This is a genomic window from Frigoribacterium sp. VKM Ac-2836, assembly GCF_013248995.1.
Lineage (GTDB): Bacteria > Actinomycetota > Actinomycetes > Actinomycetales > Microbacteriaceae > Frigoribacterium.
On sequence record NZ_JABRPK010000001.1, the window covers coordinates 970,066 to 1,200,751 of the forward strand.

The 230,686-nt window shown below is 69.2% G+C and carries 201 protein-coding genes, 6 tRNA genes, 1 other RNA gene and 1 pseudogene (2 of these 209 running past the window's edge); 141 read left to right on the plus strand and 68 right to left on the minus strand.

All coding sequences use genetic code 11. The features are described from left to right. Positions 1-1,363: pseudogene (locus HRF36_RS04550) on the minus strand (VWA domain-containing protein); it reaches 636 nt to the left of the window's first position. A gap of 8 nt (positions 1,364-1,371) precedes the next feature. Then, positions 1,372-2,757: a magnesium chelatase gene (locus tag HRF36_RS04555; RefSeq protein WP_173206784.1), complete on the minus strand. Its 1,386-nt coding sequence runs from the start codon at positions 2,755-2,757 to the stop codon at positions 1,372-1,374. A 135-nt stretch (positions 2,758-2,892) separates the two neighbouring features. Between HRF36_RS04555 and HRF36_RS04560 the strand changes: the two genes are divergently transcribed. Then, on the plus strand, positions 2,893-4,179 hold the full coding sequence (locus HRF36_RS04560) for an Nramp family divalent metal transporter (protein WP_173206787.1): 1,287 nt from the start codon (positions 2,893-2,895) through the stop codon (positions 4,177-4,179). A 17-nt stretch (positions 4,180-4,196) separates the two neighbouring features. Here the strand turns inward: HRF36_RS04560 and cls are convergent, their stop codons facing one another. After that, a complete protein-coding gene (gene cls / locus HRF36_RS04565; protein WP_173206790.1) occupies positions 4,197-5,666 on the minus strand; it encodes a cardiolipin synthase in 1,470 nt (489 codons plus the stop codon). Positions 5,667-5,737: 71 nt separating this feature from the next. On the opposite strand from cls, the gene HRF36_RS04570 reads away from it, so the two are divergent. The 6 genes from HRF36_RS04570 to rnpB all read left to right on the plus strand — a co-directional run bounded on the left by HRF36_RS04570 (position 5,738) and on the right by rnpB (position 11,350). Further along, on the plus strand, positions 5,738-6,877 hold the full coding sequence (locus HRF36_RS04570; protein ID WP_173206793.1) for an FAD-dependent oxidoreductase: 1,140 nt from the start codon (positions 5,738-5,740) through the stop codon (positions 6,875-6,877). Beyond that, positions 6,874-7,680, plus strand: a complete 807-nt coding sequence (locus tag HRF36_RS04575; protein WP_173206796.1) for an alpha/beta fold hydrolase — start codon at positions 6,874-6,876, stop codon at positions 7,678-7,680. Before HRF36_RS04570 ends, HRF36_RS04575 begins: the two co-directional genes overlap by 4 nt. 115 nt (positions 7,681-7,795) lie before the next feature. Then, positions 7,796-9,202 (plus strand): hypothetical protein, encoded by a 1,407-nt coding sequence (locus HRF36_RS04580; RefSeq protein WP_173206799.1) that lies wholly within the window; start codon positions 7,796-7,798, stop codon positions 9,200-9,202. 9 nt (positions 9,203-9,211) lie between these two features. Next, positions 9,212-10,027 (plus strand): Nif3-like dinuclear metal center hexameric protein, encoded by an 816-nt coding sequence (locus HRF36_RS04585; RefSeq protein ID WP_173206820.1) that lies wholly within the window; start codon positions 9,212-9,214, stop codon positions 10,025-10,027. Positions 10,028-10,139: 112 nt separating this feature from the next. After that, entirely contained in the window at positions 10,140-10,883 is a 744-nt protein-coding gene (locus tag HRF36_RS04590) for a zinc ribbon domain-containing protein (RefSeq protein ID WP_254280999.1), read from the plus strand. 86 nt (positions 10,884-10,969) lie between these two features. Further along, positions 10,970-11,350, plus strand: an RNA gene (rnpB, locus tag HRF36_RS04595) — RNase P RNA component class A. Between the two features lie 76 nt (positions 11,351-11,426). On the opposite strand, the gene ppgK is transcribed toward rnpB, so the two are convergent. Continuing rightward, positions 11,427-12,188 (minus strand): polyphosphate--glucose phosphotransferase, encoded by a 762-nt coding sequence (gene ppgK, locus HRF36_RS04600; RefSeq protein ID WP_173206824.1) that lies wholly within the window; start codon positions 12,186-12,188, stop codon positions 11,427-11,429. Positions 12,189-12,201: 13 nt separating this feature from the next. After that, positions 12,202-13,065 carry a type I methionyl aminopeptidase gene (gene map / locus HRF36_RS04605; RefSeq protein WP_173206826.1) on the minus strand — a complete coding sequence of 288 codons (864 nt, stop codon included), beginning with the start codon at positions 13,063-13,065 and terminating at the stop codon, positions 12,202-12,204. Positions 13,066-13,202: 137 nt separating this feature from the next. Here map and HRF36_RS04610 point away from each other — a divergent pair, with 137 nt between their 5' ends. Both HRF36_RS04610 and HRF36_RS04615 read left to right on the plus strand, forming a co-directional pair. Further along, positions 13,203-14,687 carry a VCBS repeat domain-containing M23 family metallopeptidase gene (locus tag HRF36_RS04610; RefSeq protein WP_173206829.1) on the plus strand — a complete coding sequence of 495 codons (1,485 nt, stop codon included), beginning with the start codon at positions 13,203-13,205 and terminating at the stop codon, positions 14,685-14,687. Between the two features lie 81 nt (positions 14,688-14,768). Continuing rightward, positions 14,769-14,942: an SPOR domain-containing protein gene (locus HRF36_RS04615; protein ID WP_123517922.1), complete on the plus strand. Its 174-nt coding sequence runs from the start codon at positions 14,769-14,771 to the stop codon at positions 14,940-14,942. A gap of 36 nt (positions 14,943-14,978) precedes the next feature. On the opposite strand, the gene HRF36_RS04620 is transcribed toward HRF36_RS04615, so the two are convergent. Continuing rightward, the gene (locus HRF36_RS04620; RefSeq protein ID WP_173206832.1) at positions 14,979-16,760 is read right to left on the minus strand and encodes an NAD+ synthase; all 1,782 of its coding nucleotides are present in this window, start codon (positions 16,758-16,760) and stop codon (positions 14,979-14,981) included. Between the two features lie 37 nt (positions 16,761-16,797). Between HRF36_RS04620 and HRF36_RS04625 the strand changes: the two genes are divergently transcribed. The 5 genes from HRF36_RS04625 (at position 16,798) to HRF36_RS04645 (ending at position 26,253) form a co-directional block, all read left to right on the plus strand. Next, positions 16,798-18,135 carry a glutamine synthetase family protein gene (locus tag HRF36_RS04625; RefSeq protein ID WP_123517920.1) on the plus strand — a complete coding sequence of 446 codons (1,338 nt, stop codon included), beginning with the start codon at positions 16,798-16,800 and terminating at the stop codon, positions 18,133-18,135. Between the two features lie 21 nt (positions 18,136-18,156). Continuing rightward, on the plus strand, positions 18,157-21,102 hold the full coding sequence (locus HRF36_RS04630; RefSeq protein ID WP_173206835.1) for a bifunctional [glutamine synthetase] adenylyltransferase/[glutamine synthetase]-adenylyl-L-tyrosine phosphorylase: 2,946 nt from the start codon (positions 18,157-18,159) through the stop codon (positions 21,100-21,102). A gap of 505 nt (positions 21,103-21,607) precedes the next feature. Then, positions 21,608-23,194: a glycosyltransferase gene (locus tag HRF36_RS04635; protein WP_173206838.1), complete on the plus strand. Its 1,587-nt coding sequence runs from the start codon at positions 21,608-21,610 to the stop codon at positions 23,192-23,194. Then, complete coding sequence (locus tag HRF36_RS04640; RefSeq protein WP_173206841.1) at positions 23,187-24,767, plus strand: glycoside hydrolase family 26 protein; 1,581 nt, start codon at positions 23,187-23,189, stop codon at positions 24,765-24,767. Before HRF36_RS04635 ends, HRF36_RS04640 begins: the two co-directional genes overlap by 8 nt. Before the next feature lie 55 nt (positions 24,768-24,822). After that, on the plus strand, positions 24,823-26,253 hold the full coding sequence (locus tag HRF36_RS04645) for a UDP-glucose/GDP-mannose dehydrogenase family protein (RefSeq protein ID WP_173206844.1): 1,431 nt from the start codon (positions 24,823-24,825) through the stop codon (positions 26,251-26,253). Between the two features lie 189 nt (positions 26,254-26,442). Here HRF36_RS04645 and glnA read toward each other — a convergent pair whose 3' ends face one another. Next, a complete protein-coding gene (gene glnA / locus HRF36_RS04650; RefSeq protein WP_123517913.1) occupies positions 26,443-27,867 on the minus strand; it encodes a type I glutamate--ammonia ligase in 1,425 nt (474 codons plus the stop codon). 137 nt (positions 27,868-28,004) lie between these two features. On the opposite strand from glnA, the gene HRF36_RS04655 reads away from it, so the two are divergent. Continuing rightward, entirely contained in the window at positions 28,005-28,448 is a 444-nt protein-coding gene (locus HRF36_RS04655) for an RDD family protein (protein ID WP_043592664.1), read from the plus strand. A gap of 78 nt (positions 28,449-28,526) precedes the next feature. Here the strand turns inward: HRF36_RS04655 and HRF36_RS04660 are convergent, their stop codons facing one another. After that, a complete protein-coding gene (locus HRF36_RS04660; RefSeq protein WP_173206847.1) occupies positions 28,527-29,249 on the minus strand; it encodes a DUF4191 domain-containing protein in 723 nt (240 codons plus the stop codon). 122 nt (positions 29,250-29,371) lie between these two features. On the opposite strand from HRF36_RS04660, the gene HRF36_RS04665 reads away from it, so the two are divergent. Beyond that, entirely contained in the window at positions 29,372-30,724 is a 1,353-nt protein-coding gene (locus HRF36_RS04665) for a hypothetical protein (protein WP_173206850.1), read from the plus strand. Positions 30,725-30,752: 28 nt separating this feature from the next. Here HRF36_RS04665 and sucB read toward each other — a convergent pair whose 3' ends face one another. The 3 genes from sucB to HRF36_RS04680 form a co-directional block, all read right to left on the minus strand. Next, positions 30,753-32,243 carry a 2-oxoglutarate dehydrogenase, E2 component, dihydrolipoamide succinyltransferase gene (gene sucB, locus HRF36_RS04670; RefSeq protein WP_173206853.1) on the minus strand — a complete coding sequence of 497 codons (1,491 nt, stop codon included), beginning with the start codon at positions 32,241-32,243 and terminating at the stop codon, positions 30,753-30,755. Between the two features lie 88 nt (positions 32,244-32,331). Further along, positions 32,332-33,705 (minus strand): dihydrolipoyl dehydrogenase, encoded by a 1,374-nt coding sequence (gene lpdA, locus HRF36_RS04675; RefSeq protein WP_173206856.1) that lies wholly within the window; start codon positions 33,703-33,705, stop codon positions 32,332-32,334. Between the two features lie 174 nt (positions 33,706-33,879). Further along, on the minus strand, positions 33,880-35,358 hold the full coding sequence (locus tag HRF36_RS04680; RefSeq protein WP_173206859.1) for a leucyl aminopeptidase: 1,479 nt from the start codon (positions 35,356-35,358) through the stop codon (positions 33,880-33,882). An 86-nt stretch (positions 35,359-35,444) separates the two neighbouring features. Between HRF36_RS04680 and HRF36_RS04685 the strand changes: the two genes are divergently transcribed. The 5 genes from HRF36_RS04685 (at position 35,445) to HRF36_RS04705 (ending at position 41,328) form a co-directional block, all read left to right on the plus strand. Further along, positions 35,445-36,371, plus strand: coding sequence for a proteasome assembly chaperone family protein (locus HRF36_RS04685; protein WP_173206862.1), 927 nt, complete (start codon positions 35,445-35,447; stop codon positions 36,369-36,371). 88 nt (positions 36,372-36,459) lie between these two features. After that, positions 36,460-37,815, plus strand: coding sequence for an MFS transporter (locus tag HRF36_RS04690; RefSeq protein WP_173206865.1), 1,356 nt, complete (start codon positions 36,460-36,462; stop codon positions 37,813-37,815). 240 nt (positions 37,816-38,055) lie between these two features. After that, positions 38,056-39,315: an RNA polymerase sigma factor gene (locus tag HRF36_RS04695; protein ID WP_173206868.1), complete on the plus strand. Its 1,260-nt coding sequence runs from the start codon at positions 38,056-38,058 to the stop codon at positions 39,313-39,315. Between the two features lie 4 nt (positions 39,316-39,319). Further along, positions 39,320-40,579, plus strand: coding sequence for a MurT ligase domain-containing protein (locus tag HRF36_RS04700; protein WP_173206871.1), 1,260 nt, complete (start codon positions 39,320-39,322; stop codon positions 40,577-40,579). Then, positions 40,576-41,328 (plus strand): cobyric acid synthase, encoded by a 753-nt coding sequence (locus tag HRF36_RS04705; RefSeq protein ID WP_173206874.1) that lies wholly within the window; start codon positions 40,576-40,578, stop codon positions 41,326-41,328. Before HRF36_RS04700 ends, HRF36_RS04705 begins: the two co-directional genes overlap by 4 nt. A 101-nt stretch (positions 41,329-41,429) precedes the next feature. Here HRF36_RS04705 and HRF36_RS04710 read toward each other — a convergent pair whose 3' ends face one another. Next, positions 41,430-41,657 carry a hypothetical protein gene (locus tag HRF36_RS04710; protein WP_173206877.1) on the minus strand — a complete coding sequence of 76 codons (228 nt, stop codon included), beginning with the start codon at positions 41,655-41,657 and terminating at the stop codon, positions 41,430-41,432. A 225-nt stretch (positions 41,658-41,882) separates the two neighbouring features. On the opposite strand from HRF36_RS04710, the gene HRF36_RS04715 reads away from it, so the two are divergent. Beyond that, positions 41,883-43,997: a type IIA DNA topoisomerase subunit B gene (locus HRF36_RS04715; RefSeq protein ID WP_173206880.1), complete on the plus strand. Its 2,115-nt coding sequence runs from the start codon at positions 41,883-41,885 to the stop codon at positions 43,995-43,997. A gap of 77 nt (positions 43,998-44,074) precedes the next feature. On the opposite strand, the gene HRF36_RS04720 is transcribed toward HRF36_RS04715, so the two are convergent. Further along, on the minus strand, positions 44,075-46,588 hold the full coding sequence (locus HRF36_RS04720) for a DNA topoisomerase (ATP-hydrolyzing) subunit A (RefSeq protein WP_173206882.1): 2,514 nt from the start codon (positions 46,586-46,588) through the stop codon (positions 44,075-44,077). A 61-nt stretch (positions 46,589-46,649) separates the two neighbouring features. Between HRF36_RS04720 and HRF36_RS04725 the strand changes: the two genes are divergently transcribed. Next, positions 46,650-47,780, plus strand: coding sequence for an alkaline phosphatase family protein (locus tag HRF36_RS04725; protein WP_173206893.1), 1,131 nt, complete (start codon positions 46,650-46,652; stop codon positions 47,778-47,780). 43 nt (positions 47,781-47,823) lie between these two features. Here the strand turns inward: HRF36_RS04725 and sepH are convergent, their stop codons facing one another. After that, complete coding sequence (gene sepH / locus HRF36_RS04730) at positions 47,824-48,978, minus strand: septation protein SepH (RefSeq protein ID WP_173206896.1); 1,155 nt, start codon at positions 48,976-48,978, stop codon at positions 47,824-47,826. A gap of 198 nt (positions 48,979-49,176) precedes the next feature. On the opposite strand from sepH, the gene HRF36_RS04735 reads away from it, so the two are divergent. Continuing rightward, the gene (locus HRF36_RS04735) at positions 49,177-49,470 is read left to right on the plus strand and encodes a DUF4193 domain-containing protein (protein ID WP_043592858.1); all 294 of its coding nucleotides are present in this window, start codon (positions 49,177-49,179) and stop codon (positions 49,468-49,470) included. On the opposite strand, the gene HRF36_RS04740 is transcribed toward HRF36_RS04735, so the two are convergent. Then, positions 49,445-49,900 (minus strand): DUF3093 domain-containing protein, encoded by a 456-nt coding sequence (locus HRF36_RS04740; RefSeq protein WP_173206899.1) that lies wholly within the window; start codon positions 49,898-49,900, stop codon positions 49,445-49,447. The two genes, HRF36_RS04735 and HRF36_RS04740, sit on opposite strands and share 26 nt — an antisense overlap. A gap of 39 nt (positions 49,901-49,939) precedes the next feature. Between HRF36_RS04740 and dut the strand changes: the two genes are divergently transcribed. The 5 genes from dut (at position 49,940) to dxs (ending at position 56,924) form a co-directional block, all read left to right on the plus strand. Next, the gene (dut, locus tag HRF36_RS04745) at positions 49,940-50,401 is read left to right on the plus strand and encodes a dUTP diphosphatase (protein WP_173206901.1); all 462 of its coding nucleotides are present in this window, start codon (positions 49,940-49,942) and stop codon (positions 50,399-50,401) included. Positions 50,402-50,478: 77 nt separating this feature from the next. Beyond that, positions 50,479-51,117 carry a DUF3710 domain-containing protein gene (locus tag HRF36_RS04750; protein ID WP_173207930.1) on the plus strand — a complete coding sequence of 213 codons (639 nt, stop codon included), beginning with the start codon at positions 50,479-50,481 and terminating at the stop codon, positions 51,115-51,117. 6 nt (positions 51,118-51,123) lie between these two features. Continuing rightward, complete coding sequence (locus HRF36_RS04755; RefSeq protein WP_173206902.1) at positions 51,124-51,882, plus strand: DUF3159 domain-containing protein; 759 nt, start codon at positions 51,124-51,126, stop codon at positions 51,880-51,882. Between the two features lie 151 nt (positions 51,883-52,033). Then, positions 52,034-54,850: an aconitate hydratase AcnA gene (gene acnA / locus HRF36_RS04760; protein WP_173206904.1), complete on the plus strand. Its 2,817-nt coding sequence runs from the start codon at positions 52,034-52,036 to the stop codon at positions 54,848-54,850. Between the two features lie 127 nt (positions 54,851-54,977). Beyond that, the gene (dxs, locus tag HRF36_RS04765; protein WP_173206906.1) at positions 54,978-56,924 is read left to right on the plus strand and encodes a 1-deoxy-D-xylulose-5-phosphate synthase; all 1,947 of its coding nucleotides are present in this window, start codon (positions 54,978-54,980) and stop codon (positions 56,922-56,924) included. An 83-nt stretch (positions 56,925-57,007) separates the two neighbouring features. On the opposite strand, the gene HRF36_RS04770 is transcribed toward dxs, so the two are convergent. The 4 genes from HRF36_RS04770 to HRF36_RS04785 form a co-directional block, all read right to left on the minus strand. Continuing rightward, positions 57,008-59,131, minus strand: a complete 2,124-nt coding sequence (locus HRF36_RS04770; protein WP_173206908.1) for a 3-hydroxyacyl-CoA dehydrogenase NAD-binding domain-containing protein — start codon at positions 59,129-59,131, stop codon at positions 57,008-57,010. Further along, positions 59,128-60,333 (minus strand): thiolase family protein, encoded by a 1,206-nt coding sequence (locus tag HRF36_RS04775; RefSeq protein WP_173206910.1) that lies wholly within the window; start codon positions 60,331-60,333, stop codon positions 59,128-59,130. The genes HRF36_RS04770 and HRF36_RS04775 overlap by 4 nt, the downstream gene beginning before the upstream one ends. Before the next feature lie 73 nt (positions 60,334-60,406). Next, positions 60,407-61,711, minus strand: coding sequence for an HRDC domain-containing protein (locus HRF36_RS04780; RefSeq protein WP_173206912.1), 1,305 nt, complete (start codon positions 61,709-61,711; stop codon positions 60,407-60,409). Positions 61,712-61,754: 43 nt separating this feature from the next. Further along, positions 61,755-62,351 (minus strand): DUF3000 domain-containing protein, encoded by a 597-nt coding sequence (locus HRF36_RS04785; protein WP_173206915.1) that lies wholly within the window; start codon positions 62,349-62,351, stop codon positions 61,755-61,757. Between the two features lie 111 nt (positions 62,352-62,462). On the opposite strand from HRF36_RS04785, the gene HRF36_RS04790 reads away from it, so the two are divergent. Further along, positions 62,463-63,680: an alpha/beta hydrolase family protein gene (locus HRF36_RS04790; RefSeq protein ID WP_371740016.1), complete on the plus strand. Its 1,218-nt coding sequence runs from the start codon at positions 62,463-62,465 to the stop codon at positions 63,678-63,680. On the opposite strand, the gene HRF36_RS04795 is transcribed toward HRF36_RS04790, so the two are convergent. The 3 genes from HRF36_RS04795 to HRF36_RS04805 are packed head-to-tail and all read right to left on the minus strand — an operon-like array spanning position 63,638 to position 65,729. After that, complete coding sequence (locus tag HRF36_RS04795; RefSeq protein WP_173206918.1) at positions 63,638-64,393, minus strand: dihydrofolate reductase family protein; 756 nt, start codon at positions 64,391-64,393, stop codon at positions 63,638-63,640. The genes HRF36_RS04790 and HRF36_RS04795 overlap by 43 nt on opposite strands. Further along, positions 64,390-64,833, minus strand: coding sequence for a SufE family protein (locus tag HRF36_RS04800; protein WP_173206921.1), 444 nt, complete (start codon positions 64,831-64,833; stop codon positions 64,390-64,392). Before HRF36_RS04800 ends, HRF36_RS04795 begins: the two co-directional genes overlap by 4 nt. Then, entirely contained in the window at positions 64,830-65,729 is a 900-nt protein-coding gene (locus HRF36_RS04805) for a sulfurtransferase (protein WP_173206924.1), read from the minus strand. Before HRF36_RS04805 ends, HRF36_RS04800 begins: the two co-directional genes overlap by 4 nt. Positions 65,730-65,905: 176 nt before the next feature. Between HRF36_RS04805 and zapE the strand changes: the two genes are divergently transcribed. Further along, positions 65,906-66,922 (plus strand): cell division protein ZapE, encoded by a 1,017-nt coding sequence (gene zapE, locus HRF36_RS04810; RefSeq protein ID WP_173206942.1) that lies wholly within the window; start codon positions 65,906-65,908, stop codon positions 66,920-66,922. Between the two features lie 219 nt (positions 66,923-67,141). Next, a complete protein-coding gene (locus HRF36_RS04815) occupies positions 67,142-68,422 on the plus strand; it encodes an ammonium transporter (protein ID WP_173206945.1) in 1,281 nt (426 codons plus the stop codon). Positions 68,423-68,576: 154 nt separating this feature from the next. On the opposite strand, the gene HRF36_RS04820 is transcribed toward HRF36_RS04815, so the two are convergent. Continuing rightward, a complete protein-coding gene (locus HRF36_RS04820) occupies positions 68,577-70,271 on the minus strand; it encodes an alpha-amylase family glycosyl hydrolase (protein ID WP_173206947.1) in 1,695 nt (564 codons plus the stop codon). A 120-nt stretch (positions 70,272-70,391) separates the two neighbouring features. Continuing rightward, positions 70,392-70,467, minus strand: a tRNA-Val gene (locus HRF36_RS04825). Positions 70,468-70,641: 174 nt separating this feature from the next. Here HRF36_RS04825 and HRF36_RS04830 point away from each other — a divergent pair. The 3 genes from HRF36_RS04830 to HRF36_RS04840 all read left to right on the plus strand — a co-directional run bounded on the left by HRF36_RS04830 (position 70,642) and on the right by HRF36_RS04840 (position 71,005). Continuing rightward, a tRNA-Gly gene (locus HRF36_RS04830) sits at positions 70,642-70,713 on the plus strand. A gap of 65 nt (positions 70,714-70,778) precedes the next feature. After that, positions 70,779-70,852: transfer RNA gene (locus HRF36_RS04835), tRNA-Cys, on the plus strand. Between the two features lie 81 nt (positions 70,853-70,933). Beyond that, positions 70,934-71,005 (plus strand) — tRNA-Val (locus HRF36_RS04840). Between the two features lie 133 nt (positions 71,006-71,138). Here HRF36_RS04840 and HRF36_RS04845 read toward each other — a convergent pair. Continuing rightward, positions 71,139-72,623, minus strand: a complete 1,485-nt coding sequence (locus HRF36_RS04845) for a serine/threonine-protein kinase (RefSeq protein WP_173206950.1) — start codon at positions 72,621-72,623, stop codon at positions 71,139-71,141. Beyond that, complete coding sequence (coaBC, locus tag HRF36_RS04850; RefSeq protein ID WP_173207935.1) at positions 72,620-73,960, minus strand: bifunctional phosphopantothenoylcysteine decarboxylase/phosphopantothenate--cysteine ligase CoaBC; 1,341 nt, start codon at positions 73,958-73,960, stop codon at positions 72,620-72,622. Before coaBC ends, HRF36_RS04845 begins: the two co-directional genes overlap by 4 nt. Before the next feature lie 178 nt (positions 73,961-74,138). Here coaBC and HRF36_RS04855 point away from each other — a divergent pair, with 178 nt between their 5' ends. From HRF36_RS04855 to HRF36_RS04870, 4 genes are all read left to right on the plus strand, one after another. Further along, positions 74,139-74,885, plus strand: coding sequence for an NRDE family protein (locus HRF36_RS04855; protein ID WP_173206966.1), 747 nt, complete (start codon positions 74,139-74,141; stop codon positions 74,883-74,885). Between the two features lie 120 nt (positions 74,886-75,005). Beyond that, a complete protein-coding gene (locus HRF36_RS04860; protein WP_173207938.1) occupies positions 75,006-75,860 on the plus strand; it encodes an amino acid ABC transporter substrate-binding protein in 855 nt (284 codons plus the stop codon). Positions 75,861-75,862: 2 nt separating this feature from the next. Further along, positions 75,863-76,528 carry an amino acid ABC transporter permease gene (locus HRF36_RS04865; protein WP_173206969.1) on the plus strand — a complete coding sequence of 222 codons (666 nt, stop codon included), beginning with the start codon at positions 75,863-75,865 and terminating at the stop codon, positions 76,526-76,528. Then, entirely contained in the window at positions 76,518-77,321 is an 804-nt protein-coding gene (locus tag HRF36_RS04870; protein WP_217270867.1) for an amino acid ABC transporter ATP-binding protein, read from the plus strand. Before HRF36_RS04865 ends, HRF36_RS04870 begins: the two co-directional genes overlap by 11 nt. A gap of 79 nt (positions 77,322-77,400) precedes the next feature. Here HRF36_RS04870 and HRF36_RS04875 read toward each other — a convergent pair whose 3' ends face one another. Then, positions 77,401-78,627, minus strand: a complete 1,227-nt coding sequence (locus HRF36_RS04875) for a cobalamin-independent methionine synthase II family protein (RefSeq protein ID WP_173206972.1) — start codon at positions 78,625-78,627, stop codon at positions 77,401-77,403. 181 nt (positions 78,628-78,808) lie between these two features. Here HRF36_RS04875 and HRF36_RS04880 point away from each other — a divergent pair, with 181 nt between their 5' ends. From HRF36_RS04880 to HRF36_RS04950, 15 genes are all read left to right on the plus strand, one after another. Next, entirely contained in the window at positions 78,809-80,155 is a 1,347-nt protein-coding gene (locus tag HRF36_RS04880; protein WP_371740017.1) for an aminotransferase class V-fold PLP-dependent enzyme, read from the plus strand. Next, entirely contained in the window at positions 80,152-80,601 is a 450-nt protein-coding gene (sufU, locus tag HRF36_RS04885) for a Fe-S cluster assembly sulfur transfer protein SufU (RefSeq protein ID WP_173206978.1), read from the plus strand. Before HRF36_RS04880 ends, sufU begins: the two co-directional genes overlap by 4 nt. A 194-nt stretch (positions 80,602-80,795) precedes the next feature. Beyond that, a complete protein-coding gene (thrS, locus tag HRF36_RS04890) occupies positions 80,796-82,733 on the plus strand; it encodes a threonine--tRNA ligase (RefSeq protein ID WP_217271035.1) in 1,938 nt (645 codons plus the stop codon). A 2-nt stretch (positions 82,734-82,735) separates the two neighbouring features. Beyond that, a complete protein-coding gene (locus tag HRF36_RS04895; RefSeq protein WP_371740018.1) occupies positions 82,736-83,320 on the plus strand; it encodes an HIT domain-containing protein in 585 nt (194 codons plus the stop codon). A gap of 23 nt (positions 83,321-83,343) precedes the next feature. Further along, a complete protein-coding gene (gene pdxS, locus HRF36_RS04900; protein ID WP_173206984.1) occupies positions 83,344-84,258 on the plus strand; it encodes a pyridoxal 5'-phosphate synthase lyase subunit PdxS in 915 nt (304 codons plus the stop codon). A gap of 19 nt (positions 84,259-84,277) precedes the next feature. Beyond that, a complete protein-coding gene (gene pdxT, locus HRF36_RS04905; protein ID WP_173206987.1) occupies positions 84,278-84,886 on the plus strand; it encodes a pyridoxal 5'-phosphate synthase glutaminase subunit PdxT in 609 nt (202 codons plus the stop codon). A 37-nt stretch (positions 84,887-84,923) separates the two neighbouring features. After that, complete coding sequence (locus HRF36_RS04910; protein WP_173206990.1) at positions 84,924-85,685, plus strand: YebC/PmpR family DNA-binding transcriptional regulator; 762 nt, start codon at positions 84,924-84,926, stop codon at positions 85,683-85,685. A gap of 9 nt (positions 85,686-85,694) precedes the next feature. Beyond that, the gene (gene ruvC / locus HRF36_RS04915; protein WP_173206992.1) at positions 85,695-86,270 is read left to right on the plus strand and encodes a crossover junction endodeoxyribonuclease RuvC; all 576 of its coding nucleotides are present in this window, start codon (positions 85,695-85,697) and stop codon (positions 86,268-86,270) included. Continuing rightward, positions 86,267-86,881, plus strand: coding sequence for a Holliday junction branch migration protein RuvA (ruvA, locus tag HRF36_RS04920; protein ID WP_173206993.1), 615 nt, complete (start codon positions 86,267-86,269; stop codon positions 86,879-86,881). Before ruvC ends, ruvA begins: the two co-directional genes overlap by 4 nt. Further along, on the plus strand, positions 86,878-87,903 hold the full coding sequence (gene ruvB, locus HRF36_RS04925; protein WP_173206995.1) for a Holliday junction branch migration DNA helicase RuvB: 1,026 nt from the start codon (positions 86,878-86,880) through the stop codon (positions 87,901-87,903). The genes ruvA and ruvB overlap by 4 nt, the downstream gene beginning before the upstream one ends. 79 nt (positions 87,904-87,982) lie before the next feature. After that, entirely contained in the window at positions 87,983-88,396 is a 414-nt protein-coding gene (gene yajC / locus HRF36_RS04930) for a preprotein translocase subunit YajC (RefSeq protein ID WP_173206997.1), read from the plus strand. A gap of 96 nt (positions 88,397-88,492) precedes the next feature. After that, complete coding sequence (gene secD, locus HRF36_RS04935; RefSeq protein WP_173206999.1) at positions 88,493-90,256, plus strand: protein translocase subunit SecD; 1,764 nt, start codon at positions 88,493-88,495, stop codon at positions 90,254-90,256. Continuing rightward, the gene (gene secF, locus HRF36_RS04940) at positions 90,256-91,266 is read left to right on the plus strand and encodes a protein translocase subunit SecF (RefSeq protein ID WP_173207001.1); all 1,011 of its coding nucleotides are present in this window, start codon (positions 90,256-90,258) and stop codon (positions 91,264-91,266) included. Before secD ends, secF begins: the two co-directional genes overlap by 1 nt. Beyond that, positions 91,263-91,613: a rhodanese-like domain-containing protein gene (locus HRF36_RS04945; protein ID WP_173207003.1), complete on the plus strand. Its 351-nt coding sequence runs from the start codon at positions 91,263-91,265 to the stop codon at positions 91,611-91,613. The genes secF and HRF36_RS04945 overlap by 4 nt, the downstream gene beginning before the upstream one ends. A gap of 237 nt (positions 91,614-91,850) precedes the next feature. After that, positions 91,851-93,995, plus strand: a complete 2,145-nt coding sequence (locus tag HRF36_RS04950) for a bifunctional (p)ppGpp synthetase/guanosine-3',5'-bis(diphosphate) 3'-pyrophosphohydrolase (protein ID WP_254281129.1) — start codon at positions 91,851-91,853, stop codon at positions 93,993-93,995. A gap of 77 nt (positions 93,996-94,072) precedes the next feature. On the opposite strand, the gene HRF36_RS04955 is transcribed toward HRF36_RS04950, so the two are convergent. The 3 genes from HRF36_RS04955 to HRF36_RS04965 all read right to left on the minus strand — a co-directional run bounded on the left by HRF36_RS04955 (position 94,073) and on the right by HRF36_RS04965 (position 96,816). Then, positions 94,073-94,618, minus strand: coding sequence for a type IV toxin-antitoxin system AbiEi family antitoxin (locus HRF36_RS04955; RefSeq protein ID WP_173207005.1), 546 nt, complete (start codon positions 94,616-94,618; stop codon positions 94,073-94,075). A gap of 99 nt (positions 94,619-94,717) precedes the next feature. Next, positions 94,718-95,947 (minus strand): DUF349 domain-containing protein, encoded by a 1,230-nt coding sequence (locus tag HRF36_RS04960; RefSeq protein WP_173207008.1) that lies wholly within the window; start codon positions 95,945-95,947, stop codon positions 94,718-94,720. Positions 95,948-96,036: 89 nt separating this feature from the next. Next, positions 96,037-96,816 carry a peptidylprolyl isomerase gene (locus tag HRF36_RS04965; protein ID WP_371740019.1) on the minus strand — a complete coding sequence of 260 codons (780 nt, stop codon included), beginning with the start codon at positions 96,814-96,816 and terminating at the stop codon, positions 96,037-96,039. A gap of 65 nt (positions 96,817-96,881) precedes the next feature. Here HRF36_RS04965 and HRF36_RS04970 point away from each other — a divergent pair, with 65 nt between their 5' ends. From HRF36_RS04970 to HRF36_RS05165, 40 genes are all read left to right on the plus strand, one after another. After that, positions 96,882-98,291 (plus strand): replication-associated recombination protein A, encoded by a 1,410-nt coding sequence (locus tag HRF36_RS04970; RefSeq protein WP_173207014.1) that lies wholly within the window; start codon positions 96,882-96,884, stop codon positions 98,289-98,291. A gap of 220 nt (positions 98,292-98,511) precedes the next feature. After that, positions 98,512-99,141 carry a 30S ribosomal protein S4 gene (rpsD, locus tag HRF36_RS04975; protein WP_043592736.1) on the plus strand — a complete coding sequence of 210 codons (630 nt, stop codon included), beginning with the start codon at positions 98,512-98,514 and terminating at the stop codon, positions 99,139-99,141. Positions 99,142-99,264: 123 nt separating this feature from the next. Beyond that, complete coding sequence (locus HRF36_RS04980; protein WP_173207017.1) at positions 99,265-99,456, plus strand: hypothetical protein; 192 nt, start codon at positions 99,265-99,267, stop codon at positions 99,454-99,456. Between the two features lie 55 nt (positions 99,457-99,511). After that, positions 99,512-102,184: an alanine--tRNA ligase gene (alaS, locus tag HRF36_RS04985; RefSeq protein WP_173207020.1), complete on the plus strand. Its 2,673-nt coding sequence runs from the start codon at positions 99,512-99,514 to the stop codon at positions 102,182-102,184. Positions 102,185-102,192: 8 nt separating this feature from the next. Then, positions 102,193-102,702, plus strand: a complete 510-nt coding sequence (gene ruvX, locus HRF36_RS04990; RefSeq protein WP_173207023.1) for a Holliday junction resolvase RuvX — start codon at positions 102,193-102,195, stop codon at positions 102,700-102,702. Positions 102,703-102,915: 213 nt separating this feature from the next. Next, positions 102,916-104,049: an endolytic transglycosylase MltG gene (gene mltG / locus HRF36_RS04995; RefSeq protein ID WP_217270869.1), complete on the plus strand. Its 1,134-nt coding sequence runs from the start codon at positions 102,916-102,918 to the stop codon at positions 104,047-104,049. A 100-nt stretch (positions 104,050-104,149) separates the two neighbouring features. Next, positions 104,150-105,355 carry a chorismate synthase gene (gene aroC / locus HRF36_RS05000; protein WP_173207037.1) on the plus strand — a complete coding sequence of 402 codons (1,206 nt, stop codon included), beginning with the start codon at positions 104,150-104,152 and terminating at the stop codon, positions 105,353-105,355. A 32-nt stretch (positions 105,356-105,387) separates the two neighbouring features. Beyond that, the gene (locus tag HRF36_RS05005) at positions 105,388-105,867 is read left to right on the plus strand and encodes a shikimate kinase (RefSeq protein ID WP_173207950.1); all 480 of its coding nucleotides are present in this window, start codon (positions 105,388-105,390) and stop codon (positions 105,865-105,867) included. Next, on the plus strand, positions 105,864-106,952 hold the full coding sequence (aroB, locus tag HRF36_RS05010; RefSeq protein WP_173207039.1) for a 3-dehydroquinate synthase: 1,089 nt from the start codon (positions 105,864-105,866) through the stop codon (positions 106,950-106,952). The genes HRF36_RS05005 and aroB overlap by 4 nt, the downstream gene beginning before the upstream one ends. Before the next feature lie 85 nt (positions 106,953-107,037). After that, entirely contained in the window at positions 107,038-107,601 is a 564-nt protein-coding gene (gene efp / locus HRF36_RS05015) for an elongation factor P (protein WP_043592746.1), read from the plus strand. A 3-nt stretch (positions 107,602-107,604) separates the two neighbouring features. Beyond that, positions 107,605-108,015, plus strand: coding sequence for a transcription antitermination factor NusB (gene nusB, locus HRF36_RS05020; protein ID WP_173207041.1), 411 nt, complete (start codon positions 107,605-107,607; stop codon positions 108,013-108,015). Between the two features lie 103 nt (positions 108,016-108,118). Further along, a complete protein-coding gene (gene pyrR, locus HRF36_RS05025) occupies positions 108,119-108,712 on the plus strand; it encodes a bifunctional pyr operon transcriptional regulator/uracil phosphoribosyltransferase PyrR (RefSeq protein ID WP_173207043.1) in 594 nt (197 codons plus the stop codon). Beyond that, the gene (locus tag HRF36_RS05030; RefSeq protein WP_173207045.1) at positions 108,709-109,665 is read left to right on the plus strand and encodes an aspartate carbamoyltransferase catalytic subunit; all 957 of its coding nucleotides are present in this window, start codon (positions 108,709-108,711) and stop codon (positions 109,663-109,665) included. Before pyrR ends, HRF36_RS05030 begins: the two co-directional genes overlap by 4 nt. Continuing rightward, a complete protein-coding gene (locus HRF36_RS05035) occupies positions 109,662-111,032 on the plus strand; it encodes a dihydroorotase (protein ID WP_371740021.1) in 1,371 nt (456 codons plus the stop codon). The genes HRF36_RS05030 and HRF36_RS05035 overlap by 4 nt, the downstream gene beginning before the upstream one ends. Further along, positions 111,029-111,550, plus strand: a complete 522-nt coding sequence (locus tag HRF36_RS05040; protein ID WP_173207047.1) for a hypothetical protein — start codon at positions 111,029-111,031, stop codon at positions 111,548-111,550. The genes HRF36_RS05035 and HRF36_RS05040 overlap by 4 nt, the downstream gene beginning before the upstream one ends. Continuing rightward, positions 111,543-112,727, plus strand: a complete 1,185-nt coding sequence (carA, locus tag HRF36_RS05045; RefSeq protein WP_173207062.1) for a glutamine-hydrolyzing carbamoyl-phosphate synthase small subunit — start codon at positions 111,543-111,545, stop codon at positions 112,725-112,727. Before HRF36_RS05040 ends, carA begins: the two co-directional genes overlap by 8 nt. Next, positions 112,727-116,002, plus strand: coding sequence for a carbamoyl-phosphate synthase large subunit (gene carB / locus HRF36_RS05050; protein WP_173207076.1), 3,276 nt, complete (start codon positions 112,727-112,729; stop codon positions 116,000-116,002). Before carA ends, carB begins: the two co-directional genes overlap by 1 nt. Beyond that, on the plus strand, positions 115,999-116,853 hold the full coding sequence (pyrF, locus tag HRF36_RS05055; RefSeq protein ID WP_173207079.1) for an orotidine-5'-phosphate decarboxylase: 855 nt from the start codon (positions 115,999-116,001) through the stop codon (positions 116,851-116,853). Before carB ends, pyrF begins: the two co-directional genes overlap by 4 nt. Continuing rightward, the gene (gene gmk, locus HRF36_RS05060; protein WP_173207082.1) at positions 116,841-117,755 is read left to right on the plus strand and encodes a guanylate kinase; all 915 of its coding nucleotides are present in this window, start codon (positions 116,841-116,843) and stop codon (positions 117,753-117,755) included. Before pyrF ends, gmk begins: the two co-directional genes overlap by 13 nt. A gap of 77 nt (positions 117,756-117,832) precedes the next feature. Beyond that, the gene (gene rpoZ / locus HRF36_RS05065; RefSeq protein WP_173207084.1) at positions 117,833-118,099 is read left to right on the plus strand and encodes a DNA-directed RNA polymerase subunit omega; all 267 of its coding nucleotides are present in this window, start codon (positions 117,833-117,835) and stop codon (positions 118,097-118,099) included. Positions 118,100-118,225: 126 nt separating this feature from the next. After that, a complete protein-coding gene (metK, locus tag HRF36_RS05070) occupies positions 118,226-119,452 on the plus strand; it encodes a methionine adenosyltransferase (protein ID WP_371740049.1) in 1,227 nt (408 codons plus the stop codon). A 2-nt stretch (positions 119,453-119,454) separates the two neighbouring features. Then, positions 119,455-121,533 (plus strand): primosomal protein N', encoded by a 2,079-nt coding sequence (locus HRF36_RS05075; RefSeq protein WP_173207090.1) that lies wholly within the window; start codon positions 119,455-119,457, stop codon positions 121,531-121,533. A 15-nt stretch (positions 121,534-121,548) separates the two neighbouring features. Then, positions 121,549-122,520: a methionyl-tRNA formyltransferase gene (gene fmt / locus HRF36_RS05080; RefSeq protein WP_173207093.1), complete on the plus strand. Its 972-nt coding sequence runs from the start codon at positions 121,549-121,551 to the stop codon at positions 122,518-122,520. Beyond that, the gene (locus tag HRF36_RS05085) at positions 122,517-123,887 is read left to right on the plus strand and encodes an RsmB/NOP family class I SAM-dependent RNA methyltransferase (protein ID WP_173207096.1); all 1,371 of its coding nucleotides are present in this window, start codon (positions 122,517-122,519) and stop codon (positions 123,885-123,887) included. The genes fmt and HRF36_RS05085 overlap by 4 nt, the downstream gene beginning before the upstream one ends. A 9-nt stretch (positions 123,888-123,896) precedes the next feature. Beyond that, complete coding sequence (rpe, locus tag HRF36_RS05090) at positions 123,897-124,562, plus strand: ribulose-phosphate 3-epimerase (RefSeq protein WP_173207098.1); 666 nt, start codon at positions 123,897-123,899, stop codon at positions 124,560-124,562. Next, a complete protein-coding gene (locus tag HRF36_RS05095) occupies positions 124,559-124,822 on the plus strand; it encodes a phosphoribosyl-ATP diphosphatase (protein ID WP_173207101.1) in 264 nt (87 codons plus the stop codon). The genes rpe and HRF36_RS05095 overlap by 4 nt, the downstream gene beginning before the upstream one ends. 64 nt (positions 124,823-124,886) lie before the next feature. Continuing rightward, positions 124,887-125,726 carry an ATP phosphoribosyltransferase gene (gene hisG / locus HRF36_RS05100; RefSeq protein ID WP_173207104.1) on the plus strand — a complete coding sequence of 280 codons (840 nt, stop codon included), beginning with the start codon at positions 124,887-124,889 and terminating at the stop codon, positions 125,724-125,726. 2 nt (positions 125,727-125,728) lie between these two features. Continuing rightward, positions 125,729-126,520 carry an imidazole glycerol phosphate synthase subunit HisF gene (gene hisF, locus HRF36_RS05105; protein ID WP_173207107.1) on the plus strand — a complete coding sequence of 264 codons (792 nt, stop codon included), beginning with the start codon at positions 125,729-125,731 and terminating at the stop codon, positions 126,518-126,520. 88 nt (positions 126,521-126,608) lie between these two features. Next, complete coding sequence (gene hisI, locus HRF36_RS05110) at positions 126,609-127,025, plus strand: phosphoribosyl-AMP cyclohydrolase (protein ID WP_173207110.1); 417 nt, start codon at positions 126,609-126,611, stop codon at positions 127,023-127,025. After that, a complete protein-coding gene (locus HRF36_RS05115) occupies positions 127,018-128,550 on the plus strand; it encodes an anthranilate synthase component I (protein ID WP_217271077.1) in 1,533 nt (510 codons plus the stop codon). The genes hisI and HRF36_RS05115 overlap by 8 nt, the downstream gene beginning before the upstream one ends. Continuing rightward, a complete protein-coding gene (locus tag HRF36_RS05120; protein WP_173207112.1) occupies positions 128,550-129,194 on the plus strand; it encodes a Trp biosynthesis-associated membrane protein in 645 nt (214 codons plus the stop codon). The genes HRF36_RS05115 and HRF36_RS05120 overlap by 1 nt, the downstream gene beginning before the upstream one ends. 81 nt (positions 129,195-129,275) lie before the next feature. Further along, positions 129,276-129,554, plus strand: a complete 279-nt coding sequence (locus HRF36_RS05125) for a DUF6704 family protein (protein WP_173207959.1) — start codon at positions 129,276-129,278, stop codon at positions 129,552-129,554. Next, positions 129,555-130,328 (plus strand): indole-3-glycerol phosphate synthase TrpC, encoded by a 774-nt coding sequence (gene trpC, locus HRF36_RS05130; RefSeq protein WP_173207115.1) that lies wholly within the window; start codon positions 129,555-129,557, stop codon positions 130,326-130,328. A gap of 2 nt (positions 130,329-130,330) precedes the next feature. After that, positions 130,331-131,539, plus strand: a complete 1,209-nt coding sequence (trpB, locus tag HRF36_RS05135) for a tryptophan synthase subunit beta (protein ID WP_173207117.1) — start codon at positions 130,331-130,333, stop codon at positions 131,537-131,539. Continuing rightward, on the plus strand, positions 131,536-132,351 hold the full coding sequence (gene trpA, locus HRF36_RS05140; protein WP_173207120.1) for a tryptophan synthase subunit alpha: 816 nt from the start codon (positions 131,536-131,538) through the stop codon (positions 132,349-132,351). Before trpB ends, trpA begins: the two co-directional genes overlap by 4 nt. Positions 132,352-132,436: 85 nt before the next feature. Then, positions 132,437-133,435, plus strand: coding sequence for a prolipoprotein diacylglyceryl transferase (lgt, locus tag HRF36_RS05145; protein WP_371740022.1), 999 nt, complete (start codon positions 132,437-132,439; stop codon positions 133,433-133,435). A 288-nt stretch (positions 133,436-133,723) separates the two neighbouring features. Continuing rightward, entirely contained in the window at positions 133,724-138,301 is a 4,578-nt protein-coding gene (gene gltB / locus HRF36_RS05150) for a glutamate synthase large subunit (RefSeq protein WP_173207122.1), read from the plus strand. Beyond that, entirely contained in the window at positions 138,294-139,751 is a 1,458-nt protein-coding gene (locus HRF36_RS05155; protein ID WP_173207124.1) for a glutamate synthase subunit beta, read from the plus strand. Before gltB ends, HRF36_RS05155 begins: the two co-directional genes overlap by 8 nt. Positions 139,752-139,830: 79 nt before the next feature. After that, positions 139,831-141,279, plus strand: a complete 1,449-nt coding sequence (gene pyk, locus HRF36_RS05160) for a pyruvate kinase (protein ID WP_173207127.1) — start codon at positions 139,831-139,833, stop codon at positions 141,277-141,279. Between the two features lie 85 nt (positions 141,280-141,364). Beyond that, positions 141,365-141,991, plus strand: coding sequence for a hypothetical protein (locus HRF36_RS05165; RefSeq protein ID WP_173207130.1), 627 nt, complete (start codon positions 141,365-141,367; stop codon positions 141,989-141,991). Positions 141,992-142,120: 129 nt separating this feature from the next. Here the strand turns inward: HRF36_RS05165 and HRF36_RS05170 are convergent, their stop codons facing one another. Continuing rightward, on the minus strand, positions 142,121-142,324 hold the full coding sequence (locus HRF36_RS05170; RefSeq protein WP_043592793.1) for a cold-shock protein: 204 nt from the start codon (positions 142,322-142,324) through the stop codon (positions 142,121-142,123). 306 nt (positions 142,325-142,630) lie between these two features. Further along, a tRNA-Leu gene (locus HRF36_RS05175) sits at positions 142,631-142,716 on the minus strand. A 39-nt stretch (positions 142,717-142,755) separates the two neighbouring features. Between HRF36_RS05175 and HRF36_RS05180 the strand changes: the two genes are divergently transcribed. Then, a complete protein-coding gene (locus tag HRF36_RS05180; protein ID WP_043592796.1) occupies positions 142,756-143,361 on the plus strand; it encodes an ANTAR domain-containing response regulator in 606 nt (201 codons plus the stop codon). 61 nt (positions 143,362-143,422) lie between these two features. Here HRF36_RS05180 and HRF36_RS05185 read toward each other — a convergent pair whose 3' ends face one another. After that, entirely contained in the window at positions 143,423-143,773 is a 351-nt protein-coding gene (locus HRF36_RS05185) for a PaaI family thioesterase (RefSeq protein ID WP_254281135.1), read from the minus strand. Positions 143,774-143,959: 186 nt separating this feature from the next. Here HRF36_RS05185 and polA point away from each other — a divergent pair, with 186 nt between their 5' ends. The 20 genes from polA (at position 143,960) to HRF36_RS05285 (ending at position 168,128) form a co-directional block, all read left to right on the plus strand. Further along, positions 143,960-146,629 (plus strand): DNA polymerase I, encoded by a 2,670-nt coding sequence (polA, locus tag HRF36_RS05190; RefSeq protein ID WP_173207134.1) that lies wholly within the window; start codon positions 143,960-143,962, stop codon positions 146,627-146,629. Positions 146,630-146,956: 327 nt separating this feature from the next. Then, on the plus strand, positions 146,957-147,718 hold the full coding sequence (locus HRF36_RS05195; RefSeq protein ID WP_043592798.1) for a DeoR/GlpR family DNA-binding transcription regulator: 762 nt from the start codon (positions 146,957-146,959) through the stop codon (positions 147,716-147,718). A gap of 113 nt (positions 147,719-147,831) precedes the next feature. Next, positions 147,832-149,028, plus strand: a complete 1,197-nt coding sequence (locus HRF36_RS15755) for a PTS mannitol transporter subunit IICB (protein ID WP_173207137.1) — start codon at positions 147,832-147,834, stop codon at positions 149,026-149,028. A 47-nt stretch (positions 149,029-149,075) separates the two neighbouring features. Next, positions 149,076-149,384: a PTS lactose transporter subunit IIB gene (locus HRF36_RS15760; RefSeq protein ID WP_054146078.1), complete on the plus strand. Its 309-nt coding sequence runs from the start codon at positions 149,076-149,078 to the stop codon at positions 149,382-149,384. A gap of 2 nt (positions 149,385-149,386) precedes the next feature. Further along, positions 149,387-149,851, plus strand: a complete 465-nt coding sequence (locus tag HRF36_RS15765) for a PTS sugar transporter subunit IIA (RefSeq protein WP_173207140.1) — start codon at positions 149,387-149,389, stop codon at positions 149,849-149,851. 26 nt (positions 149,852-149,877) lie between these two features. After that, entirely contained in the window at positions 149,878-150,147 is a 270-nt protein-coding gene (locus HRF36_RS05215) for an HPr family phosphocarrier protein (protein ID WP_043592801.1), read from the plus strand. Between the two features lie 125 nt (positions 150,148-150,272). Continuing rightward, a complete protein-coding gene (locus HRF36_RS05220) occupies positions 150,273-151,964 on the plus strand; it encodes a DUF885 domain-containing protein (protein ID WP_173207143.1) in 1,692 nt (563 codons plus the stop codon). 167 nt (positions 151,965-152,131) lie between these two features. After that, a complete protein-coding gene (gene rpsA / locus HRF36_RS05225) occupies positions 152,132-153,580 on the plus strand; it encodes a 30S ribosomal protein S1 (RefSeq protein WP_173207146.1) in 1,449 nt (482 codons plus the stop codon). 78 nt (positions 153,581-153,658) lie between these two features. Then, positions 153,659-154,309, plus strand: coding sequence for a dephospho-CoA kinase (coaE, locus tag HRF36_RS05230; protein WP_173207149.1), 651 nt, complete (start codon positions 153,659-153,661; stop codon positions 154,307-154,309). A gap of 10 nt (positions 154,310-154,319) precedes the next feature. Next, positions 154,320-156,386 carry an excinuclease ABC subunit UvrB gene (uvrB, locus tag HRF36_RS05235; RefSeq protein ID WP_173207151.1) on the plus strand — a complete coding sequence of 689 codons (2,067 nt, stop codon included), beginning with the start codon at positions 154,320-154,322 and terminating at the stop codon, positions 156,384-156,386. Further along, entirely contained in the window at positions 156,376-157,290 is a 915-nt protein-coding gene (locus HRF36_RS05240) for an SDR family NAD(P)-dependent oxidoreductase (RefSeq protein WP_173207154.1), read from the plus strand. The genes uvrB and HRF36_RS05240 overlap by 11 nt, the downstream gene beginning before the upstream one ends. A gap of 70 nt (positions 157,291-157,360) precedes the next feature. Further along, the gene (gene uvrA, locus HRF36_RS05245; RefSeq protein WP_173207157.1) at positions 157,361-160,312 is read left to right on the plus strand and encodes an excinuclease ABC subunit UvrA; all 2,952 of its coding nucleotides are present in this window, start codon (positions 157,361-157,363) and stop codon (positions 160,310-160,312) included. Further along, on the plus strand, positions 160,309-162,216 hold the full coding sequence (gene uvrC / locus HRF36_RS05250; protein WP_173207160.1) for an excinuclease ABC subunit UvrC: 1,908 nt from the start codon (positions 160,309-160,311) through the stop codon (positions 162,214-162,216). The genes uvrA and uvrC overlap by 4 nt, the downstream gene beginning before the upstream one ends. Positions 162,217-162,255: 39 nt before the next feature. Then, positions 162,256-163,137: an RNase adapter RapZ gene (gene rapZ, locus HRF36_RS05255; protein WP_173207163.1), complete on the plus strand. Its 882-nt coding sequence runs from the start codon at positions 162,256-162,258 to the stop codon at positions 163,135-163,137. A gap of 69 nt (positions 163,138-163,206) precedes the next feature. Next, positions 163,207-164,187 carry a DNA-binding protein WhiA gene (gene whiA / locus HRF36_RS05260; RefSeq protein WP_173207166.1) on the plus strand — a complete coding sequence of 327 codons (981 nt, stop codon included), beginning with the start codon at positions 163,207-163,209 and terminating at the stop codon, positions 164,185-164,187. A gap of 168 nt (positions 164,188-164,355) precedes the next feature. After that, positions 164,356-165,360 (plus strand): type I glyceraldehyde-3-phosphate dehydrogenase, encoded by a 1,005-nt coding sequence (gap, locus tag HRF36_RS05265; protein ID WP_043595015.1) that lies wholly within the window; start codon positions 164,356-164,358, stop codon positions 165,358-165,360. A gap of 62 nt (positions 165,361-165,422) precedes the next feature. After that, positions 165,423-166,634, plus strand: coding sequence for a phosphoglycerate kinase (gene pgk / locus HRF36_RS05270; protein WP_173207169.1), 1,212 nt, complete (start codon positions 165,423-165,425; stop codon positions 166,632-166,634). Then, complete coding sequence (gene tpiA, locus HRF36_RS05275) at positions 166,628-167,416, plus strand: triose-phosphate isomerase (RefSeq protein ID WP_173207171.1); 789 nt, start codon at positions 166,628-166,630, stop codon at positions 167,414-167,416. Before pgk ends, tpiA begins: the two co-directional genes overlap by 7 nt. Before the next feature lie 104 nt (positions 167,417-167,520). Beyond that, complete coding sequence (gene secG, locus HRF36_RS05280) at positions 167,521-167,772, plus strand: preprotein translocase subunit SecG (protein WP_043595012.1); 252 nt, start codon at positions 167,521-167,523, stop codon at positions 167,770-167,772. Beyond that, positions 167,772-168,128, plus strand: a complete 357-nt coding sequence (locus HRF36_RS05285) for an RNA polymerase-binding protein RbpA (RefSeq protein WP_173207174.1) — start codon at positions 167,772-167,774, stop codon at positions 168,126-168,128. The genes secG and HRF36_RS05285 overlap by 1 nt, the downstream gene beginning before the upstream one ends. 109 nt (positions 168,129-168,237) lie before the next feature. On the opposite strand, the gene pgl is transcribed toward HRF36_RS05285, so the two are convergent. The 6 genes from pgl to tkt all read right to left on the minus strand — a co-directional run bounded on the left by pgl (position 168,238) and on the right by tkt (position 176,454). After that, positions 168,238-169,008, minus strand: a complete 771-nt coding sequence (gene pgl / locus HRF36_RS05290; RefSeq protein WP_173207177.1) for a 6-phosphogluconolactonase — start codon at positions 169,006-169,008, stop codon at positions 168,238-168,240. A 14-nt stretch (positions 169,009-169,022) separates the two neighbouring features. Then, positions 169,023-169,970, minus strand: coding sequence for a glucose-6-phosphate dehydrogenase assembly protein OpcA (locus HRF36_RS05295; RefSeq protein WP_173207179.1), 948 nt, complete (start codon positions 169,968-169,970; stop codon positions 169,023-169,025). After that, complete coding sequence (gene zwf, locus HRF36_RS05300) at positions 169,967-171,502, minus strand: glucose-6-phosphate dehydrogenase (RefSeq protein ID WP_173207965.1); 1,536 nt, start codon at positions 171,500-171,502, stop codon at positions 169,967-169,969. Before zwf ends, HRF36_RS05295 begins: the two co-directional genes overlap by 4 nt. Positions 171,503-171,615: 113 nt before the next feature. Then, the gene (locus HRF36_RS05305) at positions 171,616-173,211 is read right to left on the minus strand and encodes a glucose-6-phosphate isomerase (protein WP_173207182.1); all 1,596 of its coding nucleotides are present in this window, start codon (positions 173,209-173,211) and stop codon (positions 171,616-171,618) included. Beyond that, a complete protein-coding gene (gene tal, locus HRF36_RS05310; RefSeq protein WP_173207185.1) occupies positions 173,208-174,335 on the minus strand; it encodes a transaldolase in 1,128 nt (375 codons plus the stop codon). Before tal ends, HRF36_RS05305 begins: the two co-directional genes overlap by 4 nt. 25 nt (positions 174,336-174,360) lie before the next feature. Next, on the minus strand, positions 174,361-176,454 hold the full coding sequence (gene tkt, locus HRF36_RS05315) for a transketolase (RefSeq protein ID WP_173207188.1): 2,094 nt from the start codon (positions 176,452-176,454) through the stop codon (positions 174,361-174,363). A 283-nt stretch (positions 176,455-176,737) separates the two neighbouring features. Between tkt and HRF36_RS05320 the strand changes: the two genes are divergently transcribed. Both HRF36_RS05320 and HRF36_RS05325 read left to right on the plus strand, forming a co-directional pair. Continuing rightward, positions 176,738-177,661: a heme o synthase gene (locus HRF36_RS05320; protein ID WP_054146096.1), complete on the plus strand. Its 924-nt coding sequence runs from the start codon at positions 176,738-176,740 to the stop codon at positions 177,659-177,661. 4 nt (positions 177,662-177,665) lie between these two features. Further along, a complete protein-coding gene (locus tag HRF36_RS05325) occupies positions 177,666-178,100 on the plus strand; it encodes a GNAT family N-acetyltransferase (protein ID WP_173207191.1) in 435 nt (144 codons plus the stop codon). Between the two features lie 21 nt (positions 178,101-178,121). On the opposite strand, the gene HRF36_RS05330 is transcribed toward HRF36_RS05325, so the two are convergent. Then, the gene (locus HRF36_RS05330) at positions 178,122-179,090 is read right to left on the minus strand and encodes a heme A synthase (protein ID WP_371740023.1); all 969 of its coding nucleotides are present in this window, start codon (positions 179,088-179,090) and stop codon (positions 178,122-178,124) included. Between the two features lie 299 nt (positions 179,091-179,389). Here HRF36_RS05330 and sufB point away from each other — a divergent pair, with 299 nt between their 5' ends. From sufB to HRF36_RS05355, 5 genes are read left to right on the plus strand one after another with little or no spacing between them, the layout of a single operon-like run. Beyond that, a complete protein-coding gene (sufB, locus tag HRF36_RS05335) occupies positions 179,390-180,808 on the plus strand; it encodes a Fe-S cluster assembly protein SufB (RefSeq protein WP_173207194.1) in 1,419 nt (472 codons plus the stop codon). Continuing rightward, positions 180,809-182,035, plus strand: coding sequence for a Fe-S cluster assembly protein SufD (sufD, locus tag HRF36_RS05340; RefSeq protein WP_173207197.1), 1,227 nt, complete (start codon positions 180,809-180,811; stop codon positions 182,033-182,035). It begins immediately after the preceding gene. Further along, a complete protein-coding gene (locus HRF36_RS05345; protein WP_173207200.1) occupies positions 182,035-182,367 on the plus strand; it encodes a non-heme iron oxygenase ferredoxin subunit in 333 nt (110 codons plus the stop codon). Before sufD ends, HRF36_RS05345 begins: the two co-directional genes overlap by 1 nt. A gap of 13 nt (positions 182,368-182,380) precedes the next feature. After that, on the plus strand, positions 182,381-183,166 hold the full coding sequence (sufC, locus tag HRF36_RS05350; protein ID WP_123517742.1) for a Fe-S cluster assembly ATPase SufC: 786 nt from the start codon (positions 182,381-182,383) through the stop codon (positions 183,164-183,166). Positions 183,167-183,168: 2 nt separating this feature from the next. After that, positions 183,169-183,501: a metal-sulfur cluster assembly factor gene (locus HRF36_RS05355; RefSeq protein WP_043594998.1), complete on the plus strand. Its 333-nt coding sequence runs from the start codon at positions 183,169-183,171 to the stop codon at positions 183,499-183,501. Between the two features lie 93 nt (positions 183,502-183,594). Here the strand turns inward: HRF36_RS05355 and HRF36_RS05360 are convergent, their stop codons facing one another. Then, complete coding sequence (locus tag HRF36_RS05360; protein WP_173207203.1) at positions 183,595-184,200, minus strand: biotin transporter BioY; 606 nt, start codon at positions 184,198-184,200, stop codon at positions 183,595-183,597. A 148-nt stretch (positions 184,201-184,348) separates the two neighbouring features. Here HRF36_RS05360 and HRF36_RS05365 point away from each other — a divergent pair, with 148 nt between their 5' ends. Then, a complete protein-coding gene (locus tag HRF36_RS05365; protein ID WP_173207205.1) occupies positions 184,349-185,947 on the plus strand; it encodes an ABC-F family ATP-binding cassette domain-containing protein in 1,599 nt (532 codons plus the stop codon). 30 nt (positions 185,948-185,977) lie between these two features. Here HRF36_RS05365 and HRF36_RS05370 read toward each other — a convergent pair whose 3' ends face one another. Genes HRF36_RS05370 through HRF36_RS05380 form a run of 3 tightly spaced genes read right to left on the minus strand, consistent with a single transcriptional unit; the run spans position 185,978 to position 187,436 of the window. Next, positions 185,978-186,829 (minus strand): SURF1 family protein, encoded by an 852-nt coding sequence (locus HRF36_RS05370; RefSeq protein WP_173207208.1) that lies wholly within the window; start codon positions 186,827-186,829, stop codon positions 185,978-185,980. Next, a complete protein-coding gene (locus tag HRF36_RS05375) occupies positions 186,826-187,062 on the minus strand; it encodes a hypothetical protein (protein WP_043594994.1) in 237 nt (78 codons plus the stop codon). The genes HRF36_RS05370 and HRF36_RS05375 overlap by 4 nt, the downstream gene beginning before the upstream one ends. Beyond that, positions 187,062-187,436 carry a DUF3099 domain-containing protein gene (locus HRF36_RS05380; protein WP_371740024.1) on the minus strand — a complete coding sequence of 125 codons (375 nt, stop codon included), beginning with the start codon at positions 187,434-187,436 and terminating at the stop codon, positions 187,062-187,064. The genes HRF36_RS05375 and HRF36_RS05380 overlap by 1 nt, the downstream gene beginning before the upstream one ends. A 206-nt stretch (positions 187,437-187,642) precedes the next feature. Between HRF36_RS05380 and fabG the strand changes: the two genes are divergently transcribed. Further along, positions 187,643-188,353: a 3-oxoacyl-ACP reductase FabG gene (gene fabG / locus HRF36_RS05385; protein WP_173207211.1), complete on the plus strand. Its 711-nt coding sequence runs from the start codon at positions 187,643-187,645 to the stop codon at positions 188,351-188,353. A gap of 79 nt (positions 188,354-188,432) precedes the next feature. Here fabG and serB read toward each other — a convergent pair whose 3' ends face one another. Further along, a complete protein-coding gene (serB, locus tag HRF36_RS05390; RefSeq protein ID WP_173207214.1) occupies positions 188,433-189,071 on the minus strand; it encodes a phosphoserine phosphatase SerB in 639 nt (212 codons plus the stop codon). Between the two features lie 54 nt (positions 189,072-189,125). After that, positions 189,126-190,367, minus strand: a complete 1,242-nt coding sequence (locus tag HRF36_RS05395) for a glucose-1-phosphate adenylyltransferase (RefSeq protein ID WP_173207217.1) — start codon at positions 190,365-190,367, stop codon at positions 189,126-189,128. A gap of 47 nt (positions 190,368-190,414) precedes the next feature. Here HRF36_RS05395 and glgA point away from each other — a divergent pair, with 47 nt between their 5' ends. The 3 genes from glgA (at position 190,415) to HRF36_RS05410 (ending at position 192,762) form a co-directional block, all read left to right on the plus strand. Beyond that, on the plus strand, positions 190,415-191,599 hold the full coding sequence (gene glgA, locus HRF36_RS05400) for a glycogen synthase (RefSeq protein ID WP_173207219.1): 1,185 nt from the start codon (positions 190,415-190,417) through the stop codon (positions 191,597-191,599). Between the two features lie 10 nt (positions 191,600-191,609). Next, positions 191,610-192,395 carry an ABC transporter ATP-binding protein gene (locus HRF36_RS05405; RefSeq protein WP_173207222.1) on the plus strand — a complete coding sequence of 262 codons (786 nt, stop codon included), beginning with the start codon at positions 191,610-191,612 and terminating at the stop codon, positions 192,393-192,395. A gap of 118 nt (positions 192,396-192,513) precedes the next feature. Further along, the gene (locus tag HRF36_RS05410) at positions 192,514-192,762 is read left to right on the plus strand and encodes a type B 50S ribosomal protein L31 (protein WP_043594989.1); all 249 of its coding nucleotides are present in this window, start codon (positions 192,514-192,516) and stop codon (positions 192,760-192,762) included. 154 nt (positions 192,763-192,916) lie between these two features. Here the strand turns inward: HRF36_RS05410 and HRF36_RS05415 are convergent, their stop codons facing one another. Continuing rightward, entirely contained in the window at positions 192,917-193,639 is a 723-nt protein-coding gene (locus tag HRF36_RS05415; protein WP_173207974.1) for a 3'-5' exonuclease, read from the minus strand. Between the two features lie 54 nt (positions 193,640-193,693). Further along, the gene (treS, locus tag HRF36_RS05420) at positions 193,694-195,433 is read right to left on the minus strand and encodes a maltose alpha-D-glucosyltransferase (RefSeq protein ID WP_173207225.1); all 1,740 of its coding nucleotides are present in this window, start codon (positions 195,431-195,433) and stop codon (positions 193,694-193,696) included. Positions 195,434-195,503: 70 nt separating this feature from the next. On the opposite strand from treS, the gene HRF36_RS05425 reads away from it, so the two are divergent. Together HRF36_RS05425 and HRF36_RS05430 are read left to right on the plus strand one after the other, a co-directional pair. After that, positions 195,504-196,409: an alpha/beta fold hydrolase gene (locus HRF36_RS05425; RefSeq protein WP_371740026.1), complete on the plus strand. Its 906-nt coding sequence runs from the start codon at positions 195,504-195,506 to the stop codon at positions 196,407-196,409. Beyond that, positions 196,406-197,494: a glycosyltransferase family 1 protein gene (locus HRF36_RS05430; protein ID WP_173207227.1), complete on the plus strand. Its 1,089-nt coding sequence runs from the start codon at positions 196,406-196,408 to the stop codon at positions 197,492-197,494. Before HRF36_RS05425 ends, HRF36_RS05430 begins: the two co-directional genes overlap by 4 nt. Positions 197,495-197,519: 25 nt before the next feature. Here the strand turns inward: HRF36_RS05430 and HRF36_RS05435 are convergent, their stop codons facing one another. Continuing rightward, positions 197,520-198,167, minus strand: a complete 648-nt coding sequence (locus tag HRF36_RS05435; protein ID WP_173207230.1) for a histidine phosphatase family protein — start codon at positions 198,165-198,167, stop codon at positions 197,520-197,522. Between the two features lie 29 nt (positions 198,168-198,196). Next, positions 198,197-199,039: an NAD-dependent protein deacetylase gene (locus HRF36_RS05440; protein ID WP_173207233.1), complete on the minus strand. Its 843-nt coding sequence runs from the start codon at positions 199,037-199,039 to the stop codon at positions 198,197-198,199. 103 nt (positions 199,040-199,142) lie between these two features. Between HRF36_RS05440 and HRF36_RS05445 the strand changes: the two genes are divergently transcribed. Continuing rightward, positions 199,143-199,970 (plus strand): RNA methyltransferase, encoded by an 828-nt coding sequence (locus HRF36_RS05445; protein WP_173207236.1) that lies wholly within the window; start codon positions 199,143-199,145, stop codon positions 199,968-199,970. Next, entirely contained in the window at positions 199,967-201,199 is a 1,233-nt protein-coding gene (locus tag HRF36_RS05450; protein WP_173207239.1) for a D-alanyl-D-alanine carboxypeptidase, read from the plus strand. Before HRF36_RS05445 ends, HRF36_RS05450 begins: the two co-directional genes overlap by 4 nt. 9 nt (positions 201,200-201,208) lie before the next feature. On the opposite strand, the gene HRF36_RS05455 is transcribed toward HRF36_RS05450, so the two are convergent. Continuing rightward, positions 201,209-201,997 (minus strand): SGNH/GDSL hydrolase family protein, encoded by a 789-nt coding sequence (locus tag HRF36_RS05455; RefSeq protein ID WP_173207242.1) that lies wholly within the window; start codon positions 201,995-201,997, stop codon positions 201,209-201,211. 85 nt (positions 201,998-202,082) lie between these two features. Between HRF36_RS05455 and HRF36_RS05460 the strand changes: the two genes are divergently transcribed. The 4 genes from HRF36_RS05460 to HRF36_RS05475 all read left to right on the plus strand — a co-directional run bounded on the left by HRF36_RS05460 (position 202,083) and on the right by HRF36_RS05475 (position 206,737). Next, complete coding sequence (locus tag HRF36_RS05460; RefSeq protein ID WP_254281142.1) at positions 202,083-203,222, plus strand: acyl-CoA dehydrogenase family protein; 1,140 nt, start codon at positions 202,083-202,085, stop codon at positions 203,220-203,222. Positions 203,223-203,313: 91 nt separating this feature from the next. Then, positions 203,314-204,597, plus strand: coding sequence for a DNA polymerase IV (dinB, locus tag HRF36_RS05465; protein ID WP_173207263.1), 1,284 nt, complete (start codon positions 203,314-203,316; stop codon positions 204,595-204,597). A 122-nt stretch (positions 204,598-204,719) separates the two neighbouring features. Further along, on the plus strand, positions 204,720-206,465 hold the full coding sequence (locus HRF36_RS05470) for a DEAD/DEAH box helicase (RefSeq protein ID WP_217271058.1): 1,746 nt from the start codon (positions 204,720-204,722) through the stop codon (positions 206,463-206,465). Between the two features lie 17 nt (positions 206,466-206,482). Next, positions 206,483-206,737, plus strand: coding sequence for a hypothetical protein (locus HRF36_RS05475; RefSeq protein ID WP_173207269.1), 255 nt, complete (start codon positions 206,483-206,485; stop codon positions 206,735-206,737). Here the strand turns inward: HRF36_RS05475 and HRF36_RS05480 are convergent. From HRF36_RS05480 to HRF36_RS05530, 11 genes are all read right to left on the minus strand, one after another. Further along, a complete protein-coding gene (locus HRF36_RS05480) occupies positions 206,686-207,267 on the minus strand; it encodes a hypothetical protein (RefSeq protein ID WP_173207272.1) in 582 nt (193 codons plus the stop codon). The two genes, HRF36_RS05475 and HRF36_RS05480, sit on opposite strands and share 52 nt — an antisense overlap. 92 nt (positions 207,268-207,359) lie before the next feature. Then, on the minus strand, positions 207,360-207,884 hold the full coding sequence (locus tag HRF36_RS05485; RefSeq protein ID WP_173207980.1) for an adenylyltransferase/cytidyltransferase family protein: 525 nt from the start codon (positions 207,882-207,884) through the stop codon (positions 207,360-207,362). Between the two features lie 62 nt (positions 207,885-207,946). Beyond that, positions 207,947-209,395, minus strand: coding sequence for a hypothetical protein (locus tag HRF36_RS05490; RefSeq protein ID WP_173207274.1), 1,449 nt, complete (start codon positions 209,393-209,395; stop codon positions 207,947-207,949). Next, positions 209,392-210,189, minus strand: coding sequence for a CDP-alcohol phosphatidyltransferase family protein (locus HRF36_RS05495; RefSeq protein ID WP_173207278.1), 798 nt, complete (start codon positions 210,187-210,189; stop codon positions 209,392-209,394). Before HRF36_RS05495 ends, HRF36_RS05490 begins: the two co-directional genes overlap by 4 nt. Then, positions 210,186-211,460, minus strand: coding sequence for a glycosyltransferase family 4 protein (locus HRF36_RS05500; RefSeq protein WP_173207281.1), 1,275 nt, complete (start codon positions 211,458-211,460; stop codon positions 210,186-210,188). Before HRF36_RS05500 ends, HRF36_RS05495 begins: the two co-directional genes overlap by 4 nt. 77 nt (positions 211,461-211,537) lie before the next feature. Then, positions 211,538-213,109: a sugar transferase gene (locus HRF36_RS05505; protein ID WP_173207284.1), complete on the minus strand. Its 1,572-nt coding sequence runs from the start codon at positions 213,107-213,109 to the stop codon at positions 211,538-211,540. 691 nt (positions 213,110-213,800) lie between these two features. Next, entirely contained in the window at positions 213,801-214,814 is a 1,014-nt protein-coding gene (locus HRF36_RS05510) for a glycine betaine ABC transporter substrate-binding protein (RefSeq protein WP_173207287.1), read from the minus strand. Continuing rightward, on the minus strand, positions 214,811-215,599 hold the full coding sequence (locus tag HRF36_RS05515; protein WP_173207290.1) for an ABC transporter permease: 789 nt from the start codon (positions 215,597-215,599) through the stop codon (positions 214,811-214,813). Before HRF36_RS05515 ends, HRF36_RS05510 begins: the two co-directional genes overlap by 4 nt. After that, positions 215,596-216,858 (minus strand): ATP-binding cassette domain-containing protein, encoded by a 1,263-nt coding sequence (locus HRF36_RS05520; RefSeq protein WP_173207307.1) that lies wholly within the window; start codon positions 216,856-216,858, stop codon positions 215,596-215,598. Before HRF36_RS05520 ends, HRF36_RS05515 begins: the two co-directional genes overlap by 4 nt. After that, positions 216,845-217,495 (minus strand): ABC transporter permease, encoded by a 651-nt coding sequence (locus HRF36_RS05525; RefSeq protein ID WP_371740027.1) that lies wholly within the window; start codon positions 217,493-217,495, stop codon positions 216,845-216,847. Before HRF36_RS05525 ends, HRF36_RS05520 begins: the two co-directional genes overlap by 14 nt. A 245-nt stretch (positions 217,496-217,740) precedes the next feature. Continuing rightward, positions 217,741-219,129, minus strand: a complete 1,389-nt coding sequence (locus HRF36_RS05530; protein WP_173207313.1) for an LLM class flavin-dependent oxidoreductase — start codon at positions 219,127-219,129, stop codon at positions 217,741-217,743. An 82-nt stretch (positions 219,130-219,211) separates the two neighbouring features. Here HRF36_RS05530 and HRF36_RS05535 point away from each other — a divergent pair, with 82 nt between their 5' ends. Next, positions 219,212-220,423: an MFS transporter gene (locus HRF36_RS05535; protein ID WP_371740028.1), complete on the plus strand. Its 1,212-nt coding sequence runs from the start codon at positions 219,212-219,214 to the stop codon at positions 220,421-220,423. Here HRF36_RS05535 and HRF36_RS05540 read toward each other — a convergent pair whose 3' ends face one another. Continuing rightward, positions 220,424-221,881 (minus strand): MFS transporter, encoded by a 1,458-nt coding sequence (locus HRF36_RS05540; protein WP_371740029.1) that lies wholly within the window; start codon positions 221,879-221,881, stop codon positions 220,424-220,426. It lies immediately after the preceding gene. An 81-nt stretch (positions 221,882-221,962) separates the two neighbouring features. On the opposite strand from HRF36_RS05540, the gene HRF36_RS05545 reads away from it, so the two are divergent. Beyond that, positions 221,963-222,535 carry a TetR/AcrR family transcriptional regulator gene (locus HRF36_RS05545; RefSeq protein WP_173207316.1) on the plus strand — a complete coding sequence of 191 codons (573 nt, stop codon included), beginning with the start codon at positions 221,963-221,965 and terminating at the stop codon, positions 222,533-222,535. Between the two features lie 89 nt (positions 222,536-222,624). Here the strand turns inward: HRF36_RS05545 and HRF36_RS05550 are convergent, their stop codons facing one another. The 5 genes from HRF36_RS05550 to HRF36_RS05570 form a co-directional block, all read right to left on the minus strand. After that, the gene (locus tag HRF36_RS05550) at positions 222,625-223,956 is read right to left on the minus strand and encodes an NAD(P)/FAD-dependent oxidoreductase (RefSeq protein ID WP_173207319.1); all 1,332 of its coding nucleotides are present in this window, start codon (positions 223,954-223,956) and stop codon (positions 222,625-222,627) included. Between the two features lie 118 nt (positions 223,957-224,074). Continuing rightward, positions 224,075-224,362 carry a hypothetical protein gene (locus HRF36_RS05555; RefSeq protein WP_173207322.1) on the minus strand — a complete coding sequence of 96 codons (288 nt, stop codon included), beginning with the start codon at positions 224,360-224,362 and terminating at the stop codon, positions 224,075-224,077. 97 nt (positions 224,363-224,459) lie between these two features. Beyond that, a complete protein-coding gene (locus tag HRF36_RS05560; RefSeq protein WP_173207325.1) occupies positions 224,460-225,437 on the minus strand; it encodes an aldo/keto reductase in 978 nt (325 codons plus the stop codon). Positions 225,438-225,492: 55 nt separating this feature from the next. Next, on the minus strand, positions 225,493-226,410 hold the full coding sequence (locus tag HRF36_RS05565; protein ID WP_173207327.1) for an alpha/beta hydrolase fold domain-containing protein: 918 nt from the start codon (positions 226,408-226,410) through the stop codon (positions 225,493-225,495). Positions 226,411-226,565: 155 nt separating this feature from the next. Beyond that, a tRNA-Leu gene (locus HRF36_RS05570) sits at positions 226,566-226,650 on the minus strand. Between the two features lie 109 nt (positions 226,651-226,759). Between HRF36_RS05570 and HRF36_RS05575 the strand changes: the two genes are divergently transcribed. The 4 genes from HRF36_RS05575 to HRF36_RS05590 form a co-directional block, all read left to right on the plus strand. Beyond that, the gene (locus tag HRF36_RS05575) at positions 226,760-228,088 is read left to right on the plus strand and encodes a M20/M25/M40 family metallo-hydrolase (protein ID WP_173207330.1); all 1,329 of its coding nucleotides are present in this window, start codon (positions 226,760-226,762) and stop codon (positions 228,086-228,088) included. A 28-nt stretch (positions 228,089-228,116) separates the two neighbouring features. Beyond that, positions 228,117-228,959 carry an undecaprenyl-diphosphate phosphatase gene (locus tag HRF36_RS05580; protein ID WP_173207333.1) on the plus strand — a complete coding sequence of 281 codons (843 nt, stop codon included), beginning with the start codon at positions 228,117-228,119 and terminating at the stop codon, positions 228,957-228,959. Continuing rightward, on the plus strand, positions 228,956-230,218 hold the full coding sequence (mshC, locus tag HRF36_RS05585; RefSeq protein ID WP_173207336.1) for a cysteine--1-D-myo-inosityl 2-amino-2-deoxy-alpha-D-glucopyranoside ligase: 1,263 nt from the start codon (positions 228,956-228,958) through the stop codon (positions 230,216-230,218). Before HRF36_RS05580 ends, mshC begins: the two co-directional genes overlap by 4 nt. Positions 230,219-230,348: 130 nt before the next feature. Further along, positions 230,349-230,686: the start of a histidine kinase gene (locus HRF36_RS05590; protein ID WP_173207339.1), read on the plus strand. Its footprint extends 1,006 nt past the window's final position; 338 of the gene's 1,344 nt are visible here — the first part of the coding sequence; its start codon is at positions 230,349-230,351; its stop codon lies off the right edge, out of view.

The following is a 230,686-nucleotide window of genomic DNA, read 5'->3' on the forward strand; positions in this document are numbered from 1 at the left end:
GTCGGTCCGACCGCCCTCGGCGGCTGTTCGTGTGACGGCGTTCGTGATCGTGCGGGTCACGTCCCAGGGCTCGGTGTCGCCGAACGTCCAGTCGCGACTGGCGCCGGAGCGGTCCCCGAGCGCTCCTGCGGACCGTAGGTCGCGCCTCCCGGTTCGTCCGGACATCGTCGCGGCGACGTCGCGCAGCAGGTTCTCGCCGAGTCGTCGCATGGCTCGGGGGGGTCAGCGCCAGGGTGCCGTCGGCCCGACGGCGGAGGGCACCGGAGTCCCGCAGGTCCTTCTCGAGCCGGCGGAGGGCCGCGGCGTCGACGGCGGCCTGCTCGCCCAGCTGGCGGCGCAGGGCCTCGAGGTCGATGTCGTCGAGGGATGATCCGCGCGACGGCAGGGCGAGTTGTTCGGCGAGCGCATCGAGGTCGGCGAGGTCCTGGAACACACCGGTGCCGTCACCGAGCCCGAGGCCCTGTTCGCCGTCCATGCCCTGGGAGCCACCCCAGTCCTGCCCCGGTCGCAACGAGCGCAGGGAGCCGTCGAGTCGTTCGAGGGACTGCATCAGGTCGGGGGAGCCGAAGGCCTGTCGGGCCAAGGCGTCGAGCTCGGCCCGTTGCTCGGCGGTCATCGAGTTGCGGAGGCGCTGGGCGGCAGCCGCCCGGGCCGCCAGGGCGTCGATCAGCTCGTCGACGTCGCCCGGCTGCTCGGGGAACGACGCACCGTGTTTCGCCATGAAGTCGTCGAACTGCTCGGGGGTGTCCTCGCCCCGAGCGTGGGCGTCGAGCAGATCGTTCAGGTCGTTCAGCATCTCGCCGACGGCCTCGCGGTCGGCGTCGGAGGCGTTCTCGAGGGTGGCCTTCATCCCCGCGAAGCGCTGGTCGAGCATCTCGCGACCGAGCAGGTCTTTGATCTGCTCGTAGGCCTGCCGGGCCTCCCCGCTCTGCCATCGGTACTCGGAGAGCTCGGCGACGGCACCCGCGGGGGACGGCGGAAGGCTGTCGAGTTGGAGGTGGGCGAGCGCGCGATCGCCGTCGTCGAGGTCGACGTCGCGGGCGAGCTGTGCCCTTTCGGCGCGGAGTGCCCGGTCGAGCAGCTCACGGACCTCCTGCAGCGTGCCGTCGAGGTGGTGGTCGCGCGTCAGGGCCCTCCGTCGTTCGGCGACCTGACGGGCGAGGTCGTCGAGGCCGGTCCGGTCACGCCCTCCCCGCCGCAGGAACTCGCGGAGTGCGGCCTCGGCGCTCGTTCCCGCCATGACGTCGCGTCCGACGGCGTCGAGGGCTTCGGAGAGATCGGCAGGAGGCGCGAGCGGGTCGGGCCCGTCGGCATACCTCTGGTAGCGCGCGGCTCGGCGCAACCTCCGATTCGCCCTAGCCACGTCGCACCTCAGAATCCGTAGGCCGCTTCACCGTCGCCGCTCTGCTTGCTCACGCGTCGAGACAGGAAGAGCCCTTCGAGGGCCAACTCGACGGCACCGGCGCGACCGCCGTCGGACGTGGCACCGAGCCGCTCGGCCAGTCGGTCGTAGAGGTCGTCCTCGCCGAGCGAGGGCAGACCGGCCAGGAAGTCCCGGGCGGTCACCTGCTCACCCGTGGTCACCATGACGCCCGACTCGAGGGCGTCGACGAGGGTGTCGAAGTCGAGCCCGCCGAAGTGGGCACGGACGGTCTCGGCGGTGGCCGTCCGCAGCAGGTGTTCGAGGACCTCCTCGGCCCGGTCCTCCTCGCCGGACTCGAACTCGATCTTGCCGCCGAGCACGTCGACGGCCGTCTCGAGGTCGATGGGGCGTGCGACGGCCTCGTCCTCGCCCTGGCGGGTCGCACGGTGCAGCGCGGCGGCCGCGATGGTCTCGGCCCCGGCGATCGCGAACCGGGCGCTGACGCCGCTGCGCTGGTCGACGGACGGGGACTTCCGCAAGGCGCGGGTGAAACGCGCCAGGATCTCGACGAGGTGGTCGGGCACCTCGGCGACGAGGTCGGCCTCCTGACGGACGACCGCGACCTCGTCGGCGAGTTCGGTCGGGTAGTGCGTCCGGATCTCGGCGCCGAAGCGGTCCTTCAGGGGCGTGATGATCCGCCCGCGGTTGGTGTAGTCCTCGGGGTTGGCGCTGGCCACGACGAGCACGTCGAGGGGGAGCCGCAGGACGTACCCACGGATCTGGATGTCGCGTTCCTCCATCACGTTGAGCATCGCGACCTGGATGCGTTCGGCGAGGTCGGGCAATTCGTTGACGGCCACGATGCCGCGATGACCGCGGGGGATGAGCCCGAAGTGGATCGTCTCGGGGTCGCCCAGGCTGCGTCCCTCGGCCACCCGCATGGGGTCGACGTCGCCGATCAGGTCGGCGACGCTCGTGTCGGGCGTCGCGAGCTTCTCGACGTAGCGCTCGTCGCGCCCCCGCCAGATCACCGGCAGGTCGTCGCCGAGGTCGGCGGCGCGACGACGGCTCTCGCTCGTGATCGGCTCGAACGGGTGCTCGCCGAGTTCGGACCCCTCGATGACCGGGGACCACTCGTCGAGCAGACCCGCGAGCGTCCGCAGCAGCCGGGTCTTGCCTTGCCCGCGTTCACCCAGCAGGACGATGTCGTGGCCGGCGATCAAGGCGCGTTCGAGTTGGGGGATGACCGTCGACTCGAAGCCGTGGAGCCCCGGCCAGGGGTCGCGGCCCTCGCGGAGGGCATCGAGCAGGTTGTCTCGGATCTCGGTGCGGAGGGGCTTCGGGACGTGGCCCGAGCGCCTGAGTTCGCCGACGGTTCTCGCGGAGGGAGGCATCACCCCGGTGACGCTACGCCCCGGATGCGGACCTGGCGAGGGGCGCCTCCTGCGAGCTTGCCGAGACGTCACGATTCGACGACATCCGTCGCGTGACGGTGGTCGCCCCGCCTCGGAGTGGATTGACTGGGGCGCATGCCTGCCGACGAAGACGTCCTCCGGACACCCGACCTCACGACCCCCGTCTCGACCAAGAGGTGGCGGATCGTCGGCCCGGGGCTGGTGGTCGCGGCCACCGGCATCGGGGCCGGCGACCTGGTCGCCACCCTCGTCGCGGGCTCCCGGTTCGGGTACGCCCTGGCCTGGACGGTGGTCGTCGGGGTCGTCATCAAGATCGCGCTCGTCGAGGGTGCCGGGCGCTGGTCGCTCGCGACCGGTCGCTCGATCTTCGAGGGCTGGCGATCGCTGGGGCGCTGGACGAGCGTGTACTTCGGCGTCTACATCGTCGTCTGGGGTTTCGTCTACGGTGCTGCCGCCATGAGCTCGTCGGCCCTGCCTCTCCAGGCGCTCTTCCCGGGCGTCGACCTCAAGGTCTTCGCCCTCGCTGCCGGGGTGCTCGGCGGTGTGATGGTCTGGTTCGGCAAGTACTCGTTCTTCGAGAAGGTCATCGCCTTCTTCGTGGGTGTCATGTTCGTCACCGTCGTCGGTTCGGCGATCGTCACGCTGCCCAACCTCGGCGAGCTCGCGGCCGGTCTCGTGCCGACGATCCCCGAGAACGGACTCGTCGTCGCCTTGAGCGTGACCGGCGGAGTCGGCGGCACCATCACCCTGGCCGCCTACGGCTACTGGTTGCGCGAGAAGGGCTGGCACAGCCCGGGCTGGATGAAGGTCATGCGGCTCGACAACGGCGTGGCCTACGTCGTCAGCGGCGTGTTTGTCCTCTCCATGCTCGTCGTCGGTGCCGAACTGCTGTACTCGGGCGGCATCGCCCTGGCCGACGGCGAGGGCGGTCTCGTTCAGCTGGCGGCCGTCCTCGGCGAGCGGTACGGCACGTTCATGACCTGGTTCTTCTTGATCGGCTTCTTCGCGACCTCGTTCTCGTCGATCCTCGGTGTGTGGAACGGAGTCTCGCTGATGTTCGCCGACTTCGTGGGCACCCTTCGAGGCCTCGACCCCGACGACCCGCGCCGTCGCATCGGCGGCCTCTACTACCGTGTCTTCGTCGTCTGGCTCACCGTGCCTCCGATGGCGATCCTGTTCCTCGACCGACCGATCGGGTTGATCGTGCTTTACGGGGTGCTCGGGGCACTCTTCATGCCCTTCCTCGCGATCACCCTGCTCTGGCTGCTCAACTCCTCGCGCACACCCGCCGAGTGGCGCAGCCGGTGGCTCAGCAACTCGCTCCTGGCGATCTGCGCCGTGCTCTTCGTCGTGCTCGGGTCCCAACAACTGGTGACCGAGGTCGGCAAGCTCTTCGCCTGAGCGGGGCGTGCTTCGGTCTACTGCACCGAAGCCGTGAGCCGCGCGACGTTGTCGAGCACCTGCAGGGGAGCGGGCCGCGTCAGCCAGCCCGCGAGGGTGATCTCATGGGACTTCGCTCGGTAGTCCTCTTCGATCTCGCGGACCTGGTCGACGAACCCCGCCCCACGCACCATCAGGGACACCTCGAAGTTCAGGCTGAACGATCGCATGTCCATGTTGCTCGACCCGATCACCGCGACGTCGTTGTCCACGGTGAAGTGCTTCGAGTGCAGGACGATCGGCTTCTCGTAGAGGAAGATGCGCACGCCGGCCCGGAGCAGCGTCTCGTAGTAGGACCGTTGGGCGTGGTAGACCAGGAACTGGTCGGCGACCTCGCAGGCGAACAGCTGGACGTCGACCCCGCGCTCGGCCGCCGTGGTGATGGCGTAGAGCATCGACTCGTCCGGGACGAAGTAGGGGCTGGCGATGATCAGCCGCTCTTGCGCGCCGTAGACGAGGGCATTGAAGAGCCGCAGGTTGTTCTCGCCGTCGAAGCCGGGCCCGCTCGGCACGACCTGGCACTCGTAGGCGTCGTCGCCGGTGCGGCGTTCGACGCGCGGCTCGGCCTCGGCATCGGTGGGCAGTTCGTCGGTCTCGCTGTACCAGTCGGTGATGAACAGGGCGTTGAGGCCGACCGCGGCGGGCCCGTCGAGGCGCACCATGAGGTCCTTCCACTGCAGGCCCCGGCGGATGTTGCCGCGCTTGTTGTAGCTGGGGTCGGTCATGTTCTGCGAGCCGGTGAAGGCCACGTCGCCGTCGACGACCACGATCTTGCGGTGGTTGCGGAGGTCCGGTCTGCGCCACATGCCCTTCGTGGGGTGGAACGGCAGCATCTCCTCGAAACGGATGCCCGCGTCGCGCAACCAGGTGCGCGTGACCCGACCCTGGGGGTTGCGGATCGTCGCCCAGTGGTCGTACAACACGCGCACCTTCACCCCGCGGTCGTGGGCACGCTTCAACGCGTCGAAGAACAGGAAGGTCGACTCGTCGCGCGTGAAGATGTAGAACTCGACGTGCACGTAGCGCTCGGCCGCGTCGACCGCCTCGGTCATGGCCGCGATCGATCCGGCGTAGTCCGGCAGCAGCCGCGTCGTGTTGCCAGGTATCAAGGGCATGGCGCCGAGCGTGCGGTTCAGCTGCACGACCGTCCCGAACCACGGCGGCTGGGTGTCGGTCGGCACGCGGTTGTCGAGGCCCTGGGTGTTCTCGAGGATGAGCGAGTTGATCTCGCGCTGTTTGTCCCGTCGGTCCTTCGGCAGCTTCGTGCTGCCGAGCAGGCCGTAGAGCACACTGCCCGGGATCGGGGCGACGAAGATCGCCATCAGCCACGCCATGGCCGAGCTCGGGCGCCGGTTGCGCGGCACGACCGCCACCGACACGATCCTGATGAGGATGTCGACCACCAGGATCACGGTGGGGAAGGCCTTGAGGAGCTTGCGCCAGGTCATCCGCCGATCATCGCAGGTCGACGGCGACCGAGGCCGCCCCGTTCGCGCATCGCGCCTCCTATGCTCGGAGGATGTCGTCCGGTCACCCGCGTCCGTCCCCCGCCGACGTCGACCTGGTCGTCGTCGGTGGGGGCGCCATGGGCCTCGCGACCGCGTGGCAGGCCGCGGCGCGTGGGCACGAGGTCGTACTGGTCGAACGGTACGAGCAGGGGCACCACCGCGGTGCGTCGCACGGAGCCACCCGCAACCTGAACATCGCGTACGACGACGCCGACTACGTCGCCCTCGCGCAGGAGGCACGGGTGCGGTGGGACGCGCTGGCGGACGAGACCGGCACCCCCTTGCTCGATCTCGTGGGGGTCGTGAACCACGGTCGCCCGTCGATGCTCCGGCGCATGAGGGCGTTGCACGTCGAGGCGGGCGTCCCCAGCGAAATCCTCGACGCCGCCGAGGCGGGAGAGCGGTGGCGGGGCATCCGCTTCGCCACCGAGGTGCTGCACGTGCCCGGAAGCGGTCGCATCCGTGCCGCGGACGCCCTGACGGCACTCGCCCGGGCGGCGACGGCCCATGGGGCTCGACTGCTCTGGTCGACGCCCGTCACGGGGCTGCACGTCGAGGGGCCCGAGCGCGTCCGCGTCGTGACGACTGACGCCGAGTACACCGCCCGGCGCGTGGTGGTGACGGCGGGTGCCTGGACCGAGGACGTCGTCGGTGGGCTCGTCCGTCTCCCTCGGCTCACCGTGACGCAGGAGCAACCGGCGCACTTCGCCGTGACCGACCCCGGGGCGCACTGGCCGAGCTTCAACCACCGTCCTGATCCGTCTCGGTCCGCCGAGTCGTGGTGGCCGGGCGTCGTCTACGGCATGCTCACGCCGGGTGAGGGCGTCAAGGCGGGCTGGCACGGAGCCGGCCCCGTCGTGCATCCCGACCGCCGGTCCTTCGAACCCGACCCCGGACAGCTCGAGCAGCTTCGGCGGTACGCCCGCGAGTGGCTGCCGGGCGTCGATGCCGAGACGGCGGCCCCGATCAGCTGCACGTACACGACCACCGACGACGAGGACTTCGTGCTCGACCGGGTCGGCCCCGTCGTGGTGGGGGCCGGTTTCTCCGGACACGGGTTCAAGTTCACGCCCCTCGTCGGGTCGATCCTGGTCGACCTCGTCGAGGGGGCCGAGGCCCCGGCGAGGTTCCGGCGACTGGGCCGACCGTGACCCGTCGAGCCGCGACGACGCGAGGCACGGTGGCGGGCCTGCCCTTCGTCCGCCAGGGGAGGGGCACCCCCACGATCCTGCTGCCCGGGGTCGGGCCGGGTCGCCATCACCCCTCGGCCTGGGACCGCGCCCTGCTGCGGCTCGAGACGGCGCCTCTCGCCCGCGCGGTCGAACTGTGGACGCTCGGTCGTCGCCACGGGCTGCCCGAGGGCACCACGATGAGCGACCTCTCGGACGACGTGGCCCGAGCCGCGGCCGAGATCTCAGGGGGGCCGATCGACGTGGTGGGTACCTCCACCGGGGGCAGCATCGCCCTCCAACTGGCGGTCGACCATCCCGAGCTGGTGCGGCGCCTGGTCCTCGTGTCCTCGGCCCACCGTCTCGGTGACGACGGGCGCGATGCCCAGCGGCACACGGCCGAGCGCCTCCGGGCCGGCGACGCACGAGGTGCCTCGGCCGCCCTGCTCGGTCAGACGACCACCGGGGTCCCGGCCTCGATCGCCCTGCGGGGCCTCGGGCGCCTGGTGCCTCACGTCGTCGTCGGCGAGCGGCACGACGACCTCGTCGTGACCCTGGACGCCGAGGACTCGTTCGACGTGGAGGGCCGTCTCGGTGCGGTCGCGGCGCCGACGCTCGTCGTGGCCGGCGGCGCCGACGGTTTCTACCCCCTCGAACTCGTGGTGCGCACCGTGGCCGGCCTGCCGGACGCGACGCTCGCCGTGCACCGTCGGTCGGGCCACCTCGGGTTGGGCTCGTGGGGAGTCTCGCGCGAGGTCCTCGCCCACCTCGCTCGCGCCTCCTGACGCGTCGGCCGGCCCGGTCACCGACAGGTCGGACGGGCGTCCCGGAACGAGGAATGTGCCGGTCGGACCGGCGAGTCCCCCCGGTCCGAGACCGTTCGTCACCTACCATCCGAGCATGGCCGACAACGTGCAGACCGCGAGCGTCGGGGGCATCGCACCCCCGAGCGACGACGTCACGTTCCACCGGCGCCGTGTGACGTTCGTCGCACCCTTCGACGACACCGTCCCCGAGTCCTCCGCTCGCCCGGACCAGCAGGAGCACCACCCCGTGAACCAGACCCTCGCCCCCGAGACCGCCGTCGACCGACCCGACGACCAGACCGATGCCTCGCAGCTCGAGGCCGATCCGGTCGAGTCAGCACCCGTGACGTCGTCGGTCCGCGCCCCACGCCCCGTCTCGGTCCCCTCACATCGTGCCGACGTCGTCCTGGACGACATCGTTCCCACCGACGCCTTCGAGGCCCGCCCCGCGAGCGTGGCTCGCCACTCGATCGACACCTCCGCCATCACGCTGCCCGTGCTGGCCGTGTCGGTGCCCGACGACCTGCCGCAGCCTCCCGAGCGGCTCACGCTCGACGACGAGGTCCTCGCCCGACTGGTCGAGAAGCGCCTCGAGGACACCGCGACGATCGACCTGATGGCCGTGGTCCAGGCCCAGCTCGCCCTGCGCGCGGTCGAAGCGGCGCGCTTCGCCTCGTGGGAGGACCAGATCACCCGCGTCGGCACCGACGAGGCGGCCCGCGCACTCGAGGCCACGCGCCTCCGGTTCACCGGCGTCCTGCCGGTCGTGACGCCCGGAGCCGTGCGCGAACCCCGACCCGTCGTCGAGGCGGGGCAGGCGCCCGTCGCATCAGCCACCGCCCTCGACGTCGCACGCACGCCGGTCGCCGCCTCGACCCCTCCTGCGGTCGTCGGCACGTCGACGGGTCCCGAGATGCCCGTCGCCCACCCGGCCGGGTCGGGTGGCATGTCCGACGCGCTGGCGGCGACGGATCCCCAGGCCGCCGCCGACCAGGAGGCGCTGGTCGGGCCGGCCGTGTCGTCTCCCGACCCGCAGGCCGTCGCCTCCGCCCCCGTCCCGCCCCTGCCGGGTCGTCCCCTCGCCCTCGTCGGCGTCGTCACGGCAGCGCTGGTGGTCGTCGCGGCCCTCGTACTGGCCTTCGTCCCGGCCCTCGCCGTCGCCTCGGCCGTCCTCGCCACCGTCGCCGTCCCGATCGCGACCGGACTCGTCGGTCTCGCCGCCCTGTCCTCGGTCTCGATCCGTCCCGACGACGCCTCGCGCGTCGCTCGGCGTGGACCGATCGGAGTCGTCGTCGGCGTCGTGGCCGGCACCGTCGTGGGCTTCGGACTGCTCCTCAGCGACCTGGGCGCGTTCGCCTGGCAGGGGTTCCTGGTCCGCGCCGTCGGCATCACCGGCCTGTCGACGTCGGTCTCGGTGGTCGTCGCGCTGCTCGGTGCCGCCGTCGTGGCGTTCATCGTCGCGGTCATGATCACGGGGTTCCGCTCGACGGCTCGCGACTAGGCTGTCGAGGTGTCCACACTCGCCTCGGTCAACTCCGTCATCGAACGTCTCTGGCCGCTCTCGGGCGCCTCGTCGTGGGACTCTCCCGGCCTGGTCGTGGGCGATCCCGACCTGCCCGTGACCCACGTGCACCTGGCCGTGGACGCGGTGCTCGACACCGTCGACGAGGCCGTCGGCATGGGCGCCGATCTGTTGCTCGTCCACCACCCGCTGCTGTTCCACGGCGTCTCGACGGTCGCGGAAGACACCACCAAAGGCGCCGTCATCGCGCGACTCGTCCGGGCCGGGTGCGGCCTCGTCGCCGCCCACACCAACGCCGACGTCGTCGAGACGGGCACGTCCCGTGTGCTCGCCCACCAACTCGGCCTCCTCGACCAGCGTCCGATCACCCCGGGCACCACCCAGGGCACGGGCCTCGGTGTCGTCGGCCGCCTGCCGCACGCCATGACCCTCGTCGCTCTCGCCCGCCAACTGGGCGACGTGCTGCCCCCGACCGCGTCGGGCGTCCGCGTGGCCGGTGGCGCGGACCGCGTCGTCGAGACGGTCGCGCTCTGTGCCGGTGCCGGCGATTCGCTGCTGACCGATCCGGCCGTGCTCGCGGCCGATGTCTACGTCACGAGCGACCTGCGTCACCATCCCGCGTCCGACGCCCGCGAGCTCATGCGCCTCGGCCACGGCCCCGCCCTCGTCGACGTGTCGCACTGGGCCGCCGAATGGCTCTGGCTCGACACGGCGGCCGCGCAGCTGCGCCGTGAACTGGACGACGTCGAGGTCACGCTGAGCGACCTGCGCACCGACCCCTGGGACTTCGCCGTCGTGCAGTGAGTCGCCCGTGCCGTCCACCGCGACGACGCCGGGTCGCGACGCCTCAGACCTCACGACCCGCGCCTCCTCGTCGCTCCGTTCCCGCCTCCCACCGACCCCGAGAAGAGCCCCCATGCCCCTCATGAAAGCCAGCTACGAGCACCAGGCCCTGCTGCTCGACCTGCAACAGCTCGACACCGCGCTGCGGCAGATCGCGCACAAGGGCGCCAACCTGCCCGAGATCGCCGTGCTGGCCTCGCTCGAGGGGGACGGCTCGCGTCTGCGTAGCCGTCTCGCGACCGAGCAGGGCGCCTGGGAGGACGCGCAGAGCGAGAGCAAGCGCATCGAGTCCGACGTGGCCGTCGTCGAGGCGCGCGTCGCCCGGGACGAGCAGCGGATCGCGTCGTCCTCCTCCACCAAGGACGTCGCCGCTCTCGAGGGCGAGCTCGCCGCCCTCGCCAAGCGCCGCTCCGACCTCGAGGACCTCGAACTCGAGGTGATGGAGCGTGTCGAGAGCCTGGGCGCGGTCGCCGCCGTCACGCAGGGCGAGCTCGACCAGCTCGAGACCCGACGCGTCGACGCCGAGACCGGACGAGACGCGAAGCTGGCCGAACTCGAGGCCGACCGGGCCGAGGTCGTCGCGAACCGCGAGACCATCGCGGCCACGGTGCCCGCCGACCTGCTCGCCCTCTACGAACGACAGCGTGACCGCTACGGCGTCGGTGCGTCACTCCTGCGCGGTGGCGTGTCGAGTGCCAGCGGCGTGGCCCTGACCGGCAGCGACCTGGCCGCCGTGCGGGCCGCCGCCGAGGACGACGTCGTCCTCTGCCCCGACAGCAACGCGGTGCTCGTCCGCACCTACGAGTCCGGCATCTGACCCCGGGCGGAGCCTCGGTCGTCCCGCGGCACCAGCGACCTGCGCACCACCGACGTGCCCGGCACCGCTAGGCTCGGGGACGCGAATGGGTCGACAAGACGGTCGCGTCGGCGGGTGCGAACCCGCCGCCGAGGAACGTCCGGGCTCCACAGAGCAGGGCGGTGGGTAACACCCACCCGGGGCAACCCGCGAGAAAGTGCAACAGAGAGCAGACCGCCACGGGTCGCACCTCCGGGTGCGGCACGGGGTAAGGGTGAAACGGCGGTGTAAGAGACCACCAGCGGCTCGGGTGACCGGCCGGCTATGTAAACCTCGCCCGGAGCAAGGTCAAAGAGGGGACGACGAGGCTGCTCGCCGAGTCCCCGGGTAGACCGCTGGAGAGCTGCGGCAACGTAGTTCCGAGAGAGATGGCCGTCCATGGTGCTTCGGCACCGGGACAGAACCCGGCGTATCAGTCGGCCCATTCGCCTCACACGAGAGAGACCCTGGACCAGGAGGCGCGCCTCCTGGTCCAGGGTCTCTCTCGCGTCGGTCGTCCTCGCCCTAGAACGCCGGGTTCGAGTCGGCCGCCAGGGCGGCGGCGCCCATGATGCCGGCGTTGTTGCGGAGCTTCGCCGGCACGATCTCGGCCCGCAGGTCGAGCAACGGCAAGAACTCGTCGTGGTGCTTGGAGACGCCGCCGCCGACGATGATCAGGCGAGGGTAGAGCAGCGCCTCGAGGTGCGAGTAGTACTTCTGCAGCCGCTTGGCCCAGTGCTTCCAGCTGAGGTCGTCGCGTTCTTTGGCGGCGAAGGACGCCTTGGTCTCGTAGTCCTTGCCACCGATCTCGAGGTGCCCGAGCTCGGCGTTGACGATCAGCACACCGTCGTTGATCAGGGCGGTGCCGATGCCCGTGCCGAGCGTCGTCATGACGACGAGACCCTTGACGTCCTTCGCGGCCCCGAATCGGGTCTCGGCGTAGCCGGCGGCGTCGGCGTCGTTGACGAAGTGGATGTCACGGCCGAGGGTCGTCTCGAAGAGCTGTTCTGCTTCGAAACCGATCCACTTCTTCGACACGTTGGCTGCCGAGAGGGTCTTGCCGTCCATGATGGCGGCCGGGAAGCAGACGCCGACCGGAATCGAGGCGTCGTCGAGGCCGAGCTCGTCCACGATCTGCTTGACGACCGCGACGATGGCGTCGGGCTCTCCGCCCTCTGGCGTGCTCTTCTTGATGCGGTCCGAGAGCAGTTCGCCGCTCTCGAGGTCGACGATCGCCCCCTTGATGCCGGTGCCGCCGATGTCGATTCCCACTGCGGTGCGTGCCATTTGGGGTCCTTTCTCAGGAGAGCGTGAGGATGTCGGCACCACGTTCGGTGACGACCAGGGTGTGCTCGAACTGCGCCGTGAGGCTCTTGTCGCGGGTGCTGACGGTCCAGTCGTCGTCCCAGACGTCGGCGTCGATGCCGCCGAGGGTGAGCATGGGCTCGATGGTGAACACCATGCCGACCTCGATGACGTCGTCGTACTGCGGGGCGTCGTAGTGGGGGATGATGAGGCCCGAGTGGAAGGCACGCCCGACGCCGTGACCCGTGTAGTCGCGCACGACGCCGAGACCGAAGCGCTTGGCGTACGACTCGATGGCACGGCCGATCACGTTGACCTGACGCCCCGGGGCGACGGCCTTGATGCCCCGTCGTAGGGCCTCACGGGTGCGGTCGACGAGTTCGACGGTCCCGGGAGCACCCTCGCCGACCACGAAGGTGCGGTTGAGGTCGCCATGGACCCCGTCCTTGTAGGCGGTGATGTCGATGTTGATCAGGTCGCCGTCGAGCAGGACGGTGTCGTCGGGGATGCCGTGGCAGATGACCTCGTTGACCGAGGTGCAGACCGACTTGGGGTAGCCCCGATACCCCAGGGTCGAGGGGTAGGCCCCGTGGGCGACGACGAACTCGTGGGCCACCCGGTCGAGCTCGTCGGTCGTGATGCCGGGCCGCAAGGCGGCCTCGACGGCATCGATGGCCTGAGAGGCGATGCGGCCGCTCTCGCGGATCAGCTCGACGGTCTCGGCGTCGTGGACGTCGCCGCCGGTGTAGTCGGCGGGGGCGGCTTTGCCGACGTACTCGGGTCGGGCGATCGACGGGGGGACCGGACGCTGCGACGAGATCCGGCCCGGGGTCAAGAATCCGTGAGAGTCCCGGGGCATGTGCACCAGCTTAGGGGGCCGTGCGTCCGCAGGCTGCCGTCGGCCCCGTCCAGGGCAGGGGCCCCCATCGGGGGGATTCCTCGACGTGGGGTACGTCTGGCAGTCTCCCCCGGGGGACAACGAGGACGAGGGACGACGTGGGACGCAACAGGATCAGGAGGGCCGTGGTCGCCGTGGCGGCCACGCTGGCGCTCGTCGGTGGAACGGTGGCGGTGACGTCGTCCGCCGAAGCGGCGACCGGCGCGATGATCGTCCCGGCGACGGGACGCATCACGGGCACCGTGGGAAGTCACTGCGGCGCGAACGACACGCATTCGGGGACCGACATCGCCCGGTTGGCGGGCGGGCAGGTGGTGGCCGCGGCCGCCGGCACGGTGGTCTCGGTGACCCAGTCGACAGCCACGACGGGCTACGGCACACAGGTGGTCCTCCAGCACGCCGCCGGGTACACGACCCGGTACGCCCACCTCGTCGTGAACTCGACCACCGTGACTCCGGGGCAGGGCGTGAGCCAGGGGCAGGCCCTCGGTTCGATGGGGTCGACCGGGGCGTCGTCCGGGGTCCACCTGCACTTCGAGGTCCGCGTGGGCGGAGCCGTCCAGGACGGTCTCAACTCCTACTTCACCTGCGGCCGGAACGTCACGGTCGGCACTCCCATCGGCTGGAACTTCCCGGGCCTGGGCGACGGTCTCGCCGACCGTGACGGAGACAAGATCCCGAACGCGGCGGACTCGTGCCCCGACACGGCGGGCTTCGGGCTCTACGCCGGCTGCGGTCTGCCGAGGACGGCCAACTCGACGGACTTCGACGGCAACGGTCGTGCCGACGTCTTCTACGGCAACCCGAACGGACAATGGTGGGCCTCGGACGGTGGCACGTCCAACTGGCGGTCACTCGCGTCGGGCAACGTCGAGACGAGCCTCTTCCAGTTCGCCGACTTCGACGGCGACCGCCGCAGCGACGTCTTCTGGCCGTCGGCCGACGGTTCGTGGCGCATCTCCTCCGGCGGCGTCTCGTCCTGGGTCCGGATCAACGGTGCCCGCGAGGCACCGGGTCACGAACTGCAGCTGGGCGACTTCGACGGGGACGGGCGCGCCGACGTGTTCTGGGCCAACTCCGCCAAGCAGACGTGGCAGGTGTCGTACGGAGGGACCTCTCCCTGGGTGACCACCGCCTCCGACGTGCCCAACACCGACATCCGCATCGCCGATCTCGACGGCGACGGCCGCGACGACGTCTTCTGGGCGCATCCGACGGGGGCCTGGTGGACGGCCTCGTCGGCCAAGACACCGTGGCGCACCATGGCGTCCGCCGGCGTCCCGATGGCCGAGATGGACCTGGCCGACCTCGACGGTGACCGGCGTGCCGACGTCTTCTGGGCGAACCGCGCCGACGGTCGGTGGTATGTGTCCAGCGGTGGAGTGGCCTCGTGGCTGAGCCGGGTCTCCGCGGGTGTCCCACCCGAGCGACTCCAGCTGGGTGATCTCGACGGGGACGGGCGTGCGGACGTCCACTACGCGGACCTCAAGGCCGGTGTCTGGCGGTCGTCGTCGGGTGCCGTCTCGTCCTGGCAGCAACTCGCGTTCGCGAGCGTCGACCCGCGCCTCCTCGTCGTGCGCTGAGCCGTTCCGGTCGGTGGTCGCCGCCCTGCCCGGGCGTTCCGGGCGGCTGCTGCTCCGGTCGCCGCGCAGTAGCCTGCATCCATGACGACAGAGTTCTGGTTCAACACGAAGACGCACGAGGTAGAAGAGGGCAAGGTCTCGCCTGCCGTGGACCGCGCGGGGCCTTACGCCACGCGCGACGAAGCGGCGAAGGCGATCGAGACGATCAAGGCCCGAAACGCCGCTCTCGACGCCGAAGAGGCCGCCGACGCCTGATCGGCTCCGGCATCCCGTCGACGGGTCGCCCGGGCCTCAGACCGTCGTCGGCCGGTACGTGATCGGCAGACGACGGTCGCGGCCGAAGGCCATGCCCGAGATCTTCGGGCCGATCGCCCCTTGTCGGCGTTTCCACTCCGACCGGTCCACCAGTTTCGTGATCTCGGCCACCGTGTCGGCGTCGTAGCCGAGCGCCACGACGTCGGCCGCCCCGAGCGCGTTCGTCACGTAGCCCTCGAGGATGCCGTCGAGCACCTCGTAGGGTGGCAGGGAGTCCTCGTCCTTCTGGTCCGGGCGCAGCTCGGCCGAGGGAGGCTTGGTGATCGAGTTCTCGGGGATCGGCGCCGTCTCGCCCCTCGACTCGGCGTGCGCGTTCCGCCACCGGGCGAGTTCCCAGACCATCGTCTTGGGGACGTCCTTGATCGGCGCGAAGCCACCGACGGAATCGCCGTAGATCGTCGAGTAGCCCACGGCCAACTCGGTCTTGTTGCCCGTGGTGAGCACGAGATGGCCGTGCAGGTTCGACAGTCCCATCAGCACGAGGGCCCGGGCGCGGGCCTGGACGTTCTCCGCCGCGAGGCCGGTCAGATGCAACTGGCTCTCGAACGGCGCCACGAGATCGGCGATCGGCTCGGTCGAGTACCGCACGCCGATCCGCTCCGCGACGTCGTCGGCGTCGCTGCGGCTGTGCTCGCTCGACCATTGGCTCGGCATCGAGACTCCGTACACGGCGTCGGCTCCGATCGCGTCGGCGGCGATGGCCGCGCAGACGGCCGAGTCGATGCCACCCGAGAGGCCGAGGATCACGCTGCGGAAACCGTTCTTCCGCACGTAGTCGCGCGTGCCGACCACGAGGGCGTTCCACAGCTGCTGGCGGTCGTCGGGAAGCTCGGCGACGTCCCGCTCGATCGCGGACGACGAGGCACGGGGCGTCTCGACCGCGGAGCCTTCCGCACCGTCAACGGTCACCCGCGGCGGAGAGTCGAGCTCGACACGGCGGATGCCTTCGGGCAGCTCGGTGTCGGTCGCCGGTTCGGGGTCGAGATCGACGACGAGCAGGTGGTCGTCGAACTGGGGCGCCCGGGCCAGGATCGCCCCGCTGCCGTCGACGACGACGCTGTCACCGTCGAAGACCAGGTCGTCCTGACCACCGACGATGTTGACGTAGGCCACCAGGGTGTCGTTCTCCACCGCCCGTCGGGTGACGAGCGGGAGGCGCACCTCGTCCTTGTCGCGGACGAACGGGCTCGCGTTGATCACGACGAGCAGGCCCGCGTCGGCGTGCAAGACGCGCTCGACCGGCCCACCGTCCCGCCAGAGGTCCTCACAGATCACGAGGGCGACGTCGACCCCCGCGACGCGGACGACGAGCAACTCGTCGCCGGGGATGAACACGCGGTACTCGTCGAAGACCGAGTAGTTCGGCAGGTGGTACTTGGCGGTGGTCGTCACGACACGCCCGCCCTGCAGGACGCTGGCGCAGTTCTTCGCGATGGCCGTCGGGGCGTTGCTCGTGCCCAACAGCCGGGGTTCGAAGGGGCCGTCGGCGTGGCCCACCACGACGGGCAGGTCACCCAAGCCTTCGGCCACGAGGGTCTCGGCCAGCACCTCGACGGCGTGCCGACTGGCCTGCAAGAAGCTCGGTCGACTGGCGAGGTCTTCGATCGGGTACCCGGTGACGCTCATCTCGCCGGCGGCGAGGAGGTCGGCGCCGGCGGCGTGGGCCCGGCGGGCCGCCTCGACGATCTGGGCGGAGTTGCCGGCGAGGTCGCCGACGACGGGGTTGGTCTGCGCGAGCGCCAAGCGGAGTCGGGGCATGTCCACTACCGTAGTGGCGGAGCAGAAAGGCCGTGGCATGGACAAACAGAGGGACTTCGTCCTCCGTACGATCGAAGAACGCGGCATCAAGTTCATTCGCCTCTGGTTCACCGACGTGATCGGCACGCTCAAGTCCGTCGCCATCGCTCCGGCCGAGGTCGAGGGGGCCTTCGCCGAGGGCATCGGCTTCGACGGTTCGGCCATCGAGGGCTTGACCCGGTCGTACGAGGCCGACGTCCTCGCCCAGCCCGACCCGACGACGTTCCAGATCCTGCCCTGGCGGGGCGAGGTCGACCCGACCGCCCGCATGTTCTGCGACATCACGACGCCCGACGGTCAGCCCGCCGTGGCCGATCCCCGCAACGTGCTCAAGCGCACCCTCGCCCGGGCCGGTGAGCGTGGTTTCACCTTCTACACCCACCCCGAGGTCGAGTTCTACCTCCTCAAGAGCGCCCAGCTCGGTGCCGACGGCCCCCAGCCGGTCGACTCGGCCGGGTACTTCGACAACGTGCCCGGCGGCACCGCCCACGACTTCCGACGCCGTTCGGTCCGCATGCTCGAAGACCTCGGGATCTCGGTCGAGTTCAGCCACCACGAGGCGGGTCCGGGTCAGAACGAGATCGACCTCCGGTACGCCGACGCGTTGACGACGGCCGACAACATCATGACCTTCCGCACGGTCATCAAAGAGGTGGCCATCGAGCAGGGCGTCTTCGCCTCGTTCATGCCGAAGCCGTTCAGCCAGCACCCCGGTTCGGGCATGCACACGCACATGTCGCTCTTCGAGGGGGACTCCAACGCCTTCTACGAGGCGGGCGCCGAGTACCAGCTGTCGACCATCGGGCGCCAGTTCATCGCGGGGCTGCTCAAGCACGCACCCGAGATCACGGCCGTGACGAACCAGTTCGTCAACTCCTACAAACGGCTCTGGGGCGGCGACGAGGCCCCGAGCTTCGTCACCTGGGGGCACAACAACCGCTCCGCTCTCGTCCGGGTCCCGCTCTACAAGCCGAACAAGGGCAACTCGAGCCGCGTCGAGTACCGCGCCATCGACTCGGCCGCGAACCCGTACCTGGCCTTCTCGCTGATGCTCGCGGCGGGCCTCAAGGGCATCGAAGAGGGCTACGAGCTGCCGGCCGAGGCCGAGGACAACGTCTGGGGTCTGAGTGACGCCGAGCGTCGTGCCCTGGGTTACCGTCAACTGCCCGCGAGCCTGGACCACGCTCTGTCGATCATGGAGAGCAGCGAGCTCGTCGCCGAGACCCTGGGCGAACAAGTGTTCAACTACGTGTTGCTCAACAAGCGCCAGGAGTGGAAAGAGTACCGGGCACAGGTCACCCCGTTCGAGCTGCGCTCGAACCTCGAGATCCTCTAGCCTTCCGGCCTCCGCACCCTCATGCCCCGATCCGCGACCGGTCTCTCCGAGCTGGCACGGCTCGGCTTCTCCGACCTGGGAGCCGGGCGGGACCGGCTCGACCGCCTCGTGGCCGACGTGCCCCAGGTTCGCGATCTGGTCCCGTGGTTCGCCACCGTGGCCGACCCGGATGCGGCCCTGGTGCACCTCGAGCGGTCGGTCGAGCGTGATCGTGCTCGCGTGGTCGAGTTGCTCGACGGCGAGGCCGGCCCGCGCCTCCTGAGGGTCCTCGGAGCGTCCGAGGGTCTCGCGGACTTCGTCGCACGGCGTCCCGCCGAAGCCGCCGTCCTGCTCGAACCGCTCGACGAGCCGCTTTCGGCCGCGACGTACCGCGACGACGTACGTCGCGCCGCGGACGGGCTGACCGGTGACGAGGCGCGCGTCGCCCTGCGGGTGCGGTACCGACGGCACCTGCTGCAGCTGGCCTCGTACGACCTCGAGGCCGAGGACCCCGTCGAGGTCCTGCCCCGGGTGGCGGCAGCCCTCGCCGACCTGGCGGGTGCCGCCCTCGACGCGGCCGTCGACGTGGCGAGACGCGAGGTCCCCTTCCCCGCCGTCGACGTCGAGCGCACCCGGCTCGCCGTCATCGGCATGGGCAAGGCCGGTGCACGTGAGCTGAACTACCTCAGCGACGTCGACGTGGTCTACGTCGCCGAGGGGGTCGACGGGCTCGAGAACGGTCGCGCCGTCGAGATCGGCAGTCGGCTCGCGATGCACGCCGCCCGGGCGATCTCCGACCTCGCCGTCGAACCCGACCTCTGGGAGGTCGACGCGAACCTGCGGCCCGAGGGCAAGGACGGAGCCCTGGTCCGGACGCTCGAGTCGCACGTCGCCTACTACGAACGCTGGGCGAAGGGGTGGGAGTTCCAGGCCCTGCTGAAGGCGCGGCCCCTCGCCGGCGACGTCGACCTCGGTGAGCGTTACGTGGCTGCCGTCGCTCCGTTCGTGTGGTCGGCCGCCTCACGGGAGAACTTCGTCGAGTCGGTCCAGGCCATGCGTGAACGGGTCACCGCCCTGATTCCCGCCGACGAGGTCGACCGACAGCTCAAACTCGGTCCCGGCGGGCTGCGAGACATCGAGTTCACCATCCAACTGCTGCAACTGGTCCACGGGCAGGCGGACGAACGGGTGCACCAACGATCCACCCTGGACGCCCTCGGCGCGCTGGCGGTGCGCGGCTACGTCGGACGGGCCGAGGCCGCCGAGTTCGACCGCGACTACCGGGTGCTCCGCCTGCTCGAGCACCGCATCCAGTTGACGCGGCTCCGGCGTACGCACCTGATGCCGACCGACGAGAACGCCCTCCGTGTCCTCGCCCGTGGCAGCGGCCTCGCGGCGGGCGCGGTCCAACTCGTCGACCTGTGGCAGGGGGTCAAGCGGCGGGTCCGCACGTTGCACGTGCGCCTGTTCTACCGCCCGCTTCTGTCGGCCGTGGCGGCCCGCCCCGAAGAAGACCTCGCGCTCAGCTCGGACCAGGCCACCGCTCGTCTCGCGGCCATCGGCTTCGCCGACCCGAAAGGCGCGCTCGGTCACATCGCCGCGCTGACGGCCGGCGTCTCCCGACGAGCGAGCATCCAACGCCATCTTCTGCCGGCGATGCTGCAATGGTTCGCCGACGGCACCGACCCCGATCTCGGGCTGCTCGCGTTCCGGCGGCTGAGCGACGGGCTGGGGGAGTCGTACTGGTTCCTCCGCATGCTGCGGGACTCCTCCGGGGCTGCCCACCGCCTGACGACCGTCCTGTCGTCGTCGACCTTCGCGGCCGACCTCCTCGAACGCATCCCCGAGGCGGCGGCCTGGCTCGAGAACGACGCCGAGCTCCGGGCGCGTCCCCTCACGAGCCTGCTCGACGAGACGGCAGCGACTCTCGCGCGGCACCGGTCGCCGGATGCCGCGGCGACCGTCCTGCGCCAGGCACGACGTCGCGAGATCCTGCGCCTGGCCGTCGGGGGCATCCTCGGCATCCTCGACATCGACACCCTCGCCCGGGGGCTGACGGCGGTGACCACGGCGTCGGTGACGGGGGCCCTCGCCCTCGCCCGCCGGGACGCCGGCGACCTCGAGTTCGCCGTGATCGCCATGGGGCGCTATGGGGGAGAAGAACTGGGGTTCGGCTCGGACGCCGACGTCCTCTACGTCTACCGTTCCGGCGAGGGCGACGAGACGGCACATCGTCGAGCCCTGTCGGTGGCCGCCGAGATGAACCGACTCACCTCGGACGCCCTCGTCCCGTTCGACCTCGACACCGGCCTGCGACCCGAGGGCAAGAACGGCCCGGTGGTCCGGTCGTTGTCCTCGTACCGCGCCTACTACGCGCGTTGGTCGTTGACATGGGAGGCACAGTCCTTGTTGCGGGCCAGGCCCGTGGCCGGCGACGAGGCGCTCCTCGACGACTTCATGGCCGTCGCCGATTCGGTGCGGTACCCCGAAGAGCTGAGCGAGCAGCAGGTTCGAGAGGTGAAACGCATCAAGGCCAGGGTGGAGTCCGAGCGGCTGCCCAAGGGGGCCGAACCCTCGCGTCACCTGAAGCTGGGTCGGGGGTCTCTCAGCGACGTCGAGTGGTTCGTCCAGCTGCTCCAACTGCGGCACGGGGTCGACGTGCCCGGCCTCCGGACGCCGTCCACCCTGGACGCCCTCGCGGCGGCCGCGGATGAGGGCCTGGTGGCCGCCGACGACGCGGAGCGACTGCACGACGCCTGGATCATGGCCTCGAGGGCGCGCTCGGCGGTCACCCTCTGGACCTCCCGTACGCAGGACGTCCTGCCGCGCGACCGGCGTCAGCTCGAGGGCGTCGCGCGGTTGATGGAGTACCCGCCGGGCTCGGCGACGACCCTCGAAGAGGACTACCTCGCCGTGACGCGTCGCTCACGGGCCGTCTTCGAGCGTGAGTTCTACGGCATCGACGAGGCACCTGAACCCCTCGGCTGAGCTCGGTCACGGCGCACGACACGCCCGGGATGTTCTTCGATGACCGATCCCGTCTCGCGGATCTCATGCGATGTTTTTGTACCCCATAAAAGGCTCGTGTACCCCTTCGTGCGTGTCCGTCACATTTCGGGTAGATGACCCAGATGCGGGGCTGCGGTGACCGTGTTGCGGGATCGACGAACGGTGCCCATAGGGCAACGAGACTCCATCGTCTTGCTTGAGTGACTCTGATCAGGCATTTCGACGAGGGGGCTGCCGATTCTGCTGCAGTGTCAGAGGACGCGTCCGAACCAGATGGTTCGCCGTCGAGCGTTCGGCACGCTTGTCGGCACTTTGGACGACAGCACCATGCAGGACTCGTTGTACCCCTCACGGGCACCGAGAACCCCCGCGCTCGGGGGGTGCTTGTGAGGCACCCGGGGGTGACTGAGAATTCCCTCAACCCGATAGACCAGTTCCCCAGCGTTGCGGAAGTCGATCCCTTCTCACACCTCAGGTGGCCATCGTGTTGACCTTCATCCTGCAACTCCGATCCATGGCGGGCGGATACCCGGAGATCTATCTCTTCGCCGCCTACAGCGCCCTCATCTGGGTGCTCTGGATCATCAAAGTCCTGCTCTCCCGCCGCTACCGTCCGTTCACCGGCGAGTTCCGCGGCACGACGAGCGTCGTCGTCCCCGTCGTGGACGAGCCGCTCGATCTGTTCCGCGACGTCATCGGCCGGATGGTCGAACAGGGCCCCGGCGAGATCATCGTCGTCATCAACGGCAAACCCAACCCCGAGCTCGCGGCCGTCTGCGACGAGTTCGGCCCGCTCGTCCGATGGGTGCACACACCGATTCCGGGCAAGCGCAACGCCGTCATGATCGGCACCGAGCTGAGCCGGGGCGACATCACCGTCCTCGTCGACTCCGACACGGTCTGGACTCCCGGCACGCTCTCCGAGTTGTTGCGGCCCTTCGCCCAGGAGAACGTCGGGGGAGTCACCACCCGCCAGCGCATCCTCGAACCCGAGCGGAGCTGGATCACACGATGGGCCGACTGGCTCGAGAACTCACGGGCGCTCTACTCGATGCCCGCGCAGAGCGTGCTCGGGCAGATCGGCTGCTTGCCCGGCCGCACGATCGCTTTCCGTCGCGAGATCCTCGTGCGGGTGATGGACAAGTTCATGACCGAGAAGTTCATGGGGGTCTTCCTCGAGGTCAGCGACGACCGGACCCTGACGAACCTCACGCTCAAAGAGGGCTACCGGACGGTCTACCAGCACACGAGCCTCGTCTACACGGACGCTCCGTTGCAGGTCAAGAAGCTCTACAAGCAGCAGCTGCGGTGGGCTCGCGGCAGCCAGTACAACACCCTGCGCATGATGCCGTGGATGGTCGGTCACGCTCCGCTGCTCGCGTTCTTCTTCGCGATGGACATCGTGCTGCCCTTCATGTTGATGGGCGTCATCGGCGGCTGGATCTACCGGGGCATCACCGGCCAGGGCGTCAACCTCTACCGCGGCATCCTCGAGGAGTACGGCGTGCAGACGGGCTTGATCAGCATCGTGGTCCTGATGGTGATCTCGTCCGTGCTGAGCATGGCGATCCGTCAGATGCGTCACCTCGCCGAGAAGCCGTCCGACTTCTTCCGCCTGCCGGTGTTCATCATCGTGTCGACCTTCTTCCTCATGCCCATCCGGGTCATCGGGTTCTTCCGCATGGGTCACGCCAGTGGCTGGGGAACCCGTGCCGGGGCCTATGCAGGAGGCGCGGCGAACGACGAGCTGCAGGGTGCCATCGACGAGGTGGCCGAGGAGGCCCCGATCGACGCCCTCGAACGCCAGTTCCGTGACGGGGTCGACCCCGGTGTCGACACCCTCTTCGACTTCGGCTCGACGACCGACGAGACGGACGACCGCGGTGCCGTACTGGTCAAGAGCCGCAAGGCGGCTCTGGCCGCCGAAGCGGAGGAGTCGACCGCGCCGGCGCCGGTCGCCGCCGTGACGGCCGCCACCGCGCCTCCACGTCGTCACCTCAACCCCAAAGCCGGATTCCCGTACCTGATCGGCGCCGCGATCATCGCCCTGGAGGTCTTCTTCATTGTCTGACTCGACGCAGGACTTCGTCACCCCCGTCCACATGCAGTCCGGCGCCTGGTGGGCGACCTCGCACGGCAATGCCCGGCGGACGGCGCTCGGTGCCACCGCCGTGGTCGTACTCCTCGCCATGATCTCGTGGCTCATCTGGGTCTCGCCGTCCGACAACATCGTGCGGAGTGCCGTCACCGAGGTCACGGGGGTCGATCCGTCGATCAACGTCTCGTCGTTGAAGGCCGACCGCTCGGCCCTGCTCGACCAGCTGGTCTCCGCGAAGAAGCAGCTCGCCGAGAGCAAGGCCGCCCTGGCCGACGTGCAGCAGCAGGCCTGGACGTCCGAAGGGCAGCTGACCGCGGCGCAGGCGAAGCTCGCCTCGGCCGAGTCGGCCCTGGCCCAGGCGCAGTCCGCCGCGGACGCGGGCCAGGGAGCGGGTTCGGGTGCGGCAGGCACCGCGGCCGGGGGACGAGGCGGGGGGAGCGGTGCCCCTGGCGGCACCGGGTCGGGAGGGTCCGGTTCGACCGGTGGGGGTGGCACGGGCCCTGTCACGGTCCAGACACCTTCCCTCGCGTCGATCATCGACCCCGAGTCGCGCTACTTCGGGCTCTTCACGGACCAGGCCCCGTTCAATTGGGCTACCTACGACGCCCAGGAGGCGGCGGTCGGCTCCGAGGCGAACATGGTCGGATACTTCCAGGGCTTCGATCAGGAGTTCCGTGCCGACGCCGTCCGGTCGTCCTGGTCCCGCGGCAAGCTGCCCGTGCTGACCTGGGAGTCACAGCCGATCAAGGCCGGCAACAACCAGCCCGAGCAGCCCGACTACAGCCTGAAGAAGATCATCGACGGCAGCTTCGACTCGTATCTCTCGACGTACGCGGACGACATCGTCGCGAACGGAATGCCCCTGGGGTTGCGGTTCGACCACGAGATGAACGGCACCTGGTACCCCTGGAGCACGGACTACGGCAACAGCAAGGGAGCCGTGAACGGCAACGGCCCCGAGGACTACGTGAAGGCCTGGCAGCACGTCCACGACCTCTTCGAGCGTCAGGGGGCCAACGACCTGGTGGCCTGGGTCTGGGCGCCCACGCGCATCGATCGTCTCGCGACCGGCAAGACCGGTGGGAGCAACCACACGACCCAGGAATTCCTCTCGAGCCTCTACCCGGGAGCCGACTACGTCGACATCGTGGGCATGTCCGGTTACTACCGCCCGCCGTACGACGACAAGTCGAAGCCGACCTTCGACAGCACCTTCGGAGCCACGCTGAAGCAGCTCCGAGCCATCGCACCGGGCAAGAACATCCTGCTCGCCGAGATCGGCGCGAGCGAGACGGGTGGGTCCTCGGATCCCACGGCCACGAGCGAGAAGGCCCAGTGGTTCAACTCGCTGTTCACCGCCCTGGCCGACCCGGCCAACGCGGACATCATCGGGTTCTCGTACTTCGATCTCGTGGCCACGACGGTCGTCGACGGCGTGCGCTCGACCAACGACTGGCGACTGACCTCGCGAACGGACAGCCTCGCCGCCTTCACGGCGGGGATCACCCGACGTGACGTCGGCTACGACCTCCAGCCGTCGCCGTGACGGCCCTCCGCCCCGTCCTCATCTCCCGCATGTCCCTCGTCCCCAGGAGCACATCATGACGAAAATCCCCACCACCCCCGAGTCCACGGTCGCCGAGACGTCGTCCGAGAACACCATCGTGAAACCTCGCATCAGTGTCATCGGCACCGGTTACCTCGGCGCGACGCACGCCGCGGCCATGGCCGAGATGGGGTTCGACGTGATCGGGGTCGACACCGACCCCGCCAAGGTCGCCGCCCTGGCCGAGGGGCGGGTGCCGTTCTTCGAGCCCGGCCTGCCCGAGCTCATCGTGGAGCACGTCGGCTCGGGCCGCCTCTCGTTCACGACCGACCTCGCCGAGGCGGTCGCCCTCAGCGACGTGCACTTCATCTGCGTCGGCACGCCGCAACGCCGGGGGAGCCATGCCGCGAACCTCTCGTACGTCGAGGAGGCGACCCGCAACGTGGCCGCGGCGCTGAGCCACGACGGCCTCATCGTGGGCAAGTCGACCGTGCCGGTCGGCACCGCGGCGCACCTCCGCGAGATCGTCGCCGGCGTCGTCCCCGCCGGTGTCTCGGCCGACCTCGTGTGGAACCCCGAGTTCCTCCGGGAGGGGCACGCGGTCGAGGACACCCTGAGACCCGACCGCATCGTGTTCGGAGGCACCGACGTCCGCACCGAGGCCTTGATGCGAGAGGTCTACGCGGTGCCCATCGCGACGGGCACGCCGGTCATCTCGTGCGACCTGCCGACGGCCGAGTTGGTGAAGGTCAGCGCGAACGCCTTCCTCGCGACGAAGATCTCGTTCATCAACGCGATCAGCGAGCTGTGCGAGGCCGCCGGTGCCAACGTGTCGACCCTCGCCGACGCCCTCGGCTTCGACGACCGCATCGGCCGCAAGTTCCTCAACGCGGGCCTCGGTTTCGGTGGCGGATGCCTCCCGAAGGACATCCGCGCCCTGATGTTCCGGGCCAACGAACTCTCCGCGCACCGGGTCGTCGGACTCATGCAGCAGGTCGACGAGATCAACATGGCCCAACGTCAGCGGGTCATCGACCAAGCGATCGACGCCTGCGGTGGCTCGGTGCTCAACCGACGCATCGCCGTGCTCGGAGCAGCGTTCAAGCCCCACACCGACGACGTCCGCGACTCGCCGGCCCTGAACGTGGCGGCAGCCTTGCACCTCCGCGGCGCCCAGGTCCTCGTGGTCGATCCCGAGGCCACGCAGACGGCCCAGCGCAGCTTCCCGACGCTGTCGTTCGCCGACTCCGCCGCCGAGGCGGTGACGGACGCCGACGCGGTGCTGTTGCTGACGGAATGGCCCGAGTTCGTCGGGGCCGATGCCGCCGGGCTCGCCGAGCTCGCCGCGAACCCCGTGGTGATCGACGCGCGCAACGTGCTCGACGCCGAGGTCTGGTCGGCCGCCGGGTGGGAGGTCCGCCCCTTGGGTGGTCGCCGCACCCCTGCCCAGCGCCGTGCGCTGACGCCGGCCGCCGTACCCGCCTGACCGGATCGTCGGGCACGGGCTGACGGGCCGCTTTCTTCGGGAGGCGGCCCGTCCTGCGTCCGCCACCCCCGCCTCCTGGTCGTCGACGGCCCCGAGGAGGCGCGGCACGGCACCCCGAGGACCGTCACGTCGGCACCGAGAGAGGCCCGCACCCCCGGGGGGATGCGGGCCTCTCTCGGTGCGGTCGGGTCAGACGCCGAAGTACAGCTCGAACTCGAAGGGGTGGGGACGCTGTGCCATGGGCAGGATCTCCTTCTCACGCTTGTACGCGATCCAGGTCTCGATGAGGTCCTCGGTGAAGACGTTGCCCTTGGTCAGGAACTCGTGGTCGGCCTCGAGCGCGTCGAGCGCACCCTCGAGCGACGCCGGAACCTGGGGGATGTTCTTCGCTTCCTCGGGGGGCAGCTCGTAGAGGTCCTTGTCGACCGGCTCGTGCGGCTCGATCCGGTTCTGGATGCCGTCCAGGCCGGCCATCAGCTGCGCTGCGAACGCCAGGTACGGGTTCGAGGCGGCGTCGGGGACGCGGAACTCGATGCGCTTGGCCTTCGGATTCGTGCCCGTGATCGGGATGCGGATGGCTGCCGAGCGGTTGCCGGCCGAGTAGACGAGGTTGACGGGCGCCTCAAAGCCGGGGATCAGACGGTGGTACGAGTTGATCGACGGGTTCGTGAAGGCCAACACCGCGGGGGCGTGCTTGAGCAGGCCACCGATGTACCAGCGTGCGAGGTCGGAGAGCCCGCCGTAGCCGTTCTCGTCGTAGAACAGCGGCTTGCCGTCGTTCCAGAGCGACTGGTGCGTGTGCATGCCCGAGCCGTTGTCGCCGAAGAGCGGCTTGGGCATGAAGGTCGCGACCTTGCCCCACTGCTCGGCGGTGTTCTTGACGATGTACTTGAACTTGAGGATGTCGTCCGCGGCATGGACCATCGTGTCGAACTTGTAGTTGATCTCTTGCTGACCGCCGGTGCCCACCTCGTGGTGCGCGCGCTCGAGCTCGAGGCCCGAGTCGATCAGCTTCAGGCTGATGTCGTCGCGCAGGTCGGCCGTCTTGTCGACCGGACTGACCGGGAAGTAGCCGCCCTTGTAGGCCGTCTTGTTGGCGAGGTTGCCGCCCTCTTCGACGCGGCCCGTGTTCCAGGCACCCTCTTCGGAGTCGACGCTGTAGAAGCTGGCGTTCTGCTTCACCTCGTAGCGGACGTCGTCGAAGATGTAGAACTCGGCCTCGGGGGCGAAGAACGCGGTGTCGGCGATGCCGGTCGAGGCGAGGTACTTCTCGGCCTTCTTGGCGACCTGGCGCGGGTCACGGCTGTAGAGCTCGCCGTTGCGGGGGTTGAAGATGTCGAAGACCAGGACGAGCGTGCGCTCGACGCGGAACGGGTCGACGTACCCGGTCGTGACGTCGGGGATGAGCTGCATGTCCGACTCGTGGATGGAGGCGAAGCCCCTGATGGAGGACCCGTCGAAGAGCTGTCCGACGGAGAAGAACTCCTCGTCGACCGTGGAGGCGGGGATGTTGAAGTGCTGCTGGACACCGGGGAGATCGGTGAAGCGGATGTCAAGGAACTTGACGTCGGTGTCCTTGATGAACTTCAGCACCTCGGAAGAATCAGTGAACATCTAGATGTCTCTCCAATGGGCTTGGAACGGATCGGATGCGGTACGCAGCCTCCGACGAGGCTACGGAGGGGCCGTTTCGCTGCGGTGTCCCTCGTGTTTCGAGCATGTTACGGCTGACCCCTCGGTAGGCTCGGGTCATGCCCGATCGCACCGCGCCTCCTTCCCGACCCGCCTCGGTGGGCGGTCCTGACGACGGTGCGCAGCGCTGGCCCGGCGAGCGACTCGGGTTGCCCGAGAAGGGTCCGCGTTCCGTCGCCCGCCTCGGGCGGCGAGTGGCAGGGCTGGCCGTCGACTGGGCGATCGCCTACGCCGTGGCCGCACTCTTCTTCGGCGGCGAAGGACTCGCCATCACCGGGGTGTTCCTGCTCATGCAGATGCTCTTCCTCGTGCTCTTCGGCGGCTCGCTCGGTCATCTCGCGCTGGGCATGCGACTCGTGCCGATGGCCGGCGGTCGGATCGGTGTCGGACGGCCCGTGCTGAGGTCGGTGTTGCTCGTGCTCGTCATCCCGGCCGTCGTCTGGGACCTCGACCAGCGGGGGCTGCACGACCGCGTCGCCGGGACGCTGCTCGTCCGGGTCTGACCCCGAACGCAGAACGGTGCCTTTCCGGTCAGGAGGGGCACCGTCGTCACGGCACGTCGTGGCGGGTGGGGCCGGGGCTCACCGCGGACGGCCGGACCGCACCTTGAAGGGATCGACGCCCTTGGGGATGGGCAGGCCGTTCTGGCCAAGCGACTGCAGGCGGTTGCTCACGGCGAGCACCTCGTTGCGATTGATGGAGGACTTGAGCTTGTTCATGCGCGCCGCGAGCTTGTGCAGCGGCACCGCATCGGCATCGGGGCCGACGTTGAGCACGTGGACCGGGACATTCGGCAGGATGCGCGTGACCTTGCGACGCTCCTCGTCGACGAGCCGACGGGTCTGACCGGCACCGCCCTCGGCGATCAGCACGACGCCGGGCTTGCCGACCGCTCGGTAGACGGCGGCCTGGCTCCGACCCTGGACGGCGACGGGCATCTCGGCCGCCCGCCACGCACGACGCAGACCGCTCTTCATGACGGCGCCCACGGCACCGGGCTGCCCCTCGATCTGCGAGTACGCCGCACGCTCGGCCTTCCGGCCCAGGACGATCAGCAGCAGCAGGAACCCGAGCATGACACCGACGACGATGTACAGCACGAGGGCGAGCACGTTGCCACCCGTGAGCAGCAACGCTGCGGCCACACCGAGCAGCACCGGCACGAAGAACGCCAGCAGCATCATCGGCAGAGCCGTCTTGTCGATGCGGCGGGTCATCTGGAAGACCTGCCACATCTGCTTGAAACGGCCGGGTTCCTTCGGCGGTTTCGGGGACGTGTTCTCGGGGGACGTGCGTCGAGCCATGTGCACCAGGATACGGGGTCGGAGGTCCTGTCGACTCCTCCCCAGGGTGTCGAAACCGGCGAGGGCCGACAGACGACGTCTTCCCGCCGACTCCGTCGACCGCGGGACGACACCATCGACCCATGACGAGCGAGTCGATCGGCCCCTACCGCGTGCTCTCCCGTCGACTCGACGGCGACGTCGAGCGGTGCGTCGCCGAGGCCCCCGGAGGGCCGCGGGTCGTGCTCAGGAGGCGCGGGTCGGGCACGACGCCTCCCCGACCCGTCACCGAGGCGGTCGCCTTCGCCCGCGCGGACCATCCGCACGTCGCGACCCTCGTCGACGTCCTGACGAGCCCGCCGGGCGAGCTCGTGCTGGCCTTCGAGGACCTCGGCGGTGAGCCGCTCGCTTCGTGGCTCGCGGCCCGGGGGCGTCCGGAGCCGGGCGAGGTCGTCACCCTCGTCGTACCGGTGCTGGGCGCGATCCAGCACCTCGCCCGTCGTGGGGTGGCGATCAGCACCCTCGCGGTCGAGGACGTCGAGATCGACGCACGGGGGGCACCCGTCGTGGTGGGCCTGTCGTCGGCTGCTGCGGTGCCCGACGCGGAACACGCGTCGTTGCCCGTCGCGGCGGGGTTCGCCCGGGCCATGGTCGAGCGGGCGGCCGGTCCGGCCCGTCAGGTTCCCCTACCGCCCCTGGACACGTCCAGCTTCGACTCCCTGGTGGAGTCGGTCTTCGACCTCGGTGAGGCCGTCCCGCTCTCGAGCGTCGACCCGACGGACGGAGGCGTCGACGAGTCCCTCGGAGACCTCAGGGACTCGTGCCCGGCCGACGAGCCGGTCGTGCCGGGCTGGCTCGCGTTCCTGCCCGAATGCGAGGCGCTCGACCGGGTGGTCGCACGCCTGCCCGACCTGGGGCCGAGACAGGTCCTCACCGGCCTCGGAGCCGTCAGAGCGCGCTACCGACTTCTCGCGGCCGGGATCGTCGTGGTCGTCGGAGCCACCGTCGCCCTGTGGCCGAGCTCCATGACTCGCGACGACGGGGAGGCAGACAAGGTGGCCTCGGCGGTCGAGGGAGCGGTCGAACCGAGCGGCACGGTCCGGGCGTCCCCGGGTGCCGCGACGGCTCCGCCCCGTCCGTCGGGCAGCACGAGCACGGCCGACGAGATCGAGGCCGCCGTCACCGGCGAGGACGCCGGTGTGGCAGTCGAGGTCCTCCTCACGTCACGACGGGAATGCCTGCGGGACGCCACGCCCAGTTGCCTCCGTGCCGTCGACCAACCGGGCTCACCGATCGCTCTCCGCGACGCGGCCGTGCTGGACGACCCCTCACGCGTTGCCGACGCGGCGATCGTGCTCGAGTTGACCGGGCCGTCCACGCGGTCCGGTGGGTCGGTCCTCTTCGACGCCAGGGGACCGGACGGCGAACCGGCCTCGGTCCTCGTGATGAGGACCGAGGCCGGCTGGCGTCTTCGCGACGTGTTCGTCGGTTCTTGAGGCGTCGCGCGCCTCACTCAGACGAGCGTCAGATGCCGAGCTTGGACGCGAAGTCGCCGCCCTCGAGACGGTCCTTCACCGCGACGAGGAAGCGCGCGGCGTCGGCACCGTCCACGATGCGGTGGTCGTACGACAGGGCCAGGTAGACCATCGACCGGATCGCGATCGACTCCGAGCCGTCAGCCTTGATGACGACGGGGCGCTTGACGACGATGCCGGTCCCGAGGATCGCCACCTGCGGCAGGAACACGACAGGAGTGTCGAAGAGGGCGCCACGTGAACCCGTGTTCGTGACCGTGAACGTGCCCCCGGCCAGCTCGTCGGGCTTGAGCTTGTTGTCGCGAGTGCGCTGGGCGAGGTCCGCGATCTGGCCAGCGATACCGGCGAGGTCGAGGTCGGACGCGTTCTTGATGACCGGCGTCAACAGGCCACGCTCGGTGTCGACGGCCATGGCCACGTGCTCGTGGTCTGGGTAGACGATCGAATCACCGTCGACGGTCGCGTTGAGCTTCGGGTGAGCCTTGAGCGCCTCCGCGGCAGCGAGGGTGAAGAAGGGCAGGAACGACAACTTGTTGCCGGTCTTCTCGAGGAAGGCGCCCTTGTTCGCGTCTCGGAAGGACGCCACCTTGGTGACGTCGACCTCGACCACGCTCGTGAGCTGGGCCATGGCCTGCATCGACTGGACGGCGCGTTCGGCGACGACCTTGCGGAGGCGCGACATCGGGACGGTCGTACCCCGTAGCGGAGACACCTCGATCGGAGCCGGACCGGAGGACTCCGGTGCCGCCGTCGATGCGGACGCAGCAGCTTCGGCCGCGGCGAGGACGTCCTCCTTGCGGATTCGGCCCCCCACTCCACTGCCCGAGAGGGTCGAGATGTCGACGCCCTTCTCGTTGGCCAGCTTGCGCACGAGAGGGGTCACGTACCCGACGGGGGCGCCGCTGCTGGGCGCCGGGGTGGCGGGGGCCGACGACTCGGACGAACCCGTCGCCGGTGAGGGTGTGGGTGCCGACGGAGCGGGCTGCTCGCTGCTGGGTCGGCTGGCCTCGGGCTGGTCGGCGGCGGGCTGCTGCCCGGCCGCGTCCTGCTGGACCGCAGCAGGTGCCGGGTCCACCGCCGGGGCGGGCTCGGGTGCACTGGCTGCGGAGTCCTCGCCGGGAGCAGGGGCGGCTGCGGAGGCGACCTCCGGCTCGTCGGCCTCTGGCTCGGCGGGTGCTTCGGGCTCGGCTGCTGCCTCGGGTTCCGCCGGTGCCTCGGGCTCGGCTGGTGCCTCGGCGGCGCTGCCGTCTCCGATGCGGACGAGGGCGGTGCCGACCTCGACGGTCTCGTCCTCGGGGACGAGGATCTCCTCGATCACGCCGGCGACGGGGGAAGGGATCTCGGTGTCGACCTTGTCGGTCGAGACCTCGAGCAGCGGCTCGTCGACCTCGACGCGGTCACCGACGTTCTTCAACCAGCGGGTGACCGTACCCTCGGTGACACTCTCACCGAGTGCCGGGAGGTTGACGGATTCGCTCATCTGTGGGGCTCCTTTGACGACATTGTGTGTCTGTGGTTGCTGTGGTTGTGGTGCGTGCCCCTGCTGGCAGGAGCGATGGCGCTCGGGTCTACATCGCGTGGAGCGGCTTGCCGGCGAGGGCCAGCATCGCTTCTCCGAGAGCCTCGTTCTGCGTCGGGTGGGCGTGGATCAACGGAGCCACGTCTTCGGGGTAGGCCTCCCAGTTGACGGCGAGCTGTGCCTCGCCGATCAGCTCGCCGACTCGCGCGCCGATCATGTGCACGCCGACGACGGGGCCGTCGACCAGCCGGACGACCTTGACCGAGCCGCTCGTGCCGATGATGTGGCTCTTGCCGTTGCCCGCGAGGTTGTAGTCGTAGCTGGTGACCTTGTCGGCTCCGTACTGGTCGGCCGCCTTGACCTCGGTCAGGCCGACCGACGCGACCTCGGGGTCGGAGTAGGTGACCTTCGGGATGTTCACGTCGGAGATCACCTGGGGCTTGAGGCCCGCGATCTCCTCGGCGACGAAGATGCCGTGTTGGAAGCTGCGGTGAGCGAGCTGCAGGCCGGGGACGATGTCGCCCAGGGCGTAGACACCGGCAACGTTGGTCGCGAGGCGTTCGTTCGTCAGGACGAAGCCGCGGTCCATCGTGACGCCGACCTCCTCGTAGCCGAGACCTGCGGTCGAGGGACCTCGGCCGACGGCCACGAGCATGAGGTCGGCCTCGAAGGTCTTGCCGTCCTCGAGGGTGACGACGACGCCGTCCTCGTTCTGCTCGACACCCTTGAACCGGACGCCGAGCGAGAAGGCGATGCCGCGCTTACGGAAGGCACGCTCGAACTGCTTCGAGATCGACTCTTCTTCGTTGGGAACGAGGTGGGGGAGGGCCTCGACGATGGTCACGTCGACGCCGAAGCTCTTCCAGACGCTGGCGAACTCGACACCGATGACGCCGCCGCCCAGGATGACGACCTTGTTCGGCACGTGGTCCAGAGCGAGGGCGTGCTCACTGGTGATGACCTTGCCGCCGATCTCGAGTCCGGGAAGGCTGCGGGAGTACGACCCCGTGGCGAGGACGATGTTCTTGGCCTTCAGTGTGGTCTCACCGACCTGGACGGTCGAGGGCGAGGTGAGCCTCCCCTCGCCTTCGACGGTCGTGATGCCACGGGCCTTCACGAGCCCCTGGAGGCCCTTGTACTTGCTGGCGACGATGCCCTCGCGGTACGAGGTCACGGCAGCGATGTCGATGCCGTGGAAGTCGGTGTTGACCCCGTACTTCGCGGACTCGCGAGACACGTCGGCCACTTCGGCCGAGTGCAGCAACGCCTTGGTGGGGATGCAGCCTCGGTGGAGGCAGGTGCCCCCGAGCTTGTCCTTCTCGACGAGTGCGACGCTCAGGCCCAACTCGCTCGCTCGCAGCGCCGCGGCGTATCCGCCGCTCCCGCCACCGAGCACGACCAGGTCAAAATTCTGTTCCGACACCCAGCAACTCCCTCGTGCGTCCGCGGTGCCCCGACGCCGAGGCGGGGCCGTCGCGGTGGCGACGACGCCCGTCCCCGGACCGACCGCACCGTTCGGCGGCGTCGTCGTGACGCACGTCGATGGATGCTCTCGGGGGACCGATCTCAGCGGGTTTCTCCCGCCCCCTCGACCCTACTACGCAGCAGAAAACTTGTCGGCCAGCTCGATCAGGGTGCGAACCGTGACGCCCGTCGAGCCCTTGGCCGTGTAACCGAAACCACCACCCTTGTTGTTGGACGGGCCCGCGATGTCGAGGTGCGCCCAGGGGATCGGGGTCGACGTCCCCTCGCGCGTCCCGACGAACTCGTTGAGGAACACCCCCGCGAGCAACATGCCGGCGGCCGTGTTGCCGGGGGTCGCGTTCACCAGGTCGGCCACGTCGGAGTTCAGCCGCGCCCGGAGTTCGGCAGCCAGCGGCATGCGCCAGAACGTCTCACCCGCCGCGTCGGCCAGCGACACGATCTCGGTCGCGAGGTCGTCGTTGCCCATGACTCCGACGTAACGCGTGCCGAGGGCGACGACCTGGGCGCCCGTGAGGGTCGCCACGTCGACGATGGCGTCGGGCTGTTCCTCGCTCGCCGCGACCAGGCCGTCGGCCATGACCAGCCGGCCCTCGGCATCGGTGTTCGTCACCTCGACGGTCGTGCCTCCCTTGATGGTGAGCACGTCGTCGGGGCGGATGGCCGTGCCGCTCGGCATGTTCTCGGCGACGCACAGCCAGGCGGTCAGCCGGACCGGCAACTTCAACTTCGCGACGGCCACCGTCACGGCGAGGACCGTGGCGGCTCCCGTCATGTCGTCCTTCATGCCGAGCATGCTGCCGGCGGGCTTCAGCGAGAGTCCGCCCGTGTCGTAGGTGATGCCCTTGCCGACCAGGGCCAGGTGCTTGACGGCAGTCGAAGGGGCGTACTCGACCTTGACCAGTCGGGGTGCTCGGCTCGAGCCCTGGCCGACGCCGAGTATCCCCCCGAACCCGCCCTCGCGGAGGCCGTCCTCGTCGAGAACGGTCACCGTCAGGGCGTCGTCCGATGCGTGGGTCGCCGCGAAGTCGGCGAGGGCCTGCGGGTACATCTGCTGCGGCGGAGTCGTCGCCAGGTCGCGGACGGTGTGCACCGCTTCGGCGACGACGGACGCGCGCCCGAGGGCGGAGTCGGGCACCTCCGTGGACGTCGCGAGGACGATGTCCCGGGCGTGACGCCGGGTCTCGGAGGCCGAGGAGTGGCGGAACGAGTCGAACTCGTACGAGGCGATCGCCGCACCTTCGAGGGCGGCCAGGGCCTGGGTCTCGTCCTCGACGGGCAGCGCCAGGACGACCTTGTCGACGGCCGTGAGCTGGCGGACGGCCGAGCCTGCCGCGTAGCGCAGGCTCTCGGCGGAGACCGAGTCGCCCAGACCGACCAAGGCCACGAGCGATGCGGTGACGCCGTGGCCGGGCACCTTGACGAGTTCGTCACGGGCACCGGTGACGCCGAGGGCGGCGAACGACTCGGCGAGTCCTTCGACCTCGAGGGTGGGCTCGGGGCCGTCGGCCCCCTTGACGACACCGACGACGAGCACGTCGGCCTCGGCGGCGGTCGGATCGGACGAGAGGACGGAGAGCGTGGCGACGGTCATCGGTCCATCGTATCGAGCGTGGTGTTCGCTCTCGGCACGTGGTCGTGGTCCCCTCTCGCCGACGCCCGGTGCCTAGCATGGAGACCATGCACGACCCCGCAGCTCTCTACGACTTCGCCCCCGACGCCGACCCCGTGCCCGAGGGACTGCCGCTCGTCGCCGGCTTGACCGGGTTCGCCGATGCCGGTTCGGCGGTGAGCCAGCTCGCGGAGTACGTCCTCGACACGCTCGACCACACCCTCGTGGCGACCTTCGACGCCGACGAACTCCTCGACTACCGGGCCCGTCGGCCCACGTTCACCTTCGACCAGGACCACATCTCCGAGATCGAACCCTCGACCCTGTCCCTCTACCTCGTCCGCGACGACCTCGGTCAGCAGTTCCTGCTCCTGGCCGGCTTCGAGCCCGACTTCCAGTGGCAGCGCTTCACCGCGGCCGTCGTGCAACTCGTCGAGCGCTACCGTGTCTCGACCACGACCTGGGTGCACTCCATCCCCATGCCCGTCCCGCACACCCGCCCGATCGGGGTGACGGTGAGCGGCAACCGCTCCGACCTGGTCGAGGCCATGTCCGTGTGGAAGCCCGTCACGCAGGCCCCGGCGAACGCGCTGCACCTCGTCGAGCACCGCCTGGGCGAGACGGGGCATCCGACGACGGGCTTCGTCCTGCTGGTGCCGCACTACCTGGCCGACACCGAGTTCCCCGACGCTGCCGTCGCCGCGCTCTCGAGCATCAGCGCCGCCACGGGCTTGATCTTCCCGACCGACCGCCTCCGTGAAGAGGGTCGGGACTTCCTGGTCAAGGTCGACGAGCAGGTCGCCGGCAACCACGAGCTCTCCCGACTCGTCGCCACGCTCGAGGAGCGACACGACACCTACATGCAGGGCAACCCGCTGCCCTCCCCGCTGACCGATCAAGACGGTCAGGTGCCCTCGGCCGACGCCCTGGCGGCCGAGCTCGAGAAGTTCCTCGCCACGCGCCGGGCCGACGGCGAGGGCGACGACCGCTCCTGACCGGCACCGCACCTCCCGGGTCCGTCCCGATCGTCGAGCGCAGGAGGCACGGGCCGGCGACCAGCCCCCGGTCGGCTAGGGTCGCGGGGTGAATTCCGCACGCGCTTGGCTCGTCTGGGGTGCCGCCGTCTTCGCGTACGTCGTCGCCGTGCTTCAGCGGTCGTCGCTCGGAGTCTCGGGCGTCGAGGCCCAGCACCTCTTCGGCGTCTCGGCCTCGACCCTGTCGACGCTGGCCGTCGTCCAACTCGTCGTCTACGCCGGACTGCAGATCCCCGTCGGCGTGTTGCTCGACCGGGTGGGACCCAAGAGGCTGATCGTCGCCGGGGCGGTCCTGCTCGCCGCGGGGCAACTCGTCGTGGCACTCTCGCCGCCGACCATCGGCGTGGCCGTCGTCGGTCGCGTGCTCGTCGGGGCGGGTGACGCGATGACGTTCATCTCCGTGATCCGCCTGTTGCCGTCGTGGTTCCGGGGACCCGTCCTTCCGCAGGTGTCGCAGTGGACCGGAAACGTCGGTCAACTCGGCCAGGTGCTGTCGGCCGTGCCGCTGTCGATCGTTCTCCACGGTGCCGGGTGGGGGCCCGCTTTCATCAGCGCCGCGTCCCTGTCGGTCGTGGCCGCAGTGGTCGTCGTGCTGGTCGTGAAAGAGTCGCCGTCCGGTCGTGTCCGGTCGGAGGCGGTCGTCACCTGGGCCGACGCGGCTCGGCAACTCGGGCAGAGCGTCCGGCGTCCGGGTACCCGGTTGGGGTTCTGGTCGCACTTCGTGACGCAGTCGTCGGGCACCGTCTTCAGTCTGCTGTGGGGCGTGCCGCTCCTCGTGGGCGGTCTCGGCTTCTCGACCGGCGAGGCCTCGGGCATGCTCACGCTGCTCGTGCTGTCGGGCGTCGTCGCGGGACCCGTCCTCGGTGTGCTGGTCGCTCGGTACCCGATGCGACGGTCCAACCTCGTCCTCGGCATCGTCACCGTGCTCGGCGTGGTCTGGACGACGCTGCTGGCCTGGCCCGGCACGCCGCCGCACTGGCTCGCCTACGTGCTCGTCGTCGCCCTCGGCGTGGGTGGGCCGGGCTCCCTGATCGGCTTCGACTTCGCGCGGACCTTCAACCCACTCCGCAGCCTCGGTGTCGCCAACGGCGTGGTGAACGTCGGTGGCTTCCTGGCGAGCTTCGTCATGATGTTCCTCATCGGCGTCGTGCTCGACCGGCTCGACGCTGCCCGCATCGCCTCCGGGCAGACGAGCGACCTGTTCGCGTTCGAGTCGTTCCGCATCGCGCTGCTCGTGCAGTACGTGGTGGTCGGAGGCGGCGTGGTGGCCCTGCTCGTCGAGCGGCGGCGGACCCGCCGGGGCCTGCGCCTCGAAGAAGGAATAGAGGTGGCCCCGCTCTGGGTTGCCCTCAACAGGCGGTGGCAGGCGACACGCCGCCGCACCCGACGGGTGGACCCCGACTGAGGTCTCTCGTGTCGTCCGGCGCCTGCCGGACGTGCAATAATGGGAAACGGACCCGTTCAAGTCCACCGATCGAGTTCACGAGTCGACACCGTCGACGCGCTCTCGATCGAGGACTTGACATGGGTCCTCGTACTGCCCGAATTCGGCCGACGCCCAGTGCCGGTCGACGTCCCCACCGGCGCACGTGAACGCGACGATCGCGTCCGGTCCGGAACGTACCGAGAACTGAAAGGTGTTCGCATGGCTACACGCAACAAAGCGACCACGGCCCCCGACGAGGCCGTGACCGACGACACGGCCGTCGAGGCCGAGACCACGACCCCGGTCGCCAAGAAGGCACCGGTCAAGCGGGCTCCGGCCAAGAAGGCGGCGACCAAGGCCCCCGCCAAGACGGCCGCCGCCAAGAAGGCTGCTGCGGCCGAACCGGCCGACGACGAGGTCGACCCCGAGGCCGCCGTCGATGCGGCCGTCACGGACGACGCGGACGGCGACGGAGCGAAGTCGACCCCCGAGATCCTGCCGACCGGTGCGCTCGTCATCTCCCAGGACGACGACGACGAGATGCCGGTCTACTCGACCACCATCACCGGTGCGACCGCCGACCCGGTCAAGGACTACCTAAAGCAGATCGGCAAGGTCGCCCTTCTGAACGCGGCCGAAGAGGTCGAGCTCGCCATGCGCATCGAGGCGGGTCTCTTCGCCGACGACAAACTCGCCAACAGCACCGGCCTCAGCCGCGAGCTCGAACGTGAACTGCGGTGGGTCTCCCGCGACGGTCAGCGCGCCAAGAGCCACCTGTTGGGAGCCAACCTCCGACTCGTCGTCAGCCTCGCGAAGCGATACACCGGTCGCGGCATGCAGTTCCTCGACCTGATCCAAGAGGGCAACCTGGGCCTGATCCGTGCCGTCGAGAAATTCGACTACACCAAGGGCTTCAAGTTCTCGACCTACGCCACGTGGTGGATCCGTCAGGCGATCACGCGGGCCATGGCCGACCAGGCCCGCACGATCCGCATCCCGGTGCACATGGTCGAGGTCATCAACAAGCTCGCGCGGGTCCAGCGGCAGATGCTGCAAGACCTCGGACGTGAACCCACGCCCGAAGAACTCTCGCGCGAACTCGACATGACGCCCGAGAAGGTCGTCGAGGTCCAGAAGTACGGTCGCGAGCCCATCTCACTGCACACGCCCCTCGGTGAGGACGGTGACAGCGAGTTCGGTGACCTCATCGAGGACACCGAGGCGGTCGTCCCTGCCGACGCCGTCGGCTTCACGATGTTGCAGAAACAGCTCGAGTCGTTGCTCGACAGCCTCTCCGAGCGCGAGGCCGGAGTCATCCGTATGCGCTTCGGGCTCGGTGACGGCATGCCGAAGACCCTGGACCAGATCGGTGACACGTTCGGCGTGACGCGAGAGCGCATCCGCCAGATCGAGTCCAAGACGATGGCGAAGCTCCGCCACCCGTCGCGTTCGCAGTCGCTTCGCGACTACCTCGAGTAAGCCCGTGCGATACCTGGTCCCGGTCCTGGCCGGCCGCCTCGTCCGGGCGGTCGCCCGGCTCCGGGGTGGCGGGTCCGCCTACCCGGGGCAGACCGTCCTGAAGCTCGCGCCCGACTTCCTCACCCACGTCTCGTCACAGTTCGAGCGCGGCGTCGTGTTCGTCCTGGGGTCGAACGGCAAGTCGACCACCACGATGATGCTCACCGAGACGCTCCGAGCGCATGGCCTCAAGGTATTCACCAACCCCACGGGCGCCAACCTGCCCCAGGGCATCGCCTCGGCCTTCCTCCGCGAGGTCACGCCGTTCGGTCGCGTCCGCGACGACATCGGCGTGATCGAGGTCGACGAGGCCTTCGCCGTCGAACTGACGAAGTCCCTGCACCCGTCCACGGTGCTCATGCTCAACGTGCAGGTCGACCAGCTCTACCGGTTCTTCGAGACCGAGCGGGTCGGGACGATGATGACCGACACGGCGGCCGAAGCCACCGTGGCCGTCGTCACGAACCGCGACGACCAGCACCTCGGCCCCTACCAGGCCGTGGGGCGGCAGACGGTGACGCGTTTCGGTGCCTCGCCCGAGGTCGTCTCGGCGTCACCCAACGGCCTGCAGAACGCCAACGACTTCAGCCGCGAGGCCGATGCCTCCTTGTCCGCCGAGACCGAGGTGACCGCGCTCACGGGCACGGGCGCCACCATCACGGTCTCGGGGACTCCGATCGACGTCCGGCTCCCGGCCCGTGGTCTGCACTACGCCGTCGACGCGGCAGCAGCGCTCCAGACGGCCTCGGTCGTCCTGGGGCACCCGGTCGATCCGAACGCCGTGCGACGCGCTTTCGAGAGCATGAAACCGGCTTACGGCCGCGGTGAGCGCATGTCCCTCGGCGCCGACGAGGCCGAGTTCATCATGTTCAAGAACGCGGCCAGCCTCCAGATGAACCTCGACGCGCTCCCTCAGGGCGTCGAGCAGGTCATGTTGGCCATCGACGAGGGCACGCCCGACATCTCGTGGATCTACGACATCGACTTCTCCCATCTCGACCACGTCGACGTCCTGGCCGGCGCCAAGGCATGGCAGTTGGCCTTGCGCCTCGAGCACGAGGGCATCCCCGTCCACGTGATCGAAGAGGACATCTCGAAGGCGATCCGGCTCATGCGTGCCCTCCCGTCGTCGAAGGACAACACGAAGCACTTCGTGACCAACTACGAACAGATGATGCTGGCGCGCCGCATCCTCGGCCACCCCGACCTGGAGAAGACCGCGTGAGTGACGACGTCCTCCGAATCGTCCACCTCTACCCGGAGGAACTCGGCGTGAGCGGCGACCGGGGCAACGTGACCACTCTTGCGGTGCGGGCGGGTCGAGCAGGCATAGCGAGCAGCGTCCTCGAGTACCGCATGGGTGACGAGGTGCCGACCGTGGCCGACGTGGTGGTCGTCGGACACGGCCCTCTCTCCGGGGTGCGGGCAGTCGCGACGGACGCCCGTCGACTCCGTCCGGCACTCGAATCGTTCGCCGCATCCGGTGTCCCGGTGGTGGCTGTCGGTGGCGGTCTCGAACTCCTCAGTCGCGGCGTCGAGGACGCAGACGGTGACTCGGTCGAAGGAATCGGTTTCTTCGATGCGGTCGTCCGCCGGGGGGCACCCCGCCGGACCAACTACCTCCAGGTGACGACCGACTACCAGGGCGATGAGATCACCCTCTTCGGCTTCGAGGACCATGCCGCGCATCTCGAACTCGGCAGCGAGTCCGAGCCGTTCGGAGCCGTGGTGCACGGCGGCGGAAACGGCGACGGCCGCGAGGGTGTCCGACGGGGAGTCTCGTTCGGCACCCAGCTCAAGGGCCCGGTCCTGCCTCTCAATCCTGCTCTGACCGACCGCGTCCTTCGGGTCGCACTGAGCCGGCGGATGATCTCCTACTCGGCGGGCGAAGGGCACGCGAGACTCGACCACTATGCCGCCGCGTCGCAGAAGGTCATCGCCGACAACCTAGAACGCTCGTTCAAGGCCATGTGACGACCGCACCGTCCCGGTGACGTGACGAAAGCCCCGCATCGATCGGATGCGGGGCTTTCTCCGTTCGCCAGCCCGAGCTGTGGTCCGGGGCGGCGGGTGTCTCAGTGAGCGAGCAACTTCGAGCTCTCGTCGAGCCACTCGCTGGCGGTGGGCTGCAGCTTCTCTTTGAACTTGGCGCCGTGGTGAGCGCAGAAGAGCAGTTCGCCCGTGGCCATGGTCGCCCGGATGTACGCCTGGGCCCCGCAGCTGTCGCAGCGGTCCGCGGCGCTCAACTGGTAACGGGAGCCGAGCTCGTCGACGGCGGTCTGATCGGTGGCCATCTGAGTCATGTGATGCTCCTCCTGACGGTGGTGCGGTGGGTGAAGACACTCATCAAAACACGCTGACGTGCGTAGCGCGTGACATCGGCCCCGGATTTCGCTCATCGCGTAGTGGAAACCGAGTGGACGAGTGTCGAGACCGCCCTGTCGGCGGCCCTCGCTAGTCTGTAACACGGCCACCGCCTCCCCGCATTCCCGCTGTCCTCAGACGGCGGCGGGCCCTTCTGGAGAACAATGCCCCCCACCTCGTCCGCGCCCGCCTCCGACTACTCGGCCCGGCACCTCTCGGTGCTCGAGGGCCTCGAGGCCGTGCGCAAACGCCCCGGCATGTACATCGGATCCACGGACTCCCGCGGCCTGATGCACTGCCTCTGGGAGATCATCGACAACTCCGTGGACGAAGCCCTCGGCGGTCACGGAGACACGATCGACGTCGTGCTGCACTCCGACGACAGCGTCGAGGTGCGCGACGGTGGTCGCGGCGTGCCGGTCGACATCGAACCCAAGACGGGACTCAGCGGGGTCGAGGTCGTCTTCACCAAGCTTCATGCCGGCGGAAAGTTCGGTGGGGGTTCGTACGCGTCGTCCGGGGGACTCCACGGAGTCGGTGCGTCCGTCGTCAACGCGTTGTCGGAGCGCCTCGACGTCGAGGTCGACCGGGGTGGCAAGACCTACGCGATGTCGTTCCGTCGCGGTGAGCCCGGCACGTTCGACGACGCGGGTGCGCCCACACCGGACTCACCGTTCACCCCCTTCGTCTCGGGAAGCGTGCTCCGGGAAGTGGGCAAGACCCGACGTGGTGTCACCGGAACCCGGGTGCGCTATTGGGCCGATCGACAGATCTTCACCCGAGGTGCCTCGTTCCAGACGGACGAGCTCTCGGCCAGGGCCCGACAGACCGCGTTCCTCATCCCGGGGCTCACGCTGACCCTGCGAGACGAGCGTCCGGGCTCCTTGACCGACGGCGGGTTCCCGGTCGAGAGCACCTTCCGGTTCGACGGCGGCATCAGCGAGTACGTCGAATTCCTCGCACCCGACACCGCGGTCACCGACACCTGGCGCTTGACCGGGTCGGGCACCTACACCGAGACGGTGCCGGTGCTGACCGACGGCGGGGCCATGATCGCCACCGAACTCGAACGCGAGTGCGAAGTCGACATCGCTCTGCGCTGGGGCGCTGGGTACGACACCGTCTTCCGCAGCTACGTGAACATCATCGCCACTCCCAAGGGCGGGTCGCACCAGGCGGGCTTCGAGACCGGCCTGTTGAAGTTCGTCCGCCAGCAGGTCGAGGCCAACGCCCGCCGTCTCAAGGTCGGCAACGACAAGATCGAGAAGGACGACGTCCTCGCCGGCCTCACCGCCGTGCTGACCGTCCGCTTGCCCGAACCTCAGTTCGAGGGACAGACGAAGGAGATCCTGGGCACGCCCGCCGTGCGCGCGATCGTGGCGAACGTCGTGGCTGCCGAGTTCGGCAACCTGTTCTCCTCGACCCGGCGAGAAGACAAGGCACAGACCGCCCTCGTGCTCGACAAGGTGGTCGCCGAGATGAAGACTCGCATCGCCGCGAGGGCACACAAAGAGACGCAGCGCCGAAAGAACGCCCTCGAGAACTCGACCCTTCCGGCGAAGCTCGTCGACTGCAGGTCGAACGACGTGGCGAGCAGCGAACTGTTCATCGTCGAGGGCGACTCCGCGCTCGGTACGGCCAAGGTCGCCCGCAACAGCGAGTTCCAGGCGCTCTTGCCGATCCGCGGCAAGATCCTGAACGTCCAGAAGGCCTCGGTCAGCGACATGCTGTCGAATCTCGAGTGCGCCTCCATCATCCAGGTGCTCGGGGCCGGATCGGGACGGACCTTCGATCTCGACGCGGCCCGCTATGGCAAGGTGATCATCATGAGCGACGCCGACGTGGACGGTGCCCACATCCGGACCTTGTTGCTCACCCTGTTCTTCCGGTACATGCGACCGATGATCGAGGCGGGTCGCGTCTTCGCCGCGGTTCCGCCGTTGCATCGCGTGGTCGTGATGCATTCGGGCAGCAAGCCCAACGAGACCATCTACACCTATTCCGAGAAAGAGCTCCACGGTGTCCTCGCGGGGCTCAAACGCTCGAACAAGAAGTTCCAGGACCCCATCCAGCGGTACAAGGGTCTCGGTGAGATGGATGCCGAGCAACTGCGGACCACGACGATGGAGCGTCAGAACCGCATGCTGAGGCGGGTCAAGGTCGACGACGCCGAGAACGCGACTCGCGTCTTCGAACTGCTGATGGGCAACGACGTCGCTCCGCGGAAAGAATTCATCATCGACGGTGCCGGACTCAGTCGCGACCGCATCGACGTCTGAGCACACAGGTCCCCGAGACCGAAGACGGCGCCCCACCACGAGATCGGGTGAGGCGCCGTGACCGGGCGGCGGGGACATCACGTGACGGGGTCGGCACCGGCTTCGAGACCTGTCGCGGAGTCGGTGATGTGGGCCACGGACGACCCGATCGAGCCGATCACGGCGTCGAGGGGCGTGCCTGATCCGTCGCGACGAGCCAGCTCGGACGGCAACGAGCGCACGGATCCGTCCGGGCCGACCGCCTGGGCCGGGACCGGCCCGACCCATGCCAGCGACAAACCGTCCTCGCCCTTCAGCAGAGAATGGGATCGCACCCCGCCTGTCGCACGGCCTTTGCCCGGGTACTCGTCGAACGCGCTCAGCTTGGCGCGTCCCGGATCGGCACCGGCGATGGTGGAACCGTTCGACGACACGGTCGCCACGACGGCCTCGCGTCCGGCGGGCACGGCCCCGAAGAAGATGACGGTGGCGTCGCCGGGAAGGTTGATGCCGGCGACTCCTCCACCGACGGGCCCCTGCGGACGGACCGAGGACGCGGGGAACCGGAGGAGCTGCGTGCCCGAGCTGACGAAGACCAGTTCGTCGTCGTCGGCCCCCTGGGCGACGCCGACCACCTGATCGCCCTTCTTGAGCGTGATGACCGGGAAATCGGGCCGTGCGGGGTACTGGCCCGTCGCGACGCGCTTGACGACCCCGCGGGCCGTGCCGAGCGCGATGGTGCGGTCGGCCGTCAGGGAGACGAGTCCCAGCACGCGTTCTTTCCTGTCGGTCAGGCCCAGGTAGTCCCGGATGGGTACGCCGGCACCCAGTTGGACGGACGTGGGGGGCACCGAGGGGAGGTCGACCGGGGTGAGTCGTACGAGACGGCCGAGGTTCGTCACGGCACCGATCTCGGTCCGCGTCGTCGTGTCGATCGACGAGAGGACGGCGTCGTGCTTCGTGCGCCGGGCCGGGGGAGTGGGGACGGCCGAGTCGGGATCGAGGTGGTCCACGCGGAGGACTCGGCCCGTCGTCGAGAGGAACACGCGCGTCGGGGTGTCGGCGATCTCGAGGACGGGAGCGGACTTGCTGCCTCGACCGGTGGTCGCGACGCTCGCCTTCGCCTCGGTCAACAGCGTGCGCCGGGGGGTGCCGAACTGATCCGCGATGTCACCGAGTTCAGTCGAGACGAGGGCGCGGAGCCGGGCCGGGTCGGCCAGCAGGTCCTTGAGGTCGGCGATGGCCGCGAGCAGCTCGTCTCGTTCGGCCTCGAGCTCGATGCGACTGAACTTGGTCAGCCGCCGCAACTGCAGGTCGAGGATGTACTCGGCCTGGATCTCGCTGAGGTCGAACACCTCGCGCAAACGGGCACGGGCGGCGGCCGTGTCCTCGCTCGTCCGGATGACCTGGATGACCTCGTCGATGTCGACGATGGCGATGAGGAGACCCTCGACGAGGTGGAGGCGGTCTTCTTTCTTCGAGAGCCGGTAGCGGCTGCGACGGGTGACGACGGACAGGCGGTGCGCCACGTAGACCTCGAGCATCTCCTTCAGCCCGAGCGTCCGTGGTTGTCCCTCGACCAGGGCGACGTTGTTGATACTGAAGCCGTCTTCGAGCGGCGTGTAGCGGTAGAGCTGTTCGAGCACCGCCTCGGGGCTGAACCCGGTCTTGATGCCGATGACGAGACGGAGGCCGTGTTTGTGGTCGGTCAGGTCGGTGACGTCCGTGATGCCGGTCAGCTTCTTCGCCTGCACGCCGTCCTTGATCTTCTCGATCACCTTCTCGGGCCCCACCAGGTAGGGCAGCTCCGTGACCACGAGGCCGTTCTTCCGTGCGGTGATGCTTTCGACGCTGACACGGGCCCGCGTCTTGAAGCTGCCCCGGCCCGTGGCGTAGGCGTCGCGGACCCCGGCGAGCCCGGCGATCGTGCCGCCGGTCGGCAGGTCGGGCCCGGGCACGAACGCCATCAGGTCGTCGAGGCTCGCGTCGGGGTGGTCGATCAGGTGCCGCGCGGCACCGACGACCTCGACGAGGTTGTGCGGCGCCATGTTCGTCGCCATGCCCACCGCGATGCCGCTCGCGCCGTTGACGAGCAGGTTGGGGAAGGCCGCGGGAAGGACCTCGGGCTGCATCAACTGGTTGTCGTAGTTGGGGACGAAGTCGACGACGTCCTCGCCGAGTCCCTGGGTCATCGCCAGCGACGCCTCGGCGAGGCGGGCCTCGGTGTACCGAGGCGCCGCCGGTCCGTCGTCGAGCGAGCCGAAGTTGCCGTGCCCGTCGATGAGCGGCACCCGCATCGTGAACGGCTGGGCCTGACGCACCATGGCGTCGTAGATGGCGGTGTCGCCATGGGGGTGCAACTTGCCCATCACCTCGCCGACCACCCGGGCGCTCTTCACGTGACCCCGGTCGGGACGCAGGCCCATTTCGGACATCTGGTACAGGATGCGGCGCTGGACCGGCTTGAGGCCGTCGCGCGCGTCGGGCAGGGCCCGCGAGTAGATGACCGAGTAGGCGTATTCGAGGAAGGACCCCTGCATCTCGAGTGAGACGTCGATGTCTTCGATGCGTTCGCCGTGGTCGGGGCTGCTCGTGTTCTCGGTGGTGGTCATGCACTTCTCACGGATCGGGGTGGACGGGGCACCCGATCGTCGCTGTGCCAGACTGGGGCCGGTGTCCTCCATCGTACCGGCGCGCCCACGAGGGGCCGTGAGCCTGGCCGACGTGATGCCCTCCTGTCTCGCGTCCCTCCGGGGCGAGGTGAACGCGCTCCACCTGCCGCCCGCCCGCGCCGCCGTCGTGGTCCTGGTGGACGGCCTCGGGCAGGCGGCCCTCGGTGCTCGTCGCGGTCACGCCCGGACGTTGTCGGGGGTGAAGGGCAGCCTGTGGTCCGGGTGGCCGACGACCACCGCAGCGGCTCTCACCACGTTGACGACCGGTGCGCTCCCGGGGGAGCACGGCCTCGTCGGGTACTCGGCCCTCGATCCCGCGAACGACCGAGTGGTCAAGCAGCTCTCGGGCTGGGACGAGCGCATGCGGCCCGACGAGTGGCAACGTCGTCCCACATTGTTCGAGACGGCCCGCGACGTGCGATCGCACGCCGTGGGGCCCAAGCGCTACCGGTCGTCCGGCCTGACGGAGGCCATCCTGCGCGGTGCCGTCTACGACGTCGCCGAGAGCGTGAGCGACCGATTCGCGACCGCGACGCGACTCGTCGACTCGACCGGCGCCTCCCTGGTCTACCTGTACGTTCCCGAACTCGACATGATCGCCCATCGTGCCGGTTGGGAGTCCGACGAATGGATCGATGCCCTCGAGGGCGTCGATGCCGAGGTGCGGGGTCTCGAGGCCGCCGTCGCCCCCGACGTCGGGGTGATCGTGACGGCCGACCACGGGATCGTCGACGTGGCCGAGCGTCGACGGATCGTGTTCGGTGGCACCGCGGCCCTGGTCGACGGGGTGAGGCACGTGGCGGGGGAGCCCCGGTGCCTCCAGCTGCACGTCGAGCCCGACGCGGACGAGACCCGGCTGGGTGCGCTGGTCGACGCCTGGCGGTCGGCCGAAGGTGACCGCGCGTGGGTGCTGACCCGGGCCGAGGCAATCGAAGCCGGTTGGTTCGGTGCCGTCGACTCTGCGGTGCGTCCCCGGATCGGAGACGTGATCGTCGCCGCTCGGCGGGGCGTCGCCTACTACGACGGACGAGAGCGCGGTGGACAGCCCGGCACGATGGTCGGTCACCACGGATCGTGGTCCGACGACGAGACGATGGTCCCTCTTCGGACGTTCGGTGCCTACCGCCGGTGACCGTTCTGCCGGGTGACCACGGATCAGCGGGTCCGCCCGTTGATCAGGCCGGGTCGTCGTCCGAGCGTGCGCCGAACACGATCTCGTCCCAGCTCGGCATCGACGTGCGACCGCGGGCCTTCTTGGTCGGCTGAGCCACGGTCGGCATCTCGCGTCGACCGGGTCGTCCCCGGCTGCCGCGGATTCCCGTGGGCTGAACGGGGGCGGCGTCCTCGGACGCGGTGCCGCGCATCGTCCGCTCGGGCAGGACCGGTGTGGGGTCGCTGGCCCCCTCGGGAAGGTCGAAGTCGTCCAACGGAACGTCGATCACGCGGATCGTCCCGGTGACCTGGTGGTCCGAGCGGCCGTCGTCGTCCGAGAACCTGGCCGCCTCACGTTCGCCGCGCCGACGGCGCAGGGCCTCGAGGAGGTCAGCGGTCTGGTCGTGCCCGCCGGCGTCGTCGGGTGCGCGGTTCGCGGCGGCGAAGGAGGCGGTGCCCCGGACACCGGGACGCAACCGGTCGGTCGCCGTCTCGGCAGGAAGCTCGACGTCCTCGACCTGATCGACCAAGAAGGCACCACTGTCGAAACGGCCCGAGGTGTCGTCCTGGCGGGTCTCACGGGTCACGGCCCGGAGACGGGGGACGAGCGGCCCGGCTTCCTCGCCGTGTTGGGACAGTCGGTGCGCGTCCCCGCCGAGGGGGGCCAGGACGGCCTTCTTCGGGTCGAACCGCCACGTCGCGTCGCGCTCGACCTCGTGAGCGACGAAGGCTAGATGGACCACCCAGCCGTGCTCCGCGTCCTTGTAGGCGGACCATTCGCGCTGCGAGGTCTCGGCACCGTCGAGTCGCTCGTCGATGACGGCACCGAAGGTCGTGGACGGGACTCCCGAGGTCGCGTCGTCGGCGACGGACACGCTGACCGCGCGGGCGCTTTCGAGGACGAACGCACGTTCTGCCAGGACCGGACCCTCGAACCGGTGCACGTAGTCGAGGTCGGCCCCCGTCCGCTCCGCGACCTGCTCCGGCGTCTTGCCCGCTCGGACGAGGGCCTGGATCTCGCGAGGCGGGGCCTTGCGTTCGACCGGCGCATCACCGGGGCTGGCCGCCCGGAGCTGTGAGTGGAGGGTGTGCGTGACGGGAAGGCGGTACTCGCCACCGGCGTCGGTGGAGACGAGCAGAGCTCCGCTCTGGACGCCGATGACCCTGAGATCCTGCATTTTCCACGCCTTTCACCGTCGTGATCCGGTGCCAAGAGTCGCACGTCGATCCCCGTTCTCGCGGGAATACGACGGGCGTGCCGTCAGTTCTTCCGAGGCGGCCGAAAGGCCGTGGGAACGGGTTTGCTATTCGACAACGAGTGATGCAAACTGCACCCGCCGAATCGGGCACACGAACGACCGAAGAACTGGATGGGCATGGCCACCGACTACGACGCACCTCGCAAGAACGACGACGACGGCTCGGAGTCGATCGAGGGGCTCAAAGAGAGGGTCCCCGACAAGATGACCGGTGTCGTCGACGACGACGCCGACAACCCGGGCTCGTTCGAGCTCGCCGGGCAAGACCTCTCGGACCTCGACCTCGACGTCGTCGTCCTCCCCCCGCAGGTCGACGAGTTCACCTGTGTCGAGTGCTTCCTGGTGAAGCACCGCTCGCAGCTCGACCACGAGACCAAGCTGGGCGCTATCTGCCGGGAGTGCGCCGCCTGAGCAAGTCCAACCGCCGGACGACCTCGTCAGGACGACGGGTCGACACCAACCAGTAGGGCGCCGGGTCGTCGAGGTCCGTCAACGAGATCTTGACCACCGGTCGCACCCACCCCCTGAAGAGGGTCCAGGCTCGCGCGTCGAGTCGGGGCCCTCTTTCTCGTGTCGCCTCGGCACCGGTGAACCCCTCGGCTTCACCGATCTCGTGAGGGTACAGACGCGCCCGTCCCGCGGTGAACGCCTCGTCGTCGATGGTCAGCACGGGCGACGTCAGGACGAGCAGGACGATGGCGGCCGCGTAGAACACGACGGCCATGACCACGCCCACCGTCGAGTTGATCGGCAGGAACACCAGCAGCGTCGCGGGGACGAGCAGCGCGCAGGCCACGAAGACGGAGAGCGGCGGGAGCAGGCGCTCACGGTAGGGGTTCATGACGTCCATTCGACCAGACTTCTGCACTACCCTCGACACGTGACCCAGATCCTCGACGTCCTCATCGCCGCCGAGGCGGCCTCGGTGCCCGTGTACTCCCACCCGGGCGACGCCGGCGCCGACCTGCTCTCGACCGACGACCTGGTGTTGCGGCCGGGGCACCGGGCCCTCGTGGGCACGGGTGTCTCCATCGCCCTGCCCGACGGTTTCGCCGCCTTCGTCATGCCTCGCAGCGGCCTGGCCGCGAAACACGGCATCACCGTCGTGAACGCCCCAGGAACCGTCGACGCGGGCTACCGCGGCGAGATCAAGGTCTCGCTGCTGAACACCGACCTCGAGGCGGACCACCACGTCGCCGTCGGCGACAAGATCGCTCAACTCGTCATCATGCCGGTCGTCCGCGCGACCTTCGTCCCCGTGACGACGCTCCCCGAGAGCGTCCGGGGCGTCGGCGGACACGGGTCCACCGGATACGCACACAACCCAGGAGGCACTGCGTGAGGAAGTCCAAACGCCGCGAGCAAGAACTGGCCGAGGTCGAGATCGACGTCGAATCGGCCGACGTCGCAGACGTCGAGATCGACATCGAGTCCCTCGACGGCGCCGAGGTCGAGGTGTTCGACGACTCGAAGTCGGCACCCGAGGATCGCGCCGACGCCGGACCCCTGGACGAGACCGAGGCCAATCCCGTCCGTCCCTACGTCGATCTCGGCGGCGTGAAGATCCTGCCGCGTGAGGGGCTCCACCTCCGCCTCGAGGTCGAAGAGGGAAGCAAGCGGGTCGTCGCCGTCGGTCTCGACTTCGCCAAGTCGACGCTGCAGGTGCAGCCGTTCGCGGCACCGCGCACGACAGGCCTCTGGAACGAGATCAGAGGCCAGATCAGCGAGCAGATCGAGAAGCAGGGCGGTGTCACGGCCGAGGTCGAGGGGCCGTTCGGCCCCGAGGTCCGGGCCGAGATCCCGGTCATGGGCGGCGACCCCGGCACCACGAGGCGAGCCCGCTTCATCGGCGTCGACGGTCCTCGTTGGTTCCTCCGCGGCGTCATCGCGGGCGACGCGGCCCACGAGGGCGAAGCCGCCGAGAAGATCGAGGAGCTGTTCCGCAGCATCGTCGTGGTGCGCGGGACGACTCCCATGCCCCCCCGAGAGCTCATCCCTCTCGCCATGCCGAAGACCGGCCCGACCGACGCCCCGGGCACCACGCCCTCGGTCGTCTGATCCGACGTGTCCGCGCCCGACGAGCGTCCCGATCCGGCTGATCCGTCGCCGCTCGACGACCCCCGGGTGTCGCTCGCGGCTCAGTTGCAGGCCGCCGCCCGGCGGGCCGGCATCGGCCAGGTCGCACCCGGCGAGGTGCCCACGGCGGCAGCCCTGCTGACGGCGATCGGCGGAGTGCGGGGGCTCGTCGAGTCCATCGTCCCCGGCCTCGGCTTCGTGGTCGTGTACACGATCACCCGCGACGTCGTCCCGTCGGTCATCATCCCGCTGGTCCTGGCCGTGGCGTTCGTCGTCGCCCGGGCCGTGCAGCGCGGTCCGGTTGCCCAGGCACTCGCCGGCGTCTTCGGCATCGCCCTGTCCGCAGGGATAGCGCTGCTCTCCGGCCGGGCCGAGAACAACTTCGTCCCCGGCCTGCTGATCAACGCCGCCTCGCTCGCCGCCATGCTGGTCAGCATCGCCGTGCGCTGGCCGCTCATCGGCATCGTGGTGGGACTCCTCACGAACGACGGCACGGGCTGGCGGGCCGATCGGGCGAAGCGTCGCGTCCTCGTCCTCGCGACGTGGTTGTGGGCTGGGCTCTTCGCCGCACGTCTCGCCGTCCAGGTGCCCCTCTGGCTGGCGGGTGACGTGGCCTTGCTCGGCACGCTCAAACTCGTCATGGGCGTTCCCCTCTACGCGGGGCTGCTCTGGGTGACCTGGCTGCTCGTCCGGACGGTCTATCGGGGACGCGAGGCGGCGGACGACGCGCGGGACCCCTCCGCCTGACCCGCGCCTCCTGGTGCTATGTTTTATCTCGACATCGAGACAAATCGCTGGGATCGGCCCCGGGGAGACCCCACGGACTTAGGCTGACCTCGCTGGTGGGCGTCGCGCGCACCGGCCAAGATGAGGGCGTAGTCAGCAAGGGAGACGGCACGTGTCTGCAATCAACAGTTTCGGCTCGAAGAACACCCTCACGGTCGGGTCCACCGACTACGAGGTCTACCGCATCGACGCGGTCGAGGGTTCTTCGAAGCTTCCGTTCAGCCTCAAGGTCCTGCTCGAGAACCTGCTCCGCACCGAGGACGGTGCGAACGTCACGGGCGAGCAGATCCGGGCGCTCGGCTCGTGGCAGCCGACCGCCGAGCCCGACACCGAGATCCAGTTCACGCCGGCGCGCGTGGTCATGCAGGACTTCACGGGCGTGCCCTGCATCGTCGACCTGGCGACCATGCGCGAGGCCGTCGCCGAACTCGGTGGCGACCCCACCAAGATCAACCCGTTGGCGCCCGCCGAGCTCGTCATCGACCACTCGGTCATCGCCGATCTCTTCGGGTCCGCGAACGCCCTCGAGCGCAACGTCGAGATCGAATACGAGCGCAACGGCGAGCGGTACCAGTTCCTCCGATGGGGCCAGACGGCCTTCGACGATTTCAAGGTCGTCCCGCCGGGCACCGGAATCGTCCACCAGGTCAACATCGAGTATTTGGCTCGTGTCACCTACAGCCGTGAGGTCGGCGGCGCGCTCCAGGCCTACCCCGACACCCTTGTCGGCACCGACTCGCACACGACGATGGTCAACGGCCTCGGAGTGCTCGGATGGGGCGTCGGCGGCATCGAGGCCGAAGCCGCCATGCTGGGTCAGCCCGTGTCGATGCTGATCCCCAAGGTCGTCGGCTTCAAGCTCTCGGGCTCGATCCCTCCGGGGGTGACGGCCACCGACGTGGTCCTCACCATCACCCAGCAGCTGCGTCGCCACGGCGTCGTCGGCAAGTTCGTCGAGTTCTACGGGGAGGGCGTGGCGGAGGTGCCGCTGGCCAACCGCGCCACTATCGGCAACATGAGCCCCGAGTTCGGTTCGACCGCGGCGATCTTCCCGATCGACGACGTCACTCTCGACTACTTGCGCCTCACCGGCCGATCGGACGAGCAGATCGACCTCGTCGAGCAGTACTCCAAGCTGCAAGGGCTCTGGCACGACCCGTCGTCCGAGCCCGTCTTCAGCGAGTACCTCGAACTCGACCTCGCGACGGTCGTCCCGTCCATCGCGGGTCCGAAGCGTCCGCAGGACCGCATCGAGTTGACCGAGGCCAAATCGCAGTTCGAGGTCGACCTCGAGAACTACGCGACCACGGACCACTCGCACGTCGACGCCGCGGTCGAGGGCACGTTCCCCGCGTCCGACCCCATCGGCTTCACGGCCGAAGACGACGACGACGCGCAACCGCATTCCGTGTCGCACACCTCCCATGCCCCGGCCAAGGTCTCCAAGCCGACCTCGGTCTCGCTCGGAGACGGATCGACTTTCACCCTGGACCACGGCGCCGTCGCCATCGCGGCCATCACGTCGTGCACGAACACGTCCAATCCGTCGGTCATGCTGGCGGCGGGCCTCTTGGCCCGCAACGCCAGCAAGAAGGGCCTGAAGGCCAAGCCGTGGGTCAAGACCACCCTGGCGCCCGGCTCCAAGGTCGTGACCGACTACTACGAGAAGGCCGGCCTGACGACCTACCTCGAGGACCTCGGCTTCTACACCGTCGGCTACGGCTGCACCACGTGCATCGGCAACTCCGGTCCGCTGCTCGACGAGATCTCGACGGCCGTCCAGGACAACGACCTCGCCGTCACGGCGGTCCTGTCGGGAAACCGCAACTTCGAGGGCCGCATCAACCCCGATGTCAAGATGAACTACCTGGCGAGCCCGCCGCTGGTCATCGCCTACGCCCTGGCCGGATCGATGAACTTCGACTTCGAGAACGACGCACTGGGCACGTCCGAGGACGGCACGGACGTCTACCTCCGAGACATCTGGCCCGACGCCGCCGAAGTGCAGCAGACGATCGACTCGTCCATCGACACCGGCATGTTCACGCACGAGTACGCGGGTGTCTTCGACGGTGACGAGCGCTGGCGTTCCCTGCCCACGCCGACGGGGGCCACCTTCGAATGGGACTCCGAGTCGACGTACGTCCGCAAGCCCCCGTACTTCGAGGGCATGACGATCGAGACGACACCGGTCACCGACATCCGGGGCGCCCGCGTGTTGGCCAAGCTGGGCGACTCGGTCACGACCGACCACATCAGCCCTGCCGGGTCGATCAAGGTCGACAGCCCGGCCGGTCACTACCTCGACGAGCACGGCGTCGACCGCAAGGACTTCAACTCCTACGGGTCGCGTCGTGGCAACCACGAGGTCATGATCCGTGGCACGTTCGCGAACATCCGCCTCAAGAACCAGTTGCTGGACGGTGTCGAGGGTGGTTACACCCGCGACTTCACGCAGGCCGAGGGTCCTCAGTCGTTCATCTACGACGCCAGCGCTCGGTACCAAGAGCAGGGAACGCCCCTGGTCATCCTCGGTGGCAAGGAGTACGGCTCCGGTTCGTCCCGGGACTGGGCGGCGAAGGGCACGAGCCTCCTCGGCGTCAAAGCGGTCATCACCGAGAGCTTCGAGCGCATCCACCGCTCGAACCTGATCGGGATGGGCGTGGTTCCTCTGCAGTTCCCGGCGGGCGAGAGCTGGGAGTCACTGGGACTCGACGGCACCGAGCAGATCGACATCGCCGGCATCGAGCAGCTGAACGAGGGCACGACGCCCAAGACGGTCCACGTGACCGCCCACCCGACCGCACACTCGCCCGAGGGCAAGCAGCCGGTCGAATTCGATGCCGTCGTGCGCATCGACACTCCCGGTGAGGCGGACTACTACCGTAACGGCGGCATCCTGCAGTACGTCCTGCGTAGCCTGGTCTGATCGACCGACCCCGCACCGACCAGACCCCCGGACGATCACCCGCATCGTCCGGGGGTCGCACGCCGTTCTCGCCGGGTGCGTGCCTAGACTGGCGGGATGCCCGACAGGGCCGAGAGGGAAGGCCAGCATGAGCCTGTTGCAGACGATCACGGGACCTCGTGACCTCGACCGCCTGACGAACGAACAGATGGTCGAACTGGCGGCCGACATTCGCCGGTTCCTCGTCACGGAGGTGTCGAAGACGGGAGGCCACCTCGGCCCCAACCTGGGCGTCGTCGAGCTGACCCTGGCGATGCACCGGGTCTTCCACTCGCCGCACGACGCCTTCGTCTTCGACACGGGTCACCAGTCGTACGTGCACAAGCTGCTCACGGGCCGTCAGGACTTCTCGGGACTCCGCCTCCGGGGAGGTCTCGCCGGGTACCCGCAGCGCTCCGAGTCCGAGCACGACATCGTCGAGAGCTCGCACGCGTCGAGTTCGTTGTCGTGGGCGGACGGGATCTCGCGAGCGTTCCAGCTGACGGGCCGTGACGATCGCCACGTCGTCGCCGTCGTGGGGGACGGCGCGCTCACGGGGGGCATGACGTGGGAGGCCCTGAACAACATCAGCGATGACAACGACCGTCGCCTCACCATCGTCGTCAACGACAACGGTCGGTCGTACGCCCCCACGATCGGAGGAATGGCCCGATTCCTCAACACGGTCCGCACTCGTCAGGCCTACCGAGAGCTCCACGTGGGCAGCCGAGCCGTCTTCGATCGTCTCGGGCACCCCGGACGCGCCGTCTACCGTGGCGTCCGCGGAGGGCTGCACGGCTTCTTGAGCCGCTTTACCAACAACGAGGCCCTCTACTCGAACCTCGACATCAAGTACATCGGACCGGTCGACGGGCACGACCAGGTCGCCATGGAGGAGGCCCTGCTCCAGGCGAAGAACTACGGGGCCCCGGTCATCGTGCACACCATCACCGAGAAGGGCCGGGGGTTCGATCCGGCTCGCGCCGACGTCGCCGACCAATTCCACGCCGTCGGGCAGATCGATCCCGAGACGGGAGAGCCTCTCGAGACGGCCACGTCACCGTCGTGGACGTCCGTGTTCGCCGACGAGATCGTCGACATCGCCGAACACGACGAGAAGGTCGTCGGCATCACGGCGGCCATGCTGCGCCCCGTCGGCCTGCACAAGCTCGCCGAGCGGTTCCCGAAGCGCGTCTTCGACGTCGGCATCGCCGAACAGCACGCCGTGACGAGCGCCGCCGGTCTGGCATTCGGCGGCCTCCACCCCGTCGTCGCGTTGTACGCGACCTTCGTGAACCGGGCCTTCGACCAGGTGTTGATGGACGTGGCCCTCCACCGCGCGGGCGTCACCTTCGTCCTCGACCGCGCCGGAGTCACCGGGCCTGACGGTCCCAGCCACCACGGAATGTGGGATCTCGCCTTGTTGCAGATCGTCCCGCACATCCGACTCGCCGCACCGCGCGACGCGACGCGGCTTCGCGAAGAACTGCGGGAGGCCGTCTCGGTCGACGACGCCCCGACCGTCATCCGTTTCTCGAAGGGCGCCGTCGGCATCGAGCACGAGGCCGTCGAACGTCTCGAGGACGGCGTCGACGTGCTGACCCGTGCCGAGCGCGACGACGTCCTGATCGTCTGTGTGGGCCCGATGGCCGGGATCGGACTCGAGGTCGCAGAGCGGCTCGGAGCACAAGGCATCGGCGCGACGGTCGTCGACCCGCGTTGGGTCGTCCCCGTCCCCCGCAGCGTCATCGACTTGGCCGCGGCCCATCGCCTCGTCATCACCATCGAGGACGGTGTCCGTGTGGGTGGGATCGGCACCCGAGTCCGGCAGGATCTCCGCGGTGCCGGCGTCGACACGGCCGTGACCGAGCTCGGACTTCCCGACGAATTCCTCGAACACGGCTCTCGAGCCGAGATCCTGGAAGAGGCCGGTCTCACCCCGCAGCACATCGCCCGCGACGTCGTCGCACAGGTGCTGGGCAGTCGCATCCCCGTGGCGAGACCCCTCGATGACATGCCTACCACGTCGAGGCACGAGGACGCGCGACGCGACTGACCACGACGCCGGAGGCGCACCGTCCCGGGCACATGTCGAAGGCCCCGTCTCGTCCAGAGTCGGGGCCTTCGAGGTGACGTGAACTAGCCGACGCCGCGGATCGCCGGTTCGTGGAAGTCGCGGCCACGGACGCGTCTCGAGGCACCGACCCGATCGAGATACGGTGTGACCCCGCCCATCTGGAACGGGTAACCCGCCCCGAGTATCAGACAGAGATCGACGTCCTCGGCAGCGGCCACCACGTGGTCGTCGAGCATGCGACCCACCTCGTCGGCCAGACCGTCCTCGATGCGGATGCGCAGCTCGTCGTCGGTCAGGGCCGTGCCGGGACCGGAGGCGAGAGCCACCGCCTTCTTGTCGAAACCCTTGCGCCGACCCTTCGAGTCGCGCTCGAAGATGGTGCCGTGTTCGGCCAAGCGGTGCAGGCCCTCGCTGGCGTGGAACCGCTCGGGGAAGGCGGCGTGGTGGGTGTCGAGCACGTGCGCCCCGACGGTGAGTCCCACGAGTTCGAGCAATTCGAACGGAGTCATCGGCAGACCGAACGGAGCCGTCGCTCGATCGACCACCTCGAAGGGCGTCCCGGTCTCGACGGCGTGCATGGCCTCACCCAGCAACTTGGCCAGGATGCGGTTGACCACGAAACCGGGGGTGTCGGCCGTGATGACGGCGTTCTTCCGGAGGGCCTTCGCCGTCACCATGGCCGTGCTGAGGGTCTCGTCGTCGGTCGCGGGGGTCTTGACGACCTCGACGAGGGGCATCACGGCGACCGGGTTGAAGAAGTGGAATCCGACGAGCCGCTCGGGATGCGCCAGCCTGGCCCCGATCTGCTGGACGCTGAGCGACGAGGTGTTGGTCGCCAGCACGGTGGTGTCCGAAACCACGGCCTCGACGTTCGCGAACACCTCTTGCTTGACGGCGAGTTCTTCGAAGACGGCCTCGATGACCCAGTCGGCGTCGGCGAAGTCCGCGAGGTCGGTCGTGCCGGTGATCAACGCCTTGAGCCGGTTCGACTCGTCGTGTGACATCCGGCCCTTGCCCGCGAGTTCGTCGATGTCTCCCCGGATGCGTCCGAGGGCCGTGTCGACCCGCGCCTGGTCGAGGTCGGTGATGACGACCGGCACGCGCAGACGGCGCACGAAGAGCAGGGCGAACTGGCTCGCCATGAGGCCGGCCCCGACGATGCCGACCTTGCCGACCTTGCGGGCGAGGTCGGGCGAGGGGGCACCAGCGGGCTTCTTCGCACGCTTCTGGACGAGGTCGAAGGCATACATGCTCGCGTGGAATTGGTCGCCCACCACGAGGTCGGCCAGAGCTTCGTCTTCTGCCGCGAACCCCGTCGCGCGGTCGCTGTTCTTCGCGGCCTTCAGCAGATCCAGAGCAGCGTATGGGGACTTCGCGACGGTACCGATCTTGGACTCGAGCGATTTGCGCGCCATGGAGATGGCGACGTCCCACTTGACCGCACGCTCGAGCTTGCCGGGGACGTTCGGTCGTTTGACGGCGATGCGGCCGCCGATCACGCCGTCGGCCCACCGGATGCTGTCCTCGAGGAAGGAGGCCGGTCCGAACATGACGTCGACGATGCCGAGTTCGAGCGCCTGAGCCGGCTTCAAGGTGCGGTTGTTCTTGAGCGGGTTCTCGATGACGACCTTGAGGGCGTTCTCGATGCCGATCAGGTTCGGGAGCAGCCACGCTCCGCCCCAGCCGGGGATGATGCCGAGGAAGACCTCGGGCAGGGCGATCGCCGCGGCCGACGAGTCGATCGTCCGATAGTCGGCGTGCAGGCCGATCTCGACGCCGCCACCGAGTGCGAGACCGTTGACGAAGACGAAGGTCGGTACTCCGGCGCCGTGCAGTTTGCCGAGCACGGCGTGGCCGAGTCGCGCCAGCTCGCGAGCGACGTCGCGGCTGGGGATCGCGCTGACCTTGCTGAGGTCGGCACCTGCTGCGAGGAAGTAGGGCTTGCCGGTCACGGCGATGGCCGCGATCTCACCCGAGGAGGCGCGGGTACGGACAGCGTCGAGGGCCGCCCCGAATTCGTACAGCGTCGCCGGACCCAGCGTGCTCGGCCGGGTGTGGTCGCGCCCGTTGTCCAGCGTGATCAGGGCGAGCACGCCCCCGGAAGGCAGTGGCACGTCGCGGACGTAGGAGTGCGTGACGACCTCGTCGGCCGAGAGCTCGATCAGTTCTTCGGTCGCCGTGCTCATGCGCGCGCCGCCTTTCGCGAATAGTGGGGGTTCTCCCAGATGACGCTGCCGCCCTGGCCGAGGCCGATGCACATGGCCGTCAACCCGTAGCGGACCTCGGGGTGCTGTTCGAATTGACGGGCCAGCTGGATCATGAGCCGGACTCCGGAGGACGCGAGGGGATGCCCCACCGCGATGGCGCCTCCCCAGGGATTCACCCGGGGGTCGTCGTCTTCGATGCCGAAGTGGTCGAGCAATGACAGCACCTGCACGGCGAACGCTTCGTTCAGTTCGAAGAGACCGATGTCATCGATCGAGAGACCCGCCTTGCGCAGGGCCTTCTCGGTGGACGGGACGGGTCCGATGCCCATGATCTCGGGCTCGACGCCCGCGTAGGCGAAGCTGACCAGACGCATCTTGGGCGTGAGACCGAATTCTTTCGCGGCCGCGCCGGACGCCATCAGGCTGACCGTCGCCCCGTCGTTGAGGCCGGAGGAATTACCGGCGGTGACGCGGCCGTGGGGCCGGAACGGCGTGCGGAGACCGGCCAGCCCCTCGAGGGTCGTCTCGGGTCGGGGTGCCTCGTCACGGGTTGCCAGGCCCCAGCCCTCAGCGGTCCTGATCGCGACGGGGATCAGGTCGGGCTGGATCTGGCCGGCCTCGTAGGCCGCGGCGAGCTTCTGCTGCGACCGCATGGCGTATCGGTCGGATCGCTCCTTGGTCAGCTGCGGGAACCGGTCGTGGATGCGTTCGGCGGTGTTGCCCATGTTGAGGGCCTCGCCGCTGACGATCTTCTCGGCGACGAACCGGGGGTTCGGGTCGGCGTTGAAACCCATCGGGTGACGTCCCATGTGCTCGACGCCACCGGCGAGGGCGACGTCATAAGCGCCGAAGGCGATGCCGCCGGCGACGGTCGTGACGCTGGTCATGGCACCCGCGCACATGCGGTCGATCGCGTAGCCGGGCACGGACTGGGGCAGGCCGGCGAGCAATGCGGTCGTGCGACCCAGGGTGAGGCCCTGGTCGCCCTGCTGCGTCGTGGCGGCCACGGCGACGTCGTCGATGCGCTCGGGCGGCAGGGACGGATTGCGTTCGAGCAACCCCTTCATCGCCTTGACGACGAGGTCGTCGGCGCGGGTCTGCCAATACATGCCTTTGTCGCCGGCCCGCCCGAACGGGGTACGGACCCCGTCGACGAACACGACATCGTTGCTCTCGGCCACATTGCCTCCAGTGTCAGGATCTGTTCCTGATCTTAGGGACGCCGCCGGGAGCCCGAGAATCGTTCGAGCAATCCTACGAAGCGCCGTCGCCCGTCGCGTCGGGCTCTTGGTGGGCGTCGACAAAGGCGTCGGCGACGGCCTCGGCCACGGCCTCGACCTGCCAGGCTCGGGCACCGAGGTCGACCATCGCGGCCGCGATGGTCGGGGTGTCGAAGGGGATCGGCGGGTCCCAGGCCAACCGACGAAGGGTCTCGGGCGTGAGCAGGTTCTCGACCGGTAGGTCGAGCCCTGCGGCGATCTCGGTCACCTTCGGTCGGACGGCCTTGTACCGCGCATCGGCCAACGGGTTCTTGTCCGCCCACGAACGGGGCGGCGGCAGGGTGTCGCTCGCGGGTCCGCGGTGCGACGGCAGGTCGCTCGTCTCGCGGCCGCGCTCGATCGCGGCGAACCAGCGGTCGAGCTCGCTGCGACTGGCACGACCGACGAACTCCTTGATGGCGGCGAGGGACCGTTTGTCGGCGGGCATCGCCTTGGTGGCGGCGACGAGCGAGGAGTCCGGTACGAGACGTCCCGGCGCCGTGTCGATCTCGCGGGCGTAGTCGTCACGTGCCTGCCAGAGTTCGCGGGCCACGGCCAGAGACCGGGATCCGCGGACGCTGTGCAGCCCGGTCAGTCGTCGCCACGGGTCGACCTTCGCGGGCTTGGCCTCACGCCGCAGGGTCGCTTCGAACTCTTGGCGCGCGATCTCGAGCTTGCCCGCGTCCGCGAGCACCGCCTCCATGGCGTCTCGCACGTCGACGAGCAGTTCGACGTCGAGAGCGGCGTACACCAGCCAGCTCTGCGGCAGTGGCCTCGTCGACCAGTCGGCGGCACTGTGCTCTTTCGCGAGGTGGACGCCCAGCAGCTGCTCGACGACGGCGCCGAGTCCGACCTTCGGCAGACCGGCGAGCCGCGCGCCCAGTTCGGTGTCGAAGATGCGGCTCGGGTCGAGACCGACCTCGCGCAGGCACGCCAGGTCTTGGCTGGCGGCGTGCAGCACCCACTCCTCGTCACCGATCACCTCTTGCAGTTCGGCGAAGGAACCGATGGCGGGCGGGTCGAGCAGGAACACCCCCGAACCGCGCCGGAACACCTGGATGAGGTAGGCACGCTGCGAGTAGCGATAGCCGGAGGCTCGCTCGGCATCGATCGAGACCGGCCCGGTCCCGGCGCGGATCGCCTCGACGGCGGCCAGGTATCCCGGCCTGTCGTCGATCACCGTGACCTCGCCGTGCACCGAATCGGCGGTCGCGACGTCGGGCCGCACGGTGACACGGGGCCCTGTCTCGCGCGGGCCGGAGCCGTCGGGTGCTGCCTCGTCTGGTCTCGCTGTGGTCATGTCTCCGCTGTTCTTTCCGGGGGCGCTGTTCTGTTCCCGTGGTTCAGTCTCGTCCGACGCGTCGCGACGCGAGGAGCGTGACGCCCTCGACGGTCGGGGGCAGGCCGGCGAGCGTGCAGATCAACTCGCTCCAGGCCTCGATGTGCGGGGCCAGGTCGATGGTCGTGGGGCTCCAGGACGCCCGGAGTTCGAGCTGTGCCCCGTCGCCGTGGCTGGCCAGCTCACCGTATCCGGTCGAGAGGATCTTGGTGGCGGTGCCCGATGCCTGGTCGTACGAGGCTCCACGCGCGTCGAGGCTGTCGACGAGCCAGGACCACGCCACGTCGGCCACGAAAGGATCGAGTGCGATCTCGGTCTCGAGGGGCGCCTGCGCGAAGCTGACGACCCGGAACGGTCCACCCCAGGCATCGGGTTCGTCGTCGTCGTAGAGAAGGACGAAGCGGCCCGTGCCGAGATCGGGGTCGGGGCGACCGGAGGCACCGATGAGGTCTCCGGCGAGGGCCAGCGCGTAGGGGGCGAGGCCGTTCGGGGCGGGGATCTCGGTCACGGCCAGGGCGTCCCGCGCGGCGGCACGGTGGACGGACTCGACGGCCGCGGCGAAGGCGGGCGGCCGGGTCGGCGTCGGGGGTATCTCGGACACCCTGGAAGACTAGGGTCGATCCCGAGGGCCATCCTCGCGGCACGCCGCGCCCGGCTCAGCAGATCCACAGGTCACCCTCGACCCCACCTCTCACCGCCCGAGGAGGCGCCCGTGTCCCGCCCCGCATCCACCCGACCGGGGGGAGTCGGTCCGCTCGGGGTCGTCTCGATCGTGGTCGGGGGCACCGTGTTGGTGTCCTCCGCCGTCCTCGTGTCAGGAATCGTGGCCATCGCCCGCAAGATCGTGACGCCCGCCCGGGGTAGACGTGACGACGTGCGGATCGACTCCTACGACGCCTCCGCGGGGACCATCACCCTGGCCTCGACACCGGACACACGCCTCCCCGGGCGTTACAGCTTCTGGTTCGCACGGGGCACGGGTCACGTCAGGGTCGGTGTCGTCGTCCGGGACGACGGACGGCACGTCGAACGCCGCGTCGAAGCCGTCGAGGGTGCCGATCTGGCGAAGGCCCACCGCGGCCGCATCGGCGGTTGGCTGTTCCCCACCCCGGCCGACGCGGGCCTGGCGGCCGACGAGGTCGTCGTCCCGACCGAGGTCGGCCCCGCACCGGCCTGGCTCGTCCCCGCCGACGCCGGGCTCGTCGGACCCTGGATGATCGGCGTGCACGGACGGGGGGTCACCCGGGCCGAGACCATCCGGGCCGCCCCCGTCTTCCACCGCGAGGGCTTCACCTCGCTGCTGGTGTCCTACCGCAACGACGGCGAGGCGCCCCGGTCCTCGGACGGTCGCTACGCCCTCGGCGACTCCGAGTGGCGTGACGTCGGGTCGGCCATCCGGTACGCCCTCGACCACGGGGCGACATCGGTCGTGTTGATGGGCTGGTCCATGGGCGGTGCCCTCGTGCTGCAGGCCGTCACCCGTTCGGCGCTGCGCTCGGCCGTGTCGGGCCTCGTGCTCGAGTCGCCCGTCGTCGACTGGCGGACGACACTCGCCTACCAGGGGGCGGCCATGCGGGTGCCGCGGTCCGTTCAGGGTCTCGTGCTGCGCCTCCTGGGGTCGCCGCTCCTCTGCCGTCTGGCCGGCAGCGCCGAGCCGATCGACTTCGACCGGCTCGACCTCGTCTCGCGAGCGGGCGAACTCGACGTCCCCGTGCTGCTGCTGCACAGCGACGACGACGGGTTCGTGCCGTCCACGGCCTCGCACGGGTTGGCCGAGGCCCGGCCCGACCTCGTCACGTTCGAGGTCTTCGACGTGGCCCGACACACCAAGCTCTGGAACCTCGACCCCGAGAGGTTCGAGAGCGCGATCTCACGGTGGCTCGACCGTCAGCGACTCGCGGGACCGCGCTCGACCGACCAACGCGCATAGAGGGCGCTCTGCTCGTCGACGAGCAACTGGGCTAGCTCGAGCGACGCCGGATCGAACCGCTCACGCCCGAACACCGGCAGGCCGCTGCCGATGACGACCGGAGAGGTCGACAGGCAGAGTTCGTCGACGAGGCCGTCGCGCAAGAACTGGCCGGCGAGCGACGGGCCGCCCTCGCAGACCAACGAGCGGAGGCGCTGGTCGCGGAGGCAGCGCAGGATGGCGGCGGGCTCCAGGCGTCCGTCAAGGTCGGGTGCCGTCAACACGGTGGCGACCGCCCAGATCGCCTCGCCGAGGGTCTCACGGACTCGAGACCTCGCCGAGGCAGGACAGACCACGACCACCCGTTCGGCCTCGTCGGGGTCCATGCGATGGCCCGAGAGGTCGCCCGAGGACGTGACGACGACCAGGCGGGAGGCCTTCGGCACCCGGTAGCCCTCGGCCCGAACGCTGGCCGCACCGACGAGGACACCGTCGGCGAGCGAGCGGATGGCCGCGAGGATCGTGCGGTCCGTGGCGTTGCTCAGCGTCTCCGAGGTGCCGTCCGAGCCCGCGGCATCGCCACTCACCGCGGCGATCAGGTTGAGTCGCAACCAGGTCTCGCGTGGTGGGGCGTACAGCTCACGGATGTGGGCGGGGGTCGACGCCTCGTCGATGTCGAGCTCCCGCCCGACGTCGCCGGGGCGCCCGGGGGCATGCAGCACCCGGAGCGTCACGCGGCGGCGGTCCGCTCGCGGATCTGGCGCTTCGCCCGCCCCAGCAGGGCGGTCATTCCACGGATCCGCAACGGGCTGACCGCCTCGGCGAGACCGATCGTCTGCGGGTAGTCGTCCGGGACGTCGTCGAGCACCTCGGCGACCGTCAGACCGTCGAGGCCCTGGGCGAGGATCGACGCGAACCCACGGGTCGTCGGGGCCTCGCGCGGTGCGGTGGCATGGAGGTGCACCCGACCCTCGACCACCTCGACGAACAGGAACACGGGGGACTGGCACTCGACCACCCGTTCGAGGAGGTCGGGATGGTCGGCGTAGCGGGTGGGCAACTCGGGCAGCTCGTTCGAGAACTCGAGCAGCAACTGGAGGCGGTCGCGCACGTCGAGGGCGAGGAACTCCTCGCGGATCTCGACGAGCGCCGAGGGCAGGGCGGCGTCGGTCACCGGGCCGGCACCTCGCCCGGCTCGGTGCCTTGCACGATCGGCACTCGGACGGCGCTGCCCCACTCCGTCCACGAGCCGTCGTAGTTGCGGACGTCCTCGAAGCCCATGAGGTACTTCAGGACGAACCAGGTGTGGCTGGACCGCTCACCGATGCGGCAGTACGCAACGACCTGGTCGCCGTCGGAGAGGCCCGCGCCGTCGCGGTAGATGGCGTCGAGCTCGGTGAGCGGGCGGAAGGTGCCGTCGTCGGCCGCGGCCTTGCCCCAAGGCACGTTCTGCGCACTGGGGATGTGACCGGCCCGGAGTGCTCCCTCGTCGGGGTAGGCGGGGGCGGTCGTCCGCTCACCCGAGAACTCCTCGGGGGAGCGGACGTCGATCAGAGGTTTGCCGAGGTGGGCGAGGACGTCGTCCTTGTACGCGCGGATGACGCTGTCGTCGCGCTCCACGACGGGGTAGTCGGTGGCAGGAGCCTCGGGGGCGTCGGTCGTGTAGTCGCGCCCCTCGGCCTCCCACTTCGCCCGACCACCGTCGAGCAGACGCACGTCCTCGTGGCCGAAGAGCGTGAACACCCAGAGCGCGTAGGCGGCCCACCAGTTGTTCTTGTCGCCGTAGATCACGACGGTGCTGTCGCGCGAGATGCCGCTGCGCCCCATCAGCGCGGCGAAGCCCTCGCCGTCGACGTAGTCGCGCTGCACCGGGTCGTTGAGGTCGAGGTGCCAGTCGATCTTGACCGCCCCGGCGATGTGGCCGGTCTCGTACAGCAGGACGTCCTCGTCGGACTCGACGACGACGAGCCCGGGGGTGCCGAGGTGCTGTTGCAACCACTCGGTGCTGACGAGACGCTCCGGGTGGGCGTACTCGCCGAAGCGGGCGGACGTGTCGTGCTCGACGGCCATGGTGTCTCCTTGTGCGGGTGTCGGGGTGGAGCCGACGTCGGGCGACGCGTGGTGCCCGGCGGCGTAGGATCGCCTCTGGTCGGCCCCGTCGAGGTTACGCATGACGCGTGACCGTCGCCCGGGAACCGTACGACTCTGACACAGATCCCCGCCCACCCCACCGCGAGGCCGCGCCCATGCCCCCCGAATCCGTCAGCACCCTCGTGTCGTTGACCGACCGCACCCCGACGATCACGGGGGCCGAGATCGTGACGCAACTCGTGCCTCCTCGTCAATTCGCCGAGGCCTCGCTCGAGAACTACCGGCCGGACCCGGACTTCGCCTCGCAGGCGGAGGCCGTGGCCGCTGTCACCGCGTTCGGCGGTGCGGGTGCCGACGCGCCGCGGAGGGGCCTGTTCCGCAAGAAGCCGGCAGCCCCCGCCGTCCGACCCGGCCTCTACCTCGACGGTGGTTTCGGCGTGGGCAAGACGCACCTGCTCGCCGCCCTCTGGAACCGCACGCCCGGTCGGCGGTACTTCGGCACGTTCATCGAATACACCGCGTTGGTCGGTGCCGTCGGCTACGCCGGCGCGGCCTCGCAGTTGAAGGGCGCGACCCTCGTCTGCATCGACGAGTTCGAGCTCGACGACCCGGGCGACACGATGATGATGACCCGCCTGCTGGGCGATCTCGCCGACGACGGCACCCGCATCGCCGCCACCTCGAACACTCCACCCAATGCACTGGGCGAGGGCCGGTTCGCCGCTGCGGACTTCCTGCGCGAGATCCAGGGGCTGAGTGACAAGTTCCTCACCCTGCGCATCGACGGTGACGACTACCGACGTCGTGAGGTCGAGGCGCGGGCGCACGTGGTGGACGACGTCGACGGCGCCGCAGGAGCCCTCGGCGGCACCGTGTCGCTCGACGACTTCGACGACGTCGTCGGCCACCTCGCCACGGTCCACCCCAGCAAGTACGTGAAGCTCGTCGACGACCTCGACGCCGTGGGACTGCGCGACGTCCACGTGCTGACCAGCCAGGTCGACGCCCTGCGCCTCGTCGCGTTCGTCGACCGCCTCTACGACGCCCAGATCCGGGTCGTGGCGTCGGGCACGCCCCTCGACCAGGTCTTCTCGGACGAGATGCTCGCCGGCGGGTACCGCAAGAAGTACCAACGCGCCGTCTCGCGCCTGGTCGCCCTCACCTCGCTCTGAGCACTTCCACGCCATGCGTGGGGCGATCCGGTAACACGTTGTTTACCTGCACCCGAATCGTGTTACATCGGGGAAACAATCCCGCACACGCCCGGAAACCTCACCCCGCGACACTGGTGGCCGCACCGGACGAGAGAGTTCGTCACCACAGCCCGCGAACCCGCGCGGACCTCGACGTCGGTGCCTCCCTGGCTCCGAAACTCGAGAGGTGACCCACCCATGGACCAAGGCAACACCGCCTTCATGTTGATCTGTGCAGCACTCGTACTGCTCATGACCCCCGGCCTGGCCTTCTTCTACGGCGGCCTCGTCAAGGCCAAGAGCGTCATCAGCATGATGATGCTCAGCTTCGGGGCCATGGGCCTCATCGGCGTGCTGTGGGTGCTCTTCGGCTACGCCATCGCGTTCGGCAACCCGACCTCGATCCCCGGAGGCAGCGAGAGCTTCGTGGGAATCCAGGGCTGGTTCGGCCTCGACGTCGCGAACCTCGGCCTCGGCGCCGCCTTCGAGGACAGCCTGAACCCGACCGGTGACTACCCGACGATCGCCTTCGCCGCGTTCCAGGCCACCTTCGCCATCATCACGGTCGCCCTCATCTCGGGTGCCATCGCCGACCGCGCCAAGTTCGGCGCGTGGATGATCTTCGCCGGCGTCTGGGCCACGGTCGTCTACTTCCCGGTCGCCAGCTGGGTCTTCAACTTCACCAGCGACGCCGACGGCAACACGGTCGGCGGATGGATCGCCGCGATGGGCGTCATCGACTTCGCCGGAGGGACGGCCGTCCACATCAACGCGGGTGCCGCGGCCCTGGCCCTGGCCCTCGTCCTCGGCAAGCGCGTCGGGTTCGCGAAGGGCGCGGACAAGCCGCACAACCCGCCCTTCGTCCTGCTGGGCGCCGGACTGCTCTGGTTCGGGTGGTTCGGCTTCAACGCCGGCTCCGAGCTCGCGGCCGACGGCGTCGCCGCCCTGGCGTTCTTGAACACGATCGCCGCCCCCGCGGCCGCCGTGCTCGGCTGGCTCGTCGTCGAGAAGCTCAAGGACGGCAAGGCCACCTCGGTCGGGGCCGCGTCGGGTGCCGTCGCCGGTCTCGTCGCGATCACCCCGGCCTGCGCCGCCCTCACCCCGGGCTGGGCCGTCGTCCTGGGCGTCGTCGCGGGTGCCGTCTGCGCCCTCGCGATCGACCTCAAGTTCAAGCTCGGCTTCGACGACTCGCTCGACGTCGTGGGCATCCACCTCGTCGGCGGCTTGATCGGCACGCTCTACCTCGGCATCTTCGCCAACGACACCGGTCTCATCTTCTCGGGCACCTTCACGCAGCTCGGCATCCAGGCCCTCTCGGCCCTGGCCGTCATGCTCTACTCGTTCGTCCTGGCCTTCGTCATCGGCTTCGTGATCGAGAAGACCATCGGCTTCCGCGTCAAGAACGAGGACGAGGTGGCCGGCATCGATCTCGCCCTGCACGGCGAAGAGGGCTACGTCCTCGAGAACTCGCGCGCCTGACCCGACCCACACGAACGGCCCCGGTCTTCGGACCGGGGCCGTTCGGCGTGCGTGCCACGCACCGGGCAGAGCGAAGGAGGCGCGGTGCGGGAGCCCACCGCACCGCGCCTCCCGAGGTGGTCGAGCCGCGCGGTCGGGCGCGAACCTGCGGGCGTCAGACCAGCGAGAACCAGACCGTGGTCTCGCCCGGGACCTCGGTGACCCCGTCGATCGACTCGTGCAGCGGCTCGCTGGACGCCAGGAGGCGCGCCCCGCTCGGCAGGTCGACCGGCCTGCCCCCGAAGTTCGTCAGGGAGTGCCAACCGGCGTGACGCGCGAAGTGAACGATGTCGTCCGACGCGCCGTCGCCCCAGGTGAGCTCCTCACCCCGCTGCAGCTCACGTCGCAGCGCCAGGGCTCGTCGGTAGATCGACAACGTGGACTCGTCCTCGTCGTCCTGCACCGAGACGGCGAGGTCCTCGAACCACTCGGGCTGCGGCAGGTGCGGGGCGTGATCTCCGAAGCCCAGGGCGGGCTCGGTGGTGTCCCAGGGCAGGGGCACGCGGCTGCCGTCGCGGCCCTTCCGCCGGTGGCCGGTGCGGGTCCAGACGGGGTCCTGCAGATCGTCGGGCTGCAGGTCGGCAACCTCGAACAGGCCGAGTTCCTCGCCCTGATAGACGTAGGCCGAACCCGGGAGGGCGAGCATGAGCAACGTCGCCGCACGGGCCCGCCGGAGGCCCGCGTCGGGGTTCATGGTCGGCCGACGGCCGTCACTCAGCACGAAGGCGTCGAGGTCCTGGCCCTTGGGCAGGCCGTAGCGAGTGGCGTGGCGGACGACGTCGTGGTTCGAGAGCACCCAGGTGCTCGTCGCACCGCTGACGGCAGCCTGCTCGAGGGTGGAAGCGATGATCGTCCGGAACTGGTCGGCGTCGAAGTCAGCCCGGGTCAGCGCGAAGTTGAAAGCCTGGCCGAGCTCGGTGGGGCGGGCGTAGAGCGGCACGCGCTCGGGCTGCACCCAGGCCTCGGCGACCGCGGTACGAGGCGGGTCGTACTCGTCGAAGATCTGACGCCAGCCCTCGAAGATGGTGTGGACCTCGTCGCGGTCGTAGAGCGGGTCGCTGCCGTCGACCGGTAGCACGTGGCGCTCGGCGGCGTCGCGCAGAGGCTCGCTCAGGTCCTTGGCGAGCCCGTGGGCGACGTCGACCCGGAAACCGTCGACGCCTCGGTCCGACCAGAACCGCAGCGTGGTCTCGAAGTCGGCGCCCACCTCGGGATTGCTCCAGTCGAGGTCGGGCTGCTCGGGTGCGAAGAGATGCAGGTACCACTGCTCGGGGGTTCCGTCCGGACGGTGCAGACGGGTCCAGGCACCCCCGCCGAAGTTCGACACCCAGGTCGACGGGGGAGTGTCACCGCCGTCGCCGAGGCCGTCCCGGAAGACGTAGCGGGCACGGGCGGCGCTCCCGGGTTCGGACGCCACCGCCTCGCGGAACCACTCGTGCTCGCTCGAGGTGTGGTTCGGGACGATGTCGACGACGACCTTGATTCCGGCCGAGTGCAGGGCAGTGACCATCTGGTCGAAGTCGTCCAGGGTGCCCAGGCGTGGGTCGACGTCACGGTAGTCGGCGACGTCGTACCCGCCGTCGGCCAGCGGGGAGGGATAGAACGGGCTCAGCCAGACGGCGTCGACACCGAGTCGCCGGAGGTACGGCACGCGTGAGGTCACGCCGGGCAGGTCGCCGATGCCGTCGTCGTTCGCGTCCGCGAAGCTGCGCGGGTACACCTGGTACACCACGGCCTGGCGCCACCAGTCGGCGTCGGGGACGGTCGTCGGATGGGTCGTGGACTCGAGGGCGGTGGGGGAGTCTGTCATGGGGCGAGGATGCCATGTCCGGGGCGATGGCGGCGTCGGCGCGTCGGACAGGCGTCGTCGGATCGGAACTCTGCCAGGTACGACGAGAAGCCCTGCGGATGCAGGGCCTCTCGAGGGTGATGGTGGGCGATACCGGGCTCGAACCGATGACCTCTTCCGTGTGAAGGAAGCGCGCTACCAACTGCGCCAATCGCCCGTGTGGGACTCGTCGATGCTAGTGCATTGCAGTGCTCGAATGCCATTCGGCCGGCTGCCGGGGGCAGCCTCGCGACGCGCTCCCGGAGCGATCAAGACACGAAGTTCTCTCGATTTGGTTTCTACCCCGGGGTGTGGGTATTGTTCTTTTGCACGCAGAAATGCAAAGCGAAATGCGGATGTGGCGCAGCGGTAGCGCATCACCTTGCCAAGGTGAGGGTCGCGAGTTCGAATCTCGTCATCCGCTCGAGTGTAATGCTCACCAGAGGGTGGTCCACCAACTGGTGGCCTCCCTCTGGGGGCTACTCATATGGTGGAGTGGCCGAGAGGCGAGGCACCGGCCTGCAAAGCCGTTCACGCGGGTTCAAATCCCGTCTCCACCTCCATTCGATCTCGACCTAGGTCTAGACTCGATGTTGTAATTGAATAGCGCGGTCCGATGGTTTCCCATCGGACCGCAGAGACATGAGCGATTGGCGCAGCGGTAGCGCGCTTCCCTGACACGGAAGAGGTCGCTGGTTCGATCCCAGTATCGCTCACACACAGAAAGCCCCGGCCTCGGCCGGGGCTTTCGTCATGTCCGGGCCGAGCCCGCCGGTCCTGCCCACATGTCACGGCATGCCACTCACCTCGATACGGGAGCGGCATGTCGCGACATCTCGTGGCCTTCCCCTAGGGCTTGCCGGTCCCCGCGCCGAGGCCGACTCCCTTCCCTTGGCCCTTGCCGTTTCCGTTGTTCCCGTTCCCGTTGTTACCGGGCCCGCTGTTTCCCCCCGGGGTTCCTGCACCGGGCACCTCCACCGTCGGGGGCGTCACGGGGTCGACCGTCGGCTGCGTGGTCGGCTCGACCGGCGCCTCCTGGGTCGGGCTGACCTCATCCGACGGCGTCGGGTCGGCCGGTGACTCGTCGGTGGAGTCCTCCGACGGCGAGGGCGACTCGTCCACCGTCGACTCGGAGGGCGTCGTCGACGGGCCCGTCTCGACACTCGGGCTCGAGCTCGGGGTCGGGTCGACCACGTCACCGTCACGGGTGGCCGCCCAGCCGATGCCTGCCGCGAGCAACCCGGCGACGACGACGGCCGCCAGGACGAGTGGCCAGCGCCGACGCTTCCGACCACGGTCCTCCGGATCGACGTCGGCGGCGAGGCCCGTGGCGTCCGTCCCGGAGGCCGCTCCCGCCCCGAGCACCTGCGTGCGAGCGTCGTCCCGGGGCAGGACGCGGGTGGGTGCGTCGCCACCGGGCAGAGCCGCCGTGGCGACGTCGGGAGCGGCCATGACGCGCGTGACGGCGGCGGTCGACCCGGCACCCTCGTTCGCCAGCGTGCGGGCGGCCCGTGCGACCTCGGCCGCGCCGGGACGGTCCTCGGGTGCGCGCGAGGTCATGCGCGTCAGCAGCTCCGCCCATCCCGCCCCGATCGAGGCCGGGATCTCGGGGTCGCGCGTGAGGCGGGCCATGACCGACTCGACGACCGAACCCGTGAACACGCGCCGTCCGGTCAGGGCCTCGACCAGGACCAGTCCGAGCGAGTAGACGTCGGACGCCGGGGCCGGGGGACGCCCCTCGGCCTGTTCCGGGCTGACGAATGCGGCGGTGCCCATCAGGGTGCCCGTGGCCGTCACCCGCGTCGAGTCGATCAGGTAGGCGATGCCGAAGTCGGCGAGCTTGGCCCGTCGGGGGTCGCCCTCGTGGTGCGGCGCCGCGAGCAGGATGTTCGCGGGTTTGACGTCCCGGTGGACGACGCCGGCGCGGTGCACCGCCGCCAGGCCGTCCGCGACGTCGCCGAGCAACGCCGCGGCCTCGGCGTGCGTCAGCGGACCGTCGGCGAGCACGGTCTGCAAGGTGGGACCGTCGACGTACTCCATCACGAGGTAGGCGTCGTCGTCGTGGCCGTCGCCCTCCACGCGGGCGTCGTAGAGCGTCACGAGCCCCGGGTGGTTGAGCGAGGCGAGGAGGCGCACCTCGCTGACCTGACGGCTGAGGTCGTGGACGTCGTGCCCGTCCGAGGAGAAGAGCTTGACGGCGACGTCCCGACCGAGTTCGAGGTCCTTGGCCCGGTAGACGGCCCCCATGCCTCCACGGCCGACGATGGCATCGAGACGGTAGCGATCGCCGACGGTCGTGCCGAGGCGGGGGTCGGCCTGCTCACGGGGGCTCATGCTCCGGCCTCCGTCGACTCGTCCGTGAGCGTCGGCGCACTGCTGCCGCCGCCTGGCTCTCGACGAGCCGCGAGACGGAAGGCGAGCGCGTCGAGCACGGTCTCGGACACGGCCGCCTTCGACCCTTCGGCCTCGGACACCACGTCGCCGTGGACGTCGATGACCACGACGGCCGTGTCGTCGCTGCCGAAACCGGTCGTCCAGCCCACGCTGTTCAGCACGAGGAGGTCCGCCCCCTTCCGGCGCTGCTTCGCGCGCCCGAGCGAAAGCAGTTCGGCGCGGTCGCCTGCCGTCTCGGCCGCGAAACCGACCACCACCTGCCCGGCCGGACGACGGGCGACGAGTCCGGCCAGGACGTCGGGGGTGCGCACCAGACGCACGGTCATCTCGTCGCCCGAGTCGTCCTTGCGGATCTTGCCGTCTGCCACGGTCGCGGGCCGATAGTCGGCGACCGCGGCGGCCATCACGACGACGTCGGCCTCGGGGGCCCGTTCTGCCATGGCCGTCTCGAGGTCGAGGGCGGTGCTCACGTCCACGACCTCGATTCGGGCATCCGAGTCCAGCGTCTGACGGACGGCCCCGTCGAGGGCCGCGGCGACGACGGTGACGCGGGCGCCACGTCGGGCCGCCCCGAGGGCGAGGGAAGCTCCCTGGTGGCCGCTCGAACGGTTGCCGATGAATCGCACGGGGTCGAGGGGCTCTCGCGTGCCGCCGACGGAGACGACCAGCCGGAGGCCCTGCAGGTCGCCGACCCGCGCCTCCTGGTCCGGCCCACCGGGCACGCCGGCGGGGGAGCCGGAGACGGTGGCCGGCTCGGCCACGCGCGCGAGGGCGACGGCGACGATGTCGTCGGGCTCGCTCAGCCGGCCCGGCCCCACGTCTCCGCCGGTCAGCTGACCGTCGTCCGGCCCGACGACGGTCACGCCGCGGGACCTCAACAGCTCGACGTTCGCGACCGTGGCCGGGTTCCGCCACATCTCGGTGTGCATCGCCGGCGCGACGACGAGAGGTGCGGTGCTCGCGAGGATCGTCGTGCCCAGCAGGTCGTCCGACAGCCCGTGCGCGATCTTCGCCAGGGTGTGCGCGGTGGCCGGCGCCACGACGATCAGGTCGGCTCGCTGTCCGAGGGCGACGTGCCGGACCTCGGCGACGTCGTCGAAGACGGAGGTGTGCACGGAGTTGCGGCTCGTGGCCTCCCAGGTGGGCGCTCCGACGAAACGCAGGGCGGCCTCGGTCGGGATGACGTGCACGTCGTGACCGCGCCGCACGAGGCCGCGGACGACCGCGACGGCCTTGTACGCCGCGATGCCGCCCGAGACGCCGACGACGACGGACAGGCGACGCGGGGCGTCGGCGGGGGAGGAACGGGGGTGGTCGTGCGTCACGGAGGGCCTCGTCGTTCGATGCGGCGGTCGGCCGACCCGGTGCCGGGTCGGTAGCGTTGCCCACCACGATGCCGCATCCCGCGGCCGAACGTCGGCCCCCGACCCGACGAGCCCCCACCCTGAGGACCTCATGTGCACCGTCGTCGTCGCCGTCCAACCGGGCGCGCCCTGGCCCGTCGTCTTCCTGGGGCTCCGTGACGAGTCACCCGAGCGCGCCTGGGACGAGCCGGGCCCCTGGTGGCCGGACCTCGGTCAGCGGGTGACCGGGGTGCACGATCGTGAGGGGGGCGGCGCGTGGTTGGCGACCGCCCGGGGCCCGAGCCGTGCGAGCGTCGTGCTGAACCGTCACGAGACGCTCGCGCCGCCTCCCGGCGGATGGACCACCCGCGGCGTCCTGCCTCTGAAGGCGTCCGCCGACGGCGTCCTGCCGGCCGGGCCGCAGACGACCCGCACCTTCAACCTGCTCACCGCGGACGCAGGAGGCGCGGTGCACTCCGTGTGGGACGGCAGCGTCACCGAGACGGCCCGGCTCGCTCCCGGGGTGCACCTGCTGACGCACGCCGCCCCCGACGACCGGTCCGTGCCCCGTGTCGACCGTTGGCTCCCTCGGTTCCGCGACGTCGCGCCTCCGACGGGTCCCCTTCCGACGGCGGCCGAGGGCGAGGGCAGCTGGACACCGTGGCTCGACCTGTTGCGGGAGAGCAGCGCCCTGCCACCGGAGGACGACGACGCGCTCGTCCGAGCCGACCTGGTCGACGGGCATCTCTTCCGGTCGCTGTCGCTCAGCACCGTCGCCGTCTCGGCCGACGACGTGTCCCACCGGCACATGCGTCTCGACCGCGCGCCTTCGGTCGCCGAGGCGATCGCACGACGCTGACGCCCCGCCCCGAGGGTCGACACGTCACGCGAAGTCATCGGGAATCAGGCCCGCCCCCGCGGCGTTAGTGTCGGGAGGCTCGTCCGACCCCCGAGCCGCAGCAAAGGAACCCTCGTGAAGATCACCGCCGTCCGCACCGTCCGTCGCCTCGCCTCCGTCGGCGTCATCGCCGCCGCCGCCGTCGCCCTGGCCGCCTGCGCGCCCGCCTCCACCGACGGGGTGGTCCAGTCCACCGGCAGCGCGACCGCCGACACGAGCGCTGCGAAGAGCCTCTCCGACATCCAGGCGGCGGGCGAGATCGTCATCGGGACCGAGGGCACCTACCAGCCCTTCACGTACCACGAGGGTGGCGCGGGCGCGCTGACCGGCTACGACGTCGACGTCGCCACGGTCGTCGCCGAGAAGCTCGGCGTCACCCCGACCTTCGAGGAGACTCAGTTCGACGCCCTGCTCGCCGGACTCACCGCAGGCCGCTTCGACCTCGTCGCGAACCAGATCTCGATCACCGACGAGCGCGAGGCGACGTACGACTTCTCGATCCCCTACACGGTCAGCCGCGGTGTCGTGATCACGCCCGCCGACAACACCGACATCACCTCGCTCGCCGACCTGGAGGGCAAGACGACGGCCCAGTCGCAGTCGAGCAACTTCTACACGACCGCCAAGGACGCGGGCGCCGACGTCCAGGTCGTCGACGGCTGGGCCCAGTCGGTCGCGCTGCTCGAGCAGGGCCGCATCGACGCGACGGTCAACGACGAGCTGACCTTCCTCGACTACGTCAAGACCAACCCCGACCAGGCCGCCGGCATCAAGATCGCGGCGACCACCGACGACGTCTCGCGTTCGGCCCTGGTCACCACGAAGGGCAGCGACGACCTCGTGTCGGCCATCGATGACGCCCTCGCCGAGCTGAAGGCCGACGGCACGCTGGCGACGATCAGCGAGAAGTACTTCGGCCAGGACGTCAGCGAGTAGGCGTGCAGTCCTCCCTCGACCTCTTCTGGCGGTCGCTCTGGCCGATCGTGTCGGGGGCGCTCGTGGCGTCGATCCCGCTCGCCTTCGCGTCGATGGCGATCGGCCTGGTCATCGCGATCGTCATCGCGCTGATGCGGCTGTCGGGTCGGACGGTGCTCGCGGGCATCGCCCGGGTGTACATCTCGATCATCCGGGGCACACCTCTGCTCGTTCAGCTCTTCGTGGTCTTCTACGGTCTGCCTTCGATCGGCGTCAAGCTCGATCCCTGGCCGAGCGCGATCATCGCGTTCTCGTTGAACGTCGGCGGGTACGCGGCCGAGGTCATCCGGGCCGCGATCCTCTCGGTGCCCAAGGGCCAGTGGGAGGCCGCCCACACGATCGGCATGTCGCGGGGGCTCGCCCTGCGGCGCATCATCCTTCCGCAGGCCGCCCGGGTCTCGGTACCGCCACTCTCGAACACCTTCATCAGCCTGGTCAAGGACACCTCGTTGGCGAGCGTCATCCTCGTCGTCGAACTGTTCCGTCAGGCGCAGCAGATCGCGACCGTCTCGAACCAGTTCCTGCTGATCTACCTCGAGGCCGCCCTGGTCTACTGGGTCATCTGCCTCATCCTGTCGTTCGGGCAGGACGCCCTCGAGAAGAGATTGGACCGCCACGTTGCCCGCTGACGTCACCCCGCCCCGGCACACCGGCGCGACCGATGCGCCCGTGCTGACCGTCCGCGGCCTGCACAAGGCGTTCGGCGCGAACGAGGTGCTGCGCGGCATCGACCTCGAGGTCCGCCGGGGACGCGTCGTCGCCATCATCGGGCCCTCGGGGTCGGGCAAGACGACCGTGCTGCGGTCGCTGAACAGCCTCGAGGTGCCCGACGGGGGAGTCGTCACGCTCTCCGACGGTCGATCGATCGACTTCGGCGGCAAGGTCGGCAAGCGCGACCTGCTCGCGCTGCGCGACCGGTCGTCGATGGTGTTCCAGCACTTCAACCTGTTCCCGCACCTCACGGTGCTGCAGAACGTGGTCGAGGGGCCCGTCCGCGTCCAGGGCCGCGATCCGAAGGAGGCGCGGGCCGAGGCCGAGGCGCTCCTCGCGAGGGTGGGACTCGCCGAGAAGGCCGACGCCTACCCCTCCGAGCTCTCGGGCGGGCAGCAGCAGCGCGTGGGCATCGTGCGTGCGCTCGCGCTGCGGCCCGAGCTGCTGCTCTTCGACGAGCCGACCTCCGCACTCGACCCCGAACTGGTCGGCGACGTCCTCACGGTCGTGAAAGAGCTGGCCGACGAGGGCTGGACGATGATCGTCGTCACCCACGAGCTCGAGTTCGCCCGCCGGGTGGCCGACGAGCTGCTCTTCATGGACGCCGGGGTGGTCGTCGAGCGCGGTCGACCCGCCGACGTGTTGACGAGACCGCGCGAGGCCCGCACACAGCAGTTCCTCCGGCGCGTGCTCAAGCCGCTCGACGACTGACGGACGACCAGACGGCGCGACGACCCGCGCCTCCTCGTCCATCGGGCCGGGAGGCACGGGTCGCCGTCATCGCGGGCGCCTAGCCGAAGAGACGGTGCGACGCGATGCGTGCGCCCTCACCGAGCGAGGCCAGCTTGGCGACGGCGATCTGCGGGTGGATGCGCCCGCCGAGGCCGCAGTCGGTCGATGCCACGACGTTCTCGGGCCCGACCGCCGAGGCGAACCGTTCGATGCGGTCGGCCACGAGCTCGGGGTGCTCGACGACGTTCGTGGCGTGGCTGACGACGCCCGGCACGATTCTCTTGCCCGCGGGCAGCTCGACGTCGCGCCAGAGCTTCCACTCGTGCTCGTGACGGACGTTGGCCGCCTCGAACGAGTACGAGCCCGCGTCGATCTCGAGCATCAGGTCGACGATGTGCCGGAACTCGACGTCCGTCGTGTGAGGCCCGTGCCACGAGCCCCAACAGAGGTGGAAGCGCAGCTGCTCGGGTGGCAGGCCGCGCAGGGCGTGGTTGAGCGCCTCGACCCGGATGCGCGTGAAGGCGCGGTAGTCCTCGCCGCTCGGCTCGGGGTTGATCTGGTCCCAGTTCTCGGCGATCGAGGGGTCGTCGATCTGCACGGTGAGGCCGGCCTCGACGATCGCCGTGTACTCCTCGCGAAGCACCTCGGCCCAGGCCCAGATGTGCTCCTCGTCGGTGGCGTAGAAGTCGTTCGCGATGCGGGCGCCGCTGCCCGGCGACAACGACGTGATGAACCCCGAGGTCGAGCCGCTCGCCTCGAGACCCGCCTTCAGGTTGGCCACGTCCGAGGCGATCGCGGCCTGGCCGACGTAGGCCAACGGGCCCGTCGTGCTCGGGAACGGAGTGGCACCCGAGCCCGTGCCGATGCCCGAGGTCGGGTCGGTGTAGGCCTCGTGGAACGCCTGCCAGTCGCGACGGTCGGGGAACGAGGTCAGCCGCACGTCACCGGGAGAGGATCGCACCGCCGGCTGGCTGAAGATGTCGGACCCGGTCAACGACAACCCGCTGACGCGCTGGAACGAGTACGACCACCAGGCGCCGTAGTCGACCGCGCTCGTCATGGCCTTGCCGTACTCGCCGTCGCCGACGATCGTGATGCCGAGGTCGCGCTGACGCCGGACGAGATCGACGACCGCGTCGGTCAGCAGGGCGTCGAACTCGGGGGTGCGCTCGAGGGTGAAGCCGTCCTCTCCGAGGGCGCGAGCCTCGTTCGCGGCGATCAGTTCGGGCGTGCGCGGCAGGCTTCCCGCGTGGCTGGTCTCGATTCGGCCGGGGGTGGTCGTCATGGGGTGCTCCGTTCGTCGCCACCACTCTGGCCCTCGACCCCCGCCCTGTGCGACGAGTGTGACACGGGGAGTCACAGCCGCACCGGGCGGGAACACCGGGCGACCGGCGACCGTTGCGTCCTGTGTCGGCCGAGACCGGGACCCTCGGGGTGCCTCGCTACGATCGACGGGAAGGGACATCGTGACCACCACCTCCTCCGCACCATCCATCGCCCGTCCCGGGCTGACCGACGACGACGCCCGCCGTCTGCGTGCCGACTTCCCGCTGCTGCGGCAGGACGTCAACGGTGGGCCCCTCGCCTACCTCGACTCGGGGGCGACCGCACAACGGCCGACCGCCGTGCTCGACGCCGAGCGCCGCTTCCTCGAGACGACCAACTCGGCCGTGCACCGTGGGGCGCACACGCTCGCAGCCCTGTCGACCGAGGCCTACGAGGACGCCCGCGAGACGGTCGCCAACTTCGTCGGTGCCGACGTCGACGAGATCGTCTGGACCTCGAACGCCACCGACGCGCTCAACCTGGTCGCGTACGGCGTCGCGAACGCCACCCACGGCCGGGGTGGCGAGGCCGCCCGACGCTTCGCCCTGGCCCCCGGCGACGAGATCGTCGTGACCGAGGCCGAACACCACGCCAACCTCGTGCCCTGGCACGAGCTCGCGGCGACGACGGGGGTCCGACTGCGTTTCGTGCCGGTGGCGGACGACGGCACCTGGACCGCGGCCGACGCGGCCTCCGTCATCGGGCCCCGCACGCGCCTCCTCGCCTTCGCCCACGTCTCGAACGTGACCGGCTTCGTCGCGCCCGTCGCCGAGCTGGTGGGGCTCGCGCACGCAGTCGACGCCCTCGTCGTGCTCGACGCCTGCCAGTCGGCGCCCCACCGTCCGATCGACCTGCACGCCCTCGACGTCGACTTCGCCGCGTTCTCGGGCCACAAGATGCTGGGGCCCACAGGCATCGGCGTGCTCTACGGGCGGGCCGAGCTGCTGAACGCGCTGCCGCCCTTCCGCACCGGGGGCTCGATGATCACGACCGTCACGATGGAAGGCGCCGAATATCTTCCCGCCCCGCAGCGCTTCGAGGCCGGCACGCAGCCCGTGTCGCAGGCCGTGGCCCTGGCCGAGGCCGTGCGCTACCTCGAGGCCGTCGGCCTGGACCGGGTGCGCGAGCACGAAGAAGTCCTCGCCGACCTGCTCGTCCGGGGTCTCGACGCCATCGACGGAGTCACGGTCGTCGGACCAGCCGCCGGCGTGCCGCGATCGGGACTCGCCAGCTTCGTCGTCGACGGGGTGCACGCCCACGACGTCGGCCAGTTCCTCGACGCCCAGGGCATCGCCGTGCGCGTCGGACACCACTGCGCTCAGCCCCTGCACCGACGTCTCGGGGTGACGGCCACGACGCGGGCCAGCACGTACCTCTACTCGTCGAGTGACGAGGTCGAGCGGCTCGTCGCCGCGGTCGCCGAGGTGCGTGCCTACTTCGGCGTCACGGAGACCGGCGACGACGAGAAGGCCGAGGAGGCGCGGTGAGCGCGGCCCTCGACGGCCTGTACCAGCAGGTCATCCTCGACCACGCCAAGGCGCGGCACGGCGAGGGCGACCTGCCCGGGGCCGGCGCCCAGCACTTCGAGCGCAACCCGACGTGCGGTGACGAGATCACCGTCCGCGTGGCCCTCGAGCCCGGAACCGACCGAGTCGCCGACCTGCGCTGGCAGGGCGCGGGCTGCAGCATCTCGATGGCCTCGGCGTCGGTGCTCTCCCAGCTGGCCCCCGGTCGCACCCTCGCCGAGCTCGACGCCCTCGTCGGCGAGTTCCGCGAGATGATGCGATCGCGCGGAGCGGGTGAGCCCGACGACGAGGTGCTCGGCGACGCCGTGGTGTTCCACGGGGTCTCGAAGTTCGTCATGCGCGTCAAGTGCGGCATGCTCGCCTGGGTCGCCGCCGAGGCCTGTTCGACCGAGCTGCGCGCGGCCTGAACGGTCCCGAGTCCCGTCGCCCTGGCTCCCGGCCGCCGACCGGACGAGCATCGGTCGACGGCTAAAGTGGTCTCCGCCCCTCGACGATAGGAACCACCGCCGTGTCCGACCAGACCGACCTCGACCCGACCGCCTCCCCAGCCCCGTCCGGCCCCGCTGCCGTCGAGGCCACCGAGACGACGACCGGGTTCGAACTGTTCACCGACAAGGCGGTCGTCGCCGTGCGCGTGGCCGGTGAACTGCGTGACCTCGCGACCGAGCTGCAGGCGGGCGACGTGGCCGAGCCGGTCACGGTCGACTCGCCCGACGGGCTCGCGATCCTCCGCCACTCGGCGGCGCACGTCATGGCCCAGGCCGTCCAGCAGATCAACCCCGAGGCCAAGCTCGGCATCGGGCCGCCCGTCACCGACGGCTTCTACTACGACTTCGACGTCGCCGAACCCTTCACGCCCGACGACCTCAAGGCGATCGAAAAGGGCATGGAGCGCATCATCCGACAGGGCCAGCGCTTCCGTCGCCGCGTCGTGAGCGAGGACGAGGCCCGTGAACTGCTCGCCCACGAGCCGTTCAAGCTCGAGTTGATCGGGCTCAAGGGCGGTTCGGCCGACGACCTCGGTGCGGACGGCGAGTCGGTCGAGGTCGGCGGCGCCGAGCTCACGGTCTACGACAACCTCGACCCCAAGACCGGTGAGGTGGTCTGGTTCGACCTCTGCCGCGGTCCCCACGTACCCAGCACGCGCCTCCTCGGCAACGCCACGAAGCTCATGCGCGTGGCGGCCGCCTACTGGCGCGGTTCCGAGAAGAACCCCCAGTTGCAGCGGATCTACGGCACGGCCTGGCCCACCAAGGACGATCTGCGCGCCTATCAGGCCCGGCTCGAGGAAGCCGCCAAGCGTGACCACCGCAAGCTCGGCGCCGAACTCGACCTCTTCTCCTTCCCCGACGAGATCGGCTCGGGCCTGGCGATTTTCCACCCCAAGGGCGGCATCATCCGCCGCCAGATGGAGGACTACTCGCGCGAGCGGCACGAGAAGGCCGGCTACGAGTTCGTCTACACGCCGCACATCACCAAGGCGGCCCTGTTCGAGACCTCGGGTCACCTCGGTTGGTACAAAGACGGCATGTTCCCGGCGATGCACCTCGACGAGGCACGCAACGACGAGGGCGAGATCACCCGTCAGGGTGCGGACTACTACCTCAAGCCGATGAACTGCCCGATGCACATCCTGGCCTACCGGTCGTCTGCCAAGTCCTACCGAGACCTGCCCCAGCGCCTGTTCGAGTTCGGCACGGTGTACCGCAACGAGAAGTCCGGTGTCATCCACGGCCTCACCCGTGTGCGCGGCATGACCCAGGACGACGCCCACATCTTCACGACACGCGACGACATGGCCGCCGAGCTGAAGGGCACGCTCGACTTCGTGCTCAGCCTGCTGCGCGACTACGGCCTCGACGACTTCTACCTCGAGCTGTCCACGAAGGACCCCGAGAAGTACGTCGGTGACGACGCCACCTGGGACGAGGCGACGGCGACACTGCGACAGGTGGCCGAAGAGACCGGGCTCGAACTCGTGCCCGACCCGGCCGGTGCGGCGTTCTACGGGCCGAAGATCTCGGTCCAGGCACGTGACGCGATCGGTCGCACCTGGCAGATGTCCACCGTCCAGCTCGACTTCAACCTGCCGGAGCGATTCGACCTCGAGTACACGGCGGCCGACGGGTCGCGGCAGCGACCGGTCATGATCCACCGGGCACTGTTCGGCTCGATCGAGCGGTTCTTCGGTGTGCTCACGGAGCACTACGCGGGGGCGTTCCCCGTCTGGCTGGCCCCCGTGCAGGTCGTGGCGATCCCCGTCGCCGACGAGTACGGCGACTACCTCGACGACGTCGTCGCGCGCCTCCGCGAGGTCGGGGTGCGAGCCCAGGTCGACCACAGTGACGACCGCATGCCCAAGAAGATCCGCACGCACACCAAGGCCAAGGTGCCGTTCCAGCTCATCGCCGGAGAAGACGACCGGGCGGCCGGCGCGGTCAGTTTCCGCTACCGCGACGGGTCGCAAGAGAACGGTGTGCCCCTCGACGAGGCGATCGCCAAGATCGTCACGGCCATCGAGACCAAGGTCCAGGTCTGAGGGTGGGTGCCGAGGGGACACCGGCCGAGTCGTCCGCCGACTTCGCCGCGGCCCCTGACGCGTTCCAGCGCCTCTGGACTCCGCACCGCGCCGTCTACGTCGAGGCCGGTCACGATGCCCACGACGATTCCTGCCCCTTCTGCAGTGCGCCGTCGCGGTCGGACGACGAGGCCCTCATCGTGGCGCGGGGCCAGCACGCCTACGTGCTGCTCAACCTCTTCCCGTACAACCCCGGACACCTGCTGGTCTGCCCCTACCGGCACGTCTCGACCTACGACCTCGCCACCTCCGACGAGGTCGCCGAGATGGCGTCCCTGACGCAGATCGCCATGCGGGTCCTCACACGCGTGTCCCACGCGCAGGGGTTCAACATCGGCATGAACCAGGGGCAGGTAGGCGGGGCGGGGATCGCCGCTCACCTCCACCAGCACGTCGTTCCGCGGTACGGCGGCGACTCGAATTTCTTCCCGATCATCGCGCAGACCAAGGCCGTCACCCACCTCCTCGGCGACGTCCGGCGCGCGGTCGCCGAGGCGTGGCCGACCGCCGACGCCGATCAGGCCCCGACGGCGTCGCCCTCACCCTGATCGGGCCTAAGATGGGGGCCATCATGAGCGACACGACACCTGCCTCCAGCCCCTCTTCCACCACCGGTTCGAGCCGCGTCAAGCGCGGTCTCGCCGAGATGCTCAAGGGCGGCGTCATCATGGACGTCGTCAACGTCGAGCAGGCGAAGATCGCCGAAGACGCCGGTGCCGTCGCGGTCATGGCGCTCGAGCGCGTCCCCGCGGACATCCGGTCGCAGGGGGGCGTGGCCCGCATGAGCGACCCCGACATGATCGACGAGATCGTCGCGGCCGTCTCGATCCCCGTCATGGCGAAGGCCCGCATCGGCCACTTCGTCGAAGCGCAGATCCTGCAGACCCTCGGTGTCGACTACATCGACGAGTCCGAGGTCCTGAGCCCGGCCGACTACGTGAACCACATCGACAAATGGAACTTCACCGTCCCCTTCGTCTGTGGCGCCACCAACCTCGGTGAGGCCTTGCGTCGCATCACCGAGGGTGCGGCCATGATCCGCTCCAAGGGTGAGGCCGGCACGGGCGACGTGTCCGAGGCCACGAAGCACATCCGCACGATCTCGAAAGAGATCGCCCAGTTGCGCGGCCTCAAGGCCGACGAACTCTACGTGGCGGCCAAAGAGCTGCAGGCTCCCTTCGAACTCGTCAAAGAGATCGCCGAGACCGGCAAACTGCCCGTCGTCCTGTTCACCGCCGGCGGCGTCGCCACGCCCGCCGACGCAGCCCTCATGATGCAGCTCGGGGCCGACGGCGTGTTCGTCGGCTCGGGCATCTTCAAGTCGGGCAATCCGGCAGAACGTGCCAAGGCGATCGTCAAGGCGACCACGTTCTTCGACGACCCCCAGGTCGTCGCCGATGCTTCCCGCGGCCTCGGCGAGGCGATGGTGGGCATCAACGTCCCCGACCTCCCTGCACCGCACCGCCTCGCCGAGCGTGGCTGGTGACGCGGCGGCCAGTTCGTCGATGACCTCCGGTCGAGCCCCACGCGTGGGTGTCCTCGCGCTGCAAGGTGATTTCCGCGAGCACCTGGCCGTCCTCACCTCGCTCGGAGCCGTCGCGGTTCCGGTACGACGTGCGTCCGAGCTCGACGAGATCGACGGGCTCGTGATCCCGGGCGGCGAGTCGAGCGTCATGGACAAACTCTCACGCACCTTCGACCTGGACGGGCCACTCCGTCGGGCCATCGGCTCGGGGCTGCCCGTCTACGGCACGTGCGCCGGGCTCATCATGCTGGCCGACCGCATCCTCGACGGCACCCCCGGTCAGCGAAGCCTCGGTGGGCTCGACGTGTCGGTCCGGCGCAACGCCTTCGGCTCGCAGACCGACTCCTTCGAGACCGACGTCGAAGTCCCGGTCCTCGACGGTCCGCCGGTACACGCCATCTTCATCCGCGCGCCGGTGGTCGACGAGGTCGGCCCGGCCGCGACGGCCATCGGTGTCCTCGGCGACGGCCGCGTCGTCGCCGTCGAACAGGGACCGCTGATGGGCACCTCGTTCCACCCCGAGGTCACCGACGACCTCAGGTTCCACGCGCGTTTCCTCGACAAGGCCCGAGCACGGGCGTCACGGTAGACTCGTCGAGATCCACGTCAGCATTTGAAGGAGCACCGTGTCCGGGCATTCCAAGTGGGCAACGACCAAGCACAAGAAAGCCGTCATCGACAGCCGTCGTGCCAAGTCGTTCGCCAAGCTCATCAAGAACATCGAGGTCGCGGCCAAGCAGGGTGGGGCCGACATGTCGGGCAACCCGACGCTGGTCGACGCCGTCCAGAAGGCCAAGAAGACCTCGGTCCCCAACGACAACATCGATCGTGCCGTCAAGCGTGGCGCGGGCCTCAGCGGTGAGAGCGTCGACTACCAGACGATCATGTACGAGGGCTACGGCCCCAATGGTGTCGCCTTGTTGATCGAGTGCCTGACCGACAACAAGAACCGAGCTGCCGCCAACGTCCGTACCGTGATGTCGCGCAACGGCGGCACCATGGCCGACCCCGGCAGCGTCGCCTACAACTTCAGCCGCAAGGGTGTCATCGCCGTGATGAAGACCGGCGACCTCACCGAGGACGACGTCCTCACCGCCGTCCTCGATGCCGGTGCCGAAGAGGTCACCGACCGTGGCGAGGGCTTCGAGATCGTCACCGAGGCGTCCGACCTCGTGCCGGCACGGTTGGCCTTGCAAGAGGCAGGCATCGACTACGACTCGGCCGACATCGAGTTCGTCCCCGGGCTCAAGATCGAGGTCGACCTCGAGACGGCCCGTAAGGTCTTCCGCCTCATCGACGCGCTCGACGACGACGACGACGTCCAGAACGTCTACGCGAACCACGACGTCCCCGCCGAGGTGCAGGCCGCGCTCGACGACGAAGAGTAGGTCGCGGCGGTGACGCTCCGGGTGCTCGGCATCGACCCCGGGCTCACCCGGTGCGGGGTGGGGGTGGTCGAGGTCGACGCCCACCGTCGAGCGACCCTCGTCGACGTCCAAGTCATCCGGACCGCACCCGACCTGGCCCTCGAGGTGCGTCTGCTCACCCTCGGACGCGGCATCGAGGCCCTCATCGACACCCATCGGCCCGACGCCATGGCCATCGAGCGCGTCTTCGCCCAGCAGAACGTCCGCAGCGTGATGGGAGTCGCCCAGGTCAGTGGCCTGGCGTTGCGTGCGGCCGCCGAACGCGAGATCCCCGTCACGCTCCACACGCCCTCCGAGGTCAAGGCAGCCGTGACCGGCTACGGCGCGGCCGACAAGAAGCAGGTCGGCTCCATGGTGGCCCGGCTGCTCGGTCTCGCGGAGGCCCCCCGACCGGCGGACGCCGCCGACGCCCTGGCCCTGGCCATCTGCCATGCCTGGCGGGGCGCGCCCGTCGCGGCCCGCGCCTCCTCGGGGTCGCTGACGCCCGCCCAGCGAGCGTGGCGCGACGCCGAGAAGTCGGTGCGCACTCCTAGGCTGGGGGCATGATCTCGACTGTCCGCGGTACCGTCCTGTCCGCGTCCGGCACGTCTATCGTGGTCGAGGTCGGCGGGGTGGGCCTCAGGGTCTCGGTCACCCCACAGCTCGCGTTGACGGTCCACGTCGGCGATCAGGCGCTCGTGCACACGGCGTTGATCGTCCGAGAAGACGACCTCTCGCTCTTCGGGTTCGCCGACCGGGAAGAACTCGAGGTCTTCGACCTCCTGCGCAGCGTGACGGGTGTCGGGCCGAAATCCGCCCAGGGCGTGCTCTCGACGCTCACCCCGCATCAGGTGGCGACAGCCGTGGCCGACGACGACGACGCGGCGTTCCGCCGTGTCTCGGGCATCGGCCCCAAGACGGCGAAGCTGATCGTCCTGTCGTTGGCCGGCAAGCTCGATGTGGCACCCTCGGCCCCCACCGTCACGGCCGCCTCCACGACCGCCGCCGACGTGCTCGTCGCGCTGGTCGGCCTCGGCTGGTCCGAGCGCGAGGCCCAGTCCGCCATCGACGTCGTCGTGGCCGACCGGGGTGACGCCGTCGCACTGGCCGTGCCGCAGCTGCTGCGCGCCGCTCTCGGTCATCTGGGGCCGCAGAAGCCCGCCGGGGCCCGCGCGTGAGCGACGACGACCTGACCCGTCCGACCCTCGAGTCCGAGGCCGAACTGGCCTTCGAAGGGGCGCTGCGACCCACCTCGCTCGGTGAGTTCGTCGGGCAGACGAAGGTGCGGGGTCAGCTCGAGCTGCTTCTCAAGGCCGCGACCATGCAGGGTCGGACCCCCGACCACATCCTGCTCGCGGGTCCGCCCGGGCTCGGCAAGACGACCCTGGCCATGATCGTGGCCCATGAGGGGGCACGGCCGCTCCGCATGTCGTCGGGCCCCGCCATCCAGCACGCCGGTGACCTCGCCGCCGTCCTCTCGGCGCTCGTACCGGGCGAGGTCCTGTTCATCGACGAGATCCACCGCATGGCTCGACCGGCCGAAGAGATGCTGTACCTCGCGATGGAGGACTACCGCATCGACATCATGGTGGGCAAGGGGGCGGGCGCGACCAGCATCCCGCTCGAACTGTCGCCCTTCACGCTCGTGGGGGCGACGACCCGAAGCGGCCTGCTGCCGAATCCGTTGCGCGACCGGTTCGGGTTCACGGCCCACCTCGAGTTCTACGACGAGGCCGAACTGACCGAGGTCCTCCGCCGCGCGGCCACGCTGCTCGGCGTCGACGTCGAGGGGACGGCCTTGGCCGAGATCGCCGGGCGGTGCCGCGGGACGCCCCGCATCGCGAACCGACTGCTGAGGCGCGTGCGCGACTACGCGCTCGTCCACGGTCGGGACGCCGACTTGGCCACCGTGCGCGAGGCTCTCGACCTCTACGACGTCGATTCCCTGGGGCTCGACCGGCTCGACCGCGAGGTGGTCCGCACGGTGTTGACCCGTTTCGGGGGTGGACCCGTCGGCCTCAACACGCTCGCGGTCTCGGTGGGAGAAGAGGCCGACACGATCGAGTCCGTCGTCGAGCCGTTCCTCGTCCGCGTCGGACTGCTGACCCGCACGCCCCGGGGGCGCATCGCGACTCCCGAGGCCTGGCGGCACTTCGGTCTGGCGCACGCTTCAGGGGCGCTCTTCGGCGATGACCTATAATTCCTGCAGGTCCGAGGACGTCGCTCACTGAGGCGAGTCCCGCTCGGCCCACACCCCCAACAGCGAAAGGGAGTTCCGTATGGATCCCGCAACCCTCATCATGGTCCTCCTCCTGGTGGTCCTCGTCGTCTTCATGTTCCGCAACAAGAAGAAGCGCGACCGCCAGCAGGCCGAACTGCAGAACAAGCTCGTCCCCGGCGTCGAGGTCATGCTCTCGTTCGGTGTCTACGGCACCGTCGTCTCCATCGACGACGAGAACAACGTGGCCGAGGTCGAGGTCTCACCGGGCACGATCCTCAAGGTCCACCGTCAGACCCTCGGGCGTGTCGTCGAGCCGGTCATCGACGAGCCCGTCGCCGACGACGCCGACTCACTGACCCAGGGCTCCGCCGAGCACGACCGCGTCATCGACGACGCGCCCGAGTTCGGTGAGCGCGGGACGTCCACGCCGGTCGACTCGACCGTCACCAAAGACTCCGACAACAAGGCCTGACCTGACGACCGCCCCGACCGCCGTGCGCGGTCGGGTCCGATCCACGGCGCGCGCTCCGGGTGGGCGCGCGCTCCCATGAGAAAGCAGAGTTCCTCCGTGGCACGCTCGACGCCGGTGAAGAAAGCAATACGATCCCTGACCTGGTTGTTGGTCATCATCGCCGGCCTCACGGCCCTGAACGGCACGGCCACACTCCTGAACGACTCCGGTCGGGACGGCTGGTGGAACGGAGCGAGCTGGGTGCCCGAGCTCGCCCTCGACCTGCAGGGCGGGACCCAGATCACCCTGGCCGCCCAGCTGCAAGGCGGTGAGACGGTGTCGTCGCAGCAGCTCGACCAGGCCGTCACGATCATCCGTCAGCGGATCGACTCGGCGGGTGTCTCGGAATCCGAGATCACCAAGCAGGGCACGCAGAACATCGTCGTCTCCATCCCGGGGCGGCCAGACAACGCGACCCTCGAGCGCATCGAGGCCTCCGCCAAGCTGACCTTCCGCCCCGTGCTCTACACCGAGGCCGTGTCGAACGCCGCGGTCGGCGGAGAAGGCGAGGGCGCCACTGCCAGCCCGTCCGCCACGCCCTACACGCCGAACCCCGATCTCGAGAGCACCCCCACCGCGTCTCCGACCGACGGGTCCGATCTGGCATGGATCACCCCCCAGCTCGCCGACCTGTACCAGAACTACGACTGCGCAGCCGAGAACGACCTGGCGACCGCCCGCGACGACGAACCGCTCGTGACCTGCTCCACCGACGGCACCGCCAAGTACATCCTCGGCCCGGTCGAGGTGCAGGGCTCGGACATCAGCGATGCCACCAACGGCCTCGCTGCCGACTCGCAGGGCAACTCGACCAACACCTGGGCCGTCAACCTCGAATTCGACGGGCAGGGCACCGACCGGTTCGCCGACGTCACCTCTCGTCTCGTCTCGCTGCAGGCCCCCCAGAACCAGTTCGCCGTCACCCTCGACAACCAGGTGATCACGGCGCCGTCCGCGAACGCCGCCATCACGGACGGCAGGGCCCAGATCACGGGCCAGTTCACGCAGGACTCGTCGAAGACCCTCGCCGACCAGCTGAAGTTCGGCGCCCTGCCCTTGAGCTTCTCGGTACAGAGCAACGAGACGATCACCGCGACGCTGGGGCAGACCCAGTTGGTGAGCGGTCTGATCGCCGGACTCATCGGTCTGATCCTGGTCGTGATCTACTCGCTCATCCAGTACCGGGCGCTCGCATTCGTGACGGTTCTCTCGCTCGTGATCGCCGCCGTGCTCACCTACCTGGTCATCGCCATCCTGTCGTGGCGCGAGGGTTATCGTCTCTCCCTGGCGGGGGTGACCGGCCTCATCGTGGCGATCGGCATCACGGCCGACTCCTTCATCGTCTACTTCGAGCGCATCCGTGACGAGCTCCGCGACGGTCGCATTCTCGAGAGCGCGGTCGAATCGGGTTGGAAGCGAGCCATCCGCACCATCGTGGCGTCCGACACCGTCAACTTCCTCGCGGCCATCACGCTGTTCATCCTCGCGGTAGGCAACGTCAAGGGGTTCGCGCTCACCCTGGGCATCACCACCGTGATCGACCTCATCGTCGTCTCGTTGTTCACGCACCCCATGCTGCAGTTGATCGCCCGGACGCGGTTCTTCGGAGAGGGGCACTCGTTCAGCGGTCTCAACCCACGGGCCCTCGGCGCCGTCTACCGGGGTCGTGCTCAGTTCCGTACCCCGGCCGTCGCCGACCGCAAGGGGGCGGGCGGTCGCGAGGCCGTCAAACGTCAGACCATCGCCGAGCGCAAAGCCGCCGAGAAGACCACCGAGCGAGTCGATTCGTCGACCGCCGGTGAAGGGAAGAAGGACTCCTGATGGCCAGTTTCTCGAAGTTCGGTAACGACCTCTACACGGGCGCCCGGTCCTACGACATCGTCGGTCACCGCCGCCGCTGGTACTGGATCGCAGCCCTCGTCATCCTGATCTCGGTCACCGTTCCCTTCCTTCGTGGTGGGTTCCACTTCGGCATCGAGTTCACCGGCGGGTCGGAGTTCCAGGTCGCCCAACCGGCCGAACTCGACCAGGACGTCGCCTCGACGACGGTGGACGAGGTCGTCCCGGGCTCCAACCCCCGGGTCACGCAGGTGGGCACCGACACCATCCGTGTTCAGACCTCCCAGCTCGAGGCAGCACAGACGAACGACGTCGCCGACGCGTTGGCCACCGCCTACGACGTCCCCGACGACCGGGTCACCTCCTCCTTCATCGGAGCTTCGTGGGGCGCCGACATCACCAGCCAGGCCATCAAGGGGCTCGTGATCTTCCTGATCCTCGCGGCCATCGGCATGACGCTCTACTTCCGCACCTGGAAGATGTCGCTCGCGGCCATGGCCGCTCTGTTGCACGACCTCGTGCTGACGGCGGGCATCTACGGAATCGTCGGCTTCGAGGTGACGCCGGCGGCCGTCATCGGCTTCCTGACGATCCTCGGCTACTCGCTGTACGACACCGTGGTGGTGTTCGACAAGATCCGAGAGAACACGGCCGACGACGGCGAGGGGTCCCGACGGACGTTCGGACAGTCGGTGAACCTGGCCGTCAACCAGACGCTCGTCCGGTCGATCAACACGTCCGTGGTGGCGCTCCTCCCCGTCGCGGCCATCCTCTTCATCGGTGCGTTCGTCCTCGGGGCCGGCACGCTCCGCGACATCTCGCTGGCACTGTTCATCGGCATCCTGGTCGGCACCTACTCGACGATCTTCATCGCCTCGCCGCTCTACGCCACACTCCGCCTCCGTGAACCGGACATCGCGAAGCGTGACGCCCGCAAGCTCGAGGCGCAGAAGACCGAGCCCCTCACCGTCGACGAGACCGTGGGCGCATGATCGGCGACGAGCGTCGACCCGAGGTCGGGGCGGGCGAGGCCGTCGACGCCCTGGCCGCAGGCGCGTACGTCCTCGACGTGCGAGAACAGCACGAATGGGTCGAGGGGCACGCGCCCGGTGTGACGTCGATCCCGCTCTCGGAGTTGACCGACCGAGTCGCCGAGGTTCCGACCGACCGCCCGGTCCTGGTCGTCTGCCACTCGGGAATGCGTTCCGCAAGGGCGACGGACGCGCTCCGCGGCATCGGTGTCGATGCGCAGAACGTCGTCGGCGGGATGCTCGCATGGCGCGACGCCGGTGGCCCGGTCGTCACGGGTGACGACGCTGCGGGCCCGTCCGGCGCCTGACCATCGACGGGTACCCTTGACCCCACGGAGTCCACCTCCGACCACCATGGTCGCCGGCGGCCCTCCGACCCGAGAGAACGAGGTGCTGCCGTGACCGAGATCACCACACGGAACAACTCCGCACCGTCCGAGACACCCGGCGGTCAGAGCACGGCCTCGTTGCGGACGCTGTTGCCTCGGCTCTTCTCTCGTAGCCAGCCGGCGGGGGCCGTCGATCGGTTGATCAAGACGGTCCGGATGCACCACCCCAAGGCCGACATCGTCATCATCGAGCGGGCCTACTCGGTGGCGGAGAAGGCACACACCGGCCAGCTCCGCAAGAGCGGCGAGCCCTACATCACCCATCCGGTCGCGGTGGCCCAGATCCTCGCCGACCTCGGGATCGGCTCGAAGACGATCGCGGCTGCGCTCCTGCACGACACCGTCGAAGACACCGACTACACCTTGGCCATGCTCCAGCGCGATTTCGGTGACGAGATCGCCATGCTCGTCGACGGCGTCACCAAGCTCGACAAGCTGAAGTACGGCGACAGCGCCCAGGCCGAGACCGTCCGCAAGATGGTCGTCGCCATGTCGAAAGACATCCGGGTGCTCGTCATCAAACTGGCGGATCGGCTGCACAACGCCCGGACGTGGGGTTTCGTCGAGTCGGCTTCGGCGACCCGCAAGGCCACCGAGACCCTCGAGATCTACGCTCCCCTCGCCCATCGCCTCGGAATCCAGACCATCAAGTGGGAGCTCGAAGACCTCTCGTTCGCCGTTCTCCATCCCAAGCTCTACGTCGAGATCGACAACCTGGTCAAACAACGAACGCCCCAGCGCGAGCAATTCGTCCAGAACGTCATCAACGCCGTCAAGTCCGACCTCAAGTCGACGAAGATCCGCGGCGACGTGATGGGCCGGCCCAAGCAGTACTACTCGATCTATCAGAAGATGATCGTCCGCGGTCGAGAGTTCGACGAGATCTACGATCTCGTCGGAATCCGCATCCTGGTCAACTCGCTCCGCGATTGCTATGCCGTACTCGGCTCGATCCACGCCCGGTGGAATCCCATCCCGGGTCGCTTCAAGGACTACATCGCCACGCCGAAGTTCAACCTGTACCAGTCGCTTCACACGACCGTCATCGGGCCCAAGGGCCGGCCTGTCGAGATCCAGATCCGCACACACGAGATGCACCAGCGCGCCGAGTTCGGCGTGGCTGCCCACTGGAAGTACAAGCAGCGCATGAACGGTGGGCGCGACGACCAGGGCGGCGCCAAGACCGAGACCGACATGGCCTGGCTCGCGCACATCTCGGACTGGCAGGCCGAGACCGCCGACCCCAGCGAGTTCCTCGACAGCCTCCGATTCGAGATCGGCGCAAAAGAGGTCTACGTCTTCACCCCCCAGGGCAAGGTCATCGGGTTGCCCTCGGGCGCGACACCGGTGGACTTCGCCTACGCGGTCCACACCGAGGTCGGCCACCGCACCATGGGAGCCAAGGTCAACGGGCGCCTCGTCCCTCTCGAGAGCGCCCTCTCGAGCGGGGATGTCGTCGAGGTCTTCACCTCGAAGAACCCCGATTCGGGGCCCAGCCAGGACTGGCTCGCCTTCGTCAAGAGCCCCCGCGCGCGCAACAAGATCCGCCAGTGGTTCACGAAGGAACGCCGTGACGAGGCCATGGAGCAGGGCAAGGACGCCATCGCCCGGGCCATGCGCAAGCAGAACTTGCCGTTGCAGAAGCTGATGACGCAAGACAGTATCGCCGAGGTCGCCGCCACGATGCGGTACGACGATGTGTCCAGCCTCTACGCAGCCGTCGGCGAAGGCCACATCTCGACCCAATCGGTCATCGAGAAGATCCTCGCGGCGGTCCACACGCAGACCGAGGTCGACGAGGGCGAGTTCGAGTTCCCCAGCCAGGGCAGGGCTCGGCCGCTCCGCAACAGCGACTCGGGCGTGCTGGTCCGCGGGGCTCCCGACATCCTCGTGAAGCTCGCCAAGTGCTGCACTCCCGTGCCCGGCGACCAGATCGTCGGCTTCGTCACCCGGGGTCAGGGCGTCAGCGTGCACCAGGCGAACTGCCACAACGTCCAGGGTCTGCTGAAAGAGCCGGAGCGGATGATCGACGTGGACTGGGCTCCGTCTTCCAAGAGCGTCTTCATGGTGCAGATCCAGATCGAGGCCTTGGACCGCAGCGGACTCCTCTCAGACGTCACCCGTGTGCTCTCGGAACACCACGTGAACATACTCTCCGCGACGGTGTCGACCTCGACCGAGCGGCTGGCGCTCAGCAGGTTCGTGTTCGAGATGGGCGACACCACCCATCTCGACCGTGTCCTGAACGCGGTCCGGCGGATCGACGCCGTCTACGACGTGTACCGGGTCAGCGCGGGCTGACCCGGCGCCACCGACGCCATCGCGGGGCGGATTCCGCCTCCTGGGCCCGGACCGCGTCGGCGAGGAGGCGCGAGGCATCAGGGTACGCAGACTCGCGCGATGCGGTCGAGCGTTCGTGGACGGTGGGGGAGCCGTCCCCGTCGGTCGAGAACGGCGACCGCCTCGGAGGCCGTGACGCCATGACGGGAGGCGACGTCCCGGGCGGCCGTCTCGTCCATAGACGCCCAGCCCTCGCGGCGGGCGAGATCGACCACGGTCCGGGCCGGCGTCGTGACGGCGGCGCCATTCACCTGGACGATCTCGTCGTCGTCGATGACGACCTGCCGGACCACCGAACCCCGGCCTCGGTGTTTCACCCTCGCCGGCGACACGACCAGCCCGAAATGGGGGAGTGGTGCCGAGCCTCGGGCACCCCACACCCATGCCGCAGTCCGCTCGGCCGCGACGACCCCCGCACCGAGGGTGAGACCCACCGAGATCGCCCGACCGACGTGGTCGTCGATCTCGGCGACGCTACGCCACGAGTCCCCGACCGCGTAGACCTGCCCGTCCAGGGCAGCCGCCCGGAGTTCGGCCTCGGGCAGGTCGTCGGTGGTCAGGACCGCGGGGAGTCGTTCGGGCATGACCTCAGCCTGGCCGACCGGGGGACCGACGACGAACCGCCCGATGCTCCCTGTGGAGAGTCGGACGGTTCGTGTCGCACGGGGGACGGCGGCCCAGGATCACCCGAGGGCGTCGAGCCAGACCTTCCGGGCGTCGAGGGCTTCTCGAGCCTCTTTGACCCGACGGGCGTCGCCACTCGTCTCCGCCGTGCGGAGCTCGTCCTCGAGCTTGCTGATGGCGTCGTGCAGTTGGCTCGCCAATCCTTGCGACCGTGCCTGACGCTCTGGGTTGTTCTTCTCCCAGAACTGCTCGTCGAGCTGGCGGACGTGCGACTCCACCTTGCGGAGTCGGTCTTCGACGACCCGGACCTGCTCGCGAGGCACACGCCCGATCTCGTCCCAGCGCAGCTGGACCGAGGTGAGGGCCTCGCGCGCGGGGACCCGATCGGTGACGGTCAAGATCTTCTCGGCCTCGGTGAGCAACTCGAGCTTCTGTGCGAGGTTGCCCTCGAACTCGGCGGCGTCCTGCGCCACGACTTCGGACTTGGCGGCGTACAAGACGTCCCCGGCCCGTTTGAACTTCGCCCAGAGGGCGTCATCGTATTTCTTGCCGGCACGCCCGGCGCGCTTCCAGTCGTCGAGCAGCCCCCGATACGCCGGGATACCGTCTACACCCTTCGGCGCGAGGGCCTCGGCCGATTCGACGAGCGCCTGCTTGCGCTGGCGTGCGTCGCGGTGCGTGGCGTCGAGCTCGGCGTAGAAGGCCTTGCGGTGCTGGTCGATCGTGGTGCGGGCCGCACGGAATCGCTTCCAGAGGTCGTTGCCCTCACCCTTCGGGATGCGCGGACCGTCCTGCTGGTGCTTCTGCCAGCGGGCGAAGATGTCGTCGATGCTCGCCGTCACCTGTTTCCACTGGACTCGGGCAGGGTCCTGAGCCGCGAGGGTCTCGGCCTCGACGACGAGTGCGGTGCGATACGCGACAGCCTCGGTCAGTGCCTTCTGCGCCTCGGCGCTCTGCTGTTGGGTCAGCTCGTCCACCGTGGAGTCGAGCGCCGACACGCGGGCACGCAGTGCCTCGAGGTCGCCGACGGCACTCGGTTCGACGAGTTGCTCTCGCAGGTGCGTCACGGTCTTGACGACGTCGCCGGCCGATGCGCCCCGCTTGATGCGCTGCTCGAGCAACGTCACCTGCCCGGCGAGTTCGATGAACTTGCGCTCGTAGTACGCGAGAGCTTCGGCGGGCGTCGCATCGGGGTACTGCCCCACGGCGCGCTCACCGTCGGCCTCGCGGACATAGACCGTGCCGTCGTCGTCGACGCGGCCCCAGGGTGCCTGATCGTCAGTAGCCACTTTTATCCCTTGCTGAAAGTGCTCGTCGCGGAACCAGGACGGGCCACCGCGATGGGTGCCCAGCCTATTGCACGGTGGGCCGGGACGGACTACTCGATGGTCGCTGCCGTGATCGTCGTCGCCACGACGGGGGCGCCGTCGGTCTCGCTGGAGCCGGGGGTCAGGCCGGCGTCGGTGATCTCGGCCTCGAGCTGGTCGAGTCCGCTCGTGACGTGGCCGACGACCGTGTACCCACCGGTCGACCCGTCGAGGGTGGTGTCACCGTAGGTGATGAAGAACTGCGTCGACTGCGAATAGGGATCGGTGCTGCGGGCCATGGCGATGGTGCCCGTCGGGTAGATGCCGTCGTCGGGGACGTTCTCGAGTGGGCCGAAGGTGAAGCCCGCATCGCCCGTCCCGTCGCCGTTCGCGGAGCCGCACTGGATGAACTTCGCCGTCTCGGCATCGCTCATGCGGTGGCAACTCGTGCCCGTGTAGAAGCCCTTCTCGATGAGGTCGATGACCACGCTCGCGGCCTGCGGCGCCTTCACACCGTCCAGCTCGATACCGAGGTCGACGTCGTTGTTGAGTGTCAGCTGACCGGTCCAGGCGCGTCCCTCCGCGATCGAGGAGCTGGGGACGTCACCGACGTTCTCACCAGCGGCGGGCGTCGAGGAGGCGCTGGGAGCGGCCGAGGGGGCACCGGGCCCGGTCGTCGACCAGAAGACCTGCGACACCGCCGCGAGGCCGACCACGACCACGACGGCGGTCACGGCGAAGACGTTGTCCCGACGGCGACGAGCGACCTGTCCGGCGTGCACCTGCTGTCGAGCGGTGTACCTGCGGAGCCGGTCACGGTTCTCACGGTCCGGGTTCTTGCTCGGTGCCACGGGTCCTCCAGCTCGGTGATGTCCAGCCAGCACTGTATCGGAGGGCCGGTCTAGCATGGGTCTCCATGAGCCCGCTTCCGCAGAGCTCGACCCCTCTCGCGGTCCGCATGCGCCCCACCACACTCGACGAAGTCGCCGGGCAACGGCACCTGCTACGGCCCGGCTCGCCTCTCGTCACGTTGGCATCCGACACCGGCGCCGATCAGGGGGCCGTCTCGGTGATCCTCTGGGGTCCTCCCGGAACGGGCAAGACCACCCTCGCCCAAGCCATCGCCCGGAGCTCCGGTCGCCAGTTCATCGAACTGTCCGCCGTGACCGCCGGCGTCAAGGACGTCCGACAGGTCATGGAGAAGGCCCTGTCCAACCGCGATCTCTACGGCACCACGACGGTGCTCTTCCTCGACGAGATCCACCGCTTCACGAAGGCGCAGCAGGACGCGTTGTTGCCCGGCGTCGAGAACGGCTGGGTCATCCTCATCGCCGCGACCACCGAGAACCCCTCGTTCTCGGTCATCACTCCGTTGCTGTCCCGGTCGCTCCTCCTCACTCTCGAACAGCTCAGTGACGACGACCTCGCGCAACTGGTACAGAGGGCCGTCGTCGACCCTCGTGGTCTCGACGGCTCCGTCCGCCTGGACGACGAGGCCCTGTCCACCATCGTGCGGCTGGCCTCCGGCGACGCACGCCGCGCGCTCACGGCACTCGAGGCCTCCGCTCAGTCGGCCTGGGCCACGAAAGTCGAGGCAGACGCCGTGCCGACGGCCTCGGCCGACGACGCGTCGGACGCAGACTTCGACCCCGACGCCGAGTACGGCGAGAGCGATCCCGAGGACGAGCGCCCCACCATCACGTCCGAGATCGTCGCCCAATCCGTCGACCGGGCCCTGCTGAGGTACGACCGCAACGGCGACGAGCACTACGACGTCATCAGCGCGTTCATCAAGTCGATCCGGGGATCCGACGTCGACGCCGCACTGCACTACCTGGCCCGGATGATCGAGGCGGGCGAGGATCCTCGCTTCATCTGCCGGCGCATCATCGTGTCGGCCGGCGAAGACATCGGCATGGCTGATCCCAGCGCATTGACCGTGGCGGTCTCGGCCGCGACGGCGGTGCAGATGATCGGCATGCCCGAGGGGCGCATCCCGATGGCCGAGGCGGTCGTCTACCTGGCCACGGCGCCCAAGTCGAACCGCTCCTACACCGCTCTGGACGCCGCCATCGCCGACGTCCGGGCGGGCAAGGCGGGCCGCGTGCCCAAACACCTGCGCGATGCCCACTATCCCGGGGCCCGGCGTCTCGGGCACGGCAAGGGTTACCGTTACGCCCACGACTCCGAGTTCGGGGTGGTCGAGCAGCAGTACCTCCCCGACGAACTGGTCGGACACGAGTACTACGACCCCACCGCCAACGGCAACGAGAGGGACGTCGCGGCGCGCCTCGAGAAGCTCCGTCGGATCACGCGGGGGCGCTGACGACCCGCTCGTGCTCCTGCTCGCTTCGGCGGCCGCCCTCCTGTATGCTCGTGTGGTTGCCTGTTCTCGGGCGTCGACGCGCGGCTGCTGACGACGACCCGATCAAGGTGGGACGACCTGTAGCCGGTCGCCACCGCGGCACTCACCCCTCTTGTTACGCCGCTCGGCGCTCACGCGCTGGGGCGGTCCCTGACGAACCACCGACAAGAAAAAGGAACAAGTGTCCACCAAGTCACGTACCCGCAGCAAGACCCGTCTCTCGCGCGCCCTCGGCATCGCACTGACCCCGAAGGCCGCTCGTTACCTCGAGAAGCGTCCCTACGCTCCCGGTGAGCACGGTCGTACCAAGCGCAAGACCGACAGCGACTACGCCGTGCGTCTGCGCGAGAAGCAGCGCCTGCGCGCCCAGTACGGCATCCGCGAAGCTCAACTCAAGATCGTCTTCAACGAGGCCCGCAAGGCCTCGGGCCTGACCGGTGAGAACCTGGTCGAGCTCCTCGAGACCCGTCTCGACGCCCTCGTCCTGCGTGCCGGCTTCGCCCGCACCACGGCTCAGGCGCGCCAGATGGTCGTGCACCGTCACATCCTCGTCGACGGCAAGCTCGTCGACCGCCCCTCGTTCCGCGTCAAGCCGGGTCAGATGATCCACGTCAAAGAGCGCAGCGAAAAGACCGAGCCCTTCCAGGTCGCCGCGGCCGGCGGTCACGTCGACCTGCTGCCCAAGGTGCCCGGCTACCTCGAGGTCGAGATCGACAAGCTGCAGGCCCGCCTCGTGCGTCGCCCGAAGCGCGTCGAGGTCCCGGTGACCTGTGAGGTCCAGCTCGTCGTCGAGTACTACGCCGCGCGCTAGAACTCGTCACCCCGTGAGGAGCGGGCCACGGTCGTGGCCCGCTCCTTTCGCGTTCCCGGGGCCGGGTAAGCTGACGTGTCGTCGCACCCGTACGTCGCGACACCAGCCCCAAGAGGAGTCCCCGTGAAGAGCCTGTTCCTGCTGACCGTCGGTGTCGTCGGTGGCTTCGCCGTCGCCCACCAGTTCAACAAGACGCCCCGAGGCCAGCGGTTCTTCGGCGAGCTCGACGGCAGCGTGAAGTCGTTCCGCGCTGCCGTGGTCGACGGCTACAAGGCCCGAGAGGCCGAGCTGCGCACCGACCGCGAGGAGTCCTGAGTGCCTGCCGCGCCTCCTCGTCCTGACACACGACCCACCCACCCTCGGGAGAACCATGCAGACCGCTGAAATCCGCCGCCGTTGGCTCGACTACTTCGGCGACCGGGGCCACACCGTCGTCCCGTCCGCGTCGCTGGTCAGCGACGACCCGAGCCTGCTCTTCACGGTCGCGGGAATGGTCCCGTTCATCCCTTACCTCACGGGACTCGTCCCGACGCCGTACCCGCGTGCCACGAGCGTCCAGAAATGCATCCGCACGAACGACATCGAAGAGGTCGGCAAGACTCCGCGTCACGGCACGTTCTTCCAGATGAACGGCAACTTCTCGTTCGGCGACTACTTCAAGGAAGAGGCGATCCGCTACGCCTGGGAACTCCTCACCTCCAGCGAGGGCGACGGGGGCCTGGCGTTCTCGCCCGATGACCTGTGGGTGACCGTCTACGAAGAGGACGACGAGGCCATCGCCCTGTGGAAGAAGGTGGCAGGCCTGCCCGACGAGCGCATCCAGCGCCTCGGTAAAGACTCCAACTACTGGCACACGGGCCAGCCCGGGCCCGCCGGACCGTGCTCGGAGATCTTCTTCGACCGTGGCCCCGCTTACGGTGTCGACGGCGGTCCGGCGACCGACGACGACCGCTACGTCGAGATCTGGAACCTCGTGTTCATGCAGTACCAGATCGAGAACGTGCGCTCGAAGGTCGACTTCGACATCGTGCGCGAACTGCCGAACAAGAACATCGACACGGGGATGGGTCTCGAGCGCGTCGCCTTCCTCAAACAGGGTGTCGACAACATGTACGAGATCGACCAGGTGCGGCCCGTGCTCGACAAGGCCGCCGAGCTGTCCGGGCGCCGCTACGGCGCCGTTCACGACGACGACGTCCGCATGCGGGTCATCGCCGATCACGTGCGCAGCTCCCTGATGCTGATGTCCGACGGGGTCAGCCCGTCCAACGAGGGCCGCGGGTACATCCTGCGCCGCCTCCTGCGCCGCTCGGTCCGCTCGATGCGTCTGCTAGGTGTCGAGGGCGCGACGTTCCCCGTGCTCTTCCCGGCCTCGCGTGACGCCATGAAGGCCGCCTATCCCGAGGTCGAGACGGACTACGAGCGCATCGCGCGCCTGGCGTACGCCGAAGAAGAGACCTTCCTCCGCACACTCGCCGCAGGCACGAGCATCCTCGACATCGCCGTCGACGACACGAAACAGCGCGCGGCGACGGGGACGACCCCGCAGCTGCAGGGCGACACGGCGTTCCTGCTGCACGACACCTTCGGGTTCCCGATCGATCTCACCCTCGAGATCGCCGAAGAGAGCGGACTCACCGTCGACCGCGAAGCGTTCGACCGGCTCATGTCCGAACAGCGCGCGCGGGCCAAGGCCGACGCCAAGTCGCGCAAGGTGGCTCTGGCCGACCTCAGCGTCTACAGCGCCTTCCGCGCACAGGGCGAGACGGTGTTCACGGGCTACGACGAGCTCGACACCGAGACCCGCGTGCTCGGCCTGATCGTCGACGGCGTCGGAGTCGACCGAGCCGTCGCGGGCGACATCGCGGAGGTCATCCTCGCCGAGACGTCGCTCTACGCCGAATCCGGCGGACAGGAGGCCGACTCGGGCCGCATCGTCGGCACGGGCTTCGACCTCGAGGTCCTCGACGTGCAGAAGCCGGTCAAGGGTCTGATCAGCCACCGCGTCCAGGTGTCCTCCGGCGAGGTGGGCGTCGGCGACGTCGCGACCAGCGTGGTCGACCCCGGCTATCGGCGAGGCGCCACGCAGGCGCACTCCGCCACGCACCTGATCCACGCCGCCCTCCGGGAGGTGCTCGGGCCGGAGGCGCACCAGGCCGGGTCCTACAACAAAGCCGGATACATGAGGCTCGACTTCAACTGGAACCAGGCCCTGAGCCCGCAGACGCGCTCCGAGATCGAGGAGATCGCCAACAACGCGATCCGTGACGACCTGCAGGTCGTCACCCGAGAGATGCCCCTCGACGAGGCCCGGGCCCTCGGTGCCATGGCCCTCTTCGGCGAGAAGTACGGCGAGACCGTCCGCATGGTCGACATCGGCGGCCCGTGGTCTCGCGAACTCTGCGCGGGCACCCACGTCTCGACCAGCTCTCAGGTGGGCCTGATCAACCTCGTCAGCGAGACCTCGGTGGGCTCCACGAACCGCCGCGTCGAATCGCTCGTGGGACTGGACGCGTTCCGTGACTTCGCCGCCGAACGTGCCCTGGTGTCCCAACTGACCTCCTCGCTCAAGACCCCTCGTGACCAGCTCGCCGACCGCGTCGGCGACCTCGTCACGAGCCTGCGCGCCGCAGAGAAGAAGATCGCCGAATTCGAGTCCGCTCGCCTCGCCACGCGCGTGCCCGCCCTGGCCGAGACCGCGACCTCGATCGGTGGTCTCACCGTCGTGGCCGAGGCGGTGGGGCAACTCGGTTCGACCGACGACCTGCGATCGCTCGCCCTGTCGGTGCGAGAGCGGCTCGGTTCCGCCGGAGCATCGGTGGTCGCCCTCGCGGCCGACGTCGCGGGCAAGCCCGCAGTGATCGTCGCCACCACCGAGGGCGCGCGCCAGGTCGGCGTGAAGGCCGGTCGTCTCGCCAAGGGAGCCGCCGCGGCTCTCGGGGGTGGAGGGGGCGGCAAGGACGACCTCGCCCAAGGCGGGGGATCGGACGTCTCGGCGATCCCGGCCGCGCTGACAGGCATCGTCGCCGAGCTCCAGGCCTGAGCGTCGCGATGCGCCAGGGCGTCAGGATCGGCATCGACGTGGGCAAGGCCCGGGTCGGCGTTGCCCGCACCGACCCCGCCGGGCTGATCGCCACCCCGGTGGAGACGCTGGCGCGTTCGGCCGACGGAGTGGCTGACATCGGGGCGGTTCGAGAGTTGGTCGTCGAGCTCGATGCCCTCGAGGTCATCGTCGGTCTGCCGATCGCCCTGTCGGGTCGGGACACGGCGTCGACCCAGGACGCTCGTGACTTCGCCGCGTCGATCGCCCGGGCCGTCCCCGTACCCGTCCGACTCGTCGACGAGCGGCTCTCGACGGTCAGTGCGCAGGGTGCGCTCCGCGCGTCGGGCCGCAAGGGCAAGAACCAGCGCTCCGTGATCGACCAAGTGGCCGCTGTTATCATCGTCCAGCACGCGCTCGACCTCGAGCGCTCGAGCGGTCAGCCGCCCGGGCGGACGGTCGACGTGACCCGAGAGACGGGCGGCGACGTCGCCGCACCCGCCACCGACGAAAGACAGTGATTCGTGGCCGACGAACCCGATTGGGACGACATCTTCTCGTCCCAACCCCAGAACGACCGCCCTGGTGACACGGCCGGAGGTCGGCTGGGCGGCACGACCGACGGTGGGTCAGCACGCGCCGACGGGACACCGTTGCGCAGGAGTACGCACCAAGAGCCTCCTACGCTCTCCCGTCGCGAGCAGCGTGAGCGCGAGAGACGGGCCGATCCCGTCGTGCCCACGCCGCCCGACGACGACGGCAGGCGCCCTCGAGGACGCGCGACGCGAGAACCCCGCGCGCGCCGGTCCAAGAAGGGCCCGATCGTCCTCGCGTCCATCCTCGTGCTCGTCCTCGCCGGAGGCACCGCCGGTGTCGCCGCCGCCTGGGGGCAGGTGCAACCCCTGATCGCCAAGTTCACGGGTGACGACGAACCGGCCGACTACGCCGGCAGCGGCAACGGCACGCCTGTCGAGTTCGCCATCGTCTCCGGCCAGGTCGGCTCCGACATCGCCCAGAATCTCGCCGACGCCGGCGTCACCCAGAGTTACGAGTCGGCCTACTCGGTCCTGCTGTCCAACCCGTCGATGACCTTTCAGCCGGGCACCTACACCTTGCAGCAGCAGATGAGTGCCCAGTCGGCCCTCGACGCACTGCAGGACACCGCGAACCGCATCACCAACAAGGTCGTCATCCCCGAAGGGACGGCGGCGGCGGACGCCTACGAGCTGCTCGCCACCGCGACGTCGATCCCGATCGCCGACGTCCAGGCCGCCGCCGCGGACTACACGTCGTACGGCCTCCCCGCCGAGGCCACGAGCCTCGAGGGATGGCTCTTCCCGGCGACCTACGAGCTCGACCCGGGCAAGACGGCCCACGACTACCTGCAGGACATGGTCACCACCATGACCGAACACCTGCAGTCGGCGGGTGCGCAGCCCGCCGATTACCAGAAGACGATCGTCTTCGCATCGCTCATCCAGAAAGAAGCCGGTCTCGCGGACGACTACCCCAAGGTCGCGCGTGTCTTCCAGAACCGTCTCGATCAAGGAATGCTGCTGCAGTCGGATGCGACGGTCGCCTACGGCACGGGCAACACCCACCGGGTCACGACGACCGACGAGGAGCGCGGCGACGCGAACAACGCCTACAACACCTACGTCCACGAGGGGCTGCCGGTCGGGCCGATCTCGAACCCGGGTGACCTCGCCCTCAACGCCGCACTCAACCCCGCCGATGGCACGTGGCTGTACTTCGTCACGGTGAACCTCGACACCGGCGAGACGGCCTTCTCGACCACGTTCGGCGAGCACCAGGCCGCCGTGAAGCAGTGGCAGGCCTGGATGCGCGAACACCCCGAGTACCAGTAAGACAGGTGGCCCTCGGGACGAACCGTGCGGTGCCGTCCAGAGGGGTCGGCAGCCCGCGTGCCGGTCGGTCGGCCCCTCTGCCTGTGGGATGATCGACACCATGCTTCGTTGGTTGACCGCTGGAGAATCTCACGGGCCCGAGCTCGTCGCCGTCCTCGAGGGACTGCCGGCCGGCGTGCCGGTGTCGCTCGACGCCATCCGCGCCGACCTCGCCCGCCGCAAACTGGGCTACGGCCGAGGCTCGCGCATGAAGTTCGAACAGGACGAGCTGAACATCTCGGGTGGCGTGCGGCACGGCCTCACCATGGGCGGCCCCGTCGCCCTCCGCATCGGCAACACCGAGTGGCCGAAGTGGGTCGAGGTCATGAGCCCCGAGCCCGTCGACGTGAGCGACGCCTCGCGCGGTCGAAGCGCCCCTCTCACCCGACCCCGACCCGGCCATGCCGATCTCGTCGGCATGCAGAAGTACGACTTCGACGAGGCCCGTCCCATCCTCGAGCGTGCGAGCGCTCGCGAGACGGCGGCGCGCGTGGCGCTCGGGGCCGTCGCCCGATCCTTCCTCGGCGAGCTCGGCATCGAACTCGTCAGCCACACCTTGGCCATCGGTCCGGTGCGCGTACCGGACGGCACCCCCGTTCCCGTCCCGTCCGACGTCGACCGTCTCGACGACGACCCGCTGCGTTGCTTCGACGAGACGACCAGTCGACTCATGGTCGACGAGGTCGAGGCCGCGAAGAAAGACGGCGACACCCTCGGCGGCGTGGTCGAGGTGCTCGCCTACGGCGTCCCGCCGGGGCTCGGCTCGCACGTGCACTGGGACCGCCGCCTCGACTCGCAGCTGGCTGCGGCCTTGATGGGTATCCAGGCGATCAAGGGGGTCGAGGTCGGCGACGGTTTCGAGACCACCCGCAGGCGCGGCTCCGTCGCCCACGACGAGCTGCACCGTACCGACGGGGTCATCTCGCGCGACACCGACCGCGCCGGCGGCACCGAAGGCGGCATGAGCACGGGCACCGTGCTCCGCGTCCGCGCCGGCATGAAGCCCATCGCCACCGTTCCCCATGCTCTCGCCACGATCGACGTCGCAAGTGGCGAAGAGAGCAAGGCGCACCACCAACGCTCCGACGTCTGCGCGGTCCCGGCCGCCGGTGTCGTCGCCGAGTCGATGGTCGCCCTCGTCCTCGCCAACTCCGTCCTCGAGAAGTTCGGCGGCGACTCGGTGGGCGAGACCATCCGTAACCTCCGCGGTTACCTCGACGCCATCCCCGAGAACCTGCGGACTCGGCCGGCGTCCGCGGCCGAGTGAGGGCCGCGGGGCCGATCGTCCTGATCGGGCCGATGGGTGCGGGCAAGACGAGCATCGGCAAGAAGCTCTCGCGACGACTCGGCGTCCCGTTCGTCGACAGTGACCGCCTCGTCGTCCGACGACACGGACCGATCGCCGACCTGTTCGAGACCCACGGCGAACCGCACTTCCGCCACCTCGAGCGCGATGCGGTCGCCGAGGCCCTGTCGGGTGACGGGGTGGTGTCGCTGGGTGGGGGAGCCGTCCTCGACCACCGCACCCGCGCCTCCTTGAGCGGGCTCTCCGTCGTCCTGCTGACCGTGTCGGCCGAGGCCGTCGAGTCGAGGCTGGCCGGCAGCGCCCGGCCCTTGCTGCAGCGAGGCGGCATCGAGGCCTGGCACGCCATCACCGCCGAGCGCGATCCCGTCTACCGGGCCCTCGCGTCCGTCGTGTTCGACACGTCCCACCGGCCCGTCTCGACCGTCGTGGACGACATCGAGACCTGGCTCGACTCCGAGAGAGGCACCGTATGACCGACGAGACCGACACCACGACCATCCACGTCGGAGGGGACGCTCCCTACGACGTCCTCGTCGGCAGGGGCCTCACGGGCCTCCTGCCCGGCGTCCTGCACCCCCAGACGAAGAAAGTGCTCATCGTCCACGCACCCACCCTGGGCCGCAAGGCCGGGGCCGTGCGTGACACCTTGGTGGCGGCCGGCTACGAAGCGCTGATCGCCGAGGTACCCGATGCCGAGGACGCCAAGCGCATCGAGGTCGCCGCCTTCTGCTGGCAGGTGCTCGGCCAGGCCGACTTCACGCGCACGGACGCCGTCATCGGCCTCGGCGGCGGGGCCATCACCGACCTCGCGGGCTTCGTGGCCGGCACCTGGCTCCGGGGCGTCCCGCTCGTCCAGATGCCCACCAGCGTGCTGGGGCTCGTCGACGCGAGCGTCGGCGGGAAGACCGGCGTGAACACGGCCGAGGGCAAGAACCTCGTCGGTGTCTTCCACCCACCCGTCGCGGTGCTGGCGGATCTCGATCACCTCGACACCCTGTCCAAGAACGAGATCCTCGCCGGGTTCGCGGAGGTCGTCAAGGTCGGTTTCATCGCCGAGCCCGAGATCCTCGACATCGTCGAGGCCGACATCGACCGGGCGACCGACCCGACGACGCCCGAGTTCCGTCGAGTCGTCGAACTGGCAATCGGGTGCAAAGCCCGAGTCGTCGGCGAGGACCTCACCGAACAGGGACTGCGCGAGATCCTGAACTACGGTCACACCCTCGGCCATGCCGTCGAACACGCCGAGCGCTACCAGTGGCGCCACGGGGCCGCGGTCTCGGTGGGCATGGTGTTCGCGGCCGAGCTGGCCAGACTGACCGGCCGGTTGTCCGACGAGGCGGTGGACCGCCATCGACGCATCCTCGAGTCGCTGACGCTTCCCGTGTCGTACCCCCTCGGCCGATGGAACACGCTCCTGGCCACGATGCAGCGGGACAAGAAGGCGCGGGCGGGCCTCCTGCGCTTCATCGTCCTCGACGAGATCGGTCGACCGACCGTGCTGCAGGGGCCCGACCAGAGCCTGCTCTTCGCGGCCTACCAAGAGATCGGCTCCTAGCCCTTCGGCCCGTCAGGGCGTCCGCTACACTCGACGATGGCCGATTCCGGCCGATCTCCCCCCACCCCGAACGGATCATCCGCGCATGGCGACTACCAACGACATCAAGAACGGTGCCGTCCTCAACCTCGACGGCCAACTCTGGAACGTCATCGAGTTCCAGCACGTCAAGCCGGGCAAGGGTGGTGCGTTCGTCCGCACGAAGATGAAGAACGTGATGTCGGGCAAGGTGGTCGACAAGACCTTCAACGCCGGCACCAAGATCGACTTCGCCAACGTCGACCGTCGCGAGTACACGTACCTGTACGCCGAGGCCGACGGCTACGTCTTCATGGACACCAGCGACTACGACCAGATCAACGTGCCCGCCACGATCGTGGGCGACGCGAAGAACTTCATGCTCGAGAACCAGAACGTGCAGATGGCACTGCACGACGGCGACCCGCTCTACATCGAGCTGCCCGCCTCGGTGATCCTCGAGGTCACGTACACCGAGCCGGGCCTCCAGGGCGACCGCTCGACCGGTGGTACGAAGCCCGCCACCGTCGAGACCGGCTACGAGATCCAGGTGCCGTTGTTCCTCGAGACCGGCACCAAGGTCAAGGTCGACACCCGCGACGGCGGCTACCTCGGCCGCGTCAACGACTAGTCGGTGAGCGCACGCACCAAGGCGCGCAAGCGCGCCCTCGACGTCCTGTACGTCGCCGACATCCGTCAGATCTCGATGACCGACGCCCTCGTCGCCGAGACGCAACGCGCCCTCGACCAGCCCGAACGCGGTTCGAGCTGGGGCTACGCCCGCGACATCGTGCAGGGGGTCATCGACCACCGCGACGAGATCGACGAACTGATCGAGACGTACTCGCAGGGCTGGACGCTCGCCCGCATGCCCACCCTCGATCGCGGCATCATCCGCATCGGCATCTGGGAGCTCCGCCACAACGACGAGATCCCCGACGCGGTCGCGATCAGCGAGGCCGTCGAGCTCGCGCAGACGCTCAGCACAGATGACTCGGCCTCGTTCGTCAACGGTCTGCTCGGTCGCATCGCGACCGCCGGCTGATCGGCATCGATCGACCCCGCGGCGCGTGACGACGCGATAGGCTGGAACCATCCACACCGACATCCTTTAAGTTCCGTCCCGAGAGGCGGGGAAGGAGGTCCGATTGAGCACCCGTACCGTGCTGAGTCAGGCTGACATCACGCGTGCCTTGACACGCATGGCCCACGAGATCCTCGAATCCAACAAGGGTGCCGACGGCCTCGTCGTCCTGGGAATCCCTACCCGCGGTGTCGTCCTCGCCGACCGCCTCGCGGCCTCTTTGTCGTCGATTTCGGGCAGTCCCGTGGCCGTCGGGTCGGTCGACGTGACCATGTATCGCGACGACCTCCGGCGTCAGCCCACCCGGTCGCCCGGCCCCACCTCCGTTCCGTCAGGAGGCATCGACGGCAAGACCGTCGTCCTCGTCGATGACGTGCTCTACTCGGGCCGGACCATCCGTGCAGCGCTCGACGCACTCGGTTCGATCGGTCGGCCCCGCGCCGTCCGCCTCGCGGTGCTCGTCGACCGGGGCCACCGGGAGCTGCCCATTCGGGCCGACTTCGTCGGCAAGAACCTGCCCACCTCGACCGTCGAGCGCATCTTCGTCCGGTTGCACGGCGTCGACGACGACGAGCTCGTCGCCATCGACGACGGGGCGTCCACAGCAGGGGCGGGTGCCGAAGCAGATCCGGTCAGCAGCCCGGGGGCGAGCCGATGAGACACCTGCTCAGCACCGCCGATCTGTCGCGCGACGAGGCGATCCGCGTCCTCGACGTCGCCGAAGACATGGCCGACGTCGCCACTCGCGAGGTGCGCAAGCTGCCGACGCTTCGGGGCATCACGGTCGTCAACCTGTTCTACGAGGACAGCACCCGCACACGCATCTCGTTCGAAGCCGCCGCCAAGCGTCTCAGTGCGGACGTCATCAACTTCGCCGCCAAGGGATCGAGCGTCTCGAAGGGCGAGTCGCTGAAAGACACGGCCCAGACCCTCGCCGCCATGGGGGCCGACGGCATCGTCATCCGCCATCCGTCGAGTGGTGCCCCTCGCGTCCTCGCCGACAGCGGCTGGGTCGAGGCAGGCATCGTCAACGCCGGGGACGGCACGCACGAGCACCCCACGCAGGCGTTGCTCGACGCCTTCACGATTCGCCGTCGTGTCCACGGGACGGTGAGTCGAGGTCGCGCCCTCGACGGCGTCGAGGTGATGATCGTCGGCGACATCCTGCACTCGCGTGTCGCCCGCTCGAACGCGTGGCTGCTGCGGACGCTCGGTGCCCACGTGACGGTGGTCGCACCTCCCACGCTCGTCCCGGTCGACGTCAGCCGGTTCGGAGTCGACGTGCGCTACGACCTCGACGAGGCCCTCGCCGAGGTGTCTCCCGACGTCGTCATGATGCTGCGCATCCAGCAGGAGCGCATGAACGACGCGTTCTTCCCGAACCCGCGCGAATACGCCCGGTCGTGGGGCCTGGGCGCCGCACGATTCCGGTCGTTGCCTCCGTCGACCCTCGTCATGCACCCCGGCCCGATGAACCGCGGACTCGAGATCAGCGACGAGGCAGCCGACTCGCCACGATCGACGGTCCGCGAGCAGGTCACGAACGGCGTCGCCGTCCGCATGGCCGTGCTCTACCTCACCCTCGCCGGCGACCGAGAGGACGCATCGTGACCACCACCCATCTCATCCGAGGTGCCGAGACCGTCGACGGCGGCCGGACGGACGTCCTCGTCCGTGACGGGGTCGTCGTCGAGCTCGGCACCGGTGTGACCGCTGCCGGCGCGACGGTCACCGACGCGGACGGCCTGCTGTTACTGCCCGGGCTCGTCGACCTCCACACCCACCTCCGCGAGCCCGGGGGCGAGGGCAGCGAGACCGTCCTGACCGGCTCGCGGGCCGCGGCCGCCGGCGGGTACACCGCCGTCAACGCCATGGCCAATTCCTCGCCCGTGGCCGACACGGCGGGGGTCGTCGAACAGGTGCAGGCGTTGGGTCAGCGCGCGGGCTTCGTGACGGTCCGTCCCATCGGTGCGGTCAGTCAGGGCCTGAAAGGAACCCATCTCTCCGAGATCGGCGCCATGGCCCGCTCGCGGGCCGGCGTCCGGGTCTTCTCGGACGACGGGTCCTGCGTCGCCGACCCCCTGCTGATGCGCCGGGCCCTCGAGTACATCAAGGGGTTCGGGGGAGTCCTCGCCCAGCATGCGCAGGAACCCAGGCTGACCGAGGGCGCACAGATGAACGAGGGCGCCCTGTCCGCAGAGCTCGGCCTGGGCGGCTGGCCCGCGGTCGCCGAAGAGGCGATCATCGCCCGCGACGTGCTGCTCGCCGACCACGTCGGCGCCAGACTGCACGTCTGCCACGTCTCGACGGCCGGCAGCGTCGAGGTCATCCGCTGGGCCAAGTCACGGGGCATCGAGGTCACGGCCGAGGTCACACCGCACCACCTCTTGTTGACCGAGGACCTCGTCGCGGGCTACGACTCGCGTTACAAGGTGAACCCGCCACTCCGTCGCTCCGAAGACGTCAAGGCGTTGCGTGTTGCCCTGGCCGACGGCACGATCGATGTCGTGGCCACGGACCACGCCCCGCACACCTCCGAGGCGAAGTGCTGCGAGTGGGACGCCGCCGCCAACGGCATGGTCGGTCTCGAATCGGCTCTGTCGGTCGTGCACCACACCATGGTCGACACGGGTCTGATCGGCTGGGCCGACGTGGCCCGGGTGATGTCGGTCACCCCGGCAGTCATCGGGCAGGTGGCCGGGCACGGACGTCCCCTCGCCGTGGGAGAACCGGCCGAGCTCACGCTCTACGATCGAGGGGTGACCCGCACGTTCTCGACCGAGCACCTCGCGGGGAAGAGCCGCAACTCGCCCTACCTCGGGCGCGTCCTGCCCGGTGAGGTGCGCGCGACCTTCCACCAGGGCTACGCGACCGTCCTCGACGGTCACGTCGTCGACAGCGAGATCGTCGCTCACGCAGCCCGACTGGTCGACAGCGCCGCCGCCCTCGCGGGGGCCGACGGGACGGCCGCCCGATGAGCCAATGGATCATCGCCGCGCTCATCCTCGTCGGCGTCGGCCTGCTGATCGGACTGATGGCTCGGTCCTGGAGGGCCCGCGGGAGGCGCCAGTCCGACATCCCCGCCCCCGACCGTGCGCCGGACGATCTGTCCGAGCCGGCCGTCGCGGTCGACGCTTTCTACGTGGCGACGTCACGAGGCGGCGATCCGCTCGACCGCGTCGTGGTCCACGGCCTGGGGTTTCGTGGCCGGGCCGTCGTGTCCGTCCACACCGAGGGCGTGCGCCTCGAGATCGCGGGTGAACCGGCCGTGCTGATCCGCGCCTCCTCGTTGCGAGGGGTCGACCGAGCGACCTGGACCATCGACCGAGTCGTCGAGCGGGACGGCCTCGTCCTCGTCGGGTGGAGTCTCGGCGACGTCGACCTCGACACCTACCTGCGCATCACCGACGATCCGGCACCCGTCGTCGACGCGATCCGCCCCCTCGTCCCCACGGCCCCCGGGGCCGGCACCACCAAGGAGAAGACCATTGACTGACGCCTCCACCACCGACAGGGCCGTGCTGGTCCTCGCCGACGGCACCCGGTACACGGGTCGTGCCTACGGCGCCGTCGGGCGCACCCTCGGCGAGGTCGTCTTCGCGACCGGAATGACCGGCTACCAAGAGACGCTCACCGACCCCTCGTACGCCGGGCAGATCGTCGTCATGACCGCGCCCCACATCGGCAACACGGGCGTGAACGACACCGACCCCGAGTCCCGCCGCATCTGGGTCGCCGGCTTCGTCGTGCGTGACGCCAGCCGGGTGGTGTCGAACCACCGGGCGCAGGGCAGCCTCGACGAGCAGCTCGTCGCCGACGGCATCGTCGGCATCCGCGGCATCGACACCCGCGCCGTCACCCGCCGTCTTCGCGAGGTGGGCTCGATGAAGGGCGGCGTCTTCAGCGGGCCCGACGCCGACCTCGACCCCGCGGAGCAGCTCGACCTCGTCACCGCCGGGGCCGACATGCGTGGCCTCAACCTCTCCAGCCAGGTGTCGACGGTCGAGCCGTACGTGCTGCAGGCCGAGGGCGACCGCATCGGATCCGTCGCCGTGCTCGACCTGGGAGTGAAGACCTCGACGCTGCGCTATCTCGCGCAGCGGGGCTTCGAGGTGCACGTCCTGCCGCAGTCCACGACCCTCGATGGGCTCCGTGCCCTCGCCCCCGACGCCCTCTTCTACTCGAACGGACCGGGCGACCCGGCAGCGAGCGACTCACAGGTCGAACTGCTCCAGGGCGCTCTGCGTGACGGGCTGCCGTACTTCGGCATCTGCTTCGGCAACCAGCTCTTCGGCCGCGCCCTGGGCTTCGGCACCTACAAGCTGCCCTTCGGTCATCGCGGTATCAACCAGCCGGTGCTCGACAAGACCACGAACAAGGTCGAGATCACGAGCCAGAACCACGGGTTCGCCGTCGACGCGCCGATCGACGGCGTCATCGACTCACCGGCTGGCTTCGGCCGGGTGGAGGTCAGCCACTACAGCTTGAACGACCAGGTGGTCGAGGGACTCCGAGCCCTCGACATCCCGGCGTTCTCGGTGCAGTACCACCCCGAGGCCGCCGCCGGCCCGCACGACAGCAACCACCTCTTCGACCGCTTCCGTGAGGCGGTCGTCGCCCGGAAGAACGGCCAGGCCGTCGACTTCGGCTCCGACATCGAAAGCAGCAACTGATGCCCAAGCGTGACGACATCAACTCCGTCCTCGTGATCGGCTCCGGTCCGATCGTCATCGGTCAGGCGGCCGAGTTCGACTACTCGGGCACCCAGGCCTGCCGCGTCCTCCGCGAAGAGGGGGTGAGGGTCATCCTGGTGAACCCGAACCCGGCCACGATCATGACCGACCCCGACTTCGCGGACGCGACGTACATCGAGCCGATCACCTCCGAGGTGCTCGAGGCGATCATCGTCAAGGAGCGCCCCGATGCGATCCTGCCCACCCTCGGCGGTCAGACGGCCCTCAACGCCGCCATCGCCCTCGACGAGGAGGGCATCCTCGCGAAGCACGGCGTCGAGCTGATCGGCGCCAAGGTGGAGGCCATCCAGAAGGGCGAGGACCGCCAGCTGTTCAAGAAGCTCGTGCTCGAGTCGGGCGCCGACGTCGCCAAGTCGTACATCGCCACGACCGTCGATCAGGCCGTCGAGTACGCCGAGGACCTGGGCTACCCCCTGGTCATCCGCCCCTCCTTCACCATGGGTGGGCTGGGCTCCGGCTTCGCCTACACCCGGGACGAACTGGTCCGCATGGTCACCGACGGACTGCACCAGAGCCCCACGACCGAGGTCCTGCTCGAAGAGAGCATCCTCGGCTGGAAAGAGTACGAGCTCGAGATGATGCGCGACACGGCCGACAACACGGTCGTGGTCTGCTCGATCGAGAACGTGGACCCGGTCGGCGTCCACACCGGCGACTCGATCACCGTGGCCCCGGCCCTCACGCTCACCGACCGCGAGTACCAGAACCTCCGTGACATCAGCATCGACATCATCCGGCGCGTGGGTGTCGACACCGGCGGTTGCAACATCCAGTTCGCGGTGGATCCGGCCGACGGCCGGGTCATCGTCATCGAGATGAACCCCCGCGTGTCGCGCTCCAGCGCCCTCGCGTCGAAGGCGACCGGCTTCCCGATCGCCAAGATCGCCGCGAAGCTGGCCCTCGGGTACCGTCTCGACGAGATCCCGAACGACATCACCAAGGTGACCCCCGCCTCCTTCGAACCGACGCTCGACTACGTCGTCGTCAAGGTTCCCCGGTTCGCCTTCGAGAAGTTCCCGGCGGCCGACACGACGCTGACCACGACGATGAAGAGCGTGGGCGAGGCCATGGCCCTCGGCCGCAACTTCACGCAGGCGTTGCAGAAGTCGCTCCGGTCGCTCGAGAAGCGCGGGTCGAGCTTCCACTGGCAGGGCCAGCCCGGAGACCAGGAGGCGCTGCTCGCGTTGGCGTCGACGCCCACCGACGGTCGCATCGTCACCGTCCAGCAGGCCCTGCGGTCGGGCGCGACGGCTGAGCAGGTCTTCGACGCCACCAAGATCGACCCCTGGTTCATCGACCAGATCGTGCTGATCAACGAGATCGCCGAGCAGGTCGCCTCGGCAGCCGAGCTCGACGCCGACACCCTCGTCCTGGCGAAGGACCACGGGTTCAGCGACGACCAGATCGGCCAGCTGCGCGGTCTCTCCGAGCAGCAGGTGCGCGATCACCGCCACGCGCTCGACGTGCGCCCCGTCTTCAAGACCGTCGACACCTGCGCCGGTGAGTTCCCCGCCCTGACGCCGTACCACTACTCGAGCTACGACACCGAGACCGAGGTCGTGGCCAGCGACCGCCGCAAGGTGATCATCCTCGGCTCGGGGCCGAACCGCATCGGGCAGGGCGTCGAGTTCGACTATTCGTGCGTCCACGCCAGCTTCGCCCTGAGCGACGCCGGCTTCGAGACGATCATGATCAACTGCAACCCCGAGACGGTCTCGACCGACTACGACACAAGCGACCGGTTGTACTTCGAGCCGCTGACCCTCGAGGACGTCCTCGAGGTCGTCCACGCCGAGAGCGCCAGCGGCGAGCTCGTCGGCGTCGTCGTGCAACTCGGCGGCCAGACGGCCCTGGGTCTGTCGAAGGGTCTCGAGGCCGCCGGTGTGCCCATCCTCGGCACGACGCCCGACGCGATCGACTCGGCCGAAGAACGAGGCCTCTTCCAGGGCATCCTCGACCAGGCCGGCCTGCTCGCACCGCGCAACGGCACGGCGACCGACTACGCCAGCGCGGTGGCCGTCGCGGAAGAGATCGGCTACCCGGTACTGGTGCGACCGTCCTACGTCCTGGGCGGCCGCGGCATGGAGATCGTCTACGACAGCCCCTCGCTCGCCGACTACTTCGAGCGGGTCGCGGACCAGGCCATCATCGGCCCCGAGGCACCCCTGCTGGTCGACCGCTTCCTGGACGACGCCGTCGAGATCGACGTCGACGCGCTCTACGACGGCACCGAACTGTACGTCGGCGGCATCATGGAACACATCGAAGAGGCCGGCATCCACTCCGGCGACTCGAGCTGCACCCTGCCGCCCGTCACGCTCGGGAAGGGCGAGATCGACCGCGTCCGGGAGGCCACCCTCGCCATCGCGAAGGGTGTCGGCGTGTCCGGTCTGCTCAACGTGCAGTTCGCGATCGCGGCCGGCGTGCTCTACGTCATCGAGGCCAACCCCCGGGCGAGCCGGACGGTGCCGTTCGTCTCGAAGGCGCTGGGCATCCCGCTGGCCAAGGCGGCCTCGCTCATCATGGTCGGGCGGACCGTCCGCGATCTCGTCGAGATCGGTCTTCTGCCCGCCCAAGACGGTTCCGACGTCCCGCTCGACTCGCCAATCTCCGTCAAGGAGGCGGTGCTGCCGTTCAAGCGGTTCCGCACGAAAGAGGGCCAGGTCGTCGACAGCGTGCTCAGTCCCGAGATGCGCTCGACCGGTGAGGTGATGGGTATCGATCGCGACTTCCCACGCGCGTTCGCGAAGAGCCAGACGGCGGCCTACGGCGGGCTCCCCACGTCGGGCACCGTCTTCGTCAGTGTCGCCGACCGCGACAAGCGGGCCATCGTGTTGCCGGTGCTGCGCCTCCAGCAGCTCGGCTTCCGCATCCTCGCGACCGAAGGGACGGCCACCGTCCTCGTGCGCAACGGCATCCACGCCGACACCGTCGACAAGTTCAGCGCCGGAGGCCATTCGGTCGTCGACCTGATCAACGCCGATGAGGTCGACATCGTGATCAACACCCCGAGCGGGTCGACCGCCCGAGCCGACGGCTACGAGATCCGCGCGGCGACGGTGGCAGCCGACAAGGCGCTCTTCACGACCATCGCCCAGCTCGGCGCGGCGGTCGCGTCCATCGAGGCCGTTCAGAGCGACCTCGAGGTGACGAGCCTGCAGGACTACGGTCTCGCCCGGGCGGCCCGACGGTGAGCTCGTCGTTCGGCGACCGGCTCGCGGCGGCGTTCGCCGCGACCGGTCCGCTCTGCGTCGGCATCGATCCCCATCCCTACCTCCTCGACCAGTGGGGGCTCGCGAACGACGCCTCTGGCGTGCGCGAGTTCGGCCTGCGCGTCGTCGACGGCCTGGCCGGCTCGGCGTCGATCGTCAAGCCGCAGGTCGCGTTCTTCGAACGCTGGGGATCGGCGGGGTTCGCTGCGCTCGAGGACGTCCTCGAAGCCGGGCGCGAGCGGGGCCTTCTCCAGATCGGCGACGCGAAGCGGGGCGACATCGGCTCGACCATGGACGGCTACGGAGACGCCTGGTTCGACGGGTCGTCGCCGTTGCGGGTCGACGCACTGACCGTCTCGCCCTATCTCGGCTTCGACTCGATGACCGGCCTGGTCACGCGGGCGCGGGCCGTGGGCGCAGGGGTGTTCGTGCTGGCCGCGACGTCCAACGCCGAGGCGCTGGCCACCCAGACGGCCGTGCGGACCGACGTCCACGGCGCGGAAGGCACCGTCGCGAGCGGTATCGTCGACAACGTGCTCCATGACAACCAGACGGCGGGCGACGCCCCGTTCGGCAGCGTCGGCCTCGTGCTCGGCGCGACCGTCGACCTCGACGACTACGGCATCGACGCCTCGCGACTGACGACGACGCCCGTTCTGGCCCCGGGGTTCGGCCATCAGGGCGCGACCTACGCCGACCTGCCCCTCCTCTTCGGCCCCGCCGCCGGGGCCGTGCTGGTCTCCGCTTCCCGCGCCCTCCTCGCCGCGGGTCCGGCAGGTTTCGCCGATGCGGTCCGTCGTGACGCCGACGAGGTGCGTTCGTGCCTCGTCTGACCCCGCCTCCCGTCGACCGCGCCGCGGCGGCTCGCGCCGCCGTGGCCGCGCGACGGGGGCGCGCCGCCGTCAAGAACGCCGTCGCCTCTCGAACCCGGAGCGCCCTGGACGTCGCCGAGACCGCCTGGGCCGGCGAGCCCACGAGTCCCGAAGGGTCTCTGAGGGTCCGCGAACTGCTCACGAGCATCCCGGGCATCGGTCCGACCCGCGTCGCCCGGATCATGACCGAACTCGGCATCGCTGAGTCGAAGCGGGTCGGCGGCCTCGGGGTCAGGCAGCGCCGCATCCTGGGCGACTGGTTGGCCGCGCGCGAGGCCAAGGGGCGCCTCCGCTCGCGGCTCGTCGTCCTCGCGGGCCCCACGGCCGTGGGAAAGGGCACCGTGTCGACCTACATCCGCGAGAACTATCCCGACGTGCACCTCAGCGTGTCGGCGACGACCCGTGCACCGCGACCCGGCGAGGTCGACGGGGTCCACTACTACTTCGTCGACGACGCCGAGTTCGACCGCATGATCCGGGACCGCGAACTGCTCGAGTACGCCACGGTGCACAACTCCTACCGCTACGGCACGCCCCGTCCCCCCTTGGACGCCGCCCTCACCGAGGGTCGCAGCGTGCTGCTCGAGATCGATCTGCAGGGTGCACGACTCGTCCGGGCCGCGATGCCCGAGGCCGTGCTGGTCTTCCTCCTTCCCCCGACCTGGGACGAACTGGTCCGTCGGCTCATCGGACGAGGTACCGAGGACGCCGCCGAACAGCACCGGCGACTCGAGACCGCGAAGGTCGAACTGGCCGCCCAGGACGAGTTCGACGCGCGTGTCGTGAACCACGACGTGGCCGAAGCGGCCCGCGAGGTCGTAGAATTGATGACTGCGCCCGATTCGGGCCGCACCCGCGCGTGACCCGCGCCCCGATCTTGGTGCCCACGCTCGTCCCGAGCGGTGTCGGCACCGAAGCCCATCGACACGAGGAGCAACCAATGGCCGACAAGAACCAGGGCATCATCGATCCCCCCATCGACGAACTGCTCTCGAAGGTCGAGTCGAAGTACGCACTCGTCATCTTCGCCTCCAAGCGCGCCCGCCAGATCAACGACTACTACGCCGATCTGCACGAGGGCAGCCTGTTCGACAACGTGGGCCCCCTGGTCGACAGCTCGATCGACGACAAGCCCCTCTCGGTCGCCATGCACGAGATCAACGAGGACAAGCTCGAGGTCAAGCCGCTTCCGGCTCCCGCCGAGTAGCGCGACGACACGACCAGCCCGTCTGACGGTGGTCGGTCTTATCATCTGATGAGGCCCCCGGGAGTCCATCCCGCGGGGCCTCATCGCGTCCGCACCCCGAACGACATCCAGAGGAACACCGTGACCCTGACCGACACGACGACCGATCCCGCCACGACGACACCGACCTCCCTGCGACTGTTCACGTCCGAGTCGGTCACCGAGGGCCACCCCGACAAGATCTGCGACCAGATCTCGGACGGCATCCTCGACGCGTTGCTCGCGGTCGACCCCGCCAGCCGGGTCGCGGTCGAGACGATGGTCACCACGGGGCTCGTCCACGTCGCCGGCGAGGTCACGACCAAGGGGTACGTCGACATCCCGACGATCGTGCGTGATCTCATCGTGGGCATCGGGTACGACTCGTCGGCCGTGAGCTTCGACGGGCGCACCTGTGGGGTCGAGGTGTCGATCGGCTCGCAGTCTCCCGACATCGCCCAAGGCGTCGACACGGCCCTCGAGGCGCGCGGCGGCGACGACGATGCGCTCAACCGCCAGGGGGCAGGTGACCAGGGCATCATGTTCGGCTACGCAACCAACGAGACGGCGCAGTACATGCCCCTCCCGGTCTGGCTCGCCCACCGGTTGGCCGAGCGGCTCGCGGCGGTCCGCAAATCGGGCACCCTCGACTATCTGCGACCCGACGGCAAGACCCAGGTCACGGTCGGCTACGACGGGGTCGTCCCCAAGACCGTCGACACCGTCGTCCTGTCGACGCAGCACTCGCCTGCTGTCTCGAGCGAACAACTCGAGTCGGATGTCATCGAGCACGTCATCCGTCCCGTCCTCGACGAAGCAGGACTCTCGTCCGTCGACACCCGGTTCATCATCAACCCGACCGGCCGGTTCGAGATCGGTGGCCCCCAGGGCGACGCCGGCCTCACGGGCCGGAAGATCATCGTCGACACCTACGGCGGCGCCAGCCGTCACGGTGGAGGCGCGTTCTCGGGCAAGGACCCTTCGAAGGTCGACCGCTCCGCCGCTTACGCCATGCGCTGGGTGGCCAAGAACGCCGTGGCCGCAGGCCTCGCCGACCGGCTCGAACTCCAGGTGGCCTACGCGATCGGACGGGCCGCACCCGTCGGCCTCTACGTCGAGACCTTCGGGACGGGGCACGTCGGCGACGACGTCATCACGGCCGCCATCGAGTCGGTGTTCGACCTCCGCCCGGCGGCGATCATCCGCGACCTCGACCTCCTCCGGCCGATCTACTCGGCGACGTCGACCTACGGCCACTTCGGTCGCGACCTGCCCGACTTCACCTGGGAGGCGCTCGACCGCGTCGACGCCCTCCGGGCCGCCGCCGGGCTCTGACCATGGCGGCGGTCGGCGAGCCCCTCGTCGGGGGTGGCCCACGCGTCGTCCGGGTGATGGTCGAATCGCCCCTGCCGCAGCTCGACCGGCTGTTCGACTACGCCGTGCCCGAGCGGCTGCGGGACAAGATCGCCCCGGGCATCCGGGTCAAGGTCCCCCTTCGCTCGGCCGGACGTATCGCCGACGGGTTCGTCGTCGAGGTGGCGTCGACGTCCGAGCACGAGGGTGACCTGAGCGAGATCGACGACGTCGTGTCGACCGTGTCCGTCCTGGCACCTGAGGTGTGGTCGCTCGCCCGGGCCGTCGCCGACCGGGCCGGTGGGTCGGCCAGCGACGTCGTCCGCTTGGCCGTGCCTCCTCGCCAGGTCCGCGTCGAGAAGGCACACCTGGCCGCCGCGGGGGACACCTCCCTTCGGCAGCCGGCCGTCGTCGACGCACCGACGTCGCCAACCGACACCGCCCCGACGTCTCCGACCGACACCGCGCCGACCGTCGACGACCACGAGCCCGTCCGGGTCGTCGTGGGTTACCGGTCCACCGATCTCGTCGGGCTCGTGGTGGCTCGGGGACGGGCAGCGGTCGACGCCGTCCCGCTGCTCGTCGAACTCCCGGACGGGTCGTGGGTCGGGCACTGGGCACTGACGGCCGCACAACTCGCCGCCGTCTCGCTCGAAGCGGGTGACAATGCCATCGTCGCCGTCCCCGACTACCGCGACGAAGAACACGTCCTCCAGGCCCTCACAGCCGTCCTCCCGCCCGACCGTGTCGTCCGACTCGACTCCCGACAGTCCAACGCCGACCGGTACCGGGCGCTGCTCCGTGCCCGGGGCGACGAGCCCGTGGTCGTCGTCGGCAACCGGTCCGTCCTCCTCGCGCCGTCGGCACGCCTCGGCGTCATCGTGGTGTTCGACGACGGCGACTCGTCCTTCGGTGAACCGCTCGCGCCCTACGTGCACGCCCGCGACACCGCGTTGCTCCGGCAGGCACAGCAAGAGAGCGCGCTCGTCTTCCTCGGGCACGCCCGGAGCACCGACGTCCAACGACTCGTCGAGATCGGCTTCCTCGCCGAGGTCCGTCCCGATCCCCGCTACCAACCCCGAGTCGTGCCCACCGTCCGGCAGGCCGCCTCCGACGGATTCGCCGCCCAGGCCCGCATACCGTCTTCGGCCTACGCCGAGGCCCGGGCCGCCGTCGAGCACGGGCCGGTGCTCATCCAAGTCGCCTCACCGGGCTACTCGCCCCGCCTGGCCTGCGTCGACTGTGGCGACACGTCACGCTGCCTCCGCTGCAACGGCCCGCTGCACCAGCGCGAGCGAGGGGCGACCCCGTCGTGCGCCTGGTGCGGTGCCCTCGCCGTCTCGTGGCACTGCCGCACCTGCGAGGGCACCCGCATGCGCGCCGTCGGCACGGGCGCGTCGCGGACGGCCGACGAACTCGGCAAGGCGTTCCCGGGCGTCCGGATCATCGTGTCGGACGGCACACGGGCCCTGACCCACGTCGACGCCGCACCGGCGATCGTGGTCGCCACCCGAGGGGCGGAGCCGGTCGCGCCCGGTGGCTACCGCGCGGTCCTCCTGCTCGACGGCGAACGCATGCTCGCCCGAGAGAGCCTCCGCGTCGCCGAGGACTGTCTGCGCTGGTGGGCTAATGCCACCGCACTGGCGGCACGGCGCGCACCGGTCGTCCTGGTGGGCGTGGGTGGGGCCATCGCCTCAGCCCTGGCCACGTGGGAGCTCGCCCGCTTCGCCTCCTCCGAGCTCGCCGACCGTCGCGTCCTGCGCTTCCCACCGGCCGTCCGCGTGGCCACCGTGACCGGCGCGGTGGACGCCGTCGCGCGCGCACTCGACGACCTCCCGGACGAGGTGCGAGCCGAGACCCTCGGCCCCGTCGACGTCGATCCGGCGGGGGTTCGGGCCATCGTCCGTTTCGACTACGCCCGCGGTCATGACGTGGCCCTCGCCCTGCGCTCACAGGTCATCCGCGCGGCGACCGACCGTCGCAAGGCACTCGGTCAAAGACGCGCTCGGACCGTCCCTACACTCAGAGTGCGGTTCGACGACGTCGAGCCGTTCGCCGACTGAACCACCAGGAACCCCATGCGCCTCGTCTTCGCCGGCAGCCCCGCCGCTGCCGTTCCCTCGCTCACCGCTCTCGCCGAGGGCCCGCACGAGGTCGTGGCCGTCCTGACCCGCGACGACACGCCCCAAGGACGCAAGCGCGTCCTGACCCCCACCCCGGTCGCCGTCGAGGCCGAGCGCCTCGGTCTCCGCGTCGTCAAGGCCCGCCGCATCACGCCGGAGGTCACGGCCGAGCTCTCGGCACTCGATTCAGACCTCGGCGTCGTCGTCGCCTACGGCGCTCTGCTCCGTGAACCGTTGCTGGGTGCCCCGCGGCTGGGTTGGGTGAACCTGCACTTCTCCCTGCTGCCCGCCTGGCGCGGAGCGGCTCCCGTCCAGCGGTCGCTCATGGCCGGTGACGACATGACGGGCGCGGTGGTGTTCCAGCTCGTCCCCGAACTCGACGCGGGTGACGTCTACGGCACCCTCCGACGCCCTCTCGACGGCACCGAGACCGCCGGGACCCTCCTCGACGAACTCGCGCGGTTCGGGTCCGACCTGCTGGTCGACGTGGTCGCCCGCCTCGCCGACGGGACGGCCGTGCCGAGGGCCCAGACCGGCCGGGTCACGCACGCCTCCAAGCTGACCCTCGCCGACGGGGTCCTCGACGCCTCGCGGCCCGCGGCCGAGCTGATCAACCGCTTCCGTGGCGTGACGCCCGAGCCCGGCGCCCGTGTCGACCTCGACGGTGTCGGCCTCAAGATCACGGAGGCGCGGATGGCGTCCGCCGACGAGGCGCCTCTCGAGGCCGGTCGTCTCGAATCACGTGGCCGACGCCTGCTTCTGGGCACGGCTTCCGCGCCCGTCGAGCTCGTCCGCGTGCAACCAGCCGGCAAGAGAGACATACCGGCGGCCGACTGGTGGCGAGGACTGCCCACCGGGGTCGACCGTCGCGTCACCCTGCCCACCGCTCCGTCCTCAGCCGACCCCGACACGGAGACCGCCTCATGAGCCGAGTCCAGCCCGCCCGCCAGGTCGCTCTCGACGTCCTCCGCGCCGTCGAACACGACGATGCCTACGCGAACCTCCTGCTGCCGCAGCGCATCGTCCGGGCTCGCCTGGGTGCCCAGGACGCTGGGCTCGCGACCGAGTTGACCTACGGCACGCTGCGCCTCCGGGGCTACTACGACCGCGTCATCGCACTGGCCGCCCGCCGGAGCACCGATGCCATCGACCCGGCGCTGCTCGACGTCCTGCGACTGGGCACCCACCAGTTGCTCTCGACACGTGTGGCGGTCCACGCCGCCGTCGACGAGAGCGTCGAGCTCGCCCGTCAGGTCGGCAGCCGGTCGGGCACGGGGTTCGTGAACGGCGTCCTCCGCACCATCTCGAGGTCGACGCCCGACGAGTGGCGCGATCGCGTCCTCGCCGGCACGACGGGCGAGGACGACCGTCTGGCGGCCGAGTGGTCGCACCCCGCCTGGGTGGTGCGCGCGTTCCGTCGCTCCTTGGCCGCCGAGGGGCGAGAGAGTGAACTGGTCGATCTGCTCTCTGCTGACAACGACGCGCCCAAGGTCAGCCTCGTCGCCCTGCCGGGCCTGGCGGAGGTCTCCGAGCTCGGGGCTCCCAGCGCGCGCCTCTCGCCCCTCGCCGCGACGAGCGGCGGCGGCGATCCCGCCCAGCAGACTGCAGTCAGGGAGGGCCGCGCCAGGGTCCAGGACGAGGGATCGCAGCTCGCGGCCCTCCTGCTCAGCCGGCACCGAACAGCCGTCCCGGGAGAACGCTGGCTCGACATGTGCGCCGGCCCCGGTGGCAAGGCCGCCCTGCTGGGAGCCGAAGCCGCGAGGGTGGGCGCCCACCTCGTCGCTAACGAACTCGTCCCTGCCCGTGCGGGGCTGGTCCGTCAGGCCCTTGAGGCCGTCCCGGGCGAGGTCGAGGTGCTCGAGGGGGACGCCGCGCGGTTCGGGGTGGAACAGCCCCGTCACTTCGACCGCATCCTCCTCGACGCGCCCTGCACCGGTCTCGGAGCCCTTCGTCGGCGGCCCGAGGCACGCTGGCGCAAACAGCCGGCCGACGTGGGCCAGCTCACGGCGTTGCAGTCGCGCCTCTTCTCCAGCGCGCTGGACGCCCTGGCGCCCGGGGGAGTCCTCGCCTACGTCACCTGCTCGCCGCACACGGCCGAGACCCGTGGTGTCGTCGAGACGGGGCTCCGGGGCCGCGGTGACGAGCTCGTGCTGCTCGACGCCACGTCCGGCATCGAGCGCATCGCCGGTCGACCCGTCGACCTGGCATCGGCACCTTTCGTCCAGCTCTGGCCGCACCGCCACGGCACGGACGCGATGTTCGTCGCCCTGATCGAGCGCCGCGCCGGACGCTAGGCTCGTCCCGTGTCGATCCGCATCAGTCCCAGCATCCTCTCGGCCGACTTCGCCAACCTCGAGCGTGACCTGCAGCGCATCGCCGATGCGGACCTCGTGCACGTCGACGTCATGGACGGCCACTTCGTGCCCAACCTCACGCTCGGCCTGCCCGTCGTGCAGCGTCTCGGTGAGGTCAGCCCGGTTCCGCTCGACCTGCACCTCATGATCGACGACGCCGACCGATGGGCACCCCGCTACGCCGAGACGGGCGCCTTCTCGGTGACCTTCTCAGCCGAGGCCGCGGCCGACCCCGTCTCGACGGCTCGCGCCATCCGCAGCAACGGGGCACGCGCCTCCGTCGCCGTCAAACCCGGCACCGACCTCGAGCCTTACCTCGAGACCCTCGACGAGTACGACATGATCCTCGTCATGACCGTCGAGCCGGGCTTCGGCGGGCAGTCCTTCATGCCCGAGACCATGGTCAAGCTGGCCCGCGCCCGAGATGCCGTGCGCGCCTCCGGGCTGGACGTCTGGCTCGAGGTCGACGGCGGCATCACGACCCAGACCATCGTCACCGCCGTCGAGAACGGGGCCGACACGGTCGTCGCCGGGTCCGCCGTCTACGGCGGGTCGCCCGTCGACAACATCGCTGCACTCCGAGCGGCCGCCGCGACGGTAGCCTTGACGTCGTGAAATCCTTCGACGACCTGTACCTCGAGCTCAGCGACAAGGCACGCGACCGCCCCGACGGGTCGGGCACCGTGGCCGAACTCGACGCCGGTGTGCACCAGATAGGCAAGAAGATCGTCGAAGAGGCCGCCGAGGTCTGGATGGCCGCCGAGTACGAGGGCGACGTCGCGACCGCCGAAGAGATCTCCCAGCTGATCTACCACGTGCAGGTCATGATGGTCGCCAAGGGCATCACCCCGACCGACGTGTACCGACATCTCTGAGCAGCCCTCCGTCACCCCCGTTCGTCACGCCGCCCACGCGGCACCCCAGCAGACAGAGAACCCCATGCTCCGCGTCGCAGTGCCCAACAAGGGCTCCCTCAGCGAGACCGCCTCGGCCATGCTCTCCGAGGCCGGCTACACAGGCCGTCGAGACCCCAAGACGCTCCACGTCGAAGACCCTCGCAACGGCGTCGAGTTCTTCTACCTCCGCCCGCGCGACATCGCCACGTACGTCGGCTCGGGCGCTCTCGACGTCGGCATCACGGGCCGCGACCTGCTGCTCGACTCGCACTCGCCGGCCCACGAGGTCGCACCCCTCGACTTCGGTGGCTCGACCTTCCGTTTCGCCGGCCCTCCCGGTCGCTTCGCCGATCTCCGACAATTGCAGGGCACCCGCGTCGCGACGAGCTACGCCGGGCTGGTCGGCTCGTTCCTCGAGAGCCACGGAGTGACCGCGAACCTCGTGCCCCTCGACGGCGCCGTCGAGAGCGCCGTCCAGCTGGGTGTCGCCGATGCCGTGGCCGACGTCGTCTCCACCGGCGCCACCCTGCGTGCAGCCGGGCTCGAGATCTTCGGACCGGTCATCCTCGAGTCGACGGCCGTCCTCATCTCGTCCGACGCCGATGTCGAGGGCCTCGCCGTCCTCCACCGTCGACTGCAGGGCGTCCTCGTCGCCCGGCAGTACGTCCTGATGGACTACGACGTCCCGGTCGACAAGCTCGACGCCGCGACGGCCGTCGCGGGCGGCATGGAATCGCCCACCGTCTCGCCGCTGCACGACCGCGACTGGGCTGCGGTCCGGGTCATGGTCCCGCGGGCGGACACGAACCAGGTGATGGACGCCCTCTACGATCTCGGCGCCCGGGCCATCCTGGTCAGCCCGATCCACGCCGCGAGGCTGTAGCCGTGCCCGCCGCCGACACGGTCGCCGACGCCCCGTCCCTCGCCGTACGGGTCATCCCGTGCCTCGACGTGGCCGCCGGCCGCGTCGTCAAGGGCGTCAACTTCCTCGACCTGCGCGACGCGGGCGACCCGGTCGAGCTCGCCCGCACCTACTACGAACAGGGCGCGGACGAGATCACCTTCCTCGACGTGACGGCCACGGTCGACGAGCGCTCGACCACGTACGACGTGGTCCGGGCGACGGCCGAGCAGGTCTTCATCCCGCTGACCGTCGGTGGTGGCGTACGCAGCGTCGACGACGTCGCCCGATTGCAGGCGGCCGGTGCCGACAAGATCGGCGTGAACAGTGCGGCCATCGCCCGGCCCGACCTCATCGGAGAGATCGCCGACCGGTTCGGGGCCCAGGCGGTCGTCCTCTCCCTCGATGTCAAGCGCTCGGCCGTGACCGCGTCGGGCTTCGTCGTCACGACCCACGGCGGCCGAACCGAGACGACCCTGGATGCCCTCGTCTGGGCTCGCGAGGCCGTCGAACGCGGGGCGGGCGAGTTGCTCGTCAACTCGATCGACGCCGACGGCACCAAGCAGGGCTTCGACCTCGAACTCGTCCGCGCCATGCGTGACCTCAGTCGGGTCCCGGTCGTGGCGTCCGGAGGCGCGGGCCGGCTCGAACACTTCGCCCCCGCCATCGAGGCAGGCGCCGACGCCGTGCTCGCGGCGTCGGTCTTCCACAACGGCGAACTCACCGTGGGCCAGGTCAAGGACGAGCTGGCACGGTCGGGAGCCGTCGTCCGCTGAGGTGGTCCGCCACTCCCACCGGGATCGCACTCCACCACCAGACACCGCACCGCACCGCACCGCACCGCACCGCACCGAGGAGCACATCATGACCGACCAGCTGACGCGCGAGACGGTCGAGCCCGTCGTCGCCCGTGCCCGCTTCGATGCGTCGGGCCTCCTGCCTGCCATCATCCAGCAGGACGGGACGAAGGACGTGCTGATGATGGGCTGGATGGACGCCGAAGCGCTCCGCCGAACGCTGACCGAGGGGCGCGTCACGTTCTGGTCCCGGTCCCGGCGGGAGTACTGGCGGAAGGGTGACACCTCCGGTCATGCGCAGTTCGTCCGAGCTGCCGCCCTCGACTGCGACGACGACGTGCTGCTGGTCACGGTCGAGCAGATCGGCGCGGCCTGTCACACGGGTTCCCACTCGTGTTTCGAGGTCGACCCGCTCGAGCCGGCCACCGCCTCCTCGTCCGACCCCTCCGGCACCACCGAGCAGACCGGGGGACCCCGTGCCTGACGGTCCGATCCGCACCTCGACGACCAGGGCCCAGTTCGACGAGCGATTGGTCGGCCACCGGGTCGTGCCCGTCGTCCGCGACCTGTTCGCCGAAGGTGAGACTCCGGTCGGCGTGTACCGCAAGCTCGCCGACGGCAGACCCGGCAGCTTTCTGCTCGAGTCGGCGGCTCAGGGCGGCATCTGGTCCCGGTGGTCGTTCGTGGGCGTCTCGTCGTTCGGCGTGCTGACGACCGATGGTGGCGAGGCCCGATGGATCGACTACGGCGTGGACCGCGAGCGGGCCCTCGGCGATGCCACAGGCCGACCCCTCGAGGTGCTGTCGGCCCTGCACCGCCGGTGGGCCACCCCGCGCATCGACGGGATGCCGCCGCTCACCGGCGGACTCGTCGGTTTCATCGGCTGGGAAGCCGTGCGCGAGCTCGAGCACCTTCCCGACGCGCCGCCGGCCGAGTTCACCGTGCCGTCGCAGGCCCTGAGCTTCGTCTCCGAGCTCGTGGCCCTCGACCACCGGACCGGTGCCGTCTTCCTCGTCGCGACCGCCCTGAACGACGGCACCGACGACCCCGACGACCTCTGGTCCGACGCGCAGTCGCGGCTCGACGACCTGCAGTCCCGGCTCGCCGCCCCGAGCGAGACGTTCCTCTCCGACGTCGACCTGACGATCGAGGCGACCCCCACCCGGCGTTCGAGCGATGCCGAGTACGCGCACGCGATCGAGCGGTCGAAGCAGTTCATCCACGACGGCGACGTCTTCCAGGTCGTCGTCTCGCAGCGCTTCGACCACGGGGTGACGGCAGAACCGCTCGACGTCTACCGGGTGCTGCGCACGCTCAACCCGAGCCCGTACATGTATCTCGTGACCCTCGACGACGTGCAGGGCCGGCCGTACACGATCGTCGGCTCGTCACCCGAAGCGCTGGTCAAAGTCGACGGACGCCGCGCCTACACGCATCCCATCGCGGGCTCGAAGCCTCGCGGCACCTCGCCCGACGAGGACCAGCGCTACGCCGACGAGCTCGCGTCGGACGAGAAGGAGCGCGCAGAGCACCTCATGCTCGTCGACCTGGCTCGTAACGACCTGCTCAAGGTCTGCACGCCCGGCACCGTCGAGGTGACCGAGTTCATGCAGGTCGAGCGCTTCAGCCACATCATGCACCTCGTGTCGAGCGTCGAGGGCGACCTCGCCCCCGGCAGGGACGCCATCGACGCCTTCCGGGCCACGTTCCCGGCCGGGACGCTGTCGGGCGCTCCCAAGCCCCGGGCCCTCGAGATCATCGACGAACTCGAGCCGGCCCAGCGTGGCGTCTACGGGGGAGTGGTCGGCTACTTCGACTTCGCCGGTTCGGCGGACGTCGCCATCGCGATCCGCACCGTCCTGCTGCAGGACGGCGTGGCCAGGGTCCAGGCCGGTGCCGGACTCGTCGCCGACAGCGACCCGGTCGCCGAGAACCAGGAGGCGCGCAACAAGGCCGCGGCACCCTTGCGCGCCGTCGCGGTGGCCAACGCCATGACACGGCTCCGCTGATGACTGCTCGACGCCTGAAGCTGACGACGATCCTGACGGGCATCGTGCTCGCAGGGCTCGGACTGTTGTCCTGGACCCAGGACTGGTTCCACGTCGTCGTCGCGTCCCCCCAGGGCGGTGAGCTGTCCCTCGACGTCGCCGGTGACGTCGCCGGCGCGCCGTTGTCCGCCCTGTCCCTGGCCAGCCTGGCGCTCTTCGGAGCGCTCACGATCGCCGGTCGCGTGTTCCGCGTCGTCCTCGGGGTGCTGCAAGTGGCACTGGGAGCCAGCGTCGTCCTGACGACGTCGACGGCTCTCGCCGATCCCGTGCGGGCATCGGGGAGCGCCGTGACCACCGCCACGGGCGTCGACGGCACCGACTCGATCCGCAGCATCGTGTCGTCGGTCGAGCCGACGGCCTGGCCCTGGCTCGGGCTCGCCGCCGGCGTGCTCGCCGCGCTGCTCGGAATCGCCACGGTGCTCCTCTCCGGCGCGTGGCCGCGGGCCACCCGCAAGTACTCCGCGACCCGCCTCGTCGTGGCGGACCCCTCGGCCGATCCGGCCGCGGCCTGGGACGCGCTCTCGAGCGGGGACGACCCGACCGACACCTCCCCGCGCCTCGACGAGGGCGGGTCGGGCCCCACCGAGCAGGACCGCACCGGGTAGACTCGGCCCTCGAACCGACCTGATCCAAGGAGCACTGTGAGCACGAACACGACGAGCACCCCCTCCGGTGGCGACGCGCCCCTGAAGAACGCCCCGGCGAAGGTCGACTCCGGCTCGAAGGGCCGAGACACCGAGACGGTCGACGATCTCGGCCACGGCAACTCGCCGGCCGCCTGGACGGCCGTGGTCATCATGCTGGTCGGCTTCGCCATCGGCACCCTCGCTTTCTTCCTCGACGTCCCGTGGATCGTCTGGGCGTCTGCCGGTCTCGTGGTCGTGGGGCTCGTCGTGGGTCTCGTCCTCAAGAAGGCCGGTTACGGCGTCGGCGGTCACCGCTACGTGCCGAAGGCCCACAACTAGGTGCTCGACGACCTGTACGCGGGTGCCATGGCCGACGCCGCAGCACGCCGCGAATCCCTCCCTTTCGCCGCCGTCGAGGCTGCCGCTCTCTCTCGCGCGACCGCCCTCGACGCCCGAGCCGCGCTCGCCCCGACCGACCGCGTCAAGGTCATCGCCGAAGTGAAGCGCGCGAGCCCGTCACGGGGCCATCTCTCGACGATCGCCGACCCGGCGTCGTTGGCCCGCTCCTACGCGACCGGTGGCGCCAGCGCGATCAGCGTTCTCACCGAGGGTCGCAAGTTCAAGGGTTCCCTCGCCGATCTCGAGGCGGTCCGGGCGGCCGTCGACGTGCCCGTCCTGCGCAAGGACTTCATCGCCGACGCCTACCAGGTCTTCGAGGCCCGGGCGTCCGGCGCCGACCTCGTCCTCTTGATCGTGGCCGGGCTCGCACAGCCTCGCCTCGTCGAGTTGCACGACCTCGTGCGGCAACTGGGCATGACGGCCCTCATCGAGGCGCACTCGGCCGACGAGGTGTCCCGGGGTCTCGACGCGGGTGCGACGATCCTCGGCGTGAACGCCCGTGACCTGACGACCTTCGAGCTCGACCGCGACTTGTTCGGACGCCTGTCCGACGCGATCCCGGCCGGCGTCACCCGTGTCGCCGAATCGGCCGTCTCGTCGCCCGACGACGTCGCCCACTACCGTCGCTCGGGCGCCGACGTCGTCCTCGTGGGCGAAGCCCTCGTGACGCACGGCGATCCCGCCGACGCCATCACCCGCTTCCTGGAGGTCTGACCATGCCACTACGTGACGAGACGGGTCCGTACTTCGGTTCGTTCGGCGGGCGCTTCGTGCCCGAGTCCCTCGTGGCCGCTCTCGACGAGCTCGACGCGGCCTACAAGGCCGCGGCCGTCGACCCCGAGTTCGCTGCCGAGTTGACGGCCTTGCACGCCACTTACACGGGCCGCCCCTCGATCATCACCGAGGTGCCACGTTTCGCACGGCACGCGGGCGGCGCCCGGGTCATCCTGAAGCGCGAGGACCTCAACCACACGGGGTCGCACAAGATCAACAACGTGCTCGGGCAAGCGCTGCTGGCTCGAAAGCTCGGAAAGACCCGCCTGATCGCCGAGACGGGGGCCGGTCAGCACGGTGTCGCGACGGCCACCGCCGCCGCTCTCTTCGGCATGGAGTGCGTCGTCTACATGGGGCAGGTCGACACCGAGCGTCAGGCTCTCAACGTCGCGCGGATGCGCCTGCTCGGGGCCGAGGTCGTCTCGGTGACCACCGGGTCGCGCACGCTCAAGGACGCGATCAACGACGCCATGCGCGACTGGGTCTCCAGCGTCGACACCACGCACTACGTGTTGGGCACCGTCGCCGGCCCGCACCCGTTCCCGGCCATGGTGCGCGACTTCCACAAGATCATCGGTGAAGAAGCTCGTCAGCAGGTCCTCGACCTGACCGGTGAGCTCCCGGATGCCGTCACCGCCTGTGTCGGCGGTGGTTCGAACGCCATGGGCATCTTCCACGCATTCCTCGACGACCCTTCCGTCCGGTTGTTCGGCTTCGAGGCCGGCGGCGACGGCGTCGAGACGGGCCGTCACGCGGCCTCGATCACGCTCGGCCGCATCGGCAACCTGCAGGGGACGAAGTCGTACCTCATGCAGGACGAGGACGGGCAGACTCTCGAGAGCCACTCGATCTCCGCCGGCCTCGACTACCCGAGTGTCGGTCCGGAGCATGCCTGGTTGTCCGAGTCCGGGCGGGCCGAGTACCAGCCGATCACCGACGACGAGGCCATGCAAGCGTTCCGTCTGCTGTCGCAGACCGAGGGCATCATGCCGGCGATCGAGTCCGCGCACGCCCTCGCGGGCACGATCAAGCTCGGCCTCGAGCACCCCGATTGGACGATCCTGGTCTCGCTCAGCGGTCGTGGTGACAAGGACGTCGCGACGGCCAGCCGGTACTTCGGCGTCCTCGACGAGAAGGCGCAGCAGCTGTGAACACGGCGACACCAGAGGGCACGAGCAAGGTCGGCGCGGCCATCCGGGCCCGACGCGACGCCGGGAGCGGTGCCGTGGTGGGGTACCTGCCGGTCGGCTTCCCCGACCTCGAGACGAGCATCGAGGCGGCGGTGGCGATGGCCGAGAACGGCATCGACGTCATCGAACTCGGAATTCCCTACTCCGACCCGGTCATGGACGGCCCGGTGATCCAGGCCGCCACGCAGCGCTCTCTCGCCGAGGGGTTCCGTGTGCGCGACGTCTTCACGGCGATCCGCGAGATCACCTCTCGTGTGGACGTCCCCGTCATCCCCATGACCTACTGGAACCCCGTCGAGCAGTACGGGGTGCAGCGATTCGCGGACGACCTCGCCGCTGCGGGTGGGGCCGGTCTCATCACGCCCGACCTGATCCCCGACGAAGCCGGCGCGTGGATGGCAGCCGCCGAGGCCGCCGACCTCGACCGGGTGTTCCTCGCGGCTCCGTCCTCGAGCGATTCACGCCTCCGGCAGGCTGTCGCCAGCAGTCGCGGCTTCGTCTACACGGTCTCGACGATGGGCATCACGGGTGCCCGTTCCGACGTCGACTCGGCGGCGAGCACATTGGTCGCTCGGCTGCGGGAGGTCGACGTCGAGAACGCGTGCGTCGGGCTCGGCATATCGTCCGCTCAGCAGGTCCGCGAAGTGCTCGAGTACGCCGACGGGGCCATCATCGGTTCGGCCTTCGTTCGTGCCCTCGCCGACGGAGGGGTCCAACGCCTCGCCGAGGTGAGCGCCGACCTCTCGTCCGGCGCGGCACCGTCCGCCTCCTGATCCCCTCCGGTTCGGTCTCTCCGCGCTAGAGTCGTCACCCGTCGGGTGACCGACGCCCCGAACCCCTCCGAAAGGCACCCCGCCCGTGTTCGTTCCCCTGAGCATCCCGAGCCCGTCGGCCGCCTGGCAGTACTTCGACGTCACCGCTTGGTTGAACTCGACCTTCGGGGCTTCGCTGCCCGGCTCGCTGCGCATCCACGCCTACGCCATCTGCATCCTGGTCGGCATCGTCGCCGCCGTCGTGGTGACGAACCACCGTCTCAATCGTCAGGGGGCGGAAAAGGGCATCGTCATCGACGTGGCCATCTGGGCCGTCGTCTTCGGCATCGCCGGCGGTCGGTTCTTCCACGTCGTGTCGCATCCGGGCGACTACTTCGCCGGGCAGGAGTGGTGGCGAGCCTTCGCCGTCTGGGAGGGCGGGCTGGCCATCTACGGCGCCCTGCTCTTCGGTGCCGTCGGAGTCTGGCTGGGCTGCCGCTTCACCGGTCTCCGGTTCACGGTCTTCGCCGACGCCCTCGCCCCGGGACTCCTCATCGCGCAGGCCTTCGGTCGCCTTGGCAACTGGTTCAACCACGAGCTCTTCGGCATGCCCACCGATCTGCCCTGGGGCCTCGAGATCGAGTCCACGAACGCCGCCTACCCCACTGGCCTGCCCGAGGGCACGCTGTTCCACCCGACGTTCCTCTACGAGATCGTCTGGATGCTTGCCGGGGTCGCGATCCTGTTGGTCCTCGAGAAGAGGGCCCCGATGCAGTGGGGCCGGTCGGTGGCCTTCTACCTGGTCTGGTACGGCATCGGTCGCGCATGGTTCGAGTCGATCCGCACCGATCCGAGCCTGTTGTTCTTCGGCATCCGCACGAACGTCTGGATGAGCTTCTTCGCCATCGTCCTCGGCATCGTGGTCTTCGTCGTCGCCTCGCGTCGTCACACCGGCACCGTTCCCGGCCCCTACGTGCCCGGTCGCGCGCCGAGCGAGCGAGTGTCTGCTGTAGACTCCGATGACACGTACACGGAGAACGACGAACCCGAGTTGGTCACCGTCGGCGCATCGGACGACAACACCGATCGCTCACCGCGTCCCTAGGTCGTCCACTCCACGACGACCGCGGGCCCGGCGCCCCATCGATGTGGCGCCCGATCCTCTCCACCCCATCCTGGTGCGAACGATCCGCCCGCGACACGGTTCTGTGCACGCACTCGCGCCTCGTAAGATCGAGCGCAGTCGGCCTCACCCGCCGGCGTGCACGCCAACGGTCGCCACGAGCCGACCTCTCCCGCCGAGTCGGGGCCGCCCACAGGACCCGGCCCGGTCAGGCATCTCGGGCCGACGTCGTCCCGCCCCCTGTCGGATCTCTTCGTGAGGACGGATTCCATGGCTGTCACGCCAGCACACCAGCAGTTCAGCACGGTCCCCGAGGCCAGTGGTCTCTACGACCCGCGCAACGAGAAGGACGCGTGTGGTCTCGCCATGGTCGCGACCCTCCGCGGAACCCCTGGCCACGACATCGTCGACACCGCTCTGCGGGCCCTCCGGAACCTCGAGCACCGAGGTGCCGTGGGCTCCGATGCCGGAACGGGCGACGGGGCGGGCATCCTCTGCCAGGTGCCCGACGACTTCCTCCGGCACGTGGTCGACTTCGATCTGCCACCGGCAGGCCAGTACGCCGTGGGCATCGCCTACCTGCCGCTCGACGAACAGGAGCGCTCCGAGCTCAAGACGGGCATCGAGCGCATCGCCGACCTGGAGCACCTCGACGTTCTCGGTTGGCGTGAGGTCCCCGTGCGACCCGAAGAACTCGGAACGCTCGCGCGAAACGCCATGCCCGCCTTCGAGCAGCTCTTCGTCGCCAGCAGGCACCACGACGCCGACGAAGTCCCCCTCGCCGGTGTCGCACTGGACCGCCAGGCGTTCCGGTTGCGCAAGCGCGCGGAGCGCAAGCTCTCGGCGTACTTCACCTCGCTGGGCAGCCGGACCATGGTCTACAAGGGCATGGTCACCACCTTGCAGCTGGAGCCGTTCTACCCGGACCTGAGCGACGAACGCTTCGCGTCGAAGCTCGCCATCGTGCACTCGCGCTATTCGACGAACACGTTCCCGTCGTGGCCCCTGGCCCAGCCCTTCCGCATGATCGCGCACAACGGCGAGATCAACACCGTCCGAGGCAATCGCAACTGGATGCGGGCCCGTCAGTCCCAGCTCGAGAACGAGCTGATCGGCGACCTCAAGCCCCTCCTTCCGATCGTGAGCCCCGGGGCGAGTGACTCGGCGTCCTTCGACGAGGTCGTCGAGCTGCTGAGCCTGACCGGCCGGTCCCTGCCGCACGCGGTCATGATGATGGTGCCCGAAGCCTGGGAGAACCAGGTCGACATCGACCCCACCCTGCGCGACTTCTACGAATACCACTCCATGCTCATGGAGGCGTGGGACGGCCCGGCGGCCATCACGTTCACCGACGGCACGCACGTCGGCGCCACGCTCGACCGAAACGGCCTGCGCCCGGGTCGCTACCTCGTCACCGACGAGGGTCTCGTGGTCCTCGCCAGCGAGATCGGCGTCATCGACGTCGACCCCGCGAAGGTCGTCCGCAAGGGTCGACTCCGCCCCGGCAAGATGTTCCTGGTCGACACCGAGGCCGGTCGGATCATCGAGGACGACGAGATCAAGCGCGATCTCGCCACGGCCGCGCCCTACGGCGAATGGCTCGCCGAGGGGCGCATCCACCTGTCCGAGCTGCCCGAGCGGGAGCACATCGTCCACACCCCCGCGTCGGTCACCCGACGTCAGCGCACCTTCGGGTACACCGAGGAAGAGGTCCGCATCCTGCTGACCCCGATGGCCAAGACCGGTGCGGAGCCCCTCGGAGCCATGGGAAGCGACACGCCGATCGCCGTCCTGTCCGAGCGCCCGCGCCTCCTGTTCGACTACTTCACGCAGCAGTTCGCGCAGGTGACGAACCCGCCGCTCGACTCCATCCGTGAATCGGTCGTCACGTCTCTCAAGCTGGGGCTCGGCCCCGAGCGGAACCTGCTCGCCGCGACCCCCGAGCACGCCCGCCAGGTGATCCTCGACTTCCCGGTCATCGACAACGACGAGCTCGCGAAGATCCAGCACATCGACCCGAGCCCGGGCTCGCGCGTGACCTCGACCATCCGCGGGCTCTACCGTGCCGACAAGGGCCCACGAGCGCTCGAGAAGCGCATCGCGGCCATGTGCAACGAGGTGGACGACGCCATCGAGGCGGGGGCCGAGTTCATCGTGCTCTCCGACCGTGACTCGAACGCCGACTTCGCCCCCGTGCCCTCGCTTCTCATGATCGCGGCGGTTCACCACCACCTGATCCGGACCGAGAACCGCATGAAGGTGGGCCTGATCGTCGAGGCGGGCGACGTGCGCGAGGTGCACCACGTGGCCACCCTGATCGGCTACGGCGCGTCCGCGGTCAACCCGTACCTCGCGATGGAGACCTGCGAGAACCTCGTGCGGGCCGGCATGATCACCGGGCTGACCCCCGAGGACGCCGTTCACAACCTGATCAAGGCGCTCGGCAAGGGCGTCCTCAAGATCATGTCCAAGATGGGCATCTCGACGGTGTCGAGCTACGCCGCCGCGCAGGCGTTCGAGGCCGTGGGCCTCAGCCAAGAGTTCGTCGACACCTACTTCACCGGCACGTCGTCGGTGCTCGGTGGCGTCGGGATCGACGTCGTCGCGGCCGAGAACAAGCAGCGTCACACGAGCGCCTACCCCAGCGACGGATCCGTCATCGCCCACGAGCGCTTGGCCACGGGCGGCGAGTACCAGTGGCGACGCGAGGGTCCTCGCCACCTCTTCAACCCCGACACCGTGTTCCGACTGCAGCACGCCACGCGTACCCGTCGGTACGACATCTTCCGCGAGTACACCAAGCTCGTCGACGACCAGGCCGAGCAGCTGATGACGCTGCGCGGATTGTTCCGACTGAAGCACGGGGTGCGGCCGGCCGTCCCGCTCGACGAGGTCGAGCCCATCGAGTCGATCGTCAAGAGGTTCTCGACCGGGGCGATGAGCTACGGCTCGATCTCCCAGGAGGCGCACGAGACCCTCGCCATCGCGATGAACCGCCTCGGCGGCAAGTCCAACACCGGCGAAGGTGGTGAAGACGTGGATCGGCTGCTCGACCCCGAGCGCCGCAGCGCCGTGAAGCAGGTGGCCTCCGGCCGCTTCGGTGTGACGAGCATGTACCTGACGCACGCCACCGACATCCAACTCAAGATGGCTCAGGGCGCCAAACCCGGTGAGGGCGGACAACTGCCGCCGACCAAGGTCTACCCCTGGGTGGCGCGCACCCGTCACGCGACCGCGGGCGTGGGACTCATCTCACCGCCCCCGCACCACGACATCTACTCCATCGAGGACCTCAAGCAGCTCATCTTCGACGTGAAGCGGGCCAACCCCAAGGCACGCGTGCACGTCAAGCTCGTGAGCCAGTCGGGCATCGGGGCTGTCGCCGCCGGGGTCACCAAGGCCCTGGCCGACGTCGTGCTGGTCTCCGGTCACGACGGCGGCACCGGTGCCAGCCCCCTGAACTCGCTGAAGCACGCGGGCACACCCTGGGAGATCGGTCTCGCCGAGACCCAGCAGACCCTGATGCTGAACGGCATGCGCGACCGTGTCGTCGTCCAGGTCGACGGTCAGATGAAGACGGGTCGCGACGTGCTCATCGCCGCCCTGCTCGGTGGCGAGGAATTCGGTTTCGCGACGGCGCCGCTGATCGTCGAGGGATGCATCATGATGCGGGTCTGCCACCTCGACACGTGCCCGGTCGGCGTCGCGACGCAGAACCCCGAGCTCCGCGCCCGCTTCTCGGGCAAGCCGGAGTTCGTCGTCAACTTCTTCGAGTTCCTGGCACAAGAGGTGCGCGAGTACCTGGCCGCTCTCGGGTTCCGCAGCCTCGACGAGGCCATCGGCCGAACCGACGTCCTCGACGTCGACCGTGCCGTCGACCACTGGAAGGCCTCGGGTCTCGACCTGGCCCCGGTGCTGATCGGTCCGACCTTCTCCGACGACGAGCCCCGACGCAACCACACCACGCAGGACCACGGTCTCGAGGACCACTTCGACGTCCAACTGATCGAGCGCAGTGCGGACGTCCTCGAGAACGGTGGACACGTCGAGATCACACTGCCCATCCGCAACACCGAGCGTGCCGTCGGCACGATGCTCGGGCACGAGGTCACCCTCCGACACGGCGAGCACGGGCTGCCCGACGGCAGCATCGAGGTCAACCTCAGCGGATCGGCGGGGCAGTCGCTCGGCGCCTTCCTGCCGGCCGGCATCACCCTGCGGCTCGAGGGCGACAGCAACGACTACGTGGGCAAAGGCCTCTCGGGCGGCAACGTCGTGGTGCGCCCGCCGCGCGGCAGCGCGTTCGCGGCCGAGGAGAACGTCATCGCCGGCAACGTGATCGGCTACGGAGCCACCCAGGGCAGCATGTTCCTGCGCGGGATCGTGGGGGAGCGGTTCCTGGTTCGCAACTCCGGGGCCAGTGCGGTCGCCGAGGGCGTGGGCGACCACGCACTCGAGTACATGACGGGTGGCCTCGCCGTCATCCTCGGCGACACGGGGCGCAACCTCGGCGCCGGCATGTCGGGAGGGACGGCCTACGTGTACCGCCTCGAGCCCGGACGGGTCAACGCCGAGGCCCTGGCTTCGGGTGAGCTCGAACTGCACCCGCTCGGCAGCGCCGACGTGGAGATCCTCACCGATCTGCTGCAGCGTCACCTGGCCGAGACCGGGTCACCCGTGGCGCAGCGCATGCTCGACGACCTCGACGCCACGGTGGCCGAGTTCGTCAAGGTGCTGCCCCGCGACTACGCCGCCGTCCTCGCCACCCGGCAGACGGCCGTCGACGAGGGTCTCGACCCCGATGGCGACGAAGCATGGAAGAGAATCCTGGAGGTGACCGGTGGCTGATCCCAAAGGCTTCCTGAAGACGCAATCGCGCGAGTTGCCCAAGCGCCGGCCCGTCTCGGTGCGGCTCATGGACTGGAAAGAGGTCTACGAGCAGCAAGAGAGCGGGGCACTCCGTCGTCAAGCCGGCCGCTGCATGGACTGTGGAGTCCCGTTCTGCCACCAGGGCTGCCCGCTGGGCAACCTGATCCCCGAGTGGAACGACCTGATGTGGCGCGGTGAGGGCCGTCAGGCCATCGAGCGCCTGCACGCGACCAACAACTTCCCGGAGTTCACGGGTCGTCTCTGCCCCGCGCCGTGCGAGTCCTCCTGCGTGCTGGGCATCAACCAGCCGCCGGTGACCATCAAGCAGGTCGAGGTCTCGATCATCGACCAGGCGTTCGCCAACGGTTGGGTCACGCCGCATCCGCCCGAGCGACTGACCGGAAAGACCGTCGCGGTCGTCGGCTCCGGCCCCGCCGGTCTCGCCGCCGCCCAGCAGCTCACCCGTGCGGGCCACACGGTGGCCGTCTACGAGCGTGAGGACCGCATCGGCGGGCTCCTGCGCTATGGCATCCCGGACTTCAAGATGGAGAAGAAGCAGCTGGAGCAGCGCATCGCCCAGATGCAGGCCGAGGGCACGCGTTTCCGGGCGCGGGTCGAGATCGGGCGGGACATCGCCTGGGACGACCTCCGGGCGCGCTACGACGCCGTCGTGGTCGCGACAGGTGCCACGGTGCCCCGCGACCTGCCGATCCCCGGACGCGACCTGTCCGGAATCCACTTCGCCATGGACTACCTCGTGCAACAGAACAAGGCCGGAGCAGGCGACACGGTCGCCGACCAGATCACGGCCGAGGGAAAGCACGTCGTCGTCCTGGGTGGTGGCGACACGGGTGCGGACTGCATCGGAACGGCACACCGTCAAGGTGCCCTCTCGGTCACCAACCTCGCCATCGGTCAGCAGCCCCCCGAGGAACGCCCGGAGGCACAGCCCTGGCCGATGTTCCCCACCCTGTTCGAGGTGTCGAGTGCCCACGAAGAGGGCGGCGAGCGGGTCTACCTCGCATCGACGGTGGAGTTCCTGACGAACGAGGTCGGTGAGGTGCGCGCCATCCGCGTCGCCGAGACCGAGTACATCGACGGGCGACGGGTCCCCAAGGCAGGAACGGAGCGCGAGGTCCCCGCCGACCTCGTCCTCCTCGCCCTAGGTTTCACCGGGCCCGAGCGCGAGGCCATCGAGGAGCAGCTGAGGCTCACCTTCGACGGCCACGGTTCACTCGAACGTGGCGCCACCTACGAGACCGGCGAGCCCGGCGTCTTCGTGACCGGCGACGCCGGTCGCGGGCAGTCGCTCATCGTCTGGGCGATCGCCGAGGGGAGGGCGACCGCCTCGGCGGTGGACGCCTACCTCGAGGGCGAGACCGTGTTGCCTTTCCCGGTGAAGCCCACCGATCGGTCCATCTCGGTCTGATCCGGCCCCTCGACGGGAATAGGGTGGGAGACGGGTCTGCAGTCGTCCCACCCCCATTCCCCCCACACGAACGGAACACATGAGACGCGCAAAGATCGTCGCCACCCTCGGGCCGGCGACGTCGAGCTACGACGACATCCGGGCGATCATCGACGCCGGCGTCGACGTGGCCCGCATGAACCTCAGCCACGGCAGCTACGACGTCCACGAGGGCGTCTACGCCAACGTCCGTCAGGCGTCGGCCGACTCGGGCCGCGCCGTCGCGGTACTCGTCGACCTCCAGGGCCCCAAGATCCGCCTCGGCAAGTTCGCCGACGGTCCGCACGACCTCGAGGTCGGTGACGTCTTCAAGATCACCACGGACGAGATCCTGGGCTCGAAAGAGATCTGCGGCACGACGTTCAAGGGCCTTCCCGACGACGTCAAGGCGGGCGACCCGCTCCTGATCGACGACGGCCGCGTCAAGCTCCGCGTCCTCGAGACCGACGGGACCGTCGTCACCACCGAAGTCGTCGTCGCCGGCACCGTCTCGAACAACAAGGGCATCAACCTTCCCGGTGTGGCGGTCAACGTCCCCGCCCTGTCCGACAAGGACGAGGCCGACCTGCGCTGGGGCCTCCAGCTCGGCGCCGACCTGATCGCCCTCTCGTTCGTGCGTGACGCGGACGACGTCGTCCGCGTGCACGAGATCATGGCCGAAGAGGGGCGCAAGGTCCCCGTCTACGCGAAGATCGAGAAACCCCAAGCCGTCGACAACCTCGAGGCCATCATCGACGCGTTCGACGGCATCATGGTCGCCCGTGGCGATCTGGGCGTCGAGCTGCCCCTCGAGGCCGTCCCGATCGTCCAGAAGCATGCGGTCGAGCTCTCGCGTCGCATGGCCAAGCCGGTCATCGTCGCCACCCAGATGCTCGAGTCCATGATCTCCAGCCCGATCCCCACGCGCGCCGAGACCTCCGACGTCGCCAACGCCGTCCTCGACGGTACCGACGCGGTCATGCTCTCGGGCGAGACCAGCGTCGGCGAGTACCCCGTCATCACCGTGCAGACGATGGCGCGCATCGTCGCGTCCACCGAAGAGCACGGTCTCGAGCGCATCCCCCCGCTGGGCACGCGTCCCCGCACCCAGGGTGGCGCCATCACGCTGGCCGCAGCGGACGTCGCCGATTTCGTGCAGGCGAAGTTCCTCTGCGTCTTCACCGAGTCGGGCGACTCGGTCCGTCGCATGTCCCGCCTGCGCCACTCGATCCCCATCCTGGCCTTCACCCCCAACGAGGCCATCCGACGCCGCATGGCGATCAGCTGGGGTGTCCAGTCCTACCTGGTCGAGACCGTCACGCACACCGACGCGATGTTCGCGCAGGTCGACGACATCCTCCTCGGCAACGATCTCGCCGAATCGGGTGACAAGGTCATCGTGATCGCCGGGTCCCCTCCCGGCATCGCCGGCTCGACGAACGACCTCCGGGTCCACCGTGTGGGCGACGCCCACGCCGAGGCCGCACCGGCCTACGCATCGCAGCCCTGACCGTCTGCGTCATTCCTGGCCGAGCCGGGGCGATCTCACCGGATCGCCCCGGCTTCGTCGTGTCGGCGAGGCGTACGCTCACGGCATGTCCGTGGACGCCCACCACCCTTCGTGCTTCGAGTTCGAGGCCCGCTTGTACGTCGTGCCGTCCTGGAGCGGGCACGGTGTGGCCGAGACGCGGCGAAGCCTGGGTCCCGACACGGGAGCGACGAGCCGAGGAGGTGCGGGTGCGGCCCGGTGGGCGGCGCTCGGTGCCGTGGTGGGCGGCGCGTTCCTCGTCGGAGTGGCCGCGACGGTGTGGCGAGTCGACGGCCTCGGGGCATTGCTGCTGATCTTCGTGCTCGGGGCCGCGGTCGGTGCCGTCCTCGCCGTGGGCACCCGCACCATCTTCCGCGAAGGAGAAGCGGGCCACCTCCCGGAGTCGGACGCCGGCACACCGCCGTCAGAACGGCTCCCCGCCGTCGTGGTGCCGTGGGACGTGGCGCGCGCGGCCCCCGAGGACTCCACAGGAGACGAGCTGGTGCTCTGGTCGACGCTGACGAGCCGCTACCGGGATGCGCGGGAGGCGCTGGTCGCCGGTGGGGGAGAAGATGACCGGTTCACCGATCCCCTCGAAGCTGGAGCACGCATCGCGGAGTGGGAGACCGCCTACCGGACAGCGAGTCGTGACTACGAACCGGTGGCGCGCCTCCTGGGGTTCCCGCCCCCGTGAATCGAGTCCACCGTGGCCCGCCCTGGAAGCGGAGACGGAGAAAGCCCCGACCCGCGTGAGCAGATCGGGGCTTTCGGTTCAGTGGCGGGCGAACCCGCCGACTGACGGCGTCACGAGGACGCCACCGAGTCAGATGACGCGGATGTTCTCAGCCTGGAGGCCCTTGTTGCCCTGAGCCGTGTCGAACTCGACCTTCTGGTTCTCTTCCAGGTTGCGGTAGCCGTCGCCGGCGATCGCGGAGAAGTGCGCGAAGACGTCAGTGGTTCCGTCGTCGGGGGTGATGAAGCCGAAGCCCTTTTCGGAGTTGAACCACTTAACGGTGCCTGTTGCCATTTTTCTTGTTCCTTCAATCAGAGTTGTCGATCTCGATTTCGAGATCGCTCGTCGCGGTGCCTTTTTGTCCGCTCCCTCTGAGAACGACGCCACCGTCGGAACCCCTCTCGGTGAGAGGAGGCCTTCGGCACGTCGCGAGATACAAATGCGTAACACAACAACCAGTGCCATCAGCGTAGTGCACGGATGCTCACGGGCGCACCCCCTGAGCAGAACTCGTGCCGGCGTGTCGGTCCGGAGGAGGACGACCCGGGCGCCGGACGAGGCAAGGGAATCCACTTCTCGTCGGCCCGGTCGGCCACGGGCTGGTGCCGGATGTGGGACTCGAACCCACACGCCCTCACGGACAGAGCATTTTGAGTGCTCCGCGTCTGCCATTCCGCCAATCCGGCGCACAACAACCAGGTCGACAATACCGTAGGCTTCACGTCGTGAGTGACCAGGAAGCAACCCCAGCAGCACCCCGTCGCGTCGTCGTGGCCGAAGATGAGTCCCTCATCCGCCTCGACATCGTCGAGATCCTCCGCGACAACGGTTTCGAGGTGGTGGGTGAAGCCGGAGACGGTGAGACCGCCGTCGCCCTCGCGACCGAGCTGCGCCCCGACCTCGTCATCATGGACGTCAAGATGCCTCAGTTGGACGGCATCTCGGCCGCCGAACGGCTCTCGAAGGCGCACATCGCGCCGGTCGTCCTGCTGACCGCCTTCAGCCAGAAGGAACTCGTCGAACGGGCCAGCGAGGCCGGCGCCCTCGCGTACGTCGTGAAGCCCTTCACACCCAACGACCTGCTGCCCGCGATCGAGATCGCCCTCTCGCGCTACGCGCAGATCATCACCCTCGAGGCCGAGGTCGCCGACCTGGTCGAGCGGTTCGAGACCCGCAAGCTCGTCGACCGAGCCAAGGGCCTGCTCAACGAGAAGATGGGGCTCACCGAGCCCGAGGCCTTCCGATGGATACAGAAAGCCTCCATGGACCGCCGCCTGACGATGCACGACGTCGCGCAGGCGATCATCGAGCAGCTCAGCGCCAAGAAGTAGCCGACTTCGACGAGAGGAGGCCCGCCCCGAGTACCGGGGCGGGCCTTCTGTCGTCAGCGGCCTAGTCGCGAGCGTCCGTGAGGAAGTTCGTGATGCGGACCGTCGAGAGCAGACGACCGCGATCGTCGGTCATGACGACCTGGTGCGTGGTAAGGGTGGAGCCGAGGTGCAGGGCCGTGCAGGTGCCCGTCACCCAGCCGGTCGCCGCCGACCGGCTGTGACTGGCGTTCAGTTCGATGCCCATGGCGAGGCGTCCGGCTCCGGCGTGCACGTTCGCCGCGACCGATCCGAGTGTCTCGGCCAGGACCACGTGCGCGCCGCCGTGCAGGATGCCGACCGGCTGCGTGTTGCCCTCGACGGGCATCCGTCCGACGGCCCGCTCGGCGCTCATCTCGTCGATGACGATGCCCATCTTCTCGGCCAACGCTCCGACACCGCGGCGGCGGAACAACTCGACGGCGGCATCGCTCAGGGACGCGTCCGACGAGACGGTCCTCTCGGCGTCGTTCGGGACGGCGGACGGACTGCTCATGGCTCTCCGGTTGATGGGACCGGGGCGCCCGGCGACGGTGTCGGGGGTGCCCGCTAGGCTGACGTGGTGACGGACGACACGAAGCCTACCCTCCTGGTCATCGACGGCCATTCCCTTGCTTTCCGAGCTTTCTACGCCCTGCCAGTCGACAGTTTCGTGAACCGCGAAGGCCAGCACACCAACGCCATCCATGGGTTCATCTCGATGCTGCTCAGCCTGCTCAAGGCCGAGAAGCCGAGCCACCTAGCCGTCGCATTCGACATCTCGCGATTCTCGTTCCGCACCCGTGAATACCCCGAGTACAAGGGCACCCGGTCCGAGACCCCGGCAGAGTTCGTCGGGCAGATCCCCCTCCTGCAAGAAGCACTGCACGCGATGGGCATCACGACCATCACGAAAGAGGACTTCGAGGCGGACGACATCCTCGCGACCCTCGCCTCCCGCGGTCGAGCCGACGGGTACCGGGTGCTGGTGGTCTCAGGCGACCGCGACGCGATCCAGATGGTGAACGACGACGTCACCCTGCTCTACCCCTCTGCCCGCGGGGTCAGCGAGCTCACTCGGTACGACCGAGACAAGGTGTTCGAGCGGTACGGCATCGAGCCCCACCAGTACCCCGAGGTCGCCGCCCTGGTCGGCGAGACGAGCGACAACCTCATCGGCATCGACAAGGTGGGGGAGAAGACCGCGGTCAAGTGGATCAACCTCTACGGCGGTCTGGACGAGATCATCGCGCGGGCCGACGAGATTAAGGGCGTCGTCGGACAGAAGCTGCGCGAGCAGAAAGAGAACGCCGTTCGCAACCGCCGCCTGAACCGCCTCGTCACCGACGTCGAGCTGCCCGTGGGTCCGGGTGACCTCGAACGCCGCAGCATCGACGAGGCCGCGGTCCGAGAACTGTTCGACAAGCTGCAGTTCCGCACCCTCCTCGACCGCGTCCTGGCACTGTCCGATTCGACCGACCCGGCCGCGAACGCGGGTGAGGCACCGGTGACGGCGGCACCCGAGGGCCTCCCTGTCGTCCGGACCCTCGTCGACGAAGAACTCGCCTTCTGGCTGAAGAAGCACGCATCCGACCCCGAGGCTCCCGTGGGCCTCACGGTCGAATACGGCCCTGACGGCATCGTCGGGCTCGGCGTCTCATCCCTCGACGAGTCGGCTTACGTGCCCTGGGCCGCGGGTCGCGGCGACTACGTCGCCCTCGAGGCGTGGCTCGACGACGCGACGCCCAAGGTGGTGCACGACGCGAAGCGGGCGTACAAGGCGCTCTCCCGCGCTGGTCTCCGGCTCACCGGGGTCGTCGGCGACCCCCGGGTCGCCGCCTGGTTGCTGCGCCCTGGCCGCACCTCGTTCGCGCTCTCCGACCTCGTCTACGAACAACTGGGCGAGACCTTGCCCATCGATGATCCGAATCAGCTCGCCTCCGCCGACGAGGACGTCAACGTCGCGACCGAGGCCTGGTACGTGCTCCGGCTGTCCCAGTCCTTGGTGTCCGCCCTCGACGAGGGCTCTCGACGGGTGCTCACCGAGATCGAACTGCCCCTCGTCCCGGTGCTCGGCGACATGGAACTCACCGGTGTCTCCGCTGACCGCGACACCTTGAAGGAGCTTTCGCTGCGACTGGGCGAGCAGGCCGGCGAGCTGGCTGCCGCGGCCTTCGCCGAGATCGGACGCGAGGTGAACCTCGGCTCGCCCAAGCAATTGCAAGAGGTCTTGTTCGACCAGCTCGAGATGCCCAAGACACGGGCCACCAAGACGGGCTACTCGACCGACGCCGCCTCCCTGGCCGACCTGCAAGAGAAGCATCCGCACCCCTTCCTCGACCTACTCTTGAAGCACCGCGACGCGACGAAACTGCGCCAGATCATCGAGACCCTCGAGAAATCGATCGCCGACGACGCCCGCATCCACACGACCTACGACCAGACGGGCACGACGACCGGGCGCATCTCATCCGTCGACCCCAACCTCCAGAACATCCCAGTCAAGGCCGCCGTCGGACGCGAGATCCGGGCGGCGTTCGTGCACGGGTCCGACTACGAGACGCTCCTCACGGCCGACTACTCGCAGATCGAGATGCGCATCATGGCGCATCTCTCGGGTGACGAGGGCCTGATCCAGGCGTTCAACGAGGGCGAGGACCTCCACCGGTTCGTCGGGGCCCGCATCTTCGGGGTCGAACCCGCCGACGTCACCCCCGCCATGCGGACCAAGGTCAAGGCCATGTCCTACGGGCTCGCTTACGGCCTCAGCGCCTTCGGGCTGTCGAAGCAGCTGCGCATCGAGACAGCCGAGGCACGCCAACTCATGACCGATTACTTCGCCCGGTTCGGTGCCGTGCGCGAATACCTCCGCAACGTCGTCGAGCAGGCGCGCGAGGACGGCTACACCGAGACCATCTACGGTCGGCGGCGCCCCTTCGCCGACCTCAAGTCCCCGAACCGCGTCCTGCGCGAGAACGCCGAGCGAGCCGCCTTGAACGCGCCGATCCAGGGCTCGGCCGCCGACATCATGAAGATCGCGATGCTCGGAGTCCGCTCCGAACTCGACGAACGAGAGATGGGCTCTCGCGTCCTGCTCCAGGTTCATGACGAGCTCATCGTCGAGGTGGCTCCGGGTGAGGTCGACGACGTGCGAGAGATCGTCCGCCGGCGCATGAGCGGTGCCGCCGACCTGCGCGTCCCCCTCGACGTCAGCGTCGGCCTCGGCGAGAGCTGGGACGCCGCCGCGCACTGAGCAAGCATCGCGGGGTCGCCCCGGCTGGGCGCGGTTTCGGACGTCGTGCCGTCCGAGGGCATGCCGCGTCGTCCTCGGTGGCGTCGTCGCTGCCCACCCGGCCCCGATCGGGCACCCGACGCCCGTTCATCGGGCATCGAATTGCCCATCGGGCAGCCGCGCGTCCCCCGATCCGGGCACAAACGGACACGACACGCGGCAGAGACTTGACCGGGCCACACAAACGGACTTATATAAGCGCAGATCAACAACGGTTGAACTTTTTCCGCATTCCCGCACCACCGGTCGGCCCCGAGGCGACCGCGCAGTCCGACGACGAGGTCTCCCATGTACGCACCGGAGCGTCACCAGCAGATCCTCGACACGGCCCTCTCCCGGGGTCGCGTCGAGGTCGCCGGTCTCGCACGAGAGCTCTCCGTCGCGCCCGAGACCGTGCGTCGAGACCTGACAGCCCTCGAGCGCCGGGGAGTCCTGCGTCGCGTGCACGGTGGCGCCATCGCGGTCGAGCGCCTCGGCATCGAACCCCCCGTCGTCGATCGAGAGGGCACCGCCGCCTCCGAGAAGGAGCGCATCGCCCGGGCAGCCCTCGACGAACTGCCCGACGGCGGCTCGATCATCGTCGACGCCGGCACCTCGACCATTCGTCTCGCCGAGCTGCTGCCCCTCGACCGCGAGCTGACCGTGGTCACGCACTCGCTGGCCGTCGCCACGATCCTCATCAGCCGACCGAACGTCACCCTGCACCTCCTCGGTGGACTGATCCGCACGCGCACCTACTCCGCCGTGGGCGACTGGACCCGGGCTCAGATCGCCGACGTCTTCGCCGACGTCTCGTTCATCGGTACGAACGGTGTGTCGGTCGAGCGCGGCATCAGCACCCCCGACCTCGCGGAGGCGCGGGTCAAGCGCGCGCTCATCGCCGCGTCACGACGCACCGTCGTGCTCGCCGACCACACCAAGTTCGGTCGCGAGGACTTCGCCAAGGTCGCACCGCTCACGGACGTCGACACCGTCATCACCGATTCCGGCGTGGACGCCGAACTGGCCGACGACGTCGAGCAGGCCGGCCCCCGGGTCGTGATCGCATGACGCGAGTCCGAACGGCCACCCCCCTACCTTCCCGACGCACCACAGCACCTCGTACCCCCTCCATCACCCCACACCCCTCTCGTCGCTGAGAGATACAAGGAGAAGTCCACACCATGTCCGAATTCACGCCCACCGTCACCGGAACGGGAGCCCGCGCACGCGTCCAGCGCTTCGGCGGCTTCCTGGCCGGCATGATCATGCCGAACATCGGCGCCTTCATCGCTTGGGGCCTCATCACGGCCCTGTTCATCCAGACCGGCTGGACGCCGGTGCCCCAGCTCGGTGGCTTCGGCGAGATGTCGGACGGCACGCCGTGGCCCGGTCTCGTCGGACCGATCATCACCTACCTGTTGCCGATCCTGATCGCCTACACGGGTGGTCGCATGGTCCACGGGCAGCGCGGTGCCGTCATCGGTGCGGTCGCCGTCATGGGCGTCATCGTGGCGACCGACGTGCCGCAGTTCCTCGGCGCGATGATCGTCGGCCCCCTGGCCGCCTGGGTCCTGAAGCAGTTCGACCGCCTGGTCGACGGACGCATCAAGTCCGGCTTCGAGATGCTCGTCAACAACTTCTCGCTCGGCATCATTGGTGGGGCCATGGCGGTCCTGTCGTTCTTCGGCCTGGCACCCGTCACCACCGCCATCACGAACGTCTTCGGCGGCGCCGTCGGCTTCCTCGTCGACCGCGGCCTGCTGCCCCTGGCGTCGATCATCATCGAGCCGGCCAAGGTGCTCTTCCTCAACAACGCCATCAACCAGGGCATCCTGACCCCGCTCGGCGGCACCCAGGTGCAGGAGACCGGCAAGTCGATCCTGTTCATGCTCGAGTCGAACCCCGGCCCCGGCCTCGGCATCCTGCTCGCGTTCCTGTTCTTCGGCCCTCGCGCGATCCGCCCCTCGGCTCCCGCCGCGATCATCGTGCACTTCTTCGGCGGCATCCACGAGATCTACTTCCCGTACGTGCTCATGAAGCCGATCCTGCTCGTCGCCGCCATCCTCGGTGGCGCGACCGGCATCGCGACCTTCGCGCTCTTCAACGTCGGCCTCGTCGGCCCGGCCTCACCCGGCAGCATCATCGCCTACACGCTCGTCGCCGCTCGTGGGGACCTTCTCCCGATCTACCTGGGTATCCTGCTCTCGGCGGCCGTCTCGTTCGTCGTCTCGTCCCTCCTGATGGGCTTCGGTCGCAAGGAGAACCGCGAGGCCCGTGCCGAGGACTCCGCCGCGCAGGAGCAGGCTCTCGCCGATGCCCAGGCCGCCACCGCGGCCAACAAGGCCACCAGCAAGGGCACCGCGGCACCCACCGCTTAGCCCGACCGCACCACCAGTCAGCACCACCACCACACAAGGAGAAGGTCATGGCAACCCTCGACGGTTCCAGCATCAAGAAACTCATCGTCGCGTGCGACGCGGGCATGGGCAGCAGCGTCATGCTGGCGTCCACGCTCAAGAAGCAGCTGAAGAAGAGCGGTGTCACCGTCGAGCACTCGCCCGTCGCGTCGATCCCGTCGGACGCCGACGTCGTCGTCACCCAGAACAACCTGGCCGAGCGCGCCCGCGGCGTCGTGCCGAACGTGCCCGTCGTGCCCTTCCAGCTGTTCATGGGAGACCCCAACGTCGCCAAGGTCGTCAAGGCCATCCAGGACGGCTCGACGGTCGAGGTCTGACGATGACCGACCAGCAGGCACCCGAGCTCTCGGCGCTTCTCGCCGAGTCGTCCATCCGACTCGACGAGGTCGCCGCCTCACGCGACGAGGCCATCCGCAAGACGGGCCAGGCACTCATCGACGCGGGCGCGATCGACGAGACCTACGTCGATGCGATGTTCGAGCGCGAGAACTCGGTGTCCACCTACGTCGGCGAGGGTGTGGCGATCCCGCACGGCACCCTCGCCGGCAAGGACTCGGTCACGCAGGACGCCCTGGTCGTGCTGCGGTTCCCGACCCCGGTCGACTGGGACGGCAACGAGGTCTCGGTCACGGTCGGCATCGCCGCCAAGGGCAACGGCCACATCGCGATCCTCAGCCAGCTCGCCAGCATCCTGATGGACCCCGACAAGGCCGCCGCCCTGCGCGGATCGACCACGACCGCCGAGGTCTACGAGTTGCTCGCGTCGACCGACGACGACGACTGACCCCCACCCCCTTCTGAGGAGAAGACATGCCAGAACGTTCCGTCACCATCGCCTCGAGCGTCGGGCTCCACGCCCGCCCCGCGTCACTGTTCAGCCAGGCCGCCGGCAAGACCGGCGCCAAGGTCACGTTGACCTCGGCGGCCGGCAAGAGCGTCAACGCCGCCAGCATCCTCGGCGTGCTCTCGCTGGGCATCGGCCATGGTGAAGAGGTCGTCGTCGCCACCGAAGGCGACAACGCCGAGGCCGCCCTCGACGAGCTCGTCGCGCTCCTCGCGACCGACCTCGACAAAGAATAGACAACCGCACCAGGACGGGGCGTCCGCCGACGAGAGTCGGTGGACGCCCCGTTCGTCGTAGGACCCGAGGAGGTGCGGTGCGGGCTCTCCGGCACCGCGCCTCCTGCGTCACTAGGCTCGTCGGCATGAGCGATCCCGCGACGACATCCGGCCCGCGCACACCCACCCCCGTCGACGGGGTCGCCGAACGCTGGGTGGACACCCTCTGCGAGCTCGACCCGACGACCGCGACCTGGATCGGTCGCGAGGGTCGCACCGGCGAGTTCGGCGACTACTCACCGAACGGGCACGCTCGCCATGTCGAGGCCGTCCGGGGCACCCTCGACGAGCTCCGGGCCACGGCTCCCGTGGACGACGTCGACCGTGTCACCCGGGACGACCTGACGAGCGAGCTCGAGCTCGAGCTCGAATACGCCGAGCAGCGACTCGAACTGCGCGACCTGAACGTCATCGCCTCGCCGGCGCAGGGCATCCGAGAGGTGTTCGACCTCATGCCGACCGAGTCCGAGGGCGACTGGGCGGACGTCGCGTCCCGGCTCGGTCGTGTGCGGACAGCCGTCGACCAATACGTCGAGACGCTGCGGGCCGGCATCGCCGGGGGAGTGACCCCTGCCCGTCGCCAGGTGGAGAAGGTGGCGGAACAGTGTGCCCGCATCGGCGCCGACGACGGATTCTTCTCCGAGCTCGCCGGCGGTGCCCGGTTGGGCGACGGCAGCGCCCCGGGCACGGCTCTGGCTCACGACCTCGAGTCAGGGGCCTCGTCGGCCGCGGGCGCCTATGTCGACCTGCGACGATTCCTGCTCGACGAACTCCTCCCCGCCGCCGCTGTCGAGGACGCCGTCGGGCGTGACGCATACGGTCTGCACTCGCGACGGTTCCTGGGCGCGACGATCGACCTCGACGAGACCTATGAATGGGGGATCGACGAGCTCGCGCGCATGACGAGCGAACAAGAGGCCGTCGCTCGACAGATCGAACCCGGCGCGTCGGTCTCGCGCGCCATCGACATCCTCGACGCCGACCCGGCGCGCCAGCTCGAGGGAACCGACGCGCTCCGCGACTGGATGCAGCGGCTCAGCGACCGGGCCGTGGCCGAGTTGGGCCGCGACCAGTTCGACATCCCCGAGCCGGTGCGTCGGCTCGAGTGCCGCATCGCACCCACCAAGGACGGCGGCATCTACTACACGAGTCCCAGCGACGACTTCTCGCGGCCGGGCCGCATGTGGTGGTCGGTGCCCGAGGGCGTCACCCGCTTCGGCACCTGGCGTGAGACGACGACCGTCTTCCACGAGGGCGTCCCGGGCCACCATCTCCAGCTGGGACAGGCCGTCTACAACCGGACGACGCTCAACACCTGGCGTCGGCAACTGGCCGGGACGTCGGGGCACGCCGAGGGATGGGCCCTGTATGCCGAACGTCTCATGGACGAGCTCGGCTGGCTCGGCGACCCGGGCGATCGGCTGGGGATGCTCGATGGTCAGCGCATGCGGGCGGCGCGCGTCGTGCTCGACATCGGCGTCCACCTCGGCAAACCGTTCCCCGCCGGCGGGGGCGCCTGGGACGCGGCGAAAGCGTTCGACTTCATGTCGGAGAACGTCAACATGGACACCGGGTTCGTGCGCTTCGAGGTCGACCGGTACCTCGGCTGGCCGGGGCAGGCTCCCTCGTACAAGGTCGGTCAACGCATCTGGGAGGACCTCCGCACGGAGCGGGCACGACGCGACGGCGACGCGTTCGACGTCAAGGCCTTCCACCGGGACGCCCTGCGTCTGGGAGGGGTCGGACTCGACACACTCCGGCGAGCCCTGCTCACGTGACGCCCACCGCCTCCGACACGCCGTTGCCCGCACCTGCGGCACCGCGCTAAGATGATCCAGCGCAATCTGCGCCGATCTGTCCGCACGCCGCGTTCGACACCACCCCCCGAACATCGTTCGAGGGACGAGCACGGCCCGATTCATGCCCGTACTGGAGCACTAACTACATGACAACCGTAACGACCAAGGCACCCAAGCAGGTCGCCATCAACGACATCGGATCCGCTGATGACTTCCTGGCCGCGGTCGAGAAGACCCTGAAGTTCTTCAACGACGGCGACCTCATCGAAGGCACCGTCGTGAAGATCGACCGCGACGAGGTCCTCCTCGACGTCGGCTACAAGACCGAGGGTGTCATCCCCTCGCGCGAACTCTCGATCAAGCACGACGTCGACCCCACCGAGGTCGTCGAGGTCGGCGACACGGTCGAGGCCCTCGTCCTCCAGAAGGAAGACAAAGAAGGCCGTCTGATCCTGTCCAAGAAGCGCGCTCAGTACGAGCGTGCCTGGGGCGACGTGGAGAAGATCAAGGACGCCGACGGCGTCGTCACCGGTACGGTCATCGAGGTCGTCAAGGGTGGACTCATCGTCGACATCGGCCTCCGGGGCTTCCTCCCGGCCTCGCTCATCGAGCTGCGCCGCGTCCGCGACCTCACGCCCTACCTGGGCCAAGAGATCGAGGCCAAGATCCTCGAGCTCGACAAGAACCGCAACAACGTGGTCCTGTCGCGTCGCGCCCTCCTCGAGCAGACGCAGTCCGAGAGCCGCACGACCTTCCTCAACAACCTCCACAAGGGCCAGGTCCGCAAGGGCGTCGTCTCGTCGATCGTCAACTTCGGTGCGTTCGTCGACCTGGGCGGCGTCGACGGTCTCGTGCACGTCTCCGAGCTCAGCTGGAAGCACATCGAGCACGCCAGCGAGGTCGTCGAAGTGGGCCAGGAAGTCACGGTCGAGATCCTCGAGGTCGACCTCGACCGTGAGCGCGTGTCGCTCTCGCTCAAGGCCACCCAGGAAGACCCGTGGCAGGTGTTCGCCCGCACGCACGCGATCGGCCAGGTCGCTCCGGGCAAGGTCACCAAGCTCGTTCCCTTCGGTGCGTTCGTCCGCGTGGCCGACGGCATCGAGGGTCTCGTGCACATCTCCGAGCTCTCGGCGAAGCACGTCGAGCTGGCCGAGCAGGTCGTCGCCGTGGGCGACGAGGTGTTCGTCAAGGTCATCGACATCGACCTCGACCGCCGTCGCATCTCGCTGAGCCTCAAGCAGGCCAACGAGGGCGTCGACCCCGAGGGCACCGAGTTCGACCCGGCTCTCTACGGCATGCTCACCGAGTACGACGACCAGGGCAACTACAAGTACCCCGAGGGCTTCGACCCGGAGACGAACGAGTGGCGCGAGGGCTTCGACTCGCAGCGCGAGAAGTGGGAGCAGGACTACGCTGCCGCCCAGGCGCGCTGGGAAGCCCACAAGAAGCAGGTCGCTGCCTCGCTCGTCGAAGAGACGACCTTCGACGCCCCCACGGGTTCGTCGTTCTCCGCTGAGTCCGCTGCGGGCGCCGGCACCCTCGCCGACGACGAGTCCCTCGCCGCTCTGCGTGAGAAGCTGTCGAACAACAACTGAGTCCTCCCGGTCTCGACCAGAAGGCGGTTCCCCCACGGGGGAGCCGCCTTCCGGCGTTCTCGGCGTAGTCTCGACTCCGTGTTCGTCTGTGGATTGACCGGTGGCATCGCTGCGGGCAAGTCGGTCGTGGCCCGCCGACTGTCCGACCGAGGGGCGGCGCACGTCGATGCCGATGCCCTCGCGCGTGAGGTGGTCGAACCAGGCTCACCCGGGCTCAATGCGGTGGTCAAGCGCTTCGGGCGTTCGATTCTGCGCCCGGACGGCTCTCTCGACCGCGCAGCCCTCGGTGCCGTGGTCTTCTCCGATCCGGACGCCCGACGCGCTCTCGAGGCCATCACGCACCCTGCCGTCCAAGAGCTCTCGACCCTCCGCATGGCCGAGGCCGTCGCTGACGATCCCGGACGCGTGGTCGTCTACGACGTCCCGCTCCTCGTCGAGGCCAGGGGGACGGCCGGCTTCGACGTGGTCGTCGTCGTGCACGCCCCCCGCGACGTGCGACTTCAGCGGCTCGTCGGACTGCGCGGCATGAGCGAGGAGGAGGCGCGGCGTCGGGTGGACGCGCAGGCCGACGACCGGACGCGGCTCGCCGTCGCGGATCTCGTCGTCGACTCCTCCGGTCCGCTCGAGCACACCCTGGAGCAGGCCGACGACCTGTACGACCGCCTGCGTTCGCTGTCAGCGGCGAAGCTGGGGGCCCCCGGGGGCACGAGTGTCGGTGGTCCCTCGTAAGCTGGAATCCATGGAACCGACCCGCAGCGTGCGCCCGTTCGAAGTCATCAGCGAGTTCGAACCCAGTGGCGATCAGCCGGCCGCGATCGCCGAGCTCGCCGGGCGAATCAATGCCGGCGAGACCGACGTCGTCCTGTTGGGTGCCACCGGAACAGGCAAGTCCGCGACCACCGCCTGGCTCGTCGAACAAGTCCAGAGGCCGACCCTCGTGCTGGCCCACAACAAGACGCTCGCGGCTCAACTGGCGAACGAGTTCCGGTCGCTCTTCCCGAACAACGCCGTCGAGTACTTCGTCTCGTACTACGACTACTACCAGCCCGAGGCCTACGTCCCGCAGACCGACACCTTCATCGAGAAAGACAGCTCGGTCAACGCCGAGGTCGAGCGCCTGCGTCACTCGACGACGAACTCCCTGCTCAGCCGTCGTGACGTCATCGTCGTCTCCACCGTCTCCTGCATCTACGGCCTCGGCACCCCCGAGGGGTACATGGAAGCCATGATCGCCCTCCAGGTCGGCATGCGGATCGACCGCGAGACGCTGATCCGGCGCTTCGTCTCGATGCAGTACCAGCGCAACGACATCGACTTCTCCCGGGGCAACTTCAGGGTGCGGGGCGACACCATCGAGATCATCCCGATGTACGAAGAACTCGCCATCCGCATCGAGATGTTCGGTGACGAGATCGAGGCCCTGTACGCCCTCCACCCGCTCACGGGCGACGTGGTCAGGACGATGGACGCCGTCTCGGTCTTCCCCGGCTCGCACTACGTGGCGGGCACCGACGTCATGCACCGGGCGATCGGGACGATTAAAGACGAACTCGCCACCCGCCTCGACGAACTCGACACACAGGGCAAACTTCTCGAGTCCCAGCGCTTGCGCATGCGGACGACCTTCGACCTCGAGATGATGGAGCAGATCGGATTCTGCAACGGAATCGAGAACTATTCGGCACACATCGACGGTCGTTCACCCGGCGAGGCGCCGCACTGTCTCCTCGACTACTTCCCCGACGACCTGCTCGTGGTGATCGATGAGTCGCACGTCACCGTGCCGCAGATCGGAGCCATGTACGAAGGCGACGCCTCGCGCAAGCGAACCCTCGTCGACCACGGGTTCCGGCTTCCCAGCGCCCTCGACAACAGGCCTCTCAAGTTCGAGGAGTTCCTCGACCGGGTCGGCCAGAAGGTCTACCTCTCGGCCACACCCGGCAAGTACGAGCTGGGCATCACCGACAGCGTGGTCGAGCAGATCATCCGACCGACCGGGCTCGTCGATCCCGAGATCGTGGTCAAACCCTCGGCAGGGCAGATCGACGACCTCCTCGAAGAGATCCGCACCCGGGTCGAGATCGACGAGCGGGTCCTCGTCACCACCCTGACCAAGAAGATGGCCGAAGAGCTCACCGACTTCCTCACCGAGGCCGGTGTCCGTGTCCGCTACCTCCACTCCGACGTCGACACGCTCCGGCGGGTCGAATTGCTCACCGAACTCCGGCAGGGCGTCTACGACGTGCTCGTCGGGATCAACCTGCTCCGAGAAGGCCTCGACCTCCCCGAGGTGTCGCTGGTCGCCATCCTCGACGCCGACAAAGAGGGTTTCCTCCGTTCGTCGACGTCCCTGATCCAGACGATCGGGCGCGCGGCCCGCAACGTCTCCGGCCAGGTCCACATGTACGCGGACGTCATGACCGACTCGATGAAACAGGCCCTCGAAGAGACCGATCGTCGTCGTGAGAAGCAGGTGGCGTACAACCTCGAGCGCGGCATCGACCCCCAGCCCCTCCGCAAGAAGATCGCCGACATCACCGAGGTCCTGGCCCGAGAGGGTGCCGACACCGCCCGGTTGCTCGCCGATCGGCAAGGCGGCAAGCGTGCCCCGACGCCCAACCTCCGTCGCGAGGGCAAGGCGGCCAGCGCCGCCAACGGTCTGGAAGCCATCATCGCCGACCTCAACGAACAGATGCTGCAGGCATCCGCCGAGCTCAAGTTCGAGTTGGCCGGTCGACTGCGCGACGAAGTCGCCGACCTGAAGAAAGACCTGCGGCAGATGGAGGCGGCCGGCCATGCCCGGTGATCGTCGCCGTCTCGTCGTCACCGGAGCGACCGCAGGTCTCGGCTACTACTCCGCCGAGCGTCTCGCGATGGACGGCCATCAGGTCGTCCTTGCGGCTCGCGATGCCGAGAGAGCCGTCCGGGCCGCCGATCTCCTCCGCAGCCGCGTACCCGGGGCGGACGTCGACACCGTCGCCCTCGATCTGGCCGACCTGGCGTCGGTCCGTTCGGGTGCCTCCGCCATCGCTGCCGGCGGGCCGGTCGACGGCCTGCTGGCCAACGCGGGCGTCGTCGGTTCCCGGCGGCGTGAGACGACGACCGACGGCTTCGAGCTGCAGTTCGGCACCAACCACCTCGGCCACTTCGCTCTGGTCTCGCATCTGCTGCCGGCCCTCGAGTCGGCCGGGCGGGCTCGAGTCGTGCACCTCGGCAGCATCAGCCACCGGTGGGTGCGACTCGACCTCGACGATCCCATGATGGTCTCCAGCTACTCGGGGGCCGTCGCCTACGCGCGGTCCAAGCTGGCCGTGATGACCTTCGGATTCGACCTCGACCGGCGACTCCGGGCTGCCGCATCCTCCGTCTCGAGCGTGGTCGCGCATCCCGGTTTCTCGTTGGAGTCCCTCAGCGACCCTCGTCCACCCGTTGTCGAGCCTCGCCGCCCACCGGCCGTCATCACCTCGATGATGCACACCTTCTCCCAGGGCAAAGAGGTCGGTGCAGAGCCCCTCACACATGCGCTCGTGGGCGACGACGTCGTCGGCGGGGAATACTGGGGTCCGGCCGGATGGTTCCAGCTGACCGGCGCTCCGGCTCGCGTGCCCGCCAAACGTCACGCCCGTGACGAGGCGGTCGCGTCACGGCTGTGGCAGGTGTCGGCCTCGCTCACGGGCGTCCACCCCGTCATCACCTCGCCGGCCACCTGAGTCCTCGCCACAGGCCTGAGTCCGCGCGGGCCTGCCCGTCATGACGACGAGCGTCGTCCACATCCACAGAATGGTAAGAGTGTCCATCTCTCCCGTAGAAGGTTCCCCCACGCTGAGCGTCCGGGGTGCCCGCGTGCACAACCTCGACAACGTCGACCTCGAGATCCCCCGCGACTCGCTGGTCGTCTTCACCGGGTTGTCCGGCTCCGGCAAATCGTCCCTGGCATTCGACACGATCTTCGCCGAAGGGCAGAGGCGTTACGTCGAGTCCTTGTCGGCGTATGCACGACAGTTCCTGGGTCAGGTCGACAGGCCCGACGTGGACTTCATCGAGGGTCTCAGCCCCGCGGTCTCGATCGACCAGAAATCCACGAACCGCAACCCGCGGTCCACGGTCGGCACGATCACCGAGATCTACGACTACATGCGGCTCCTCTGGGCGCGCATCGGGGTCCCGCACTGTGCAGTCTGCGGCGAGAAGATCAGCAAGCAGAGCGTTCAGCAGATAGCCGACCAGCTCATGACCCTCGAGACGGGCACCCGGTACCAGGTGCTCAGCCCGGTCGTCTCGCAGAAGAAGGGCGAGTTCGTCGACCTCTTCGCCGAACTCGCGTCAAGCGGTTATTCGCGGGCGATCGTCGACGGCGAGCAGATCCAGCTCAGCTCCCCACCGAAGCTCAAGAAGCAGATCAAGCACGACATCGCAGTGGTGGTCGATCGTCTCGTGGCCTCCGACGAGGCGCTGACGCGCCTCACCGACTCGCTCGAGACCGCGCTCCGCCTGACCGACGGCCTGGTGACGATCGACTTCGTCGACACCGACGACGACGCTGCGGGCAAGTACCGGACGTTCTCCGAGAAGCTCTCGTGCCCGAACAACCACCCCGTCCAACTGACGGAGATCGAACCCCGGACCTTCTCTTTCAACGCCCCCTTCGGGGCTTGCCCCGAGTGCTCGGGGCTCGGGACCAAGATGTCGGTCGACTCGGACCTCCTGCTCGGTGACCCCGAGCTCAGCCTCGCCGACGGTGTGATCCTCCCGTGGACGCAGTCCGGTAAAGGGCTCTACAACTACTTCCAGAAGCTCCTCGAGGGTCTGGCCGGCGACCTGGGCTTCAGTCTCAAGACGCCCTGGCACGAGCTCCCCGAGAAGACCCAGCAGGCAGTCCTGCAGGGCAACGACTTCGAGGTCACGGTCAAGTGGCGCAACCGCTTCGGCCGCGAGATGACGTACTCGACGGGCTTCGAGGGTGTCATGCCCTACATCGAGCGAAAGTACGCCGAGGCCGAGACCGACACGCAACGTCAGCGGTACGCGTCCTACCTCCGCGAGATCCCGTGCGTCGTCTGCAAGGGCAAGCGGCTCAAGCCCGAGGTCCTGGCCGTCCTGGTCGACGGGCACGACATCGCGACCGTGTCCGAGCTCAGCCTCTCCGACGCCTTCGCGTTCATGAACGAACTCACGCTCACGACGCGCGAGGCGCGCATCGCGGCCCAGGTCCTGCGCGAGATCCGGGTCAGGCTCGAGTTCTTGCTCGAGGTCGGCCTGACCTACCTGTCCCTCGCCCGCGCCGCCGGCTCCCTCTCGGGCGGCGAGGCCCAGCGCATCCGTCTCGCGACCCAGATCGGCTCGGGCCTCACCGGGGTGCTCTACGTCCTCGACGAGCCGAGCATCGGTCTGCACCAGCGGGACAACCGCCGACTCATCGACACGCTCGTCAAACTGAAGAACCTCGGTAACACCCTGATCGTCGTCGAGCACGACGAGGACACCATCAAGACGGCCGACTGGGTCGTCGACATCGGCCCCGGTGCCGGAGTCAACGGCGGCACCGTCGTGCACTCGGGTAGCTACGAAGACCTTGTGGCGAACACCGATTCGTACACGGGCGACTACCTCGCCGGGCGACGGTCGATCGAGACTCCGACCAGCCGTCGCCCCGTCGACAAGAAGCGCATGATCTCGGTCGTCGGGGCCAAGGCCAACAACCTGCGCGACGTCACCGTGGACTTCCCCCTGGGCACCTTCGTCGCCGTGACGGGCGTCAGCGGTTCGGGCAAGTCGTCACTCGTCAACGACATCCTCTACAAGGTCCTGGCCAACCAGCTCAACGGGGCTCGACAGATCCCCGGCAAGCACACGCGTGTCACCGGGCTCGACGCCCTCGACAAGGTCGTCCACGTCGACCAGGCGCCCATCGGTCGGACCCCGCGTTCGAACCCCGCGACCTACACCGGCGTCTTCGACCGCATCCGGACACTCTTCGCCGAGACCACCGATGCCAAGGCCCGCGGCTACCTGCCGGGTCGGTTCAGTTTCAACGTCAAGGGCGGCCGCTGCGAGAACTGTTCGGGTGACGGCACCATCAAGATCGAGATGAACTTCTTGCCCGACGTCTACGTGGCGTGCGAGGTCTGTGGCGGGGCACGCTACAACCGCGACACGCTGGCCGTGCGGTACAAGGGCAAGAACATCTCCGAAGTCCTCGAGATGCCGATCAGCGAGGCCGCCGAGTTCTTCGCGCCCATCTCGGCGATCTCGCGTTTCATGTCGACGCTGGTCGACGTCGGGCTGGGTTACGTGCGGCTGGGTCAAAGTGCCACCACGCTGAGCGGTGGCGAGGCCCAGCGTGTCAAGCTGGCGACCGAGCTGCAGAAGCGCTCCAACGGGCGCAGCGTCTACGTGCTCGACGAGCCGACCACCGGTCTGCACTTCGAGGACGTCCGCAAGCTCCTGCTCGTCCTGAACGGTCTCGTCGAGAAGGGCAACACCGTCATCACGATCGAGCACAACCTCGACGTCATCAAATCCGCCGACTGGCTGATCGACATGGGCCCCGAAGGAGGCGCGGGTGGCGGCACCGTCATCGCCACCGGCACGCCGGAACACCTCGCCACGGTGCCCGAGAGCCACACGGGCGTCTTCCTCAAGGAGATCCTCGAGTCCGGCCACACCGTGCCTCGGGTGCAGAAGAAGAAGTCCACGCCGGCACGGCGTCGGGAGGCCGTCGAAGCGCGATGAGCAACACCGTCTCCTGGCGTCCCAAAGCGGGCGAAATCCCGACCGATCCCGGCGTCTACCGCTGGCGTGACGAACGGGGGAGGGTCCTGTACGTCGGTAAGGCCAAGAACCTCCGGGCGCGATTGAGCAACTACTTCGCGCCTCTGCCCTCACTGCACGAACGAACCCGGCGGATGGTGCTCACCGCTCGATCGGTCGAGTGGACCGTCGTGGGGAGCGACATCGAGGCGCTCCAACTCGAGTACACGTGGATCAAAGAGTTCGATCCACCGTTCAACGTCAAGTTCCGTGACGACAAGACCTATCCGTTCATGGCAGTGACCCTGGCGGACGAGGCTCCTCGGGTGATGGTGACGCGCAACCCACGCATCAAGGGCGCGAAGTACTTCGGGCCCTACCCGAAGATCTGGGCGGTGCACGACACGATCGACCTCATGATCAAGGTCTTCCCGATCCGCACCTGCTCCGACAGCAGCTACAAGAAGGCCATGCAGACGGGCAAGCCCTGCTTCCCGGGCCAGATCGGTCGTTGCGGCGGGCCCTGCTCCCAGAAGGTCTCGATCGACGACCATCGAGCCATGGTCGACGCCTTCGTCACGTTCATGGGCAGCTACGACAAGAAGGTGATCGCCGACCTCCAGCGGTCCATGAAGACGGCCGCCCTCGAGCAACGTTTCGAGGACGCAGCCGCCTACCGGGATCAGGTGCAGGCGCTCGAGGCGGTCCTCGACAAGTCGGCGGTGGTCCTGCGCGACAACGTCGACCTCGATCTCTACGCCCTGGCCGAGGACGAATTGGCGGCGGCCGTTCAACTCTTCACGGTGCGGGGTGGCCGCATCCGGGGTTCCCGGGGATGGGTCGTCGACAAAGAGATCGACATCTCGACCGGTGACCTCGTTGAGCAGGTCCTACAGGGCATCTACAGCGCCGGTGCCGAGCTTCCCCGCGAGATCGTCGTGACCGCCACACCGGATGACAACGACGCCCTGGAAAGCGTTCTGAGTTCCATCCGAGGGCGCGGTCGGGTGCAGATCCACACGGCACAGCGAGGTGAGAAGGCGAACCTCATGCAGACGGCCACCCTCAACGCGCAACAGTCGCTCATGCTCTACAAGACCCGCCGTAGTGCTGACTTCGCCACCCGGTCGACGGCCCTGGCCGACATCCAGGAGGCCTTGGGCATGAGCGACGCCCCCCTGCGGATGGAGTGCTACGACGTCTCCCACCTCTCGGGCACGAACATCGTCGCGTCGATGGTCGTGTTCGAAGACGGACTTCCCCGAAAAGACCAGTACCGCCGGTTCAACATCCCCCAGTCGACCGACGACACCGAATCGATCTATCAGACCCTCAGCCGCCGTCTCGCGCGACTCGATGACGAACTCGCGCCCGTCGACGAGGTGGGTGAGCAGCGCAAGCGCTTCGCCTACCGCCCCAACCTGCTGATCGTCGACGGCGGCCAGCCCCAGGTGGCGGCCGCGAGGCGTGCCCTCGACGACGCCGGCGTCACCGACATCGCTCTCTGCGGCATCGCCAAGCGGCTCGAAGAGATCTGGTTGCCCGATGACGACTTCCCGGTCATCCTGCCGCGCAACAGCGACGCCCTGTTCCTCATCCAACGCATCCGCGACGAGGCTCACCGCTTCGCGATCACGCACCAGCGACAACGGCGCAAGCGCGACATCTCGACCCAACTCGCCGAGATCCCGGGGCTCGGCCCCTCTCGGGTGGCCGTCCTCTTGAAGCACTTCGGCTCGGTGAAGCGTCTCAAGGACGCCGACGCGGCGGACATCTCGGCGATCCGCGGCATCGGGCCGACGTTGGCCGCAGCGGTCGTCGAGCGGCTCCGCGGAGGTGACGACGTGTCGGTGGACGACCCGGTGCCTCCGACGAGCCCCGCCTAGACTCGATCCACCGCCCGCCGACCCGAGGACACCACCGACATGAGCGACGCCAGCGAACAGCAAGAGGTCTTGATCGTCACGGGCATGTCCGGCGCAGGACGATCGACCGTCGGCAACGCCCTCGAAGATCTCGACTGGTACGTGGTCGACAACCTGCCCGCGCAGATGTTGCGGCCGCTGCTGGATCTGGCCGAACGCGCGGGGGACTCCCTCCCCAAGATCGCGGCGGTGATCGACGTGCGCGGGGGGCGTCTGTTCAGCGAGGCGCAAGAAGCCGTGCGAACCCTTCGGGCGAGCATGCCCAGCAAGGTCCGGGTGCTCTTCCTGGACGCGACGGACGCAGCACTCGTCAGGCGATTCGAGCAGGTCCGACGCCCGCATCCGCTGCAGGGCGACGGTACGTTGCTCGACGGCATCCTCGCCGAACGTGCCCGCATGGAAGAACTCCGCGAGACCAGCGACGTCATCATCGACACGTCCGAACTCAACATCCACCAGCTGGCCACCACGATCTCGGAGAAGTTCGCCGAATCCGACCGTGCCGGGGTGCAGGTGACCGTTCTGAGCTTTGGCTTCAAGTACGGCCTGCCCACGGACGCCGACATGGTGGGTGACGCTCGATTCCTGCCGAACCCCTTCTGGGTGCCCGCCCTCCGACAGCAGTCGGGGCTCGACGAGCCCGTCACGAGCTACGTGATGGAGCAGGCCGGTGCTCGAGAATTCGTCGACGCCTTCGCTGCCTCCCTCGTGCCGGTGCTCGCCGGCTACCAGCGTGAGAACAAGAGACACGCTACGATCGCCATTGGCTGCACCGGGGGAAAACATCGATCGGTCACCCTCGTGGGTGAACTGGCGGCGCGTCTGCGTGGACTCCCCGGCGTGGCCGTCAGCGTGAAACACCGCGACCTCGGACGAGAATGAGCCACCGACGCGCTCGAGCACGCCCGTGACACCGACGACAAGTCGACCCGACGAAAAGGAACAACCGGAGTGGCCCAGACTGCCGACGTCAAAGAAGAACTCGCCCGCGTCGAGGTGAGCAGGACGACGGTCCGGGCCGCCGAGCTCGCCACCGTCCTCCGCTTCGCCGGGGGACTGCACCTCATCTCGGGTCGGATCGCGGTCGAGGCGGAGCTCGACTCGGCGCTGATCGCCCGTCGAGTCCGGAAGGACCTCGCCGAGCTCTACGGGGCTCGGAGCGACGTCGCCATGACGGCGCCCTCCGGTGCACGACGGAACCCCGGATTCCTCGTGCGGGTGCACGAGGCCGGTGAGACTCTCGCCCGCCAGACGGGGCTCATGGATGCCAGGCGACGACCGGTGCGCGGGCTGCCCAACCGGCTCACGACCGGCTCGCGTGACGACCTCGCCGCCATCTGGCGCGGCGCCTTCCTCGCCCAGGGCTCCCTGACGGATCCGGGCCGGTCCGCGTCCCTCGAGGTCGTCTGCCCGGGCAACGAGACCGCCATGGCGCTCGTCGGCGCCGCCGGGCGACTCGGCATCGCCGCCAAGGCCCGCGAGGTCCGAGGGGTGCACCGCGTCATCATCCGGGACGGCGAGGCGATCGGCACCATGCTCAAGGTGATGGGTGCCCAGAAGAGCGTGACCGACTGGGAAGAGATGCGGCAACGGCGTGAGGTCCGAGCAACGGCCAACCGTCTCGTCAACTTCGACGACGCCAACCTGCGACGGTCGGCACAGGCTGCCGTGGCCGCCTGTGCCCGGGTCGACCGGGCGATGGAGCTCCTCGGTGACGACATCCCCGACCACCTCAAGTACGCGGGCGAGCTGCGCCTCGCCCACCGTGACGCCAGCCTGGACGAACTCGGCCACCATGCGGACCCCCCGATGACCAAGGACGCCGTCGCAGGGCGCATCCGGCGCCTCCTCGCCATGGCAGACAAGAAGGCCAGCGACCTGGGGCTGCCCGGCACGGACGCCAACCTGCCGAACGACCTCGACCTCGACTGAGGTCCGTACGGAGTCCCGCGACGACACGGGACGACGAATTCCGGAGGGCTGCTGCTACTGTCGTAAACGGTGTGCGGCCCGAACTCATCGAGAGTTCGGGCGACTCCACGGGCCTGGTCGCCCACACCCTCCACGCGTCCCCACGACGCCTGATCATCAGGAGTTTCATTGACCGTCAAGATCGGCATCAACGGCTTCGGTCGCATCGGCCGTAACTACTTCCGCGCGGCTCTCGCCAAGGGCACCGACATCGAGATCGTCGCCGTCAACGACCTGACCGACAACGCGGCACTAGCGCACCTCCTCAAGTTCGACTCCATCACCGGTCGTCTCGACGCCACGGTGGAGCTGGACGGTGACTCGATCGTCGTCGACGGCAAGCCGATCAAGGTCCTCGCGGAGCGCGACCCCGCCAACCTGCCCTGGGGCGAGTTGGGTGTCGACATCGTCGTCGAGTCGACCGGTTTCTTCACGAAGGCCGAAGACGCCCGCAAGCACATCACGGCCGGCGCGAAGAAGGTCCTCATCTCGGCTCCGGCCACCGGTGACGACGCCACCATCGTGCTGGGTGTGAACGAGGGCATCTACGACCCCGCCAACCACCACATCATCTCCAACGCGTCCTGCACGACGAACAGCCTCGCGCCCCTCATGAAGGTGTTCCTCGACAACTTCGGCGTGGAGCGCGGTCTCATGACGACCGTGCACGCCTACACGGCCGACCAGAACCTGCAGGACGGCCCTCACAAGGACCCGCGCCGTGCTCGTGCCGCCGCGCTCAACATCGTCCCGACGTCGACCGGCGCCGCCAAGGCCATCGGCCTCGTGATCCCCGAGCTCGCCGGCAAGCTCGACGGCTACGCCCTTCGCGTGCCCGTGCCCACCGGCTCGATCACCGACGTGACCCTCGAGACCAGCACCCCCGTGACGGTCGAGCAGATCAACGCGGCATACAAGGCCGCGGCCGAAGGGGAGCTCAAGGGCATCCTCGCCTACTCCGAGGACCCCCTGGTCTCGACCGACATCACGACCGACCCGCACTCGTCGATCTACGACTCGGGCCTCACCAAGGTCATCGGCAACCTCGTCAAGATCACCTCGTGGTACGACAACGAGTGGGGTTACTCGAACCGACTGGTCGACCTGACGAAGTACGTGGCCGACCGCCTCTAGTCCGAACTCGGCGCCTCGGTCCCGTCCGGGCCGAGGCGCCGTCCCCAACCCGAAACGAAGCCATGAGCCTGCGAACCCTCGATTCACTCGGTCCCTTGTCGGGCAAACGCGTCATCGTCCGATGCGACCTCAACGTCCCGTTGAAGGACGGCGAGATCACCGACGACGGACGCATCCGCGCCTCCCTCGAGACCCTCGACCTGCTGATCAATCAGGGAGCGAGGGTCGTCGTCATCTCGCACCTCGGGCGTCCCGACGGCCAGGCCAAGGCCGAGTACAGCCTGCGACCGGTCGCGCAACGCCTCAGCGAACTCCTCGGGAAGAGCGTCGGCTTCGCGGCGAGCACGGTCGGAGACGACACCAGCGCAGCTGTCGCCGACTTGACCGACGGTCAGATCGTGGTGCTCGAGAACCTGCGGTACAACGCGGCCGAGACATCGAAAGACGAGGGGGAACGCCAAGAGTTCGCCCGTCGCCTGGCAGAGCTCGGCGACGTCTTCGTCTCCGACGGCTTCGGTGTCGTGCACCGCAAACAGGCGAGTGTCTACGAGTTGCCGGCGCTCCTCCCGAGTGCGGCAGGGTCGCTGATCTCCCGTGAGCTCGAGGTCCTCGACAAGCTGACCGAGAAACCCACCCGGCCCTACACGGTCGTCCTCGGCGGCTCCAAGGTCTCGGACAAGCTCGGTGTCATCGAGCACCTGCTGCCGCGGGTCGACAACCTGCTCATCGGTGGCGGCATGCTCTTCACGTTCCTCGCCGCCCAGGGGCTTCCCGTCGGCAAGAGCCTGCTCGAGAAGGACCAGCTCGACCGGGTCCGCGGATACGTCGACGAGGCCGCGCGTCGCGGCGTCAATCTCGTGCTCCCCGTCGACGTGGTCGTCGCCTCGGCCTTCAGCGCCGACGCCGAGCACAGCGTCGTCGCGTCGGACGGCATCGAATCGTCCTCCCTGGGCCCGGAAGCCCTCGGCCTGGACATCGGTCCCGAGACGGCGGCCCGATTCGCCGAGACCGTTCAGACCTCGTCGACGGTCTTCTGGAACGGCCCCATGGGCGTGTTCGAGTTCCCCGCCTTCGCACACGGCACCAAGAAGGTCGCCGAGGCCCTGACGCATGTCTCCGGTCTCGGGGTCGTCGGCGGCGGCGACTCGGCCGCGGCCGTTCGGGCCCTCGGTTTCTCGGACGACCAGTTCGGCCACATCTCCACCGGCGGTGGAGCCAGCCTCGAGTTCCTCGAGGGCAAACGACTCCCCGGACTGGAGGTCCTCGGATGGTGACCACACGCACCCCTCTCATCGCCGGCAACTGGAAGATGAACCTCGATCACCTGCAGGCGATCGCGTTCGTCCAGAAGCTCGCCTGGTCCCTCAAGGACGCGAAGCACGACTTCGAGTCGGTCGAGACTGCGGTGTTCCCGCCCTTCACCGACCTCCGAAGCGTCCAGACGCTGCTCGACGCCGACAAGCTCGACCTCGCCCTCGGAGCCCAAGACCTGTCCGCCCACGATTCGGGGGCCTTCACGGGCGAGGTCTCGGGCCAGTTCTTGGCCAAGCTCGACGTCCGCTACGCCCTCGTCGGGCACTCGGAGCGCAGGACGCTCCACGCCGAGAACGACGAGGTCGTGGCCACGAAGGTCGCTGCGGCCCATCGTTCGGGTCTCGTTCCCGTCATCTGCGTCGGTGAGACCGCGGAAGACCTCGAGCAGCACGGACCGAGTGCGGTGCCGGTGGCTCAGCTCCGTGCAGCGCTGGCACAGGTGCCGGCTTCCGCCGAGGTCGTCGTGGCGTACGAGCCCGTCTGGGCGATCGGCTCCGGTCAGGCCGCGACCGCCGAGCAGGCCGAGCAGGTCTGCGCCGCCTTGCGCGCCGCCCTCGTCGAGCTCGTCGGGCCGGATTCCGCGGCGGCCACTCGGATCCTCTACGGCGGATCGGTCAAATCCACGAACATCGCCTCGTTCATGCGTGAGCCCAACGTCGACGGCGCCCTCGTCGGCGGGGCGAGCCTGGACGTGACCGAGTTCGCCAGCATCGTCCGGTTCCAAGCGCACGTCGGCGTCTGAATCGGGGGGCGACGATCGGCAGCGCCCCTCCGATTCGACCTCCCCAGGGGGAGGCCCCGCGCGGTTATACTGTTCAGCGGTCTCACCGCATCGAAAGGTCCTACGTGGAAATTCTCCAGGTCATCCTGCAGGTGTTGCTCGGCATCACGAGCCTCCTGCTGACCCTCCTCATCCTGCTTCACCGTGGTCGTGGCGGCGGTCTGTCCGACATGTTCGGCGGTGGTGTCACGAGCAACCTCGGTGCCTCGGGTGTCGCCGAGCGCAACCTCAACCGCATCACGGTCTTCCTCGGCCTCGTCTGGATCACGTGCATCGTGGTCCTGGGCCTCATCACCAAGTTCGCGGCGGTCAGCTGATGGCGTCGGGCGGTAGCGCGATCCGAGGGTCGCGCGTCGGTGCAGGCCCCATGGGCGAACAAGACCGTGGATTCCACGCCGAGCGAGTGACGATCTCGTACTGGGATGCTCTCGGCAACGAGGTGGTCCGCCACTTCGCAGCAAATGTTCCCGACGAAGAGATCCCCGAAACGGTCGACTCGCCCTCGAGTGGACTCCCGGCGGGCCGCGACAAGGCCAACCCGCCGACGGTTGCCAAGCTAGAGCCCTACAAGACGCACCTCGCGTACGTCAAAGAGCGGCGAACCGAAGAAGAGGCCGAACAGCTGCTCGAAGAGGCCCTGCAACAACTTCGCGTCCGACGCGGCAAGGCCTGACCTTATCGAGCGCGCCTCCGGGCGCCTCGACACCGGCCATGACGAAGGCCCCGCAGCTCTTGGCTGCGGGGCCTTCGTCATGCCTCGGACAGGTCGTCCGAGCCCAGGCTCAGTAGGTGGAAGCGATGAGGTTCTCGGGTACCTCGGCCGCCGCGTCCTGGTCCACGAAGAACACCGTCCGCTTACGACCCTTGACCCCTGCCACCGGCACCTGGTCCGCGCCCGCACCCGCGAGGGCGAGCCCCAGCGACGAGGCCTTCTCGGCTCCGGCGAGGATCATCCAGACGCGCTGCGAGTTGTTGATCACGGGAAGGCTCAGCGTGAGTCGCACCGGTGGCGGCTTGGGGGAGTCGTCGATCGTGAGCACGGTGGGCGCGAGTTGGCGAATCTGCGCCTTGTCGGGGAACAGCGATGCGACGTGACCGTCGGGTCCGACGCCGAGGAGCGTGATGTCGAAGCGCGGGGCCTCGTCGTCGGCCTGGGCGTGCTGGAGGAGTTCTTCGCGATAGGCGGCTGCCGCGGCCTCGACGTCGACGTAGTCACCGACAGCGCCGAAACGATGGACGTTCTCGGGCAGCAGCCCGATGTGATCGAGGAGATCGATGCCGGCCTGTGTGTCGTTGCGGTCGGAATCGCCGGCCGGGACCCAGCGTTCGTCCGCCCACCAGATCGAGACCTTCGACCAGTCGACGCTGTCGCGGGCCGGTGACGCGTTGATGGCCGCCAGCACGAGGGTGCTGACCGAGCCGCCGCTCACGACGACCGACGCGTAATTCTGTTCTTCGAGAACGTCGATGATCTTGGTGATGAAGCGGGCGGCCACGGACGCGCCCAGCGATTGTTTGTCGGGGTGGACCAGCACCCGGCGTTCGTTCGTCACGGTTCTCTTCTGCTCTAGTTGCTCTGGACGGGTTCGTTCAGTTGGCCGACCCCGTGTCTCACGACGTTCCCGAACAGGTCGTCGGGGTCGAGTCTACGGAGTTCCTCGGCCAAGCAGTCGCGCAGCGAGCGGCGTGGCAGGGCCAGATCGTGCGTGGGCTGTCCTGGTTGGGTCAGGGTCGCGACGTCGTCGAGCGACCTCTCGAGGACGATGGGGCCGGAGGGACGGACCAGCTTCACGCCGTGGATGCCGCTCGAGCCGGTCGCCCGGGTCGTCAACTCGCCGTCCACCGGCACGTCGAGTTGCAGGCGCAGCCACGCGGCCAGGAGAAGCGTCGAGGGGGAGTCGGGTGCTCCTGAGACCCCCACCTCGGTGACCGACTCGTACGGTGGCTGGTCGAGCACGGCGGCGAGCTGGGCCCGCCACAGGGTGAGCCGGGTCCACGCGAAGTCGGTGTCGCCGGGAGCGTAGCTGCGGGCGAGGTCGATGATCGACTGGCGAGGGTTGGCCTGGCTCGCAGCGTCTGTGATGCGCCGCTGGGCGATGCGCCCCAGGGGAGACTCCGACACCACGGCAGGCGCGGTCTTGGGCCACCACGCTACGACGGGAGCGTCCGGGAGCAGGAGCCCGGTGACGAGTCCTTCCTCGTCGCTCGCGGTGTCGCCGTAGGCCCGGAGCAGGATCACCTCACTGGCTCCGGCGTCCCCGCCCACGCGGATCTGGGCGTCCAATCGACCGTCGAGGTCGTCCAGCTCGGTCGACGTGGACACCACGATGACCCTCATGGGGTGCTCGCGGGACGCGTCGTTCGCCGCTTCGATCGCCTCTTCCTCGTCGCCGAGACGGGTGGAGATGATCAGGGTGAGGACACGGCCCAAGGCGACCGCGCCTCCTTCTTCCCTGATCTTGACGAGCGCCTTCTGGACGCGGCTGATGGTGCTGTCGGGCAGATCGACGATCACGGACGCCTCCAGGTACGGCCGTCACGGGCCATGAGTTCATCGGCCGAGGCGGGGCCCCAGGTGCCGGGTCGGTACTGCTCGGGCTGGCCCTGCGAGGCCCAGAACTCTTCGATCGGGTCGAGGATCTTCCAGGACAGCTCGACTTCTTCGTGGCGCGGGAACAAGGGTGGATCGCCGAGGAGGACGTCGAGGATGAGCCGTTCGTAGGCCTCTGGGCTCGCCTCGGTGAAGGCGTGCCCGTAGCCGAAGTCCATGGTGACGTCGCGGACCTGCGTGCCGATCCCGGGCACCTTCGAACCGAACCGGAGGGTCACGCCCTCGTCGGGCTGGACCCGGATCACGAGAGCGTTCTGCCCAAGCGATGTCTGCGTCCCGAAGATGTTCTCGGGCACCTGCTTGAACACGACGGCGATCTCGGTCACCCGGCGCCCGAGACGTTTTCCCGCCCGGAGGTAGAACGGCACGCCAGCCCATCGGCGCGTGGCGATCTCGAGCTTGATCGCCGCGAAGGTCTCCGTCGTGCTCTCGGGGTTCATGCCCTCTTCGTCGAGGAAGCCCAGGACCTTCTCGCCCCCCTGCCACCCTCCGGCGTACTGGCCCCGGGCCGTGCCCGCGGAGAGGTCCGCGGGCAGGCGGACGGCCGAGAGGATCTTCTCCTTCTCGGCTCGAAGATCGCGGGCGGCGAACGTCACGGGTTCTTCCATGGCCGTGAGTGCGAGCAGTTGGAGAAGGTGGTTCTGGATGACGTCGCGAGCGGCGCCGATCCCGTCGTAGTAACCCGCTCGCCCTCCGACGCCGATGTCCTCGGCCATGGTGATCTGGACGTGGTCGACGTAATTGGAGTTCCAGAGGGGTTCGTACATCTGGTTGGCGAACCGGAGCGTCAGCAGGTTCTGCACCGTCTCTTTGCCGAGATAGTGGTCGATACGGAAGACGCTGTCGGGCTCGAAGACCGTCTCGACCACGGCGTTGAGCTCGCGAGCAGTCTTCAGGTCGCTGCCGAACGGCTTCTCGATGACGACACGACGCCATGCACCGTCCTTCTCCTCGGCGAGCCCCGAGTTGCGCAGTTGCTCCGTGACCATCGGGAAGGCCTTGGGCGGGATGGAGAGGTAGAACGCGTGGTTGCCCATCGTGCCACGCTCACGGTCGAGCGCCTCGATGGTGTCCTTGAGCCGTGCGAACGCGTCGGCGTCGTCGAAGACCCCTTGGACGAATCGGAATCCCTCTTTGAGTTGACGCCAGACGTCCTCGTCGAACGGTGTACGCGCGTGGTCCTTGACGGCCTGGTAGACGACCTGCTCGAAGTCCTGGCCCTCGAACTCGCGTCGGGCGAAACCGACGAGCGCGAAGCCGGGCGGCAACAGGCCACGATTGGCGAGGTCGTAGACGGCGGGCATGAGCTTCTTGCGGGAGAGATCCCCCGTCACGCCGAAGATGATGAGGCCGCTGGGGCCGGCGATGCGGTTGAGACGTCGATCGGAGGGCAGCCGCAGCGGGTTGGACTCCGGGGTGATCGGCACCGGTGACATGGGCATCCGTTCTGTGGTTCGAGGGGTATCCGGTCGCACGCGAGTGACGACTGAGGGGACCACCGGGGCAAGACGAAAGGGCCGGCGCCCGTGAGGACGCCGGCCCTTTCGACTCAGCGGAGTGCGGCGGTGATGACCGGCAACGCGGCGGCCACGTCGGTCACCGTCAGCGTCAGCACCGGACGACCGTGCTCGGCCAGGACCTTGGCGTCGCCCGCAGCCTGAGCCTGCACGAGCTGCCCGAACGTGAACGGGCTGTCCGGGATCTCGAGGTCGGTCTCGGGCACCTGCGTGATCTGCAGGAAGACACCGTTGGCCGGGCCGCCCTTGTGGTACTGACCGGTCGAGTGCAGGAAGCGCGGTCCCCACCCGAAGGTGACGGGACGCTGCGTACGTGCCGCGAGCAGGTCGCGGATCTCGTCGAGCTGCGGGTTCGCCACGCGGTCCACGTAGGCCTGGATCGAGACGTAGCCGTCGTCGCTCAGGTGGGAGAGCAGCGCGGCCACGGCCGACTCGAGCGTGTCGCCCGTTTCGACGCCTCCGACCTCGCGGACCTCGACGCCCTCGGACGTGAAGGCCGGGGGAGTGGGCTCGGGACGGTCGTCGAGCAACGCCCGCGTCGCGACCTTGGCCGACTCGACGTCGGGCTGGTCGAACGGGTTGATCTCGAGCAGACGCCCGGCCACGGCGACGGCGTACTCCCAGACCATGATCTGGCCGCCGAGCGAACCCGAGATCTCGACCTCGCCGGGCGCGACCTCACGGGTCTCGTCGGCGTTGGCCACGAGTCGGACGACCTGCACGTCATGCAGACCCGCCGTGATCTCGGGGGCGGAGGTCCCGATCACGACCGGGAGGAGGCCGCGGCCCTGCTTGCCGGTCGACTCGGCGATGAGCTGTTCGGCCCAGTCCGGGAACCCGACGATGTGCGTACCGTCGGCGACGATGGCGATCTTGTCGCGAAGCGGCGAGGTTCCTGCCAGGACCGCGCCCAGCACCAGGCCGGGGTTGTCGGCACGGTCCTGTGCCAACTCGACCGTCACGGCGTCGGCCTCGGCGAGCAGTTCGCGGATGTCGGCACCGGCCAGGCCGGACGGCACGAGACCGAACGCCGAGAGGGCCGAGTAGCGCCCACCGATGTTCGGGTCGGCGTTGAAGACGCGGTACCCGGCCTCGCGAGCCTGCCCGTCCAGGGGCGAACCCGGGTCGGTGACGACGACGATGCGCTCGACGGGGTCGATGCCGGCGTCGGTGAACGCCTTCTCGAAGGTCTTGCGCTGACTGGCGGTCTCGACGGTCGAGCCCGACTTGGACGACACCACGAGCACGGTGCGCTCGAGGCGGTCGGCGAGGGCCGTGAGGACCTGGCCGGGCTCGGTCGCGTCCAGCACGGTGAGCTCGACGCCGTAGGTCCGGGTGATGACCTCGGGCGCGAGCGACGAACCGCCCATGCCCGCGAGCACGACGTGGTCGACACCCTTGGCGGCGAGCTCGTCGCGCAGCGAGTCGATCTCGTCGAGCAGAGGGGTGGAGACCACGACGGCCTCGGTCCAGCCAAGACGCTTGGCCGACTCGTCCTCGGCGTCAGGGCCCCACAGAGTGGGGTTCTGTGCCGTGATGCCGGAGGCGACGAGGTCGCTCACGAGCTGCGGGACGACCGTCTCGACCGCCTGTGCCGCGTCTCCGCTGGCAGCGATGGTGATCGTCACTTGGACTCCCCGGCGGGCTTGGCGGCCTCAAGAGCGGCGGTGACGGTATCGAGCAGTTCGTTCCACGACACGACGAACTTCTCGACACCCTCTTTCTCGAGGGTCTCGGTCACGTCGTCGTACGACACACCCTGCGCGGCGATCGCGTCCATGGTCTCGTTCGCCGAGGCGTAGGAGGCGCTGATCGTGTCCCCGCGCACCTCGCCGTGGTCGAAGGTCGCCTCGAGGGTCTTCTCGGGCATCGTGTTGACGACGTCCTGGGCGACGAGCTCGACGACGTAGGTCGTGTCGAGGACGGCAGGGTCCTTGACGCCGGTCGACGCCCAGAGGGGGCGCTGCTTGTTGGCGCCGGCGGCGATGAGACCCTTGGCCCGCTCGGAGTCGAAAGCCTGCTGGTAGACCTCGTAGGCGAGCTGAGCGTTGGCGACGCCCGCCTTTCCCTTGAGGGCCTTCGCCTCGTCGGTGCCGACGGCGTCGAGACGCTTGTCGATCTCGGTGTCGACGCGCGACACGAAGAACGAAGCCACCGAGTGGATCTCGGTGATGTCGATGCCAGCGGCCTTGGCCTGCTCGAGGCCCGTGAGGTAGGCATTGATGACGGCCCGGTAGCGCTCGAGGCTGAAGATCAAGGTCACGTTGACGCTGATGCCCTGAGCGATGACGGCCGTGATGGCCTCGAGTCCCTCGATGGTCGCGGGGATCTTGATGAGGGCGTTGGGGCGTCCGACCTTGGCGGCCAGCTTGACCGCCTGGTCGATGGTGCCCTGGGCGTCGTGGGCGAGACCCGGCTCGACCTCGATCGACACACGGCCATCGAATCCACCGGTCGTGTCGTAGACCTCGCGGAAGATGTCGCAGGCACGGGTGACGTCGTCGGTCGTGATCTCGAAGACGGCGTCGGTGACGCTGACCCCGGTCTTGGAGAGCAGGGCGACCTGGTCGTCGTAGGCCTCGCCCTTGGCGAGAGCCGACGCGAAGATCGTCGGGTTGGTCGTCACGCCGACGACGTTGCGCTCGGCGATGAGCTTCTGGAGGCCGCCCGCGTTGATGCGCTCGCGCGAGAGGTCGTCGAGCCAGATGCTCACGCCGGCGGCGGAGAGCTGTGCGGTGTTCGAATCAGTCATGTTCTTCTTCTTCCTTTGTCGACGCTCAGAGAGCGGCGATCGAGTCCTTGGCGGCGGCGACGGCGGCTTCGGTCGTCATGCCGAACTGCTTGAACAGCGTCTTGTAGTCGGCCGAGGCACCGAAGTGTTCGATCGACACGCTGCGGCCGGCGTCACCGACGATGCCGCGCCACGGCATCGCCACACCGGCCTCGATCGAGACGCGGGCCTTGACGGCGGCCGGGAGGACGGCCTCTTTGTACTCGTCGGACTGCTCGTCGAACCACTCGATGCTCGGAGCCGAGACGACGCGGGCGTTGATGCCCTCGCCGCGCAGGACCTCGCGGGCCTCGACGGCGATCTGCACCTCGGAACCCGTCGCCACGAAGATCACGTCGGGCGTGCCGCCCGGCGCCTCGGCCAGGACGTAAGCACCCTTGGCGACGTTCTTGGCGGACGCGAAGGTGTCACCTTCGGCGTCGCCGGTGCCGCGCTCGAAGACGGGCAGGTTCTGACGGCTGAGCGCGATGCCCGCGGGGCCGTGGTGGCGCTCGAGGATCGTCGCCCAGGCCCAGGCCGTCTCGTTGGCGTCGGCCGGACGGACGACGTCGAGGTCGGGGATGGCGCGCAGGGACGCCAGCTGCTCGATCGGCTGGTGGGTCGGGCCGTCCTCGCCGAGGGCCACGGAGTCGTGAGTCCACACGTAGATCGCGGGCGACTTCATCAGCGCGGCGAGACGGACGGCGGGGCGCATGTAATCGCTGAAGATCAGGAACGTGCCACCGAAGGGGCGCGTGTTGCCGTGCAACGTGATGCCGTTGAGGATGGCACCCATGGCGTGCTCGCGGATGCCGAAGTGCAGCACGCGACCGTAGGGGTCACCGCTCCACTCGTCGGTCGACCACTCGGTCGGGACGAACGACTTGGAACCCGTGATGGTGGTGAGGTTCGACTCGGCGAGGTCGGCCGAACCGCCCCAGAGCTCGGGCACGACGCCGGCGAGGGCGTTGATGACCTTGCCGGAGGCAGCTCGTGTCGAGACGTCCTTGCCGGCCTCGAAGACGGGCAGTGCCTCTTCGATGCCCTCGGGCAGCTCGTTGGCGAGGATGCGGTCGAGCATGACCTTCTTGTCGGGATTGGCCGACGCCCAGGCGGCGAGCTTCTCGTCCCACTCGGCGTGCTGTGCCTGACCTCGCTCGACGGCCTTGCGGGTGTGCTCGAGGACGGCGGGGTCGACGTCGAACGACTTCTCGGGGTCGAACCCGAGGACCGACTTGAGGCCGGCGACCTCGTCGGCGCCCAGGGCGGAACCGTGGATCTTGCCGGAGTTCTGCTTCTTGGGCGACGGCCAGCCGATGATCGTCTTGAGGATGATCAGCGAGGGCTTGTCCGTGACGGCCTTGGCCTTCTCGATGGCGTCGTGCAGTTCTGCCACGTCCTCGACGTACTCACCGGTCTTCTTCCAGTCGACGACCTGGACGTCCCAGTCGTACGACTCGAAGCGCTTGTGGACGTCCTCGGTGAAGGCGATGTTGGTGTCGTCCTCGATCGAGATCTGGTTGGAGTCGTAGATCGCGACGAGGTTGCCGAGCTTCTGGTGCCCGGCCAGCGAGGCGGCCTCGCTCGTGACGCCCTCTTGCATGTCGCCATCTCCGGCGATGACGTAGACGAAGTGGTCGAACGGACTCGTCCCCGGTGCGGCCTCGGGGTCGAACAGACCGCGCTCGAAGCGGGCGGCGTAGGCGAAGCCCACCGAGCTCGCGAATCCCTGGCCCAGCGGGCCGGTCGTGATCTCGATGCCGTCGGTGTGGCCGTACTCGGGGTGGCCGGGGGTCTTGGAGCCCCAGGTGCGCAGAGCCTCGAGGTCGTCGAGTTCGAGACCGTAGCCGCCCAGGTAGAACTGGATGTACTGCGTCAGCGAGCTGTGGCCGACGGACAGGATGAATCGGTCGCGACCGATCCAGGTGCTGTCGCTCGGGTCACGACGCATGACCTTCTGGAAGAGCAGGTAGGCGGCGGGCGCCAGGCTCATCGCGGTACCGGGGTGGCCGTTGCCGACCTTCTCCACCGCGTCGGCCGCGAGGACGCGGACCGTGTCTACTGCTTTGTTGTCAATGGATTCCCATTGCAGATCTGCCACTGGAAGTTGACCCTTCTTGATGCGAACTGCGCGGGGTCGATTCGCTCCCGCGCTGACGTGCGCCTGCCGAGACATCGTCGGCTGGGTCGCACACACGCTGGGGGCGGAGATCAGGACGGTTCGTCCGGTGATTCGGGACCGAGAGGGCGTGCGACTGGCAAGCACCTGTCAGTATAGGGACGAAGCCCCTCCGCCCGTCCGCATCCGGCCGGGGGTTCGCCGTCAGCGTCGACGTTCATCGCCTAGACTTCTCGGGCAAACCGTTCGTCTCGTTAGAGGACTCATGACCGCAGCCGTTGACATCCGCCCCGACACATCACCCCGGGGCTTCCGTCGCAAGGCTCGAGCGTACGTGGCCCTCACGAAGCCCCGCGTGATGGAGCTCTTGCTCGTCACGACGGCACCCACGATGTTCCTCGCGCAGGGGGGCATCCCGAACCTGTGGTTGGTCGCCGCGACGCTGATCGGTGGTGCCCTGAGCGCCGGATCGGCCTCGGCGTTCAATTGCTACATCGATCGAGACATCGATCGCATCATGAAGCGGACCCAGGGGCGTCCACTCGTCACCGGCGACGTGAGCGACCGCGAGGCGCTCGTCTTCTCGTACGTGGTCGGCGTGGCATCGATCGTCTGGCTCGCCCTCACGGTCAACCTGCTCTCCGCGGCCCTCTCGCTCGGCGCCATCCTGTTCTACGTCGTCGTGTACACCCTCTGGTTGAAGCGCCGAACGCCCCAGAACATCGTCTGGGGTGGGATCGCCGGATGCATGCCCGTCCTGATCGGCTGGGCGGCCGTCACGAACGACCTCTCGTGGTCCGCCGTCATCCTGTTCATGGTGATCTTCCTCTGGACGCCCCCGCACTACTGGCCCCTCTCGATGAAGTACCGCGACGACTACGCCGCCGCCGACGTGCCCATGCTGGCGGTCGTGCGTGGGCGCTCGATCGTCGGCCTGCAGGTCATCCTCTATGCGTGGGCGACGGTCGTGTGCTCCCTCATCCTGGTGCCGGTGGCCGGCATGGGTGTCCTGTACACCGTCGTCGCCCTGGCCAGCGGTGCCTGGTTCGTCTGGGAATCGCACCGGCTCTACAGCCGGGCCATCCAGCACGTCGCGGAGGTGCGTCCCATGCGCGTCTTCCACAGTTCCATCACCTACCTCACGCTCTTGTTCGTCGCCGTCGGCGTCGACCCCCTGCTTCCCTTCTGATCGCGTGGGCGCCTCTGGATGGGCCGTCCGTCCGGCGCGCGCGGACGACCTCGTCCCGCTGTCCGAGCTCAAGCTCGAGGTGCTCAGACCCGAGTTCGAGCGACTCGGCATCTGGGATCCCCCACGGCATCGGGCACGCTTCGAGCGCGAGTTCGTCGCCTCCGAGACGCGCGTCGTCGAAGGCGACCAGCGCCTCCTCGGGTGCATCGCGCTGCACCCCGACGACGGGACGACGTGGTTGCGCCACTTCTACCTGGCCGAGGAGGCGCGAGGTCACGGCATCGGGACGACCCTCCTCACCGAGGCCATCACCTCCGTGGCCGGAGGCTCGATCACCCTCGACGTGCTCACGGGCAGCCGCGCGGTGTCTCTCTACGAACGCACGGGATTCGTCGTCATCGACCAGGACGACGTCGACACCGTCATGCGCCGCGGCTAGAAGCGTCCTTCGTCGCGACCGTCAGGCGCGGGAGGCGGCCGCTTCGACGATCGGCTCGACCTCGTCCGGTGCCTGATCGTTGCGAAGCGACAGCACGACGGCGGTCATGGCCGCCACGAGCAGGGCTGCCAGCACCATGTGGCTGCCGACGAGCAGGGGAGGCAGCCCCGTCCGTGCCTGCGTGATGCCCACGGCGATCTGGGCGACCTCGACGCCGAGGAGGGCCAGAGGGAACCGGCGGGGGAGGCTCGCCCGCAGGGTCCACACGAAGACGCCGACAGTGAGGGCCAGGGTGGCGTAAGCGGGCCAGCTGTGGACGTGGTCCATGATCGCCGGGTCCAGACCGTTGCGGGGCGTGGCGGCGTCACCGGCATGAGGCCCGGAGCCGGTCGTGAGGACGCCGACGACGACCGTGACCGCCACCACCGCCGACGTGACGTGCACGAGCCGGGCGTAGCCCCGCGGCGTCGCGGCATGGTGCCCCCGAGGCCCGCGGTAGACCCGCCAGAGCAACGTCGTGGTCAGCGCGACGAGCACGATCGAAACGACGAAGTGGGCCCCGACGATGTAGGGGTTCAAGCCGGTGAGGACGGTGATCCCGCCGAGCACTGCCTGGAATGGGATGCTCAGGCCCTGGACGAGGGTGAGCCAGAAGAAGTCACGCCGGACCTTGCGCATCCGCAGCACGAAGAGGAAGGCGAGGATCACCACGAGGGTGAGCACGAAGGTCAGCAGACGGTTGCCGAACTCGATGACTCCGTGGATGCCCATCTCGGGTGTGCTGACGAACGAGTCGGCGGTACAGCGCGGCCAGGTGGGGCAGCCCAGCCCGGACCCCGTGAGCCGCACGGCGCCTCCGGTGCCGATCAGGAGCACCTGACAGACGAACGACGCCCAGGCGATGAACCGGACCCGGCGGTCGACGGTCGTGGGCAGCCATGACCAGGCTCGGGTCAGGACTCCGGTGGCGCCCACCTGTGCGTTGCTCACGACTTGCTGCCTTTCGTCACATTCGGCGGTCGGCCCTGTAGAATCAACGGGTTCAGGAACACGACCCGGCAGGGTGTCGACGGAGACATCCGAAGGCCGTGAGATCCGCAGAAGCGGTGCACGGTCTTCACCACCAGTCTAAGCAACGTCACCTGACGTCTCGATCACGTCGAGCGTCGTCCGACGCAGCGAGGACCGCCGGTGTGTTCGACTCGCAGGGCGAGCAACCGGGCCGCTCCATCACCCGGGGAATGCCGTTCGGCCGACCCGTGTTCGGTCCGGCAGAGAAAGAGGTAGTCATGTCAGACGTGTTGATCGATCGACCCGAGCTCGCGAGCCTGGGGCAGTACGAGTTCGGCTGGGCCGACTCCGACACCGCGGGTGCCTCGGCGCGCCGAGGGGTGTCACCCGAGGTCGTCACCGACATCTCGAACCTGAAGAGCGAACCGGAGTGGATGCTCAAGAACCGGTTGAAGGGCCTGACGCTGTTCGAGCGCAAGCCCATGCCGACGTGGGGTGCCGACCTGTCGGGCATCGACTTCGACAACATCAAGTACTTCGTCCGGTCGACCGAGAAGCAGGCGACCACCTGGGACGAACTTCCCGACGACATCAAGAACACCTACGAGAAGCTCGGCATCCCTGAGGCCGAGCGCAATCGCCTCGTGGCGGGTGTCGCTGCTCAGTACGAGTCCGAGGTGGTCTACCACCAGATCCGCGAGGATCTCGAGCAGCAGGGTGTCATCTTCATGGACACCGACACCGCGCTGCGCGAGCACCCCGAGCTCTTCCAGGAGTACTTCGGCACCGTCATCCCCGCCGGAGACAACAAGTTCGCCGCCTTGAACACCGCGGTCTGGTCGGGCGGCTCGTTCGTCTACGTACCCAAGGGCGTCCATGTCGAGATCCCGCTGCAGGCGTATTTCCGCATCAACACCGAGAACATGGGCCAGTTCGAGCGGACGCTGATCATCGCCGACGAGGGCAGCTACGTGCACTACATCGAGGGCTGCACCGCTCCGATCTACAAGTCGGACTCGCTGCACTCGGCCGTCGTCGAGATCATCGTCAAGAAGAACGCCCGCGTGCGCTACACGACGATCCAGAACTGGTCGAACAACGTCTACAACCTGGTCACCAAGCGGGCGATCGCCCACGAGGGCGCCACCATGGAGTGGATCGACGGCAACATCGGGTCGAAGGTCACGATGAAGTACCCGTCCATCTACCTGGTCGGCGAGCACGCCAAGGGCGAGACCCTCTCCGTCGCCTTCGCGGGCCCGGGGCAGCACCAGGACGCCGGCGCGAAGATGATCCACATGGCGCCGTACACGACGTCGTCCATCGTCTCGAAGTCGATCGCTCGCGGCGGCGGTCGCGCGGGCTACCGCGGCGAGGTGCGCGTGGACGAGGCCGCGCACCACGCGGCCAACACGGTCCGCTGTGACGCCCTTCTCGTCGACACGATCTCGCGGTCGGACACCTATCCCGCCATCGACATCCGTGTCGACGACGTCCAGCTCGGTCACGAGGCCACCGTCTCGCGTGTCAGTGAAGAGCAGCTCTTCTACCTCATGTCTCGCGGCATGGCCGAGGACGAGGCCATGGCCATGATCGTCCGCGGCTTCATCGAGCCCATCGCCCGCGAGCTCCCGATGGAGTACGCGCTCGAACTCAACAAGCTCATCGAGATGAGCATGGAAGGATCAGTCGGCTAGATGTCCGCCGCAGCACCCACCACCACACCAGAGTCCACCACCACGCCGGGTGTCCAGCACGGCGCAGGTGCCCACACCGACGGCGGATGGGGCCTCGTCCCCGTCCAGACCCGATCCGAGCGGTTCACCTCGGTCGACCCCGCGGCCTTCGCCGACGTGACGGGTCGCGAGGTGGACTGGAAGCTCAGCCCCGTGTCGCGGCTTCGTCCGTTGATCGACGGTCATCTCGACGGCTCGCCCTATGCGTACCTGGCTCGTGAGACGCCCGGCGCGACCGTCGAATGGATCGACCGCGGCGACTCGCGGGTCGGAACGGCCGGAACGCCCGAAGACAAGGCATCGGCCAACGCGTGGGCGAGTGCCGAGAAGGTCCTCGCCGTCACCCTCGACGGCGACGAGCCGTCCGCCATCACCATCGGCCGCTCGGGTCTCGACCGCGAACCGCGGGCGGGGCACACCCTCATCCACGCCAAGGCCCACAGCCAGGCCATGGTGGTCCTCCGCAACACCGGGTCGGCACAGCTGGTCGAGAACGTCGAGATCGTGGTGGACGAGGGGGCACACCTCACCGTGGTCACCCTGCAAGAGTGGGACGACGACGCCGTGCACCTCGCGAGCCACCATGCCCGCATCGGTCGCGACGCGCAGCTCAAGCACTTCGTGGTGAGCCTCGGCGGCTCGGTCGTCCGGGTCAACCCGTCGGCCCACCTTGCCGAGCAAGGTGCCGACGCCGAGCTCTACGGCGTGTACTTCGCCGATGCCGGCCAACACCTCGAGCAGCAGGTCTACGTCAACCACGACGCCCCCAAGACCCGGAGCCGCGTCAATTACAAGGGTGCCCTCCAGGGCGCCGGTGCCCGGACCGTCTGGATCGGTGACGTGCTCATCGGCCGAACGGCTCCCGGGACCGATAGCTACGAACAGAACCGCAACCTGGTGCTCAGCGAGGGAACACGCGCCGACTCGATCCCCAACCTCGAGATCGAGACCGGGGACATCGAGGGCGCAGGGCACGCCAGCGCGACCGGTCGTTTCGACGACGAGCACCTCTTCTACCTGCAGTCGAGGGGCATCTCCGAGCACGAGGCACGACGCCTGGTGGTTCTCGGGTTCCTCGTCGAGGTCATCCAGAAGATCGGCGACGCCGACCTCCAGGCCCGCCTGGTGGACGCCATCGAGGTCGAACTGGCCGCGGGCGAGGCGACGTCCGGCGAGACGGTCGCCTGATGCCGACGAAGGTCTGTGGCGTCGACGACGTCAGCCCGTCCCAGGCGCATCGCGTCGTCGTCGACGGCGTCGCGATCGCCGTGGTGAAAGACAGCGCCGGAACGATCCACGCCATCGGCGACACCTGCACCCACGGCGACATCTCGCTCTCCGAGGGATTCGTCGAAGACGACACCCTCGAGTGCTGGGCCCACGGCTCCAAGTTCGAGCTCACCACCGGCAAGCCGCTCACGCTGCCCGCCTACGAACCCGTACCGGTCTTCTCGGTCTCCGTCATCGACGGCGAGGTGTACGTCGACACCACGTCGACCCCCACCGAAGCCGCACAGTAAAGGAACAGAACGCATGTCCACTCTCGAGATCCGCGACCTCAAGGTCAGCATCGACACCGACGCCGGGCCCAAGCCCATCCTCAAGGGCGTCGACCTCACCATCAACGAGGGCGAGATCCACGCCGTCATGGGCCCCAACGGCTCGGGCAAGTCCACCCTCGCGTACACGATCGCCGGTCATCCCCGCTACAACGTCGACGGGGGTTCCATCCTTCTCGACGGTCGAGAGGTCCTCGAGATGAGCGTCGACGAGCGCGCCAAGGCGGGGCTCTTCCTCGCCATGCAGTACCCCGTCGAGATCCCCGGCGTCACGGTCTCGAACTTCCTCCGCACGGCCAAGACCGCCCTCGACGGCGAAGCGCCCGCCATCCGGGGCTGGATCAAGGACCTTCGCGAGTCGATGACCGCCCTGAAGATGGACTCGGCCTTCGCCGAGCGCAACGTCAACGAGGGCTTCTCGGGCGGCGAGAAGAAGCGCCACGAGATCATGCAGCTCGAGCTGCTCAAACCGAAGTTCGCCGTGCTCGACGAGACCGACTCCGGTCTCGACGTCGACGCGCTGAAGATCGTGTCCGAAGGCGTCAACCGCGCCAAGGCCAACACTGGCCTCGGACTCCTGCTGATCACGCACTACACGCGCATCCTGCGCTACATCAAGCCCGACTTCGTCCACGTGTTCGTCGACGGCCACGTCGCCGACGAAGGTGGGCCCGAGCTGGCCGACCGTCTCGAGAACGAGGGCTACGACCGGTACGTGACGGCAGCCGCCGCAGAGGCCGCCGCGACCACGGCGGTCTGACCATGGCCGTCGCACTCAGCCCCGAGAAGTTCGATCAGACCATCGAGGCCTTGAAAGAGGTCGTCGATCCCGAGCTCGGCGTCAACATCGTCGACCTGGGGCTCATCTACGATCTGGCGATGGACGAAGAGCACGAGAACGCGCTCATCATCAGCATGACCCTCACGAGCGCCGGTTGCCCCTTGACCGACGTCATCGAGGGTGACACCGCCAATGCCCTCGACGGGGTCGTCGACGCGTTCCGCATCAACTGGGTGTGGATGCCGCCGTGGGGCCCCGATCGCATCACGGACGACGGACGCGACATGATGCGTGCCATCGGGTTCTCCATCTGACCCTGTCCGCCGGCACGACGACGAAGCCCCGCCCCTCGAGAGGGGCGGGGCTTCGTCGTGTGTGATCCGACGAGGACCTCGGGGTGGGAGGAGTCAGTCGCCGACGCGCTTCAGGAGACGCCAGGCGAGGGGGAGTGCAGACGCGGCGATCAGCCATTTCGCGACGCCACCGACGACGAACGGGTAGAGGCCGGCCGCGAGAACGCTGGGCAGGTCGTTCGGCAGACCCAGCGATCCGAGCACGACAGCCAGGTAGGGGAGGCCCACGGCGAAGGGAATGAGACTGGCGAGGAAGAAGGCGGCCGCCGAGCGCCACCACTTCTTGTCCCAGTCCCGCTCCGACAGCCAGCCGATGACGGCAGCCGCGACGACGAAGCCGATCACGAAGCCGAAGCTCGGCTTGAGAACGCTGAGCGGACCCCCCGAGAACTCGGCGAAGATCGGAAGACCGGCGACGCCCAGCACGAGGTAGGAGGCCAGCGCGAGCGCTCCACGACGCGCGCCGAGGGAAGCACCCACGAGCATCACACCGAGCGTCTGCCCTGTGACGGGCACCGGCCAGAGGGGGACCTGGACCTGCGCGAGGGCCGAGACGACGGCCACGCCACCGAGCACGAGGGCCACGTCGGTGGCGGCGCCACGGGCCACCAAGCGGTCGGCGAGGACCGGCCGTGAGGTCGATGCGGCAGCGTTCGTCATGGGGACTCCTAGAATGGGTAGGTTGATCGGCCGAGCGGCTGGTCGGCAGCGCAGTGCTGCGACCCTCTCCACACGACGTCCCCATCCTATGGGCGGCCCTCCTCCGGGCCCCGTTGTGGACTCCTCACCAATCGATTGGACATCTGCTGTGCTCTCCGTGCACGATCTCGAGATCCGCGTCGGCGCGCGCCTCCTCATGGCCGACGTCTCGTTCCGGGTCGACCGGGGCGACAAGATCGGCCTCGTCGGCCGTAACGGCGCCGGCAAGACGACCATGACCAAGACCCTCGCCGGCGAGACGATGCCGACGGGCGGCAAGATCGAACGCTCCGGCGAGATCGGCTACCTCCCGCAGGACCCTCGCAGCGGCAACCCCGAGGACCTGGCCCGGACGCGCATCCTGGACGCCCGCGGGCTCGGTCAGCTGCTGCTCGGCATCCAAGAGGCCACCCTCGCCATGGGTGATCCCGACCCCGACGTAGCTGCCCGCGCCATGAAGCGCTACGGCGACCTCGACGATCGGTTCAACGCCCTCGGCGGGTACGCGGCCGAGGCCGAAGCCGCGTCCATCGCCAGCAACCTGAGCCTTCCCGATCGCATCCTGGACCAGCCCCTCTCCACGCTCTCCGGTGGGCAGCGCCGACGCATCGAGCTGGCCCGCATCCTCTTCTCGGCCGCCGACACGATGATCCTCGACGAGCCGACGAACCACCTCGACGCCGACTCGGTCGTCTGGCTCCGCGAATACCTCAAGACCTACCAAGGCGGGGTCATCGTCATCAGCCACGACATCGAACTGGTCGAGGAAGTCGTCAACCGCGTCTTCTACCTCGACGCCAACCGGCAGGCCATCGACGTCTACAACATGGGCTGGCGCAACTACCAGCGGCAACGGGCCGCCGACGAAGAACGCCGCAAGAAGGAGCGCTCCAACGCCGAGAAGCAGGCCTCGGCCCTGCAGAAGCAGGCGGCCCGCTTCGGCGCGAAGGCCTCGAAGGCCGCGGCGGCGCACCAGATGGTGGCACGCGCCGAGAAGCTGCTCTCCGGCCTCGACGAGGTGCGTGCGGTCGACCGCGTCGCGAAACTCCGGTTCCCGACGCCGGTCGCCTGTGGCAAGACCCCGCTCATGGCCTCGAACCTGTCCAAGAGCTACGGTTCGCTCGAGATCTTCACGGCGGTGGACCTCGCCATCGACCGCGGCTCGAAGGTCGTCATCCTGGGCCTCAACGGCGCCGGCAAGACGACCCTGCTGCGCATCCTCGCCGGTGTCGACGCTCCTGACACGGGCCAACTCGAGCCGGGTCACGGGCTGCGGGTCGGCTACTACGCGCAGGAGCACGAGACGATCGACGTCAAGCGCAGCGTGCTCGAGAACATGGTGTCGTCCTCGCCGAACATCACCGAGATGGAAGCCAGGAGGGTCTTGGGTTCGTTCCTCTTCACGGGTGACGACTCGGCCAAACCGGCCGGCGTGTTGTCGGGTGGAGAGAAGACCCGTTTGGCACTGGCCATGATCGTCGTCTCCGGGGCGAACGTCCTGCTGCTCGACGAGCCCACCAACAACCTCGACCCCGCGAGCCGACTCGAGATCCTCGACGCCCTGAGCAACTACGAAGGGGCCGTCGTCCTCGTGAGCCACGACGAGGGAGCCGTGGAGGCCCTGAACCCCGAACGGGTGCTGATCATGCCCGAGGGAACCGAGGATCACTGGACCCCGGACTACTCCGACTTGATCAACCTGGCCTAGCGGCCACGGTCGCTGCGGCCGACCGAGCAGTCAGCGACGTGCGGCGTCGAGGATCTCGTCCTCGACGTCGTTGTCGTGTCGCGGTCGGGCCTCACGCCGCCGTTGGCGTTCGGCCTCGCGTTCGACGAGTTCGTCGTCGTCGGCGTTCTGATTGCGGTACTCCTGTCGGAAGACGTAGAACAGGAATCCGAAAGCCCCCACCGCGAACATGAGCCACTGGACGAAGTACGACAGGTTGAGGCCCGTGTCTATCTCGGGTCTCGACGACGGCACCGGCGCCGTGGCCGGTGCCGGGCTCTCGCTGACGACGAGGCCGTAGGCGCTCGAGTAGATGGGCTGCCCCACACGCGACTCGACCTCGCTGAGCTGGATGGTCGCGATCTGGTTCGTGCCGGGCACGCCCGTCCGGTCGCCCAAGGCCGGTTCACCGGGTTTGAGGCGTGCGACCACCGTGACGTCGCCCGAGGGAGGTGCGGGCACGACGTCGGGGGAGTCCTGCGCGTTGCCGGTCGGCACCCAGCCTCGGTCGATGACGAAGACCTCGCCCTGTGTGGTGCGGAACGGCACCAGGACCTCGAAGCCGGGTTGGCCGTTGAGCGGGCGGTTGCGCACGAGCAGCTCGTCCGCGGTGAGGTAGCGACCGGTCATCTCGACCGGTTGCCATTCTTGAGCGGATTCGTACGAGGACAACTCGGGCAGAGCCTGCTGCAGGGGGATCGGGTCGGCGTCGTAGGTCTGCTCGAGCTGGTGCACGACCGCGAGCTTCTCGTCATGACGAGACCATTGCCAGTGGGCCAGGAACACGCAGATGATCGCGAAGACGACGGCGACGGCCAGGTACCCCAACCACCGGCGCGACAGGGCGAACCGGATGTTCGTCACCGCGCCTCCGTTCCAACCTGTTCGACGACCTCTGACACCCCCGTCACGACGACCGGGAAGTCACGTGCTTCGAGGAACTCGCGCAGGAAATCGACGTGCTCATCGCAGGCCGACCACACCTTGACCCGATCGATGCCGTGGATCTTGGGGTTGCGCCAGTGCACATTATGCCGTGCCTCGGCTCGACACGAGGCGCGAGAGCACTGCACGCCCACGGGATCGAGGCCGAGCATCAGGCGCTCCTCCGCTCGGAACCCGCCTCGTCGGGTGCGTCGTCGGGCGCGGGGGCGGGGCCTGCCGGCCCGGCGTCGCCGTCGACCACCGTCGGCCGGAAGGGTGCCTGCGGCTCACGGTACAGCTCGATGCCGCCGGGGCTCTCGACGGCATCGCCCGACTCGTGACCGACGTTCGCGAAGACGACCGCGATGTAGGGGATGACGACGGCACCGATGACGGGCAACAACGTCCACCAGCCGAGCGGGAAGACGAAGCAGAGGGCGATGCAGACGAGCCTGATGCCCATCGCGACCAGGTACTTGACCATGCGGGAGTGCCGGTCGTCGGTGGGGGACGGTGGGAGGGACGTGATCGTGTTCGAGGCCTTCACGGGGGCACACCTCGATGTCGGGAGGAGGGCGGACGCACCACGGACGGGTGCCGGATCGATCTCGGGGACCAGGCGTCCGGGGGACCGCCTCGATCCTAAGACCCGGGTCCGACAGTAGGCTGGTCGACGGCCTGCCGATCACAGGTTCGCCGTCCCGTCGCCGCACCACGCGGCGACCGTCGAGATCGCACACGAGGAGATCGCCCATGACCACGCCCCGCACCGTCCTCGTCACGGGTGGCAACCGAGGCATCGGATTCGCCATCGCCGAGGAGTTCGTCGCCCAGGGACACCGCGTCGCCGTCACGGCGCGCAGCGGCCAGGGGCCCGAGGGCACGCTGACCGTCGTCGCCGACGTCACCGACGCCCAGTCGATCGACTCGGCCTTCACGACGATCGAAGCGCAGCTCGGCCCGGTCGAGGTCGTCGTCGCGAACGCCGGCATCACCAAGGACGGCCTGCTCATGCGCATGACCGAAGACGACTTCACCTCGGTCCTCGACACCAACCTCGGCGGGGCGTTCCGGGTCGTGAAGCGTGCGTCGAAGGGCATGCTCAAGGCCCGGTTCGGCCGCATCGTCCTCGTCTCGAGCGTCGTCGGCCTCTACGGCGGCCCGGGCCAGGCGAACTATGCCGCCTCGAAAGCGGGCCTCGTCGGCTTTGCCCGCTCGCTGACCCGCGAGCTCGGGGCGCGCGGCATCACGGCCAACGTGGTGGCGCCCGGCTTCGTCGAGACCGACATGACGGCCGTCCTGCCCGAGGCGCAGCAGGCCGAGTACAAGAAGAGCATCCCCGCCGGCCGGTACGGCACACCGGCCGAGATCGCGAAGACGATCGCGTGGATCTCGAGTGACGATGCCGCGTACATCTCGGGGGCCGTGATCCCCGTCGACGGGGGTCTCGGCATGGGCCACTAGGTCCCGCCGCGGCCCACCGGTGCGACCAGTGCAGGAGGCGCAAGCCGACACCCGGCGCGGGTCGACCCGCCGCGGTGGCTCAGCCCCGCAGCCCCAGCAAGGGCAGCACCTGTGACAGGTCGTTCGTCCCGACGACGACGTCCGCTCGCTCGCGGACCCGCGGCTTTGCGTTGAAGGCCACGGACAACGCGGACGCGGCCATCATCTCGAGGTCGTTGGCACCGTCGCCCACCGCGACGGTGTGCGTGAGGGCGACCTGTGCCTCCTCGGCCCACTCTCGGAGGGCGGCGGCCTTCGCGTTCGAGTCGATCACGGGGCCGGAGACCCGCCCGGTCAGCCGCCCCGCACGGAGTTCGAGGCGGTTCGCCCGACGGAAATCGAGGCGCAGGTCGTCGGCCAGCGGGTCGAGGGTCTCGTGGAACCCGCCCGATACGACGCCGACGAGACCACCCGCGGCGTGGACGCCGTTCACGAGTTCTCGGACGCCGCGAGTCGGCGTGAGGCGCGCGCGCACGTCGGCGAACACCGACTCGGGCAGCCCCTCGAGGGTCGCCACGCGCTCGGCGAGGCTCGTGGCGAAGTCCAGCTCGCCCGCCATCGCCCGGGAGGTGACGTCCTCGACCTGCTCTCGCGAGCCCGCCGCATCGGCGAGCAGCTCGATCACCTCGTCCTCGATCAGGGTGGAGTCGACGTCGAGGACGATGAGGAAGCGCGGCACGCCGACAGCCTAGGTCCGTCGGCGTCCCGCGCCGGTCCGTGTGACGAGAGACGTCTACTGGTCGACGCGGACGCCCTTGCCGACCACCGTGATGCCTGACGGCGTGACGGTGAACCCGCGGGCCCGATCGGCCTCGGGATCGACGCCGACGGAGGCGCCGGCCGCGATGACGACGTCCTTGTCGAGGATCGCGCGGTTGACGACGGCGTTCGGCCCGACGTGTGCCCGTTCGAACACGACCGAGTCGACGACACGCGATCCGCTGTCGAGGGTGCACCACGGGCCCAGCACGCTGCGTTCGACGTGGGCCCCCGAGAGCAGCGACCCGAGAGAGACGATCGAGTCGATCGTCGTGCCGAGGTTGCCGTGCCCGTCCCGGACGAACTTCGCCGGGGGAGAGTTGAGCTGCTGGCTGAAGATGGGCCAGGCGGTGTTGTAGAGGTTGAAGATCGGCAGGGCCGAGATGAGGTCGCGGTGCGCGTCGTAGAACGAATCGATGGTGCCGACGTCGCGCCAGTAGTAGCGATCGCGCTCGGTCGAGCCGGGCACCTCGTTGCGGTTCAAGTCGTAGACGGCGGCGTCGCCGCGCGAGACGAAGTCCGGGACGATGTCGCCGCCCATGTCGTGATTCGAGTCGGGCTTCTCGCCGTCACGGAGCACGGCGTCGATCAGGACGTCCGCGTCGAACACGTAGTTGCCCATCGAGGCGAGGATCTCGTCGGGGGAGTCCGGCAGTCCCGTGGCGTCCGTCGGCTTCTCGAGGAACCGGCCGATGCGCGTCGGGTCGTCGGAGTCCACCTCGATCACACCGAACTGGTCGGCCAGCGAGATGGGCTGGCGGATCGCGGCGACGGTCACCCCGGCACCCGAAGCGATGTGCGCCTCGATCATCTGGGAGAAGTCCATGCGGTAGACGTGGTCGGCACCGACCACGACGACGATGTCTGGCTTCTCGTCACGCAACAGGTTGAGGCTCTGCAGGATCGCGTCCGCGCTGCCGGCGAACCATCGCTTGCCGAGCCGCTGTTGAGCAGGGACCGAGGCGACGTAGGCGCCGAGGAGGCCCTCGATGCTCCAGGTCTGCGACACGTGGCGGTCGAGGCTGTGCGACTTGTACTGCGTGAGGACCACGATCTGCCGCAGACCCGAATTGATCAGGTTGGACAGGGCGAAGTCGACGAGACGGTAGTTGCCACCGAACGGGACAGCGGGCTTCGCGCGGTCGGCGGTCAGCGGCATCAGGCGTTTGCCCTCGCCGCCAGCCAAGACGATGCCGAAGATCTTCTTTGATGCCATGGGGCCAGAATGGCACGATTCACGGCCGCACGACTACGGTGAACCACGTGCGAGTCGATGTCATCACCAAGGAATACCCGCCCAACGTGTACGGGGGCGCTGGCGTCCACGTCGTCGAGCTCGTCAAGGCCTTGCGTCAGGGCGTCGAAGTGCAGGTGCGTGCCTTCGGCGAGGTCGACTCCGAAGCCGACACGACCGGCTACCCCGACCTGCCCCAACTCGACCAGGCGAACGCGACCCTGCGCACCCTCGGCGTCGACGTCACCATGGCCCAGGACGTCGCCGGCGCGGACGTCGTGCACAGCCACACCTGGTACGCCAACGCTGCCGGTCAGCTGGCCCAGATGCTGCACGGCGTCCCCCACGTCCTGACGGCCCACAGCCTCGAGCCTCTCCGACCCTGGAAGGCCGAGCAGCTCGGCGGTGGGTACCGGGTCTCGAGCTGGATCGAGCGACAGGCGTACGAGACCGCCGATCGTGTCATCGCCGTGAGCGACGGCATGCGACGTGACATCCTCCGCTCGTACCCCTCGATCGACGAGTCCAAGGTCGAGGTCGTCTACAACGGCATCGACCTCGAGGGCTGGCAGCGCGTCGACGACGCCGAACTGGTCCGCGGCCTGGGCATCGACCCCGACCGCCCGTCGGTCGTCTTCGTGGGTCGCATCACGCGCCAGAAGGGACTGCCGTACCTGCTGCGTGCCGCCAAGCTGCTGCCCGCCGACGTGCAGCTCGTGCTCTGTGCCGGTGCGCCCGACACCCCAGAGATCATGGCCGAGGTCACGGGCCTCGTCCGCGAATTGCAAGAAGAACGCACCGGGGTCGTCTGGATCGACACCGTGCTGCCGCGGCACCAGCTCAGCGCGGTCCTGAGCCAGGCCACGACCTTCGTCTGCCCCTCGGTCTACGAGCCCCTCGGCATCGTGAACCTCGAAGCCATGGCCTGTGGCGTCCCGGTCGTGGGGTCGGACACGGGCGGTATCCCCGAGGTCGTCGCGGACGGCCTCACGGGTCGCATCGTGCCCCTCGAGCAGGTGCAGGACGGCACCGGCACCCCCGTCGACCCCGATCGCTTCGTCGCCGACCTGGCGGCGACGCTCACCGAGGTCGTCTCCGACCCGGCGCTCGCCCGCCTGATGGGACGGGCCGGTCGCATGCGGGCGGAAGAAGAGTTCTCGTGGTCACGGATCGCCGAGCAAACCCTGCGGATCTACCAGGGCCTGCTCAACTAGGCTGAGCCGCATGCCTACCGTCCTGCAGCTCACCGATGTCTCGATCGTCCGAGGCGGCACCGCCGTCGTCGACAAGCTGACCTGGACGGTCGACTCCGACGAGCGCTGGGTCGTGCTCGGCCCCAACGGCGCCGGCAAGACCAGCTTGCTGCAGGTCGCCGCAGCGCAGAGCCACCCGTCCTCGGGCGAGACCAGCATCCTCGGCTCCGACCTCGGATCGGTCGACCTGTTCGACCTGCGACCGCGCATCGGCTTCGCGTCGACGGCCATCGCCCGTCGCATCCCCGCCAAAGAGAAGGTCGTCGACGTCGTCTTGACGGCCGCCTACTCGGTAACGGGCCGGTGGAACGAAGAGTACGAAGGCGTCGACGTGCGTCGTGCCCACCGCGTGCTCGACGAATGGAAGCTCGACCACTTGTCCGACCGCACCTTCGGCGAGCTGAGCGACGGGGAGCAAAAACGCGTGCAGATCGCCCGATCGGTCATGACCGACCCCGAGCTGTTGCTGCTCGACGAGCCCGCAGCCAGCCTCGACCTCGGAGCCCGCGAAGAACTGCTGCAGATGCTGTCGGGCTATGCGTCGTCCGAAGGCGCACCCGCCATCGTCATGGTGACCCACCACGTCGAAGAGATCCCTCGGGGCTTCACGCACGCCCTGCTGCTCGATCACGGCTCCGTCGTGGCGGCCGGCCCACTCGACGAGGTCATCACGGCCGAGACCCTAGGGGCCACCTTCGGGGTCGATCTGCGTGTCGAGTCCGACGGCGGCCGGTACTCGGCTCGCGCAGCAGGCTGACCCGAGCCTCCTACGATCCAGGCCGTCGGTCTGGTATCGTTGACAGCTGGCCCGCAGCACCAGTGCGTGTGCCTCCTGAACTCACCATCATCACTCGTTCGCTAGACCTAGGACAATCATGAAGACCGACATCCACCCCGAGTACAAGCAGATCGTCTTCCGGGACCTCGCGTCGGGCGCCACGTTCCTCACGCGCTCCACGACGACCAGCGACAAGACCATCGAGCTCGACGGTGAGACCTACCCGGTCATCGACGTCGAGATCTCGTCCGAGTCGCACCCGTTCTACACGGGCAAGCAGCGCATCCTCGACTCGGCCGGTCGTGTCGAGAAGTTCAACTCGCGTTACAAGAACTTCGGCAAGTAGGCAGCAGCCCGTTCGCCAGGCAGAGGCGGTCCACTTCGGTGGGCCGCCTCTTTCGTGCGTCGGGGGGAGAAGTGTCGTGTGAGACGGTCGACGCCGTGAACCCTCGGCACCGGAGGCGCGGACGAGCCGTGGAGGCGCGGGCGCGTGATCCTGCTCAGGCGAAGGGCAGCGGGCGATGAGGCCAGTCCCCGTGCGCCGTGAAGGTGGGGTCTTTCGCACGGCGCATGTACTGCTGGAAGCTCTCGGCCTGGGCCTTGCACCAACCGACCTGGAGGTCGTGCAGTTCGGTGACGGGCAGGTCGAGCCGATCGGGGTAGCGTTTCGCCATCGCCTGGGCCACCCGCCCCGCTGCGATCGCATCGGCCCCGGCGTCGTGCGCATCGTCGAGGGACACGCCGTAGACGGCCGCCGCGGCCTCGAGGGTGCGCTTGCCCTTGCGGTAGGTGTCGACGGCCTTGTCGATGACGAGGGGATCGACGACGCACCCGATCTCGCCCACCTTGCCCAACGGCTCGACGCCGTGGCGACGTGCCTCACGGTCGAGCAAGGTGAGGTCGTACGGGGCGTTGTAGACGACCAGCGGCACACCTCGGGCGAAGACGGCCCTGATGGCGGCGACGATCTCGGCCACGACCTCAACGGCCGGACGCCCCTCGGCACGTGCCCGCTCGGTCGAGATGCCGTGCACGGCGCTCGCCTGCTCGGGGATCTCGACACCCGGGTCGGCCAACCACTCGCCGTGCGCAACGGTGGACCCTGCGGCATCGATCAGACCCACGTGCGCGGTGACGATGCGGGCCGTCTCGACGTCGATGCCCGTCGTCTCGAGGTCGAAGACGCCGAGCGCCTGCCACCAAGCGGCCGGTGGCTCGCCCACGGTCGCGAGATCGGGAGCGGCGCCTGTCGTCTCGGTGTCAGTCACCCTGCGAGCTTAGGAGGCGCCACCGACAGCGGGCGTCGCCACGGCAGGAACGTCACCGACGTGCAGCCAGAAGAATGCCTGCGTGCCGAGCGTCAACGTGACCTTGCCCTCGTCGTCGAAGGACGGGAACTGTGCCCCGCCGAACAGGTCGAACAGCGTGCGCCCGGCGAACTGCGGGGCCACGATGTCGACCGAGGTCGGGTTGTGTCCGAACGAGAACACGCAGAGGATGTCCTCCGCCGAGTCGCCGAACTGCGTGCCCGCGCCCTCGTACGAGCGGACGAACGAGAGCACCGACTCCTGGTTGGTCTCGAGCACCTCGAGGGTCCCGAGGCCGAACGTTGGGTGGGCCTTGCGCACGTGGATGACGTTCCGCACCCAGTGCAGCAACGACCGCGACTGCGCCAACTGGCTCTCGACGTTCACCAGGTTGTAGTTGTAGACGAGCGACTGGACGACCGGGAGGAACAGCTTGCCCGGGTCCGCCGTCGAGAACCCGGCGTTGCGGTCCGGAGTCCACTGCATGGGCGTGCGCGACGAATCGCGGTCCGGCAGCCAGATGTTGTCGCCCATTCCGATCTCGTCGCCGTAGTACAGGAACGGGCTGCCCGGGAGGGAGAACAGCAGGGCGTGCACCAGCTCGAGCTCGGCCCGGGAGTTGTCGAGCAGGGGCGCCAAGCGGCGCCGGATGCCGATGTTGGACCTCATGCGCGGGTCGTAGGCGTACCAGCCGTACATCGCCTGGCGGTACTCCTCGCTGACCATCTCGAGGGTGAGCTCGTCGTGGTTGCGGAGGAAGACCGCCCACGCGGCGCCCGGCGGCACCTCGGTCGTCTCCGAGAGGATGCGTTTCAGCTCGTCGGCGCTCTGGGCGCGCAGCGAATAGAAGATGCGGGGCATGACCGGGAAGTCGAAGGCCATGTGGCACTCGGGCTCGTCCTGGGTGCCGAAGAACGCCGCCGTCTCGGCGGGCCACTGGTTCGCCTCGGCGATGAGCACCCGGCCGGGGAACTCCTCGTCGACCATCGCGCGCAGGCGCTTGATGAACTCGTGCGTCGCCGGTTCGCCCTCGCCGTTGCCTTCCTCGGTCTCGAACAGATAGGGGATGGCATCGAGTCGCAGCCCGTCGACACCCATCGCCAGCCAGTGCCGAACGACGTCGAACACGGCCTCTTGCACTGCCGGGTTCTCGAAGTTGAGGTCGGGCTGGTGCGAGAAGAAGCGGTGGAAGAAGAACTGGCGGCGCACCGGGTCGAATGTCCAGTTGGACTCCTCCGTGTCGACGAAGATGACCCGGATGTTCGAGTACTCGTCGTCGGTGTCACGCCAGACGTAGAAATCGCCGTAGGGCCCCTCGGGATCCTCGCGGCTCTGCTGGAACCACTCGTGCTGGTCGCTCGTGTGGTTCAGCACCATGTCGATCACGATGCGCATGTTGCGCTCGTGCGACTTGGTCACGAGGTCGCGGAACTCGTCGAGCGTGCCGAACTCGGGCAGGATCGACTTGTAGTCCTGGATGTCGTAACCACCGTCGCGAAGCGGCGACTGGAAGAACGGCGGCAGCCAGAGGGCGTCGACGCCGAGCCACTGCAGGTAGTCGAGGCGGGTGAGCAGTCCCTGCAGGTCACCGGCACCGTCGCCGTTGCTGTCGACGAAGGACCGCACCATCACCTCGTAGAACACCGCACGGCGGTGCCAGTTGGGGTCGAGGGTCAGTCCGGGCTGCTGGATCGGGGCAGTGAAGCTCACGCGCCCACCCTACGGGCGCAGACCCCCGGGCGCGCACTCCGGTCAGCGCGTCGCTCGTAGACTCGGGCGCGTGATCGTCCGACCCCCCCGCGTGAAGTCGCCGTACCGTGCCCGCCTCGACGCCCGAGCGGTGCGCGACGACGTCGTCGAGGTCGCCGGCAGCCTGACCCGCTACTGGACCTACGAACCGCCCGAGGGTCGGGAGGCGCGGGTCACCATCGTCGCGGTGCACGGCTTCCGAGGTGACCACCACGGTCTCGAACCGGTCGTGGCGCATCTCGACCACGCCCGGGTCGTCATGCCGGACCTGCCGGGCTTCGGCGAGTCCACCCCGCTCGACGGTGAGCACAGCGTCGCGGCGTACGCCCGCTGGTTGACGTCGTTCGTGGCGAGCCTCTCGGTCGGTGACGACGTCGTCGTCCTGGGGCACTCCTTCGGCTCGATCGTCACGTCGGCCGCGGTGGCCGACGGACTCCGCACCTCCCGGTTGATCCTGGTCAACCCGATCGCAGCACCCGCCCTGCAGGGCCCGCGCGGTGTCGTGACGCGCCTCGCCGTCTTCTACTACTGGGCCGGGGCGGCCCTGCCCGAGCGCGTCGGTCAGCGCGTGCTGCGCAACGCGGCCGTGACCCGCGTGACCAGCCTCGCGATGGTCAAGACGCGCGACCGGGCACTGCGGCGCTGGATCCACGACCAGCACGACAGCTTCTTCTCGCGCTTCTCCGACCGGCGGGTCGTGCTCGACGCGTTCCGCGCCTCGGTGTCGAGCGACGTCAGCACGTACGCCTCCGGCGTCACGGTGCCCACATTGCTCGTGGCCGCCGACCGTGACGACATCACCGCACTGCCCGCTCAGCACCGGCTGCAGGCACTCTTCCCCGACGCGACGCTCGACGTGATCGAGGGGGTCGGCCATCTGATCCACTACGAGAAGCCGAGGCAGGCCGCGGCCGCGATCGAGGCGTTCGTCCGATGAGGGTCGTCGTCGACTGCCGGTACGTCCGCGTCGGGCGCCACGACGGTATCAGCCGCTTCAGCGCCGGCGTCGTGTCGGCTCTGGCCGAGCGGCACGACGTGACCATGCTCGTCAGTGACCCTCGCCAGCTCGACAAGCTGCCCGATCAGCCACATCTGCTCGTCAGTTCGCCGACGAGCGTCCTCGAGCCGCTCGTCGCTCGGCAGGTCAACCGGCTACGGCCCGACGTCGTCTGGTCGCCCATGCAGACGATGGGGTCGGCCGGGCGTCGGTACCCGCTCGTGCTGACCCTGCACGACCTGATCTACTACACGAACCGCACGCCTCCGCCCGAGTTCGCGCTGCCCGTCCGGCTGCTCTGGCGGCTCTACCACCTGGCCTGGTGGCCTCAGCGGGTGCTGCTGAACCGTGCCGACGCGATCGTCACCGTGAGCCGCACGACGCGCGACGAGATGCGCCGACACCGGCTGACCGACCGGCCGGTGACGGTCGTGTACAACGCCGCCGATCCGGTCGACGGGGTCGAGCGGCGCACCGCGCCGGAGCGACGCGACCTCGTCTACATGGGGTCCTTCATGCCGTACAAGAACGTGTCGGCGCTGGCCAGGGCGCTGCCGTTGCTCGACGGGTACCGGCTGCACCTGATGAGCCGCGTGTCCGAGGTCGAGCGCGCCTCCTTGACGACCCTGGCGCCCGCCGGGTCGCTGGTCTTCCACGACGGGGCCGACGACGACGAGTACCGCGATGCCCTGCTCGGCGCGACCGCCGTCGTGACGGCCTCGAGGGCCGAGGGGTTCGGCATACCGCTGGTCGAGGGCATGGCCCTCGGGACGCCCGCCGTGGTCAGCGACATCCCGATCTTCCGCGAGATCGGCGGTGACGCGGCGCTGTACTTCGACCCGTCGTCGCCCGCCTCGATCGCGGCGGCCGTGCGGCGGCTCGAGGGCGAGTGGGAGTCACGCTCGGCCGCGTCGATCGAGCAGGCGGCCCGGTTCAGCTGGCGCGACTCCGCCGACGTGCTGCTGCGGCTGCTGGCGGACGTCGCCGCCGCGGGCAGCCATCGGCGTCGACGCTCGGGACGCTGACGGGCCAGGAGCCCGAGCAGGGTTCTCACACCGGGTCGGCCGCCTCGCTCTCGAGGGCGTTCTGGTACTCGAAGGCATAGGTGCCGGGGCGCTCGGACTCGACCTCGATCGGGTCGTCGAACTCTCGTAGCGTCAACGCGTCGCCCGCGAACTCGAACGAGTGGATCGACCCGTTGCGGATGGGCACGCCGAGATGGGCGTCGGTGTCGGGGGAGACGTGGTTCACGACCGCCCGGATGACGGCACCGTGCGTCGCGACGACCACGGACGCCCCGTCGCCGTACCTGGCGGCGATCGTGGCGAGAGCGGGCAGCACCCGCCCCACGAGGGCCCCTCGGCTCTCGCGACCGGGCACCGGTGTTCCGGGCGGAAAGCGTGCCTCGACCTGTTCGCCGGTCAGCCCCTCGGCGTCGCCGTAGCGGCGCTCGGCGACCTCTGGCGCGAGTTCGGGCGGAGCGAGGCCGAGCCGAACGGCGATGATCGCCCCGGTCTCGGCCGCCCTCGACAGGGGACTGGCGACCACGGCGTCGAAGCGACGCCGGGCGAGCAGGCCGCCGGCCTCACGGGCCTGCGCCCGACCCAGGTCGTTCAGGGGGATGTCCGTCGAGCCCTGGATGCGCCGGGCGCGGTTCCAGTCGGTCTCACCGTGGCGGACCAGGTACAAGAGCGTCATCGTTCCTCCGGTGGACGGAGCCCGGGACGCTACGCGCCCAGGTGCTCGGCCAGGGCCGCCAGGGTCTCCGACGTGCCGGCGTCCAGCTTAACCGTGGCTCGGGAGTCTCCCTTGGTGACTCCCCGGTTGAGGACGACCACGGGCAGCTTGCGGCGCGTGGCCTGGTCGAGCAGGCGGATGCCACTGTTCACGACCAGCGACGAACCCGCGACGAGCAGCGCCTCGGCGCCGACGACCATCGAGCGAGCCTCGGCGAAGCGCTCGGTGGGCACGAACTCCCCGAAGAACACCACGTCGGGCTTGAGCAAGCCTCCGCAGACCGTGCAGGTCGGGACGACGAAGGCGTCGATGTCGTGCACCTCGACGTCGCCGTCCGGGGCGAGCCGCACCTGGTCGGGCTCGTCGATCCACGGGTTCTCGGCCGTGAGGCGTGCCGCGACCATGTCGCGGGCGAAGGCCTGCCCGCAGGTGAGGCAGACCACGCGGTCGACGGTGCCGTGCAGGTCGACGACCCGGCGGGACCCCGCGCGCACGTGCAGGTTGTCGACGTTCTGGGTGATCACGCCGTTCGTCACGCCGGCGGCCTCGAGTCGGGCCAGCGCCCGGTGCCCTTCGTTGGGCCCGGCGGCCCGGAAGGACTTCCAGCCGAGGTGGCTGCCGGCCCAGTAACGCTTGCGGTAACTCTCGCTCGAGAGGAACTGCTGGAAGGTCATCGGGTTGCGCGGGGGAGCACCCGCGCCGCGGTAGTCGGGGATGCCCGAATCGGTGCTGACACCGGCCCCGGTGAGCACGGCCACCCGGCGCCCGCGGAGGGCCTCGACCGCGGCCTCGAGGGCCTGCTCGTCGGTGGGGACCGCGGGGGCGTTAGACACGGGTGGGGCTCCTTCGGGTGCGGTGACGCTAGCCTAAACGCGTCCCCCTCCGATTCGATTCCAGCTGTCGCCCGTCCGCGGGGGCCGTCCCCCGTGGAGCACCGTGCACGTCACCCGCATCACCGACCTCGACCACGAGGCCCTGGCCGACTACAACCGCCTCACCGACGTCGCCCTGCGGCGCGTGTCCGAGCCCGAGGGCGGCCTCTACATCGCCGAGTCGACCAAGGTCATCGAGCGGGCGCTGAGGGCGGGCCACGTGCCCCGGTCGGTGCTGATGACCGACCGCTGGTTGCCCGACATCGAACCCCTCGTCGCCGACCACGAGGGCGAGATCTTCGTCGGCGACGCGGCCCTGCTCGAGACCCTCACCGGCTACCACCTGCACCGCGGGGCACTCGCGTCGATGCACCGTCCCGAGCTGCCCTCGGTCGAGTCGGTGCTCGACGGGGCCCGACGTGTCGTCGTTCTCGAGGACATCGTCGACCACACGAACGTGGGCGCGATCTTCCGGGCCGTCGCGGGACTGGGGGCGGACGCCGTACTGATCACCCCGCGCTGCGCGGACCCGCTCTACCGGCGCAGCGTCCGCGTCAGCATGGGCACCGTGCTGCAGGTTCCGTGGACCCGGCTGCCCGAGTGGCCGGCGGGTGCCGGACTGCTGCGCAGGGCGGGGTTCGACGTGGCCGCCCTGGCGCTGAGCGACGACGCGGTGACCCTGGACGCCTACGCGGCCGCGCCTCCGGACCGCGTCGCCCTGCTGCTCGGCACCGAGGGCGACGGGCTCAGCCGTGCCGCCCTGCAGGCGGCCGACACCGTCGTCACCATCCCGATGCTGCACGGCGTCGACAGCCTCAACGTGGCCGCCGCCTCGGCCGTCGCCCTCTGGGCCCTGCGCGTGCCGACGGGCGGGTCGGAGGCGGTCGCGTGACCGGCGTCGACGGGCGTCGACGCCCCGGCGTGATCAGGAGGCGCGTGGGCGTGATCGCGCTGCTCGCCCTGGTCGTCGCGGTGGGCGGGTACGTCCCCCTAGCCCTGCTCAGCCCGCTGGCGCCCGCCGCGGCGGACGTCGCCGCGTACACCGCACCGGCCGAGGCGAGCCCCGACCTGACCTTCCCCGCCTACGGCGCGACGGCGGTCGAGGCGATCGGCTGGGACGACAGTCTGACGACGAGCGGCGACGAACGGCCCCGCCCCATCGCGAGCATCAGCAAGGTGGTCACGGCCCTCGTCGTGCTCGACGAGAAACCGCTCGACGGCGGCGACGGTCCGACCTTGACCTTCGGTCCGGCCGAGGCGGCCCTCGTCGACGCGTACCGCGCGCAGAACGGCAAGGTCGCGCCGATGGCGGCCGGTCAGATCCTCACCGAACGCCAGGTCCTCGAGGTCATGCTGATCGAGTCGGCCAACAACTACGCCGAGGTGCTGGCCCGGTGGGCGTTCGGCAGCGACCAGGCCTTCGTCGACGCCGCCCGGTCATGGCTCACCGACCACGGGCTCACCTCGACGACGCTCGTCGAGCCGACCGGGCTGTCGCCCCAGAACACGAGCACCTCGACGGACCTGATCGAACTCGGTCGACTGGCGCTGGCCGACCCCGACGTCCGCCGAACCGTCGGCACGACGACGACGACCGTGCCGGGCATCGGCGAGATCAGCAACAGCAACGGACTGCTCGGGCTCGACGGCGTCGTCGGAATCAAGACGGGAACCCTCGACGAAGCCGGGGCCTGTCTGCTCTTCGCGGCCGACTACACGATCGGCGGACAGCAGATCACGGTCGTGGGTGCCATGCTCGGCGGCGTCGACCACGACCAGCTCGACCGCGACGTCCAGGCTCTGCTCGCCAGCGTCGCCGACCGCTTCCGGACCGTCACCCTCACCAGCCGGGGCGATCCCTTCGCCACCTACGACCTGCCCTGGGGCGATGCCGCCCGCGCGGTGGCTGCAGAGGACGCCACCGTGCTCGTCTGGGGCGACGAGACCGTCGAGGCGTCGGTCGAGACGGACGACGTGGGCGCGGCCCCGTCCGGCACCCGCGTGGGTGACGTGACCTTCACCGTCGACGGAGAGCGGCACGTCGTGCCCCTCGAGCTCGACGCGAGCATCGGCGAGCCCGGGGCGTGGTGGCGGCTGACGCACCCCGACGAGGTGCTCTGAGGCGACCGCTCAGACGTCGTCGCGGTAGACCATGGTGACGGCGTCCGGTCGCTTCGCCCGGACGGAGTCGCCCGAGGACTGGTGCCGGATGCGGCGGACGACCCAGGGCACGAGGTACTCGCGGGCCCAACCCATGTCGTCGGCCCGAGCGCTGCGCCAGGGGCGACGTTCGAGCGGCTCGGGCTCGTACGGCGCGAGGTCGTTCTCGACCGCGAGGGCCTGCAGGACCATCCGTGCGATCGTGTGGTGGCCGAGGGGGCTGAAGTGCAGCCGGTCGGGCGCCCACATGCGTGGGTCGACGAGCTGACGCAGCGCCCACATGTCGGCGACCACGGCGTCGTGCCGCAGGGCGATGGCGTGGACGTGCTCGTTGTAGATGGCGACCTTGCCGCGGAGGCGACCGAGGACGGGCGTGAGACCGATGTCGGGCCCGGTGAAGACCACGACCGTGGCGCCGTCGGACCGCAGCCGCTCGACCAGCCCCTCGAAGCCGGCGGCGACCTCGTCCGGGTCGGTGCCGGGGCGGATGATGTCGTTGCCCCCGGCCGAGACCGAGATGAGGTCGGGCCGCAGGGCGAGCGCGGCCTCGGACTGCTCGTCGATGATCTGCTGCAGCAGACGGCCCCGGACGGCGAGGTTGGCGTAGGCGAAGTCCTCGGTCGAGGCGCCCAGCACCTCGGCGACGCGGTCGGCCCAGCCCCGGTGACCCCCGGGGGAGCGCTCCTCGGGGTCGCCGATCCCCTCGGTGAACGAGTCGCCCAGGGCGACGTAACGGGACCACGGGTGTTGCTGACTCATGCGACCAAACTACTCTCGACGCGTGCCCGCACCGAAGCCCTCCTCGGCGTCCGACCCGACCCGCGCCTCCTGGTCTCCCGACGAGATGCTGCCCGGCGGCCTTCTCGAGCGCTTCCGCGAACGGGCCGCCGGGCACGACCGCGAGAACACGTTCCCGCACGACGACCTGGCCGAGTTGCGTGAGCGCGGCTACCTGCGGGCCTTCGTCCCCACCGAGCGAGGAGGCGCGGGGCTCGGACTCGAGCAGGTCGCGTCGCTGCAGTCACGGCTCGCCACCGCGGCACCGGCCACCGCGCTGGCGATCAACATGCACCTGGTCTGGACCGGGTGCGCGGCCGTCCTGAGCGCCCGGGGCGACGATTCGCTCGACCTGGTGCTCGAGGACGCGGCGCAGGACGAGGTCTTCGCCTTCGGCGTGAGCGAGCCCGGCAACGACCTCGTCCTGTCCGACTCGGTGACGACGGCCGAGCCGTCGGACGACGGGGGGTACCGATTCACCGGCACCAAGATCTTCACCTCGCTCGCCCCGGTGTGGACGCGTCTCGGCGTCTTCGGCCGGGACGACACCGATCCCGACGCCCCGGCTCTCGTGCACGGGTTCGTGCATCGCGATCAGCCCGGCCACACCTCGCTGGACGACTGGGACACCATCGGCATGCGGGCGACCCAGAGCCACACGACACGACTGACCGGGGTCGAGGTGCCCGCCTCGCGCGTCGTCCGCCGACTGCCCGTCGGCCCGAGCGCCGACCCGTTCGTCTTCGCGGTCTTCGCCGTCTTCGAGACGACCGTCGCCGCCGTGTACCGGGGCGTCGCCCGTCGGGCCCTCGGGCTCGCCGTCGAGTCGGCGCTCGGCACGACCTCGCGACGGGCCGGGGGAGCGGCCCGGGCGTCCGACCCGATCGTCCGGTGGCGCGTCGCCGACGCGGCCGTGGCGGTGGACGGGCTCGAACCGCAGGTCGACCAGGTCGCCCGGGACGTCGATGCGCAGGTCGACCACGGCGCCGACTGGCCGAGACTCGTCGTGGGGCTCAAGACGCGTGCCACCGAGACGGCCCGCGCGGTGGTCGAGCAGGCGGTCACCGTCGCCGGGGGCTCGTCGTACCGGTCGTCCTCCGAGCTCGGTCGCCTGCAGCGCGACGTCCTCGCCGGACGCTTCCACCCGTCGAGCACCGACTCGGCACACGCCACCATCGCCGCCGCTCTGCTCGGGCCGGCGTCCTGAGGGCCGGGGCCGCCCGGTCGGCCCGACGTCCCGGGGCCGGGACAGGAGCCCCGACGGCGCGGTTGTCGGTGGGGCGTGTGAGGATGCTCCGGTGAGCAAACAAGACGGCAGCGGGCGACTCGTCACCACGGTGCCGACCGACGACGCGACCGCGCCGATCTTCCATGTCGACATGGACGCCTTCTTCGCCTCCGTCGAGCTGCTCGACCACCCCGAGCTGCGGGGCCGGCCCGTGGTCATCGGGCACCGCTCCGACCGGTCGGTCGTCACCGCCGCCACCTACGAGGCGCGCAAGTACGGCGTCAATTCGGCGATGCCCATGGCGATCGCGTTGCGCCGCTGTCCTCAGGCGATCGTGCTCGAACCGCACTTCGAGAAGTACCAGCACTGGTCCTCCCGCGTCATGTCGATGTTCGACGACGTCACGCCACTGGTCGAACGCCTCGGCATCGACGAGGCGTTCCTCGACGTCAGCGGGTCGATCCGCCTGATGGGCTCCCCGTACGAGATCGCCACGGCGCTGCGTCGTCGGGTTCACGCCGAGACCGGCCTCCACTGCAGCATCGGCGCCGCATCGACCAAGTTCGTCGCCAAGCTCGCCTCGAGCGTCGCCAAGCCCGACGGGCTCCTGCTCGTGCCACACCGCCACACCCTGGCGTTCCTGCACCCGCGACCGATCAGCGCCCTCTGGGGCGTGGGCGGAAAGACCGAGCAGGTGCTGCTCGATCGCGGCCTGCGAACCGTGGGTGACGTCGCCGCGGCCCCTCTCGACCTACTCGTCCACGCCGTCGGGCCGGCGGCGGGTGCGAAGCTCCACGATCTGGCATGGGGCCGCGACCCGCGCAGCGTCCACACCGAGACGGCCGAGAAGAGCGTCGGCAACGAGAACACCTTCGGCACCGACGTCGTCGACCCCGTCGTCGTCCGACGCGAACTCCTCCGCCTGAGCGACAAGGTCGGCACCCGCCTGCGGGCCGCCGGCGTGAGCGGCCGTACGGTCGTGCTCAAGCTGCGCACGACCGACTTCGTGACGATCACGCGGTCACGCACGCTCGCTGATCCCACCGACCTCGGTCGCCGCATCTACGACGAGATCCTGTCCCTGTACGAGGCGACCGGCAAACAGCACGAGCGCATCCGGCTCGTGGGCGTGCGCGTCGAGCAGCTCAGCGAGGGGACGGGTGGTGACTCGCTCGGCCTCTGGGACGACGACGCCGACTGGCGCGAAGCCGAGTCGACCATGGACGCCCTGCGGGCCAGGTTCGGGTCAGCCATGCTGACGCCGGCCTCGCTGCTCGGCACCTCACGACGTCGGCCCGGTGGGTCCGGACGCGGCGCGGGCGCCGCGTCCGTCGACGACCACGGTCGAGGGTAAACTCGGTTCGAGTGAGCACCGCCAACGCATCCGACCCCACCGGGGGTGAGCAGCACCTCGACGGCCTCTCGTCCGACCCACTCGACGTCGGCGTCTCGGCCGGCAATTCGGCCGCTGAACACCTGTCGCCCGCGTTCCCCGAGAGGGCCGCATGGGGCACCGCGAGCAAGCTTCGCGCCTGGCAGGCCGAGGCCCTCGAACTCTACTTCTCGACGATGCCGAGGGACTTCCTCGCGGCGGCCACGCCGGGCGCCGGCAAGACGACGTTCGCCCTCCGCCTCGCCACCGAACTACTCTCCCGAGGCGAGGTCGACCGCGTCGTGGTCGTCGCCCCCACCGAGCACCTCAAACGTCAGTGGGCGGACGCCGCCGACCGGGTCAACCTCCGCCTCGATCCGACGTTCAAGAACGCCGACGGCACCTTCGGGCGGCATTACCACGGCATCGCCGTGACCTACGCCCAGGTCGGCATGAAGCCCGAGGTCCACAAGGCGATCACCACGGCGGGACGGACACTCGTCATCCTCGACGAGGTCCACCACGGTGGCGACGCGCTCAGCTGGGGCGACGGCATCCGCGAAGCCTATTCCGGCGCGAGCCGCCGACTCTCGCTGACGGGAACTCCGTTCCGGTCCGACACGGCTCAGATCCCGTTCGTCCAGTACGCCCCCGACGAACACGGCATCCGCACGTCGAGATCCGACTACGCCTACGGCTACGGCCGGGCCCTCGCCGACGGCGTCGTGCGACCGGTCCTGTTCATGGCGTACGCCGGTCAGATGCGCTGGCGGACCCGCATGGGTGACGAGATGAGCGCGTCCCTGGGCGAGGCGGTGACGAAAGACATCACGGCACAGGCCTGGCGCACGGCGCTGTCCCCCCAGGGCGACTGGATACCGGCCGTCCTGTCGGCGGCGGACAAGCGACTCACCGAGGTACGTCGGGGCGTTCCCGACGCGGGTGGGCTCGTCATCGCCACCGATCACACCGCGGCTCGGCAGTACGCGGCAATCCTCCAGAAGATCACGGGCGAGCGGCCGACCGTCGTCCTCAGCGACGAGAAAGCGGCCTCCGACCGCATCCAGGCCTTCTCCGAGGGCGACAGCCGCTGGATGGTCGCGGTGCGCATGGTCTCCGAGGGTGTCGACGTGCCCCGATTGGCCGTCGGCGTCTACGCCACATCGGCATCGACACCGCTCTTCTTCGCCCAGGTCGTCGGCCGATTCGTCCGCGCCCGGCGACGGGGCGAGACCGCGTCGATCTTCCTGCCGAGCGTGCCCGGTCTGATGGCACTCGCCAACCAGCTCGAACTGCAGCGTGACCACGCACTCGATCGGCCCACGGACGCCGACGACGGTCTCTTCGCACCCGAAGAAGACATGATGGCCGCAGCCAACCGCGACGAGAAGGCCTCGAGCCTGCTCGAACAGCAGCCGTTCGAGGCACTCGACTCCCAGGCCTCTTTCGACCGCGTGCTCTACGACGGTGGCGAGTTCGGCACCGGTGGCGAGATCGGCAGCCTCGAAGAACTGGACTTCATCGGAATCCCTGGACTGCTCGAGCCCGATCAGGTGCGCGACCTGCTCCGTCAGCGGCAGGCCACCCAGGCCCGGAGGGCTCCCAAGACGGGCATGCCCACGACGGCTCCGGCCGTCGAGGCCCGACCGCTGTACCAGACGATCAAGGAACAACGTCAAGAGCTCAGTCGCCTCGTCTCGATCTGGTCGCGACACTCGAACGAACCACACGGGTTGATCCACGCCGATCTCAGGCGCATCAGCGGTGGACCGTCGGTCGCCCAAGCCAGCACCGAGCAGATCCAGAAGCGCATCGATGTGCTGCGCGGACGCCTCGGCCAGCGCGCCTGACCCGGTACGATCGCCCGATGCTCGACGAGACCGTGTCCGATCGGTGGACCGTCCGTGCCCACCCCGAGGCGGCCCCCGAAGCGGTCATCGAACGCTTCGGCGGCGGCTACCGCCTCAGCCGCTGGAGTCCGACGGATGACGAGCCGGTGAGACTGGGCGTCTTCACGTCGCCTGAACTCGCCGAGACGGCCTGGTGGCGATCAGTCGACCGCGAACGGAATCAGGGTCGACGCACGATGTCCGCACGGCGAACAGGACTCGAGGACGCCTGACGCCCGGCCGCAGGGCCTCGCCGGCCACCGCCGGTGTCGAGCACCGATACGCCCTCGTCCGAGCACATCAACACCGGTCGGACGCCGAAGGATCGGCCTCTGCCGAGTTCCGCGAGCTCGTCGGCCCATCGACGGTCCGTGACGTGGGGTGACGCGACACCCGGCCTCTCGAGGACGAACGCCACCGACGCGGCACCGAACTCGGTGGCGACGACGGCCAACGCGTCGCCGTAATGGCCGAGGGCGGCCTCGTCGGGCACCTCGGGAATGCCCTCGAGCGGCACCATCAGCGGCAGAGGGACGTCGTCGGCGTCGAAGAACAGCGTCCAGAGCTGACGGCGCACGGCCGCCGGGACGATGACCTGGACGTGACGAACGAGGTCGAGAGCGTCGCGCAGCGGTTCGTGGGGATCGCGGGCGGGCTCGGGTGGCTCCGCGATCCGCGGCGCGATGTGGTGGCCGTCGTGACCACCGGGCACATCGAGCGACGGGCGGGAGAGGGGGGCATGGAGTGTGGAGGCGACTGTCATGGTCAGAGCCTCGCGAACCGATCCCCCCTCGAGATGGTTGTCCCCAGTGCCCCACGAGGACGGGCGGAACGATCCGGGATGGGGAGGACCGGTCAGCCCTGGAGGCGGACGGAGTCCCCGACGGCGGCCGGCTCGGTTCCGTGGCCCGACGTGCCGGACAGTGCCCGGAGAGCCCGGCGCAGGACCGTGCTGGACGTGCTCATCGTGTACGGGAAATAGACGACCTCGACCCCGACCGCTCCGAACTCGCGTTCGAGACGCAGACCCTTCTCGGTTCCCCGCCAGTCGTCTCCCTTGAAGAACACGTCGAAGCGGAGCTCGCGCCACACGTCCATCTTGTCGGGCACGGTCTCGGCGTGGACGCCGTCCACGACGTCGATGTGGCGGACGATCTCCAACCGTTCGGCGAGTGGGACGACGGGCGAGATGCCTTTCGTCACCTCCAGCATCTCGTCGGACACGACCCCCGCGATGAGGTGGTCGCACTGCGCGGAGGCGTGCCGGAGCAGGTTCAGGTGGCCGATGTGGAAGAGGTCGAAGGCTCCGGCCGCGTAACCGACCCGGCCCGCGCCTCCTCGTCCGCTCGTGACCTCGACGGGATCGAGGCCGAGGCCCAGGGTGGGGGTGGGGATGACGTCCACGGGTGTGGTCCTCTCGTCGGGGTGGTGCTCGGGTGTGGTCACGACAGGGCACCGGGCCGGCGTCGGAGGCGGGGGAGGGATTGGAGCGGACGGGAGCCACCCGCGTGGTCGACCAGGTCGGCGATGCTGAACGAGGGCACCGGTTCCTCGACGACGTCACGGACGTCGCCGTCGAGCCAGGTGGCCCGCACCAGGACCCGGCGCCAGGGGGGCACGCCGGTCAGCACGACGCCCACGGGCTGCACGTCGAGGCTGAGCAGCTCGGCGCTCAGGCTCCGGAGGGACTCCACCGTCGTGACCCCGGACCGGACGACGAGCAACACGCCGTCGACCTCGTCCGTCACGGCGCGCAGGGCGAGCGGATGGGAGTCGCTCGAGGCCTGGACGACGGAGACGTCGTAGTCCTCTCGGAGAGCGGCGAAGAATGCATGGGTCCCGGAGCGCACCAGGTGGCGGGACGAGGCCACGACACCGTCGGGCACCGGCACACGGTCGTAACCGTGGCGATCGGCCTCGACCTCCTCGGGTACGGCACCGACGGGGACCGTCGACGGGCGCGAGAGCGTGCGGGTGTCGAAGTCGGACTGGACCAGGGCGCAGGTGGCGCCGAGCTCGACGACGGCACGCGCGAGGCCGCCGTCCACACCGACCGCCTCGCGGACCGAATCCGTCCGCGCCAGCAGCAGTGTGGCGGGCAACGAACCACCGCGCAGCGCCCGCGTGTTCTGGACGACCTCGCGCAGGGCCGTTCGGGTCCGGGCGGACGAGACCCCGGTGACCGGGTCGTCGCCGTGCCGCAGGGTCCCCGGGAGCTGCCCCACGACCGGTAGCCCCGTGACGCGGCGGACGTCGTCGACCGTGTCGACCGTCGGCCGGGCGCGGGACAGGACGAGCGCGCCCGCCAGACCCACCGCCAGGCCGGCCAGCAGACCGGAGAGCATCGACAGCGCGAGGCCCGGTTCGTCGGGCGTGGTCGGCACGGCCGCCGGGGAGGTCAGGTCGAGTGCGACGGTCTGACCGTCCGACCCGGCCTGCGACTCGACGCCGTCCACGACCGTCGAGAGGCTCTCGGCGACGTCGTCGGCCAACGAGGCCGCCCCGTCGGCCGTGCCGGCCGACGTCTGGACCCGCAGGACGGCGGTGCCGCCCGGGTTGACCACGGAGACCCGCTCGGCGAGTTCGTCGACCGGCAGACCGAGGTCGGCAGCGACGGATCCGAGGACCTCCGGGCTCGTGCCGAGCTCGGCGTAGGACGCCACACGCTGCTGCGCGAACTGGCCCCGGGCCGCGAGGCCCGAGCCCGGCGACTCGACGCGGACGAGGAGGGTCGCCTCGGCGCGCCAGCCGGTCGGAGCGACCTGCGAGGCACCGACGCCGGCGGCCGCCCCGAGAAGCGCCGCCACGCCGACGAGCACGGCATGACGCGACACGGCCCGACCGAGACCGCCGACACGGGCCCGGCGAGCCCGGGCGCCCTCGTCGCTCACGGCTTCGACCCGATCGACGCGGGCGTCGCGGACCGGAGTTCGCGGAACCACTTGGGCAGAGCGAGGACGAGGTAGCCGGTGTTCGCGACGAGGAGGGCGAGGTAGACCACGGTGAACGCGGGCGGCCAGGCCAGCAGGACGAAGGCGAGGCACATCAGGCCGTAGTCCGTCGGAACGACCGCCAACGAGTAGAGCAGTCCCGTGCGACGACCCACGGGCGCGGCGACGCCGGTCCGGGCCGCCTCCGCCCTGCGGAGCTGATCCGTCAGGACGATGGCGAAGAACGCCACCGTGGCCACGACCTGGTAGACGAGCGGCGCGGCCAGCAGAGCCTCGCGGCCGTCCGGTTCGCGCAGCCAGGACGCGAAGACCGCCAGGTGCAGCACGGCGATCTTCGTCGCGTCGATGACGTGGTCGAGCCATTCGCCCGCGGGGCTGCCACCGCCCCGGAGCCGGGCGAGCTGCCCGTCCGCCGAGTCCAGGGCGTACCCCACGACGAGGAGCAGGACGACGGCCAGGGCCGTGCCGACACCCGACGGGGCGAGGGCGAGGACGGCGATCCCCGCGAAGGTGCAGGCCGCACTCACTGCGGTGACCTGGTTCGGCGTCGCACCGACCGTGTAGGCCACCGCGGCGGCCCACCGACCGAGGCGGCGGTTGACGAAACGCGAGTAAGCGGGCGCACCCGTCGACGGCTTCTGGGCCGAGGCGAGGGCCGCCAGAGCGGGGCGAACGGAGCGGGGCACGGAGGGTCGCGCGGAGGTCGCCTCGGCGGTCGTCGTGCGGTCGCTCATGACGCCACCGCCAGCGAGTCGACATCCGCCGTGTGCAATTCGCGGGTCACGACCGCTCCGATCCGTCGGCGCATGCGTTCCGGCGTGAACCGCTGCAGGTACGCCTCGCGGGCGTGGCGCCCGGCGACGGCGAGGGTGGGGACGTCCATCGACGACAGGATCGCCGAGAGACCGTCGACGTCGCGACGGTCGAAGAGCCATCCCGTGCTGCCCTCGTCGACGACCTCCTCGGGTCCGCCGGATCGGCTGGCGATCACGGGGCGTCCCTGGCTGAACGCCTCGAGCGTGACGAGACCGAACCCCTCGAGGGTGTCGGTCGGCAGGATCACGGCGTCGGCGTCGCGGAGATACGGCGACGCGTCCGCGACCTCTCCCACGACGGTGACCGTCTCGGGACGCGAGACGATCGCCGCGACGAGTCCGGGCACGTCGACGGAGGAGCCGACGGCCGGTGGCCCGCCCAGGATGACCAGTTGACCGGGGCAGCCCGCTGCGTTCCAGGCGGTGAGCAGCGTGGCGTGACCCTTGTGACCGTTCCAACGGCTCGCGACCACGTACTGGGGAGCGCGGCCTTCGGCACGGTCGGTCGCGGCGATCGAGCGGTCCGAGATGCCGTTGTGGACCACGACGGCCCGGGAGTCCTCCGAGAGGCCGGAGGAGTCGAGCACCGACCGTGAGACGGCGACGAGGGAGGTGCAGGCCCTGGCCAACGGACGGAGGCCTCGGCGGTCCCCGTCGCTCCAGGGCTCCTGGAGGTGTCCCACGACGCGGCGGACGCCCATGGCCCGCGCGACCGGCGCGACGACGAGGCAGGCGCTCGTGGCGCAGTAGACGAGATCGAAGTGACGCCCCGACAGACGGGCTGCGGTCCGCGCCGCGTCGCGGGCGAGACGGAGAAGGCCCAGGGGACCGAGACGGGTGCGGCGCAGGATCGGCAGTGGCGTCCGCTCGACGCGCGCCCCGAGCTCGCGCAGCCTCGGTCCGAGTGGACCGACGGAGACGTCGGAGGGCAACCAGACCGTGACGTCGAGGTCGTCACGGGCGGCGAGTTCGCCGACCACCTCGACGACGATGCGGTCCGAGCCGTACATCTCGTCGGAGGAGTGCACCAGAAGCACCCGACTGCGGCGCGATCCCTTGCGTCGGCGCGGCAGTTCGGGCAGGTCGATCGCCGGCCGCGCATCCTCGCGCGTCGTCGACGCCGTGGTGGGTGCGGCGGCCCCTGCTGCGGAGGACTCGCGGTCCCGGTAGTGCTTGATGTCGACGGACATGCTCTCTCCCCTGTCGTCGTGAGCGTGGTCCGGGCCCGTGAACGGCCCGAGATGGTCTCGGATGCTGCTGAGGGGGCTCAATAGGCTCCCCGGTGTTGGAAGAGCACCCGGACGGTGCGCCACATGATGACGAAATCGACCGTCAGCGACCAGTTCTCGACGTAGTAGAGGTCGAGGCGGACGCTCTCCTCCCAGCTGAGGTCGCTCCGTCCGTTCACCTGCCACATGCCGGTCAGGCCGGGCTTGATGTAGAGACGTCGATGCACGTGATCCTCGTAACCCTCGACCTCGCGGGGCAGCGGCGGCCGGGGGCCGACGACGCTCATCTCGCCCCGGACGATGTTCCACAGCTGGGGCAGCTCGTCGAGCGACCAGCGCCGCAGGACTCCTCCGACGCGGGTGACGCGAGGGTCCGACTTCATCTTGAAGAGGACGCCTGCACCTTCGTCGGCCTGGGCCAGGTCGGCGAGCCGACTCTCGGCGTCGACGACCATCGACCGGAACTTCAGCATCTCGAAGGTGCGTCCGTCACGGCCGACCCGCCGTTGACGGAAGAGCACCGGGCCGGGGCCGTCGAGTCTCACCGCGAGGGCGACGACCGCGAAGACGGGTGCGAGGACGATCAGTGCGGCGGAGGCCAGGACGAGGTCGGACAGGCGCTTGAGTGCGTGGCGGGGGCCGTCGAACTGCGGGAGCTCGACATGCATCAGGGGCAAGCCCTCGACCGGGCGGTAGTGGATGCGAGGGCCGGCGACGTTCGTCAGCCGCGACGCGATGACGAGCTCCGTGGCACGTCCTTCGAGCGACCAGCCGAGGTCGCGGAGGTACTCCCGGCCCCGCCCCGGCTCACCGGCGACGATGACGCTCTCCGCGCCCAGTCGCCAGACCGCACGAGGTACTCCGTCGAGGTCGGCGACCACGGGGACCACACGTCCCCCGACGACGATGCCGCGCGGGTCGGCGTCGGGGACGGCCGCGCCGACGATGTCGTAGACGGCGCCGCTGGTCTTGTCGATGCGACGGACGACGTCGGCGATGTCGTCCCGCGACCCGACGATCACCGCCCTCGACAAGTAGTGCCCCTTCGCTCGCTGCTGCTCGAGCCAGCGCCGCATGGTCCACCGACCGACGACCAGGCCCGCACCGCCCACGGGCAGGGCCACGAGGAAGTAGCCCTCACCGCCGATGTGGCCGACCGAGGCGAACCCGATCGCCACGACGGCGAACGCCCAGACGCTGGCCGTGAGCAGTCGCTTGTACTCGACGACGCCGCTTCCCACGACCGCGAGGTCACGCGTGCGGTGAAGCGTCAGGCACAGGGTCCAGACCAGTCCGACCACGACCGGCAGCCAGGGCGAGCCGATCGACTCGACGAGGGTGGAGGCGTTCGATCCCCGGCCGGCCGCGATGGCCCGCGCGGCATCCACGGCGACGGCGCCGACGATGCTCAGGGTGAGGACGACCGTGTCGACGAGACGGAGCCGGCGGCGGTAACGACGCGCCCAGGCCGCGCCGGACTCGGCGTCGTGGGCCGGCGCGGGCGCGGGGAGGGGCGCGTCCGAGGCGGGCAGGTCGATCGGGGGGTCGTTCCGTCGCGGGGACGACGGTCCGACCAGGACTGAGCGGAGTTCGCTCTGCGTGCTGGACATCGGGTCTCGGGTTCGGGTAGGCGATGGCGCGCCCACGTCGCTGGTGACGACGGGGCGGTGGCGGGCGGTCGATCGAGATTCGGGTTCGATCGACCGCCCAGGCGTCGCGCCGGAGCACGGGCGTCACGAGGGTGCGGACGTCCGCCGGGCGGCGACGGGCACGCCGGGCAGCGGGTCTGCTCGACGCACGATTCGGGTCGGTGCGGTGACGGGGAGCGGGCTCCCCGGGAGAGGGTCGGGTTTCTCGGTTCCTGGTGATTTCGGGTCGACCAGGAGGATGCTGTGACTCTACTTCGGGGGGCACCCGACACAGGAGTCCATCGAGACCCCCCGTTCGGGGGCGTCCTTGTCCCCCCTGTTGCCGACACCCGAACGGGTGACCCCTGCGCCCCGTCGTGTCACCCGTGCGGGGGTGACAAAAAGCCGATAAATCCCCGGGTGCGGCGTGTCACAGGGTGAGCACCGGTCGAGCCAGCTCTGCCTCTTCGGAAAAACCCAGGTCAAAACCCTTGTAGAGAGGGATCGCAGACGCTCGCCCCCTGGGAGCGCGCGTCGTTCACTATCCCGACACATGTCGTTCATCTCGTCAAAGCGCCCCCCTGGTCGGCAGAGATGGGGTACAGACGGAGAACGCCCCCCGGCCGTCCGGCCGGGGGGCGCATCACCCGTCACAATCACCCTCGTCGGCGCGTCACGGACGGGTGACGAATCCTTGTTCGACCATCCAGTCGAAGGCCACGTCGGCGGGCTCCTCGCCCTCGACGTCGACCGCCAGGTTGAGTCGGCGCATCTCGCTGTCGGTGAGGGCGGGCGAGATCTCGTCGTACACCTCGGCCAGCTGCGGGTACTGCTCCAGCGTGGCCGAGGACAGCACCGGAGCCGCGTTGTACGCGGGGAAGAACCCGCGGTCGTCCTCGAGCACGGCGAGATCGAGGGAGTCGATCCGGCCGTCGGTGGTGAAGACCTCGCCGAAGTTGCAGCTACCCCGGTCGGTCGCGGTGTAGACCGTGCCCGTGTCGAGGATGCTCACGTTGCTCGTCGGCACGCCGTCGGCGGCACCGAGCTCGAGCCCGTAGGCCGCGAGCATGGGGGCGAAGCCGTCGGCTCGCGAGTTGAACTCGGCCTCGACACAGAAGGTCCGCTGCTCGACGGGCAGTTCCGCGATCTGCGAGAGCGTCGTGACGTCACCCAGCTCGGGCACGGCCTCGGCCCGCACGGCCATGGCGTACGTGTTGTTGAGCGGGGCCGGCTCGAGCCAGGTCAGTCCGTTCTCGGCATCGGCGTCGCGGACGGCCTCGTACTGTTCTCGCTGATCCGGGATGCCCTCGGCCTCGGCGAGATAGGTCAACCACGCGGTGCCGGTGTACTCGTAGGTCATGTCGGCCGTGCCGTCGAGCATCAACTGCCGGACAGCGACGGAACCCGGCACGTTCGTCATGTCGGTCACCTCGAAGCCCGCGGCCTGTGCGGCGAGCACCGCGATCTTGCCGAGGATCAGCTGTTCGGTGAAGTTCTTGGCCGTCACGGTGATGGCCGCGTCGTCGGGCAGCCCCTCGATGGCGCGGATCGAACCGGGTGCCACCGCGGGCACGAAGGCGGTGGCCGGTTGCAGGCCGCATCCCGTCAGGGCGAGCGTCGCCGCCGCGACCACGGCGAGGGACGAGGAGGCGCGCCGCAGTCGTCGGGGGAGTCGTGAGGTGGTCATGCGCGAAGTCCCTTCGGACGGGCGACGTACTCGACCACACGGCCCAGCCAGTCGATCATGAGGGCGAGCAGGGCGATGAGCAGCGCACCGGAGACGAGGACGCGGGGCAGGAAGAGGTTCACCCCGGTGGTGATTAGCAGCCCCAGGCCGCCGGCGCCGATGAAGGTGGCGAGGGCCGCCGATCCGACCAGCAGCACGAGTGCCGTCCGGATGCCGGAGAGCATGACCGGGACGGCCAACGGCAGTTCGACCTTGACCAGGACGGACGCCGCACTCATGCCCATGCCCCGGCCCGCTTCGACGAGGCGGGCGTCGACGCTCTGCAACCCGATCATGGTGTTGCGCAGCACCGGGAGGGCCGCGTAGAGGACGAGCGCGACGACCGCTGCCCAGAACGTGAATCCGAGCCAGAAGGCGAGCAGCACGATGAGTCCGATGGCAGGCGCGGCCTGGCCGAAGTTCGCCACGACCAGGACGGGTCCGCTGATGCGGGCGAAGGGCCGTCGCGTGAGCAGCACGCCGAGGGGGATGGCGAGCACGAGCACGATGGCAGCCGACACGAACGTGAGGGCGAGGTGCTCACCCGTGTAGGCGAGAAGGTCAGAGGGGTTGAGGGTGGTGCGTTCGGCCGTCGTCAGGTCGGCCGTCACGAGCCACACGACGAAGGCGGCGAAGACCGCGAGCACGGCCAGGGGCTGCACGAGCAGGCCCAACCACGCCGGTCGTGGTCTGCCTCGACCCTCCGGCCCCCCGTCGAGCGAGGTCGGGGCGACGGCGGCGGTCATGCCGCGCCCTCGTCGCCCGCGGGCGCGCCGGGGACGAGATCGATCGAGCCCGTGTTCGTACCCACCGGGGCGTCGTGCTGCACCTCGGCGGCCGACGCTCGCGCCCGGGTGATGGCCTCCATGACGACCTCGACGGTGATGACGCCGATGAAGGCGTCTCGTCGGCCCGTCACCAACGCGGCTCCCGCGCTCGAGACGAGCATGGTGTCGAGCGCGTCGTTGAGCGTGGCCCCGCTGCCGATGACGGGGAGGTCGACGTCCGGCGTCGAACCCAACACGCCGAGACGGCCGAGCTGACGGCGAGAGGGCCACGAGACCGGTCGTTCGCGATCGTCCACGACGACGGCGTGGCCGTGGCCGGCCGCCTCGACCCGGGACAGGACCTCGGCGGCGTCCTCACCCGAGCGGGCGACGACGGCCTCGGCCAGGTCGACGTCGCGGACGCGCGTCAGCGTCAGCTGCTTCAGACCCGCCCCCGACCCGATGAAGTTCTCGACGAACTCGTTCGCCGGCTCGGCGAGGATGCGCTCGGGGGTGTCGTACTGGACGATCCGCGCCCCCTCCGAGAAGATGACGATCCAGTCACCGAGCTTGACGGCCTCGTCGAAGTCGTGGGTGACGATGACGATGGTCTTCTGCAGCTCGTGCTGGATGTTGATCAGCTCGTCCTGCAATCGTTGGCGGGTGATCGGGTCGACGGCACCGAAGGGCTCGTCCATGAGGAGCACGGGCGGATCGGCGGCGAGGGCCCTGGCGACCCCCACGCGTTGCTGTTGCCCCCCGGACAGTTCACGCGGGTACCGGTCACGGTAGGTGGCCGGGTTCAGTGACACGAGTTCGAGCAACTCGTCGACCCGGGCGGCGATGCGCTCCTTCGACCAGCCGAGCATCTTCGGCACGATCGCGATGTTGGCCGCGACGCTCATGTGCGGGAACAACCCGCCCGCCTGGATCACGTAGCCGATGCGCCGCCGCAGCTCGTCACCGTCGATCGCCGTGACGTCGTCGTCGCCGAGGACGATGCGCCCCTCGGTCGGTTCGATCAAACGGTTGATCATCTTGAGGGTCGTGGTCTTGCCGCACCCCGACGGGCCGACGAGCATGACGATCTTGCCGGCCGGGATCTCCAGGGTGATGCCGTCGACGGCCGGCTTCGCCTGGCCCGGATAGCGCTTGGTCACCTGGTCGAGGGTGATGCCGCGGCCCGACACCTCCTGAGAGGGGGACGAGGAGGCGCGGGTGGGGTCAGTTCTGGACACGGATGCCTCTCGAGATGGTCAGGCGGCCGAGGCCGACGAGGAGGAGGTCGAGGACGAGGGCCAGCAGGACCACGCCCACCACCCCCGTGACCACGGAGGCGAGGGCGTTCGCCCCGCCGAGTCGGGACAGGCCCGAGAAGATGAAGCCGCCGAGGCCCGGGCCCAGCGCGTAGGCCGCCACGGCGGCGATCCCCATCACCATCTGCGCGGAGACACGCACACCGGTGAGGATAATCGGCCACGCGAGCGGCATCTGCACGGTCGCCAGGGTGCGGAAGCGCCCCATGCCGACGCCTCGTGCCGATTCGACGAGCGACCCGTCGACCTCGTGGAGGCCGACGACGGCGTTGCGGAGGATCGGCAGGGCGGCGAAGAACGTGACGACGATGACGGACGGCGCGACACCGAATCCGGCGAAGGGGATCAGCAGACCCACCAAGGCGAACGAGGGCAGGGTCAGCCCCACGGCGGAGACGCCGTTCGCCAGCGCGTAGAGCCGGGGGCTGCGGTGCACGAGAGCCGCGAGGCCGACCGAGATGACGACGGCCAGCACGAGGCACTGAACCACGAGCGAGAAGTGCTGCCAGGAGGCGAACCAGATCTGGCTCCACCGGTCCACCACGAAATCCCACGCCACGTAGACCATCTCCTCATCAGCAGCATCGACCGTCAGTCCGAATTGCCGCTTCCCCGAGAGGCGACCGGCGTCCACACTAACCACGGCCCCCGCCCGCCGTCATGCCCCCGACCACCCCTCACCGGGGGGCAGACTCCCTAGTCGTTATCTGATCGCGTCAGGAGAAATGCCGATGAGAACGGCGTGTCGCGAAAGAGCGACACGCCGTTGTAACGATCCTCAGATCGCTGTGCGCCGCACCCTCCTCAGGACGCCGTGGGCCCGGACGAGACCTTGTACCGGGCCCCGTGGTGCTCGTCCGGCAAGCGGTCGCCACGGCCGAACAGCTTCTGCCTCAAAGTTCCCGGCTCGTACTCGGTGGGGTAGACGCCCCGGGCCTGCAGCACGGGGATCACGTGCTCCACGACGTCCTCGAAGGTGCCGGGCGTGATCGCGTAGGCCAGGTTGAACCCGTCGACGTCGGTCTCGTCGACCCACTCCTGGAGCTGATCGGCGATCTCCTCACCGGATCCGACGATGCGCGGACCGAGCCCGCCGATCCCGGCGGCCTCGGCGATGTCGCGGATGGTCCACTTCTTGCCCGTGTCGCCCTCCTGCGCCTGGAAGTTGGCCAACGCCGACTGGATCGCGTTGCTCTCGACGTCGCCCACGGGGTCGTCGAGCGAGTAGGTCGACAAGTCGACGCCCATCCAGCCCGACATGAGCGTCAAGGCGCCCTCGTGCGAGGCGTAGCGCCGGTACTCGTCGTGCTTGGCCCGGGCGGCTTCAGGGGTGGCGTCGGTGATGATCGTCAGCAACGTGTAGATGCGCGCGGAGTAGCGGTCGCGACCCGCGGCCTCGAGGGCGTCCCGGATCTTGCCGACCGTCGCGGCGAGACGCTCCTTCGTCGGCGCCGCCACGAAGATCGACTCGGCGTTGCCTGCGGCGAACCGGATGCCCCGGGGGGAGGCGCCCGCCTGATAGATCACGGGGGTGCGCTGCGGGCTGGGCTCGGCGATGTGGATGCCCGGCACCTTGTAGTAGGTGCCGTCGTGACCGATCTCGTGCACCTTGGTCGGGTCGGTGAAGACACCCGACTCGCGATCGCGGACGACCGCGTCGTCCTCCCACGACCCTTCCCACAGCTTGTAGAGCACTTCGAGGTACTCGTCGGCCTGGTCGTAGCGGGTGTCGTGGTCGAGCTGGTCGTCGGCGCCCATGTTGCGGGCGGCGCTCGGCAGGTACCCGGTGACGACGTTCCAGCCCACCCGCCCGTCGGTCAGGTGGTCGAGGGTCGACATGCGCCGAGCGAACGGGTACGGGTGTTCGTAGGCGGTGCCGGCCGTGATGCCGAAGCCGAGGTGCTCGGTCGCGGCGGCCATCGCCGAGACGAGCAGGACGGGGTCGCCGACCGGCGTCTGGGTGCCGTTGCGCAGCGCCGCGTCGTGATTGCCGCCGTAGACGTCGTACGTGCCGAGCACGTCGGCGATGAAGAGGCCGTCGAACACGCCCTTCTCCAGGAGGCCTGCGAGTGAGGTCCAATAGCTCAGCTTCGTGTAGTCGGCCGAGCGGTCGGCGGGGTGTCGCCAGAGGCCGGGGGACTGGTGCCCCACGCAGTTCATGTCGAAGGCGTTGAACCGGATTCGTCGAGTCATGATGCCATCCTCACGACCCGGGCGCGCGCCGTCGCCGAAGCCGACACACGACGTCACACTCCACGCCCCGTAGCCTGGGTCGGTGCTCCCGTCCCGCCCCCGCGTCGTCGCCTCCGACCGTCCCCGCCTCACCCGCGACGTCTACGTGCTCGGAGTCATCGCCTTCTTCGTGATGGTCGGCTTCGGGGTGGTCGTTCCCGTGCTGCCGGTCTACGCCCGGAGCTTCGGCGTGGACCACGCCCTGGTCGGAGCCGTCCTCTCGGCCTTCGCCCTCATGCGCCTCGTCGCGAGCCCGTTCGTCGGCCGGCTGATCGACCTGATGGGCGAACGGGTCGTGCTCTCGGTCGGCATCGGCATCGTGGCGTTGTCGAGCGGGCTCGCCGGACTGGCCGCGACCTACCCGCAGCTCCTGCTGCTCCGCGGGGTGGGCGGCATAGGTTCCGCCATGTTCAGCATCGCGGCCATGACGTTGTTGCTCGGGGCGAGCGACCCGTCGCTTCGAGCCCGGGCCGTGGGCTTCTATCAAGGCGGGTTCCTCGTGGGTGGCATGGCGGGCCCGGCCCTCGGCGGACTGCTCGCCACCATCTCGTTGACCGCGCCGTTCTTCTTCTACGCGGGCACGCTCGCCGTGGCCGGTCTGGTGGGCGTCGTGCTGTTGCGACGGGCACCGCAGCACTCCTCGACGACCACCGCCGCACCTCCGGTGCCCCTCGGGGTCGTCCTCCGTGACGTGCGGTTCCGCACCGCCTGCGTTGCCAACTTCGCCCAGGGCTGGTCGTCGCTCGGAGTGCGGAGCGCCCTGGTGCCCGTGCTGGTGGTCGAGGTCCTCCGCGGACCCACCGCGTGGACGGGTCTGCTCTTCGCGGCGTCGGCGGTGGCCCAGACGATCGCTCTGGCGCCCGCCGCGCGGTTCGTCGACACGGTCGGCCGACGACCGGCCGTGATCGGGGCCTTCGCGGTCGCCGCCGTGACCCTGTTCGCGGTCGCCTTCGCGGCGGACGTCTGGACCCTCGGCGCACTCCTCTGCGTCTACGGCGTGGCCACCGCGTTCATGGGCACCGCACCCGCGGCGCTCGTCGGCGACGCCGCGGGCGCCCGAGGCGGCCGCCCGGTGGCGATCTTCTCGATGTGCTCGGACGTGGGAGCGATCGCCGGGCCGCTCGTCGCCGGACTGCTGGTCGACACCGTCTCGTATCCTGCGGCGTTCGGCGTGGCGGCAGTCCTGCTGGCGGTGGCGGCCGGGGCGGCGATCCGCCTGCCCCGGGCCACCACCGCCGCGCCGACATCCGCCTGATCAGCCGAGGTGGACGGGCGCCTCGCTGGGCAGCAGGTCTTCCTTGCGACCGCGGATCAAGAAGAACGAGATCGGCGCGGCCAGCAGCATGGCGATCGCAGCGGCCAGGAAGGCCACCGAGTAGCCGTCGACGAGCGCACCGAGCGGACCGTTCACGGTGGACGTCGACGACGCGACCGCACCGGCGTAGAGGTTGGTGAAGACGGCGAGGCCGATCGATCCGCCGATCTGCATCATGGCGTTCGAGGTGGCGCTGGCCGCACCGGCGTCGTGCGGTTCGACCCGGCTGAGCGCCAGGTTCTGCATCGGCACGAAGACCCCGGCCAGTCCGACGCCCATGACCAGCAGAGCCGGCAGCACCTGAACCGCGTACGAGCCGTCCGCCGTGATCTGGGTGGCGAGCCAGAGCAGCCCCGCCCCGGCGACGAGCGGCCCGACGATCATCATGGGGCGAGGCCCGACGACCGGCAGCAGCTTCGTCAGCAGGGGAGCGCAGACCATGATGACGAGCGTCATCGGCAGGCTGGCGAGCCCCGCCTCGAGTGGACCGAAACCGAGCACGATCTGCAGGTGGAAGGTGAGGTAGAGCAGGGCACCGATCATCACGCTGCCGACGATCAACTGCACCAGGAACGCGCCACCACGGACGCGGTCGGCGAGCACGCGCATCGGCAGCAGCGGGTGGTCGCTCCGTCGCTCCACGAGGACGAACAGCACCAGCAGCCCGGCCCCGAGGGCGATGAACCCGATGACGACGGCGGAACCCCAGCCGTCCTCGGCCCGCGTGAAACCGTAGACGAGGCTCGCGAGCCCGGCGGCGACGACGATCGTCCCCACGACGTCGAGGCGGTTGCGTCCCTCGGCCCGACTCTCGCTGACCACGAAGGCGGCGGCGACGATGGCGACGAGGACGATCGGCACGTTGACGAGCAGGCACCAGCGCCAGCTGACGAACTCGGTCAGCACGCCGCCGAGCACGAGTCCGACTGCGGCACCCGCGCCCGAGATGGCACCGAACACGGCGAAGGCCGTGTTGCGGTCACGGCCCGACGCGAAGGTCGTGGTGAGCACGGCGAGAGCCGCGGGGGCGAGCAGGGCGGCGAACATGCCCTGCAGACCGCGGGCGAGGATGAGCTCGCCGCCCGTCTGCACGAGACCGCCGAATGCCGAGGCGGCACCGAAACCGACCATCCCGACGATGAAGGTTCGCTTGCGCCCCCAGAAGTCGGCGATGCGGCCACCGAGCAGCAGCAGCGCTCCGAAGGCGAGCGCGTAGGCCGTGACGACCCACTGACGGTTCTCGTCGCTCAGGCCGAGATCGGCCTGAGCATCGGGAAGGGCGATGTTGACGATGGTGCCGTCGAGGACGACGACGAGTTGCGCGAGGGCGACGATGACGAGCACCCACCAGCGGCGCGAGGAGCGCGTCTCGGTGGATGCGGGGGCGACGGTGGTCACTGCGGTACCTGTTTCTCTGGGGGGACGACGGATAACCCTACCTACTAGTTGGTTGGTTCGTAAGTCGGCTACGGTGATGCGATGCGAACCGATGCCGCCGAGACCCGTCGAGCCATCCTCGAGGCCGCGACCGCCGAGTTCTCGCGCCACGGGCTGGCCGGCGCGCGTGTCGACCGCATCGCCGCCGAGGCAGGTTGCAGCAAAGAACGCCTCTACGCGAACTTCGGCGACAAGCGTTCGCTCTTCACGACCGTCCTGAACGGCACCTTCGAGACGATGGGTGACGCGGCGTCGCACCCCGCCGCGAGCATCGCCGAGTTCGCGCTCGCCGTCTTCGACCACATGCAGGCCCACCCCGACCACAACCGGCTGATCGCCTGGGCCCGGCTCGAAGGCGAGCACGACTGGGAGGCCTCCGTCCCCACCCTGCGCGCCGTCCAGGACGCCGCCTTGTCCCAACTCGACCGCCTCCGTGACGACCCGGCCGTGACCGTGTCCTGGAGCAGCGACGACATCTTCGCCCTCGTCATGTCACTCACCCGCGCCTGGCAGAACCTCCCCGGTCTCGGCGAGGCGCACCCCGGCGTGGTCCTCGACCCCGCCCTGCAACGCGAGATCGTGCGCGAAGCCGTGCGGCGCCTCACCACGGGCTGATCCGGGCACGGGGTCGCGGGCTGCGACGACGACGAAGGAGGCGCACCCCGGTCACCCGGGACGCGCCTCCTGTCATCGAGGACTCGCGTCTACTTCTTGGCGTCGACCTTCGGGGTGACCTTGAGGAAGCCGGCGCGGGGGTCGCCGAGCCCCACCAGCGGAGTCGTGTCGCGACCGCCGACGAAGTTCGTGATCCAGCCCGACAAGATGCGGAACTTGCGGTTCAGCGTGGGCATCGCGTACAGGTGGTAACCGCGGTGCGCCAACCACGCCGGCACGTTCTTCAGCTGAAGGCCGAACATGCTGGCCGCCCCCTTGCCGATGCCGTAGCTCGCCACGGTGCCGAGCGACTCGTGTCGGTACTCCTTGACGGGCTCGCCCGAGAGGGTGGCGATGACGTTGTCGGCCACGGTGACCGCCTGACGCACGGCGTTCTGCGCGTTCGGCGGGTAATACGCCGGCTGCTTCTCGGCCAGGAGGTCAGGCACCTGCGCGCCGTCGCCGAGGGCCCAGACGCCGTCGAGCTTCTGGCCGTCCTCGGTCTGGACCTGCAACGTCGCACTGACGTTGACGTGCCCCTTGGGGCCGAGGGGCAGGCCCATCTCGCCGAGGACCGGGTTCGGCTTGACGCCGGCCGTCCAGACGATCGTGCCCGCGGGGATGGTCTCGCCGTCGCTCAGCACGACGTCGCCGTCGACGCACGAAGGCATCGTCGTCTTGAGCCGGATGTCGATGCCGCGGCCGCGCAGCTGACCGAGCGTCCACTTCGAGAGCTCGGGGCCGACCTCGGGTGCGACGCGGTCGAGGGCCTCGACCAGCACGAAGCGCAGTTCGTCACGCGAGAGGTTCGGGAACGTGTCGACCGCCGAATTGGCGGCGTCGGACAGCTCGGCGAGGGCCTCGACACCGGTGTAGCCGCCACCGACGAAGACGACGGTCAGCAGCTTGCGGCGGACGGCCGGGTCCTTGACGCTGGCCGCCTCGGCGATGTTGCCGAGAATGCGGTCTCGGACGTACTGCGCCTCTTCGACGCTCTTGAAGCCGACACCGTTCTCGGCGAGTCCCGGCGTCGGGAAGGTCCGGGTGACCGCACCCAGGGCGACGACCAGCTGGTCATAGGCGATGTCGCTCGACTCGCCGTCCGCGCTCGTGACGGTGACCTTCTTGGCCTGGCTGTCCAGACCGGTGACGGAGGCTTCGATGACCTTCGTGCGCTTGAGCGTCTTGCGCAGCGGCACGGTGACGTCGCGTGCGGCGATGTGGCCACCGGCCACCTCGGGCAAGAACGGTTGGTAGGTGAAGTACGGGGCCTGGTCGACGAGCGTGATGCTCGCCGCCTGGGGTGGGTGTCGCTTCTGCAGTTCGAGTGCAGTGGTGAGCCCGGCGGAACCGCCGCCGAGAATTACGATTCGTTTGGTCATGTATGTGTTCCTCCCTCAGACGACCGTACCCCGGGGGCCGGTCGCCCGGACGCGACGTGCCGAACGGCCCGGCACCCCGTGGGGGCCGGGCCGTTCGCGACAGGGCCGGGAGGCCCGTTCAGCGGCCACCGTCGACGTCGCTCTGCGTGAACGACCCGTCGGGCTCACCGTCGTGGGGTCCGCCGTGCCCGACGGGCTCGTCGGGCACCTGGGCGTCGACGTACGAGCCGTCTCCCTCGCTCGTGTCGGTGTCCTCGGTGTAGGTGCCGTCGGCCTCGCCGTCGTGCGGCCCGCGCGTCCTGGCGCCTCCGTCGAGGTCGTCGTCGACGTAGGAGCCGTCCTCACCCGAGGTGGGTCCGCCCGTGCTCGACCGGTCGTGCTCGTGCTGGTTGGCGTCGCTGCCCATGGGTGCTGCCTTTCGTCGAGGTCGGCCGGCGTCTTCGCCGCCCGTGCCGCTCACCCTAGACCGGCCCGCTGCCGGACGACCGGGCCGTGTGACGGCGTCAGAACCCCTCGTTCTCGCGCGTCACGTAGGGCGATTCGAGCGAGTCGAGCTCGTCGTCGGTGAGCCACAGGTCGACCGAGGCCACGGCGTCGTCGAGGTGCTGCATCTTCGTGGCCCCGACGATGGGCGAGGTGACGGCGTCCTGCTGCCTCACCCAGGCCAGCGCGACCTGTGCGCGCGAGACGCCCCGCGCCTCCGCGACGTCGGCGACGGCCTGCGCGACGGTCCGGTCGCCGTCCTCTCGCTGCCGGTAGAGGGTCTGACCGAAGCGGTCGGTCTCGGTCCGGGCCGTGGTGGCGTCCCAGTCGCGGGTGAGCTTGCCGCGGGCCAGGGGCGACCAGGGCAGCACACCGACTCCCTGGTCGAGGCAGTAGGGGTGCATCTCCCGTTCTTCCTCGCGCTGGATCAGGCTGTACTGATCCTGCATCGAGACGAAACGCGTCCAGCCGCCGAGGTCGGCCGCGTGCTGCATCGTGGCGAACTGCCAGGCCCACATGCTCGAGGCACCGATGTATCGGGCCTTGCCCGACTTGACCACGTCGTGCAGGGCCTCCATCGTCTCCTCCACGGGCACCTCGGGGTCGAAGCGGTGGATCTGGTACAGGTCGACGTAGTCGGTGCCGAGGCGACGCAGGCTCTCGTCGATGGCGCTCATCACATGGGCCCGGCTGAGGCCGGCACCGTTCGGACCGGGACGCATGCGGCCGTGCACCTTCGTGGCGAGGACGACCTCCTCGCGGGTGGCGAAGTCGCGCAGGGCCCGCCCGACGATCTCCTCGCTCGTGCCGTCCGAGTAGACGTCGGCGGTGTCGAAGGTCGAGATGCCGAGCTCGAGCGCGCGGGCGATGAACGGGCGACTCTCGTCCTCGGACAGGCTCCACTCGTGGGTCCCGCGGTCGGGGACGCCGTAACTCATGCAGCCGAGGGTCACCGCCGAGACGGTCAATCCGCTCGTGCCCAGTCGTGCGTACTCCATGTGTCGTCCCTCTCGTCGTCGAGGCGGGGCACCGGCGGCCACGCCGATTGCGACCCTACGCGCGAGGCGGCGTCGCCCGACTCGTGGTCGCCGCGTCGCCGCGGATCACCGAGGCGGCGTGGCGGAGCGCACGCCGCGCCTCCGGAGTCCAGGGCGCACCGACGAAGACGTGAAACGCACCGCGGTACATCCGCAGCTCGGCCCGCCCTCCGGCAGCGACCAGGCCGCGCGCCAGGCGTTTCACGTCGGGCGTCAGCAGGTCGCGGTCGCCCGCGTAGGCGAACACGGGCGGCAGACCCGAGAGGTCACCTCGCACCGGACTGACCGTGGGGTCGGCCGCGTCGCGGTCGCCCGCCCACCATCGGCCCGCGGCCACGAGGCCGTCGCGTCCCAGCATGGGGTCGAGCGGGGCGACCTCGTCGATCGCGGGGGAGTCGAGCAGGGCGTCCACCCACGGAGAGAAGAGCACGAGGGCGTCGGGCGCCGGTCGACCCGCATCGCGTTCTCGCATGGCCGCGACGAGGGCCAGCGCCCCGCCCGCCGAGTCGCCCGCCAGCACGATGCGGGACGGGGAGGCGCGGCGCACCTCATCGAGGACGGCGTCCAGCAAAGGCAGCACCTCGTCGACGTCGTGAGCCGGAGCGAGCCCGTAGAGCGGCACCGTGACGACGGCTCCGGAGGCGCGGACCAATCCGGCGAGCAGGGTCCAGTGGGTGGACAGGACGGGGTGCACGTAGGCGCCGCCGTGCAGGTAGACGACGTGTACGCCGCTCGCGGGGCGTCGCGGCCGGAGGGTGACGACGCGGACCTCGCCGATCCGCGCCTCCTCGACGGTCGCGACGCGGCACACCGCCCGCGTGACCGGGGCCGCGGAACCCTGCCGGGCGATCGAGCGCACGAGGGAGTCCTCGGTCTCGGTCGAGCGGGCGCGGAAGCGCAACAAGGCGCGCGTGGCAGCCATCGAGAGCGACATGTCACGACCCTACGCACGCGCACGGGGAACGGACGACCCCGGGGAACCAAGAAAGGCCCGCACACCACCGGTGTGCGGGCCTTCCGTCGCTTGCGAACAAGCATCTGTCTCAACACAGATCGAAGAAAACATCTCTCGAGAGAAGATGTTTCGTGTGTCCGAGGGGGGACTTGAACCCCCACGCCCTATACGGGCACTAGCACCTCAAGCTAGCGCGTCTGCCATTTCCGCCACCCGGACTGGATGGTGCCGACCGAAGCCGACACGAAAGATTAGCACGGCTCGCAGGCCCCTCGTGACCACGGCCACGACCCTCGTCGCGAAGGGCACGGCAGGTAGCGTGGGACGCATGACGACGACCCCCACGAGCTCCGGCTCGGCCGAGCCCGAGCTCGACGAGACGGCCCGCATCGCCCGCGATCTGATCCGGTTCGACACGTCGAACTACGGCGGCGGCCGGTCGAACGGCGAGGCCGCCGCGGCCGAGTACGTCGAGGCCGCCCTGCGCGATCTCGGCCTCGAGCCACAGATGTACGAATCCGAGCCCGGCCGGGTCAGCGTGATCGCACGAGTCGAGGGAGCCGAACCCGCCAAGCCCGGCCTCGTGGTGCACGGCCACCTCGACGTCGTGCCGGCCGACCCGGCGAACTGGTCGGTCGACCCCTTTGCCGGTGTCGTCCGTGACGGCATGCTCTGGGGACGCGGGGCCGTCGACATGAAGAACATGGATGCCATGATGCTGACGGCCGTCGGCGACATCCTCCGGGCGGGCGAACGGCCGGCTCGAGACCTCGTCCTGGGATTCCTCGCCGACGAAGAGGCCGGGGGAGTCCTCGGCTCCCACTTCCTCGTCAAAGAGCACCCCGGCGTGTTCGACGGTGCCACCGAGGCGATCAGCGAGGTGGGCGGTTACTCGACCTTCATCGACGGACGCCGCTCGTACCTCCTGCAGACCGGCGAGAAGGCCCTCGTCTGGGTCAAGCTGACGGCCCGGGGCACCGCCGGCCACGGCTCCCAGATGATCGAGGCCAACGCCGTGACGCGCCTGGCCGAGGCCGTCGCCGTGCTCGGTCGTCAGCAGTGGCCCATCGTGCTGACCGAGACGACCACCGCCTTGCTGGGCGAGGTCGCGCGCATCCTCGACGTCGACGTGCACGAGGTCGCACCCGACGAGTTGGTCCTGCGCACGGGCACCGCCAAGGGATTCATCCGCGGCTCGCTGCGGACGACGACCAACCCCACGATGCTCACGGCCGGCTACAAGCACAACGTCGTCCCCGACAGGGCCGAGGCCCTGGTCGACATCCGCTGCATGCCGGGCCAGGAAGAGGCGGTGCTCGCCGAGGTGCAGGCCCTGATCGGCGACGACGTCGAGATCGAGACGATCCACACCGACATCGGTCTCGAGACGCCGTTCTCGGGCCCCCTGGTCGACGCGATCACGGCCACACTCGACCGGCACGATCCCGGGGCCCCGGTCCTGCCCTACCTGCTCTCGGGCGGCACCGACAACAAGGCCCTCAGTCTGCTCGGCATCGCCGGATACGGCTTCGCGCCGCTCCGGCTCGACGAGGGCATGGACTTCCCCGCCATGTTCCACGGCGTCGACGAACGGGTGCCGCTCGACGCACTATCCTTTGGCAGTCGCGTCCTGCGGGACTTGTTGTCGACGTACTAGCAACCCCCGCACCAGAAGGGTCACCCGCGTGGAGCATCTCCTCCAGGCACTCCTGCTCGGCCTCGTCCAGGGCCTCACGGAGTTCCTCCCCGTCTCGTCGAGCGCCCACCTGCGCCTCGTCGGCCTGTTCTTCAGTGACCCCGGGGCGGCGGCCGAGTTCGATCCCGGCGCCACCTTCACGGCGATCACGCAACTCGGCACCGAACTCGCGGTCGTCATCTACTTCTGGCGCGACATCACGAGGATCGTCTCGCGGTGGTTCGCGGGCATGACCGGCAAGATCCCGCGCACCGACCCCGACGTCCGCATGGGCTGGCTCGTGATCATCGGCACCGTGCCGATCGTGCTCGTGGGGTACGTGGCACAGGAGTACATCCGCACGGTGTTCCGTTCGCTGTGGATCGTCGCGATCGTGCTGATCGTCTTCGGCGTGCTGCTCGGTCTGGCCGACCGTCTCGGCAAGAAGACCGAGCGCTTCGAGGACATGCGCTACGGCCACGGCATCGCCGTCGGCGTCGCGCAGGTGCTGGCTCTCTTCCCGGGCGTCTCACGATCGGGAGCCACGACGACCACGGCGCTCGCCCTCGGCTACACGCGGCCGGCCGCGGCACGCTTCTCGTTCCTGCTGGCCGTTCCCGCGGTCTTCGGCAGCGGCCTGTACGAGCTCGTCCAGAGCTTCAGCGACCCGGGGCCCTACTCGCTGGGCGAGACCCTGGCCGCGACGGTCGTCGCCTTCGTCGTCGGATTCGTCGTCATCGCGTTCTTCATGAACTACATCTCGCGACGCAGCTTCGCTCCGTTCGTGGCCTACCGCATCGTGCTCGGCGTCGTCCTGCTCGTCCTGCTCGGCACGGGCGTGGTGGCCGCATGAGGTCCTGGACCGGACCCGAGGTCCCGCGCCTGCCCGGCCTCGGCGACCTCCCGGCACTGCACGACACCTCCACCGGCACGGTCCACCCGACCGAGGTCGACGGATCGCGGGCCGGCCTCTACGTGTGCGGCATCACCCCGTACGACGCGACCCACCTCGGTCACGCGTCGACCTACCTCGCCTTCGACACCCTGCTGCGAGTCTGGCGCGACGCCGGGGTCGAGGTGGTCTACGCACAGAACACGACCGACGTCGACGACCCGCTGCTCGACCGCGCTGCGGCCACCGGAGTCGACTGGCGGGAGCTGGCCGACGACCAGACCGATCTCTTCCGCAGCGACATGCAGCACCTGGCCGTGGTGCCGCCGACGCACTACGTCGCGGTGACCGAAGTGGTGACCGATGTCGCGGACGCCGTCGCGCGCCTCCTCGATCGGGGTCTCGCGTACCCCGTGTCGACCGGCGCCTCCGATGCCGGCGACGACCTGTACTTCGACGTCCGGGCCGCCGAGCGCGAGACCGACTGGCACCTGGGGCTCGAGAGCCGCTACGACGCCGAGACGATGGCCCGGTTCTTCGCCGAACGCGGTGGAGACCCCGACCGAGAGGGCAAGCGCGACCCGCTCGACCCGCTGCTCTGGCGCGCCGCCCGAGCCGCCGAGCCGGCCTGGCCCACCCGGTTGGGCGCCGGCCGCCCCGGCTGGCACATCGAGTGCACGGTGATCGCCCAGCAACACCTCGACGTCCCGATCACGGTCAACGGCGGCGGCAGCGACCTGGTGTTCCCGCACCACGAGATGAGCACCGCGCACGGCACGGCCCTCACCGGCCGCCCCTACGCCGTGCACCACACGCACACCGGCATGGTCGGATACCAGGGCGAGAAGATGAGCAAGTCGCTTGGCAACCTGGTCAAGGTCAGCGAACTCGTCGCCGGCGGCCACGACCCCCGGGCCGTGCGGCTCGCCCTGCTGGCCCACCACTACCGGTCCGACTGGGAATGGTTCGACGCCGACCTCGTCGACGCCGAGCAGCGACTCGGGCGATGGCTCGCCTGGGCCGCGACGAGCGCAGGAGGCGCGGGTCCCGTCACGGCACCCACTCCCTTCATCGTCGGGCTGCGTTCCCTCCTCGGCAACGACCTCGACACGCCGTCGGCACTCGCCGCCGTCGACGCCTTCGTCGACCGAGGAGCCGCCCCGACCGAGGTCGACGTCGACGCCGTGCAGGCCCTGTTGGGCGTCGACCTGCACGCCTGAGCACGCCTGCGCGGACGAGCAGGCACGGTCGCGCCGGTTCACTCGTCGAAACCGGTCGCGCCTCCGGTTTTTCATACGTTCGCATGAGTGTTCCTCAATCAGCACGGGTGTCTGCCCTACGATGGTCGGCGTGGAAACGTCGATCACCGCGCCGGCCCCGGCCGCGACACCGAACGACGCCCGCCGACCCCTCACCCGACGCGACACACGCATCGACCTCTGGATCGCCGCCCTCACCGTCGTGCTGGGCCTCGTCACGCTCTGGCTCAGCGCCATCATCGTCGAGGACGCGGACGGGGCGGCCTCGACGTCGACCGTCGAGAGCGTGCTCTGGCTCGTCGGCCTGTGTGCGCCGATCGCCTTCCGGCGACTCCGGCCCGTCACCGTCCTCGTCGTCGTGTCGATCGTCTTCCTGGCCGCCCAGCTGAGGGGCTATCCCGACACGCTCACCCCGTCGATCGTCGAGTT

Excerpts from the sequence above, each read along its gene's own strand:
- HRF36_RS04555 (WP_173206784.1), bottom strand. The coding sequence starts at position 2,757 with ATGCCTCCCTCCGCGAGAACCGTCGGCGAACTCAGGCGCTCGGGCCAC.
- HRF36_RS04560 (WP_173206787.1), top strand. The coding sequence starts at position 2,893 with ATGCCTGCCGACGAAGACGTCCTCCGGACACCCGACCTCACGACCCCC.
- cls (WP_173206790.1), bottom strand. The coding sequence starts at position 5,666 with ATGACCTGGCGCAAGCTCCTCAAGGCCTTCCCCACCGTGATCCTGGTG.
- HRF36_RS04570 (WP_173206793.1), top strand. The coding sequence starts at position 5,738 with ATGTCGTCCGGTCACCCGCGTCCGTCCCCCGCCGACGTCGACCTGGTC.
- HRF36_RS04580 (WP_173206799.1), top strand. The coding sequence starts at position 7,796 with ATGGCCGACAACGTGCAGACCGCGAGCGTCGGGGGCATCGCACCCCCG.
- HRF36_RS04590 (WP_254280999.1), top strand. The coding sequence starts at position 10,140 with ATGCCCCTCATGAAAGCCAGCTACGAGCACCAGGCCCTGCTGCTCGAC.
- ppgK (WP_173206824.1), bottom strand. The coding sequence starts at position 12,188 with ATGGCACGCACCGCAGTGGGAATCGACATCGGCGGCACCGGCATCAAG.
- map (WP_173206826.1), bottom strand. The coding sequence starts at position 13,065 with ATGCCCCGGGACTCTCACGGATTCTTGACCCCGGGCCGGATCTCGTCG.
- HRF36_RS04615 (WP_123517922.1), top strand. The coding sequence starts at position 14,769 with ATGACGACAGAGTTCTGGTTCAACACGAAGACGCACGAGGTAGAAGAG.
- HRF36_RS04620 (WP_173206832.1), bottom strand. The coding sequence starts at position 16,760 with ATGCCCCGACTCCGCTTGGCGCTCGCGCAGACCAACCCCGTCGTCGGC.
- HRF36_RS04625 (WP_123517920.1), top strand. The coding sequence starts at position 16,798 with ATGGACAAACAGAGGGACTTCGTCCTCCGTACGATCGAAGAACGCGGC.
- HRF36_RS04630 (WP_173206835.1), top strand. The coding sequence starts at position 18,157 with ATGCCCCGATCCGCGACCGGTCTCTCCGAGCTGGCACGGCTCGGCTTC.
- HRF36_RS04645 (WP_173206844.1), top strand. The coding sequence starts at position 24,823 with ATGACGAAAATCCCCACCACCCCCGAGTCCACGGTCGCCGAGACGTCG.
- glnA (WP_123517913.1), bottom strand. The coding sequence starts at position 27,867 with ATGTTCACTGATTCTTCCGAGGTGCTGAAGTTCATCAAGGACACCGAC.
- HRF36_RS04655 (WP_043592664.1), top strand. The coding sequence starts at position 28,005 with ATGCCCGATCGCACCGCGCCTCCTTCCCGACCCGCCTCGGTGGGCGGT.
- HRF36_RS04660 (WP_173206847.1), bottom strand. The coding sequence starts at position 29,249 with ATGGCTCGACGCACGTCCCCCGAGAACACGTCCCCGAAACCGCCGAAG.
- HRF36_RS04665 (WP_173206850.1), top strand. The coding sequence starts at position 29,372 with ATGACGAGCGAGTCGATCGGCCCCTACCGCGTGCTCTCCCGTCGACTC.
- sucB (WP_173206853.1), bottom strand. The coding sequence starts at position 32,243 with ATGAGCGAATCCGTCAACCTCCCGGCACTCGGTGAGAGTGTCACCGAG.
- HRF36_RS04680 (WP_173206859.1), bottom strand. The coding sequence starts at position 35,358 with ATGACCGTCGCCACGCTCTCCGTCCTCTCGTCCGATCCGACCGCCGCC.
- HRF36_RS04685 (WP_173206862.1), top strand. The coding sequence starts at position 35,445 with ATGCACGACCCCGCAGCTCTCTACGACTTCGCCCCCGACGCCGACCCC.
- HRF36_RS04695 (WP_173206868.1), top strand. The coding sequence starts at position 38,056 with ATGGCTACACGCAACAAAGCGACCACGGCCCCCGACGAGGCCGTGACC.
- HRF36_RS04710 (WP_173206877.1), bottom strand. The coding sequence starts at position 41,657 with ATGACTCAGATGGCCACCGATCAGACCGCCGTCGACGAGCTCGGCTCC.
- HRF36_RS04715 (WP_173206880.1), top strand. The coding sequence starts at position 41,883 with ATGCCCCCCACCTCGTCCGCGCCCGCCTCCGACTACTCGGCCCGGCAC.
- HRF36_RS04720 (WP_173206882.1), bottom strand. The coding sequence starts at position 46,588 with ATGACCACCACCGAGAACACGAGCAGCCCCGACCACGGCGAACGCATC.
- sepH (WP_173206896.1), bottom strand. The coding sequence starts at position 48,978 with ATGCAGGATCTCAGGGTCATCGGCGTCCAGAGCGGAGCTCTGCTCGTC.
- HRF36_RS04735 (WP_043592858.1), top strand. The coding sequence starts at position 49,177 with ATGGCCACCGACTACGACGCACCTCGCAAGAACGACGACGACGGCTCG.
- HRF36_RS04740 (WP_173206899.1), bottom strand. The coding sequence starts at position 49,900 with ATGAACCCCTACCGTGAGCGCCTGCTCCCGCCGCTCTCCGTCTTCGTG.
- dxs (WP_173206906.1), top strand. The coding sequence starts at position 54,978 with ATGAGCCTGTTGCAGACGATCACGGGACCTCGTGACCTCGACCGCCTG.
- HRF36_RS04770 (WP_173206908.1), bottom strand. The coding sequence starts at position 59,131 with ATGAGCACGGCGACCGAAGAACTGATCGAGCTCTCGGCCGACGAGGTC.
- HRF36_RS04780 (WP_173206912.1), bottom strand. The coding sequence starts at position 61,711 with ATGACCACAGCGAGACCAGACGAGGCAGCACCCGACGGCTCCGGCCCG.
- HRF36_RS04805 (WP_173206924.1), bottom strand. The coding sequence starts at position 65,729 with ATGGCCGTCGAGCACGACACGTCCGCCCGCTTCGGCGAGTACGCCCAC.
- zapE (WP_173206942.1), top strand. The coding sequence starts at position 65,906 with ATGCCCCCCGAATCCGTCAGCACCCTCGTGTCGTTGACCGACCGCACC.
- HRF36_RS04815 (WP_173206945.1), top strand. The coding sequence starts at position 67,142 with ATGGACCAAGGCAACACCGCCTTCATGTTGATCTGTGCAGCACTCGTA.
- HRF36_RS04820 (WP_173206947.1), bottom strand. The coding sequence starts at position 70,271 with ATGACAGACTCCCCCACCGCCCTCGAGTCCACGACCCATCCGACGACC.
- HRF36_RS04845 (WP_173206950.1), bottom strand. The coding sequence starts at position 72,623 with ATGAGCCCCCGTGAGCAGGCCGACCCCCGCCTCGGCACGACCGTCGGC.
- HRF36_RS04855 (WP_173206966.1), top strand. The coding sequence starts at position 74,139 with ATGTGCACCGTCGTCGTCGCCGTCCAACCGGGCGCGCCCTGGCCCGTC.
- HRF36_RS04875 (WP_173206972.1), bottom strand. The coding sequence starts at position 78,627 with ATGACGACCACCCCCGGCCGAATCGAGACCAGCCACGCGGGAAGCCTG.
- pdxS (WP_173206984.1), top strand. The coding sequence starts at position 83,344 with ATGAGCGACACGACACCTGCCTCCAGCCCCTCTTCCACCACCGGTTCG.
- pdxT (WP_173206987.1), top strand. The coding sequence starts at position 84,278 with ATGACCTCCGGTCGAGCCCCACGCGTGGGTGTCCTCGCGCTGCAAGGT.
- ruvA (WP_173206993.1), top strand. The coding sequence starts at position 86,267 with ATGATCTCGACTGTCCGCGGTACCGTCCTGTCCGCGTCCGGCACGTCT.
- yajC (WP_173206997.1), top strand. The coding sequence starts at position 87,983 with ATGGATCCCGCAACCCTCATCATGGTCCTCCTCCTGGTGGTCCTCGTC.
- secF (WP_173207001.1), top strand. The coding sequence starts at position 90,256 with ATGGCCAGTTTCTCGAAGTTCGGTAACGACCTCTACACGGGCGCCCGG.
- HRF36_RS04945 (WP_173207003.1), top strand. The coding sequence starts at position 91,263 with ATGATCGGCGACGAGCGTCGACCCGAGGTCGGGGCGGGCGAGGCCGTC.
- HRF36_RS04950 (WP_254281129.1), top strand. The coding sequence starts at position 91,851 with ATGCACCACCCCAAGGCCGACATCGTCATCATCGAGCGGGCCTACTCG.
- HRF36_RS04955 (WP_173207005.1), bottom strand. The coding sequence starts at position 94,618 with ATGCCCGAACGACTCCCCGCGGTCCTGACCACCGACGACCTGCCCGAG.
- HRF36_RS04970 (WP_173207014.1), top strand. The coding sequence starts at position 96,882 with ATGAGCCCGCTTCCGCAGAGCTCGACCCCTCTCGCGGTCCGCATGCGC.
- alaS (WP_173207020.1), top strand. The coding sequence starts at position 99,512 with ATGCAGACCGCTGAAATCCGCCGCCGTTGGCTCGACTACTTCGGCGAC.
- ruvX (WP_173207023.1), top strand. The coding sequence starts at position 102,193 with ATGCGCCAGGGCGTCAGGATCGGCATCGACGTGGGCAAGGCCCGGGTC.
- aroC (WP_173207037.1), top strand. The coding sequence starts at position 104,150 with ATGCTTCGTTGGTTGACCGCTGGAGAATCTCACGGGCCCGAGCTCGTC.
- HRF36_RS05005 (WP_173207950.1), top strand. The coding sequence starts at position 105,388 with ATGGGTGCGGGCAAGACGAGCATCGGCAAGAAGCTCTCGCGACGACTC.
- aroB (WP_173207039.1), top strand. The coding sequence starts at position 105,864 with ATGACCGACGAGACCGACACCACGACCATCCACGTCGGAGGGGACGCT.
- efp (WP_043592746.1), top strand. The coding sequence starts at position 107,038 with ATGGCGACTACCAACGACATCAAGAACGGTGCCGTCCTCAACCTCGAC.
- HRF36_RS05030 (WP_173207045.1), top strand. The coding sequence starts at position 108,709 with ATGAGACACCTGCTCAGCACCGCCGATCTGTCGCGCGACGAGGCGATC.
- HRF36_RS05040 (WP_173207047.1), top strand. The coding sequence starts at position 111,029 with ATGAGCCAATGGATCATCGCCGCGCTCATCCTCGTCGGCGTCGGCCTG.
- carB (WP_173207076.1), top strand. The coding sequence starts at position 112,727 with ATGCCCAAGCGTGACGACATCAACTCCGTCCTCGTGATCGGCTCCGGT.
- rpoZ (WP_173207084.1), top strand. The coding sequence starts at position 117,833 with ATGGCCGACAAGAACCAGGGCATCATCGATCCCCCCATCGACGAACTG.
- HRF36_RS05075 (WP_173207090.1), top strand. The coding sequence starts at position 119,455 with ATGGCGGCGGTCGGCGAGCCCCTCGTCGGGGGTGGCCCACGCGTCGTC.
- fmt (WP_173207093.1), top strand. The coding sequence starts at position 121,549 with ATGCGCCTCGTCTTCGCCGGCAGCCCCGCCGCTGCCGTTCCCTCGCTC.
- HRF36_RS05085 (WP_173207096.1), top strand. The coding sequence starts at position 122,517 with ATGAGCCGAGTCCAGCCCGCCCGCCAGGTCGCTCTCGACGTCCTCCGC.
- hisG (WP_173207104.1), top strand. The coding sequence starts at position 124,887 with ATGCTCCGCGTCGCAGTGCCCAACAAGGGCTCCCTCAGCGAGACCGCC.
- hisI (WP_173207110.1), top strand. The coding sequence starts at position 126,609 with ATGACCGACCAGCTGACGCGCGAGACGGTCGAGCCCGTCGTCGCCCGT.
- HRF36_RS05120 (WP_173207112.1), top strand. The coding sequence starts at position 128,550 with ATGACTGCTCGACGCCTGAAGCTGACGACGATCCTGACGGGCATCGTG.
- trpB (WP_173207117.1), top strand. The coding sequence starts at position 130,331 with ATGCCACTACGTGACGAGACGGGTCCGTACTTCGGTTCGTTCGGCGGG.
- gltB (WP_173207122.1), top strand. The coding sequence starts at position 133,724 with ATGGCTGTCACGCCAGCACACCAGCAGTTCAGCACGGTCCCCGAGGCC.
- pyk (WP_173207127.1), top strand. The coding sequence starts at position 139,831 with ATGAGACGCGCAAAGATCGTCGCCACCCTCGGGCCGGCGACGTCGAGC.
- HRF36_RS05165 (WP_173207130.1), top strand. The coding sequence starts at position 141,365 with ATGTCCGTGGACGCCCACCACCCTTCGTGCTTCGAGTTCGAGGCCCGC.
- HRF36_RS05170 (WP_043592793.1), bottom strand. The coding sequence starts at position 142,324 with ATGGCAACAGGCACCGTTAAGTGGTTCAACTCCGAAAAGGGCTTCGGC.
- HRF36_RS05185 (WP_254281135.1), bottom strand. The coding sequence starts at position 143,773 with ATGGGCATCGTCATCGACGAGATGAGCGCCGAGCGGGCCGTCGGACGG.
- HRF36_RS05195 (WP_043592798.1), top strand. The coding sequence starts at position 146,957 with ATGTACGCACCGGAGCGTCACCAGCAGATCCTCGACACGGCCCTCTCC.
- HRF36_RS15755 (WP_173207137.1), top strand. The coding sequence starts at position 147,832 with ATGTCCGAATTCACGCCCACCGTCACCGGAACGGGAGCCCGCGCACGC.
- HRF36_RS15760 (WP_054146078.1), top strand. The coding sequence starts at position 149,076 with ATGGCAACCCTCGACGGTTCCAGCATCAAGAAACTCATCGTCGCGTGC.
- HRF36_RS15765 (WP_173207140.1), top strand. The coding sequence starts at position 149,387 with ATGACCGACCAGCAGGCACCCGAGCTCTCGGCGCTTCTCGCCGAGTCG.
- HRF36_RS05215 (WP_043592801.1), top strand. The coding sequence starts at position 149,878 with ATGCCAGAACGTTCCGTCACCATCGCCTCGAGCGTCGGGCTCCACGCC.
- HRF36_RS05220 (WP_173207143.1), top strand. The coding sequence starts at position 150,273 with ATGAGCGATCCCGCGACGACATCCGGCCCGCGCACACCCACCCCCGTC.
- rpsA (WP_173207146.1), top strand. The coding sequence starts at position 152,132 with ATGACAACCGTAACGACCAAGGCACCCAAGCAGGTCGCCATCAACGAC.
- uvrB (WP_173207151.1), top strand. The coding sequence starts at position 154,320 with ATGGAACCGACCCGCAGCGTGCGCCCGTTCGAAGTCATCAGCGAGTTC.
- HRF36_RS05240 (WP_173207154.1), top strand. The coding sequence starts at position 156,376 with ATGCCCGGTGATCGTCGCCGTCTCGTCGTCACCGGAGCGACCGCAGGT.
- uvrA (WP_173207157.1), top strand. The coding sequence starts at position 157,361 with ATGGTAAGAGTGTCCATCTCTCCCGTAGAAGGTTCCCCCACGCTGAGC.
- uvrC (WP_173207160.1), top strand. The coding sequence starts at position 160,309 with ATGAGCAACACCGTCTCCTGGCGTCCCAAAGCGGGCGAAATCCCGACC.
- rapZ (WP_173207163.1), top strand. The coding sequence starts at position 162,256 with ATGAGCGACGCCAGCGAACAGCAAGAGGTCTTGATCGTCACGGGCATG.
- pgk (WP_173207169.1), top strand. The coding sequence starts at position 165,423 with ATGAGCCTGCGAACCCTCGATTCACTCGGTCCCTTGTCGGGCAAACGC.
- tpiA (WP_173207171.1), top strand. The coding sequence starts at position 166,628 with ATGGTGACCACACGCACCCCTCTCATCGCCGGCAACTGGAAGATGAAC.
- HRF36_RS05285 (WP_173207174.1), top strand. The coding sequence starts at position 167,772 with ATGGCGTCGGGCGGTAGCGCGATCCGAGGGTCGCGCGTCGGTGCAGGC.
- zwf (WP_173207965.1), bottom strand. The coding sequence starts at position 171,502 with ATGTCACCGGTGCCGATCACCCCGGAGTCCAACCCGCTGCGGCTGCCC.
- tal (WP_173207185.1), bottom strand. The coding sequence starts at position 174,335 with ATGACTGATTCGAACACCGCACAGCTCTCCGCCGCCGGCGTGAGCATC.
- HRF36_RS05320 (WP_054146096.1), top strand. The coding sequence starts at position 176,738 with ATGACCGCAGCCGTTGACATCCGCCCCGACACATCACCCCGGGGCTTC.
- sufB (WP_173207194.1), top strand. The coding sequence starts at position 179,390 with ATGTCAGACGTGTTGATCGATCGACCCGAGCTCGCGAGCCTGGGGCAG.
- sufD (WP_173207197.1), top strand. The coding sequence starts at position 180,809 with ATGTCCGCCGCAGCACCCACCACCACACCAGAGTCCACCACCACGCCG.
- HRF36_RS05345 (WP_173207200.1), top strand. The coding sequence starts at position 182,035 with ATGCCGACGAAGGTCTGTGGCGTCGACGACGTCAGCCCGTCCCAGGCG.
- sufC (WP_123517742.1), top strand. The coding sequence starts at position 182,381 with ATGTCCACTCTCGAGATCCGCGACCTCAAGGTCAGCATCGACACCGAC.
- HRF36_RS05355 (WP_043594998.1), top strand. The coding sequence starts at position 183,169 with ATGGCCGTCGCACTCAGCCCCGAGAAGTTCGATCAGACCATCGAGGCC.
- HRF36_RS05360 (WP_173207203.1), bottom strand. The coding sequence starts at position 184,200 with ATGACGAACGCTGCCGCATCGACCTCACGGCCGGTCCTCGCCGACCGC.
- HRF36_RS05375 (WP_043594994.1), bottom strand. The coding sequence starts at position 187,062 with ATGCTCGGCCTCGATCCCGTGGGCGTGCAGTGCTCTCGCGCCTCGTGT.
- fabG (WP_173207211.1), top strand. The coding sequence starts at position 187,643 with ATGACCACGCCCCGCACCGTCCTCGTCACGGGTGGCAACCGAGGCATC.
- HRF36_RS05395 (WP_173207217.1), bottom strand. The coding sequence starts at position 190,367 with ATGGCATCAAAGAAGATCTTCGGCATCGTCTTGGCTGGCGGCGAGGGC.
- HRF36_RS05405 (WP_173207222.1), top strand. The coding sequence starts at position 191,610 with ATGCCTACCGTCCTGCAGCTCACCGATGTCTCGATCGTCCGAGGCGGC.
- HRF36_RS05410 (WP_043594989.1), top strand. The coding sequence starts at position 192,514 with ATGAAGACCGACATCCACCCCGAGTACAAGCAGATCGTCTTCCGGGAC.
- HRF36_RS05430 (WP_173207227.1), top strand. The coding sequence starts at position 196,406 with ATGAGGGTCGTCGTCGACTGCCGGTACGTCCGCGTCGGGCGCCACGAC.
- HRF36_RS05435 (WP_173207230.1), bottom strand. The coding sequence starts at position 198,167 with ATGACGCTCTTGTACCTGGTCCGCCACGGTGAGACCGACTGGAACCGC.
- HRF36_RS05455 (WP_173207242.1), bottom strand. The coding sequence starts at position 201,997 with ATGAGTCAGCAACACCCGTGGTCCCGTTACGTCGCCCTGGGCGACTCG.
- HRF36_RS05460 (WP_254281142.1), top strand. The coding sequence starts at position 202,083 with ATGCTGCCCGGCGGCCTTCTCGAGCGCTTCCGCGAACGGGCCGCCGGG.
- HRF36_RS05475 (WP_173207269.1), top strand. The coding sequence starts at position 206,483 with ATGCTCGACGAGACCGTGTCCGATCGGTGGACCGTCCGTGCCCACCCC.
- HRF36_RS05480 (WP_173207272.1), bottom strand. The coding sequence starts at position 207,267 with ATGACAGTCGCCTCCACACTCCATGCCCCCCTCTCCCGCCCGTCGCTC.
- HRF36_RS05495 (WP_173207278.1), bottom strand. The coding sequence starts at position 210,189 with ATGAGCGACCGCACGACGACCGCCGAGGCGACCTCCGCGCGACCCTCC.
- HRF36_RS05500 (WP_173207281.1), bottom strand. The coding sequence starts at position 211,460 with ATGTCCGTCGACATCAAGCACTACCGGGACCGCGAGTCCTCCGCAGCA.
- HRF36_RS05505 (WP_173207284.1), bottom strand. The coding sequence starts at position 213,109 with ATGTCCAGCACGCAGAGCGAACTCCGCTCAGTCCTGGTCGGACCGTCG.
- HRF36_RS05510 (WP_173207287.1), bottom strand. The coding sequence starts at position 214,814 with ATGACCACCTCACGACTCCCCCGACGACTGCGGCGCGCCTCCTCGTCC.
- HRF36_RS05515 (WP_173207290.1), bottom strand. The coding sequence starts at position 215,599 with ATGACCGCCGCCGTCGCCCCGACCTCGCTCGACGGGGGGCCGGAGGGT.
- HRF36_RS05530 (WP_173207313.1), bottom strand. The coding sequence starts at position 219,129 with ATGACTCGACGAATCCGGTTCAACGCCTTCGACATGAACTGCGTGGGG.
- HRF36_RS05545 (WP_173207316.1), top strand. The coding sequence starts at position 221,963 with ATGCGAACCGATGCCGCCGAGACCCGTCGAGCCATCCTCGAGGCCGCG.
- HRF36_RS05550 (WP_173207319.1), bottom strand. The coding sequence starts at position 223,956 with ATGACCAAACGAATCGTAATTCTCGGCGGCGGTTCCGCCGGGCTCACC.
- HRF36_RS05555 (WP_173207322.1), bottom strand. The coding sequence starts at position 224,362 with ATGGGCAGCGACGCCAACCAGCACGAGCACGACCGGTCGAGCACGGGC.
- HRF36_RS05560 (WP_173207325.1), bottom strand. The coding sequence starts at position 225,437 with ATGGAGTACGCACGACTGGGCACGAGCGGATTGACCGTCTCGGCGGTG.
- HRF36_RS05565 (WP_173207327.1), bottom strand. The coding sequence starts at position 226,410 with ATGTCGCTCTCGATGGCTGCCACGCGCGCCTTGTTGCGCTTCCGCGCC.
- HRF36_RS05575 (WP_173207330.1), top strand. The coding sequence starts at position 226,760 with ATGACGACGACCCCCACGAGCTCCGGCTCGGCCGAGCCCGAGCTCGAC.
- mshC (WP_173207336.1), top strand. The coding sequence starts at position 228,956 with ATGAGGTCCTGGACCGGACCCGAGGTCCCGCGCCTGCCCGGCCTCGGC.